This is a genomic window from Streptomyces sp. ITFR-16 (assembly GCF_031844705.1).
Taxonomy (GTDB): domain Bacteria; phylum Actinomycetota; class Actinomycetes; order Streptomycetales; family Streptomycetaceae; genus Streptomyces.
The window spans coordinates 339346-565532 of the sequence record NZ_CP134609.1 but is presented as its reverse complement, the minus strand read 5'-3'; the positions used below and the strand labels follow the sequence as shown (position 1 = coordinate 565532).

Genomic DNA, 226187 nt, shown 5'->3' with positions numbered 1-226187 from the left:
CCACGTCCGGGTGGCCGTCGTACCAGGAGACGAAGTCGGCGGCGCCGTAGGAGCCGTCCAGCTCGTTGCCCGGGATGTCCAGGGCGCGGTCCGCGTCGGCGCCGGTCGAGAAGATCACGGCGTCGTAGAAGGTCCGCAGCTCGTCGAGGCCGAGGTCGTTGGGGTAGTCGACATTGCCGAAGAGCCGCAGCTGCGGCTTGTCCAGGACCTGGTGCAGAGCCTGCACGATGCCCTTGATCCGCGGGTGGTCGGGGGCCACGCCGTAGCGGATCAGGCCGAAGGGGGCCGGCATCCGCTCGAGCAGGTCGATCGAGACACCCGGGTCGGCGGCGGCGTCGGATTTGAGCAGCGCGTCCGCTGCGTAGATGCCGGCGGGACCGGCTCCGACGATGGCGACGCGGACGGGGCGTGTCATGGAGGGCTGTTCCTTAGAACGGACGAACAGGGGCAGGGCGGACCCTGGTAAGGGTTGGCTTAGTAGTCCGCTCCGTGGCACACGTTAGCCGCTGCTCCCGCCCGGTTTCGGAGCGGGGCGGCGTTCTGGGGCGATATCCGGTACCCCGCACCGATGCCGCCCGCCGCGTTTCCTTGGGAATCGGCACTCCCGGACGCTCCGAAAATGTGTTCCATGCCACGTTCATCTGGTGGACGGTTCGCTCGAAGAATCGGACAAATGGTGGCAGAGTGACGCACATGGATGATCGGGTAGCGGGTGCCCTGTCACTCCCGGACGACTGGCCCGCCCACCCGGACCTCAGTCTCGCCCTGAACCGTATGGGCAGCTTCGACTGGGACCTCGACAGCGGCCTGATGCACATGGACCAGCCGGCCCTGGACGTGTTCGACCTGAGCGCCGAGGAGTACGACGACCGGCCGGAGACGCTCGCCATGCGGGTGCCGGCCGACGAGGCCATGCGCCTGGATGCCATGGTCTCGCAGGCGCTCAAGAGCGGCCGGGCCAACTACGGGGCCTACTTCCGCATCCAGCGCAGCGACGGCACCCTGCGCTGGACGCACACCCAGGGCTTCGTCCGGCGCGACGCGAGCGGACGCCCGCAGCGCATCATCGGCATCGTGCGCGACGCCACCCAGGAGCTGGCCGACTCCACCGCCCGCCGTGAGCTGGACGAGGAGCGGCAGCGCCGGACCAGCCTGGTCGAGGGCACCACGGCCGCGCTGGCCCACGCCCGTACGGTCAGGGACGTCATCGAGGTGCTCAAGAACTCCGAGGGAATGGCGCTCCTGGGAGCGACCAGCCTGGTCATGGGGCTCATCGAGGCCGGGCGCATCCATCTGGTGGCCGACGGGCCCGAGGGGGCGTTCGTGCCGGGGACCCGGTACACCCGGACGGACGAGCAGTACCCGATGAGCGAGGTCGTGCGCACGCTCACCCCGCGCTTCATCGAGTCGGCCGAGGACTTCGCCGACTCCTACCCCGTCCTGTGGCCCCACATCAGCCACCTCGGCATCAGGTCCGCCGCCTATCTGCCGCTGATCGCCCAGGCCCGCCCCATCGGCGCCCTCGGGCTGCTCTACAGCGACAAGGGCGGCTTCACCGCCGACGAGCGCAATCTGCTGGTCGCCCTCGGCAGCTCCATCGCCCAGAGCCTCCAGCGCGCCATGCTCTACGAGCAGGAGCACGACCTCGCCGAGGGGCTCCAGCAGGCGATGCTGCCGCGCCGGATCCCGGACGTGCCCGGCGCCCAGATCGCCGTGCGCTACCGCTCGGCGCGGCTCGGCCGGGACATCGGCGGCGACTGGTACGACGTCATCCCGCTGCCCGGCGGCCGGGTCGGCGCCGTCATCGGGGACGTCCAGGGCCACGACACCCATGCCGCCGCCGTCATGGGGCAGCTGCGCATCGTGCTGCGCGCCTACGCCGCCGAGGGGCACAGCCCCGCCACGGTCATGGCGCGGGCCTCGGTCTTCCTGCACGAACTCGACACCGACCGCTTCGCGACCTGCACCTACGCCGAGGCCGACCTGACCACGGGCGTGGTGCAGCTGGTCCGGGCCGGGCATGTGGACCCGGTGGTACGGGACGCGGACGGCGGCTGCCGCAAGGTGCCCGTCGAGGGCGGGCTGCCGCTGGGGCTCTCCGCCGAGTTCGGCCGGCTGGAGTATCCGGTCAGCACGGTCGAGCTGGACCCCGGGCAGACGATGGTGCTCTTCACCGACGGCCTGGTGGAGCAGCCGGGCGCCGACCTCGACGAGGGCATGCAGCTGCTCACCTCCATGATCACGAACGGGCCGCAGGACCTCCAGGAGCTGGCGAACCGGCTCTGCGAGTCCGTCGACGAGCGCGGCGGCGAGGACGACGTGGCGGTTCTGCTGCTGCGCCGCAAGGCCGCGCACGCCCCGCAGCCCGGCGGCCGGCTCCAGCAGCACGTGGCGCAGAACGACCCGGAGGCGCTCAGCTCCGCACGCCACATGATCCGCGCGGCGGTCCGGGCCTGGGGCGCCAGGGACCGGGCCGACGAGGTCGAGCTGGCCGCCGACGAGCTGACCACCAACGCGCTGATGCACACCGACGGCGGCGCGATCGTCACCATCCGCGTGCTCACCGGACCCGAGCGGCGGCTCCGGGTCGACGTCGAGGACCGGTCCAGCGCGCTGCCGCGCCGGCGGGACGCGGGGGAGTCGGGCGTCTCGGGCCGGGGGCTGATGCTCGTGGACCAGCTGGCGGACGCGTGGGGCGTCGAGTCCCGGGGGACCGGCAAGTGCGTCTGGTGCGAATTCGTCATTCCGCCACGCGACTGACGCGGTGCCGACGCGCCGTCTGGAGCCCCGATGGAGCAGTACTGGAAAGTAACGGAACGTAACATGTCTGTCCTTGACCGTAATGGACTGGGAGAGATTGACTGCGATTCCGTCAGTCTTTGTCTTCGATGACATGAGGACCCGTTGGGCACTGAGCTACTGGCACCTCTCGATCTGGCCTTCTGGCACCTCGAGTCCGATGCCCACCCGATGCACCTCGGCGCGCTCGCCGTCTTCGCCCCCGAGCCCGGCCGGGCCCCCGCCCCCGACGACCTCCTCGACCTGCTCGGCACCCGGGCCGCCGCCATTCCCCGGCTCCGGATGCGGGTGCGCGACGTGCTGCTGCCCGTCGGCGGCGCCGCCTGGTCGGCCGACAAGGACTTCGACGTCCACCGGCACGTCAAGCGGGTGCAGCTGCCCCTGGACACGGCGTCCGCCGAGGGCGACGGCGGCTTCATGGCGGCGGCCACCCGGCTGGCCGGGGAGCTGATGGAGCAGCCGCTGCGACGCGGTCTTCCCCCCTGGCAGATGTACGTCCTCACCGGCGCTCCCGGCGGCCCCTTCGCCGTGCTGGTCAAGCTCCACCACGCGCTGGCCGACGGGATGCGCGCGGTCGCCATCGGCGCCGGGATCTTCGACGAGATCGCCTCCGTCGCGGGCCGCGCCCGGTCCGGAGCGGTGCCCGCCCGGCCGCGTCCCGTACCGCCCCGCTCCTGGATGCCCGGCCCCCGCCAGGTCGCGGGCCTGGCCCTCGGCCGGATCGAGGACCTCGGCCGGGCCTTCGGCGTCGGCGCCTCGCTGGTACGCGCCAGCCGCATCGACCTGCGCGGCGCCCCGGCGCTCAGCGCCAGCTCCAGCGGGACGCGCCGGCTGGCCACCGCCGATCTCGACGCCGAGGCCGTGCGGCTGATCCGCCGGGCCGCCGGCGGCACCGGCAACGACATCCTGCTCGCCGTCGTCGCGGGCGCGCTGCGCCGCTGGATGCTGGAGCGCGGCGAACCCCTGCCCGGCGCCGATCCGCGCGCCCTGGTGCCGGTCTCCCGGCGCCGCCCCGGCGGTGCGGCCGCCACCGGCAACCGGCTCTCCGCCTATCTGCTCGGCCTGCCCGTCTCCGAGGAGGACCCCTGGGAGCGGCTGAAGGCCGTACGCGCCGCCATGGACCGCAACAAGGCCGCCGGGCCGCTGCGCGGGGCCGGAGCCGTCGCGGTCCTCGCCGACCAACTGCCTTCCCTCGCGCACCGGTTCGGGGCGCCGCTGGCCGGCAGCGCGGCCAGGATGCTCTTCGACGTGCTGGTCACCAGCGTGCCGCTGCCCCGCTCGGCGCTCTCGCTCGCCGGCTGCCCGCTGCGCGCGCTCTACCCGATGGCGCCGCTGGCCCGGGGCCAGTCCCTGGCCGTCGCGCTCACCACGTACGGCTCCAGTGTGCAGATCGGTCTGGTGGCCGACGGCAGGGCGCTGCCCGACCTGGAGCGGCTGGCGCGCTGCACGGAGGAGGAGGTGGCCGAGCTGCTCACGCTGCTGCCGACGGGGGTCGGCCGATAGATCGGATAGCTCGCCGGTCAATCACCGCAGTTGATGGGCTCCGAGGTGTTGACGCACCCAAGTGATCCGATGAATATTCGCTCTGTACAGAAGCGATCATCGGGGAGGGCGGCGGTCACATGCGGCGCAACAGGCTGGGAAACAGTGCGGTCGAGGTCACCGAGCTGTCCTTCGGCGCGGCGGCCATCGGCAATCTCTTCCGTGAGGTGGACCCGGCCGAGGCCACCGCCGCCGTCGATGCCGCCTGGGACGAGGGCGTGCGCTACTTCGACACCGCGCCGCACTACGGACTGGGTCTCTCCGAACGCCGCCTCGGCGAGGCCCTGCGCGACCGCCCCCGCGACTCCTACACCCTCTCCACCAAGGTCGGCCGGGTCCTCGACCCGCTGCCCGGCGGCGGGGCCGCCGCCTCCGACGGACTCTCCGAGGGCTTCGCGGTGCCCGCCACCCACCGCAGACGCTGGGACTTCAGCGCCGCCGGGGTCCGCCGCAGCATCGAGGACAGCCTCCGGCGGCTCGGCCTCGACCGCGTCGACATCGCCTATCTCCACGACCCCGACGACCACGGCGAGGCCGCCTTCCGCGAGGCGTACCCCGAACTGGAGAAGCTGCGCGCCGAGGGCGTCGTCGGAGCGATCGGCGCCGGCATGAACCAGACCGCGATGCTCACCCGCTTCGTCGTGGACACCGACGCCGACGTGGTGCTCTGCGCCGGCCGCCACACCCTCCTCGACCAGTCCGCTCTGACCGATCTGCTGCCCGCCGCCGCCGCGCGCGGCCGCAGCGTCGTCGTCGGCGGGGTCTTCAACTCCGGGCTCCTCGCCGACCCGCGCCCCGGCGCCACCTACGACTACGCCGCCGCGCCCCTGAACCTGCTCGACCGCGCCCTGCACCTGAAGGCCGTCACCGAGAGCCACGGCGTGCCGCTGCGCGCCGCCGCCCTGCGCTACCCGCTCACCCACCCCGCCGTCGCCGGAGTGCTCGTCGGCACCCGCTCCCCGGACGAGGTGCGCGACGCCGCCGCGCAGCTGCGCCGGGAGATCCCCGACGCCCTCTGGGACGACCTGCGCGACCAGGGCCTGCTGACCGAGAACGGACACTGACATGCGTATCGCCCTGCACACCAAGGTCCGCGCGGACCGGATCGCGGAGTACGAGGCCGCGCACCGCGAGGTCCCGCCGGAGCTGACCCGCGCCATCCGGGCGGCGGGGGCCGCCTCCTGGACGATCTGGCGCAGCGGCACCGATCTGTTCCACCTCATCGACTGCGAGGACTACGCCCGGCTCCTCGCCGAGCTGGAGCAGCTCCCCGTCAACGTCGCCTGGCAGGCCCGGATGGCCGAACTCCTCGACGTCGCGCACGACTACTCGACCGACGGAGCCGGAGCCGGGCTCCCCGTCGCCTGGGAGCTGTGAGATGACCGCCCGCCCCCGCCTCGTGGACGCCCACCACCATGTGTGGGACCTATCCGTACGCGACCAGGACTGGATCAACGGCGAGGAACTGGCGCCCCTGCGCCGCGACTTCACCCTCGCCGACCTGGCGCCGGAGGCCCGCGCCAACGGCGTGTCCGCGACCGTGCTCGTCCAGACCGTGACCGTCCCCGAGGAGACCCCCGAGTTCCTCGCGCTCGCCGACGGCAGCGAGCTGGTCGCCGGTGTCGTGGGCTGGAGCGACCTCACCGCCCCGGACATCGCCGACACCCTGGCCGGCCTGCGCGAACTCCCCGGTGGCCAACGGCTCGTCGGGCTGCGCCACCAGGTCCAGGGCGAGCCCGATCCCGAGTGGCTGCTGCGCCCCGACGTCCTGCGCGGACTCGCCGCCGTGGCCGAGGCGGGGCTCGTCTACGACTTGCTGGTCCAGCCGCACCAGCTGCCCGCGGCCGTCGGAGCCGCCGCACGGCTGCCCGGACTCACCTTCGTACTCGACCACGCCGGGAAGCCGCCCGTCGCCGGCGGGGAGCTGAGCCCCTGGGCCGCGGACCTGCGGGCGCTCGCCGCCCTTCCCAACACCGTGTGCAAACTCTCCGGCCTGGTCACCGAGGCGGACCCGCACAACTGGACCGTCGCCGATCTGCGCCCCTGCGCCGACACCGTCCTCGACGCCTTCGGGCCCGCCCGGCTGATGTTCGGCTCGGACTGGCCGGTGTGCCGGCTCGCCGCCACGTACACCGAGGTCGTCGAGGCCTCCCTCGCGCTGACCGAGTCGCTGGCAGCCGACGAGCGGGACGCCGTCCTCGCCACCACCGCCGAGCGGGTGTACGGCCTCCGGTAGGCGCCTGGGCCCCGGCTGCGGCAGGCTGGAACCATGCCCGAACTGCCGGAAGTCGAAGCCCTGCGGGTCTTCCTCGACGACCACCTGGTCGGCAAGGAGATCGACCGCGTCCTGCCGCTCGCCATCAGCGTCCTGAAGACGTACGACCCGCCGCTGACCGCCCTGCACGGCGGGACGGTCACCGGCGTGCGGCGGCACGGCAAGTTCCTGGACATCGAGGTGGGCCCCCTGCACCTGGTCACCCATCTCGCCCGGGCCGGCTGGCTGCGCTGGAAGGACAGCTTCCCCGACGCCCCGCCCCGGCCCGGCAAGGGGCCCCTCGCGCTGCGTACCGTCCTCACCGGCGGCGACGGCTTCGACCTGACCGAGGCGGGCACCACCAAACGGCTGGCCGTCCATCTGGTGCACGACCCCGCCGAGGTCCCCGGAGTGGCGCGGCTCGGGCCCGACCCGCTCGACCCCTCCTTCGACCGGGACGCGTTCGCTGCGCTGCTCGACGGGGAGCGGCGCCAGATCAAGGGCGCCCTGCGCGACCAGTCGCTGATCGCCGGCATCGGCAACGCCTACAGCGACGAGATCCTGCACGTGGCGAAGATGTCGCCGTTCAAGCTCACCGCGCACCTCACCGACGAGGAGATCACCCGGCTCCACACGGCCCTGCGCACCACGCTGAACGACGCCGTCGCCCGCTCCAGCGGACTGGAGGCCGGCCGGCTGAAGGCCGAGAAGAAGAGCGCGATGCGGGTCCACGGCCGCACCGGCGAGGCCTGTCCCGTCTGCGGGGACACCATCCGCGAGGTGTCCTTCAGCGACTCCTCGCTCCAGTACTGCCCGACCTGCCAGACGGGCGGCAAGCCGCTGGCCGACCGCAGGCTCTCCAAGCTGCTCAAGTAGCCCCGGGCCCCCGGCCCTGCCCGACCCCGGCGCCGTCGTCAGCGGGTGAGCCGCAGCAGCCGCCGGCCGGTCGCCGTGCGCACCTCGAACCGGGCGATGGCGGCGGGCCGCAGGGCCGCGCCCCCGCTCACCCGCAGCGGCTGCGGCCCGGGCCCCGCCGACCAGGTGGCGACGGTCTCCTCGCCGCCGTCCCGCCCCACCGCGACCAGCGCGCACACCCCCGCGTCCGGGGCCCCCGAGACCACCAGGCCGACATCGGCGCCCCACTCCCGCGCGTCCGCCGTCACCATCGCCGTCATCCCGGAACCCCAGTCCCCGGCCGTCCACCGCGTCGTCGCCCGCTCCCCGCCCGGCGCGGCGAACGGCACCGCGAACGGCACGGCGAACGGCGCCCCGGCCGCGAGCACCGCGGCCGCCGCCACCAGCGCCAGGCGCCGCCGGCGGGTCCTGCGCCGCCCGGCCGCCACCGCCTCCGCCGCCCGCCGGGCCAGCCCCGGACCGGCCCGCACCACCGGGTGGACGCCCGGCGGCGTCAGCCGCGCGTACTGCCCCAGCACGGCGCTCACCCCGCCGAACTCCGCCGCCCGGGCCCGGCACCCCGGACAGCCGTCGAGATGCTCCTCGAACCGGAAGGCGTCGGCGGCGCCGAGCACGCCCAGGGCATAGGCGCCGACATCGCGGTGGGGTGGCGGGGTGCACATGCCGTCCCGTACGGAAACAGCCGGTGAATCACTCAGTCTCCGGCCCCCCGGCCCGGCCGCGCAGACCCTAAACTCCGGCCTCATGCTCCGCGTACTCGCCGTCGACGACGAAGAACCCGCCCTGGAGGAACTGCTCTACCTCCTGCGCGCCGATCCCCGGATCCGCAGCGCCGAGGGAGCGACCGGGGCCACCGAGGCGCTGCGCCGCATCGGCGGTGCCGTGGACGCGGGGCCCGACGACCCCTCGGCCATCGACGTCGTCTTCCTCGACATCCACATGGCCGGTCTCACCGGACTCGACGTCGCCCAGCTGCTCGCCGGGTTCGCCGCACCGCCGCTCATCGTCTTCGTCACCGCCCACGAGGGCTTCGCCGTGCACGCCTTCGACCTCAAGGCCGTCGACTACGTCCTCAAGCCCGTGCGGCGCGAACGGCTCGCCGAAGCGGTACGCCGCGTCGCCGAGCAGGTCGGGGACCGTACCGCGCCCGTCCACGACACCGCGCAGGACCAGATCGCGGTCGAACTCGGCGGCGTCATCCGCTTCGTCCCGGTCGACGACATCGCCTACGCCGAGGCCCAGGGCGACTACGCCCGGCTGCACACCGCCACCGGCAGCCACCTCGTCCGCGTCCCCCTCACTACCCTGGAGGAGCGCTGGCGCACCCGGGGCTTCGTCCGCATCCACCGCCGCCATCTCGTGGCCCTCGGCCGGATCGACGAACTGCGCCTGGACGCGGGCACCATGAGCGTGCGCATCGGCACCGCCGAGCTGGCCGTCAGCCGCCGCCACACCCGCGCCCTGCGCGATCTGCTGATGCGGCAGACCGGCCGCTGACCAGCGCCGACCCGCGCCCGGACCCCTTCCCAGCGGGGCCGGGCCCTGCGTACACTCCGGCCCCATGTCCGCAGAGCCCACACCCCGGCGCGAAGTGGTGACGGGGGAGCCCCGGCGGGTGCGTCCGCTGCCCCGCTACCGCACCCAGTCGGAGATCGACGAGCAGACCGCGCTCGGCGGCGCCTACGTCCGCTCGCTGATGCGCAGCCAGCTGCGCGCCGGACTCACCGCCTTCGCCGTCCTCGCCGTCGTCGCCGGCACGTTGCCGCTCGTCTTCGCCGCCCTGCACAGCTCCGCCGTCATCTGGGCCGTCCTGGGCTTCGCCGCCTACCCGCCGCTGACCCTGACCGCCTGGTGGTACGTGCGCCGCGCCGAACGCAACGAGCACGACTTCGCCCGGCTCGTGGAAGGCCGCCCCGCCCAGTGAGCCGCACGTACGCGGTGGCGGCCGTCGCCGCCGTCGTCCTCACCACCGTCCTCGTCGGCGGCTTCGGACTGCGCATCTCCCGCACCACCTCCGATTTCTACGTGGCGTCGCGCACCGTGCGCCCCCGCCTCAACGCGGCCGCGATCAGCGGCGAATACCTCTCCGCCGCCTCCTTCCTCGGAATCGCCGGCCTGGTGCTCGTCCACGGCCCCGACATGCTCTGGTACCCGGTCGGCTACACCGCCGGCTACCTCGTGCTGCTCGTCTTCGTCGCGGCCCCGCTGCGCCGCTCGGGGGCGTACACCCTGCCCGACTTCGCCGAGGGCCGCCTCGAGTCCCGGCAGGTGCGCCGGCTCGTCAGCGTCCTCGTCGTCGGCGCCGGCTGGCTCTACCTGGTGCCCCAGCTCCAGGGCGCCGGGCTCACCCTGAAGATCCTCACCGGGGCGCCCGGCTGGCTCGGTGACGTCCTCGTCGCGTCCGTGGTCGTCCTCGCCGTCGCCGCCGGCGGGATGCGCTCCATCACCTTCGTCCAGGTCTTCCAGTACTGGCTGAAGCTGACCGCGCTCCTGGTCCCCGCGATCTTCCTGGTGCTGGCCTGGCAGGGCGACGGCCGCCCCCGCATCACCTTCGACGAGCAGCTCTCCGTCTTCCGCGCCGACCATCCGCTGTACGCGACCTACGGCCTCATCGTCGCCACCTTCCTCGGCACCATGGGCCTGCCGCACGTCGTCGTCCGCTTCTACACCAGCCCCAACGGCCGCGACGCCCGCCGCACCACCGTCGCCGTCCTCGCCCTCATCGGCGTGTTCTACCTGCTGCCGCCGGTCTACGGCGCCCTCGGCCGGCTGTACGCCCCCGAACTGATCCACGGCGGCGACGCGGACGCCGCCGTGCTGCTGCTGCCCGGCCGGGTCATCGGCGGCCTCGGCGGGGACCTGCTCGGCGCGCTCGTCGCCGGGGGCGCCTTCGCCGCGTTCCTGTCCACCGCCTCCGGACTGACCATGGCCGTCGCCGGGGTCATCACCCAGGACGTGCTGCCCTCGCGCGGGGTACGGCACTTCCGGCTGGCCACTGTCCTCGCCATCTCCGTCCCGCTGGCCGGCTCGCTGATGGTCAGCCGGGTCCCGGTCGCCGACTCGGTCGGGATGGCGTTCGCGGTGTCGGCGTCCTCCTTCTGCCCGCTGCTGGTCCTCGGGATCTGGTGGCGCCGGCTGACCCCGCCCGGCGCGGTGGCCGGCCTCCTGCTCGGTGGCGGCTCCGCCCTGCTCTCCGTCGCGATCACCGTCAGCGGTGCGGTCCGCCCGCCGGGCTGGCCGCACGCCCTGCTCGCCTGGCCCGCCGTCTGGTCCGTGCCCGTCGGCTTCCTCGCCATGATCCTGGTCTCGCTCGCCACCCCGGGCCGGATACCCGCCGGCACGAACGCCGCCATGACCCGCTTCCACCTGCCCGAAGCACTCACTTCCGGGAGGCACCGGTGACCGGGCCCGGCTACGCCGTCGTCGTGCTCATCGGCTTGCTGCTGTTCGGCGGCGGGCTGCTGGCCGGACGCCGCACCGCCCGCCCCGTCCGCCCCAGCGACGTCGGCACGCCCGTGGAGCACGCCACCTTCGAGACGCTGCACACCGCCTCGCTGGCCGCGCCCCCGCTGCGCGCCGGCCTCACCGAGGACAGCGCCCGCAGGTCCGCCCGCCGGCTGCGCTCACTGCTGGGCACCGACGCCCTGTGCCTGACCGACCGCGACCGCGTCCTGGTCTGGGACGGCGAGGGCGCCCACCACGGCCGGCACGTCATGGAACAGGTGGAGAGCGTCCTCGCCACCGGCCGCGACACCGCCTTCCGCAGCGACTGCGACGATCTGGACTGCCCGCTGAAATGGGCCGTGGCCGTGCCGCTCACCGTCGACCACCGGGTCCTCGGCACCCTCGTCGCCTACGCCTCGCGCGAGTCGGCGGTCCTGGCGCGGGCGGCGGGCGAGGTCGCCCGCTGGGTCTGCGTCCAGCTGGAACTGGCCGAACTCGACCGCTCACGCACCCAGCTCATCGAGGCCGAGATCAGGGCCCTGCGCGCCCAGATCTCCCCGCACTTCATCTTCAACTCGCTGGCCGCCATCGCCTCGTTCGTCCGCACCGACCCCGAGCAGGCCCGTGAACTCCTGCTGGAATTCGCGGACTTCACCCGCTACTCGTTCCGCAGCCACGGCGACTTCACCACCCTGGCCGACGAACTCCACTCCATCGACCAGTACCTCGCCCTGGTCCGCGCCCGGTTCGGCGAGCGGCTCTCCGTCACCCTCCAGGTCGCCCCCGAGGTGCTGCCCGTCGCCCTGCCCTTCCTCTGCCTCCAGCCGCTGGTGGAGAACGCCGTCAAACACGGCCTCGAGGGAGCTGTCACCTCCAGCCGCATCACCATCAGCGCCCTGGACGCAGGCTCCGAGGCCGAGGTCGTCATCGAGGACGACGGCACGGGCATGGACCCGGAGCGCCTGCGCCACATCCTGCGCGGTGAGGGCGGCAAGTCCACCGGCATCGGCCTGCTCAACGTCGACGAACGGCTGCGCCAGGTGTACGGGGACGAGTACGGCCTCGTCATCGAGACCGGCATCGGCGCCGGGATGCGGATCACCGTACGGCTGCCGAAGTACCGCGCCGGGGTGCACGGCTCCTGACCGGGTGCGGCGGTCAGTACAGATGGATCGCCAGATGGCCCAGGGGCAGTCCCAGCTGCCAGGCGGGCGTCCACACCTGGGCCGCGTCCTCGGTGCCCGGCTCCTGGCCGTCCGGCTCCCAGGGGAGCGGCCCGATCGCCTCCAGGTCCGCCGCCAGCAGCTCCGTCTCCTCCAGCCACCGCCACGCCGCCCGGGCCAGTGCCAGATCCGGACCCGTGCCGCCCGGCGCCGCCGCCAGGGTCCCCAGCCGCTCGCAGACCCAGCGGCACCACGGCGTCCCGTACGCCGTCAGCATCCGCAGCTCGTCCACCCGGGTGGCGGGCAGCGCCTCGGCCACCGCGCCGTCGGAGAGGAAGATCGTCAGCGCCAGCGCGTCACGCCCCGCCCGGTACTCCAGCGTCGCCGGCTCCATCAGATCGCCGGTCCGCAGGAGTTCGTCGGCGAGGTACTCCGCGTACATCCAGGCCATCGGGACCAGCAGGCCGCCCCCACTGGTTCCGTCATGACGTTCCGGACGCATCCCGTCCCGTTCCTTTCCGTGCTCGGCACCGGGGCGGGGACCGTCGGCGGGCAGCGCCCGGCCGGTCCCCCACGCAGCATTGAACCGGGGGAGCGCGCCCCGCGTGGCCAGAAGGGCAGGATCCGTCGGACCCGATCCGTCACAGACATGAGGTTGCGATGACCGCCGACCCCGGGGAGGGACCGCACATGCGGCAGTTGCTCGGTGCCTACATCCTGGACGCGCTGCCCGCCGAGGAGGCGCGGGCGGTCGCCCGCCATCTGCGGGGCTGCGACCGGTGCGCCGCCGACTACGCGGCGGTCGCGGAGGCGGCCGACCTGCTGGCGCTGCTCCGGGAGGAGGACCTGCTGGAGTAGCCGGGCAGACTGCGCGAGAGCAGCCGCAGCGCGTAGTAGGAGCGGGACTTGACCGTGCCCGCCGGTATCCCGAGCACCTCGGCGGTCTCGCCCACGCTCAGCCCGCGGAAGTAAATCTGTACGAGCACCGCCCGGTGCTCGGGGCTCAGGGTGCGCACCGCGTCCCGCACATCGAGCGCGGCGACCGCGGAGGCGGTGGTGTCCTCCCCGGCCGGGGTGGTCTCCAGCACGGCGTCGCCGACCTCGGCGGGCCGGGCCAGCCGTGACCTGCGGGCGTCGATCGCCAGCCGGCGGCCGACGGTGAACAGCCAGGGGCGCATCGACTCGTACGGCCCGTCGAAGGCCTCCGGGTGCTGCCAGGCGCGCACCAGCGTCTCCTGGAGCAGGTCCTCGGCCCGCTGCCGGTCGCCGAAGGTCAGACCGAGCAGAAAGTGGAACAGGGCGGGTCCGTGCTCACGCTGCAGCTCCGCGAGGGCCCGCTCGTCGGTCGTCGTCGTGGTCATGGTGAACGCCCTTCCCCGCGGAGGTCCCTGCCGCCTCGCTGCTGACTGGCGTATACGAACGCATTCGCGCCACGAGGAACAGGACAAAAGCGGCCCCGTGCGACGAGCGGTCGCTCAGAGCGGCGAATGGTGCGGTGAACGGTCGGGCGGCGCCGGCGCGGGGGAGGAGCGGCGGGCGGGTTACGGGACCACGGTGACCGGCCAGCGTCCCGCCTTCACCAGGCGTACGGCCACCGAGCCGATGAAACGGTGTCCCGCCGACTCCGACGCGCCCACCACGACGGCGTCCGCCTTGAGCTCGTCCGCCGCCGTCACCAGGCCGTTGTAGGGGTCCCCGCGGAAGGTGTGGAACTCCCAGCGCACATCCCATATGTCCTTCATCCGCTCAGCGGACTGCCGGATCTCCTCCACGAGCCCCTCGGCGACCTCACCGGTCGTGTCGCCGACCGGCGCTCCGAGCGCGGCCCCCGCCGGCAGCACGGGCTGGACGTAGACGAGCGCGAGCATGGCCCGCTGGCGACGGGCGAGACCGGCGGCATAGGCCGCGGCGCGCATCGACGAATCGGAACCGTCGAGGCCCGCCACGATCACTTTCGGGCCGTCCGTGCCACGTTCGAACTGATGGGGCTGCTGATCTGTCACGGAGCAGAGGCTATCGGCTCGCCCCGGTGCCCCCGGCCCGGGCTCCCGGCCGCTCCGGCGCCCGGCCGCCGGACGCGCGGACGCGCTCCCCCCAATGGGTGCAAAACCCTCCGTAACCGGTGTCGTTGAGAACGGTGGGGGAGCAGACGTGCGAGCAGTTGGTCATGAAAAACGATCAGAGGCTGCCCCTGCGCAGAACGCTGCTGCGGCTGGCCGCCGGGCTGGGCGCCGCCACCGCAGTGCGGCTCGTCGTCGCCGACCCCGTCGGCACCCCCCTGCGCCCCGCACAGCCGTCCGGCGGCGCCCAGGGTGCGCAGGCCGCCGCCGTGGTGCGCGACCGGCCGCTGTCCTACCGGCTGCGGCCGATGACGGCGGACGCCCCGCCCCGCTACCGTCCGGCGGCGCCACCGGTGCGCACCCGGCCGTTCGAGGAGCTGCCCGGCCTCGGGCGGGCGATGGTGCTGACCTTCGACGACGGCCCCGATCCGCAGTACACCCCGCACATCCTGGACACGCTGCGCGAGCACGACGTACGCGCGATGTTCTTCCTCTGCGGGGAGATGGCCCACGACAACCAGGACCTGGTCCGCCGGATCTCCGACGAAGGCCACACCGTGGGCAACCACTCCTGGACGCACCCGCTGGTCACCAAGCTCCCCCGGGCGGGCGTCACCGACGAACTGGGCCGTACCAGCGAGGTGATCGAGAAGATCACCGGCGCCGCGCCGCTCTGGTACCGGGCGCCTTACGGGGCCTGGAACCGTAACTCGTTCGAGGTCGGCGCCGCGCTGGGCATGGAGCCGATGGCCTGGACCGTGGACACCCTGGACTGGACCGTGCCCGGCACGGACACCATCGTCCGCCGGGTCAGGGAGGGCGCGGCCCCCGGGGTCGTGGTGCTCTCGCACGACGCGGGCGGCAACCGTGCGCAGAGCGTGGCCGCTCTGGGGCGCTATCTGCCCGAGCTGCTGGAGGACGGCTACCGGCTCACCGTGCCGCAGCGCCGCTGAGAGGCCGAGGGGGGCGGGCGCGTGCGGCTGCCGGAGGCGGGGCCCGGCCCCCGGCAGCCGCGGTCAGCGGGTCGCGACCAGGCGGGCGAAGACCACGACATTGCCGTCGTAACCGTTGGCCTTGGTGTAGCCGCCGCCGCAGGTGATGACCCGCAGCTCCGCCCGGCCCGTGTCGCCGTACACCCGTGCGCCGGGGAAGTCGTTCTTGGCGAACACCTCGACGCCGTACACCTGAAACACCGCGACCCGGTCGTCGCTGCGGGCGACCTCGACGCGGTCGCCCTTCTTGAGCGAGCCGAGCCCGTAGAAGACGGCCGGCCCCGCCTGGTTGTCGACATGGCCGACGATGACGGACGTGCCGAGCTGCCCCGGCGCGATGCCGTTCTGGTACCAGCCGGCCAGGTTGGGATCCTGGGGCGGCGGGGTCTCGATCCAGCCGTCGGGGTCGAGGTTCACATCGATGACCGGTGCGTCGACCTGGATCGAGGGGATGGCCACGCGCTCGACGGGGGCGTACGCGAGCGGCTTGACGGCGGGGCCCGCGACCGGGGCTCCGGGGGCGTCCTTCTGGTGGCCGACCGAGGTGGCGGCGACCGGCTGCGGGGGCCCGGGCGAGAGGTCCGCCCCGTTCCGCATGAGGGCCATGCCGGTGAGCATCGCCAGGGCGAGCGCGCCCCAGGGCGAGTATCTGATCCGTTCGGGTCGCCAGTTGTCCCGGCCCATGGTTCTCCCTTCGTCGCGACGAGCAGAACGCTAGGCGCGGGTCGGCCGGGCGGCGATCAGGGAGGGGCGAACGGGTGGCGGAGATCCGCTGGGCTGCTTATCGGAGTAGTGGCCGGATAAAAATTCTGACGGTCTGTGACCTGCGGATCCATCAGCCGCGGGTCCGTGCGCACGGCGTGTCGGATCACCGGGGTGGAGCAGTGCCGAAATGCGGTGGACCAAGGATCTGGTGAGGGTTCGTCATGGGACGCGTTCTCGTCGATCCATCCCGGTGCACAGAGCTCCGGGGCGCTTCCCGCTGGAGGTTCGAACGATGCGTGCTACACGCGCTCTCGTTGTCGCCGCGACCGCCGTCGCCGCTCTCGGGCTCGGTGCCCCGATGGCGGCCGCTGGTGGAGATGTCGGGAACGGCCAGAACAACGGGAACAACCAGAACGACTGGAACGACCAGGACGGCTGGAACAACAACGGCGGCAACGGCAACGGCAACGGCAACGGGAACGGGAACGGCAACGGGCGCAACAACGGCCCGAACAACGTGACCGTCGACCCCGAGCGCGTGCACCAGGGTGCGGCCATGCAGGTCAGCGCCGAGGGCTGCGGCCGGGGCGGCAGCGTCTCGTCCAACGCCTTCCGGACCACGCGCCTGTCGGCGGGCCGGGTCGGCCATGCCCGCGTCCGCATCCTCGACGACGCGACGCCCGGCTCGTACAACCTGACGGTGCGCTGCGACGGCACCGACCGCACGGCGAGCCACCGCTTCACCGTCCTCGACAGCCGGGGCGCGCAGGGCGGCCTCGGCGGCTCGATGGCGGCGAGCCCGGCGGAGATGGGTGTCGGTGCGGGCCTGGTCGCCTCGGCGGCCCTCGGCGGCGGCATGTACGTCATGCGCCGCCGGAGGACGGGCCATGGGGCGATCTGAACGTAAGAACGCCTCCACCGGCCCGATAACCGAAGTCGCCCCGAGTCCTGTCACAGGACCCGGGGCGACTCTCGTCCTACCGGACGCTCCGCTCAGTGCGAGCGGCTCTCCCTGCGGCGCCGCACCACGAACACGGTGCCGGCCGCCGCGGCGACCGCCAGCGCGGTACCGGCCACGATCTCGCCGGAGTTCACGCTGTCGATGCTGCCGCCCAGACCGCCCTGCACCCCGGCCGGGGAGGCCGTGGATCCCACGGTGCTCGTCGAGCTCGTGGTGGGTGTGCCGGAGGCCGCGCTGATCGTGACGTTCACCTTGGCCGTGGAACTCGGCGAGGTGTTGCAGGTGAACGTCACCTCGTAGACGGCCGCCGGCTTGGCGTCCCAGTCGACGGTCGCCATGGCGGTGCCGTTCCTCGGGATGGTGACGGTGTCGAACACCCCGGAGGACGCCGTGGCCGTCGTGGAGCACCCTCTGGCCGCCAGGGTGACCTGGCCGCCCGGTGCGATCACCGAGGGTGTGACGGTGTATCCGGCGCCGCCGTTGGACGGCCCGCCCGTCGTCGCGGCATACGCGGTCACGGCCGGGGCGGTCAGGGCGAGTGCGGCGGCGCCGAGCAGAGCGACGGGTGCGACACGTATTGCGCGCATGGTGAATCCTCCGGGTCCCCGAGGAGCAGCTGCGGAACGGATTTCCACAAAGCGTCAGAAATGCACCTCGAATGCGGCCCACGCTAGAAGTGGTGCATTTCGCCCGCGATCGGGGTCCGGCGAATGGGGCACCGGTGTCCCCCGGGCGGCGCACCGCCCGGGGAACGGCTCCGCTATCCGCCCGTCGCTCCCGGGAACAGGTCGAGGAACGGTGCGGCGGTGGCCGAGATGCCCCGGCCGAAGGGTGAGTCGAAATCCCAGATCAGGAAGAGGAGGAAGGCGATCAGCACACTGAAGAGGCCGGCCAGCAGGAGTTCCCGGAAGGTCCGGCGGATCTGCAGCGTGAAGATCAGCCCCACGGTCACCAGTGCCCCGATGATCAGGCCGAACCAGACGACACCGGGCATGGTGGCCCCGGCGCTCTGCCCCCGGGCGTTGCGCGCGTCGTCGGCCGCGGCGACCTGGTCGACCAGCGGCTGGTACGCCTGCCCCTCGTAGTCGTTCCTGGGGTGGTAGTCGGTGACGTCGGCGCGCACCCGGTCGAGGAGTTCGCCGCCCCGGTCGCTGAGCGTGCCGTGCTTGGTCATGGTCCGCCACTCGTCGTGGACGACGAAGCTCACATAGGCGTCGACGTCAGCGCGGATCCGGGTGCGCACCTCCTCCGGGTAGACGGACGAGCGGGCGCTGACCTCGTGCAGCGCCTGCGCCTCCAGGCGCACGTACTCCTGGGCGGCACCCCGGCCCTCCCAGACGCCCGCGATGGCGAGGCCCAGCACGATCGCGTAGACCACGCCGATCATCATCGTCATGTACTCGATGACGTCGGGGGTTTCGGACGGGTCGTCGTCCTCGGGCAGTCGGCGGTTGCTGAGCAGGGCGATGGCCAGGACCACGGCGCTGGCCGCGACCATGGCGAGGGCGAGAACGAGCCATTCCGACATGAGTGTCTCCGGAGGTCATCAGGAACGGGGCCGCAGGACGGCGACGGCGAACACCGCGGGGGCTGTGATCATCAAAGTGAGCGTGACCAGGGAGGTATGGCGTTGCGGGACCTTCCGCGCGGGTCTGCGGTAGGCGGGAAGCGCCACGGGCGCGGGGGACGGGGGGCGCACGGACGGCTTGGGCGACGGCGACGGCGACGGCGACGGTGAGGGTGAGGGCGGAGGCGGGGGCGGCGGCGCCGGGGCTGGAGGGGGCGGAGGTGCTGGAGGGGCGGGTACGGGCTTGGGAGGAGGCGGCGGCGGTGGAGGTGGCGGGGGCGGCGGCGGAGGTGGCGGGGGTTTCGGCGCCGGCGGCGGAGTGGGCTTGGGCTTCGGCCCCGCGTGACAGCTGCCGTCCCCGCTGGTGGCCACGGCCGAACCGCCCGCGTCGTCCCCGATCGAGGCGTACGCACAGTTGTCGGCGACCGCGGGCGCCGGGGCGCTCAGCAGCCAGATGAGGGCGACGGCCGTCGTGAGCCGGCCGATCAGTGATCCGTACACGACGGGGAGCATGTTCCGGGCCGTACGGCGGCACGCGGGGCACCCGTCGGATTCCCCTGATGGAGGGGACCTGGGGCACCGGAGGTTTGCGGCTCCGGAAAATTCCGGGGACGCATTGAACAAAGAGCCGCCCGGTGCGCGTAACTAAGGCCATGAACGACGCGAGCCCGCGTCGCAACTGGCTTGAGTACCACGGGAGTTGACATGAACACCTGGCGGAACGCCTCGCTCGCGGTGACAGCGGTGACCTTGTTGACGCTGACGACGGCGTGCGGTCAGGACAAGGGCACCGAGTCGTCCACCGGACAGAACGTGGGCAATGCGAGCCCCGCCGCCCAGGCCGGGGACGGCTACGGCGCGGACAGCGGATACGGCTCCGCCGCGGAGTCGGACCAGGCCTCGGCGAAGCAGGCCGGACAGCTCGCGGTGTGGGACAGCAAGAAGCTCGGCAAAGTGCTGACGGACAGCGAGGGATTCACGCTCTACCGATTCGACAAGGACACCGCCGGCCCGCCGAAGTCGAATTGCGACGGCGAGTGCGCGAAAGCCTGGCCCCCGGTGCCCGCCGGCAATGTGACGGCGGCGGCCGGTACCGATGCCGCGCTGATCGGCAAGGTCACCCGCGCGGACGGTACCCAGCAACTGACCCTGGCGGGCTGGCCGATGTACCGGTTCGCCAAGGACGCCGAGCCCGGTGACGCCCAGGGGCAGGGCGTGGGCGGGACCTGGTTCGCGGCGGCGCCGGACGGGAAGAAGGCGGCGCTGAACGCGGACGGCCCTTCGGGCGCCGAACCGGCCGATCTCGCGGGACTCTCGGTCCGCAGGGATCCGAAACTCGGCGATATCGTCGTGGACAAGCGCGGCATGACGGTCTACCGGTTCAAGAAGGATGTCGCCTGGCCGATGAAGTCGGCCTGTACCGGAGCCTGCCTCTCGAAGTGGCCGGTTGTCGCCCCACTCGCCAAGAATGATGTGAAGGGCGTAACCACCAAGGGATTTGTCACATTCGACCGTCCGGACGGATTGAAGCAGCAAGCGATCGACTGCTGGCCCATCTATACCTTCTCCGGCGACACCAAGCCCGGGGACACCAACGGCCAAGGCGTCGGGGGGACATGGTACGCGGTCTCGCCCGAGGCGAAGCTCGTCGGAGCGCCGAAGTAGTCCGAGAATGAACTTCTTGATCCGCCCCGTCGCCGAATGTCACACGCAGCGACGGGGCGGTTGCACATGCCATGGGAGTGTGACCAATAACGGACGGCGAATTTCCGTTTCCGCTCGCTCTCTTGGCGGTCGATCAGTAGCCTCTGGTCCACACTGACCATGAACATGGCCGGATCGCCGTGGCGACTTGTTGGAGACATCGATGGAGCGTCCCGCCTGGGCACCGCAAGGCATTGACATTTCGGTGCCGAGTGTGTCCCGAATGTATGACTTCTATCTGGGCGGATCGCACAATTTCGAGGTGGACCGGGAAGCGGCCCGCAAGGCCATGGAGTTCATGCCGGGACTTCCCAAGATCATGCAGGCGAACCGCGCGTTTATGCGCCGCGCGGTGCGTTACGCACTGGGAGAGGGCGTCACCCAGTTCCTGGACATCGGATCCGGGATACCCACCTTCGGCAATGTCCACGAGGTCGCCCAGACGATCGACCCGGCCGCCAAGGTGGCCTACGTCGACCACGACCCGGTCGCCGTCGCGCACAGCCAGGCGGTGCTGGAGGGCAACGAGGGAGCCGTGATCGCCACCGCGGACCTGCGCCGCCCCCAGGAGATCCGGGACAGCAAGGAGATCACCGGGCTCCTCGACCTCGGCCGCCCCGTGGCGCTGCTCCTGGTCGCCGTCCTGCACTTCATCGAGGACTCCGACGACCCGCACGCCGCCGTCGCCGAGCTGAGCGAGCTGCTGGCCCCCGGCAGCCTCCTCGTCGTCACCCATGCCTCGTACGAGGGCATTCCGCTGACGCAGGAGCAGGCCGACGGCACGGTCGGGGTGTACAAGAACATCCGCAACCCGCTCGTCATGCGCTCGCGCGACGAGATCGGCCGGTTCTTCGACGGCTACGAGATGGTCGAGCCGGGCCTCGTGTCGATGCCGCTCTGGCACCCGGACAGCCCCGTCGCGCCGGAGAACGAGGACCCATACGCCTTCTCGGGCTTCGCGGGAGTGGGACGCAAGGCGTGAGCATCCCCGCGCAGTCGTCCGGGGCCCCGGACGCGGAGCCCGACGGCCCGGAAGGCAGGCTCCGGAGGTTCGCCACCATCTGGAGCCGGGCGATCTTCCCGTCCACGGCCACCTCCATGACCCGGCCCGAGTTCGAACAGCATCTGCTGCCGCTGGCCCGCACGCTCAGCGACGCCCTGCACGCCCACCCCTTCGACGCGGCCCCCGCCAACCGGGTCGGCGGCGCGCTCGTCGCGGCCCACTGCACGGACCCGGACGCGCTCAGCTCCACCCTCGGCGTCGTCGACTCCTACCTGGTGCTCTACTGCGGCGGCAACGGACCCTTGCCGCTGACCACCGAGGACAGCCGGTCGCGCTGTGCCCGGATCCAGCACGCCGTGGCGGCCGGCTTCACCCAGGCCCTGCGCGAGCGGACGCTGGCCGAGCAGGAGGCCATCGCCCGCTCCGCGCTCACCGCGCGCTCGGACGCCGAACAGGCCCTGCACGCCACCGAGGCACGCTTCCGGGCCGTCTTCAAGGACGCGGCCATCGGCATCGGCATCGCCGACCTGGACGGCAATGTGCTGGAGGTGAACGACACGCTCACCCGGATGTTCGGCGGGCTGGAGAATCACGTCCTCAGCCACCGCGTCAACGAGTGGGTCCACCCCGAGGACTCCCCACAGGTCTGGAAGTACTACAACGAGCTGGTACGCGGCGAACGCGACCACTACCGCGTCGAGAAGCCGTACTACCGCAACGACGGCACCGTCCTGTGGACCAATCTGACGGTCTCGCTCCTGCGCGACTCCGAGGGCCGGCCCGAATACCAGCTGGCGCTGATGGAGGACACCACCGAGCGCAGGCTCCTCAATCTGCGGCTGCGGTACGAGGCCACCCACGACGCGCTGACCGGTCTGCCCAACCGGACGCTCTTTTTCGAGCGTCTCGAGAAAGCGCTCTCGGCGCACGACGGCAGCCGTTTCGGCCTCTGCTACCTGGACCTCGACGGCTTCAAGGCGATCAACGACAGCCTCGGCCACGCCTCGGGCGACCGGCTGCTCGTCAAGGTCGCCGACCGGCTGCAGAGCTGTGCCACGGCACCGGGCGAGATGGTGGCCCGGCTGGGCGGCGACGAGTTCGTCGCCCTGACCACCGGCCCCGACACGGCCGCCGAGGTCGACGAACTCGCCTGCCGGATCCTCGGTGTGCTCGCCACCCCGATCCGCCTCGACGGGCGCGAACTGACGGTGCGCGGCTCCATCGGCGTCGTCGAGGGGCCCGCGGGCGAGCGCAGCGCGGCGGAGGTGCTGCGCAGCGCCGACATCACGATGTACCGCGCCAAGTCGGCGGGCGGCAACCGCTTCGAGATCGCCGACGCGGAGGCGGACGCCCGGGCCATCACCCGGCACGGACTGACCACCGCGCTGCCGGCCGCCCTGGAGCGCGGCGAGTTCTTCATCGAGTACCAGCCGCTGGTGCACCTCGGCGACGGTACGGTGCACGGCGCGGAGGCGCTGGTGCGCTGGTGCCACCCGCAGCACGGGGTCCTGGGGCCCGACCGGTTCATCGCGCTCGCCGAGCACACCGGGCTCATCGTGCCGCTCGGCCGCTGGGTGCTGGAGGAATCGGTCCGGCAGGCCAACTTCTGGCAGGAGCGGCATACCGACGGCGGTCCGCTGCGGATCAACGTCAACCTCTCGCCGGCCCAGCTGCACCATCCGCAGCTGGTCGCGGAGACCGTCGACGTCCTGGAGCGGTCGGGGCTCGAAGCCGGTGCGCTGTGCCTGGAGGTCACCGAGTCGGCGCTCATCGGGGCCGACGAGGACCTGCTGAAGCCGTTGCGGCAGCTGGCGGAGATGGGCGTCGACATAGCGCTCGACGACTTCGGCACGGGCTACTCCAACCTGGCGAACCTGCGGCGGCTGCCGGTGAGCGTGCTGAAGCTGGACCGTTCCTTCACACAGGGGATGCAGCACCACCCGGCCGATCCGGTGGACCTGAAGATCGTGGAGGGCATCGTCTCGCTCGCCCACAGCCTGGACCTGGCGGTCACGGTCGAGGGCGTGGAGACGGGCGCCCAGGCCGAGCAGCTGCGGCAGCTGGGCTGCGACACGGCCCAGGGCTGGTACTACGCCCGGCCCGGCGCGCCCGACCGCATCCACTCGCTGCTGCTGGCCGACGCGGTGTGAGATCCGGACGGACCGCGGTGTCCCCGAACCCCGTCAGGCGTTCGGGGAGACCGCGTCCGTCCGGCTGGCCAGCAGCACCCGCTGGAGCTCGCGGGCCGCGCGCGGCGGCGCCACGTCGCTGCGGTGCGCCAGCGCGATGGTGCGACGCAGCCCGGGCCGCGCCAGCGGTGTCGTCCGCAGGCCGTGGCCGGACCGGTTCGCGACCATGCTGGGGACCACCGCGACGCCCAGACCGGCGCGCACGAAGCCGAGCACCGCGTCCATCTCGCCGCCCTCCACGGTGAACGACGGCTCGAAGCCCTCGGCCCGGCAGGCGGCCACCGTCAGCTCCCGCAGGTCGTAGCCGTGCCGGAACATCACCAGCGGCTCGCCCTCGAGATCCGCGATCCGGACCCGGCCGCCCCGCCCGGGGCGCGGGCCGTCCGCCGAGGAGACCACCACCAGGTCCTCCTGGAGCAGTTCCACCGCGGTCAGCGCGGGCGAGGCCGCCGGCAGCGGCAGCACCACCAGGGCCAGATCGAGCGCGCCGCGCGCCAGCTGCCGTACCAGGTCGTGCGAACCGCCCTCCTCCAGCAGCAGCCGGATCCCCGGGTGCAGGTCGTGAAAGGCGCGCAGGACGTCGGGCAGCAGGCCCGTGCAGAGGCTGGGGGTCGCACCGAGCCTGACCCGGCCCCGGCGCAGCTGGGCCAGCTCCTGCACCTCGTGGCGTGCCGTGTCCGCGTCGGCCAGGATGCGCCGGGCGAGCGGCAGCAGGGCCTCTCCGGCGTCCGTCAGGGTGATGTTGCCCCGGGCCCGGCTGAACAGCTCGGCGCCCAGCTCGGTCTCCAGGGCCCTGATCTGCTGGGAGAGCGAGGGCTGCGAGACATGCACCTCCTCCGCGGCGCGGGTGAAGTGCCGGGTCTCGGCGACCGCAACGAAATAGGCGAGCTGCTGGAACTGCATACGCGCAGCCTACCGCCCTCGATAGGCCATACCTATGGACATGAGCCATTCCATGTCTTGGACTGATCGGGGCCCTCGGTCCTAGCGTCGTGTCCATGGCATTGGCAACGCGACCGGACCGACGGCCGTCCATGACGCGCACGCTCTGGGACTCGTCCGTCGGCAAGAAGGCGATCATGGCCGTGAGCGGCCTGATCATGGTCCTCTACCTGGCCGCCCACATGGTCGGCAACCTGAAGATCTTCTTCGGCCCCGACGAGTTCAACGGCTACGGGCACTGGCTGCGGGTGATGGGCGAGCCGTTCCTGCACCACGAGTGGGCGCTGTGGCTCGTGCGCGTCGTCCTCCTGTCCGCCGTGGTGCTGCACGCCGTCTCCGCCTACCAGCTCAGCCGGCGCGACCTGAAGGCGCGTCCCAGCAAGTACGTGCACAAGAAGCCGCGCGCCAGCTACGCCACCCGCACCATGCGCTACGGCGGCGTCATCCTCGGACTCTTCCTGGTCTGGCACATCCTGGACCTGACGACGGGTACCGCGCACCCCGGCGGATTCCAGGCCGGACACCCGTACCAGAACGTCATCGACACGTTCTCCACCTGGTACGGCAACGTCGTCTACATCGCCGCCGTCCTCGCCATGGGGCTGCACGTCCGGCACGGGTTCTGGAGCGCGGCCCAGACCCTCGGCGCGGGCCGTGCGACCCGCGACCGCGCCCTGAAGACCGTGGCCAACGTCCTCGCACTGGTGCTGACGGCGGGCTTCGTCTCCGTACCCGTCGGCGTCATGACCGGAGTGGTGAGCTGACATGAACGACTACACCGACTACCCGACCGGCGCGCCCCTCGTCGACACCAAGGCGCCCGAGGGCCCGGTCGCCGAGCGCTGGGACACCCGCCGCTTCCAGGCCAGGCTGGTCAACCCGGCCAACCGCCGCAAGCACACCGTCATCGTCGTCGGCACCGGGCTCGCCGGCGGCTCGGCCGGCGCCACCCTGGCCGAACAGGGCTACCACGTCGTGCAGTTCTGCTTCCAGGACTCGCCCCGCCGGGCCCACTCGGTCGCCGCCCAGGGCGGCATCAACGCGGCGAAGAACTACCGCAACGACGGCGACTCGGTCCACCGGCTCTTCTACGACACCGTCAAGGGCGGCGACTTCCGCGCCCGCGAGTCCAACGTCCACCGGCTCGCCCAGATCTCCGTCGAGATCATCGACCAGTGCGTCGCCCAGGGCGTCCCCTTCGCCCGCGAGTACGGCGGCCTGCTCGACAACCGCTCCTTCGGCGGCGTCCAGGTCTCCCGCACCTTCTACGCCCGGGGCCAGACGGGGCAGCAACTGCTCCTCGGCGCCTACCAGGCACTGTCCCGGCAGATCGCCGCGGGCAACGTCGAGCTGCACTCCCGTACCGAGATGCTCGACCTGATCGTGGTCGACGGCAGGGCCCGGGGCATCGTCGCCCGCGACCTGGTCACCGGCAGGATCGACACCTACTTCGCCGACGCCGTCGTGCTGGCCAGCGGCGGGTACGGCAACGTCTTCTACCTCTCGACCAACGCGATGAACTCCAACGCCACCGCCGTCTGGCGCGCCCACCGGCGCGGGGCGTACTTCGCCAACCCCTGCTTCACCCAGATCCACCCCACCTGCATCCCGCGCACCGGCGACCACCAGTCCAAGCTGACGCTGATGAGCGAGTCGCTGCGCAACGACGGCCGCATCTGGGTGCCGAAGGCCAAGGGCGACACCCGCCCCGCCGGCGAGATCCCCGAGGACGAGCGCGACTACTACCTGGAGCGCATCTACCCCGCCTTCGGCAACCTCGTGCCCCGCGACATCGCCTCCCGCGCCGCGAAGAACGTCTGCGACGAGGGGCGCGGCGTCGGGCCCGGCGGCCAGGGCGTCTACCTGGACTTCGCCGAGGCCATCGAGCGGATGGGGCGGTCCAAGGTCGAGGAGAAGTACGGCAACCTCTTCGACATGTACGCGCAGATCACGGCGGAGAACCCGTACGAGACACCGATGCGCATCTACCCGGCCGTGCACTACACGATGGGCGGCCTCTGGGTCGACTACGACCTCCAGACCACGATCCCGGGCCTGTTCGCGATCGGTGAGGCCAACTTCTCCGACCACGGGGCCAACCGGCTCGGCGCCTCGGCGCTGATGCAGGGCCTCGCCGACGGCTACTTCGTCCTGCCGTCGACCATCAACGACTACCTGGCCCGCAACCCGCACCACGGGAAAGTCGACGCCTCCCACCCGGCCGTGGAGGAGGCCGTCGCCGAGACCGAGGACCGGCTGAACCTGCTGCTGGCCGTGGACGGCGACCGCACCCCCGACTCCTTCCACCGGGAGATCGGCGAACTCATGTGGGAGTACTGCGGGATGGCCCGCACCGAACAGGGGCTGCGCAAGGCGCTCGCCCGGATCCCGCAGATCCGCGAGGAGTTCTGGCGCCGCATCAAGGTCCCCGGTACCGGCGAGGAGTTCAACCAGTCGCTGGAGAAGGCCAACCGCGTCGTCGACTACCTCGAACTCGCCGAGCTGATGTGCCTGGACGCCCTGCACCGCGCCGAGTCCTGCGGCGGCCACTTCCGCGAGGAGTCGCAGACCCCGGACGGCGAGGCCGCCCGGCGCGACGAGGAGTTCTCCTACGCCGCCGCCTGGGAGTTCACCGCCACCGGCGGCGCCCCCGTCCTGCACAAGGAAGACCTCGTCTTCGAGTACGTCCACCCCACCCAGCGGAGCTACGCATGAAGCTCACCCTGCGCGTCTGGCGCCAGAAGAACGCCGACGCCCCCGGTGCCATGTCCACCTACGACGTGGACGGCATCTCGCGGGACATGTCGTTCCTGGAGATGCTCGACAGACTCAACGAGGAACTCATCCTCGCCGGTGACGACCCCGTCGCCTTCGACCACGACTGCCGCGAGGGCATCTGCGGGGCGTGCAGCCTCGTCATCAACGGCGACGCCCACGGCCCGGAGCGCACCACCACCTGCCAGCTCCACATGCGGTCCTTCGAGGACGGCGACACCATCGACATCGAGCCCTGGCGCGCCTCGGCCTTCCCGGTGGTCAAGGACCTGGTCGTGGACCGCTCGGCCTTCGACCGGATCATCCAGGCCGGCGGCTACATCTCCGCCCCCACCGGCACGGCACCCGACGCGCACGCCACCCCGGTGCCGAAGCCGGACGCCGACTTCGCCTTCGAGCACGCCGAGTGCATCGGCTGCGGTGCCTGCGTCGCCGCCTGCCCGAACGGTTCGGCGATGCTATTCACCTCGGCGAAGGTCAACCACCTCAACGTCCTGCCGCAGGGCGCCCCCGAGCGCGAGACCCGGGTGCTCGACATGGTGGGGCAGATGGACAGCGAGGGCTTCGGCGGCTGCACGCTCACGGGGGAGTGCGCCACCGCCTGTCCCAAGGGCATTCCGCTGCCGTCGATCTCCGCGATGAACAAGGAGTGGCTGCGCGCCGCCCGCAAGGTCGACCGCTGAGACAGCCCGGGGCCCCGGTTCCGGAGGCCGCCCGCCTCCGGAACCGGGGCCCGGTCGTGCCCGGGGAGCAGGAGGTCAGGAGGTCACGGAGAGGTCGTCCCCGTAGACCGTGCCCTGGCCGTACCAGCCGTGCAGATAGACCGTCACCGTGCCGTTCGCCCCGGTGGTGAAGGGCACCGACTGCTTGACGTAGCCGCTCGACGAACCCCAGGTGCTCGCCGTGGCCCCGCCCTTGACGCCGAGGTAGCCGTAGTTGCCCTGCACCCAGCCGCTCAGGGTGTACTTCGTGTTGGGGGACAGGGTGAGCGTCTGCGTGCACTCGCCGGTCTGGGACGCGGTGGCCGCGGCGGCGAGCGCGTGCGTACCGCCGTGCACCGGGGTGGAGACGACCGCGCCGCCGGACTCGCAGGTCCAGGGGCCCAGCGCACCGGTCTCGAAGTCGCCGTTGACCAGCGACCCCGTGCCGCCGCCCGGACCGGACACCGTCAGGGTGAAGGAGGCCGAGTGGCTGAGCGTGCCCGAGGCACCGGTCACGGTCAGGGTGTACGTGCCGGGCGCGGCCGACGCCGAGGCGTTCACCGTCAGGGTGGAGCTGCCGCCCGCGGTGACCGAGGCCGGGCTGAGCGCCTCCGTCACACCGGCGGGTGCCCCGCTCACCGTCAGCGCGACGGTCCTGGCGCTGCCCGAGGTGACCGCGGTCTTCACTACGGCGGTGGCCGACTTGCCCGGGGCCACCGTCGCCGAACCGGGGGTGACGGCCACCGAGTAGTCGTCCGTCACGGGACCGGTGCCGCCGCCGGTGAACGGCGCGAAGGTGTGGCTGAAGTACCAGGTGTCCTGCGCGATCCCGGAGCAGGTGTCGCTGCCCCCGGTGCCGGGGCAGCCGCCGTTGTCGCGCTGGAGCGCCCAGAACGACAGGGTGCCGACGCCCTTGGAGACGGCCCAGTTGTAGACCACGGGGGCGTCGGCGGTGGTGAACGTCTCTGCCGGGCCGTAGTCGTCGATGCCCGGCATCTCGATGATGCCCGTCATGCCCCACAGCTGGGCGTCGGTCTTCGACGGGTAGAGGGTGGCCAGTTGGCCCTTCAGGCCGGTGATCGCCGTCTGGGTGTCCTGTGCCATGTTGTGCGAGGCGCCGTCGTAGTAGTCGAACGTCATGAGGTTGACGACATCGACCTTGGCGCCGTTGGACACCGCGTTGCGCAGCACCGCGAGGCCGCTGTCGGCCAGGCCGTGCGTGGTGGTGGGCAGGGTGTACGAGATCTGCACCGAGCGCCCGTTGGCGGCGGCCCAGTCCTGGACCTTCTTGATGGCCTTGTTGCGGCGGTCGATCCCGGCGCTGTTCTCCAGCGAGTTGTCCTCGATGTCCATGTCGAGGCGGGACACGTCGTAGGTCGTGATGACCTTCTCGTACGCCGCGGCGATGGAGTCGACGTTCGTGCAGCTGTCGGCGATCTCGGTGCCGCCGTTGTCGGCCGCGTAGCCGCCGAACGAGGGGATCACGTCGCCGCCGCGCGAGCGGATCGTGGTGAAGTCGGCGCCGAACTCGGATTGGGCGATGGGTGTGCCCGCATCACCGTTCCAGTACGGGGTGCAGGAACCGCGCGACTCGGTCTGGATGAAGGCCATGGTGAGGTATTTGGCACCGGACGCCTGCGAGAGCGCGGCCGGGCTGTCCCCGTTCCACGCCTCGAAGTAGGGCGCGAAGACATGCGCGGGCAGGGGGGTGGCGGCGGTCGCGGCGGCCTGTGCGCCGGCGCCCGATCCGAGGACCAGACCTGCGGACGCGACGGCGGTGGCCAAGGCGCTCAGGACGGCGCCGACTGTTCTTGGACGTCTCATGGGGCAGCTCCCAGCGGGGTGGGACAACGGGCGGATTGCCGTGAGGCATGCCCATGATTGGTCTGGACCAGCTAACTGTCAACATTCTTTACTGTTTCATGCCCAGCCACTTGCCGGGACCGGCCGCACATCCGGAACTCGCGCGGCAAAAAGGGGAGTTGGGGAGGGTTGGGCGTTCAGCCCCGGGGGAGCGCGGCCCGCAGATACGGGGCCGTGCGGCTGTCCTCGGACCCGGCAACCTCCGCCGGCGGCCCCGCCGCCACGATCCGCCCGCCCCGGTCGCCGCCGCCCGGACCGAGGTCGATCACCCAGTCGGCGCCCGCGACCACGGCCATGTCGTGCTCCACGACCACCACGGTGCCGCCCGCGTCGACCAGCCCGTGCAACTGCCGCATCAGCACCTCCACATCGGCCGGATGGAGCCCCGTCGTCGGCTCGTCCAGCAGATACAGGGTGTGGCCCCGGCGGGCCCGCTGGAGCTCCGCCGCCAGCTTGATCCGCTGCGCCTCGCCGCCCGACAGCTCCGTCGCGGGCTGCCCGAGCCGCAGATAGCCGAGCCCCACGTCGAGCAGCGTGCGCAGACTGCGGGCGGCGGCGGGCGTGTCCGCGAAGAAGCCGGCCGCCGACTCCACCGTCAGATCGAGGACCTGGGCGATGTTCATCCCCCGCAGCGTGACCTCCAGGGTCTTCGGGTTGTACCGCGCCCCGCGGCAGTCCGGGCAGGGCGCGTACGTGCTGGGCAGGAAGAGCAGCTCCACCGAGACGAACCCCTCGCCCTGGCAGGTCTCGCACCGCCCGCCCGCCACGTTGAAGGAGAACCGGCCCGCCCGGTAGCCCCGCTCGCGTGCCGTCGCCGTCTGCGCGAACAGCTTGCGCACGACGTCGAACAGCCCGGTGTACGTGGCGAGGTTGGAGCGGGGCGTACGGCCGATGGGCCGCTGGTCGACCTGGACGAGCCGGTCCACCGCGCCGAGCCCCTCGGCCGACGCGCAGCCCGCCCCGCCCGCCTCCGGCCGCTGCCCGTCGGCTCCCTCGGCCTGCCGGTCGGCCAGCACGCCCGCCAGCACCTGCCCCACCAGCGTCGACTTGCCGGACCCCGAGACCCCGGTGACGGCGGTGAACACCCCGAGCGGGAAGGCGGCGTCCACGCCGTGCACGTTGTGCCGGTCCACCCCGAACAGCCGCAGCCACCCCGTGGGCGTGCGCACCTGACGTACGGGCGCGGGGGAGTCGTCGAACAGGAAGCGCCGGGTCGCCGACTCCTCGACCCCGGCCAGCCCGGCCGGCGGTCCGCTGTGCAGCACCCGGCCCCCGTGCTCACCGGCGAGCGGGCCCACATCGACCAGCCAGTCGGCCTGCCGCATCACATCCAGCTGGTGCTCGACCACGAAGACGCTGTTCCCGGCCTCCTTGAGCCGGCCCAGCACCCCGAGCAGCGACTCCGTGTCCGCCGGATGCAGCCCGGCGGACGGCTCGTCCAGCACGTACACGACACCGAAGAGCCCCGAGCGCAGCTGGGTGGCCAGCCGCAGCCGCTGGAGCTCGCCGGAGGAGAGCGTCGGGGCGGTGCGGTCGAGGCCCAGGTAGCCGAGACCGAGTTCGGTGACGGTCTCGATCCGGGCCAGCAGGTCGGCGGTGAGCACCCGGGCGGTGTCGCCTCCGGTGGCCGACCCCAGCACTTCGGCCAGCCGGGTGAGGGGCAGCGCCGCCAGCTCGGCGATCGTGCGGCCCGCGAAGGTCACGGCCATGGCCTCGGGGCGCAGCCTGCTGCCGTCGCAGACCGGGCAGGGCTCACTGGTCAGGAAGCGTTCGGCCTTGGCCCGCAGGGCGCGGCTGCGGGAGTCGGCGAAGGTGTGCATCACATAGCGCCGCGCGCTCATGTACGTGCCCTGGTACGGGCGCTGGATCCGCCCCGCGTCCCGGACCGGATGCACGGTGGCCACCGGCTGCTCGTCGGTGAACAGGATCCACTCGCGGTCGGCCGGATCCAGCTCCCGCCAGGGCCGGTCCACGTCGTGGCCGAGGGCGTCCAGCACATCGCGCAGGTTCTTGCCCTGCCAGGCCCCGGGCCAGGCGGCGATCGCCCCGTCCCTGATCGAGAGTCCGGGGTCCGGGACCAGGAGTTCCTCGGTGGTGCGGTGGACCCGGCCCAGACCGTGGCACCGGGGACAGGCCCCGACGGCGGTGTTCGGCGAGAAGGCGTCGGAGTCCAGCCGCTCGGCACCCTCCGGATAGTCCCCGGCCCGGGAGAACAGCATCCGCAGGGAGTTGGACAGCGTCGTCACCGTACCCACGGAGGACCGGGCGCCGGGCGCGGACCTGCGCTGCTCCAGCGAGACGGCGGGCGGCAGCCCCGTGATCTCCCCGACCGCGGGCGCGCCGACCTGGTGGATCAGCCGGCGGGCGTAGGGCGCGACGGACTCGAAGTAGCGGCGCTGGGCCTCCGCGTAGATGGTCCCGAAGGCGAGCGAGGACTTGCCCGATCCGGAGACCCCGGTGAAGACGGCCAGGGTGTCGCGCGGGATGTCGACGTCGACGTCCCGCAGATTGTGCTCGCGGGCGCCGCGCACCCGGACGTACGGATCGTGAGGGGTGGTCATGGGGGGCGGGGCTCCGTACGGTTTGGTTTGCTGGGGGCATGAGTCACGACGCTCGGCCGCTGGCCGTATTCGATCTGGACGGCACGCTCGCCGACACCGCCCACCGCCAGCATTTCATCGAGGGCTCCCGGCGCGACTGGGCCGGCTTCTTCGCCGCCGCGGTCGACGACCCGCCCCTGGCCGAGGGCGTACGGCTGGCCCTGGAGAGCGCCGAGGAGTGCGAGGTCGTCTACCTCACCGGCCGCCCCGAGCGCTGCCGCAAGGACACCGTGGCCTGGCTGACCGCGCAGGGGCTGCCCGGGGGGCGGCTCCACATGCGGCGCAACGACGACCGGCGGCCGGCCCGCCGGACCAAGCTGGAGATCCTTCAACGGCTGGGGCGCGGCCGCGCGGTGCGGATGCTGGTGGACGACGACGAACTGGTCTGCGACGACGCGGAGCGGGCCGGCTTCACCGTGGTACGCGCCCGCTGGGCACGGGATTCGGCGGCCCTGAGGGACGCGCAGGAGCGCCAGGGCCGCACCTGAGGCCGTCAAGGCTGCACGGAGATGAGTGGCCGGATCCGTCACTCCGGATCGTCGAGCCGGAAGCCCACTTTCAGGCCGACCTGGTAGTGCTCGATTCGGCCATTCTCGATGTGGCCGCGCACCTGGGTGATCTCGAACCAGTCGAGATTGTGCAACGTTTCCGAAGCCCTTGCGACCCCGTTGCGGATGGCCGCATCCACGCCCTCATGGGAGGTTCCTACGATTTCCGTGACGCGATACGTGTGATTCGACATGGAATGTCTCCTCTCGGCCTTACCAAGGTGCCCTACCTCGGCCGGGTTCGCGAGGGGGCGGAGTGCGGTGGCATGTCCGGAACCGCCCTTGACCAAAGTATTGGTCCATACCAAAATCCAGCCACGCCCGTGCGAGCGCAGCCCGCAGTCCCCCACACCGGGTCGACACGTTTGTCCTGCCGTTTCGCAGAAGGTGACCCCGTTGAAGAACCGCATGCTCGTCGGAGCGATTGCCCTGATTTCCACCGTTGCGCTGGGCGGGTGCGGCATGATCCCCGGTTCGGGCGGTTCGGGCGACAAGAAGGTCACCATCTGGCTGATGAAGGACAGCGTCACCACCGATTTCCTGGACCGCTTCAAGAAGGCGTACGAGGACGAGCACTCGTCGGTCGAACTGGAGTTCAAGATCCAGAGCTGGAGCGGCATCGGCCCGAAGGTGCTCGAAGCGCTGGGCGGCAAGGACACGCCCGATGTCATCGAGGTCGGCAACACCCAGGTCGCCCAGTACGCGGAGAGCGGCAATCTGCGCGACCTCACCCTGGAGTCCATGCGTGACCTGGGCAGCGACGACTGGCTGCCCGGCCTCGCCGAGCCCGGCAGCATCGGCGGCGTCCAGTACGGAATCCCCTGGTACGCCGCCAACCGGGTGGTGATCTACAACAAGGACCTCTTCGAGCAGGCGGGCATCAAGAACCCCCCGAAGACGCGCGAGGAGTGGATCGCGGACAGCGAGAAGCTGAACAGCGGCGGCAATCAGGGCATGTATCTGGCCGGCCAGAACTGGTATGTGCTCGCCGGATTCATCTGGGACGAGGGCGGCGAACTCGCCACCGACAAGGGCGGCGAGTGGGCCGGCGCTCTCGACACCCCGGCCGCGCTCAAGGGCATGGACTTCTATTCCGAACTCCAGGCGCTCGGCGACGGCCCCAAGGACGCGGACGAGGAGAAGCCCCCGCAGAGCGAGGTGTTCGCCAAGGGAAATGTCGCCCAGATCATCTCCACCCCCAGCAGCGCGACCCTGATCGAGAAACTGAACCCCGAACTCAAGGGAAAGCTGGGGTATTTCCCGATTCCCGGCAAGACCGCGAAGGCGCCCGGCTCCGTGTTCACCGGCGGCTCCGACCTGATCGTCCCGCAGAAGGCGGCCCAGCGCAGCGCCGGATACGAGGTGATCAAGGCGCTGGCCGGGGCCAAGTGGCAGGAGCAGCTGGCCAAGGCCATGAGCTATGTGCCCAACAAGCCCTCGCTGGCCCATGTCATCGAGGGCGAGGAGAGCACCGCCGCGATGGCCGAGGGTGCCGCACGCGGCCACGCCACCCCGAACTCGCCGCAGTGGGCCGAGGTCGAGGCCGACAACCCGATCAAGCCCTATATGACGGCCGTCCTCCAGGGCGGGGACCCGGAGACCGAGGCGAAGAACGCCTCCGAGAATATCACCGCCCTGCTCGCGGGCAGCTGACCCGGCAGGCGCCGCACGGCCCCCGGTGAACGCCGGGAGCGCCGCGCACCTCGGGATTCAGCCGTCGCACATCCCGGCTCTCCATGGCGGTCACGTCGAATCCAGCCGGTGACGGAAGAAGTAAGGAGCCGGGCCGAAGCACCCCAGCGACGGCCCGGCAGCCGCCCTTGCCGACCCGTCCCCGGAGTCCGCCATGCCCGCGCTGCCCACCGTCTCCCCCGCCCCGATCCCGACACCGGCCCCGGCCGCCCAGCCCCGCTACCGGGTCTCGCTCGCCGCCGACCAGGACGAGATACGCGCCGCCCAGCGGCTGCGCCACCAGGTCTTCGCCGCGGAGTTCGGCGTCCGGCTGGACGGCCCCGAACCCGGTCTGGACAGCGACGCGTTCGACGCGTACTGCGACCACCTCCTGGTCCGGGAGACCGCCACCGGCGAGATCGTCGCGACCTACCGGCTGCTGCCGCCCGACCGGGCGCGGATCGCGGGCCGCCTCTACGCCGAGGGCGAGTTCGACCTCAGCCGGCTCGGCCCCATCCGCGACGACCTGGTCGAGGTCGGCCGCTCCTGCGTCCACCCGGCCCACCGCGACGGCGCCGTCATCGCCCTGATCTGGGCGGGCCTGGCCCGCTACATGCAGCGCAGCGGCCACAACTGGCTGGCCGGCTGCTGCTCCGTACCCCTCTCCGACGGCGGCACGGCGGCCGCCGGCGCCTGGGAGACCGTACGGGCGAAGCACCTGGCGCCCGAGGAGTACTGGGTCACCCCGCACCGCCTCTGGCAGCCCGCCGCCGACGCCCCGCCCGCCCCCGCCCCGCGCGCCGCGCTGCCTGCCCTGCTCCGGGGCTATCTGCGGCTCGGCGCCCGGGTCTGCGGGGCACCCGCGCACGATCCCGACTTCAACGTCGCCGACCTCTACGTCCTGCTGTCGCTGCGCGGCACCGACCCCCGCTATCTGCGCCACTTCCTCTCGCTCGCCCCGCAGCGATGAGCGGCGTCTGGCTGCCCGCCTCGCCCTGCACCCCGCGCGCCTGCGCCGCCCACGACGGCCCCGCCCGCCACCCGCTCCCGGCCGCCGCCCTGCTGCTCGCCGGCTGCCTGCTCACCCTCGCCGGCGTGCTGGGCGCACCGCTCGCGCTGCTGCTCCGGCAGCGCCACCGGGAGTGGCTGGTCCGCGGCTGGGCGCACGGCGTGGTGCGGGCCTTCGGCGTACGGACACGGATCGCCGGGCAGCCGGCCGCGAGCGGCGGCGGGCCCGGGGCGCTCGTCGTCGCGAACCATGTCTCCTGGCTCGACATCCCGCTGGTCGCGGCAGTGTGCCCCGGCCGCATGCTGGCCAAGAGCGACATCCGGGGCTGGCCGCTGCTCGGCCCGCTGGCCGCGCTCGGCGGCACCCTCTTCGTCGAGCGTGAACGGCTGCGCGCGCTGCCCGGTACCGTGGACGCGATCGCCTCCGCGCTGCGGGGCGGGGCGCGCGTCGTGGTCTTCCCGGAAGGCAGCACCTGGTGCGGGCGGGGGAGCGGCGGACCCTTCCGGCCCGCCGCCTTCCAGGCCGCGATCGACGCCGGGGCCGCCGTGCAGCCGGTCCGCATCCGCTACCTGGGCGCGGCGGCCGGAGCCGCCGCCTTCGTCGGCGAGGACCCGCTCGCCGCGTCCCTGTGGCGGGTGGTGCGGGCGGCGGGGCTGACCGCCGAGATCCACGTACTGCCGCGGATCCCGGCGGACGGCCGGACCGGCCGCCGCGCCCTGGCCCGGCTCGCTCAGTCCACCGTGGCCAGCGACAGCGCGAACCTGCCCCCGGAGTCGGTCCACCACTGAGCCAGCCGGAGCCCCGCACCGGCGAGTTCGCGGCGCACGCCCTCCTTGCGGAACTTCGCGGACACCTCCGTGCGCACCTCCTCGCCCTCCTCGAACGGCACCACCAGATCCAGTTCCGGAATCTTCACCGTCAGGGCCCGGCGGGCCCGCAGCCGCATCTCGATCCACTCCTCCTGCGGATTCCACCGGGCCACATGCGCGAAGTCGTCCGGTGCGAAGTCCGCGCCCAGCTCCCGGTCGACGACCGAGAGCACGTTGCGGTTGAACGCCGCCGTCACCCCGGCCGCGTCGTCGTACGCCGCGACCAGCACCTTCTCGTCCTTCACCAGGTCCGTGCCCAGCAGCAGCGTGTCACCGGGGGAGAGCAGCGCCCGCACGGAGCTCAGGAACACCTCCCGCTCGCCTGGCAGCAGATTGCCGATCGTGCCGCCCAGGAACGCCACCAGCCGGGGCCCCGGGGTCTCGGGGAGCGAGAGCCCGGCGGTGAAGTCGGCGATCAGGGCGTGCACGGACAGCCCGGGCCGCTCGTCGAGCAGGGCCTCGGCCGCGCCCCGCAGTGCGCTCTCGCTCACATCGACCGGGACATAACTGTCCAGCTCCGGCAGCGCGTCCAGCAGATGCCGGGTCTTCTCCGAGGAGCCGGAGCCCAGTTCGACGAGAGTCCGGGCGCCGGACGCGGCGGCGATCTCACCGGCCCGGTCGACCAGGATCTCCCGCTCGGCACGCGTCGGGTAGTACTCGGGCAGCCGGGTGATCTCCTCGAACAGCTCACTGCCCCGGGCGTCGTAGAACCACTTGGGCGGCAGGGTCTTCGGGTGCCGGGTCAGGCCGCTGAGCACATCGGCGCGCAGCGCCGCGTCCGTCGCGTCCACCGGCAGGGTGCGGGTCAGCAGAAAGGGACTCACTCGGTGGGCTCCTTGAGCGGGGTCAGCAGGACATCGGCGCGGGTCGCGGTCAGCAGGGTGCGGTCGGGGACCTCGCGCCAGCGCGGATCGTCGTCGTACGGCTCCGAGGCCACGACCGTGTGCCGGCCGGGCTCGGTCAGATGCCACAGCGTGTCGCCCCAGGCGGTCGCGACGATGCTGCGGCCGTCGGTGAGCAGCAGGTTGAGCCGGGAGCCGGGCGCCGCCTCGGCGGCCTCGACCACCGTGTCCGCCACGGCCTGCGGGAGCGCGTCGCCCGCCGCAAGCCGGTGCTGCACCAGGGCCCAGACCAGGGCCGAGTCGCAGCGGGCGGTGAGCCGGAGCAGTTCGGCCGGGGGCAGCGTGGCCGCCAGGGAGGCCAGGGACCCCGGCCAGCCCTTCACCGCGCCGTTGTGGCTGAACAGCACCCCGCCCCCGGTGAACGGCGCGGCCGCGGCCTCGCCGTCCGGGTCGGCCTCGGTGGCGTCCCGGACGGCGGCCAGCAGCGCGTGACTGCGCACCACCCGGGCGAGATCGGCAAAGGTCTGGTCGCCCCAGACGGGACCCTGGCGGCGGTAGCGCCCCGGCACGGGGTCGCCCTCGGCGTACCAGCCGACCCCGAAGCCGTCGGCGTTGACCGTCCCGTACCGCTGCCGGCGCGGTTCCCAGGACTGGCGCACCAGCGAGTGCACCGGCTGCGTCAGCACCTCGCCCAGGGCCACCGGTGGTCCCAGGTAGGCGATATGACGGCACATCAGAGATCCCTCGCGGTGCGAAACCCGGAGAAGATCTGCCGCCGGACCGGCAGGTCCCAGTTGCGGAACGTGCCCCGGCAGGCCACCGTGTCCACCGCGAACGAACCGCCCCGCAGCACCTTGTGCTCCGGCCCGAAGAACACCTCCGAGTACTCGCGGTACGGGAACGGCGCGAACCCCGGATACGGCAGGAAGTCGCTCGCCGTCCACTCCCACACATCGCCGATCAACTGCCCGGCGCCGCAGGGCGACCGGCCCTGCGGATACGCCCCGGCGGGCGCGGGCCGCAGATGGCGCTGGCCCAGATTGGCGCGCTCGGGCGTCGGGTCCTCGTCGCCCCACGGGTAGCGGCGGCTCCGCCCCGACGCGGGATCGTGGCGGGCCGCCTTCTCCCACTCCGCCTCGGTGGGCAGCCGCCGGCCCGCCCAGCGCGCGTAGGCGTCGGCCTCGTACCAGCTCACGTGCAGCACCGGCTCCTCGTCCGGCACCGGCTCGGTCACACCGAAACGGCGGCGCAGCCACTGCCCGGCGTCCCGGTGCCAGAACAGCGGCGCGGTCAGCTCGTGCTCGCGGACCATGGCCCAGCCCTCGGGCGCCCACCAGCGCCGCTCGGTGTAGCCGCCGTCCTCGATGAACGCCCGGTAGGCGCCGCAGGTCACCGGGGCGGTGTCGATGCGGAACCCGGGGACTTCGCGGCGGTGGGCGGGGCGTTCGTTGTCGAGCGCCCACGGCTCGGTCGACGTGCCCATGGTGAACGGGCCGCCGGGCACCTCCACCTCGGCCGGCAGCGCTGCCGCGCCGACGGGGCGCGGCGGCTCCGGAGCCGTCAGCACCGCCGGGCCCTTGCGCAGCTGATGCGTGATCAGCATGGTTTCGTCGTGCTGCTGTTCGTGCTGGGCGATCATCCCGAAGACGAAGCCGGACTCGACCAGGGCCCGGCCGCCGAGCGGGGTGGACTCCAGCACGTCCAGCGCCCGGCCGCGCACCTCGGAGGCGTAGCTTCGGGCCTCGGCGGGCGCCAGCAGCGGCAGGGACGGACGGGTGGCGCGCGGATGCTCGAAGGCGTCGTACAGGCCGTCGATCTCCGGCCGCATCGCCTCCCGTCCCGCGACGCCGCGCAGCAGCCACAGCTCCTCCTGGTTGCCGATGTGCGCGAGGTCCCAGACCAGCGGCGACATCAACGGGGAGTGCTGAGCGGTGAGATCACGGTCGTCCACGCTGTCGGTCAGCAGGGTGGTGCGCTCCCGGGCGGTGAGCAGCGCGGCGAGCGCGCGCTCCCGGAGCGCCTCGGCGTCCTGGGCGTCCGGGCTCCCTGTTCCGTACGGCGGGGAAGCGGGGGAGTCGGTCATGAGAGGGTCCCCTTCGGATGGGCGGTGCCGTGTGCGGGAGCCGTACCGAGCCGGTCCCGCAGATCGTCGGCCGGACATCGGCCCCGCGCGACATAGCGGTCGTGGAAGTCCGCCACCGCGTCCTGCACCGCTCTCGACGCGCCGAGCCGGGGCAGCGCCTCCAGGGCCAGCCCGAAGCAGACGGCGGCCGCCGCCCGCAGCTCCGGGTCGGTCAGGCCGTCCCGGGCGGCGCCCGCCCAGAGCGGATTGCGCGGGGCGGCCTGCGCGCCCGCGGTCTCGGCCAGCGGTTTGACGGTGCGGTACACGGTTTCGGCGGCCTCCGGGTCGTCGAACAAGGCGGTGGTGACGGCGAGCGGCACGATCCAGCCGTCCTCGCCCGGCTGCGCGTCGATCATGCGCAGCTCCAGGTGCCCGCGCGGGCGGACCGGCGGGAACAACGTGGTGATGTGGTAGTCGAGATCGGCCCGGCCGGGGCGTCTGGGCAGCCCGGAGCGGATCCACTCCCGGAAGGTCAGCCCGTCCGGCACGGCCCACGGACCCTCGCCCCGGATGCAGAGCACGGGCGTGTCCAGGACATGCGCGGTCCAGCCGTCGCGCGGCGGCAGCAGCCCGGCCGGGGCCAGCGTCCGCAGCGGGTCGAGGTCGGCCCACAGGGACTGGCGCGTCGAACGCCACGGCGTCGGCCCGCCCTGCCGGAAGGGTGAGTTGGCGAAGGCCGCCACCAGCACCGCGCCCAGCAGATGGGCCAGCTGCCAGCGCCGCCCGTAGCCGAGCGGACCGGGTTCCTCCTCTCCGGCGTCCAGACAGACCTGGACGGAAGCGGTCGTGCACATCATCGCGCGGCCGGCCGGCCCCCATCGGTCGAGGGCGGTCTCCATGGCGTCGTACCGGGGCTCGCGCAGGAGCCGGCGCGGTGGCTGCCAGGGATCGACGCCCAGTCCGGCCGGAGCGAGGTCCAGCCGGGCGAGGGCGGCCCGTACGGCGACGAGATCGGCGGCGGTGTCGTTGACGCACGCCATCAGGGAATCGGCGGGGCGCGAGCTGAGCTCCAGCTGGCCGCCGGGTTCGAAGGTGAGCGCCGCACTCAGGGGCAGCGCCCGGACGGCCGCAGCGGCCGCTTCGAGACGGTGGGGCGGGACGAGGCGGTGGGGGTGGTCGCGGTCGTGCAGGAGCCATTCGAGCTCGACTCCCACGATGCGGGGCGGCCCCGTCTTGAAACAGATGCCGCGCAGTAAATCCTCCGCCGCTCCCTCGCCGAGGGGCGGGTCCGAGCCGGGCGGACCGTGGCCGCCAGGAGTGTCGGGTGACATGCCGGGCCTCCTTCTTCCGGTGCGTCCGTCCTACCCAAACCGCTGTGAGGGGATCGCACAAGGGTGCCCCTGTGCGCCGGGAATTCGGTTGCGTCCCCTGCGGGGGAGCGTCGATCATGCCCCGTATGCACCATAAGGGGGAGGCGCGATGAGCGCCCGGCTGCGCGGCATCGCGCGCGAGACCGAATCGATCGTCGAGGCGGGTGTCTACCGCACCCCGCAGGGCCGCGAGGTCAGCATCGAACGGGCCCTGACCGCCGCCCTCTCGGGTACCAGGCTGTACGGTCCCGAGCCGGTGCCCGTCGCGGCGCTGGACCGGGACCGGGCCACGGTCATCGAGGTCACCGGCGAGAGCAGCCTGCAGGCCGCCGCCCGGATGACCGGGGAGGGGCCGGGCAGGGTGGCCGTCCTGAACTACGCCTCGGCCCGCAACCCCGGCGGCGGCTACCTCAACGGGGCGCAGGCGCAGGAGGAGGCGCTGTGCCGGGGCTCCGCGCTCTACGCCACGCTGCTGCGCGCTCCCGAGTACTACGCGCACCACCGGGCCGAACGCAGCGCGTTCTACAGCGACCGGGTCATCCACTCACCGGGTGTCCCGGTCTTCCGCGACGACCGGGGCCGGCTGCTCGACACCCCGTACACGGCCGGATTCCTCACCTCGCCCGCACCCAACGCGGGGGTGATCCGCCGCAGCAGCCCGCAGGAGGCCCACCGCATCCCCGCCGCCCTCGCCGCCCGTGCCGAACGGGTGCTGGAGGTCGCGGCGGTACGCGGCTACCGCAGGCTGGTGCTCGGAGCCTGGGGGTGCGGGGTGTTCGCCAACGACCCGGCCGAAGTGGCGGGCGTGTTCCACGCCCTGCTCACCGGCGACGGACGGTTCGCCGGCCACTTCGAGGAGATCGTCTTCGGCATTCTCGCCCGGGGCGAGGACGCGCCCACCAGGACGGCCTTCGCCCGGGTGTTCGCCAAAAGCGCCCCACCCCCACCCTGACGTTGAGCCATAGGGCTGGACCTCGTCCGGTACGCCCGGACTGGGCCGTTCGGGTCGGCGGCCCGCCCCGGCGGCACGGGAACACCCGTGGCCGGGACCGGCCCCGGCCGCCGTCAGCGCCAGCCGTAGAGCTCCCGCAGCCGCCCCACGACCAGGTCGAACCTGTCCCGGTCCAGGGCGCACGCCTCGCGCCGCATCCCGTCCTCGTGCACCCGCAGCACCCGGTCCAGGTCGACCCAGGACGGCCGGCCGGAGCTGTCCCAGGGGCCCGCGCCCAGCGCCACCCACTCCCGGTCGCGGTCGTGCTGCTTGCTGGAGAGCTGCACCGCCAGCAGCGTGCCCGCCGCCTCGCGCGCGACCACGAGCACCGGACGGTCCTTGCCCCGCCCGTCGTTCTCCTCGAACGGCACCCAGGTCCAGACGATCTCGCCGGGGTCGGGGTCGCCGTCCCGGTCGGGCGCGTAGGAGGTGCGGACCGGGCCCACCTCGTGCGGTTCGGCCTGGGCGGTGGCGGTGGGACCGGTACGGCCGGGGAAGTCGGCCGGCCCGTCATGGCTGTCGGTGCGGTGCTGGATGGTCATCGCAACACCGTAGGACCTCGGCCGCCGTCCGCGTGGAGCGGGGCGGCCGAACGGTTGTGAGCCCCGGAGCGTTTCCCCGTCACACAGGTCTGGGAGACTGCCCGACGCCATGAGCCAGTTACCCGAGCAGAACTCCGAAGGCCCCGTCCCCACCAGCGCCGATGTGGCGCGGCTGGCCGGCGTCTCCCGGGCCACCGTGTCCTATGTACTCAACAACAACGCGGAGGTACGGATCAGCGATCCGACCCGCCGCCGGGTGCGGGAGGCCGCCGCCGAACTCGGTTACGTACCGCACGCGGCGGCCCGGAGCCTGCGCGCGGGACACTCCCGCATGGTGCTGCTGCCCACGGGAAACGTGCCCGCCGGCCCCCTGCACCTGCGCTTCCTGCGCGAACTGGAGTCGGGCCTGCGGCGCCTGGACTACACGGTCGTCCAGTACGGCTCGCTCGGCCTCGACGCCGACGACGCCGCCCGCGCCTGGGCCGAACTGCGGCCCGTCGCCGTCATCGTGCCGGGTTCCGTCCCCCTCACCCCGCAGGGCATAGCCGTGCTCCGGCGCTCCGGGGCCAAGGCGGTGATCACCCTCGGGCCCGAACCGGTGGAGGGCGCCCACGCCCTGATCATGGATCAGCGCGAGGTCGGCGGCTGCGCCGTCCGCCATCTCCTGGAACGCGGCAGGCGCCGCATCGGCGTGGTGATGCCCGAGGAACCGGGCCCCGCCCTGTTCGCGGCCCCGCGCCTGACCGGCGCCCGGCAGGCCGCCACGGCCTTCGGAGCCCTGATCGAGCCGCTTCCGCTGCGCTACGACGAGGAGTCGGCCGCCGCCCTCGCCGCCCGCTGGCCCGCGCTCGCCCTCGACGCCGTCTTCGCCCACGACGACAGCTACGCGATGCTTCTGATGCGGGCCCTGAAGGACGCGGGCATCGACATGCCGGCCGCGACCGCCGTGGTGGGGGCGGACGACTCCATGCTCGGCAGACTGCTCAGACCCCGGCTCAGCAGCGTACGGATGGAACTGGCGACGGTGGAGCCGCTGGCCGATCTGGTGGACCGCCTGGTGCAGCACCCAAGGACGCAACCCGAGCGCCACGACCTGCTGCGGGCGCGGGCCGTGCCCCGGGAGTCGAGCTGAGCGGGCGGGAGGCGCCGGTGCGTCGGCGCGGCAAGGTGCGGGGCGGACGGCCCGTGCTTAGCGTCGGGACCATGAGCCATCCGCAGCGTTACGAGATCCTCCTGGTCCCCGAGTACACGGAAGCCCGGGGCACCGGCCCCGGTGGCTCCGACGCCGCCGGCGCGACGGAATCCGGAGCCTCGGAACCGGGCGCCGGGGGTTCGTCCGTCAAGGGATCGACCGCCAGGGACTCCGACGGGCGGGGGCGCGGGGCGGCCATCCGTTCGGCGGTCGTGACCGCGACGGGCGACACCGGCGAGAGCGGCTACCCCCGTTACGAGGGCGACGGCATGGTGGCGGACATCGACCCCGACACCCAGACCGTCGAGGCCCTGCTCGTCGACGGCTCGGAACTCGGCTACGGACTCTCGGTCCGGATCTCCCGGAACACGGACGGCTGAGGCCGCCCGGCCCCGGGCGCCGGGACCGGGCGGCCCCGGCGCCGCGCGAATGAACGAGTAGGCGGGAGCCGCCTACTGCTGCCCTTCCGGGCTGCCCTTCTGCTCGTTCTCGATGGACTTGCGGACCTCGTCCATGTCCAGCTTCCTGGCCTGGCCGATGACGTCCTCCAGCGCGGCCTCCGGCAGTGCGCCGGGCTGCGAGAAGACCGCCACGTTGTCCCGGACGATCATCAGGGTCGGAATCGACCGGATCTCGAAGGCCGCCGCCAGCTCCTGCTGCGCCTCCGTGTCGACCTTGGCGAAGACCAGGTCCTCATGACGCTCGGAGGCCGAGTCGTAGACCGGGGCGAACTGCCGGCACGGGCCGCACCAGGAAGCCCAGAAGTCGATCAGGACGAAATCGTTCTCGCTGACGACCTGATCGAAGTTTTCCTTGGTGAGCTCTACGGTGCTCATGTTCTGCTACCTCTTCCTGTGCCCGATCGGACGTGTCCGGGACAACGGTGCCCGTGCTTGCGCTATTCCGCCTGCCCATGTGGCCGCAGCCCACACCCATGACCAAAATGGGCCCATGACACATGCTGTGGAGCCTGTCGCGTACGACGTCGTGGTCATCGGTGCAGGTCCGGTGGGTGAGAATGTGGCGGACCGGACCCGGGCCGCCGGGCTGAGCACCGCGATCGTGGAGTCCGAGCTGATCGGCGGCGAGTGTTCGTACTGGGCGTGCATGCCGAGCAAGGCACTGCTGCGCCCCGTCGTCGCCCGTGCCGACGCCCGCCGCGTCCCCGGTCTGAGCGCATCCGTCCAGGGACCGCTGGACACCGCCGCGGTCCTCGCCCACCGCGACGACTATGCCTCGCACTGGAAGGACGACGGCCAGGTCGCCTGGATCGAGGGGATCGGCGCGGACATCTACCGGGGCCACGGCCGGCTGACCGGTACGAAGGCGGTCACCGTCACGGCCCCCGACGGTACGGAACACCGGCTCACCGCCCGGCACGCCGTCGCCGTCTGCACGGGCAGCCGGGCCGTGGTGCCCGACCTGCCCGGCATCGCGACCGCCCGTCCCTGGACCAGCCGGGAGGCGACGAGCGCCAAGGAGGTGCCCGGCCGGCTGATCGTCGTCGGCGGGGGAGTCGTCGGCGTGGAGATGGCCACCGTCTGGGGCGCCCTGGGCTCCGAGGTCACCCTGCTGGTACGCGGCAAGGGGCTGCTGCCCAAGATGGAACCCTTCGCCGGTGAACTGATCGCGGAAGCCCTGACCGAGGCGGGGGCCGGCATCCGTACGGGCGTCTCGGCCACCTCCGTACGGCGTGCGGCCCCGGACGGGCCGGTCACCGCGGAACTGGACAACGGCGAGAGCATCGAGGCCGACGAGATCCTCTTCGCCACCGGCCGCGCCCCGCGCACCGACGACCTGGGCCTGGAGACGGTGGGACTGGAGCCCGGCTCATGGCTCACGGTCGACGACAGCTGCCGGGTCGAGGGCTCGACCTGGCTCTACGCCGTCGGCGACGTGAACCACCGGGCGCTCCTGACCCACCAGGGCAAGTACCAGGCGCGCATCGCCGGGGCCGCCATCGCCGCCCGCGCGGAGGACGTGCCGCTGCTGGAGACCGACCCCTGGGGAGCCCACGCCGCGACCACGGACCACGCGGCCGTCCCGCAGGTCGTCTTCACCGACCCGGAGGCCGCGTCGGTGGGCCTCACCCTCGCCGAGGCGGAGCGGGCGGGCCACCGGGTCCGCGCGGTCGACTACGACCTCGCGTCGGTGGCGGGCGCCGGCCTCTACGCGGACGGCTACCGGGGCCGCGCGCGCATGATCGTCGACCTGGACCGGGAGATCCTGCTGGGTGTCACCTTCGTCGGCCCCGGCATCGGCGAACTGCTGCACTCGGCGACGGTCGCGGTCGCGGCCGAGGTCCCCGTCGACCGGCTCTGGCACGCGGTCCCGGCGTACCCGACGATCAGCGAGATCTGGCTGCGGCTGCTGGAGGCGTACCGGGGCTGAGCACGCACGGCGGCTCCCGGACCGGCCTGTCCGTCAGGTGCGGTCGGTCCGGGAGCCGCCGGTTCGGCCGGGGTCAGGCGGGCGGTGCGACGTCGCTGGTGGTGACGTGGACGTGGTCGACGACGAGTTCCTGGGGGAAGGTCGTGTTCCCGTCCGGGTTGCCGGGCCAGTCCCCGCCGACCGCGAGGTTGAGGATGAGGAAGAAGGGCTTGTTGAAGACCCACGGGTTGCCGCCGGTGTCGGCGGGCGTGCGGTGCTGGTAGACGTTGCCGTCCACCGACCAGGTCACGGAGTCGGGGGCCCAGTCGACGGCGAAGGTGTGGAAGTCGTCGGCGAAGGCCTGGCCGTCCGGGAGGGTGTAGCCCGCGCCGATGCCGGCGGCGCCCGAGTAACCGGGGCCGTGCAGGGTGCCGTGGACCGTGGACGGCTCGAAGCCGACGTTCTCCATGACGTCGATCTCACCGGAGTTGGGCCAGCCGACCTGCCCGATGTCGTCGCCGAGCATCCAGAATGCGGGCCACATCCCCTGACCGCGCGGGATCTTCATCCGCGCCTCGACGTGCCCGTAGGTGGAGGTGAACTTGCCCGAGGTGTTGAGCCGGGCCGAGGTGTACTCGCAGGTCCCGTACCAGCACTGGTAGTTGTTCGGGTTCTCCTTGCGGGCGGTGATGACCAGATGGCCCTGGCCGTCGAGCGCGGCGTTGCTGTTGCCCGCCGTGTAGTACTGCCCCTCGTGGTTGTTGACGTTGTCGCCGGTCTCGATCTGCCACTTGCCGCCGTCCACGGCGGAACCGGCTGGTCCGTCGAAGTCATCGGTGAACGTCGCGGCAGCCGCGACGGAGCCCTGCGCTGCCGGGGCCGCCGCGTCGAACGGCTGGGGGGCGCCGGACGCGAGTCCGGAGGTGGTGGCGACCAGGGCGAGTACGGAGAGCGCTGGGACCAGGAGACGCCTGGTCAGGTGGGGGGAACTCATGAGATTTCCTTCCCGTGCGGGATGGAGGACATGCGATTCGCCATGCATATGACAAGTGGGGGCACGGCCATCGCGTGGGGGGGATGATGGGGCCTTAGCTCACTACGTGATTTAAGAAGTGAACCATCTGGGTGTCAAGACTCCGGTACGGACCACAGTTCTTGCACATGCTCCGCGCGGTGGTCGCGCGTACGTGACTCAGCGGGCCGGCTCAGGGGCGAGCGGCCGGCCGCAGCGCAGGTTCCACCGTCCCGACCTGCCGCTGAGCTCCGTCAGGGCCAGCGGTGCGACATCGAGCCGCCAGAACGCCTGCGGCGGGAGGGTCAGCGCGTGCACGACCGCCGCCCGCACCAGAGCCGGTTCGGCCACGGCCAGCACCCGCCCGCCGTCGTCGTCCCCCAGCGAGTCGAGCCAGGCGCCCGCCCGCGCGCACAGACCGAGCAGCGACTCGCCCCCGTGCGGGGCGCCGGCGGGATCCGCCAGCCAGGCCGCGACCGCCTCCGGCTCGCTCGCCCCGATCTCGTCCAGCCGCGCACCGGCCCACCGGCCCAACTCCCAGTCACGCAGGGCGTGCTCGGCCGTGGACCGGAGCCCGAGCGCGTCGGCCGTCAGGGTGCACCGCACCGACGGGCCGTGCCGGAACCGGTCCGCGGCGGGCACCCGCTCGGCGGCGGACCGGGTCTGCCGGAGCCCCGATGCGTCGAGGGGCGCGTCACCCGCGAACCGCGCCTCGCGCAGCGCGGCGTTCATCGCCGGTGAGATCAACATCACCCGTACCGTCATGACCGCTCTCAACTCCCTGAACTGTGGCCACTTGGCCAAGCACACCATGGCATCCGTGCTCCCCGGCCCCTCCGATGGCACCATGGCGGGCCCCGCTTCCAGGCGGTATGGTCGCGACGACATGACGACGGTGTGACGGAAGCCCGGTGAGAATCCGGCACGGTCGCGCCACTGTGAACCCGTATCCCTGCGGGGAAGTCAGACCCAGCACCTTCGTCTCAGGCACCACGATCGGGACGCGTGTTCCCACAGGAGGTACTGCCATGGCACAGTCTGCTGCCCCCGCCACCGGCGCACCCGCCATCACCCCCATCTCGCTGAAGGCCATTGCCCCCTGGGCGGTCTTCTTCGGCATCGTCATGCTGATCCTGCTGTACTTCGTCGGCGCCGAGCAGGGCGCCACCGCGCTCATCTCGGGCGAAGGCGTGCACGAGTGGGTCCACGACGGCCGCCACCTCCTCGGTTTCCCCTGCCACTGACCTACCGCCTGATCCAGGGGAATCCCTCATGAACTCCATATCTGTCAGAGCTCTGCTGGTCCGCGGCATGCTGGCCGGGCTCGTCGCGGGTGCGCTCGCACTCGTCGTCGCCTACTTCCTCGGTGAGTCCCGCGTGGACGCGGCCATCGCCCTCGAAGAGGCGCACAGCCACGACCACGGCGGCGGCGAGGAACTCGTCAGCCGCACGATGCAGTCCACCGCCGGCCTCGCCACCGGTGTGCTCGTCTTCGGTGTGGCCGTCGGCGGTATCGCGGCCCTCGTCTTCTGCTACGCCCTGGGCCGGATGGGCCGGTTCGGCCCTCGGGCCACGGCGGCGCTGATCGCGGGCGCGGCGTTGCTCACCGTGTATGTCGTGCCGTTCCTGAAGTACCCGGCCAACCCGCCGGCCGTCGGCAACCCCGACACCATCGGCAAACGCACCACGCTGTTCTTCCTGATGGTCGCCCTCAGCGTGCTGCTGGCCGTCGCCGCCGTCATCCTCGGCAAGCGGCTCGCCCCCCGCCTGGGCGCCTGGAACGCGACGATCGCCGCGGCGGCCGGCTATGTGCTGGTAATCGGCCTGGCCTACGCCTTCCTGCCGTCGTTCAACGAGGTCGGCAAGGACTTCCCGGCCACCCTGCTGTGGCAGTTCCGGCTGGCCACGCTCGCGGTCCAGTTCACCCTCTGGACCACCTTCGGCCTCGTCTTCGGCTACCTCACCGAACGCCTGCTGGTGCCGAAGGCCGACGCGGTCACGGCGGGCAGCGGCAAGGCGAGCCGGACGGCGGCCGCCGTCGGCTGACGCCCGCGCGACGCGGAGCGTCGCCCCCACTGTCGGAGCCCGCCGGAATCACCGGCGGGCTCCGCCCGTTGTGTCACTCCGCCCCGGCCTGCGCACCCTCCCAGTCGATCCGGTAGTGCCTCAGCAGCGCGTCCTCCTTCACGAAGCGCATGCCCGCCGCCGTCATGACGTGCTGGGACGCGAGGTTGTCGAGACCGGTGTCCCCGTGCACACCCGCGACGCCCTGTTCGCGGGCGAACAGCAACAGCGCACGCAGCGCCTCGGAGGCGTACCCCATGCCCTGCGCCGACGGCACGAGGCCGTAGCCGATCGTCACGTACCCGTTCGCGTCCGGCGCCCCGTGGAACCCCATCCCGCCGATGACGAGCCCGTCCTCGCGGCGCCGTATCTCGTACGAACAGAACGGTGTCGGGTCCTCCCGGGTCGCGCAGGTGTCGAGGAACCGCCCGGCCGCCCCGCGCTCACCGGGGGAGGGGTAGCCGGGGGCCCAGCGCGCACCCTCCGCCGGCGTGTTGTCCCGCACCCGCTCGGCGTCGGCGGGACCGAGCGGACGCAGGAGCAGGCGCGGGGTCTCCACGTGATCCGAGAGCAGGTCATCCGTGTACAGGTCATCCATGGACCAGTGGAGTATCACGGCGTGCGAACGGGCCGCACCTGGATATGAAGGGACCGTACCTGGATGTGAACGGGCCGCACCCGGATGCCCGGGTGCGGCCCGGCGGCGCCGGCAAGTTACGCCTCCGCCGCCCGACGCAGGCGCAACTCCCCCACGTCCTGGGCGCTGCCGGCGACCGGTTCCGGGCCGAAGTCCCCGGACAGGGCTGCCGCCATCCGCAGCTGCGTGCCGGCCTCGGTGCCGCGCCCCTGCCGCTCCAGCGTCCGGCCGAGCATCAGCCGCGCGTACTGCTCCACGGGGTCGCGCTCCAGCACGGCCCGCAGCTGCGTCTCGGCCCGTCCGAGCTGCGCCGAGTGGTAGTAGGCGCGGGCCAGCAGCAGCCGGGGCGCGACCTGCTCCGGCACTTCCTCGACCAGCCCGCGCAGAATCCGGGCCGCGGTCATGTACTCCTTCGCCTCGAAGAAGAACCGCGCCCGCTCCCAGCGCTCGGCCGCGGTGCCGAACTCGTAGTAGCTGTCGCTCATGTGACCTCCTCGGCCATGGGTGCTCGCGGGGCCGTTCCCGTTAGCCGTCAGCTGCCACAACAGCCAGAGATGGTTTAACATTCCACTAAATATTCGGCGTGGGCACCGCCCGCCCGCACCCGCACCGGAATAGGTTGAGCGCCATGAGCAATCTCGATCGCCAGGCCGTGCCCTCCGTCTGCGGAGGCCGGGGCTTCGTCGTCGCCGAACCGGTACGAGAACTCCTCACCCCGCGCCGCGTCCGGCTCGGCGAGTCCACCGAGGTCCGCCGGCTGCTGCCCAACCTGGGCCGCCGGATGGTCGGCGCCTGGGCCTTCGTCGACCACTACGGCCCCGACGACATCGCCGACGAGCCGGGGATGCAGGTGCCGCCGCACCCCCACATGGGCCTGCAGACGGTCAGCTGGCTGCACGAGGGCGAGGTCCTGCACCGCGACAGCCTCGGCAGCCTCCAGACGGTCCGCCCGCGCGAACTGGGCCTGATGACCTCGGGCCGGGCGATCAGCCACTCCGAGGAGAGCCCGAAGCGGCACGCCGCGCTGTTGCACGGGGCCCAGCTCTGGGTCGCCCTGCCCGACGCGCACCGCTCCGTCGAGCCGCACTTCCAGCACCACAGCGACCTCCCCGCCGTCACCGCCCCCGGCCTCACGGCCACGGTGATCCTCGGCGAACTGGACGGCGCCGCCTCACCCGGCACCGCCTACACCCCGATCGTCGGCGCGGACCTCACCCTGTCCCGCGGCGCCGGGGCCCGCCTCCCGCTGGACCCCGACTTCGAGTACGCCGTGCTCTCGATGTCCGGCGAGGCCGAGGTGGACGGCGTGCCGGTCCTCCCGGGCTCGATGCTCTACCTCGGCTGCGGCCGCACGGAACTGCCGCTGCGCGCCGAGTCGGACGCCGGTCTGATGCTCCTGGGCGGCGAGCCGTTCGAGGAGGAGATCGTGATGTGGTGGAACTTCGTGGGCCGGACCCAGGAGGAGATCCGCCAGGCCCGCGAGGACTGGATGAACGGCGAACGCTTCGGCACCGTACGCGGCTACGACGGAGCGCCCCTTCCGGCCCCGGCGCTGCCGGACGTCCCGCTGAAGCCGCGTGGGCGGGTGCGCTGAGGCGGGGATCCCCGGGGGCCGAGGCCCCGGTGGTTCAGGCGTCCGTGGGCTGATCGGCCGGGGCGACTTCCCGGATCTGTGGTTCCGGGTCCGGCTTGCCCGGCAGCAGGAGGCAGAGCGGGATGGCCGCGGTGGTGAAGGCCGCGGCCCACCAGAAGGCGTTGCCGAACCCCGCGGCGAGGTCGGTGGGGGTGCGGGCCCCGGCGGAGGTGCGCTGGAGGATCACGGCCAGGAGTGCGGTGCCTGCGGAGCCGCCGATCTGCTGGGCCATGCGGCCGATGCCGGAGCCCTGGGGGATTTCGTGGGGTTCGAGGCCGATGAAGGCGGCACCCATGATGGCGATCATGGCGGCCCCCAGGCCGATGCCGCGGACGAACAGCACGGCCATCAGCATGACGTTGCCGGTGGAGGCGGTGACGAAGCCGAACGGCACGGTGGCCGCGCAGGTGACGACGAAGGCGATGACGGCGACCGGGCGGGCGCCGAAACGGTCCATGTACCGGCCGGCGAGCGAGCGGGAGATCAGGGTGCCCAGGCCCTGCGGGATGAGCAGGAGGGCGGCGCCCAGGGCGGATTCGCCCCGGACCTGCTGCCAGTACAGGGGGAGCAGCAGCATCGTTCCGTAGAGGGCGGCGCCGGACAGGAAGACCAGGACCGACGAGGAGGCCAGCGCGCGGTGGCGGAAGAGCCTGATGTCGATCAGGGCGTCCGGACCGCGACGCAGTGCCCAGGCCAGGTAGCCGAGCAGCAGGGCGAGGCCGGCGGCCAGGGGCAGCCACACCTTGGGGCCGGTGAAGCCGTCGGATCCGCTGAGCCGGGTCAGGCCGTAGAGGGCGGCGGCGATTCCGGGCGAGAGCAGGAGCATGCCGACGACGTCCAGGCGCGGGCGGGGAGCGGGCCGGTCCTCGGGCAGGTTGCGGGCGGCGAGCCAGGCGCCGACAACGCAGAAGGGCACGTTGAACAGGAAGATCCAGCGCCAGTCGCCCAGGTGCAGGATGACGCCGCCGATGACCGGGCCGATGACAGGCCCCAGTGCGGTGGGCACGGTGATCAGGGACATCACCTTGCCGATGTTGCGGCCCTTGGCGGCCTGCATGACCAGGGTGGTCATCAGCACCATCATGATGCCGCCGCCGAAGCCCTGGACCACCCGGAAGGCGATCAGGGTGGCGACGTTCCAGGCCGAGGCGCACAGCAGTGAGCCGATGAGGAACAGGCCCAGGGCCGCGATCCACAGGCGCTTGCCGCCCAGAGCCGCTTGGAGCCATCCGACCGCCGGCATCACGGTGGCCAGGGCCAGCAGGTAGGCGGTGCTCACCCACTGGATGGTGGAGATCGGGGCGTGCAGCTGCCCGGAGAGGCTGTCGATGGCGACACTCATGATCGTGGTGTCGAAGATGACGGCCAGCGCGCCGATGGTCAGGGTGTACGTCAGGCGGCGCAGGGCCGGGTCGACGCGGTCGGGGGCCGTGGCGGGGGATGGCGGCTTGGCACCGTCGGCGTTCATCAACGCCTCCTAGGATAGGAATGTCTATCTTACGAGGCCCAGGCTAAGCCGCTAGAGTTAGATAGGCAAATCTATCTAATCTTTCGAGGGGAGTACGCATGGCCGAGCGACGGCGCGGAGCGGCACTGGAGACGGCGCTGCTCGACGCGGCATGGGACGAACTCGCGGACCACGGCTACGCCAGGTTCACCGTGGACGCCGTCGTCAAGCGGGCGGGTACCAGCCCGCCTGTCCTGTACCGCCGCTGGTCGGACCGTGACGAACTGGTCCGCGCCGCCATCGCCCACACCCTGCGCAAGCACGTCCTCGACGTCCCGGACACCGGAAGCCTGCGGGAGGACGTCCTGAGCCTCATGCGGGAGATCAATGCCACCCGTCTCCCGCTCGTCACCGCGGTCAGCGCGTACCTGGCCGACTACCACCAGCAGACCGGAACCAACCCCGGCGACCTGGCCGACCCCTCCGCCACCGGGCGCAAGGAAGCCGTCGACGCGCTCTTCGACCGGGCCGCCGGCCGCGGTGAGATCAGCCCCGAACACCTCACCGACCGCATCAAGGCCCTTCCCTTCGATCTGCTGCGCCATGAATTCCTGACGACCTTCGCCCCCGCGCCCGACCACGTCCTCGAAGAGATCGTCGACACGATCCTCCTTCCCCTGGTGCGCTGAGCGGGGCGGTCTGCGCGTCAGCCGGAGGGGGTCGGCTCCGCAGGCGCTGACCAGTGATGGCGCGCCCATGTGGCCAGCGTGATCAGCTCGGGGTGGTCTGCGCGCAGGGTTGCCACATCGGCGCGGAAGCCCACGGTGTTGAACCAGTCGAACATGGCGGCCATCTCCTCGCTGTAGGCGCGGATCTGCTCGATCGGCTGCGAGTGGAACCGGACCGGGCGGCCTGCGGCGCGGGCGAAGACCTCGGCCATCTCCGGGCCGGTCAGCTCGTCCGAGGCGATCTCCAGGGTGCGCCCCAGGTAGCCGGCCGGGTCGTCGAAGGCGTCGGCGGCGAAGGCTCCGATGTCGCCCGGGGTGATCATCTGCAGCTTCGTCCGAGGCTCCAGTGCCAGCGCGAGCACGAGTTCGCCGTCCTGCGGGCGGGGGCCGACGTGTTCGAAGTTGGTGATGAAGAACGTGGGCCGCAGGATCGTCGCCGGCAGGCCGAGCGCCGCGATGTGCCGTTCCACCTCGCCCTTGCTCGCGAAGTGCGCCACTCGGCCCGGGTTTCCCGCTCCGTCCACGGAGCTGTAGACGAAGTGGCTGACGCCGGCGCGGGCGGCGGCGTCAGCGACGGCCTTGCCCTGGCGCACTTCGCCGGCCTCGCCGTCCGGACCTTCGATGCTCTGCACGCTGAACACGCCGTAGGCCCCGTTCAGCGCCGCGTCCATCGAGGCCGCGTCGTCCAGGTCCCCCCGGACCAGAGCGGCGCCGGCCTCCTTCAGTTCCCGTGCCGCGGGCTTGCCCGGATCGCGGACCAGCGCGTGCACGTTCCAGCCCCGGGACAGCAGGGCGCGGGCGGTGGCGCCACCCTGCTGCCCCGTCGCACCGGTGACGACGACGGTCGGCTTTTCAGGCATCTCGGTCTCCTCGCATTGCGCAGTTCAGAAGGCCACGCGGTGGCCTCGGGTTCATGACTCGCATCCACCGTAACAGAAAAACTAAACGGTGTTCAGTCGCATTGAACGCTGTTCAGTCACCGTGTACGGTGGAGTCATGACCGACAAGAAGCAGGCGCGCGGCGTGGTCTCCGACAGCCAGTGGGCCGCGCAGATAGCGGCTCTCGACGAGAAGCCTGCCGCCACGCGCAGGGAGCCGCTCACCGCGGGGCGCATCGTGGACGCCGCCCTGCGGCTCACCGAAGCCCACGGGTTCGACGCAGTGACCATGCGCCGCCTCGCGGGCGAGCTGGGGGCCACACAGGGCGCGCTGTATTCGCATGTGCGTGACAAGGGGGAGCTCGACGACCTGATGGTCGGCGAACTCTGTTCGCAGGTGGCGCTGCCCGAGCCGGACGCCGAGCGGTGGATGGACCAGGCGCTGGATGTGTGCCGGCAGCTGCGGGACCAGTACCTCAGGTATCCGGGCGTCTGGCGCGCCACGGTGGCGAGCGCCCCGCACAGCCTGGAGACGCTGCGCATCAACGAGGCGCTCCTCGCGGTCCTCATGGCCGGCGGGGCGAGCGTCCGGTCGGCGGCGTGGGCGGCGGACGCGGCCTTCCTCTACATCGGTGCGTACAGCGTCGTGGCACCCCGGCGGACCACCGAGCCGGGCCCGGACGGCACTCCGGCGGCGCGCGACCAGGTCGTGGAGCGGCTGAAGATGCTGCCCCCGGACCTCTTCCCGATCACGGTCTCCTCGGCGGAGGAACTCAATTCCGGCGAAGGGCACGACCGCTTCGACCACACGCTCAGGCTGCTCTTCGGGGGCCTGCCCGGATCCGACGGGGACGGGACCGGACCGCTCACCGTCTCCGATGACGCCCCGCCCGTCCAGGCGCCCTGACATCACCCACACCGACATCACCCGCACGACCCACACGCTTCGCGGCCGCAGCAGGCGCGGGCGGACCCCCACCTCGAAACGAGAAGCACATGAAAGCCGTCCAGTTCAGCGAGTACGGGGGCCCCGAGGTCCTGAACCTCGTGGACCTCCCCGACCCCCACCCCGGCCCCGGGCAGGTCCGCATCAAGGTCCACGCCGTAGGCATCAGCGGCACCGACTGGAAACTGCGCGCCGGTGAACTCTCCTTCGGAGCCACGCTCCCGCAGACCACCGGCACAGACGTCGCCGGCGTGGTCGACGAGATCGGCGAAGGCGTGAGCGACGTGGCCGTCGGCGACCGCGTCTTCGGCGTCTCCGACAACGGCGCCGGCGCGGCCGAGCTGGCGCTGCTCACGTTCCGGGCGCCCATCCCCGCCCCGCTCGGCTTCGTGGACGCCGCGGCCCTGCCTGTCGCCCTGGAGACCGCCACCCGCGCCCTCGACCGGCTCGGCGTCACCGACGGCATGTCCGTGTTCATCAACGGCGCCTCAGGAGGAATCGGCAGTACCGCGGTCCAGCTGGCGGTCGCCCGCGGCGCCCGTGTGATCGGCGCGGCCGGCGCCGCCAACCAGAACTACCTGCGCCTGCTCGGCGCGGAGCCCGTCACCTACGGCGCCGGCATGACCGAGCGCGTACGCGCCCTCGCCCCCGACGGGGTGGACGCCGCACTGGACGTGGCGGGAAGCGGCGTCCTGGCCGAGCTGATCGACCTCGCTCCCGGAGCCGGTGACGTCATCACCCTCGCCGACTTCCAGGGCGCCAAGGACCACGGCGTCCACTTCAGCAACGGATTCCAGGACGGCCACGCCTTCCACGCCCTGCACACGATCGGCGGACTCATCGAGACCGGCCGATTCTGGCTCCCCGTCGACAAGACCCTCCCTCTCGCGGACATCGCCGAAGCCCACCGGATCAGTGAACAGGGCCGGGTCCGCGGCAGGCTGGTCCTGGTCGTCGGCTGACCGGCGATTGAGCGATGCTCCCTGCCGGGCCGGGGCCTTGCGGTCTCTACTTCCCGTGCGGGTCTGCGGTGTTGAGAGCCTCGACGACCTGGTCGTAGTCGCCGCGGGCCTCGCCGTAGCGGAGGAACTTCACGCGCTCGACCTGGAGCTCCTTCGCGTCGGGCTGCGCTTCGATCAGGCCGATCACCTCGGTGACGAACTCGTCGAGCGGCATGGCCGCCTCGTTGTCCTCGTGGCCCGGCATGAGGGGGGTGCGGACGGCGGGCGGCTCCAGTTCCACGATCTTCACCGACGTGTCGGCGAGCTGCAGCCGGATGGACTCGCTGAGCATGTGGATGGCGGCCTTCGACGCGTTGTAGCTCGGCGTGATCTTCAGGGGAGTGAATGCCAGGCCCGACGATACGGTCATGATCGTGGCGTCCGGCTGTGCCTGGAGGTGCTCGATGAACGCGCCGATGAGGCGGATCGGGCCGAGCACATTGGTCGTGATCGTGGACTCGGCCGTGGCGAGGAACGACGACGGGTGGTGCCAGTCCTCGGCGAGCATCACGCCGGCCATGGGTACGAGGACGTTGAGCTTCGGATGACGGGCCACTACGTGCTTCGCTGCCGCGTCGATGCTCGCTGCGTCCGCCGTGTCGATCTGCACGGTGTCGATGCCGGGGTGCTCGGCCGCGATGCGTTCCAGCAGCTCGGTGCGCCGGCCGCCCACGATGACCGTGTTCCCCCTGCTCTGCAGCTCGAGGGCGAGGGCCAGCCCGATACCGCTGGTGGAGCCCGGGATGAAGATGGTGTTTCCGGAGATGTTCATGCATCCAATATCGGCTGTCGGAGGGCCGGGATGCAGAGATGAGTTATCGGGGGACCGGCTGTCCCTGGTTGACGTACGCCGACCAGCCGATAATGGACGAATGGACCGTGCCGCACTCGCCGACTTCCTGCGCCGCCGCCGCGAGGCACTTCAGCCGCAGGACGTCGGTCTTCCCCTGGGCGCCCGCCGACGGGCCCACGGCCTGCGACGCGAGGAAGTCGCCTCCCTTGCCGTGATGTCGACCGACTACTACACCCGGCTGGAGCAGCAGCGCGCACCACGGCCCAGTGAGCACATCCTGGCCTCGCTCGCCCGGGCGCTGCGGCTCACCGGCGACGAGCGCGACTACCTCTACCGGATCGCCGGGCACAACGCGCCGACCTCACTGTCGAACTCGCCCCATGTCACACCCGCGCTACTACGTGTGTTCGACCGCCTTGTCGACACACCGGCGCTCATCCTGACCGACCTCGGCGAGACTCTGGTACAGAACAGCATGGCCGCCGCCCTGTACGGCGACACCTCGCACCTGACGGGCTTCGCGCGCAGTTCGGTCTACCGCTGGTTCACCGATCCCGCGGCGCGCTCCCTGTACCCCGAGGCCGACCGGGACCGGCAGAGCCGGATCCAGGTCGCGAATCTGCGCGCCGCCCACGGGATCCGGGGCCCGCAGTCCCGGGCCGGAGAACTCGTACAGGCCCTGAGCAGGGCGAGCGAGGAGTTCGCCGAGCTGTGGGCCCGCCACGAGGTTTCCCAGCGCTTCGAGGACCACAAGACGCTCGTCCATCCCGAGGTCGGGGCGATCGAGGTCGACTGCCAAGCGCTGTTCACCGAGGACCAGTCCCAGGTACTGCTCGTGCTGACCGCCGTACCACGGACCGAGGATGCGGAGAAACTGCGTCTGCTCGCCGTGCTCGGGCAGGACCGCTTTGCTCCGTCGGAACAGTAGGGGAGCCGTGGCTGATGCCTTCGCGGACGGGACGGCCGGAAGCCGGGGCGGAACGGCGACGAGCGGTCGCCCTCGACGGTCACCGTGCAGGGCCTCCGTAAGCTCCCGGTACGTCCTGCTCGGCCCCGCGGGCACACCGGCCCCGGTGGCCGGTTCACCTTTGAACTGTCGAAGGCGACTGGTTAGGTTGGCCGGCATGAGCGACCCACGCGCCCTCGCCTGGCCGCCTGCCCCGATCAAGACCGAGCGGCTCGTGCTCCGGGAGTCCGAGGCCCGGGACCGTGCGCTGGTCATCGAGCTGAACGCTTCGGCGGAGGTGGGCACCTACCTTGGTGGCCCTCAGCCGCGTGCCGAGCTCGAACGCGCGGTGCCCGAGGTGCCCGGGCGGCGTCCCGGCTTCTTCGTGGTCGAGCTGGGCGGGGCGGCCATCGGCACGATCCAGCTCGACCCGCACGGCCCCGACCGCCCGACCGGCCGTCTGGAGGCGGGGAAGACCGAACTCGGCTACCTGTTCCTGCCGGAGGCGTGGGGGAGGGGGTACGCCACCGAGGCGTGCGCGGCTGCACTCGACTGGTTCGCCGGCGCGCTCCCCGGTGAGCCGGTGGTGCTCTACACCCAGACCGCCAACGTCCGCTCGATGCGCCTCGCGGCGAGGCTCGGGTTCACCGAGCTGGAGCGATTCGAGGCGTACGGCGCCGAGCAGTGGTTCGGCGCCCGGTCCTCGGCAGCGCCGCCCGCCTGAAGCGGCGCGCCGCATCCGGCCCATGCGGTCCGCGTGCCGCGTCAGGGGGCGGTGGTGTCGGGCGTTGTCACGCCCACCTCGTACGCGTCATCGGCATCGTCCTCGGCCTCCCAGCGCAGCAGGTCGCCCGGCTGGCACATGAGCGCCTCGCAGAGCGCGGCGAGCGTGGCGAAGCGGACTGCCTTGGCGCGGCCGTTCTTGAGCACCGCCAGGTTGGCGGGGGTGATCCCCACGCGTTCCGCGAGCTCTCCCACGGACATCTTCCGCCGGGCGAGCATCACGTCGATGTCGACGGCGATCGGCATCAGATCACCTCGTCCAGCTCGGCCTGCATCTGCGTCGCTTCGACATCGCGCGCCACGGCCTGGGCGAGCAGCATCCGCAGGAGGTGCACGATGAGTGCCACCCCCAGGACGGCCACCCCGATCCCGCCCATGATGACGGTGACGCCCGGATCCTCCCGCTGCCCCGGCGCGTTGACGGCCGTGACCGCGAACCACACCAGGGCGGCCGCCGCGATCGCGCCGGTCATGATGTCCACGTACTGGAAGGCGGTGTGGGAGAACACCGTTCCCCGGCGCACCATCGTCACCAGCCGCCATACGCAGACCAGGGCGACCTGGACCGCCACCATGCCCAGGATCGTGATCACGCGCAGCGAGGTCAGCGGAAGCGTTCCGTCCTCCGGGTCGTTCCCGCTGACCAAGGTCCACACCATCCCGCCCTGGACGAACACCGTCCCGGCGAGCACCACCACGAGCACGGCGCGCAACGCACGCACTGTCAGTCTTCCCACGACCCATCCCTCCATCGACTTGCGATGGGAATCTATCGAATTTCGATAGGTTGAGCAAGGTGGGAGGGGGTGGGTGGCTCGCTGGTGGGTGCCGGCTGCCTCATCCCGTCTGCGTACCGTCGGTAGACTGGCCCTCGATGCCGAAAAGTCGCCAGGCCGCGCCAGGGTCCGCAGAGTCGCCGCAGGGCATGCCCAGTGGTGCCGGATGGCTGCCGCACGGCTATGCGCTCGACCCCCACACCCATGAGGCGGGTCAGCTCGTCTACGCGGCCGCCGGAACGCTGGCCACCACCACCGAACGCGGCACCTGGGTGGCGCCGGCCAACCGCGTCACGTGGACCCCGCCCGGCTTCGCCCACTCCCACCGCTTCTACGGGCGTACCGACGCGCGCCTGCTGACCGTTCCCGTCGAGCTGTGCGGCGGACTCCGCGCGTATCCCAGCGTCTTCGCCGTCAGCCCGCTGCTGCGCGAGGCCGTACTGGCCCTGACCGGCGAACGGCCCGAGAGGCGCCCCGGTGCCCATCGGCGGCTGCTCGCCGTCGTCATCGACGAACTGTCTGACACCCCCGAGCAGTCCCTGCACCTGCCCGAACCCAAGGACGACCGGCTGCGCGCCGTCACCGACCTCCTGCATGCCGACCCCGCCCGGCCCGCGACCCTGGGGGACCTCGGGCGTGCCGCAGGGGCCGGTGAACGCACCCTGAGCCGGCTGTTCCACGCCGAGCTCGGGATGAGCTTCCGCCGGTGGCGCACCACCTTGCGTATCCACCACGCCCTGGCGTACCTGGCGGAGGGCAGGTCCGTCACCGACACGGCGATGGCCTGCGGGTGGTCGAACCCGTCCAGCTTCATCGACGCCTTCCACGACGTCGTCGGTCAGACCCCGGGCAGCTATCAGGCGGACCTGCGCAACAGTCCCGAGGTGCCGTAGCCGCCCCGCCCGCCCGGGGCCGGCGCCCCGGGCGGGCGATGTTGGCGGTTTTTCCGTATCTCCTGTCCATTCACCGGTTGGTGACGGCTGGGGGAGGGTTCCACAGTGGTGTCAGCACGCCGCGCCACCCGGACGGCACAGCCGTTCGCGCGCCGGAACGTGCGGCCACATTCTCTGCAAGGAGCTCGAAGACCATGACCGACACCGGCAAGGACACGACCGTCGCGATCGTAGGGGGCGGAGTCGCTGGGCTCGCGCTGGCCAATTTCCTTCTGCGGAAGGGGATCGGGTGCATCGTCCTCGAAAAGCACAGCCGCGCATACGTGGAGCAGCGGCAGAGGGCCGGGGCTCTCGACGCCGGCGGCGTACGCCTGCTGAACGAGTGGGGGGTGGGCGAGGTCGTGGAGGGGGGCTACAGCCACGGGGACTCCGACGCGCCGATGCCGTTGCTGATGGACGGTGCGAAGCGGCAGTGGAGGACGGGCGGTGACGACGAGGACGACATCGACGGTACGTTCTGCCCGCAGCAGGTTCTCGTACGCAACCTGATCAGGATCTTCCTGCGCGACGGCGGCGACCTGCGCTTCGGGGCGCGGAACGTCACGCTGCACGACGTCGACTCCGGGCAGCCGGTGGTCCGCTACCAGGATGCCGACGGCACGGCGCACGCGGTTGCGTGCGACTTCGTCGCGGGGGCCGACGGTTACCACGGGGTCAGCAGGACGGCCGTCCCCGAGGACGTCCTCACCTGCTCCACCCATGAGTTCGGCTACGCCTGGCTGAGCGCGATGACGGAAGCGCCGGCGGACCCCCTGGCGGTGCTGGCCGTGCATTCGCGCGGCTTCGCCGCGCAGATCACGCGCGGCCCGAACGCGAGCCGCCTCTACCTGCAGTGCCCGCTCACCGACACCGTCGACGTGTGGTCCGACGAGCGGATCTGGGATGAGCTGGAGGCACGCTTCGGCGAGCCCGTGGAACCCAAGGGGCCGATCACGAGCAAGCAGGTCGTGCCGCTGCGGGGAGTGGTCTTCAGCCCCATGAGTCACGGCCGGCTCTACCTGCTCGGGGACGCGGCCCACCTCATCTCCCCGATGAGCGCGCAGGGCATGAGTCTCGCCCTCCATGACGCCGACGCGCTTGCCCGCGCGGTCATCCGGCAGGCCGAGGAGAACGACCCGGCTCTGCTGGACAGCTACTCCGACACCTGCCTGAACCACACATGGGAGCGCCAGGCGTCCGCGGTCTGGATGACCCAGACCATGCACGACTCCGGTGACGCCCGCTACGAGGGGGAGTTCCGCAAGCAGATCGCCCGGAAGAACCTGGAGACCATGCTGGAGCCGCCGACGGCACCCCACCCTGCCGCGTAGAGCCCGCCGAGCCCTTCTGAAGGGGCGAGTCCGAAGGGGCGAGCCGCTCGTTTCGACGCCGGACACGTTTCCCCTGCCGCGCACGCGGAATGCGGGAGGGGAAGGAGAACGGACAACGGAAGCGAGGAACAACGTGCCTGTCGCGACGTACGGTCTGGTCGCCCTCGACTGCACCGACCCCGAGGCGCTCGCCGCCTTCTACCAGGGGGTTCTGGGCGGAGAGGTGAAGCGGGGCAGCGACCGCTGGTACGAGCTGCACGCGCCGGGCGGCGCCCGCCTCGCCTTTCAGCACGCGCCCGGACACCGGCCGCCCGCATGGCCCCGCAGCGACCTGAACTCGCAGCAGGAGCACCTCGACTTCAGGGTGACGGACATGGAGGCCGCCCAGCGCGAAGTGCTCGCTCTGGGGGCCGTGCCTCTCGATCTCGACGACCGCGACGGCGAACGTGGCTTCCGCGTCTTCGCCGACCCGGCCGGACACCCGTTCTGCCTGTGCCGTTCATAGCCTGCCGTCAATGCCGCCCGCGCAGACCGAAGCCGCGGCCGGGCCCTGCGCAGGGGCCCGGCCCAGCGCCTCTCATCTCCATCGCACCGGCCGCGCGCCCCCTTCCTCGTCCTGCGGAAGCCGGCGCAGAGCCGTACCCAGCAGCGCGAGCACATACGCGCCCAGTACTGCGGCCCCGGCCCACCAGGGAAGCGGGAAGTATCCGGCGGAGGGCGCGTAGTGGGCGACGACCTGGGGATGGGCGACAAGGGTCTGCTGTACGGCGAAGCCCGCGGCCGGGGTGACCCGGAGCAGCCACTGCGACAGGCCGTCGGTCAGCAGCGGGAGCGATGTCACCACACAGGGGACCGCGATCGTCAGGACGGCGACGGGGATCGCGAGCCGGGCGAGCCGCAGCAGGACCCCCAGGGCGAGCGCGAGCACCGCGGTGAGGGCGAGCACGGCGGACGTACCGACGACGACCCGGACACCGGTGAGCGCGGACACCCCGATGACGGGAATCCCGTTCCCCTTCAGGACTTTCATGGCGACGGGGAGGGTGATGCCCAGCGCGAGGAGCCCCGTCACCGAGGTGACACCGGCGACCACGACCGCCCGCGCCGCGAGCACCCGGCGGGTGAGCGGCGCACCGCGGTTCCCGGCGGTCGCGCACCGTACCGCGACCACGAGCACGATGATCAGCGCGAAGGGCAGGCCGGTGAGGGCGCGTTCCACCGGGCGGGCGCCGTCCTCGACACCTCCCGGGCCGATGTCGCCCGCTCCGGTGACGGTGACCGTGCCGTCCTTCTCCACCGCCCCGGAGCGCCGGTGGTACTTCTCCCAGTCGGTCGCGTTGGCCTCGCCGAGCGTGGCGCTCCGCCACTTCCCGGCAGGGTCCGCGCCCTTGAGGACGACGTGGTCGAAGACACCGCCCGCCTGCGTCCAGCGCACCTGTTCCGTGGCGCCGCCCAGACCGACGGGCCGTAGCGTCAGATCGCCGGGCGAGGTCGCGAACAGGCCGACCTGCACGGTCCGGGGCAGCCCGGACAGATGCGCCGTGCCCACCTTCACCCAGCGCTTCCCGTCGGCGGACTCGTAACCGGTCACCGTCCCGCCCGACCGGGTCAGCCGCAGCCAGCGCGGTGACCCTGTCGAGACCCCGCCGGGGCGGCCCGCGAGGTCGTGGCGGTAGTCGTACTGCATGCGCACCCCGTGCCCGCCGGTGAGCATCAACGCCGCGTACGAGGACCCCTGGCGGACACCGTCCTTGATGAGGATCCCGGCCTTCGCCCACGGCACCAGGCCCGGGACGATCTCGTCGTGGTCGGGCGGCGGGTAGGTGATCGTGCCCGTCATGGACGTCATCCGGACGGTGATGGCGCCGCTCTCGCCGAGGTCGCGGTGGAGGAAGGAGAACTGGTCGTTGACGAGGGAGCCGTCCGGCCCCGTCGGTCTGGCCGGGCACGGGCCGTCGCAGGAGGCGTGATTGCCGTACGCGTGGAGCAGACCGAGGAGGACGACGACCAGCGCCGCCGCCCCCATCGCGATCAGCCGGCCCGGACGCCGGAAGACGGTCCACTCCCGCAGGAGCAGTTCATGGGTCGTATGCATGGTCCGGTTCTACGGACCCGCCCCTCACACGATCCGAACCGCTCCTGTTATGCCGCTGTGAGGTGCGGCGGGGCATCCTGGGTCCGGCCGGACGCGAGCGGGGGGAGAAGGACCATGGGCAAGCCGGGGAGCGGAACCGTCCAACGGCGATTCACGATCCTGTACGCGGCAGGCTTCCTCGGGTCAGGAACCGTGCTGCTCGCCCTGACCTACGTGATGTCCGGCGGCCGGGTCACCGACACCGCATCCGGACAGCCGCCGCCCGGCGGGACCGCCCTCGCAGCCGAGCGGCGGATCCGGGATCTGACGACCCAGCTCGCGGAGGTGCACGCGCAGCAGAGCCGTCAGTTGCTGGCCGCCTCACTGATCGCGCTGGTGGTGATGGCGGGTCTCTCCCTGCTGCTCGGCCGGGTGCTCGCCGGACGGGTCCTGCGCCCGCTGCGGCTGATCACCTCCGCGACCCGGCGGATCTCCGCGGAGAATCTGCATCGGCGGCTCGCCGTGGCGGGCCCGGCCGACGAGGTCAAGGAGCTCGCCGACACGGTCGACGGTCTGCTGGAACGCCTGGAGGCCTCGTTCGTCGCCCAGCGCCGGTTCGTCGGCAACGCGGCGCACGAACTGCGCACGCCGCTGGCCACCATGCGCGCGTCGCTCGACGTGGCCGTCGCCAAACCGGAGCCCGCGCCCCAGACCCTCGTGCTCGCCGGGCGGCTCCGGGCCGAGCTGGACCGGCTGGACCATCTGCTGGACGGCTTCCTCGTCCTCGCCCGGGCACAGCACGGCACCCTCGCCGACCGGACCCCGGTCTCGCTCGGTGCACTGGCGCGGGAGGCACTGGCCGCCCGGTCCGCCGACGCCGCCGCGAAGTCCCTGGGCGTCGACGACGAGGTGCGGACGGACGCCTGGACGCGGGGGAGTCCGGCGCTGCTGTCCCGGATGGTGGAGAACATCGTCGACAACGCGATCGTGCACAACGAGGAAGGCGGCCGGATCCGGATCACCACCGGGCCCGACGAGACGGGGGTGCACCTCGTCGTCGAGACCGGCGGGCCCGTCCTCGACCAGCGGCAAGTGGACCGGCTGACGCGGCCGTTCGAGCGGCTCGGCGCCGAACGGACGGGGCCGGAGGGGAGTTCGGGTCTCGGGCTGTCCATCGTCGCGGCGATCGTCGCGGCGCACGGTGGCCGGCTGGCCCTCCTCGCCCGCCCGGAAGGCGGTCTGCGGGTGACGGTGGCACTGGTACCGGCCGCGGCTCCGGAGACCGGGACCCGCACCCCCACCGGCGGGGTGACGCGGTGAGGGTGCTGGTCGTGGAGGATGCGCGGGCCCTCGCCGAGGTCGTCGCCGAAGGGCTGCGGGACCAGGGGATGGCCGTCGACATCGCGCTCGACGGGCTCGCCGCCGCCGCGAAGCTGGAGCTGAACGCGTACGACGTCGTGGTCCTCGACCGCGACCTGCCCGGCATCCACGGAGACACGCTCTGCCAGATGATCACGGAGCGGGACGACCGGGCCACGGTCCTGATGCTGACGGCGGCCGGGGAGCCCGGGGACCGGGTCAGCGGGCTCACGCTCGGCGCCGACGACTACCTCGCCAAGCCCTTCCACTTCCCGGAGCTGATCCTGCGCGTCCGGGCTCTGGCCCGCCGCAGACCGGCCGCCCGGGCCCGCGTGCTGCGGGCGGCCGGTCTCGAACTCGACCCGGTACGCCGCACCGCCGTCCGGGACGGCCGCCCGCTGGATCTGTCCGCCAAGGAGTTCGCCGTACTGGAGGCCCTGTTGCGGGCCAGCCCGGGCTTCCTGAGCGCCGAGGACCTCCTGGAACAGGTGTGGGACGAGAACGCCGACCCCTTCACCCACACGGTGACCGTCACCGTCGGCCGGCTGCGCCGCAAGCTGGGCGGCCCTCCGGTCATCACGACGACGACCGGGGTGGGTTACCGCATCGCCGGTGCGCCCGGTGTCTGACGCCCGGGCCCGGCTCGAACGCCCCGCTCAGGTCTTGCGGACGAGGAGCTGGACCTCCTGGAACGGGCGCGGATCGGTGGGCTCGGGCTCGCGGACCAGCCGGGCCGTCTCGGTCAGCCCGGCCGCGCGCAGCAGCTCGGCGAGATGGTCCGGCCACCACCGGTAGGCCACGGCGACCGCGTGGTCGAAGGCCTGCGTCGGGTGGGCCGCACCGTCGGTCGCCGAGAAGCCGATCAGGAGATGGCCGCCAGGGGCCAGCACCCGGTGGAACTCCGCCAGCACGGGCGGGAGTTCCTCCGGCGGCGTGTGGATCACGGACCAGCGGGAGAGCACGCCGCCCAGCGCGCCGTCGGCGAGGTCCAGCGCGGCCATCGAGCCCACCTCGAACCGCAGCCCCGGACAGGCCCGTCGCGCCAGCTCGATCATCGCGGGCGAGGCGTCGATGCCGCACACCGTCAGTCCCCGGCCGAGCCCGTCCAGGTACTCCGTGACATGGCCGGGCCCGCACCCCACGTCCGCGACCCGGCCGTTGCCGCCCGCGCCCACGACCTCCGCGAAGGCGTCCAGCATCGCGCGGTCCAGGGGCCGGTCGCGCAGTGAGTCGCGGAACAGCTCCGCGTAGGTGGAGGCGGCGGCGTCGTAGGCATCGCGGGTGGTGTGGAGGGCATCGTGTTCGACCATGCCGGCGACCTTAGTTGGCCGTGGGAGAACCGGGTGCGAGGTCGCCGCCGGGGGAGCCGACGTGGTCGTGGGACCGGGGGGTCGAGGCCCCCCGGTCACGGAGCCGCTACCGCCTACCGCCCGGCGGCTGCCGCCTCGTTGCCGCTCACGGTGACCTGCTGCCCCTGCGCGGTGGTCGTCGACGTCGTGCTCAGGCAGCTGCCCGACGCCGGGTCGGTGACGGTGGGCAGGCCGCCCACATGGTCCGTCCCCGCTTCCGTGCCGACGGGCTTCCCGTAGGTGACCGTGACCTGCTGGCCGCATCCCGCCGTCAGATACGGCTCGATGAAGCCCTGGTCGGCCGCCTTGAAGCGCCCGGATCCCGACGGGAGCCCGAAGCTCCCGATGTGCGCGACGGACGCCCCGGTCGCCGTCTCGACGACGTCCCCGGTCATCAGCTGGGTGTCTCCCGTGACCTCGGCGCGCTTGAGGACGAGGGAGTACATCGTTCCCGGGGTGTAGGCGAACCGCACCGCGCAGCTCACCCCCGCGCCGCCGTCGGCCCCGTAGTTGCAGTGCGAATCCGTCGTGGTGGCCTCCGCGTTGAAGGAGCTGAAGACCGCCTGCAGCGAGCGGTGGCCGTCCGCGTCCACGGGCTTCGGCTGGAATCCGGCGTACGGGCGGGTGCCGCTCTCCAGCGTCGTGTAGTAGGCGAAATAGAGACCGCCCGCGTCGGGGGCCGCGTCCACCGACATCGGCAGCTCCAGCGTGCTCACCGGCGTCGGGGCGCCGGTGCTCCAGCGCACGGTGGGCGTGCTCGCCCACGACTGCCCGGCCGCGCCGACGGCGAGGAGCGCCGTGGCGCCGACGACGGTCCCGGCCCGCACGAGCCGGCGCCCGGGCTTCCGGATACGGAGACCTGCAATGAATGTCGTGACCATGCCAACTCCTTGGTTCGGGGCTCCCGCGTTCGGTTGTGGCTGTCCGTCAGAATGTAAGCGATTGCTGTTGTGGGCAAGGGAAGTTGGAAAGTTTCTATCTTTTACTATGGCGGGAGGCTATGGAGGCGGCAGTAACCGCTCACCATGTACGGCTTCCTCCCGCCCGGCCCGGCCGTGCCCTCCTCGCTCGCCGCCGCACCGGACCGAGTTCCGGCGCCACCCGGTTTCGGCCTTGTTGCACCGCTCCTTCGGAGAACCGCTCGGCCCGCCGCCCGGTCGGCGACTACCGTACGGATGCGCCGTGTTGCCCACGGTCATATCGAGGAGGAATCGCGTGTATTCACCCTGTGGCCCCGAGTACGCCCCCGCCGGCGATGTGAGCGCAGCGCTCATGGTCCTCGACTCCCGGCTCAAGTCCGTCTACGACGGCCCGCTCGAAACCGACCCGGAGCAGCAGCAGTTGGTGGACCAGTTCATCGCCTCGCTGGGCCCCAGCCAGGCGGACGACGTGGTGGACGGCGCGTGCACCCTCGTCTACATGTTCATGCAGTGGCTGCGCATGGCCTACGAACGTGAGGGCCGGGACGTCATCGAGTACGTGGTGCCCAGCTTCGTGGCCTCGCTGCGCATGATGCCCAAGAGTGTTCCCGCCGAGGCGATCCCCACGATGACCGGCCTGGTCGTCGCGGCCGGCACGGGACTGAGCCCCAGCCTGTGGCGCAAGCAGTACGGGGACTGGACCAGCGACGAGATGAACCCGCTGGAGGCCACCGCCCTGCTGCTCGCGGAGCACATCAACCGCATCGTCGACGACCGCGCGTTCGCCACCCGCATGGTCGCCGACGCGCTGTCCGCGACGGACGGGGACCGGGACTGACGACACGGCCGACGGGTGCTGCGGCACGCCGGGTGACGCCCGGCGGGTCGCGGGCGCCGACGCACCCGAACGCGCGGCGTCAGGGCGCGACGGCGCGTGCGACGGACTCGCGGAGCAGGGCCCGGCGGCGGTCGTGGTCCTCGGCGGGGTCCTCCGCCGTGGCGGTGTAGACGCTGCTGGCCGGGGACCAGGCGCTCGCCATGGCGATGACCAGCGTCAGCAGGTCGAACGGATCGCCCTGGCGGAGCCGGCCCGCCGCCTGGGCCCGGGCGATGGCGGAGAGCTTGTGCTCGTGCCGGGAACTGTCGAACCACGGGCCGGTCGGGCGCTGCTCCAGCCGGATCCAGGCGATGAGCCGGACCATCTCGGGCCGGCGGAGGTTCTCGTCGTACAGCCGCACCGCCCAGCCCGGCAGATCGTCGGCGTCGAAGGGGAGCGCGTCGGTGCTCCGGTCGACGCAGTCGGCGACGACCGCCTCGAACAGGCCGTCCTTGTTGCCGAAGTAGCCGTAGACCTGGGCCTTGTTGGTGCGGGCCGCGGCGATGATGCGCTCGATACGGGCGCCGGCGATGCCGTACCTGGCGAATTCGGCGGCGGCGGCGTCGAGGATGCGGCGGCTGGTCGCGGCGCCGCGCGGTGTGGTTGGCAGGTCGGGCATGGGGTCGATCGTAAAGGACAGAAAGGTCGGTTTGTATTTCGGCCGCCAGGGCCTACTGTCTAAGACAGACAGAAAAGTTTGTCTGTCTTGGTTCGGCTCTATGGAGGCCTCATGCGTACGACCACCGGCTGGCAGAGCACCGGCGACGGCTCCACCGCTTTGGAGCGGGTCACCTTCGAGCGCCGGGAGCTGCGCGACGACGACATAGCGGTGCGCATCGACTACTGCGGCGTCTGCCACAGCGACCTGCACCGGATCCGGGGCGGTCTCGGTGAGGGCATCCTGATCCCCGGCCACGAGTTCACCGGCACCGTGACGGCCACGGGGCCCGCGGCGACCGCCTTCGCCCCGGGCGACCAGGTCGCGGTCGGCACCGTCGTCGACTCCTGCGGTGCCTGCCCGATGTGCGAGGCCGGCCAGGAGAACTTCTGCTTCGAGGGCCCGACCACCACTACGGCGGCACCGACCGCATCGACGGGACGAGGACGCAGGGCGGTTACAGCCGGGAGTACGTGCTCCGCGAGAGGTTCGCCTACCCGTTGCCCGCCGGGCTCTCCCCGGCCGCCGTCGCCCCGCTGATGTGCGCGGGCATCACCATGTGGGAGCCCCTGCGCGCGGCCGGAGTGGGCCCGGGCAGCCGGGTCGCCGTGGCGGGCCTGGGCGGGCTGGGGCACCTGGGGGTGAAGCTTGCCGCCGCCCTGGGCGCCGAGGTCACCGTACTCAGCCGCACCCCCGGCAAGAACGACGACGCCCGCGCGCTCGGAGCCGGGGAGATGCTGCTGACCACCGACGAGGAGCAGATGCGGCGGGCCCGCGCCCGCTTCGACCTCGTCCTGGACACCGTCCCCGCCCCGCACGACCTCTCACCGCTGCTGAGCCTCGCGGCGCTGGACGGCACGCTGGCCGTACTCGGCTTCCCCCTGCCGACCACCGTGAAGATCCTGGACCTGGTCCAGGGGCGCAAGAAGCTCACCTCGTCGGGCACGGGCGGCCGGCGGTACACGGCGGACCTGCTCGACTTCTGTGCCGGGCACGGGATCGTCGCCGACGTCGAGGTTCTTCCCTCGTCCCGCGTCCACGACGCCCTCGAACGCCTGGGCCGGGGGGACGTCCGCTACCGCTTCGTGCTCGGCCTGTCCGACCTCGACCGGCCCGCGTCCTGACGGGGACGGCCCTCGTCCGTCCGTTCACTTCGGATCGCTGGACCGCCGCCAGTCGGCCGGCCCGTCGATTTCCGTGAAGGGCCGGGGTTCGGCCCTGGGGATGCCGAGGAGTTCACGGGCGCGGTGGGCGGCGGCGAGCTGGCCGGCGGCCTGCGGGCCCCAGTCGAACAGCTCCAGGGCCTGTTCCGGCGTCGCCAGGACACGGATGTACGTGTGGCCCGTGGCGGGGTCCGTGCGGCTGGGGCCGAGGGCGCGGAGCGGTGCCGCGTACCGGAGCCGGGCGCAGGGCTCGCCCGGGTCGCTGAGGTACCCCAGCCGGATCGGTTCGCCGAGTGTGGCAGCGGCCTCCTCGTCCGCCTCGCGGATCAGGGTCGCGACCGGGTCGCCCCCGTCCTCCGGCTCGGGCGTGCCACCGGGGAGGCAGGCCGAGCCGGTGTCGGGCCCGAGCAGGACGAGGACGCGGCCGTCCGGCGCGAAGAGCCAGCCCCAGGACTGCCGCACGGCGAGATGGTCCGGGGCCGGGCCCGGGTGGAAGTCGTACGGGGACCGGCGCCGGGCCGTGCGCAGGACACCGGCGCGGTCGAGGACGGAGGGGGCGGTCGGGCGGCCGTCCTCCAGGAGCACCGTGCCGCCCGCGTCGAGGCGGGCGCGGAGTGCGGACAGGGCCCGGCGGGCGTCGCCCGGTGCCATCAGCTCCGGCAGGCGGGCCGGCTCGACGAACTCGATGGCCGTGACCTCGTGGTCGGGCAGCCGGACAGCGGCGATCCTGGCCTCGTCCCAGACCCCGCCGTCGTAGACGAAGACCGTCTCGCCGGGGAACCGCATGACGGGCGGAGCGCCGAACTCCGTGGCCGAGACCCAGTCCACGGCGAGCCCGCGGCCGACGGTCGCGGTGATGCCGAGTTCCTCGCGCAGTTCGCGGGCGGCGGCGTGGGAGGGCGACTCGCCCTTGTCGACCGCGGCGCCCGGCGAAGCAGGCGGGTTCGCGGATTTCTGGCCGAGGAGTCGCAGGAACCCACACATGAGTGGTTCCTCGACGGCTTTGAGTATGGCGGGTTCGGGGCCTGATGCTGGTGGCTGGTGTATTCGACCACCATGAGTTCCCCGCGGGCAGTCCAGCAAGTCCCTCGCGGATGTCCGTGAAAACGGCAGGGAAGAGGGCCAAGTAGCGTGACGAGGTTGGGAGGAGCAGGGATGAATGTGGTGTGGGCGGCGACGGCACTGGAGACCGGCTGGTTCTCAGGGCTCGAACGGCACTCGAATGTCCAGGACCTTGAGGCTCACATCAAGGCCCTCGGAACCGGCCTCGGTCAGGGCTACCTTGAGATCCGGCGGCCAGACGGCGATCTCCCCTACTTGGCTCTGGCTTCAAAGGAGCTCCTGCTGTCCTCCACCTCTTCGACAACTCTGGCGGTGTGTCTCTTCGTGTAGGCGATGATTCCGCGGCGCCGAGCGCCGAGGTCGAAGTGGTGATCATGGTCGAACTACACGCGTTCACCGGAGACGTCGCACTGTCCATGGATCATGCCTGGGGCATCGTTCAAGATTTCATCCAGACAGGGACGCCTGGTGAACTGAGTGAGCCTCCGCCAACTTGAAGTCGCAGGTCAAAGGGCTGGTGTGACCGGTTCTCGGCATGCTCACGCTGGTCGTAGGCAGGTGTCCTCAGAGGAGATCGTTCGTCAGCCACCGTTCTCGTGAGAGGAGGCGCCGACAGCTGGGTAAAGCAGTTCGTTCTGCGGTACCTGTGCTACTACGGTGGCGTGATGGTGCACGTGCAGGAGATGGATGAGGCCGACATCGAGGCCGTTTCGATGATCCGCGTCCGAGGATGGCAGGCGGCGTACGCCGGCATTGTTCCCCAGACGTATTTGGATGCCATGACGGCGGAAGGTGATGCCGGTCAACGGCGGCAGTGGTTCTCTCAACCCGGACGAAAGTCTCGAGACCTTGTGGCGCTCGGTGGCCATGGCCTGGTGGGGTGGATCTGCTTCGGGCCGTATCGAGGTGAGATGCCCGGTCTGGAACGGGTCGGTGAGGTCTACGCCCTGTACATCTCGCCGGATCTGATCGGCCAGGGCATCGGCCGGACTCTCCTGGGTGAGGCTCACGCTCAGATGAAGAACCAGGGCTTCGAGACGTCAGCTCTGTGGGTGTTGTGTGACAACCAACGAGCCCGGCGCTTCTACGAGTGGGCCGACTACCAGGCTGACGGTGCGGCTCAGGACGATGTCTACAACGGGATCACGCTCACTGAGCTCCGCTACCAGCGCGTGCTTTGACAGGGGCCGATCTGTCGATTCCCGCTCACGGGCCTTGACCCCGAATTCTGGACACGGGTTATGCGGCTTGTGCCAGCGTAGTTGGTGTGTGGCGGAGGGCGTTTTCGAAGGTGATCGGTGGTCGTTGTCCGAGGCGGGAGTGTCGGCGTCGGGTGTTGTAGCGGTGGAGCCATCGGAAGGCGTCGAGTCGGGCCTCGCGCTCGGTCGGCCAGCTCTTTCGTCCTTGCAGGGTCTCGCGTTTGAAGGTCGCGTTGAAGGACTCGGCGAGTGCGTTGTCCGCGCTGGACCCGACCGCGCTCATACTTCGCCGCACCCCTGCTGACCTGCAGGCTTCGGCGAAACTCCTGCTCGTGTACTGGGCTCCGTGGTCGGTGTGCATGATCGATCCGGCAAGGCTGCCGCAGGTGCGGATCGCCGCGGCCAGGGCGTCGGTGACGAGATCCGCGCGCATGTGGTCGGCGATCGCCCAGCCGACGAGACGGCGCGATGCGAGGTCGATGACGGTCGCCAGGTAGCAGAACTTCCCGCCGGCGACGGGCAGGTAGGTGATGTCACCGACGTACTTCGTGTTCGGCTTGTCCGCCGGTGAAGTCGCGGCCGATCAGGTCCGGGGCCTTGGCCGCGGCCGGGTCGGAGACGGTGGTGCGGTGCCGGCGCCGCAACCGGATCGCCTGGATCCCGGACGCCCGCATGATCCTGGCGACGCGCTTGTGGCTGACCGCGACACCGTTCTCCTCGCGGAGCTCGGCGGTGATCCTCGGGGCTCCGTAGGTGCCGTCCGATTCCTGGTGCACCGCCCGTATCCGGGCTGCCAGGCAGGCGTCGGCCACCTGCCGGGCGGCCCGGTCAGCGGCTGTCCGTTGCCAGTAGTAGAAGCTCGAGCGGCTGACGCCGAGGATCCTGCAGAGCCGCTTCACGCCGTGACGGCGCTGGAGGTCGGCGACACACTGGAAGCGGTTCACCAGCGCGTCTCCCCGGCGAAATACTTCGCCGCCTTCCGCAGGATCTCCCGTTCCTCCTCCAACTCGCGGACCTTCTTTCGCAAGGCGGCGTTCTCCGCCTCCAGCGGTACCGGCGGCTGGGCCGGTTCTTGCGTCCGTCGTCCTCGGGGACGGCTCACCCCGGCTGCCCTCACCCAGTTCCGCAGGGTCTCCGGGTTGATCCCCAGATCGGCCGCGACCGACCTGATCGTCGCTTCCGGCCGCGACTCGTACAGCGCGACCGCGTCCGCCTTGAACTCCAGCGGGTAGTTCTTCATGACCACGAGATGTCCGTTCTCAGATCCTCAGGATCCAGTGTCTCGTGTGTCCAGGATCAGGGGTCAAGGCCCAGGATTCGCTCCCGCCGGACTACCAGCGCATCATCACCGCCGTGCGGCAGGCCGCCGGACCGGTCATGGCCCGCGAGGTCGGCGAGGCAGTAGGGGTGGACGTCAGCGTGAAGTCCAAGCTGGAACCGCTGCGCGGCAAGCTGGTCAGACTCGTCGACCGCGGCTGGCTCCGCAAACTGCCCGACGGCCGGTTCACCACCCGCCTGTGACGAGCAGCACCGCCACTCGGAGCGGCTCAACATGCGCGTAACCGGGGCGGCCTCCGGCGGCCGTTGGAATTGTGTGACGGATACCAAAGAGCGCGCCGAGGACACCTGCCAGCTTGTCTACCAGTGCCGTCTGCCGCTGTCCACGCGCACAGTCAACCACCTCGCCGACCTGCTACGGCGTCATCTGAAGGCGATACGGTCACGCTGGCGGATCCTGTCGCCCGGGAAGATCGCGGTGATCGTCCTGGCCGTCCTGCGTCACGACCAGCGCTTGGCCGACATGGCCGGCGGCAACGACGTGTCCGAGTCCACGGTCCGCCGCTGGCGCGACGAGTTGATCGGACTGCTCGCCGCCCAGGCCCCGCGCCTGGACCGCGCCCTGAAGAAGGTCGTCAAGCTGGGCGGGGAGGTGGTCCTGATCGACGGCACCCTCATCCGCACCCAGCGCCGTACAGGCAGCGCCGATCGACGGAACTACTCCGGCAAACACCGAACTCATGGCCTGCACTTCCTCGCCCTGACCGACGAGAACGGGCGCCTGATCTGGATCTCCGCCGCCCGGCCCGGCCGCACCCACGACAACACCGCCGCCCGCCACGACCACATCCTGGCCCACCTGCGCGCCGCCGGCCTCGGGGCGCTGGCTGACCTCGGCTTCCGCAGCCTGGACAACGACATTTTCGACCCCGTGATCGCCACCGGCTACGCTGCCAGCCGAACCCACAAGCTCACCCCAGGCGAGAAGGAAGCCAACCGCGTCCTCGCCGTGGGACGCGCGCCGGTCGAGCACGGCTTCGCCCACCTCAAGAACTGGCGGATCCTCACCAAGCTCCGCACCGGCCCCGCCCGCGCCACCCGGCTCCTGCGAGCCCTGCTCGTCTTGACGAACCTCGAAGTCAACCGCTGACGGATGATCTTCGCTCTGGACTCCCGCCCACGACCAGCATGAGCGCCCCGAGAACCGGTCACACCAGCCCTCTGAGCTGCGACCTCAAGTTGGCGGAGGCTCAGTGATTGGTACGAGTTGTAGGCAGGACTCCATCGTCAACTGAGACATCTTCTTACCCGTGCGTCTCAGTTCTCAGCGGGGGACAGGGTTGCCACGGTGAGGATGGGCTGTGTGGATGTACTTCACGGCAGTGGTGATGGAGATTCCGAAGACACGGACGAGGTGGACGGGATCTTCGGTCTCGCGAGCCTCGTCCAGGATTCTGTCGGCGCGAACAGCGCGCAGAGTCAGACCGGCGGGATCGAAGCGCCTGTAGACGTAGTCCGCGGAGACAGGATCGGTCGCGGTAGCGGTCTGTTGAGTGACCAGAAGGTGCGAGTTGACGGTGCGTGGCCAAGGCTGATGGCGGTAGCGGAGCCAGACGTGTAGTAGGGCAGCTGTGGTGTCGTCGAGGTGGACGACGTGACGGCCGTGGGGGCGGCGGATCAGAAGTTGTCGTCGGGTAAGCAGAAGGTCGGAGAGGACGAGGTTGCGCAGGTCGGTGCCGCTTGTTGCGTGGAGGGCGACCAGGGCGAGAACCAGGCGGGTAGCGGGGTTGGAGCTGGTCTCCAAGAGCCCGGCCAGCCGGTCGGGGGCCAGGGTTGTGGGCAGCAGTTCCTGACGGGTTATGCGAACGCCGCGGGTGGGGTCGGCGAAGACGAGCTTGGTGTGTTTCAGGGCTCGAAAGAGCGACCGGATCGCCACAGCGCGCTCGTGGGCGCGCGGGCCTTTGACGCGGTGACAGCGGCTGTGACGTCAGCCTCCGTCACCTGACGCAAGGTGGTGTAGCGGGTGGTCCAGTCAGCGAGTGGCGTGGCCAGGTAGATGAGATAGTGGCGTAGTCGGTGACGCGGTGGTGGGGCCTGCTGGCGCCACGCAAGACCCCGACCCACGTACCGAGTTCGTCGCTGATTCGTGGAGGGAAGGCGGCGATGGTGCGCTGGACGAAAGCCTCGTCGCGGTTGCGCCGCGGCGGCGCGGTGACGAGCTGTTCGCGTTGGTCCAGGAAGGCGAGAAGCCCGCGAATGCGACCCTTGCCGCCGAACACGCGGTGCATTGCCCGGAGCTCACCCTCGCGGAAGACTGTGTCGACGCCCAGCCGGGTGGCGGCCACTCGTAGAACCCGAGCCATCGGCTCGTGGACTTTCTGGTGCCAGCGATTCTCGGAGGTGTATCGGGCGAAGTCCGCCAAGAGGGCTTTCACCGGCGGTAGCGGGGTCGGCAGCAGGGGTCCGGCCAGCGGGTGCCAGTCCCGCTCGATCTCGAAGATCGTCGCCTGACCTTCAAGTACGGCTGGCGGACTGAGCTCTGGGCGATCCGCGCGGAGCTCGCGACGGGGCGCGCTGCCGTTCGCCAAGGACGGTCCGGCAAACCGTAGTTGTCGCCAGGTAGAGGCGTCGGTGTCAGGACCCAGGCGAAGGCGCTGTCGAGTGCAGTCGCGGCATCGACCGTTCCGCAGAGGAAGCGGCCCGGCGCCACACCGACCGCAGCATCCTTGCTGGTCAGCGTATACGCGACGCCAGTGCCTACAGGTGTCGCACACTTGGTTTCGGCCCCACGAAAAGCAGTGATCGCAACTTCGTGGCTGAGATTGGGGGCGGGCCCGCTGGGCGTGCGGCAGCAGGACCACCTCGCGGTCCAGGTCAGGGGCGAGCCAGCCAGGGCTGTTCAGGACCCAGGTGACTCTGACGGGCCGGTGAGGCAGGGCGTCAAGGATCGCGGCGTCAACCAGACCTTGGCCGGCCGCGTCGCGCGCCGCCAGCGCAAGGGCCAACATGTTCATGGCACTGACGCGCCAGGCACGCCCGAGGCAGTGCTCGGCCTGCACTTGACCGACCAGCGGTTTGAGTCGGATCAGAACGTCTTGGGATCGGCTGCGAATCGCGACGGCGTGGAGCTCCAGCAACCGGTACGGCCCAGAGAACAGGGCCACTTGTCCGCGCACTGTCGGTGGGCAGATCCGCTCGTCGTCCACGACGAGGACGGGACGCTGAGCGCGTGCCCAGCCAGGTGCGTGGTAGCGGCCGTCGGTCTGTAGGCGGTAGGTGCCGGTGGGGCAAAGCGGGTCGACGGATGGAAGCGGACAGGCAGAACGCGAGCTGGGTCCATGTCGGCTGCTCTGCGGCCTGTGCGGGTTCGAAGTACCAGGCCGCGTCGTACTTGGTGACAGCTGCGACACACGCCCGGCAGAAGCCTTCGTCGTTGATGCGCCACAGCCGCCTACACCGTCTGCACTCGCCCTCCGGGTGGTTCCGTTTGGAGCGCCACTGGTGGCAGGGGGAGCAGAACGGTGACTGGACCCGCAGCCCCCAGCCGAGGCAGCCGGCGCACTGCCCGAGCGAGGGCAGGCGCTTTCGTCTTGGGGCCACCTCAGTTCGGTGGGAGTGAAGTTCCCCCTGCGGGCTGGGCAGCGGGTGTTTACGCTGCCTGACCGAGGTTCTGCCTGAGTAGGGATCTCGTTTCGAGCGGGGTGACGTATCCGTAGTCGGGGTGCCGGCGGAGTCGGCTGCGGTTGTACTCGGCCTCGATATAGCGGAAAACGTCGGCCCGGGCAGCCTCGCGGGTCTCCCACACGGTCGTCCCGATCTCCGCTTTCAGGATGGCGAACCAGCTTTCCGCGGCGACATTATCGTAACAAGATCCGACACGGCCCATCGACTGCGTCATGCGCAACTTGCGTATTTCGGTGCGGAATTCGTCACTGGTGTACTCGCTGCCACGATCCGTGTGCATGACGCATCCATGCTCCAGGCCGCCACGTCCTGCGGCCATCCGCAGGGCGGTGACCGGCAGCTCGGCGCGGTGATGGTCGGCCATCGCCCAGCCGATCACCTCCCGCGTCGCGAGATCGATGCAGGTCGCCAGATACAACGTCCCTTCCAGTGTGACCAGTTCGGTCATGTCGCCGACCAGCCGCATTCCGGTCCGGGGTGCGGTGAAGTCCCGGCCGATCAGGCCGGGGGCGAACACCGCCCGCTTCGCCTGCCGGGTCAGGCCCCCACGCCGGCGGCGGGTGATCCCGGCGATCCGGTGCTTGCGCATCAGCCGCTCGACCTTCTTGGAGTTCACCGCCCGCCCGGCCCGCCGCAGGGCGGCGTAAATCCTCGGGGCCCCGTAGGCGCCGCGAGATCCGGCATGCAGTACCCGGATCTCGCCCACCAGCGCCTCCTCGGCCCGCTCCCGCACCACCCGGCCGGCTCCGAGGCCCGGTGCGCGTAGTAGGCGGAACGTGGTACCCCCAGCGCACGGCACAGGAACGAAACGCTGTGACCTGTGGGATTGCCGTCCGATGCCTTCTCCGCATCGATGAAACGACACCGTGCCGCAGTGTCTACCTCATCATGTCCTGAGCGAAGAAGGCGGTCGCTTCTCCCAGAACCTCGATCGTGGCCTCCTGCTCGCGGACCTTCCGCCGCAGCCGGACCAGCTCCTCACTCTCCGCAGCGGTCAAAGCCCCCCGCAGGCCCCTCACCGCGGTCGGTCTCCGCCTGCTTCACCCACCCGCGCAGCCCCTCCGGACTCACGCCCAGATCCCTCGCGACCTCGGTGACCGTCTTGTCCGAGGACAACGCCAAGGCGACCGCGTCCCGCTTGAACTCGGCCGTATACCGCTTACTCATATTGCTCTTCTTGCTCACCATCTGCGACTGCTTCCTCCGGGACCATCCGTCCCAGTATCAAGCTGTCCAGCCAGCAGGGGGAACCTCAGAGCGACCTGGGCCGCCCCGTTCCGGTGGAGCGGCGCGGCACCGGCCTGGGCGACTCACCCGCAGCCGTCGCGAGCCCCTCGTCCTGGGCCACCGGCGTCTTCCCGGCTACAGGTTCGGCGACGAGCAGGTCCGCGACCGTGCACTGGAGAGCAGCGCAGATCAGGTCCAGGTCGTCCAACCGCACCGTTACCGGTGTGCCCGACCAGAGCGCGGAGACCTTCGACATCGACGGAGTGAAGCCGACTTCTTTGAACACGGGCATCAGGTCACTGGGCCTCCAGATGCCTCGGTTGGCCGCCGCCCACCGCAGGTTCCACTTCACGACAGACCCCCGTGTTCACGCGCAGTCGTTGAGCGGCCCGAGCCGACGAACGTCGACTGGCCATCTCTGGATCGCTCTGAGCGGACAAAATGTACCGAACCGTGGTCGTCGTCCAGTCATGCCCGAGCGACTTCTGCACCTCCCACAGCGACATCCCCGCCTCGTAACGGTGTGTGGCACAAGTATGGCTTGTGTCCGCAGAGGCCGTGTGCGGACACCCCCGTGTCGCGATTCACCAGGCGGGTCAGCGCGAATACTTTCGCGACGCAGTCCGTCGACCGTGTTGCATTCCGCCCTGTCGATCATGATGCAGATCACATCCTCCGGGAGGCGTCATGGTGTGTGACTGCGTCCGTCCCGTGGGCCGAAGGCTTCGAGGGCGTCTGCATCGGTAGCTCGCGCGTGAAGGAAGTAGTCGGCCCATTCAGCGATTTCAGGGTAAGAAGAGTCTTGAGTGACCTGGGCGACGGCGGCCTCGATGTCGAAGTGCGTGGAGCGTAGTTCGACGCCGGGGCCCAGGAGCGCCCAGTGGGCCCCGGCCCGTCCGTAGGGCATGCCGACACTGCCGGGGTTGATCACGAGTCGGCCGTGGGCGAGGCGGACGAACGGCATGTGCGTGTGCCCGCAGACCACTGTGCGGGTGTCGCTGTCGAGCCCGCTGAAGACCTCTCGCCAGCGGTCGAGGCGTGAGTCGACCAGGACGACTTCCTCGTCGTCTCGAGGGGTGGCGTGGCAGAACAGCACCTTCCCCAGGCCACGCACTGGCAGAGAGAGTGATCGCGGCCACTGACTGAGAAGGTCGAGGTGTTCTTCGCGTAGTTGTTCGGCAGCCCATGGGGCGATTGGATCGGGGATCGAGTCGCGTTGACCGCGGCGGTATTCGAGGAGTTCGCGGTCTGCGTTGCCGCTGATCCAGACGATGCGGTCGCCGAGACTGGTCAACAGGTCGAGGACCTGGGTGGGCTGAGGGCCGGCGGTGATGTCGCCGGTGAGCACGATGCGATCGGCAGCGCTCACCTCTGGTTCGGCGAGCACGGCCTCAAGGGCGGGCAGGACTCCGTGAATGTCGGACAGGACGGCTACTCGGTTCAGCATGGGCACCACTGTGGGATGAGGTCCGCTTGGAGGTGAGACCTTTCGCCTGACGCGTAGTTCGGGAGTGACTGCTTGCGAGAGTCGCGGGGGCCATCGGCCAGCCTGCTGACGACGCCCACCAGTGTCGTCCCCCCTTCAACTGCAGGTTCCGATCACCGTGGTTCGCGGAGCGGGAAGGCGACTCACCCGGCTTGTCCCGGCCGCGGACTCTCGCAGGTGAGCGATTTCGTCATGCTGGGCGGCGAGCCGGGCCAGGGCCTGGGTGCGGAAGTCCGCGAGCTCGCCGATCGCCTGTTCCGACTGGGCCAGCCGTTCTTTGAGCTTTGAGTTCTCTGCCTTGAGCCGGGCGATCTGGGCCTCGCGGGGGTCGGAGATCTCGCCAGCGTCTTGGAGTGCCTGGAGGCGCCGTTCGAACTCGGTGCGGAGGTGAGCGTAGGGGCGGGTGCCGTAGAAAGCGGTGCGGTCGACGCCCGCTTCGCGGGCGAGGGTCTTGATATCGCATTTTCCGCCGGGCGGGATCTCGCCGCGCAGGAGCCGGTCCATGGCGGCCCGGATGCGGTTCTCGTTCTCCGTGCGCTGGGCTGCGGAGATTCTCATGCGGACTCCTCGTCCATGGTGGCGCTGGCGGCGTCGATCTCGGCGACGACCCGGAGGGCTCGGTCGTAGTCGGCCTGGAGTCGGGTGCGTTCGGTCTTGCGGGTGGTGCCGAGTTCGCCGATGAAGATCTTTGTTCTGTCGGCGTGCTCGGCCCAGACGGGGCGGTGGCCGGGATGGTGGGTGGCCTGCGGACAGCGGGCGGAGTCACACATCCCGATCAGCGGACGGTCCGCGGCGGGGGTGCCGGCGAGTTTGAGACAGAGCGCCCGGGAAGGATCGGTGAACCAGCAGTAGTTCGCCGGTCCGAGGTGCAGGACGTTGGCGCGTTTGGTCAGGAGGTTGAGGACGTCGCGGTCGTTGCGCTGGGTTTTCGGGGCCGTGGCCGAGGCGGTGTCGAGTTGGGCGTCGATGCCGGCGAAGAACTCGGTGAGGCTGCGGGCGCCGGGACCGGCGGGCAGAACGCCTTCCTGGTAGTTTCGGAACTCCTCCAGTACCAGCTGGAGATTGCGCTCGCTCTCGTGCTTGTTGACCTCGGCCAACAGCTCGGCCTGGGCCCCGCCGGGGCGCGAGGCGTAGCCTTCCGTTGTGGCCACGGCGATATGTTTCATGTGGATCTTGGTGGCCAGGACGCCGCCGGGCCGGTAGGCCATTTCGAGGGACAAAGTGCGCCGCAGCATCCGCAAGTTGACTGGTCCCCCGGGGATTGGCGCCAGGCCAAGGCGCCTCCCGGCCTCGGAGTTGGCCCAGTTCTTGAACCACTTGAAGCGGACGTTGAAGGAGAACCTGCCGATCAGCAAAGCCCCTTCTGCCGGGGCGTCGTGCAGTTGCTCGAGGAGTTCGATCGCTCGATAGACCGGCTCGATAACGACCCACTCGTCGTCGGTGCCGCCCAGCGGCTGCCCTTTGACGATCTTGCTGGCGATCCGGTAGCGGGTCAGGCCCGGGACGGCCTCGTCGGGCGGTCGTCGGCAGCCGATGCGCAATTCCATCAGCTCACTCGCACGCATGCCTGAGATAGCGGCAGCGGTGATGATCGCGGCGGTGCGGACGATACCGACCAGGGCGACGGCCTGGAGCCGGGACACCGGCAGGGTCCAGGGTAGTGACGATGTTCCGTCGGCCGCGGGGACCATGTCGACATCACGGCCGAATGGTCTCTCGACGCCGACCTGCGCGAGGGTGGCTTCCAGCGCCGGCCTCATGGTGGGCAGCCACGGATTGCAGAACTGGCTCAGCCCGGCCCGGCGGCCGAGGGTGCCCATGGCCACCAGGAGAAGGGGGTCGTCCTCAGCCCAGCCCTTATCGAGGCGCTTCGCGACGTAATGGTCCTCCAGCATGGGCAGGGCTGTGCACGTTCGCGTGTACTCGGCGAGGATTTCGCTGAGCTCCAGGACCGGGACGCGGTTCTTGGGCCCGACCCGCCGGAGTCCTTGTGCTCGTCGGGCCGAGTGGCGGTCGGATTCGCGGATCTTGTGTGCCAGGTCGACGGCGTGCGGACCTAGTGTGGACATCAGATAGAGGGCGGCCGCGAGCATCGGCTGCATGATCTCGTCCGCGACCGGTTGGGTCTTGTTCTCGTCTCGGCCGCTGGGCATCTCGGCGACGGCGGAGGCGGTGGCGCCGCCCCAGGGCCGCAGCCCGGCGGGGACGCGGTCGGCGGTGAACAGGTCGCGGTAGTTCACCAGGTCGACGACGACCTGGGCGGCGGATCTCCTGGTCGCGTGGCTGTTCTCGCCGATCACGGCTCCGTCGTCGTCGAGCACGTAGCGGCGGTGAGCCAGGTATGCCTCACAGTCCCGGGTGGTGACCTGCTGCAGGCTGCTGGTCGCCCGTTCGCCCAGCCAGTTGAAGAAGCGGACGAGTTCGTCGAGACGACCGCGGCAACTGGTGACGTGGAGCGGGTTGCGGAAGGCGCGGGGCAACGGGGCGACCGTCTGGTGGCGTGGTGCGAGCATCGCCAGGACCAGTTCCTTGGCCACCAGTCGCCAACGCGAGTCCGTGATCAGGGTGAAGTCGAAGCGCCTCACCGAGGGGCTCAACTGGGTCGGCAGCCCGATGACGTGGGTGAAGTCCCAGATGTCGTCCTCGAACGTGGGGCGAGCGGCGTTGTCCGGAAGGGCCAGCCCGGCTTCATCGCAGACATCGGCGCCCGCAAAGACGGCGGAGCGTCCGTCGAAGGCCGGATCGAAAGCCGTGCTCATGCGGTCATCTCCTCGGGCCGCAGGGGAAGTTCGTCGTCCCGGTCGGTGACATGGGCTGCGGCCGAGGTGACCACGGCCGGATCGAAGCGGTCCAGGACCTGCTGGATGCGGGCGGCATAGGGGCCGAAGACCGCCATGAAGTGAGCGGCGGGCATCTGCTGCCACTGCCGGGAGAAGAACGCCTTCAGCCGCAGCAGGTTGACCGCATGCCGTGGTGCGAACACCGCCAGGGGACACAACAGGCAGACCCAGGGGCGGGCCGGACAGGGTTTACCCTTCGGGCCGTGTAGTCCGGACAGCTGATCGCCGCAGGCGGCGGTGAACACATCCCGCTGGCCGCCGATGAGTTCGGCGATCACCTCATTCTCGAGGGCAAGGTCCGCGAGCAGCTGCGGATAGCCCTCGGCCAGGGCGGCGGCCTCTTCCTCGGTGATCACCGTCGGCGGATGCGACCTTCGCAGCAGGTCATGCTGGGCGTCTTCGATCACAGCCTCGACCGCACGTTGCTGGGCCGGGGTTGCGGCCGTCAGATAGTGGTCGCCTTCGACGGCGGGCGTGTGGTTGGGGTCGATGGTGGCCCGGCCGCTGCCGTTCCACGTGCTCTTGTCCCGCATCGCCTCGTGCGTGGTGCGGATCCGGGACCGGTGGATCTTCAAGGGCTGTCCGTCGTCCCCAACCAGCTGGTGGCGCTGGACCCACCGCTGGATGGCGACGCGGTCGAACTTCCTCACCCGACGGTCACCGCCGGCCCGGCTCAGGCCCAACCACAGTTTGCGGCCCTCGTCCGGCGGAACGAAGCTCCGCAGCAGCGTGGAGTGGGCCAGCCACTGCTCCAGCAGACGCACGGCCCTGCGTGGCAGATTCAGGCTCTCGGCCGCGGTGCGGCCCTTGACGTAGGAGAGCAGGATCGTGGAGTCCCCGGCCCAGTCGACGTCCTGTGTGACCAGGTCCTCGATGCCGTCCGGCACGATCCCGGAGTAGATGCCGAACAACAGCCGGTAGGCGATGAGTACTTCCAGGTGCGGGAACAGGGCCTGCGTCGCGTCGTGGAAGCCGCCGCGGCGGTGGACCAAAGCGGCCGAGATGCCGACGTTGCGGCCGAACTCGGAGATGCTCACCGGCCCGACGGTGGCCAGCAGCCAGCGAAGATTCTGGGGAGCCCATCCGCCCTCGGCGGGATGCTGTCCGTGAGCGACAGCGGTCAGGGCCTGCCGGTGGGCCGCGTACGACTCCTCGACGAGCCGTCGGCAGAGGCCGCCCAGCCGCTGCCACTCGGTCTCCGAGTAGGGAGGCAGGGCGTGGTGGTTGGACTGAACGTTGAAGTTCCGTCCGGCCGCGAGCTCCAGCACGCCGTCCGCCAGCGAGCCGCCGGCCTGACCGAACGCCTCGACCATCGCGCGGGTGCACGCCTCCCGGCCGCCCGAGCATCCCATCAGATACTCGGCCAGCCTGCCCCGTCTGAGCTGGTCAAGGCCACCGGTGAAGCCCTGCGCAGCCAGGGTCCGCACCATGCCCCGGATCGCCTGGACGTAATGGTTGACCGTGCCCGCGGAATCCGCAGTTCCGTGCGGGTGGATCACATCCACCAGGCCGGTGGCCAACTGCCGGGCCAGCAGCGGGTTCGGCAGACCGTCCAGCGAGAACGCCGCACGGCTTCCATCGCTGAACACGCAGGTGATTCCCAGGGGTTGGTCGATCAGCATGGTCGGCATCAGAGAGCCCCGCCTTCGATGTCGTCGTCGAACTCGGCGGCGGCTTCCCGATCGGCGCCCGCGTCGTCGGTCAGCCCGGCCGCGGCGCCGGCCCCCTCGTATGCCTCCCGGAAGATGCGCGTCGTGTCCAAGCGCCGGAGGTATTTTTCCGTGGTGAGGACGGTGGAATGTCCTAGAAGATCACGAAGTACCAGCAGTGGGTCGGCCTTACTCAGGTAGAAGACCAGAGCGGCGTCGGCATCGGTGTCCCGCACGAGCTTCGCGGCCTGCTGGTAATGCCCTGTGACCAGGTATTCCAGGGTCCTCATGGAGAAGGTGTGGCGGCATCGGTGGGGCCAGACGTGCGGGAACCGCGGTTCGAAGCGAGCCCGGATCCGGTCGGATGTCCGCTCGAAGACCGTGCCCCAGGCGGTGAACGGGCCGCCGCCGTTCTTCACCGCCAGCAGGCACGAACCGCCCTCCGGAGCGACCAGACGACGCCGCTCGGCCGGAGTCAGCGATTCCCAGGGCCGCCGGATCCCGTTGATCAGCCCGCCCCGGGCGTCCGGCTCGGTCACCATCAGCGGTTCGCCCCACCGCCGTGGCGGCCGCCAGAGCGAGCCGTCCGTCGTGGCGGCCCGGTCCAACTCGACATAATCGTGCAGCCCGGCCAGGGCCTCGTAAGAGGTCCACGTAGTGCGGAACTTCTTGCCCTTGGTGATCCCGGCCGGCACCGGGAACGGGATCGGAACCGCGGTCACCTCCGGCGGCAGGGCGGGGATCTCCCAGGGCAGCAGATAGGTGAACTCCTGCAGTCGCATCCCGGTGGCCAGCGCGTGATCCCCGACCGCCCCGTTGCGGGTCAGCTCCCGCCCGTGGAAACCTGTGTCCTGCGAGCCGTCCGGGGCCAGCCCACGCAGGCCCTTGCGGAACAGCTCGGTGAAGTCCGGCTCCAGGTACTTGATCGTCACGTGCGGCTTCGGCGTGCGGCGAACCGCCAGATTCACCTTCACCTCCCGGCCGGTCCCGGCGAACAGGGCCCGCGCGGCCCGGTAGGTGAACGGCTCGGCCGCCGCGTACTCCTCATGCATCGCCCACCGGTAGAACAACGACAGGATGCTCATGTGCTGGCCCCACGTCGTCGCCGCGAACCGGGCCTTCAACGGCCCCGCCGCCCGATGCTCGGCGTACCGGCTCAGCCCGGCCTTCAACCGCTCCCGCGAGTCGAACAGTCCCACCCCGTGTACGGCCAGGAACTCTAACCACTCCTTGAGGACTCGCGCGTAGTTCTCCCATGAACTCGGCGCGGGCGCCCCGCTGACCGGGAGTTCACGCAGCCACCGGTTCACCACCGCCGTCGGGCGCAGCGCAGCCGGTCCGTCCTCGAAGCGCAGGTCGTCGTCGATGAGCACGGGCATCCCCTCGGGGATCAACGGCCGATGCTCGATGTCCCAGGACTCCCAGCCCCGGGACGAGAAGAAACTCAGGATCATGAGCGCCGACAGTAGAAACACCACACAGCTCAGCGCAATGCACAAACTCCCAGGCCACCAGCCCAGTTGAACCTAATCGCCACACGGAAACTAAGCGCGAACAACATGCCGAAGCAGATGAGGAAAGATCCGCTCGACCGGGCCTGCCAGGTGCGCCTCCGAGGCTCTCGCCAGCGCCTTCCGCAGCGTCGACGTTGTCACCGCCGGGCCGACAGGGTTTGGCATGCCGCCAAGATCTCGCGCCAGGAGCTCAGAGGGCCACACCGGCGACTCAGGGTGCTCTGGGTCGTCTGAGAACAACCCGCGGCCTTCCTCCACGTACCACCACAGCAACTCACGTCCCTAGGCGAACGGAAACGCCTCTCGCTGTCGCGGCCCCGACCCTCGGGCGCCCTTGCCCTGGACGAGAAACCGCCTGAAGTCGCCGGCCTCCCAGTGGAGGTCCTTCATGCGCATCTGGCACAGCTCCGAAGCCCGCACCCCAGAGATGTAGATCAACTTCGCCATCACGTAGTCCCTGCACACCACCGCCTCCTTGCGGGCGTGCGCCAGCTCCCGCCGCCGACCGGCGAAGAACTCGTTGACCGCCCGGGCCGACGGCGGCACCCGAAGGCCGAAGTCACCGCGGTGTGCGTGCCGGTTGAATGGATCAATCGGCGACTCGACCGCCGCCCCGAACCGCTGGAAGATCTCGTGCGCGTAGCGTTGCTCCAGGAATGCGAAGAAGTGGTCGATCCTGTTCAGCTTCGATCGCACCGCCGGTGCCTGGCGTTTGCCGACTCCGGCGAAGTACCCGTCGACGTGGCGGGGGGTTAGCCGCCACGGCACGACACCGTAGTGGTCGCACACCTCGATTACTGGCTTCGTCAGACCGTCCAGAGTGGAGGACGCCAGGCCCGCCACATCTCGCGCCCACTGGTACTCGACCAGCGCGTCCATAGAGAACAGCTGCTCGTCTTCCTCGTCCGCCCCGCCTGCGTACTGGCGCTGCAGCAACAGCACGTCGTTCAGCCCCGGCTCGCCTCCCAGCAACTCCGCCTCTGCGGGCGACGGTTCGCTGGGAGGCGGTACGAGGGAGAGCATGCGAGTCCCGGGATCTGCCACGAACGTTGAAATTACAGCAGAAATTCCTGAAATTCAGGAGAACGGCCCAATATCCTGAGAGGCAGATGTAGGAGCCCATCGAGCCTCCTGCCAGCTGAAATGGAACGACGCGCCGATCAGCCCCTCAGGGAACCCGCCCGTACTCCAGTTAGCAGGCAGGTGGGGCGGTAGTCGACGTGCTGGACGAGCACCCGGCCGCGCCGGTCGGTGATCAGCATGCAGACCCCGGCCCAGAGGGCGGCGGAGGCGCGCAGGGTTCCGTACTCCTGGTCGCTCATCGAGGGCGACCAGGAGACCCTGCTCGACGCCGACCGGATCAGGCGTACGGGCTGCGCCGTGGTGCAGGTGAACACCGGAGCGGGCTGCCACCTCGACGCGGAGATGATGCGGGACGCGCTCACGGAACTGTCCCCGGCCGAGGGCTCGCTGCTCATGGTGGAGAACGTGGGGAATCTGGTGTGCCCGGCCCTGTTCGACCTGGGGGAGCGCACCAAGGTCGTGATCATCTCGGTGACCGAGGGCACGGACAAGCCGCTGAAGTACCCGTACATGTTCGCCGCCGCCGACCTGGTCCTGATCAACAAGGCGGACCTGCTGCCCCATGTCGATTTCGACGTCGAGCAGTGCACCCGGTACGCGCGCTCGGTCAACCCGGACGTGCGCGTGCTGACGCTCTCCGCGACCACCGGCGAGGGCCTGGACCGCTGGTACGACTGGCTGGCGGAGCAGCGGTAGCGGCGCCCGCTCGCACTGCGGGTGGGGCCGACTCTCGCTAGCGTTGGCGTGCAACGACGACCGCGAGGAACAGGGAGCCCGAGATGCCCGCACCATCGCATCCGGCGAGAGGCGACATCGGCCGGCGTGCGGCCACGCGTCGCAAGCAGCTCGGTCTGTCCCGGGAGGAAGTGGCCCTGCGCGCCGCCGCCGCACCCGGCTACATCGCGTACGTGGAGGAGCACTCCGCCGCCCCGGGGATCAGCTTCATGCTCCGGCTGGCCAACGCCCTGGACACCACCGTCGAGGAGCTGACGGGCGCGACCGGCGATCTGCCGAGCGGACGCGCGCGGGCGGCCCAGCAGGCGCGGCTCGCGGAGCTCGACGAGGCGGAGTCCTGGGAGCTGCTCGGGGACCACGGCGTGGGCCGGGTGGCGCTGGCCAGCGGGGACGGGCCGGTCGTGCTGCCGCTGAACTACCAGGTGCTGGACGGTGAGGTCATGTTCAGCACGGCCGCGCACTCCCCGCTCGCCTCGGCCGAGGGCACGGAGATCGCGTTCGAGGCCGATCACATCGACGACGCCTTCAGCCGGGGCTGGAGCGTGCTCCTCGTCGGTCCGGTCCGGGCCGTCGAGGACGAGGAGACCGCTCAACGCCTCAGGGACGCCGCATATTCGACACCGTGGGCGGGGGAGGGGCGCGAGCAGGTGATGGTGCTCGCGCCGCGCCGCGTCACCGGGCGGAAGATCATCGTGCGCGGAGCGCCCGGAGACGCCTGAGCGGACGGTGCCGGTGACAAGGGGGACGGGACCGTGGCCCACGATGCTCCCTGGCGGCGCCTCGGTGGCGGCGCTCGGTGTCCTGCTGAAGGTCGCGCTCGGTGTCCGCTCGCGTCGTGTCCGGTCACGCGGATGACGGGGAGCGATGAGTTCCGGCGACGGGCCGAGTCGGTAAGGGCATGACTCGTATCATCGCGGATATCTCGGTCTCCCTCGACGGTTTCGTCACCGGCCCCGACCCCGGGCCGGAAGGCGGTCTCGGGGCCGGCGGCGACGCCCTGCACACCTGGGCTTTCTCCGACGACCCCGAGGACCGTCGCATGCTGAGCGAGGGGACCGCCCGTTCGGGCGCGGTCGTCCTCGGGCGCCGGCTCTTCGACGTGGTCGACGGGCCGGACGGCTGGAACGACGAGGTCGGCTACGGCGCGGCCGAGGTCGGTACGCCCTCGTTCGTCGTCGTCACGAGTGCGGTGCCGGAGCGGGTGCGGCGCGCCGACCTCGACTGGAGGTTCGTCACCACCGGTCTGCCGGACGCCGTCGCCCTCGCGCGGGAGCGCGCTCGGGCGGCGTCGTCCGAGAGGGGCAAGGATCTCGACGTCGTCCTGATGGGCGGCGGCGTCACCGTCCGCTCGGCCCTCGATGCCGGGCTGGTCGACGCCCTCGTACTGCATCTGTCGCCCGTGGTGCTGGGCGCGGGCACACCGTTGTTCACCGGTGCGGTGCCGCGCACCCTGGTGCAGCGGAAGGTGATCCCGACGTCGACCGCGACCCATCTGTTCTACGACGTCGTCTAGCGTCGGGTGGTGACGGCGCCGCAACTCCGCGCGCGCCGCACGGCATTCGGGGAGAACATGTCCATCGGGAGCAGTGAAGCACCGGTCACCTTCATCACCGGCGGGTCGAGCGGCATCGGGGCGGAGACCGTACGGCGGCTGCTGGGCCTCGGCCATCGGGTCGCGGCTACCGGGCGCAGCGCGAAGAAGCTGGCGGTACTGGCCGGGGCGGCGGCGGAGGCGGGCGCGGGCGACCGGCTGCTGACGTTCGAGGGGGATGCCGCCGACTGGGGGCAGGTGTCGGCGGCCGTCGGGGAGACCGTGCGGGTGTTCGGCCGGCTGGACTGCGCCATCGCCAACGCCGGGTACGCGACCAACGGCGATGTCGAGACCGGTGACCCGGAGGAGTGGCGGGGCATGGTGCTCACCAATGTCCTGGGTCCCGCGCTGCTGGTGCGGGCGGCGCTTCCGGCGCTGAAGGAGTCGCAGGGGCGGGTCGTGCTCATCGGGAGCGTCGCCGGCTTCAAGAACACGCCCGGCAACCTCTACTCGATGACGAAGTTCGCCGTGACCGGGCTGGCGGAGAACGTCCGCATGCTGGCGACGGGGTACGGCGTCGGTACCACCCTGATCGCGCCGGGCCGGGTGCTGACGCCGTTCTGGGACGAGCGCCCCGGCGGGGCCGAGGCGGCGGGCGCGATGATCTCCGCCGGGCAACTGGTCGACACCGTCGTCTGGGCGATCACCCAGCCGCGCGGGGTGGACGTGAACACCCTGGTCGTCCGTCCGATCGGCCAGCCCAACTAGGGCCTGTGCGCACGGTCGTGGAACACGATGGACAGCGCCCGCTCATCATGTAAATATATGTTGCATGACGCATGATCATGCATTGACAGAGGCTGCCGGCCCGCTCGTGTGGCCGGTCGGATTCCGGGCACACACCGGGCACGGCGGACTGCGCGAGCACGGCGACGACATCTCGGTCGTCGTGTCGGACCGGCCGGCCACCAGCGCCGCGATGTTCACACAGAGCCTCTTCGCGGGACCGGCCGTCGTCCTCAGCCGCCGGCACGCCGAGGGCCGGAACCTCCGCGCCGTGACGACCCTCGCGCAGAACGCCAACGTCGCCACCGGGCGCCGGGGCGAGGAGAACGCCGCCGAGGTCGTCCGCCGCGTCGCCGGGATCGCCGGCATCCCGGCGGACCAGGTGCTCATCGGCTCCACCGGTGTCATCGGACGCCCCCTGCCGATGAGCACCATCCTCGCCCACTTCGACGAGACCGCCGGGCGCGGCGACGCGGCGTTCGGGGCCGGACCGCTCGACGTGGCCCGCGCGATGATGACCACCGACACCCGGCCCAAGACCGCCGTGCGCACCGTCGGGCAGGCCCGCATCGTCGGCATCGCCAAGGGCGTCGGCATGCTGGAGCCCAACATGGCCACCATGCTGGCGTACGTGTTCACGGACGCCGAGGTGCCGGCGGGCGAGCTGGACGGCGCGTTGCGCGGGGCGGTGAACCGTACCTTCAACTGTCTGAGCGTCGACACCGACACCTCGACCTCCGACACCGTCTCGGTCATCGCCAACGGTGCGGCGGGCCCCGTCGATCCGGCCGCGTTCGCCGAGGCCCTCGCCGACCTGTGTCTCGACCTCACCACCCAGCTGGCCGGCGACGGCGAAGGAGCCACGAAGCTCCTGCGCGTCACCGTCGGCGGGGCCGGCGACCCCGGCCAGGCCAAGCGCATCGCCAAGAGCGTCGTCAACTCCCCGCTGGTCAAGACCGCCGTCCACGGCGCCGACCCCAACTGGGGCCGGGTCCTGATGGCCATCGGCAAGAACACCGACGAGACCGGCATCGAGCCCGGCAAGGTCACCGTGGCCTTCGGCGACATCGAGGTGTACCCCGAGGAGCCCGAGGCCGACACCCTCGACCGGCTGACCGCCCTGATGCGCCGGAGCGAGGTCGACATCGTCATCACCCTCGGCCTGGGAGAGGCCGAGGCCACCGTCTACGGCTGCGATCTGTCCGCCGGCTACGTCCGGGTCAACGCGGACTACACCACATGACCCGCTGCGGGAAGTGACGGAACGTCAGATCAACGCGCCCGTCCGTCGGTTGCCGGGAATCGCGGCGAGCAGCTCCTCGGTGTACGGATCGGACGGGGCCGCGAAGATGTCGTCCGTCGCACCGGTCTCGACCAGGCGGCCGCGCCGCATCACCCCCACCCGGTCCGCGATCTGGCGCACCACGGCCAGGTCGTGGGAGATGAAGAGGTAGCTCAGACCCAGCTCACGCTGGAGTTCCACCAGCAGTTCGAGGATCTGTGCCTGCGCGGAGACGTCCAGCGCCGACACCGGCTCGTCGCACACGACCAGATCGGGTTCCAGTGCGAGCGCCCGGGCGATCGCCACCCGCTGCCGCTGGCCGCCGGAGAGCTCGGTGGGCCTGCGCCGCAGCAGGGAGGCGGGGAGCAGCACCCGCTCCAGCAGATCGCCCGCGCGCCGCACCCGGTCCTTGCGGCTGCCCACCCCGAAGGCCCGCAGGGGCTCGGTGATCACGTCCGCGACGGACAGCCGGGGATCCAGGGAGGCATACGGGCTCTGGTAGACGATCTGCATCCGCTGCCGAAGCCGCCGCAGCGCACCGCCCCGCAGCTCCGTGATGTCCTGCCCGTCGAACACGACCCGCCCGGACGAGGGGTCCGTCAGCCGCACCACCATCCGCGCAGTGGTCGACTTGCCGGACCCCGACTCGCCCACCAGGGCGAACGTCTCGCCCCTGCGCACGGTGAAGCCGACCCGGTCGACCGCCCGCAGCGTCCGCGCGCCGCCCTCCCGGTGAGGCAGCGGGAAGTCCTTCACCAGGTCCTCGACGATCACGAGATCCGGGGACGGAGCCGGGCTGGGGGAGGCCTCCGGGACCCGCTTGTCCCGGCCGGCCGTCCCCCGGCGCTCCACGACCAGGCGGCTGCCCGCCAGGCTCGGGGCCGAGGCCAGCAACTGCCGGGTGTAGGCGTGCTGCGGGGCGCTCAGCACCTGCTCGGTGGGGCCGGTCTCGACCACCGCGCCGCCGGACATCACCACGATGCGCTGTGCCCGGTCCGCCGCGACACCCAGGTCATGGGTGATCAGCAGAACCGCCGTGCCCGACTCCTTGGTCAGGGTCTCGATGTGGTCCAGGATCTGCCGCTGCACGGTGACGTCCAGCGCGCTCGTCGGCTCGTCGGCGATCACCAGCCGGGGCCGGGCGGCCACCGCGATGGCGATCAGCACGCGTTGCCGCATGCCGCCCGACAGCTCGTGCGGATACTGCCGGGCGCGCACCCCGGGATCGGGCAGTCCGGCCTGCCCCAGGATCTCGACCACCCGCTCCGCCGCGGACTCCCGGTCCGCGAGACCGTGGATCAGGAGCACCTCCGCCACCTGCGGTCCGATGCGCCGGACCGGGTTCAGCGACACCATCGGGTCCTGCGGGATCAGCCCGATGTCCCGGCCGCGCCGGGCCCGCAGCTCCTTCTCCTTCACCCCGGCCAGGTCCACGCCGTCGAAGAGGATCTGCCCCTCCTCCAGTGCCCCGCCCTCCGGCAGCAGCCCGATGAGCGCATGCGCGGTGGTGCTCTTGCCGGAGCCCGACTCGCCGACCACGGCGACGACTTCGCCCGTCCGCACGGTCAGGTCGACGCCGCGCACGGCAGGCACGGCACCCGTCCGGGTGCGGTAGGAGACCCGCAGCCCGCGCACGTCCAGCAGTGGTCCGTCCGTCATCGTGTCGTCCTGCTTTCCCCGTCGAGCGCGCGCGAGATCCGGTTGGCGGCCAGCACCGTGGCCGCGATGGTCAGGCCGGGCAGGGTGGTCAGCCACCACGCCGTGGCCAGGTAGTCGCGGCCGCCCGCGACCAGCGCCCCCCACTCGGGGGCCGGCGGGGTCGCCCCGTACCCCAGGAAGCTGAGCGAGGACACCTGGAGCACGACCCCGCCGAAGTCGACCGCGGCGTACACCAGCACCGGGCCCGCCGAGCTCGGCAGCACATGGCGCAGCAGTACGGAGTACCAGCGCGCCCCGGAGGAGCGCGCCGCCTCCACGTACACCGCGCCGCGCACCCGCAGCACCTCGGAGCGCATGATGCGGGCGAAGCTGGCCACGCTGGTGATGCCCACCGCGATCGCCACCTTGACCGTGCCGAACCCCAGGGCGGTCACCACGGCCAGCGACAGCAGCAGGTTCGGGATGGCCAGCAGGACGTCGGCGACCCGCATCAGGAAGGCGTCGACCCAGCCGCCCAGATAGCCCGCGAGCAGCCCGAGCAGCGAGCCCACCACGAGGCCCACCGCGACCGCCAGGACCGTCGCCTGGAGCGACAGCGCCGATCCGTGCACGACCCGCGCGAACAGATCGCGGCCCAGCTGGTCGGTGCCGAAGAGATGGCCGGCGCCGGGCCCCTGGAGCTTGTCGCGGGGGACGCCGGCCAGCGGGTCCTGCGAGGTGAACACGCCCGGGAAGAAGGCCGATACGAGCACCAGCGCCAGCAGCGCGAGCGACAGGACAAGACCCGGGCGGCGGAGGAGGAACCGGGCCCGGTTCCGGGCGCGAGCACCGGCGCTCTCCCGGACCGCCGGTCCCGGTTCCGGCGCCTGCGCCTTCCGTGCCCGGCCGGTCATCGCCTCCGCGGTCAGCAGCTCGGTCATCGTGCCACCGCCGCGGAGGTCGTGATCCGGGGATCGATCAGCGGATAGAGGAGGTCCACGGCCAGATTCGCCAGGACGAAGACGAGCGCCCCGAACACCACCAGGCCCTGGACCACCGGAATGTCCTGGGCGCTCACCGCCGTGGCGGTGATGCGCCCCACCCCGGTCCGGGAGAACACCGTCTCCACCACCACCGACCCGGCCAGCAGATTGCCGACCAGCACACCCACCACCGTCAGGGGCGGGATGGCGGCGTTGCGGGTGGCGTGCCTGAAGTGCACCCGGGCCCGGCTCGCCCCCTTGGCGAGGGCGGTCTCCACGTACGGCTCCGCCAGGGTGGTGCGCAGGCTCTTGGCGAAGACCTGCGCGAGCACCGCGCCGGTGGGCAGCGACAGGGTGATCACCGGGAGGACCAGGCTGCCGAACCCCTCGTTGCCGAACGCCGGCACCAGGCCCCAGCGGAACGACACGATCTGCACGAGCACCAGACCGACCAGGAACGTCGGCGCGGAGACCCCGAGCGCGGGCAGCGACAGCAGCAGCTGCCGCAGCCAGCGCCACCGGGTGTACGTGGCGAGCAGCGCGGTGCCCGCCCCGAGGACGAGTGCCAGCACCAGGGCCCCGGAGGTCAGCTGGAGCGTGGCGGGCAGCGCGGTGCCGATCATGTGGCCGACCTTGTCGCCGCTCTGCACCGAGATCCCGAAGTCGCCCCGCAGGGCGTGCCGGAGCTGGGTGCCGTACTGCTCGAGGACCGGCTTGTCGAGCCCGTACGTCCTTCTCAGCTCGGCCAGTTGTTCCGGGCTGACGTCATTGGTGTCTCCGGCACCTCCCGCCATGATGGACACCGGGTCCCCGGGCAGCAGGTACAGCACCGCGAAGGACAGGGTGAACGCCGCCCAGAGGACGAAGACCGCCTGGAGCAGGCGCCCGGCCAGATAGCGCCTCATGACAGCCACGTCTCGTGGAACTGCAGCCGCGAGGACGCCTCGAAGTCCAGGTCGTGGACCTTCTTGGACAGGCCGAGCACGGTGGTGAGTTCGAACACCGGGATCTGGTAGCCCTTGTCCAGCACGATCTGCTGCGCCTCGGCCACATGGGCGGCCCGCTCCGCCGGGTCGCTCGCGGAGGCCTCCTTGTCCAGGACCGAGTCCAGCGCGTGGTCGGAGAGGTGGCCGAGGTTGAGCAGCTTGCTGGAGTAGCCGGTGCGCAGGATGTCGGGGTCCACCCGTGTCGTGTTGCCCCAGGCGAAGTCGTAGTCGCCCTTCTGCCGGAGCGCCACGTAGTCGCCGATGGTGGAGGACTGGAGGGTGACCTGGATGCCGGTCTTCTTCAGCTGCTGCTGGATCAGCTCCAGCGCGGTCTGGTTGGGGCCGAAGTTGGACGCCCAGATGATCTTCAGGGCGAGCTTCTTCCCGCCCTTGGTCCGGATGCCGTCGGGGCCGGTGCGCCAGCCCGCCTCGTCGAGCAGCTTCCCGGCGCCCGCCGGGTCGTGGCCGAGCCGGTCGCTCAGGTCCTTGTAGCCGCTGGTGGTGCTGGCGAGTGAGCTGGTGGCCGGCCGGTAGCTGTCGCTGAGGACCGTGTCGACGACCTCCTGGCGGTCGATGGCCTTCTGGATCGCCTGGCGGACCTTGAGGTCCTTGGTGATCGGCCGCGCCGCGTTCGTCGTCAGCCCGAACGGCAGCCCGGGGTTGGCCCGGCTCTTCAGCGGGAAACCGGTGCTCTTGAGACCCGCCTCGTCCTGCGGCGCGACGCCGCCGATGGCGTCGACCTGACCGGACTGCAGGCTGCCCGTCCGTACCCCGGACTCGGGTATGACCTTGAAGGTCAGCCTGTCCAGATAGGCGGGGCCCTTGCGCTTCCACAGCGAGGAACCCCAGCTGTAGCCGGGGCGGCGGCGCTCCTCGACGGACTTGTTCGGGGTGTAGCCGTCGAGGGTGAACGGGCCGGAGCCGATCAGGTTGTCCGTGCACCGCTTCTCCGCCGGCAGCTTCACCGTCGACTCGGCGAGCAGCCCGAGGGTGAAGGTCGAAGTCGCCTGGAGGAACTGGGCGTTGGGGGAGTCGAAGGTGACCTTCGCGGTGTGGTCGTCGATGACGGTGGTGCTCTTGTACCCCGCCAGATAGCTGCTGCCGAGCACGGACTTGGCGCCCAGCTTCACGATGCCGTCGAAGTTGCTCTTCACCGCCCGCGCGTTCACCGGGGTGCCGTCGCTGAAGGTCGCCCCCTTGCGGAGGGTGAAGGTGAAGACCGACGCGTCCTCGCTCACCTTCCAGGACGTGGCCAGCCAGGGCACGATCTTCCCGGTCTTCGGGTCCTGGTCGGTCAGCGAGTCCACGATCTGCCGGGCCGGATAGATCGCGTCGTTGTTGCCCGCCTGCTGCGGGTCGACGCAGATCGGGTCGGAGGCCAGGGCGAAGGTCAGATGGCCGCCGGAGTGCGGGGCCGAACCGCCCGCGCTGTCCGCGCCGGACGAGGAGCACGCGCCGAGCGCGAGGGACAGGACGGTGACGGCGGCGAGGGAGGGCAGGGCGCGACGACGTGGGTCGGACATCAGCGGGTTCTCCAGGGACAAGAGGAAGGAGGCCGGGTACGACGGCGGCCCGCGCGGACCCAAGGGGGGGTACGCGGACGGGCACGGCCGTGACACGGGCCGGTGGTCAGGCAGTGGGAGAGGTCAGGCCTGACAGATGGCGCTGGAGACGCGATGCAGATCGATGTGCCTGCGGGCCGCGAAACGGGAACCGAGGAACACCGCGCAGCGCGTACCGGCAACACGGCTCGGGGTGATGTCCCCGGAGGCGGTCGGCTGGTACGGCATGGGTGGCGCGGTCCTCTCGAACACGGCGGCATCGCCCGCTACGGACGATGACGCGCAACGTACCAGCCCGAACGCCCGTATGAGAAGAAGGTTCCGGAGTGAGGCTCCGCTCCGCGTCCGGCCGTGCGCCCGCGTCCGTGTGCGCGGACGCGGGCGCACGGCCTTTGGCGGGGCGTCAGGACGCGGTCGCGTCCCGGGGGCGCTCCACACCGATCACCTTGCGGTAGACCCGGGCGCCGTCGCCGTAGTCGTCCACGGCGTAGTGCCAGGTCGCCCGGTTGTCCCACAGCACGAAGTCACCGGGGTTCCAGCCGAACCGGATCGTGTAGTTCGGCGAGGAGGCGTGCCGGAGCAGATGGTCCAGCAGCGCCTTGGACTCCGCCGGGGTGACGCCGGTGAGCCCGAGCGCCGAGCTGCTGATGAACAGCCCCTTGCGCCCGGTCTCGGGGTGTGCGAGGACGACCGGGTGCTCGACGGTCTCCGTGACGGCGCTCCGCGCGGTGCCCTGCGCGTAGTTCACCGGATCGCCGTCGTACACCGCGCTCACCGACTCCAGCAGCACCTTGAACGGCTCCGACAGATCGTCGTACGCCGTCTGGAGATCCGCCCACAGGGTGTGCCCGCCGAGCTCCGGCACCTCCTCGTACGTGAGCGACTCGATGGCGAACACCGGGCTGCGCCACAGCCCCCCGATGTGCCAGGTGCTCGCCTTGCCGGTCTGCTTGACGTTGTAGGGGTAGACCAGCGGGTTCGCCTCGTCCTTCACGGCCGTGGGGTGGTCGAACGGCTCGGCGAAGATCCTCACCGCCGCGACATGCTGATCGGGCGTCAGGTGCTGGTCGCGGAAGACCAGCACCTTGTGGTCGTGGAACGCCTGCCGCAGCTCGTCCGCGGTGGCGTCGTCGACCGGGCCGGTGAGATCGACGCCGAACACCTCGGCGCCGAACCGGGGTCCGGCGCGGCGTATCTCATGACGGGTGACGGTGGTCATGCCCAACTCCCTCTGCTTGGTGTACGGAACGGGCGCGCCCGGCGGAGCGGGGCGCGCGGCGGAGTCACGTACGGCAACAGAGGGCGGCACTCGTGCGTGCCAGGTCCACATGCAAGCGGCGGTACAGGCCGTTGGCGGTCACCCGGCCACGGTAGACCGGCCCGGGGGCGGCGGCGAGGACGCGCCGCCGCCCCCGCCGTCCGGCGGTCCGCTCCGCACGGCGAGACGGTGCTCGCGGCGCAGGTCCGGCCGCATCGTTTCACTCGTATGAAGATCTGACGTCGTACGGGGATCCGGCGCCGGGTGCGATCCCGGCGTCAGGGGCGGCCGCCGCGCTCCAGCGGGATCCTCTCGCCGGCCTCGACCGCGAACGGCAGCCGGTTCTCCGCCGGGGGCAGCGGGCAGGTCGCCAGATCCGTGTACGCGCAGGGCAGGTTGGCCGCCCGGTTGAAGTCGAGCCCCACCCGGCCGTTCCCGTCCGGGGCGGCGATCTGCAGCGAGCGGTTCGCCGCGTACGTGGTCACGCCCGAGGTCTTGTCCGTGAACAGCACGAACAGACTGCCGGGCTCCCGGCCGTTGAACGCGGTGAGGCGGTGCACCGTGCCGTCGTGCTCGAACTCGACCGTGCCGGGGGAGTCGTAGACGTGCTCCAGCCCCTCGACCGCAGCGCCCACGGTCACCGGACGCGGGGCGTCGAAGGCGGTGAAGCGGCCGGTCAGGGCCCAGCGGGGGTCGGGTGCGTAGGCGGGGGTGCGGGTGAAGGCGGTGCGCAGGGCGTTGCCGGGGTGACGGGGGCGCACGATGTCATGCCCGCCGCGCCTGGCGACCTCGATCACCGCGTCGCCGGCGACGGCGTTCACACCGGAACGTTCGGCGAGGACGCCGAAGTCGTACCGGCCGACGGCCTTGGTGCCGTCGATGACGAGTTCCTCGCCGTCCGCCAGCTCGACCACCACCCCGTCGGCCGTGCTCGACCACGCCCCCGGGGCGTCGTCGAAGCGGGCCGGTTCGGGGCTCAGCCAGTGCAGGCTCGTGATCGCGAGGAATCCGTGCGGTGCGGCGAGCACCTCCTCGTGGGCGCGGTGCCACTCCTCCCACTGCTGGACGAAGCTCACCCGGTCTGTGTCCTGGACGGTCATGTCCGCTCCTCGGTGTGCGCGCGCCGGGCCCGGTGGCCCGGTCGTCGTACGGCCGCCTCCTGCAACTCCCCTTGGCCCGGAAGTCATTCCCGGGCCGACGCCGCGACCTTGCACGGCGTTCGGGCGGGCATTGTTCAACGGCGGACGAACGGATAACGTGAAACGCCTTCACCGGCATCAGCGGCGTTCCGAGCCGCCGGCCCGGCCCAGGACTGCGAGGTGAACGGCATGCGGACGCGACTCCCCGGCGAGCGCGGCGGCCGTCTGCCGCGTCGCGGCCAGTCCTTCGAGCTGCGCGTGGCCCGGCGCCATGTCGACCTCCTCCGCGTGAGCAGCGCACTGTGTCCGAGGACGGCCACGGGCCGCTGACCGCGCCCTCCCGCATGCCGTGAACGAGCACACCCGACGTGCTCCGGCCCTTCCTTCCTCTGCGCACCCTTCCCCGAGCTCCCGCCCCGCCCGGCGTCCGCCGTGACCTCCGTGGTCACGGCCCACGCGACGGGCCCGGCCGGGGTGCGCGGGACGGTGTGCCCCTCCCCGGCCCACCCGTCGCCGACGCGACTTCCCACGGAGGCAGTTCCCCATGACCGACCACGCGGCCGGACCTCCCGGCCTGCACCTCGCCCTCGAAGTGGACGGCGACGGCGCCCACCCCGCCGCCTGGCGCCACGCGGGACGTCCGCCCGGCGACGCCCTCGGCCCCAGGGCGCTCCGGGAGGTGGTCGCCGCAGCCCAGAGCGCGGGATTCACCCTCGCCACCTTCGACGACTCGCCCCTGCCGCCCGGTACGGGACCGCAGGCGCCCGCCGGGCGGGTGGAGGCCGGGACCCGGGCCGCGTACGCCGCCCCGCTCACCGACCGGATCGGCCTCGTCCCCACGCTGCACGCCACCACCACGGAGCCGTTCCACCTCGCCACCCAGCTCGCGAGCCTCGACCACGCCTCGCACGGCCGGGGCGGCTGGCTGGTCGGCGCGGCGGCCGGTGACGACGCCCGCGCAACCGTCGGAGAACCGCCCCTGACGGCCGGTGCACCGGCCCGTGAGACCGCCGACGTCATCGACACCGCCCGCGCCCTGTGGGACTCGTGGGAGGACGACGCGGTCATCAAGGACGTCGCGACCGGGCGCTTCCTGGACGCCGACCGGGTGCACCACATCGACTTCGAGGGCGCCTCCTTCACCGTCAAGGGCCCTCTGATCACGCCCCGTCCGCCGCAGGGCCAACTCGTCGTCCTGGCCCCGGACGGGCTGGAGGCCGACGCGCGGGCCGACGTGGTCCTCGTCGGGCGGCCCACCGTCGCCGCGGTGGCCGCCCGCGCGGCCGAGGCACGTGCGGCGGGCGCTCCCCTGGTGTTCGCCGAGGTGGACGTGGTCCTGGACGCGGACGCCCCGGCCGCCGACCGGCTCGCCGCGCTGAACGAGGCCGCCGACTGGCCGGAGACCGGGCGGCTGCGCCACGCCGGCTCCCCGCAGGACCTCGTGGACCTGCTGCGCGAACTGGCCGCCTCGGTCGACGGCGTCCGGCTGCACCCCGCCGTGCTCGCCGTCGATCTGCCGGTCCTGGCCGCTCAGGTGCTGCCCGCGCTCGCCGCCGCCGGACTGCACCGGCCGCCGCTGCCCGGCGCCACCCTGCGCGACACGCTCGGCCTGCCCCGCCCCGCCAACCGGTTCGCCGCCCCGGCGGCCGCGCACTCGTCCTGAGGTGACTGTCATGACCGACCCGCATCCGCTGCCCAGCCTGCACCTCGGTGTGTTCTTCACCGGTGTCGGATCCCAGCTGATCTGGACCGACCCGGACGCCCCCTCGCACACGGCGGTCGAGACCTTCATCGACATCGCCCGGACCCTCGAACGCGGCCTGTTCGACGCCTTCTTCCTCGGCGAGGGGCTGCGGGTGCGGGAGAACCGGGGCCGGATCTTCGACCTCGACATCGCCGGCCGGCCCGACGCGATCACCCAGCTCTCCGTCCTCGCCGCCGTCACCGAGCGCATCGGCCTCGTGGCGACGCAGAACACCACCTACAACTACCCCGCCGACCTGGCCCGCCGGCTGGCCGGCCTCGACCTGCTGTCCGAGGGCCGCGCCGGCTGGAACATCGTCACCACCGACAACGCCTGGACCGGTGCCAACTTCCGCCACGGCGGCTGGCTGGAGCACGAACGCCGCTACGAGCGCGCCGGACAGTTCGTCGAGGCGGCCAAGGAACTGTGGTCCTCCTGGGCCCCGGACGCCGTCGCCCCCGACGGGCGGGCCGCCGCCTGGGCCCGCCCCGGCGCCATCACCCCGGTCGAGCGGGACACCGGTCTCGTACGGCTGCGCGCCACCGCCACCGTGCCGGCGAGCCGCCAGGGCCGCCCGGTGCTGTTCCAGGCCGGCGACTCGGACGGCGGCCGGGAACTCGCCGCCCGCCACGCCGACGTGGTGTTCTCCGCCAACACCGAGTACGGCAAGGCCGTCGCCTACGCGGCCGACCTGCGCGCCCGACTGGCCCGTTACGGCCGTACGGAGGACTCGCTGCGCATCCTGCCGGGCGCGAGCCTCGTCCTCGGCGACACGCAGGCCGACGCCGAGGAGAAGGCCCGCTGGGTGCGCGGCGAGCAGATCAACGGACCCCGGGCCATCGCCTACCTGGAGCAGTACTGGGGCACCGACCTGTCCGCGTACGACCCCGACGGGCCGCTCCCGGACATCGAACCCGCCGAGGGCGAACTCGACCCGTCACGCGGCACGATCTCCATCGAGCTGCGCAGCGGCAAGCTGGCGCACATCCGCAAGTGGCGCGCGCTCGCGGCCGAACGGGGTCTGTCGATCCTGGAGCTGGTGCGCGAGGTGTCCCCGGGGCACCCGACGTTCGTCGGCACCCCGTCGTCCGTGGCCGACGAGTGGGCGCACTACGTCCGCACGCGTGCCGTGGACGGGTTCAACCTCCTGCCGCATCTGCTGCCGGCCTCCATCACCGACATCGTCGACAAGCTGGTCCCGGAACTCCAGGAGCGGGGCGTGTACCGCACCGAGTACCGCGGCACCACCCTGCGCGACCACCTCGACCTGCCGGCCGTGGCCGTCACCGGCTGAGTCCCTCGGCTGCCGGGGCGGCCGGGGCTGGCACAATCGATCACCGGGACGGGATCTCCGCCGCCGTCCCGGCCGACCCGAGAGGACGATCGCAGCATGGCGACAGGACCGCTTCCTCCGGGGCAACACCTGGTCAAGGGCTGGCCCGTCTCGCACTACGGGCCCGTTCCGAAGTTCCGCCCCGACCGCTGGAACCTCCAGGTATTCGGCGCCACGGCCACCGCGGAGAAGTACACCTGGACCTTCGAGGAGATCACCGCGCTGGAGGGCGGCACCGTCGTCACGGACATGCACTGCGCCTCGGGGCCGACCTCCACCGGCCACGAGTTCTACGGGGTGCCCGGCGCGGCCCTGCTGGAGCTGGCGCCCCCGGCGCCGGAGGTCACGCATGTGATGGCCTGGGCGGAGTACGGCTACAGCGCCAACCTCCGCCTGGGCGACCTGGCTTCGGAGGGCACCCTGCTCGCGACCCACCACAACGGCGAGCCGCTCACCGTCGAGCACGGCTTCCCGCTGCGCCTCGTCGTGCCGCACCTCTACGGCTACAAGGGCCCGAAATGGCTGCGCGCCCTGGAGTACATGACCCAGGACCGCCGCGGATTCTGGGAGGAACGGGGCTACCACACCATCGGTGACCCCTGGACCGGCCGACGCCACTCCTACCAGGAGGACTGAGCTCCCAGCGGTCCGCCTTCGCGCGTGAGAAAGGCGCCGCGCAACGGCAACCCGGAGCGCCGCCGGCGGAAAAGCCACGGCCTCACCCTGGCACCATGCCTCCCGTCCCGCGCCCCGGCCCCGCCCACCGCCGTCGCCGTGCCCTGGACCAGGGCACGGGGGCCGGCGCACAAGGCGCCCCGCCCCTCGCCGCGCGCCCGGTGCCGCCGGCCGATGCCGCAGGGCTGACCCTCGCGGAGGCCGTCCGTACCTCTCATCCGCTGCCCGCCTTCGACACCGCCGGCTACGGCACCCTGGCGGCGCATCCCCGGCCCCGGGTCCGGATGTTCGTCACCGGTGACGAACTGGACCTGGCCGGCAGACCGGGGCCCGGGAGGGTCCGGGACCGGGCTGACCCGGCTGGTGCCGGTCGCCTGGGACGAGCGCGGCGCCCGGGTCCTCGACGGGCACCGCGCGGTGTTCCTGCGCGGTGCGGCGGTGGGCGACGCCCTCGCCGTGATCACCCCGGACCGGCGGGACGGACGGCCCGCGCCGGTGATCCTGCTCCCGGGCTGAGCAGCGCCCGGGAGGCCCTAGGCCAGGTCCAGCAGCTGTTCGTAGAAGCCGCCGAAGCCGCGTTCCTCGTCCACCAGGTGGATCTCCAGAATCCAGTGGCAGCGCCGCCCCGCCCGGTCGGTGCGGCGCACCGGGTGCTCGTTCTCCGGGGTCACATAGGACTCGACCCGCGCACCGTCGATCGTCTCGTGCGGGAACTCACCGACCAGATGCCCGGCGTGCCACCCTCCCAGCCTCCAGCCCGCCCCGGCGGCGAGCCGCTCCACTTCCGCGTACAGCTCGCGGCCCGTGATGTGCGGGTCCGCCCGGAACGCGCTGCGGCCCGCGGCGAAGACGGTCGCCAGGTCGTCGCGCAGCCGGTGCTTGGCCGGGTCGTCGCCGAACACGAACGTGCGGCCGAAGTCCGCCTCGTACTCCTCGAAGATCGGCCCGAAGTCGGCGAACGCGATGTCGTCCGCGCCGATGACCCGGTCCGGGGGATTCTCCTTGTACGGGAAGAGCGTGTTCGGGCCCGAGCGGACGATCCGCTTGTGCCAGTGCCGGGTGGTGCCGAACATCTCGTTCGCCAGGTCCCGGATGCGGTCGCTGACCTCGCGCTCGCCGGTCCCGGCCGCCACCAGCCCCCGCTTCTCCACCTCGGCGAACAGCGCCTCGGCCTTGTGCTGCGCCTCCACCAGGCCGTCGGCGCGCGCCTGCTCGTCCACGCGGTCGGGTGTTTCCATGGGTCGTTCCTCTTTCACGGTCGGTCAGCGGGCCTCTCACGGTAGGTCAGCGGCCCGGGGTGGCGAGAGCGAGGAAGTGGTCCTCGGCGTCCTCGTACTCCGTCAGCCGCCAGCCCGCCGAGCGGAGCGCCGGCTCCAGGCTGGGCCGGGCCAGCGGATCCGCCGGGCTCACCGGACGCCCGTGGCGGGCGGCGCGCTCCACCCGGCCCGACGGGTGGAAGACCGCCAGGACGGCATCGGGCGCCGCCACCCGCGCCCACTCACCGAGGGCCGCGCCGGGGTCCGGAAGATGGTCCAGCAGCCCCGCGCTGAAGATCCCGTGCACCGAACCGGACGGCAGCGGCAGACGGTGGCAGTCCGCCAGCAGCAGGTGGGCCAGGGCGGTGCGTCCGGTACGGGCCGCCGCGCCGAGCATCGCGTGGGTGACGTCGACGCCCAGCACCGTGCCGTGGCCGTCGACCCCGTCCCGCAGCGCGGGAAGCGCGCGGCCCGTCCCGCAGCCCAGGTCGAGGGCCGTCTGTCCGGGCCGCAGCCCCATGCGGGCCACCGCCGACGCGTAGACCGGGGCCTGGTGGGCGAACCGGTCCTCCCAGGCCTCGGCCCTCGGCGTGAAGAAGGCACGCGTGGCGGTGTGCCCGGAGCGGGCGGCCACGAGCGCGGCGAACCGGCCGAACACCCGGTCGCGGTACGGAGCCAGCGCCGCCAGGCTCCCCGGCGTGCCGTCCCGGAGGCCGGGCGCACGCGCCGCCTCCCCGGGGAACGCCGTGACGAAGGCGTCGACGGCGGCGCCGTCGACCTCCAGATGGAACTGCAGCCCCCACGCACTGCCGTGCACCCGGAACGCCTGGACCGGATAGCGGTCGCACGAGGCGAGCACCACCGCCCGGTCCGGGAGGTCCATCGTGTCCCCGTGCCAGTGCAGCACATCGAGCCGGCCGGGCAGACCGGCGAACAGCGGGTCCCCGGCCGCCGACGCGGAGAGCGCGACGCCGCCCCACCCGATCTGCTCGCCCGATCCGGGCCGGGCCGTGCCGCCCGCCGCCACCGCGAGCAACTGGGCGCCCAGGCACACCCCCAGCACCGGCACATCCGCGGCCAGCGCCGCCCGCAGCAGCGCCAGTTCCGCGCCGCGCGTGGGGAATCCGTCGTCGCTGTACGCCGACCGGGGCCCGCCCATCACCACCAGCGCGTCCACGCCGACGAGGCCGTCCGGTACGGGATCGCCCTCCCACACCCGGCACACCCGCACATCCAGCCCCGCCGCCTCCAGCGCGGTGGCGATCGCGTAGGGACCCTCGCCCGGCTCGTGCTGCACGACTACGACGCTCATCGGCCCGTCCTTCGCCCGCGCTGTCCACAGATGCGGCCCGCAGAGCGGGAAAATCCGGCAGATGCGCAACTTGGAGAGATTCTTCCTGGCACCTGAGGGATTCTGCTCGATACCGTGGAACGGGTCCAGCAGAAAAGGGCCGGGCGGGCCGAACCCCCAGGGAACGGAGGTGCACCCCTTGGTCGATTCACCAGGACGCGGCCGGTCGAGGGAGCGGTATTCCGTGCTGCGCACCAGTCGTTTTCGGCCTCCCGCCCCGCTTCACTGGCGTGGAAGCAGCGGCCGAAGACGGTGGGGGACATGGATCTGAACACGGTTCTCGACGTGCGGGACGCCCGGCGTCACGAGCCCTGGCGACCGGGCGACGCCTGGCTCGGCGGCGGGACGTACCTGTTCTCCGAACCCCAGCCGCACCTGCGGCGGCTGGTCGATCTGAGCCGGATGGGCTGGGACCCGGTCCGGACCCTGCCCGACGGATCGGTGGAGATCGCGGCCACCTGCACCATCGCGCAGCTCTCCCGGTTCGGGCGGACGCTCGACGCGGCGGCCGCCCCGCTCTTCGAACAGTGCTGCCGGGCCTTCCTCGCCTCGTTCAAGATCTGGAACATGGCGACCGTCGGCGGAAACCTCTGCAACGCCCTGCCGGCCGGCCCGATGATCTCCCTGACCGCCGCCCTCGACGGCGTGTGCCTGCTCCGGGCACAGGACGGTTCGGCGCGCCGGGTGCACGCGGCGGACTTCGTCACCGGAGCGGGCCGCAAGGACCTCGCCGAGGGTGAACTGCTGCGGTCGGTGACGCTGCCCGCCCGCGCCCTGGCCTGCCGGACCGCCTTCCGGCAGGCCTCGCTGTACGGCCTCGGACGCTCCGGCGCCCTGGTCACCGGCACGCTGGACCCGCAGGACGGCTCGCTCGCCGTGACCGTCACGGCCGCGACCCGGCGGCCGTTCCGGATCTGGTTCGCCCTGCCGCCCGGCCGGGCCGGACTGCGCGCGGCCATCGAGTCGGCCGTGGGCGCGGACGACTGGTTCGACGACATCCACGGGCTGCCCGAGTGGCGGCGGCACATGGCCTTCCACCTCGCCGAGCAGATCCGGCACGAACTCACCCGGGAGGGTGCCCGATGAGCTTCGGAATCCGTGTCAACGACCAGCCCTTCGACTCCGAGCCCCGCCCCGGGCAGTGCCTGCGCACCTATCTGCGCGAGCGCGGCTGGTTCGGGGTGAAGAAGGGCTGCGACGCGGGCGACTGCGGCGCCTGCACCGTCCATGTGGACGGCGAGCCGGTGCACAGCTGCCTCTATCCGGCCGTGCGCGCGGACGGCCGCTCGGTCACCACGGTGGAGGGCCTGACCGGCAAGGACGGCGAACTCCACCCCGTACAGCAGAAGTTCCTGGACGCCCAGGGCTTCCAGTGCGGGTTCTGCACCGCCGGCTTCCTGATGACGACGGCCGCCCTCGAAGAGGAGAAGGGCACCGCCCACGACGACGGCAAGCTCGACGACCTGCCCCGGGCCTTCAAGGGCAACATCTGCCGCTGTACGGGCTACCGCGCCATCGAGGACGCCGTCCGCGGCGTGCGGCACACCGAACGCCCCTGCGCCGGGCAGGCGGTGGGCAAGAGCCTCGGCGCCCCGGCCGGCCCGCAGGTCGTGACGGGCACCGCCCGCTACACCTTCGACGTCGAGGTCCCGGGCCTGCTGCACATGAAGCTGCTGCGCTCCCCGCACCCGCACGCCCGCATCCTCGCCATCGACACCTCCGCCGCCCTGCGGGTCCCGGGCGTCCACGCCGTCCTCACCCACGAGGACGCGCCCGACACCCTGTACTCCAGCGCCCGGCACGAGCACCCCACCGAGGACCCCGACGACACCCGCGTCCTGGACGACACCGTCCGGTACGTCGGCCAGCGCGTCGCCGCCGTCGTCGCCGACAGCGAGCAGGCGGCCGAGGAGGGCTGCCGGCGCGTCGAGGTGACGTACGAGCAACTGCCGTACGTCACCGACCCCGAGGAGGCGATGCGCGCGGGCGCGCCCGTCATCCACGCGGGCAAGGGACCCGAAGTGCGGATCGCCCGCGTCGAGAACAACGTGGCCGGTGAGGTGCACGGCGAGATCGGCTCCGTCGAGGAGGGGTTCGCCGAGGCGGCGGTCGTGTACGAGGAGACCTTCCGCACCCAGCGCGTCCAGCACGCGAGCCTGGAGACCCATGGCTGCGTCGCCTACTTCGAGCCGAAGGACGACGGCACGGGCGAGCGGCTCACGGTGCGCTCCAGCACCCAGACCCCGTTCCTGACCCGGCGCGCGCTGTGTGCCCTCTACGGGCTCCCGGAGGACGAGGTCCGGGTCGTCGCGGGCCGGGTGGGCGGCGGCTTCGGCGGCAAGCAGGAGATGCTGACCGAGGACATCGTCGTGCTGGCCGCGCTCAGGCTGCGCCGCCCGGTCAAGCTGGAGTACACCCGCGCCGAGCAGTTCTACGGCGCCACCACCCGCCACCCGTTCACCATCCGCATCAAGGTGGGCGCCCGCGCCGACGGTACCCTGACCGCGATCCAGATGCGGGTGGTCTCCAACACCGGTGCGTACGGCAACCACGGCCCGGCCGTGATGTTCCACAGCGTCGGCGAGTCCTTCGCCGTCTACCGGGCTCCGCACAAGAAGGTCGACGCCTTCTCCGTCTACACCAACGGCGTACCGGCGGGCGCCTTCCGGGGCTACGGCCTGGGCCAGGTCACCTTCGCCGTCGAATCCGCCATGGACGAGACGGCCCGCCTCCTGGACATGGATCCGCTCGTCTTCCGGGAGAAGAACATCATCGGCCCCGGCGACCACATGGCGAGCCCGATCGGTGAGGAGGAGGACCTGCACATCGCCTCGTACGGCCTGGCCCAGTGCCTGTCGATCGTGCGCGACGCGCTGGCGGAGGACCGCAGCGGGGAGGACGTCCCGGAGGGGTGGCTGACCGGTCAGGGGACGGCCATGGCGATGATCGCCACCGGCCCGCCGGGCGGTCACTACGCCGACGCGACCGTCTCCCTCCTGGCCGACGGCACCTACGACATCGCCGTCGGCACCGCGGAGTTCGGCAACGGCACCACCACCGTCCACAAGCAGATCACCGCCGGCGCCCTCAACACCACCGTCGACCGCCTGGCCGTCAGGCAGTCCGACACCGACGTCGTCCGGCACGACACCGGCGCCTTCGGCTCGGCCGGCACGGTCGTCGCCGGCAAGGCGGTCCTCCTGGCCTCCGAGTCGCTGGCCGGGCGCCTCAAGACCTTCGCCGCGCGGCACACCGGAGTCGCCCGCCACCTGTGCACCCTCGGCGCCGACGCGATCGACTGCGCCGGACGGACCGTCACCCTGAAGGAGCTGTACGAGGCGGCCGACGCCGCCGGCGCGCAGGACGAGATCACGGCGGAGGGCCACTGGGGCGGCAGCCCGCGCTCGGTGGCCTTCAACGCCCAGTGGTTCCGGATCGCCGTCGACCCGGACACGGGCGAGATGAAGATCCTGCGCAGCGTCCACGCGGCCGACGCGGGCAAGGTGATGAACCCGCTCCAGTGCCGGGGCCAGATCGAGGGCGGCGTCGCGCAGGCGCTGGGCGCGACCCTCTTCGAGACCGTACGGCTCGACGAGCGCGGCGAGGTGACCACGGCCGCCTTCCGCCGCTACCGCCTCCCGCAGTACGCCGATGTGCCCCGCACCGAGGTGCACTTCATGGAGACGACCGACGCGATCGGCCCGCTCGGCGCCAAGTCGATGAGCGAGAGTCCCTTCAACCCGGTGGCCCCCGCCTTCGCCAACGCGCTGCGCGACGCCACGGGCATCCGCTTCACCGAGATGCCCGTGACCCGGGACCGCGTCTGGCTGGCGATGGCCCGGCGGGCGGAGTCCCGGCCGCCGGGTGAGCCGGGGGACACGCCCTAGGCCTCCACGCTCAGGGCCGCGTCGATCTCCCGGACGAACGGGTCCAGATCGCCCGGGTTGCGTGAGGTGATGAGCTTCCAGCCGCCCGAGTCGTCCGCGACGACCGGCTCGTCCGTCCAGTCGCCGCCGGCGTTGCGGATGTCGGTCTGCAACGAGTGGTAGGAGGTCAGCCGCTTGTCCGCGACCGCGCCCGCCTCCACCAGCACCCAGGGCCCGTGGCAGATGGCGGCGACGGGCCGGCCGGAACCGGTGAAGGAGCGCACGATCCGGGTGGCCGCGTCCCGCACCCGCAGCGCGTCGGCGTTCAGCGTGCCGCCCGGTACGAGCAGCAGGTCGTAGCCGACCGGGTCGACGTCGTCCAGGGTGAGATCGGGACGGACCGTCTTTCCGGGGTCCTTGTCGCCCACGAGCGTGTCGATGCCGTCCATGGTCACCGCGGCGACATCGACCTGGGCACCCCACCCGCGCAGATGCTCGACCGGTACGACGAGCTCGTCCTGCTCGACTCCGTAGTTGGTGACGATGGCCAGTACCTTGCGCTTGCTCACGTCGTGGTCACTCATCGGCTGGCGCCCTTTCTGTCGTAGGGGGCTATCGTCGGTCCGTTTACCCGCGACCGCAGCTTCTGTGCCCCCCGCACCGCCCCCGAACGGCGTAGCGGGAAACGGCCCGGTATGCACCGGCGCGCGGAAGAGGGGACCCTGATCCCGGCGGCCGGCACGGCGAACGGCGGCGGGCCGGGAGGACAGGATGGCGCGGACGGTGGGGGTCGAGGAGGAGCTGTTGCTCGTCGACGCGCGCAGCGGCGAGCCCCGCTCGCTGTCGGCCGCCGTACTGGCCCTGGCGCAGGCCCGCGCGGACGGGGACTCCGCCTTCGAGCCGGAACTCCACCGCCAGCAGCTCGAATTCGCCACCGAGCCGCGCACCGACATGCGCGAACTCGCCCAGGAGATCCTGCGCTGGCGTGCCGAGGCCGCGGCGAGCGCCGCCGGGGCCGGGGCCGACGTGGTCGCCCTGGCGACGGCGCCCCTGGCGGTCAGCCCGTCGATCGGCACCGGCGAGCGCTACCGCTGGCTGGCCGAGCGGTTCGGCCTGACCGTGCAGGAGCAGCTGACCTGCGGATGCCATGTGCATGTCTCGGTGGAGTCGGACGACGAGGGCGTCGCCGTGGTGGACCGGCTGCGCCCCTGGCTCCCCGTCGTCCTCGCGCTGAGCGCCAACTCGCCCTTCTGGCAGGGCCGGGACACCGCGTACGGCAGCTACCGCAGCAGGGTCTGGGGGCGCTGGCCCATGGCCGGTCCGGTGGAGGTCTTCGGCTCCCCGGAGCGCTATCACGCGCAGGTGCGGGCCCTGGTCGACACCGGCGTCCTGCGCGACAGGGGGATGGTCTACTTCGACGCGCGGCTCTCGCACCGGTATCCCACGGTCGAGGTCAGGGTCGCCGACGTCTGCCTGGATCCGGCCGACGCCGTGCTGCTCGCCACGCTGGTACGCGCCCTGGTGGAGACGGCGTCCCGCGACTGGCGCGCCGGGAACCCGCCCGACCCGGTGGGGGTCGGAGTGCTGCGGCTGGCCGCCTGGCAGGCCGGCGCCTCGGGACTGGAGGGGCCGCTGCTGCACCCGGCGACGATGCGCCCTGAACCCGCGCCCGCCGTCCTGCGGGCGCTGCTCGCGCATGTGCGCGACGCGCTGGAGGGGAGCGGCGACCTCGCGGCGGCCGAGGACGGGATCCGGCGCGTCCTGGAGCGCGGGACGGGGGCGCGTACCCAGCGGGACGCACTCGCCCGCACGGGCAGCCTCCACGCCGTGGTGGCGGAGTGCGTGTCCCGGACGCGTGGGTGAACCGGAGGCGCCCGCGCGCCGGGGCCGTACGGCCCCTGTTCGCAGCCGAGAGGCACGAATGCGACCATAAGGGTCATGGCATGCAAGGCGCCGACCGGCATCCGCATGATCAACACCTGTGACCGCCCCAGCGGCCGGCGACTGCTCCCCTCGGCGGAGCACGCGGTAGCGGCGCAGTCGAGTTCCGACCCGGAGGCCGACCCAGGAAAGGACTGATCCCCATGGTGCAGTTCGGATACACGATGATGACCGAGCAGGCGGGACCGCGCGCCCTCGTCGATGACGTGGTGGCGGCGGAACAGGCCGGGTTCGACTTCTCCGTGACGTCCGACCACTACTTCCCCTGGCTGGCGTCCCAGGGGCACGCCCCGTACGCGTGGAGCGTGCTGGGCGCGGCGGCGCAGGCCACGTCGGTCATCCGGCTGATGACGTATGTGACCTGTCCGACGACCCGCTACCACCCCGCCGTCGTGGCGCAGAAGGCCGCGACGATGCAACTGCTCTCCGACGACCGGTTCCGGCTCGGTCTCGGCTCCGGCGAGAACCTCAACGAGCACGTGGTCGGCGGGGGCTGGCCGGCCGCCCATGTGCGGCTGGAGATGCTCGAGGAGGCGGTCGAGATCATCAAGGCGCTCTTCGACGGGGGATACGTCAACCACCACGGCACCCACTTCGACGTGGAGAACGCCAGGCTCTGGGACCTGCCCGACGTGCGCGTCCCCCTCGGCATCGCGGTCTCCGGCGAGCGGTCCTGCGCGGTCGCGGGCCGGCTGGCGGACCTCGTCATCGCCACCGAGCCCAAGTCGGAACTGCTCAGCGGATTCGACCGGCACGGCGGCGGCGGGAAGCCGCGCGTCGGCCAGCTGCCCGTCTGCTTCGACCGCGACCGGGACGCCGCAGTGGAGCGGGCGCACGACCAGTTCCGCTGGTCGGCCGGTGGCTGGAAGGTGAACTCCGAACTGCCGGGACCCTCCGCGTTCGCCCAGGCCACCACGCACGTACGGCCCGAGGACATGGCGAAGGCGGTGCCCTGCGGCGACGACATCGAGGAGTTCGTCGAGGCGGTACGCGCCTACACCGACGCGGGATTCGACGAGGTCGCCCTCGTACAGATCGGCGGCAGGCACCAGCAGCCGTTCATCCGCTGGGCGCGGGAGGAACTGCTGCCCGCGCTGCGCGCCATGTGAGACGGCGGCTCACCGGGGCGGCTCACTCCCGGCGTTCGGCGGCCGAGCGGGCGAGCGCCCAGGCGGGGAACACGAACCAGCAGCCGAACGACCACAGCGCCATCCCGCCCACCAGCCACAGCGACAGCATGTTGTGCAGCGCCACGCGCAGAATCAGCAGCAGCGCCGAACACATCGTGCAGAACAGCAGCACGAGCCCCAGCACGGTCAGGCGCGACGCCCACACCACGGTCTGCGCCTTGAGGTGACGGCCGGTGAGGAGCCGGTGGTAGGAGACGGGACCGATCAGCGCCGCCGCCGTGGCGGAGCCCAGCAGCACCGTGACCACGTAGATGGTCCGGTCGGTGTCCGACAGCGTGGCGAAGCGCGGCTGGAAGACCACGGCGAGCAGGAAGCCGAAGAGGATCTGCACCCCGGTCTGCGCCACCCGCAGCTCCTGGAGCAGATCCGTCCACCGGCGGTCCGCCCGTTCGTCGGCCGTCTCGTCCCGGCCGGTCGGCGCGTCGCGCCCGTGGTCGTCCCGCTCCGTACGGCTCTCGCTCATGCCCCGACTCCCTCCCTCCGCCGGCTCCCCCCAGGGGGCGGCCGGCCCGCGCCGCCCCGGCGGCTCAGCGGCTGACGGCCCTGCGGAGCTGCTCCTTGTTCATCTTGGAGCGGCCCTCGACGTTCTTCTTCCTGGCCTCTTCGTACAGCTGGTCCCTGGTGCGGCCCTGCGCGCCCTGATGGGAGCGCTCGCCGCCGCGCTGCGACGCCGACTTCGGGTCGCGGGTGGACGTCCTGCTCGCGGTCTTCGACTCGCCCGAGCGGGCGCGTTCCTTGTTGACCGTACGGGCCGCGATCTCCTTGGCACGCTTCTCGGATTCGCCGCGCTTCTCCGCGCTCTCCTTGACGTGTTCGTACTGACGCTCGCGTTTGCGGCTGGATCCTGCCGGCATGGCGATCTCCTCCTTGTACAGGTTCGTACGTACCACCGGGTTACCAGTGGTCCACGTCCGAAACATGGCACCGCCGACGCGACCGCGCCATCGGGCCGCGCGCTCGGGTGACCCCCGCGCCCCGCGCCCAGGGGCCGGACGTGCCCGCGCGGGTAAAATAAGAGGCTGATCGGCGCGCCCCGCGAGGGTGCCACCCCTGTGTGCGCGGTGGGAGGGCCACCATGTCCCGGTCGAAGACAGCTGCCGAGCGCCTGCTGGCGGAACACGGGCAGACGTACGCCGAGGAAGCCGGTATCCGGCTGCGGAACACCCCCGCTCCGCTCTACCAGTTGCTGACCCTGTGCGTGCTGTTCTCGGTGCGCATCAAGGCCGACATCGCCGTGGCCGCCGCCCGAGAACTCTTCGCGGCGGGGCTGCGCACGCCCCGGAAGATGGCCGGGGCCGACTGGCAGGACCGGGTGGACGCACTGGTCCGTGCCCACTACCGCCGCTACGACGAGAGCACGGCCACCGCGCTCGGGGAAGGCGCCCGGCTCGCCCAGGACCGCTACCGCGGCGACCTGCGGCGGCTGCGCGAGGACGCCGGCGGGGACCCGGCACGCATCCGCGAGCTGCTGCGCGAGTTCCCCCGCATCGGGCCCGTGGGCGCCGACATCTTCAGCCGCGAGGCGCAGGGCGTATGGCCCGAGCTGCGCCCCGCGTTCGACAGCCGCGCCCGCGAGGCCGCCGCCGGGCTCGGGCTCCCCAAGACCCCTGCGGGGCTCGCCCGTCTGGTCGCCGACGACGACCTGCCCCGGCTGGCGGCGGCGCTGGTGCGTGCCGATCTGACGGGGTGAGGTCAGGAGCGGTACGCACCGTGGGACGGCCCGCCCCGATGCGCGAGCCGCGCCGTGTGCTGGACGCGACGTGCCGTCGGACAGGCGTACGGGGAGGTGCCGTACGCCAGCCGGAACTGCCGGCCGAGAAGCCCGGCCGGCATGTTCGCACAACGGGCCGGCGCCTCGACGTCCAGCGGCCGTGCGTACTCCCGGTCGATCCGGTCACGGTCACGGCGCAGCCGCGCGAGGTCGGCGAGGTGCTGCGCCGAGGCGCGTGCGCGGTCCCACGAGGGGTGGCACATGCGGAACTCCTCTTCTCTTCGTCGTGTGCCCGCCCGGGGCCGGTGGCCGGGTCAGCGCAGTTCCTGGATGCGCACGAGGTTGCCCGCCGGGTCGCGGAAAGCGCAGTCCCGGATGCCGTACGGCTGCTCGGTCGGCTCCTGCACCACCTCCGCGTCACCTGCCTGCACCTTCTCGAAGACCCCGTCGAGGTCCGGGGTGGCCAGCAGGATCCAGCCGTAGGTGCCCTTGGCCATCATCTCGCTGATGGTGCGGCGCTCCTCCTCGGTGATCCCGGGATCGGCGGCCGGCGGCGCCAGCAGGATCGACGTGCCCGGCTGGCCGGCCGGCCCGACCGTGATCCAGCGCATCTTGCCCTGGCCCACGTCGGTGCGTACCTCGAAGCCGAGGACGTCGCGGTAGAAGGCCACGGACGCGTCCGGGTCGTCGTGCGGGAGGGCGGTGGTGTGAATGGTGAGGTCCATGCACATCAGGCCAGGCCGGGCCCCGGGCCCGCGCTTCTCGATTCCTGACCGGTGCGGTCCGACGCGGCGGGCTGCGGCGGTACGGAGGCGGCGAGCCCCGCCGCGTACTGGGCGGCCTGGGTGGTGAACATGGCGGCGTAGCGGCCGCGGGCCGCCATGAGCTGGTCATGGGTGCCGTGCTCGGTGAGGCGGCCCCGGTTGAGGACGTAGATGGTGTCGGCGTGCCGGACCCCGGACATGCGGTGGGTGACGAGGACGACGGCGCGGTGCGGGCCGGCGAGTCCCCGGATGGCGTCGAAGGCGGCGATCTCGGCCTCCGGGTCCAGGGCCGACGTGGGCTCGTCGACGATCAGCACGCTGTCCGCCGGGCTCGTCTCCGTACGCCAGTGGGTGCGGGCCAGGCCGATCTTCTGCCATTCGCCGCCGGAGATCTCGAAGGCGCCCCGGAACATGCGGGCCAGCAGGCTCTGCAGGCCGTGGGGGAGCTTGGCGACGACCGGTTGGGCGCCGGCGTAGTCGACGGAGGGCTGGAGCTGCTCGGGCCCGGCCGCGTGGGCGGGACGGCCGATACGGATGTTGAGCGCGGCGGTCACCGGCCAGCGCTGGAAGTCCTGGGTCAGCAGGGACACGCGGTCGAACACGTCGGAGCGGTTGAGCGTGGAGAGCTCGGACGCGCCCCAGCGGACCGTCCCGCTCTGCGGCAGCAGCAGACCGGCCAGAACCTTCATCAGGGTGCTCTTGCCCGATCCGTTCTCTCCCACGACGGCGGTCACCGAGCCCATGGGAAGGGTCAGCGAGACGCCGTCCAGCGCGGGCACGTCGCGGTCCGGGTAGCGGTAGCCGACCCCCTCCAGGACGACCTCGTCCACCCGGTCCGGCAGGCGCTGCCCGTCCTCGGGGATGGCCCGCCCGGCGGCCTCCTTGAGGAAGCGGTCGTGGTCCTGCACATAGAGGCTCTCCTCGTGCAGCTGGTTGACGTTCATGACCAGCGCGCCCAGGCTCGCCGACCCGGAACGCACCGCGATCACCGCCGTACCGGCCACGGCCAGGCCCATGTGCCCGGACATGATCAGCCACAGCATCACGCCGTACGTGCCGGCCATCGCCACACCGGACAGTGCCGCCGCCACCAGCTCGGTCAGCGCCTTGCCGTTCGCCAGCCGCCGCTGTTCGGCCTCGGCGCTCTCGGCCATGCCCCGGTACTTCTCCAGCAGGAACGCGCCGACCCCGTGGATCCGTACCTCCTGCGCGGCGCTGCGCTCGGTGAGCAGATTCCCGATCAGACGGCTGGCACGCATGTGCTCGACCCATGTCATCACCGACACGTACCGCTCCTGCGCGACCCGCATCGCACCCCAGCCGCGCGGGGCGGCGATCAGCAGCAGCATCGGCAGCAGCGCGGGGTGCAGGACGGTCAGGATGCCGGCCGTCGCGAGCAGCGAGATCGTGCCGTTCAGCGCGGCCACGCAGGCACCGATCATGCGCCGCGCGGAGGCGGCGCCGTACTGGGCCACATCGATCAGCCGGCGGAACTCCGGGTCCTCGATCGCCTCCAGCTCGACGGCGGTCGCCGCGGCCAGGTACTCCGTCGTCGCGGTCCTCTCGATCAGCGGCTCCAGCCGGCCCGCCCGCGAGGTGGACAGCCCGGCCAGCGCGGCGTTCACCACCGCGACCACCGCGCCGACGACGAGCGCGGGCAGCGCGGCGTGCAGCCGGTCGACGGGGGCCCCGCCGCCCAGCAGGGCGTGCATCACGGCGTTGACCGCCAGCAGCCCCGCGGCGGCCGCCACCCCCTGGCCGATCTCGCTCACGCCGACGACCAGCAGCGCCGGCCGGTCGGCGGCCCAGGCCCTGCGCAGTGTGCTGCCGACCAGCCGGGGCATGGCCCGGATCGCGGAGAGCATCGTCAGATCGAGCCCGGCGTGTTCGTGCTCGGAGAACCCCATGTCGTAGCGCAGGGGCCCGCCGAACAGCTCCTGCTCGGCGGCCGAGACCGTGGGCTCGGCCATCCGGACCCGTCGTAAGAACTTCTTCACTCACTGCCTCCTGCGGCGTAGGGGATCGGCCCGCCCGGCATCGCGGTGAGGCGGACGGGTGCTCGGACAACGGGCCCGCGCGAGGGTGGGTAACGGGGGCGAGGCGGCGCCCCGCGACCGCCGTCACCCGAGCAGGGGGAGTACGGCGTGCAGGTGGAGCGGCGCCGTGAAGACCCTGCCTTCGTCGTTGCCGTGCCGGGCCCAGTGCGGCGCCGTGCCGGGCCCGGCGGCCAGCGGCGGGACGGCCAGGGCTCCGGTGTCCTGGTGGCACACCGGGCGCGGCCAGCGCACGCCGTACCCCGATCCCGGCGGCAGGATCAGCACCCAATGGCCGCCCCGGGCGATGGCCGCGCCCACCGGGTGGGGGCGCAGATGGGCACAGAGCCCGAGGAGCCGCCGGGCGGCCGGTTCGGGCAGGCAGGCCGTCTCGAAGTCCCGGCCGATCACCACGTCGAACGGGGAGCGGGCCCGCTTGGCGGCCGGGAACAGATCGCCGATGGTGGGGACCCGCCTGTTCATGCGGCCGTCACGGCCGGTGCGGGGTCCGCGCTGCGCGGGCGGGGCGGTTCATCGTGTCCGATCTCCGGTCTCCGGGGACGGTGCCCGGGGCTCCGGGCGGTGCGGAAGGTGGTGTGGCGGGCGGGCGGCGACAGCCGCCGCACGCGGTCCGGGATTCGCGAAAGCCATCGGCCGGATCCGCGAACTCGGTGCGAGAAAAGCTACGTTGAGAGAACCTGGAAACGCCGCCGACGGGCAGCCCGGACCCAGGGGGATCCCGTCAAAGGCGTCAAAGATCGTTTCTAGGTCGGGGATCGTCCATGGCTCGCACACGCAACGCATTACTGGCCGCCCGGATAGCGGAGACCGGCTGGTCGCAGCCGAAGGTCGCCGCCGCCCTGCTCCGCGTCGCCCGGGAGAGCGGCGCCACCGAGCTCTACGGGGTGGGCCGGTCCCACATCGCCATGTGGATCCAGGGCACCCGCCCCAGCGGCCGGGCACCCCATATCCTCTGCGAGACGCTGACGCGCAGACTCGGCCGGACCGTCACCCCGGCCGACATCGGGCTGGAGGCCGCGCCGGACCCGGCGGGGGACGAGCGGTCCGACTGGAGCGCGGACACGCTCACCATGCTGGCCGAGCTGGGGAGGGACGACCTCGACATGCTGCACCGACGCCAGATCCTGGCCAACTCGGCCTACTCGGTGGCCGGTCTCGCCGTGCCCGCGGCCGCCTGGTGGCAGACGGCACCGGCCGCGGCGGACCGGCGCCCCGTCCGCTCGCCCCGGTCGGTCACCGCGGCGGACATCGAGGACATCCGCCAGACCACCGCCTTCTTCTCCGCCCGCGACCAGCAGCGCGGGGGCGCCGCAGGCCGCTCCGCCCTCGCGGCGCATCTGACCATGGAGGCCGCCCCGCTGCTCTCCCGGAGCGTCCCGGGCGAACAGCTCCGCCGGGAGCTGCACTCCGCCGTCGCCGAAATGGCCTACCTGGCCGGCTGGATGGGCTTCGACGCCTCCGAACAACGCGCCGCCCAGCGGTACTTCACCGTCGCCGTCAAGCTCGCCGCCGAGGCCGGCGACGGCCCGCTGGCGGGGCACGTCCTGCGCGCCATGGCCCATCAGGCCGTCGATCTCGGCCACCCCCGCCACGCGCTCGACCTCGCCGCCGCCTCGATGGAGCCCACGCGCTACGGGCGGGCGACCTGGCGCGAGAAGGCGTTGCTGGGCATCGTCCACGCCCGCGCGCTGGCCGTGTCCGGCGACCGCGCCGGCACGCTCGCCGCGATCGGCCGCGCCGAACGGGACCTGGGACGCGACACCGGGGACGCCCCGGGCCGGGTCGGCTTCTTCGGCGAGGCGTCCCTCGCCCATGAGACCGCCTGCGCCCTGCGCGACCTCGGCAACCCCAGGGACGCCGAGATCCACTTCCGGCGCAGCGTCGCCACCCGCCGCCGGCGGCTCTACGCTCGCACCCACAGCGTGACCCTCGGCTATCTCGGCGCCGTCCAGGTCCGGCAGGGCCACCTCGACGAGGCGTGTGCCACCTGGAACAGCGCGCTGGACGCCATGTCGGGCGTCCAGTCCGGCCGGGCGCGCGAGGTGATCGTCCGCATGCAGAAGGACCTCTCGCCGGTCCGCCGGCGCGGCGGCCGGCACGTGGTGGAACTGGACCGCCGCGCGGGCGAGATCCTGCGCACCCTAGGCTGACCGGGCAGCGGGGCGGGGCCGCCGCCCGCACGGGAGGAGAGGGAAGCGCCGTGCCCACGTACGAGGTCAGCTCGGTCGCGACGGTCGTCGGGGGGCACACCCGCGTCCTGGACGACCATCAGGGCGGTGTCCGGTCGGTCATCCGCCTCCACCCGGAGTACCCGCTCGAAACCCTCCGGGGCATCGAGGAGTTCACGCATCTCACCGTGACCTGGCGCTTCCACCTGGCCCGACCCGAGGACGTGCAGCTGCACGCCCGGAGCCCCCGCGGCGACGCCCGCTGGCCCGCGACGGGAACATTCGTGCACCGCAACCACCGCCGGCCCAACCAGCTCGCGGTCAGCTACCCCCGGCTGCTCGACGTGGACGGCCGGGACCTCCTCGTCACCGATCTCGACGCCGTCGACGGCACGCCCGTCATCGACCTGGCGCCCTATTTCGAGCAGATGGGCCCCAGGGGACCGGTGCGGCAGCCGGCCTGGCCCGGCGAGATGCTCGATCCGTCCTACTGGTCGGACGCGAGCGAACGCCCGGCGGGCGACGCGGCGCGCTAGCCGTACGCACTCGCCCCGGCCGTGCGCCCCGCGCGTGCCTCGCTTGCGGACCGATCATGCGGACGGCAGGGTTCGGGGGTGTGGCCACCTTGCTGATCGTCCATCACACGCCCTCGCCGAACTGCCAGGCGCTGTTCGAAGCCGTCGTCTCCGGTGCGACGACGGACGGGATCGAGGGGGTCCGCGTCGTGCGGCGGGCGGCGCTGGCCGCGACGGCGTCCGATGTGCTCGCCGCCGACGGGGTGCTGCTGGGGACCCCGGCGAACCTCGGGTACATGTCCGGCGCACTCAAGCATTTCTTCGACCAGATCTACTATCCGTGCCTGGACACGACGCGGGGCCGCCCCTTCGGCTGCTATGTCCACGGCGGGAGCGACGTCACCGGCGCCCTGCGGGGCATCGAGGCGATCACCACCGGCCTGGGCTGGCGCCGGGCCGCGGACACCGTGACGGTGACGGGGGAGCCCGGCAAGGCCGACATCGAGGCGTGCTGGGAGCTGGGCGCGGCGCTCGCCGTGGGCCTGATGGAGTGATGCCCGTGCCCCGCCGGGGCCGTGGCTCACCCGCTTGCCGGTCCAAGACTTGCCGCTAATGTCGATATGTAGGGCAAATGCGAGTTTCGTTCCAGCGCTCTCCCGGTGGAGGGACGGCGCCGTACGAGAAGGAGCCTCCCATGACCCGTACATTGCGGGGCGCGATAGCGCTGGCCGGAGCGGCGGCCCTGTCCCTGGGCGCGGTGGCGACCAGTGGCGCGGCCCAGCCGGGCACCGGGCGTGCGGCAGCGGACGACGTGAAGATCGGCCTGCTGCTGCCGGAGAGCAAGACCACGCGGTACGAGAAATTCGACCGCCCGTACATCGAGGCCAAGATCAAGGAGCTGGCGCCGGGCGCGCAGATCGACTACTACAACGCCGCCGAGAGCGCCACCACCCAGCAGCAGCAGGTGAACACCGCGCTCGCCAAGGGTGACAAGGTGCTCATCCTGGACGCGGTGGACGCGAAGTCGATCCAGTCGTCCGTGCAGAAGGCCCGGGACGCGGGCGTGAAGGTCGTGGCCTACGACCGGCTCGCGCAGGGCCCCGTCGACTCCTACGTCTCGTACAACAACCGCAAGGTCGGCGAGCTGCAGGGCAAGGCGCTGCTGGACGCGCTCGGCTCCAAGGCGAAGAGCGGCGAGATCGTGATGCACAACGGCTCGCCGACCGACCCGAACGCCGCCGAGTTCAAGGCCGGCGCCCACTCCGTCCTCGACGGCAAGGTGAAGATCGGCAAGGAGTACGACACCCCGAACTGGGACCCGAACAACGCCAACCAGCAGATGTCGGGTGCCATCAGCGCCCTCGGCAAGAACAAGATCGTCGGCGTCTACTCCGCCAATGACGGACTCGCCGCCGGTATCGCCACCGCGCTGAAGTCGGCCGGCATCAACGTGCCGCTGACCGGCCAGGACGCCCAGCTGGACGCCATCCAGCGTATCCTGCTCGGCACCCAGACCATCACGATCGAGAAGCCCTACAAGCCGGAGGCCGACATCGCCGCCACCATGGCCGTCGACCTGGCCCAGGGCAAGGACCTGCCCAAGTCCCTGACGCCGACCACCGTCACCAGCGGCAGCGGCGAGAAGGTCCCGGCCCGGCTGCTGACCCCGGTCGTGGTCGACAAGGACAACATCAAGGACACCGTCGTCAAGGACGGCCTGTACACGGTCAAGGAGATCTGCACTCCGACCTACGCCGACGCCTGCAAGAAGGCCGGCCTCCAGTAGTCACGACTCCAAGGGTCCGGACGAGCCGCCCCGGCGGCTCGTCCGGCGGGGGCGAAGACGGCCCGGGCCTGCGCGCGGGCAACGGAGGAGGCGAGTCCCTTGGCGGACGCACCTGTGCTCTCCCTGCGGGGAATCTCCAAACGGTTCGGCGCCGTCCAGGCGCTCTCCGGCTTCGATCTGGACGTCCACCCAGGCGAGGTCGTCGCGCTCGTCGGCGACAACGGCGCCGGCAAGTCCACCGCGGTCAAGACGATCGCGGGCGTCAACTCGCCGGACGAGGGCGTCATCGAATGGCAGGGCCGCCGGGTCACCATCGGCCGCCCCCACGACGCCCAGAACCTGGGCATCGCCACCGTCTACCAGGACCTGGCGCTCTGCGACAACCTCGATGTCGTCGGCAACCTCTTCCTCGGCCGCGAGCTGCGCCGCTTCGGCGTGCTCGACGAGGTCCGCATGGACCAGCGCTCGCGCGAACTGCTCGACACCCTGTCGATCCGCATCCCGAGCGTGCGCATCCCCGTCGCCTCCCTCTCCGGAGGGCAGCGCCAGACCGTGGCCATCGCCCGCTCGCTGATCGGCGAACCGAAGGTCGTCATCCTCGACGAGCCCACCGCCGCCCTCGGCGTGGAGCAGACCGCCGAAGTCCTCGACCTGGTCGAACGGCTCAGGGAACAGGGCCTGGGCACCATCCTGGTCAGCCACAACATGGTCGACGTGATGGCCGTCGCCGACCGGATCGCCGTCATGCGCCTCGGCCGGAACAACGGCTTCTTCGACCGGCGGTCGACGACCACCGAGGAGATCATCTCCGCCATCACCGGGGCCACCGACAGCGCCGTCACCCGCCGCCAGGCACGCAAGCGGGAGGAGGAGCGATGACCGGGAAGCGAGCGCGCGACGACGACGCCCAGCAGCCGGCCCAGGGCGCGATGCCCGCCGTGGACACCCGCCTGCTGGTGCGCGAGGAGGGCGTGCGGGGGTACGCGGCGGAGTTCTGGCGCAAGATGCGCAGCGGGGAGCTGGGCTCCCTGCCCGTCGTCCTCGCCGTGATCATCATCTGGACGGTGTTCGGCAGCCTCAACAGCACCTTCCTCTCGGCCCAGAACCTCTCCGACCTCAGCCAGCAGATCGTCGGCACCGGCATGATCGCCGTCGGGATCGTCTTCGTCCTGCTGCTCGGCGAGATCGACCTCTCCGTCGGCTCCGTCAGCGGACTGTGTGCCGCGATCTTCGCCGTGCTCAACGTACTGAACGGCATGAACGAGTGGCTGGCCCTCCTGGTCGCCGTCCTCGGCGGGGCCGCCGCAGGGCTCATCCAGGGCTTCTTCTTCGCGAAGGTCGGCGTGCCCGCGTTCGTCGTCACCCTGGCCGGCAACCTCGCCTGGAACGGGCTGATGCTCCAGGTGCTCGGCGCCAGCGGCACCGTCAACATCCCCGGCGACAGCATCGTCGCCAAGATCTACTCGACCATCTACGGCAGCCCGGCCGCCGCCTATGCGGCCGCCGCGGTCGGCGTCGGACTGTTCCTCGCCGCGTCCCTGCTGGACGCCGCGCGCCGCAGGGCGGCCCGGGTACCGTCCCGGCCCATCGCCGAGATCGTGCTGCGTACGGCCGTCATCGCCGCCATCGCCTTCGTCACCGCGTACATCCTCAACCAGTACCAGGGGCTGCCGCTGGCCCTCCTGATCTTCCTGGTCCTGCTGGTCGTCCTCGACTTCGTGCTGCGCCGCACGACCTACGGCCGCAAGATCTTCGCCGTCGGCGGCAACGTCGAGGGCGCGCGACGGGCCGGCATCAGTGTGGCGTTCGTCCGGATGACCGTCTTCTCGATCGCCGGGACCATGGCGGCGGTCGGCGGTCTCTTCCTGGCCGGTCAGATCCAGTCCGCGAGCCAGACCTCCGGCGGCGGCAACCTGCTGATGAACGTCATCGCCGCCGCCGTCATCGGCGGCACCAGCCTCTTCGGCGGCCGCGGTTCGGTCTGGTCGGCCCTGCTCGGCGCACTGGTCATCGGGTCCATCCAGTCCGGGATGAACATCATGGGCGTCAGCAACGCCGTCCAGTTCATGATCACCGGATCGGTCCTGCTGGCGGCCGTCGTCGTCGACTCCCTGTCCCGCCGCAGCCAGAAGGCGGCCGGCCGCGCCTGAAACGGGGCGCCGCGGGAAGCAGAAATTTCCTCCCCGCCGGCGGAACAGACGGCGCGGCCCCGTTGTTGGACGTCACGACCGTGTGAGCACGGTCATGATCCTCATGAACTGCGGGACATTGCGCGGAGCTTGCCTCGCGCGTAGCGTTCCGGGCAGGTCATAGGACGACCGGGCGGTTCCCGTCCGGGTTCCGTGAGAGTGCGAGGCCCCCGGGCCCGCCGGGCCCAGGAGCGGAGGCGACGGTCGTGCCACCGGTGACTTGCCCGCCCGTCAGGGTGCTGGCCCCGCGCCGCCGCGTCCATCTCTACTCCCGGCCCCACATCGACCTCCAGCGCGTGGCCGGCGCGCTCTGTTGTTCCTGACCCGTTGTCACGACGCCGACCCTCCCGACGAGGCGCGGTGATCATCCACGGTCGATCAGGAAGGCACACTCTCCGTGTCCGCATCGCCATCGCTGTACCCTCCCCTGTCCGCACCCCTCCACCTCGCCGTCGCGCTCAACGGCGCCGGCTGGCACCCGGCGGCCTGGCGCGAGCCGTCCGCCCGCCCAGCCGAGCTGCTCACCGCCGCGTACTGGGCCGACCTCGTCGCCGAGGCCGAGCGCGGACTCCTGGACTTCGTGACGATCGAGGACGCCCTCGGGCTCCAGTCCTCGCACCCCACCGAGCCCGACGACCGCACCGACCAGGAACGCGGCCGGCTCGACGCGGTGCTCATCGCGGCCCGGGTCGCCCCGCTCACCCGGCACATCGGCCTCGTCCCGACCGTGATCACCACCCACACCGAGCCGTTCCACATATCCAAGGCCATCGCCACGCTCGACTACGTCAGCACGGGCCGGGCCGGCGTCCGCGTCCAGGTCTCGGCCAGGCAGAACGAGGCGGCCCACTTCGGCCGCCGTACGTTCCCGCCCTTCCGCATCGAGGACCTGGACACCCCGGCCGTACGGGAGCTGACCGCCGAACTCTTCGAGGAGGCAGGCGACTACGTGGAGGCGGTCCGCCGCCTGTGGGACAGCTGGGAGGACGACGCGGAGATCCGGGACGTCGCCACGGGCCGGTTCGTCGACCGCGACAAGCTCCACTACATCGACTTCGAGGGCCGCCACTTCAGCGTCAAGGGCCCCTCCATCACCCCCCGGCCGCCCCAGGGCCAGCCCCTCGTCAGCGCCCTGGCGCACCAGCGGCTGCCCTTCCGGCTGGTCGCCCGCTCCACGGACCTCGGCTACATCACCCCGCACGACAACGACCAGGCCCGCGCGATCACCGACGAGATCCGCACCGAGCACGCGGCCTCGGGCCGGGACGGCGAGGCCCCGCACATCTTCGGGGACCTCGTGGTCTTCCTCGACGACGACCCCGCCGCCGCGGCGGACCGCCGGGACCGGCTGGACGGCCTCGCCGGACACCCGTACACCAGCGACGCGCAGATCTTCACCGGCACCCCCGCGGACCTGGCCGACCTCCTCCTGGAGCGCCGCGAGGCCGGGCTGACCGGCTTCCGGCTGCGGCCGGCCGTGATCGGCCACGATCTGCAGGCGATCACCCGCGGCCTGGTGCCCGAACTCCAGCGACGCGGCGCCTTCCGGACCGCCTACGAGGCCGACACCCTGCGCGGGCTGCTCGGGCTCTCCCGCCCCGCCAACCGCTACGCCACCGCCTGAGCCGGAGGGACCACCGACATGAGCACCGACAACGGCGCAGGCCACCGCAGCGGCAGGCCGCGCAAGCAGATCCATCTCGCCGCGCACTTCCCCGGCGTCAACAACACCACCGTCTGGAGCGACCCCGCCGCGGGCAGCCACGTCGAGTTCAGCTCCTTCGCCCACTTCGCCCGCACCGCCGAACGTGCCAAGTTCGACTTCCTGTTCCTCGCCGAGGGGCTGAGACTGCGCGAACAGGGCGGGAAGATCTACGACCTGGACGTGGTGGGGCGCCCCGACACCTTCACCGTGCTGTCCGCCCTGGCCGCCGTCACCGAACACCTCGGCCTGACCGGCACCATCAACTCCACCTTCAACGAGCCCTACGAGGTGGCCCGCCAGTTCGCCAGCCTCGACCACCTCTCGGGCGGGCGCGCCGCGTGGAACGTCGTCACCTCGTGGGACGCCTTCACCGGCGAGAACTTCCGCCGGGGCGGATTCCTCCCGCAGGAGGAGCGCTACTCCCGGGCCAAGGAGTTCCTGGCCACCGCGAACGAACTCTTCGACTCCTGGCGCGGCGACGAGATCGTCGCGGACCAGGAGGCCGGCACCTTCCTGCGGGACGCGCGGGCCGGAGCCTTCGCCCACCAGGGCCGGCACTTCGGCATCGAGGGGCGGTTCAACGTCCCGCGCAGCCCGCAGGGCCGCCCGGTGATCTTCCAGGCGGGCGACTCCGACGAGGGACGCGAGTTCGCCGCCCAGGGCGCCGACGCGATCTTCAGCCGGTACAGCACCCTCAAGGAGGGCCAGGCGTTCTACACGGACGTCAAGGGCCGCCTCGCCCGCCACGGCCGCACCCCCGACCAGCTGCTGATCCTGCCCGCCGCGACCTTCGTCCTCGGGGACACGGACGCCGAGGCGCAGGAACTGGCCCGCGAGGTACGCCGGCAGCAGGTCAGCGGCGCCACCGCGATCAAGCACCTCGAATTCGTCTGGAACCGCGATCTGTCCGGCTACGACCCGGAAGGACCACTGCCCGACATCGACCCGGACCCCGGCGAACACACCATCGCGCGCGGCCGTGCCCAGGTGCGGATGTACCGCGACCCCCTGGCCACCGCCCGGGAGTGGCGGGAGCTGGCGGCGGCCAAGAACTGGTCGATCCGCGACCTCGTCGTCGAGACCGGCAACCGGCAGTCCTTCGTCGGCTCACCGGCCACCGTCGCCGCCACCATCGACGACTTCGTCCAGGCCGACGCCGCCGACGGATTCATCCTCGTCCCGCACATCACCCCCGGCGGGCTGGACGTCTTCGCCGACACCGTGGTCCCGCTGCTCCAGGAACGGGGCGTCTTCCGTACGGAGTACGAGGGCACGACCCTGCGCGACCACCTGGGCCTCGCCCATCCCGACCACGCCCGGGCCGGGCGGGTGGCGTCATGAAGTTCCTGGCCATCACCCTCATCGTGCACGCCCCGGACCCGGTGACCGGCGTCCTGAAGCCGACCGGCGAACGCTTCCGCGAGGTGATCGACAACGCGGTCCTCGCCGAGGAGCTCGGCTTCGACGGCTTCGGCGTCGGAGAGCGGCACGAGCGGCCGTTCATCTCCTCCTCGCCCCCGGTCGTGCTCAGCCACATCGCCGCACTCACCTCCCGCATCCGGCTGTTCACCGCCGTCACCACACTCAGCCTGCTGGACCCGGTGCGCGCCTACGAGGACTACGCCACGCTCGACCACCTCTCCGGCGGCCGCCTCGAACTCATCATCGGCAAGGGCAACGGGACCGCCCAGCGCGACCTGTTCCACGTCACGGCCGAGGACCAGTGGGACCGCAACGCCGAGAGCTACGAGCTGTTCCGGCAGATCTGGCGCCAGGACAAGGTGACCGCGTCGCCCCGCTTCCGCCCCGGGCTGGTCGAGGCCGAGGTCTGGCCGAGGCCCTACCAGCGGCCCGTCCGGGTGTGGCACGGCAGCGCCACCAGCCGTGAGTCGGTCGACCTGGCCGCGCGCTACGGCGATCCGCTCTTCTCGGCGAACGTCACCAACCCGATCGAGCCGTACGCCGAGCTGATCCGCTACTACCGTCAGCGGTGGGAGCACTACGGCCACGACCCGGCCCTGGCCACGGTCGGCGCGGGATCGGCGGGCTTCTACACCGCCCGGACCTCCCAGGAGGCCGTCGCCGCCTACCGGCCGGTCTTCGAGGGCTATCTCGGCTTCCAGAAGCGGCTGGGCGTCGAGCCGGTGTTCCCGACCCTGGAGGACTTCGTCGAGCGCAGCTCCGCGCTGATCGGCAGCCCGCAGCAGGTGATCGAGAAGGTGCACCGCTACCACGAGCAGTTCGGGCACACCGTCCTGCACCTGCACGCGGACGCGGGCGGCCTCACCGACGCCCAGCACCGGGCCTCCCTCGAACGCTTCCAGTCCGAGGTGGCGCCCGTGCTGCGCCGGGAGATCCCCGACCCGCCGTTCGCCTGGGCCCCGGTCCTCGCCGAGGGCGCCGAGGCGGCCGGACCCGCCGATGACCGCGGCCCCGCCTTCCTCCCGACGACCGGCTGAGGAGCACCCGACCATGTCCCGTATCCCTCTCGGTGTCCTCGACCTCGTCCCGGTCCCGTCCGGATCCACGGCCGCCGACGCCCTGCGCCACACGATCGACCTGGCCCAGCGGACCGAGCGGGCCGGCTACGCCCGCTACTGGTTCGCCGAGCACCACCTCAACCCGGGCGTGGCCGGCACCTCGCCCGCCGTCGTCCTGGCACTGACGGCGTCCGCGACCTCGACGATCAGGATCGGCTCCGGAGCCGTCCAGCTGGGCCACCGCACCGCCCTGTCGACCGTCGAGGAGTTCGGCCTCATCGACGCCCTGCACCCCGGCCGGCTCGACCTGGGCCTCGGGCGCTCCGGCGGCCGTGCCCCCGGACACAAGGAAGCGCCCGCGCCCGCGCCGACCACCATCCCGGTCGTCGACGGCCTCACCCCCAACGGCCTGAAGATCCCGGAGCGGTTCTCCTTCGCCCATCTGCTGGGCTCGCCGAGATTCGCACTCCAGCACCGGCTCCTGCACCTGCCGGGCGCCGAGTCGCAGGACTACGGCGAGCAGGTCGACGACATCCTCGCGCTCCTGGGCGGCACCTACCGGTCGGCCGACGGCATCGAGGCACACGCCGTCCCCGGCGAGGGGGCCGACCTCCAGGTGTGGATCCTGGGCAGCAGCGGCGGCCAGAGCGCCGATGTCGCCGGCCGCAACGGGCTCCGCTTCGCCGCCAATTACCACGTCAGCCCGGCGACCGTGCTGGAGGCGGCCGAGGGCTACCGTGCCGCGTTCCGGCCGTCCGACGAGCTCGGCAAGCCGTACGTCAGCGTCTCCGCCGACGTGGTGGTGGCCGAGGACGACGAGACGGCCCGCGAACTGGCCACGGGGTACGGTCCCTGGGTCCGCAGCATCCGCTCGGGCGAGGGCGCCATCGCCTTCCCCACACCGGACGAGGCCCGCGCCCATCCGTGGACCGACGCGGACCGGGAGCTGGTCGCGGACCGCGTCGACACCCAGTTCGTCGGCTCGCCGGGGCGGGTCGCCGACGGCCTGGAACGCCTTCAGGAGGCCACGGGCGCGGACGAGTTGCTCATCACCACCATCACCCACGACCACGCGGACCGGGTGCGGTCCTACGAACTGCTGGCCGAGGAGTGGCGGCGGCGATGAGATGAGGTCACGGGGCGGGCGCGGCTGACCGCCGCGCCCGCCCCGGCCGTAATTGCCTGGCGGACGTGGGGGACACGGCGCTAGGCTGCCCGCGATGACGACTCACACTGTTCTCAGATGGGAGGATCCGGCCGCGCAAGGTGAGTGCTGATGCTCACTCGGAACGCGAATCGGGATCCTTTTCTCACCTTCTGGCTGCGCGTGCGCGAGTTCGCCGTGCCGCCCTCCATGATCGAGACCGCGACCGCACGCCGGCGTACCGGTGACTGGGCCGGGGCCTGCGCCGCGGCCGGCATCGACATCGATCTCCGTCCACGCTCCCTGGCCCGCACCCACGGCCGGGAACTCGCCGCCCGCATCCGGGCCGACCTGCGCCATCTGGCACCGGACCTGCTGCGCTGGCATCTGCCGAGGATCGCCCCGCACGGGCTGCTGCGCCCGGGGCTGACGATCGCCCTGGCACGGTACGGGACCGGGGAACCGGACCGCCGCGGCCCCGTGTTCCTCGTGGTGCGGACGCCGCCCGCCTGGGCGGACGCCGGCCAGCGGATCAGCCTCGCGCTGTGGGACGGCTCCCGGGCCGCCCGCGCGGAGGCCGCCGCCCGCCGCCATCCGCATCCCCGCCCCAGCCGCCGGTTCCGCCTGGACCTGCACCGCCACCTCTGGGACGCGCGCCGGACCGGAGAGCTGCGCGTCCGGTCCGGGGCCGACCGGCCGCCCGGCGCGGACGGCCCGACCTCCGGCACCGCCCTCTCGGACGCGGTGCCGGAGGGGCTGCGCTGCGCCGTCGACCGGTGGGCGGCCGAGGCGGCCCTGCTGCTGGGGACCGGACCCCGGGCCGAGAGCCGGTTCGCCGTACGGCTCGGCGGACGCCGCCGGCTGCTCCTCGACCTGCGCGGCGACGGCTCCGAGGACGGGCCGGGAACACCCGCGCTCAGCCTCGCGGAGGCTTCCGGGGAGCACACCGCCCTGCCGCCGGTCCTGCCCGACGCCGCGACCTGGGCCCTGCCCGACCTGGAGCTGATCCGGGCCGGGGCGATCGGCGCCGACCGGCTGCACCCCCTGGTCGTGGCCGCGCTGCTGCCGGGTCATGTTCCGGCCGGACCGGCGGCCGTCCCGGACCCGGCGGGGCTGCCGCGCCCGGTGGAATGCCGGGGAGCCCGGCACCGGATCGGGCTGGTGGACGGGGTACTGGTCCCGCTCGACCACGACCCCGCCGAGATCCGCCGCGAGGAACTCCTGGCGGCGCTGACCGGGACACCGATGCCCTGCCTCCAGGCCATCGACGAGGCGCACCGCCGCCCGGAATGCCTCGACGGTGTCCGCGAACGCCTGGACCACGGCGACATCACCGGCGCCCTGGCCGTCGTCGAAGGGCTGCTGGGCCCCGGCGCGGTCCTGCGCGGCGGCGCCCTGCGGGACGAGCTGGAGACCGCCGCGCTGCGGCGGATCAGCCACGGCCTGTTCCGGGCGGACCTGATCGGCTCCGGACCCGACCGGTTCCGGCCGAACCGCCGCACCCGGGACCCGCACCCGCGCCGCCGCGTGCGCCACACCCCGTACGGCTGACCCGGGCCCGCCCGCGCCCTCGGCCGATGCCCTGCGTACTCCGTACTCCGCAACGCCCCACCGAGACCCCACAGGTGATCACACATGCCCAAACGCACTCCGGATGCGCCCGCGCGCGCCCTCCGCACCCAACTGGACGTCGCAGGCGAGCTCATGGCCCTCCTGCGCGACACCACCACCGAGCCCCGCCCCGACACCCAGCTGGAGGCCCTCACCCTGGCCGTCGCCGCCGACCTGCCCGTACTTCTGTGGGGCGAGCCGGGCATCGGCAAGAGCGCCGCCCTCACCCAGCTCGCCGAGTCCCTGGACCTTCCGCTGACCACGGTCATCGCCAGCGTGCACGAACCGTCCGACTTCTCCGGCCTGCCCGTCGTCGGGGACGACCCGGCCGGGCAGGGCGTCCCGATGGCCCCGCCGGACTGGGCGGTGCGGCTGGTGCGTGCCGGGCGGGGGCTGCTGTTCCTCGACGAGCTGTCCACCGCACCGCCCGCCGTCCAGGCCGCCCTGCTCCGCCTCGTCCTGGAACGACGGATCGGCGCCCTCCAACTGCCGCCCGGCGTAAGGATCGTGGCCGCCGCCAACCCGCGCTCGTCGGCGGCCGACGGCTGGGAGCTCAGCCCGCCGCTGGCCAACCGCTTCGTCCACCTCCAGTGGGTCCACGACCACGAGGTCGTCGTGCGCGGTCTCGGCGGGACCTGGCCCCGCGCGACCCTGCCCCGGCTCGCGCCCGAACGGCTCGCGCAGGCCGTCGCCCTCGCCCGCCGGGCGGTGTGCGGGCTGCTCGCCGCGCGCCCCGCCCTCGTCCACCGGATGCCCAGCGGGGAGACCCGCCGGGGCGGCGCCTGGCCCTCGCCCCGGAGCTGGGAGACGACCCTGCGCCTCATCGCCTTCGCGACCGCCGCCGAAGCCTCGCGCGACGTGCTGTCCCTGCTGGTCAGGGGTGCGGTCGGGGACGGCCCGGGGCTGGAGCTGCTGGCGAGCATGGACCGGATGGACCTCCCGGACCCGGAGACGCTGCTCGCCGACCCGGCGGTCGCCGAACTGCCCGAGCGCGGCGATCTGCGGCAGGCCGTGCTGGACGGCGTGGTCGCCGCCGTCCGCGAGCGGCCCGACCGGTCCCGCTGGGACGCGGCCTGGGCGCTCCTGGTCCGGGCCGTGGAGACCGGTGCGCCCGACCTGGTCGTGGTCCCCGCCACCACGCTGGCCACCCTGCGGCAGGGGGACTGGGACGTACCGCCGTCGATCGAGGCGCTCGCCGGTGCGGTCTCGATCTCCCGGCGCGCCGAACAGGCGGCTGCCCGCGCGGCCGTCGCCACCAAGGCCCGCCGATGACACGGGGCGAGCCAGGGGCCCTGGACCTCGACAAGCTGTTCGCCGCCCGGCTGCAGGCGGCCAGGGCCCGGCCGTACCTGGCGACTGCGCTGTTCGCGCTGCACACCGTGGAGTCGCGGTGGGTCCCGACGATGGCGGTCGACCGGCACTGGCGGTGCTATGTCTCACCGGGCTTCGTGGACCGCACACCGGTCGAGGAGCTGGCCGGGGTCTGGGTGCACGAGGTGTCGCACCTCCTGCGCGACCACCACGGGCGCAGCGACCGTTTCGCGCGGGAGCACGGACTGACCGGCCCGGCCGAACGGCTGCGGATGAACATCGCCGCCGACTGCGAGATCAACGACGACGCGTTCGGCGACGGGCTGGTCCGCCCGGCCGGTGCCGTCGAACCGGAGGCGCTGGGGCTGCCGGAGGGCGAACTGATGGAGGAGTACCTGAGCAGGTTCCGGCTCGGCCCGCATACCCAGCATCTGGCCTGGCTGGACTGCGGCAGTGGCGCCGACGGGCTGGAGCGGGGCTGGGAGCTGGGCCCGGACGGCGCCCACGGGCTGAGCGCGCAGGAGCGGGACGCGGTGCGCTTCCGGGTGGCCCAGGGCATCACCGGCCGCCCGGGGGACGCGTCGAAGGGGTGGCAGCGGTGGGCCGAGGAGGTGTTCCATCCGCCGCAGCCCTGGCGGCAGTTGCTGGGCGCGGCCGTCCGCTCGGCGGCCTCGGGCCCGGGGGCGGGGGAGGACTACACCTACGGCCGGCCCTCCCGGCGCTCGGTCGCGGTGCCCGGAGCCGTCCTGCCCAGTCTGAGGCGCAGGCCGCCCCGGGTCGCGGTCGTCGTCGACACCTCCGGCTCGGTCAGCGACACCGAACTGGGCAGCGCGCTGCTGGAGGTCACCGCCATCTCCCGTGCGGTGGGCGGCCGTCGGGACCTGGTGACCGTGCTCTCGTGCGACGCGGCGACCCGGGTGGTGCACCCGCTGTGCCGGGCGGAGGGCATCCCGCTGGCAGGCGGTGGCGGGACGGATCTGCGGTCGGGGTTCGCCCGGGCCCTGCGGGCGCACCCCCGGCCCGATGTCGTGGTGGCGCTCACCGACGGGCAGACACCCTGGCCGAGCGCACCGCCGCCGTGCCGGACGGTGGTGGGGCTGTTCGACCGGTCGGTGACGCGGTCGTGGGACGAGGAGGATCCCGATTACGTCCCCGAGGCACCACCCGCGTGGGCCCGCGTGGTGACCATCGGGCGGACGGGCGCCGCACGGTGAGGCGCCCCGGTGGGGCCGCCGGTCAGACCGACGGCGCCCCCGCCCGCAGGCCGTCCGTCACGAGGTCGAACAGCCGGGCGGCACGCGGCTGCCAGTCGGTGTGCGGGTCGAGCTGCCAGAGACCGGCGATGGCGAGCAGGAAGTCGTCGCACGTCACTCCGGGGCGGATGGTGCCGGCCGCGTCGTTCGCCTCCAGCAGGAGCCGGATCGCCCCGGTCACCGGGCCGTGGCCGAGCTCGGCCAGGCTGCTGTACCTGCTGGTGGTGGTCCGCAGCGCGTCGGCCAGCCCCGACTTGGCCATGGCGTACTGCGCCAGCCGGTCCATCCACTCCCGCAGGGCCCGGTCGGCGGGGCCGTCCCGGAGCAACTGGGCGGCCGTGTCGGCGACCTGCTGCATCTCGTAGCGGTAGACCTCCAGGACGAGGGCCTCGCGGTGGGGGAAGTTGCGGTAGAACGTGCCCTGTCCGACGCCCGCCTTCTTCGCGATCACGCTCACGGGGGTGTCCGCCGCCCGGGTCAGCTCGGTCAGCGCGACATCGAGGATGCGCTCGCGATTGCGCTGCGCGTCCGGCCGTCGAGGCGTGCTCCTCCCGTCCAGCACGTCTCCTCCTTCCGTGTCCACGACCGGGTACGGCCTTGCCCGCCGGACAGCCGTCCGTTAGGTTCGACGAGGAAGCGGACAGCTGTCCGCTTGAGTCCACTCTAGCGTCAGACCAAGCCAGTTGGCCGACCGGTGTCCGTTGACCACTGCGCCCCCACGCCGCATCAGCAACGCGAAGGAAGGCTGATCATGGCCCCATCGACGTCCAGTGCCGTCACCCTGAACATCAATGGCGAAAAATACACGCTGCCCGTCGACCACCGCACCACCCTGCTCGACGCCTTACGCGAGCGTCTCGATCTGACCGGTACGAAGAAGGGCTGCGACCAGGGCCAGTGCGGCGCCTGCACGGTGCTGCTCGACGGGCGCCGGGCGGTGTCCTGCCTCCAGCTCGCGGTCGCCGCCGAGGGGCGCGAGATCACGACGATCGAGGGCGTGGCCGACGGCGACCGGCTGCATCCGGTCCAGCAGGCCTTCCTCGACCTCGACGGCTACCAGTGCGGCTACTGCACCCCCGGCCAGATCTGTTCGGCGCTCGGGATGATCCAGGAGCACGCCGAGGGCTGGCCGAGCGCCGTGACCGAGGACGTCGGGCCGCAGACGGAGGTGCCCGCGCTCACCGCCGAGGAGATCCGTGAGCGGATGAGCGGCAACCTCTGCCGCTGCGGCGCCTATGTGTCGATCGTGCAGGCGGTCGCCCGGGCGGCGGAGACGGTCACCACCGAGGCCGAGGAGCTGCCGGCATGAGGGAGTTCGGTTACGAACGCGTCTTCGACGTCGCCGGGGCCGTCGCCCTGCTCGGTACGGACCCAGGGGCCCGGCCGCTCGGCGGCGGCACCAACCTCGTCGACCTGATGAAGGCGGGCGTCGAACGGCCCGGCCTCCTCGTCGACGTCCAGGAACTCCCGCTCGGCACCGTCGAGTCCACCGCGGACGGCGGGCTGCGCATCGGTGCGACCGTCACCAACAGCGAGCTGGCCGCCCACCCCGACGTACGACGCCGCTACCCGGCGCTCGCCCAGGCCGTCCTGGCCGGCGCCTCCGGGCAGCTGCGCAACATGGCCACGGTCGGCGGCAACCTCCTCCAGCGGACCCGCTGCGGCTACTTCGCCGACCTCGGCAAGCCGTGCAACAAGCGGACCCCCGGCAGCGGTTGCCCCGCCGTCGCGGGCGAGCACCACAACCACGCGATCCTCGGCGCGTCCGAGCACTGCGTGGCGACCCACCCCTCCGACATGGCGGTCGCCCTCGCGGCCCTCGACGCCGTCATCACGTACGAGACGGCCGAGGGGCCCGGCGAGCTGCCGCTCGACGCCTTCTACCTCCCGGTGGGGGCCACCCCGCACATCGAGACCGCGCTGCCGGGCGGCGCGCTGATCACCGGCGTCACCCTGCCGCCCGCCGCCGTCGCCGCGCACTCCCGCTACCGCAAGGTACGCGAGCGCGCCTCGTTCGCCTTCGCCATCGGGTCCGTCGCCGCCGCCCTCGACGTGCGCGACGGTGCCGTCCACGAGGTACGCCTCGCCTTCGGCGCGGTGGCGTCCCGGCCCTGGCGCGCCCGCGCCGCCGAGCGGGCGCTGACCGGCGGTCCGGCCGACGCCGAGGCGTTCGCCGCCGCGGCCGAGGCCGAGCTGGCGGCTGCCGAGGCCCTTCCGGAGAACGCGTACAAGGTGACGCTGATGCGCAACCTCGTCGTGGCCGTGCTCACCGAACTCGCCGAGGAGGCCGCCCGATGACCACGACGACCGACAGCACCACCGCGACGGGAGCCGTCGGCTCCGCCCGCACCCGTGTGGAGGGACTGGCCAAGGTCACCGGCGCGGCCCGCTACGCCGGGGAGATCCCGTTCGCCGACCTCGCCCACGGCTGGCTGGTGCTGTCCACCGTGGCCCGCGGCCGCGTCCGGTCCGTCGCGGACGGGCCCGTGCTGGCCATGCCCGGCGTGCTCACCGTCCTGCACCACGGCAACGCCCCGCGCGTCGACACCGACTACATGGGCATGCTGGGGCGGCCCAATCCGGTGGTCGGGCTCTTCCAGCACGACCGCGTCCCGTTCGCCGGCTGGCCCGTGGCGCTGGTCGTCGCCGAGACGTCGGAGCAGGCCAGGGAGGCCGCCGAGGCGCTGGTGGTCCGCTACGAGGAGGAACCGCACGACGTCGACTTCTCCTCCGGGCACCCCGGCGCGTACAAGCCCGAGGGCAACCCGATGGTCGAGGCCGACACGGAGAAGGGCGATCTCGACACCGGCCTCCGGGACGCGGCCCACGTCGTGGACGAGGAGTACTCCACCCCGGAGGAGCACCACAACTCCATGGAGCCGCACGCGGCGACCGCCCGCTGGGAGGGCGGCCGGCTGGACGTCGTCGACTCCAACCAGGGCACCAGCTGGGTCGCCGGTGAACTCGCCTCCCTCTTCTCGCTGGACCCCGGCTCCGTCCGGGTGCGCTCCGAGCACGTCGGCGGCGGCTTCGGCTCGAAGGGCCTGGCCCCGCACCAGGTGGCCGCCGTCATGGCCACCACCCTGCTCCACCGCCCCGTGCGGGTCGTGCTGACGCGGCGCCAGATGTTCTCGCTCGTCGGGTTCCGCAGCCCCACGGCCCAGCGGGTCACGCTCGGTGCCGACGCGGACGGCCGGCTGTGCGCCTTCGACCACCGCTCGCTGAGCCTCACCTCGACCGTGCACGAGTTCGTGGAGTCGAGCGCCGGGGTGGGGCGCGTCATGTACGACGCCGACGCGCACCGCACCGCCCACCGGCTGGTGCGCCTCGATGTGCCGACGCCCACCTGGATGCGGGCGCCGGGCGAGGCGCCGGGCTCCTTCGCCCTCGAATCGGCGATGGACGAACTGGCCGAGAAGTGCGGCCTGGACCCGGTCGAGCTGCGGAAGCGCAACGAACCGGGCGCCGGCCCCGTCTCCGGGCTGCCCTTCAGCGGCCGCAATCTGCTCGCCTGCTTCGAGGAGGGCGCCCGCAGGTTCGGCTGGGCAGGCCGCGACCCGCGACCCGGAGTGCGCCGCGAGGGCCGCTGGCTGCTGGGCACCGGGGTGGCGGCGGCCTCCTTCCCGGCCGGCGTCGGCGCGTCGACCGCGGCCGTCACGGCGGAGCCGGACGGCCGCTTCACCGTACGGATCAATGCGGCCGACATCGGGACCGGGGCGAGGACGGCGATGGCCTCGGTGGCGGCCGACGAGCTGCGGGTGGACCCGGACCGCATCGTGGTGCGCCTCGGGGACAGCGACCTGGGCCCGGCGTGGATCGCCGGAGGCTCCATGGGCACCCGCTCCTGGGCCTGGGCGGTGCGGCTGGCCGCCGGCGAACTGCGGGAGCGGCTCGCGCTCGGCGGAGCCGTACCGCCGGAGGGTCTCACCGCCCGGTCGGACACCGCCGACGCCATCGGCGCCCTGCCCCAGAGGGAACGGCACTCCTTCGGGGCGCAGTTCGCCGAGGCCGCGGTGGACGTCACCACCGGCGAGGTGCGCGTCCGCAGGATGCTGGGCATCTTCGCGGCGGGCACCATCGTCAACCCGCTCACCGCCCGCGGCCAGCTCATCGGCGGCATGACCTGGGGCCTGTCCATGGCCCTCCACGAGGAGGCGGTCCGGGACCGGGCGTCCGGAGGTTTCGTCAACGCGGACCTGGCCGGCTACCACGTCGCCGCCCACGCGGACGTCCCGCCCATCGAGGCGGACTGGGTGGACGACCACGACCCGGACGACCCGGTCGGGATCAAGGGCATCGGCGAGATCGGCATCGTGGGCGCCGCCGCCGCGATCGCCAACGCGGTCTGGCACGCGACGGGGGTGCGCCACCGCCGTCTGCCGATCCGCCCGGACCGCGTGCTCGCCGCCGGGGAGGGGCACCGGGGTGCTTGACATCGCTGCTGAGCTGCGTCAATGGGCCGAGGAGGGGCGGGACTTCGCGGTCGCCACCGTGGTGGCCGTCGGCGGCAGCGCGCCACGCGGCCCCGGCGCCGCCATGGCCGTCGACACCGGGGGCGCCGTCATCGGCTCGGTCTCCGGGGGCTGTGTGGAGGGCGCCGTGTACGAGCTGTGCGTCCAGGCGCTCCGGGACGGCCGGACGGTACGGGAGCGGTTCGGGTACAGCGACGAGGACGCCTTCGCCGTGGGGCTCACCTGCGGCGGTGTCATCGATGTCCTCGTCGCGCCGGTGCCCTCCGGCGCGACGGTCCTGCGGGCGGCTGCGGCGGCGGCCGGACACGACGCCCCGGCGGCGCTCACCCGGGTGGTCAGGGGTCCCGATGCCCTGCTCGGCCGGGCGCTGCTGGTGCGGGCCGACGGAACGTACGAAGGCAGCATCGACGGACGTGCGGAGCTGGACCGCAGGGCGGCGGCGGAGGCCAAGGCGCTGCTGGACACCGGCCGTACGGGCACCGTCGGCATCGCGGAGGACGGCACGAGCTGTCCGGGCGGTCTGACCCTGTTCGTGGAGTCGAGCGTGCCGCCGCCCCGGATGATCGTGTTCGGCGCCGTGGACTTCGCCACGGCGCTCGTCCGGGCGGGCCGCTTCCTCGGGTACCACGTGACCGTGTGCGACGCGCGGCCGGTCTTCGCCACCCGCGCCCGCTTCCCCGAGGCGGACGACCTGGTGGTCGACTGGCCGCACCGGTATCTGCGCAGCACCGCGACCGACGACCGAACCGTCCTGTGCGTGCTCACCCATGACGCCAAGTTCGATGTGCCGCTGCTGGAGACGGCGCTGCGGCTGCCGGCCGCGTACGTCGGCGCGATGGGCTCGCGCCGTACCCACGAGGACCGCGACCGGCGGCTGCGCGAAGCCGGCGTCGGCGACGAGGAGCTGGGCCGGCTGCGCTCACCGATCGGCCTGGACCTCGGCGCCCGGACCCCCGAGGAGACGGCGCTGTCCATCGCGGCGGAGATCGTCGCGATGCGCCGGGGCGGGACGGGCGCACCGCTGACCGGCTCGCGGACGCCCATCCACCACGACACCCACGGCGGGGACGCGCGCACGGCGGCCTGAACCGGCTTCCCCTCCCGCACTGTTGGCCCAGGCTTCACCACCGATTCCTCCACCGTGCCCGGCCGGACCCGAGGGTTCCGGCAGCCTCGTCATGGGCATGACATCGCAGGGCCGAGTCCGGCACGCGTCGACCAGGAGGAATCAGTGAGGGACACACGACGGATCCGCAGAATGCCGCTCGCACTGGCCGCGGCGGGGGTGCTGGTCCTCGCCGTGCCGGGCAGCGCCTTCGCCGACGTACCGGGCGCCCTGCCCGCCAACGCGGACGGCCTGGAGCAGTCGTTCCAGCCGGCCTACGACTACGACGGGGACGGCTGCTACCCGACCCCCGCCATCGGCCCCGACGGGACCATCGCCCCCGGACTCAAGACCACGGGCGCCGTCAACGGCAGCTGCCACGACTCCTGGGACCTCGACAACACCAACGGCTACGCGCGCTCCCTGTGCAACAACGGCTGGTGCGCCGTCATCTACGGCCTCTACTTCGAGAAGGACCAGGCCGTCGCCGGAAGCGGCCTCGGCGGGCACCGCCACGACTGGGAGCACGTCGTCGTGTGGGTGCAGGACAACGAGGCCAAATACGTCTCCACCTCCGCCCACGGCAACTTCAACGTGTACAACCGCGACGAGATGCTCTGGGACGGGACGCACCCCAAGGTCGTCTACCACAAGGACGGCATCGGGACGCACTGCTTCCGCCGCGCGACCTCCGGCGACGAGCCGCCGGAGAACCACTACCACCAGTGGCAGTTCCCCGACCTGATCGGCTGGAACGGCTACCCGGCCGGCCTCCGCGACAAGCTGGTGCAGGCCGACTTCGGCAGCGCCGTCTTCGGCCTGAAGGACGGCAACTTCGCCTCCCACCTGGAGAAGGCGAAGCCCGCCGGAATCCCCTTCGACCCCTACGCCTGACCGGCGGCGGCCGGCCGCAGCCGGAGCTCGCGGCCCGGCCACCGCCCGCGCAGCCGGCGGTCGTGACTGGCCAGCACGATCGCGCCGGGCCCCGAACCCAGCGCCTCCTCCAGCTCGTCGCAGAGCCGGGGGGAGAGGTGGTTCGTGGGCTCGTCGAGCAGCAGCAGCTCCGGCGGCCGGGCGGTCAGCAGCGCGAGCGCGAGCCTGCGCCGCTGACCGGCCGACAACTGCCCCACCGGCTTGCCGAACTCGTTCTCGTGGATCAGCCCGAGTGAGGCCAGCGGCACCCGCTCGGCCCGCTCGGCGCCCAGCGACCGTACATAGGTTTCGCGGACGCTGAGGCCGGGACTGCCAAAGACCGTGTCCTGCGCCAGCACCCCCACCGTCGTCCCCGGCCGCCGCTCCACCTCACCCTCGGGGGTGAGCCGCCCGGCGAGCACCGCGAGCAGCGTCGACTTGCCCGCCCCGTTGCCGCCCGTCACCAGCAGGCGGTCGTCCGCCGCGATGTCGAGGCGGTCGAGGGCCAGCCGGCCCGGCACCCGTACCCCGCGCAGCGAGACGAGCGCGCCCTCGGGCGCCGGTCCGGCCGGCGGGGTGAAGCGGAACCGCAGCGGCCGGGGCGGCTCGGCGACCTGGCGGCGCTCCAGCTCCTCCAGCCGCCGCGAGGCGTTGCGGACCCGGCGCGCGATCTGGCTCTGCACCCGCCCCGCCCGCACCCCGTACCCCATCTTCTCGCTGTCGCGCGGTCCCCGGTCCGGCGCGACCTGACGCGCGGTCACTTCGGCCGAGCGGCGCAGCGCCTCGATCTCTTGCTGCTCCTGCGCGTACCGGCGCTCCCAGCGCGCCCGCTCGGCCCGCTTCCGCGCCAGGTAGGCGCTGTACCCGCCGCCGTACCGCACAGGCCCTCCGACGGCCGGGTCCAGATCGATCAGATCCGTGCAGACGGCGTCCAGGAACGCCCGGTCGTGGCTGGCGAGCACGACCGGCCCCGGCATCCCGCGCAGCTGCTCCTCCACGAAGACTGCGGCCCCGTCGTCGAGATGGTTGGTCGGCTCGTCCAGCAGCAGCGCGGCCGGCCGCCGCACCAGCAGCGCGGCCAGCGCGAGCCGGCCGCGCTGCCCGCCCGAGAGCGAACCGAGCGTCCGCCCGTGCCCCAGGGAGGCGAGGCCGAGACCGGTGAGCAGCACGGCGGCCCGCCGGTCCGCGTCCCAGGTCTCCCGCTCCTGCGCCTGTTCGAGCCGTCGGCCGTAGGTCTCCAGGAGCCCGGCGCAGGACGGGTCGTCCTGGGGCGTGCGGGCCAGCAGCCCGCCGAGCCGGTCGAGCTCCGCGAGGTCGGCCCGCGCCTCGCGGAGGGCGTCGTCGAGGACGTCGGCGACGGTGGATCCGGCTTCGAACGCCATCTCCTGGTGCAGGAAGCCCACATCGGCGGGCCGGGTGACGCGGCCGGCGTCGGGTCGGTCCGCCCCGGCCAGCAGCCGCAGCAGGGTCGACTTGCCGACACCGTTCTCCCCGATCAGGCCGATGCGGTGGCCGGGGGAAGCGGTGAGCGATACGCCGTCGAGCACGCGTGCGGTGCCGAGGGTGCGGACGAGGTCATGGGCGAGCAGTGCGGACGGTGACACGGTCTGCCTCCGGTGTGAACGGTTCTGGGCCCGCCGGGCGGTCGCCTCGGGCGCGGGCCTGGACGGCACGTCAGCGCGTCATGTCCGCGGCGCCCCGGTCTCCAGAGCTCACCGTCCGCCAGCCGCAGCCAGCGGTTCACCCCGATCCGGTCGAGGAACTTCTCGTCGTGGCTGACGACCACGAACGCTCCCCGGTAGGAGCCGAGCGCGCTCTCCAGCCGGTCGGCGCTGACCAGGTCGAGGTTGTTGGTCGGCTCGTCCAGGAGCAGCAGCTGCGGGGCCGGTTCGGCGCACAGGACACAGGCCAGGGTGGCCCGCAGCCGTTCGCCGCCCGACAGCACCCCCACGGGCAGATGGGCGCCGTCGCCGCGGAAGAGGAAGCGCGCGAGCAGGTTCATCCGCTCCGCCTCCGTGCGGTGCGGGGCGAACGCGGCGAAGTTCTCGGCCACCGTGCGGTCGGGGTCGAGCAGGTCGAGCCGCTGCGAGAGGTACGCGATCCGCCCGTCCGCCCGCCTGATGTGACCGCCGTCCAGCGCCAGATCGCCGTTGATCAGCCGCAACAGGGTGCTCTTGCCCGCCCCGTTGGGACCCGTGAGGGCGATGCGCTCGGGGCCGCGGATCGCCAGGTCGACTCCCTGGCCGGAGAACTGCTCCCGGCCGTCGTAGCGGACCCGCAACCCCTCACCGAGGAGCACCGTGCGTCCGGCCGGGACATCGGTGTCCGGCAGGTCGAGGGTGATGTGCCGGTCGTCGCACACGGCACGCCCGGCCTCGTCCAGACGGGCCCGGGCCTCGCCGACCCGGGCGGCGTGGGTCTGTCCGGCCCGGCCCGCGGACTCCTGGGCGCCCCGCTTCATGGTGCCGGCGAAGATGCGCGGCAGGCCCGCGCTCTTGAGGTTGCGGGCCGCGTTGCTCGCCCGGCGCTCGGCCCGTTCGCGGGCCTGCTGCATCTCGCGCTTCTCCCGCTTCAGCTCCTGCTCGGCGTTGCGGACGTTCTTCTCGGCCACCTCGCGCTCGGCCCGCACGGCTTCCTCGTACACAGTGAAGTTGCCTCCGTACAGCCGCAGTTCGCTCGCGTCGAGCTCCGCGATGCGGTCCATGCGGTCGAGGAGGGCGCGGTCGTGGCTGACGAGGAGGAGCGTGCCGCTCCATGCCTCCAGCGCGTCGTGGAGGGTGTGCCGGGCGTCGAGGTCCAGGTTGTTCGTCGGCTCGTCGAGCAGCAGGACGTCGGGCCGCCTCAGCAACTGCGCCGCCAGACCGAGCGAGACGGCCTGGCCGCCGCTGAGGCTGCCGATGCTCCGGTCCAGCGCGATGCCTCCGAGCCCGAGCCGGTCGAGCTGGGCACGGGTGCGCTCCTCGATGTCCCAGTCGTCGCCGATGACCGCGAAGTGCTTCTCGTCCACGTCGCCCGACTCGACGGCGTCCAGCGCGCGGATCACCGCGTCGACGCCCAGGACCTGCGCCACCGACAGATCACCGGTCAGCGGAAGGCTCTGGGGGAGGTAGCCGAGGGTGCCCTCCACGGCGACCGAGCCGCCGGTGGGACGCAGCTCACCGGCGATGAGCTTGAGCAGGGTGGACTTGCCGGATCCATTGGGCGCGACGAGCCCGGTGCGGCCGGGGCCCACGGCGAAGGACAGGCCGCTGAGGACGGGGGTGTCGTCGGGCCAGGAGAAGGAGAGGCCGGAGCAGATGACGGATGCGTCGGGCATGCGGGGAACCTCGCGTGTGGGATTCCGGGGTCGGCGAGAAACGCCTCCCGGAGAAATGGCCGAAGGGAACGACGAGATGGCCGCGCGGCAGCGCCCTGGGCGCCCGCGGTGGCCGGTCACATCCGGGTATCACCCGGAGATGTCGTCGTCGCCTGCCATGTCCGGTCTCCTCGTCACATGCTCCGTCACACGCTGAACAGCGTGTCGACCTTAGCAGCCGGCCTGTTTCACGGCCTTCCGCTTCCGGTGCGTGCCCGGCGGCGCAGATCGTCGATGCCCTGGTCGAGGGCCGCCTCCAGATGCCCCGGGCGGCCGGTGGACAGCAGGATCACCACACCGCCCTGGATCCCGGCCAGCAGCGCCGCCGCCGAGCGGTCCGGGTCCCGGTCGGCGTCGATCTCCCCGATCGACTGCATGTGCCGGATACCGGCGGCCAGTTCGCCCTGCCAGCGCTCCAGCAGCTCGGTGGCGACGGCCTGCGCGCCCGACGAGGCCGGTCCGATCCCGGAGACCGCGATGTCGAGCGGGCACTCCCGGCCCTGCTCGCGGTAGCGGGCGACGACCTTGTCGCGCCAGCTCAGCCAGGCGGGCCACGAGGTGAGGGCGCTCAGCTCCGGCTGCTGGTCGCCGATCACCCGGTCCGCCTCGTGGCGGGCGACGGCCAGCATCAGCTCGTCCTTCCCGCCGGGAAAGTAGTGGAACAGCTGGCTCTTGCTGGTCGCCGTGAGCGCCAGGACGTCGTCGAGCGTCAGCGTGAACACACCGTGCCGCCGGACCGCCGCGGCGGCTCCCTCGACGATGCGCTGCTTGGTCGCGGCGCCCTTGGGGGTCAACGTCACGCTGTCTCTCCTTCTCTCGCGGTCGCCGCGGGTGCGGGTGGGTCAGGGGATGAGCAGCAGCTTTCCGGTGGTCCGGCGGGACTCCAGGTCGCTGTGGGCCCGCGCCGCGTCCGAGAGCGCGTACCGCCCGCCGATGCGCGGCGACAGCTTCCCCTCCCGCACCATCGCGAAGACCTCCCCGGTCCGGGCGACCAGCGCCTCCCGGGTGGGGACATGGTCCTGCACGGTCGGGTACGACAGCAGGATGCTGCTCGGCAGATCGGTCACCGAGAGCGACGGTACGCCCATGAAGGGGCCGTAGTAGGCATGCACCCCGTGCAGCCGCAGGGCCAGCTGCGAGGACCGGAACGTCGAGGTCCCGCCGCCGTCGTACACGACATGGGCACCCTCGCCGTCCGTCAGCTCCCGCACCCGGTCCTCGAACCCGGCCCCGGACGACACCAGGACATGGTCCGCACCGGCCTCCTCGGCGACAGCCGCCTTCTCCGCCCGGGACACCAGGCCGATGACCCGGCCGCCACGCGCCTTGATCATCTGGGTCAGCAGCAGCCCCACGCCACCGGCGGCGGCATGCACCACGGCCGTGTCGCCGGGGCCGACGGCGTACGTCTCGGTGGTGAAGTGGTTGGCGGTGAGCCCCTGCATCATCACCGCGGCCGCCGTCTCGTCCGGCACCTCGTCGGGTACCCTGACCAGCCTCTCCGCCGGGACGGCCAGGACCTCCGCGTAGCTGCCGGGGTGGTAGAACCAGGCCACCCGGTCACCGACCGCCAGCCCCTCGACACCCTCGCCGAGCGCGGTCACGTACCCCATCCCCTCGGCGCCGAGCACGGTCGGCGCGGCCCAGCCCCCGCCGCCGGCCTTGCGGGCGCCCACGTCCATGAAGTTCACCCCGGCGGCGCCGAGCCGGACCAGGGCCTGACCGGGGGCGGGTGCGGGGTCCGGCAGTTCGGTCCAGGTCATGACCTCCGGGCCGCCGTGCCGGGTGATGTGGATCGCGTGCATCAGGTGTGCCTCTCTGCGAGCCGTCACCGCGGCTCGTGTGCCGCGGCGAGGTCAGGTCACCGTAGGAACGCAAAAATGGACCCGCAAGTCCAGTCCGGCGAAGTGGCCCACTCCCATGACGCGTGAATGCCCCATGCGAGTGAGCCGCCTGCCCCCTAGTGTCAACGGCATGCCGAACCTTCTGCCGCCCGCCGGACCTCAACGCACCCTGTCGCTCGCCCAGTTGAGCAACTCTGTCGGTGACGGCGCCTACTACGTCACCTCGGCCCTCTACTTCACCCATGTCGTCGGGCTCGCCCCCGCCCGGATCGGGCTCGGCCTCACGGCGGCCTGGGCGGTCGGATCGGTGGCCGGGGTGCCGCTCGGCCGGCTCGCGGACCGGCGGGGACCCCGGGGCACGGCGGTGCTGCTCGCCCTGACGACCGGCCTCGCCGTCGCGTCCTTCCTGGTCGTACGGGACTTCTGGCTGTTCCTCGCGGCGGCCTGTGTCTACGCCACCGCGCAGTCCGGACTCGCCGCCGCCCGGCAGGCGCTCCTCGCGGGCCTCGTCCCCGACGAGCGGCGCACCGGCGCCCTCGCCCATCTCCAGTCGACCCTCAACGCCGGCCTCGCCGTGGGCGCCGCGCTCGGCGGGCTCGCCCTGTCCGCCGGGACCACCGCCGCGTACCTCGGAGTCTTCGCCGTCGACGCCGTGAGCTTTCTGCTCTGCGGCCTCGTCCTGCTGAGGCTGCCGGCCGTGGCGCCGGTGGCGGGGGAGCGGGGCGCGAAGCTCGAAGTGCTCCGCGACCGGCCCTACGCCGTCGTCACCCTGCTCAACACCGTGCTGCTCCTGCGCATGCCGCTGCTCAGCCTCGGCCTGCCGCTCTGGATCACCGAGCGGACCACCGCCCCCGAGTGGCTGGTCTCCGCGCTCTTCGTCCTCAACACCGGGGCCGTGATGCTCTTCCAGGTCCGCACCGCACGCTCCGTGCGCGGCCTGCCCACGGCCGCCCGCGCGCTGCGCCGGTCCGGCCGGCTGATGCTCCTCACCTGCGCCGTCTTCGCCCTCTCGGCGGCCGGTTCGCCGTGGGGCGCGGCGGCGGCGCTGGTCGGCGGCTCCTTGCTCCTGGTCGCCGCCGAGATGTTCCACTCGGCGGGCTCCTGGCAGCTCGCCTTCGCTCTGGCACCGGCGGGCCGCGTCGGGGAGTACCAGGGCTTCTTCGGCACCGGTGTCACCGTCGCGCGCACCCTGGGGCCGCTGCTGCTCACCGCGCTGCTCATCGGCTGGGGCACGGCGGGCTGGCTGCTGCTCGGCGCGCTGGTCCTCGCCGCCTCGTACGCGCTGGGACCGGTGGCGAGGTGGGCGGCGAAGACGCGCCGGACCACCGCCCCGGCCGTCGTCGCGCAGACCGCCTGAGCGCAGACCGCCTGAGCGCGGGGTGCCGGAGCCGGCGGGCCCGGCCCGGCACCCCGCGTCGTCATGGGCGCGGGCTGTGGCCGAAGCGAAGCCCCTCCCAGGGCGCCCCGGCCGGGAACGACTCCGCGCGGCGCCGGCCCGACGGGCGGACCTCGGCCGGCTCGATCGCGGGCTTCGCGCCCTCGATCCGCTCCAGCCAGGCGAGGAGTTCCCCGCGCAGCCCGTCGGCGACCTCGCGGTGCGAGTCGAGTCCGGCGAGGTTGTCCAGCTCGTACGGATCGGCCGCCAGGTCGTACAGCTCCGTCTCCGTGTAGCTGTCCGCGTCCGCGTCGTTCCAGGCGTCCGCGCCCGGCGCCTCCACCGCGTACTTCCAGCGCGAGGTGCGGACCGCGCGGCCCACCCGGTCCTCGCTGATCTGGACGAACGCCGAGCCGGGCCGGCCGGGATCGCGGCCCCCACCGGTCAGCGGCAGCAGCGAACGCCCCTGGACACCGTCCGGTACGGCGATGCCCGCGGCGGCCAGCAGCGTGGGCATCAGGTCCAGTGTGCCGACGGGCTGCCGGACGAGGCCGCCGCCGGTGAATCCAGGACCGGTGAGCGCGAGCGGGACCCGGACCGACGCCTCGTGGGCCGAGCGCTTGTACTCGCTGTTGCGGGTACGGAAATGGGAGCCGTGGTCCGCCGTCCAGGCCAGGATCGTGCGGTCCTCGGTGCCGATGCTCCGCAGGGCGTCGCGCAGCCGGCCCACCCCCTCGTCGACCCGCTTGATCTGGCCGAGGTACCCGGCCAGATGCCGGTGCGCGCCGCCCTGCGGGGCTCCCGGTGCGAGCGCGGCCAGGTCCGGCGGCAGCCAGGCGCCCTCGTAGCGCTCCCGGTAGCCGGCGGGGGCCGGGTAGTCGTCGGTGGGGTTCTGGTGGTGCGGCTCCAGGAGGGAGAGGAAGAGCAGATAGGGGCGGTCGTGGTGGTCTGCCACGAACCGGATCGCCGCGTCGATCAGTGCGTCCGAGCGGTAGCCGGGCAGCCGGACCGGTGTGCCGTCCTCGTCGTGGACCACCGTGCGGTACGCGTCCGAGGTGAATTCGAGCCGGTCCGATGCGAGCCACTTCTCGTAGCCGCCGCGCAGGCCCGGCTCCACGGGGCCGTCAGGACCGTCCTCGCCCGCCAGATGCCACTTCCCGATGTAGCCGGTGGTGTATCCGGCCGCCGCGAACTCGCCGGCGAGCGTCGGGATGTCCTGGGGGAGCGGCAGCCCGTTGCGGAACACGCCGGTGGAGGTCGGGAAGCGGCCCGTCTGCAGGGCCGAACGGGCGGGCGCACAGACGGGGTTGGGGGTGACGGCCTGCTCGAACAGGGTGCCCTCGCGGGCGATCCGGTCGAATTCGGGGGTCACACCCGCCGGGTTGCCGTGCACACCGGCGGTGTCCCAGCGCTGCTGGTCGGTCAGGACCACGATCACCTGCGGGGGCGCCCCGGCGGGCGACGCCGCGGCGCCGCCCGCCGGGGCAGGAGTGGACGCGCTCATGCGGCGGTCGTCGCATCGGCACCGGCCGTCGAGGCGCCGGAGGGGATGCCGAAGGACGGGTCGGGCACCGCCGCCGGGCTGATGAGGGTGGAGGAGCGGCCGTCGACACCGACCGGGATGTCACCGTCGATGGTGACGCGGCGGAGCTTGCGCTCGTGGGTGTCGGAGTCGTCGACGCCGTAGTGCTGGGTGGCGCGGTTGTCCCAGATGGCGACGTCGCCCACCTGCCAGTCCCAGCGCACGGTGTTCTCCGGGCGCTCGATGTGGGACTGGAACAGGTCGACGAGCGCCCGGGAGTCGCGGCCCGTCAGCCCGCTGATCCGCTGCACGAAGTTGCCGAGCAGCAGGACGCGCTCCCGCGTCTCGGGGTGGACGCGGACCACCGGGTGCTCGGTGAGGAACTTCGTCGAGGTGAAGACCTCCTTGTACTTGGCGAGGGCCTCCGGCACCGCGTTGGGACGCAGCGCGGCGTAGTCGTAGTCGTTGGAGTGCACGGCCCGCAGGCTGTCCGCCAGGGCCCGCAGCTGCTCGGGCAGCTCGGCGTAGGCGGCGGCGGTGTTCGACCACAGGGTGTTGCCGCCGTACGGCGGGATCACGACGGCCCGGAGGATGGAGAAGGCCGGGTAGGCCGGGACGAAGGTGACGTCGGTGTGCCACTGGTTGGCGCGACCGCCGTGGTCCGAGTCGATGCCGAGCGAGTAGCGGCCGTCGGCGGACGGGACGGTCGGGTGGGCGACCGGAGTGCCGAGCAGCCGGCCGAACGCCTCGTGGCTGTCCTCGTCCAGGTGGTCCTGGCCGCGGAAGAAGACGACCTTGTTGGCGAGCAGCGCCTCGCGGACGGCCGCGACGGTCTCCGGGGCGAGGTCGCCGCCGAGCCGTACGCCGGAGATGACCGCGCCGATGCGGCCGCCGAGCTTCTGGACGGTGAGGGCCGGAGCGGGGGCCGTGGTGGTGGAGGACATGGGTGCGATTCCCTTCGGAGTACGCGCTCTTGGCCGGCCGTCCGTGCGGTCCGGGCCGAGGGCGCGTTGATTAATCTTGGAGAGGAAGTAATTGAGGCGTGAGACGGCCGCAGACGGACACGGGTGCGGTGTCGCGGGAGCGGGGGCGAGGCGGGACGGAAGCGTCCGGAGGCGGGCCGGCTGTCGGTCAGGCGGCGGTACAGAGGCCCGGACACGCGGGCGTCGGTGCGGGGCGGCCGGCGCGGGCGGGCCGCGCATCGGGAACTGCCGTCGCGAACATGTCCCGGAGAATTCCAGCGCCCCGCGCCGTACGTCAAGCACCCGCCGGTGCCCCGCAGGGCGCCGGGCAGTGGTTCAATCGGCGCCTGCGCACGGCCCGCGCCCCTCCGTCGTGATGCCGAAAACACCGGTTTGACCTGGGAGTTCATCCGTACCGACGCGCAGGGCGAAGACCCGGTCGGCAGGCCGGGCACCGGGCCCCGCGCGATTTCATGCCGCCGTAACGTTGCGACCGCCCAGGCGTCGCAGGACCGAAGGAAGGCCCCATGACAGCCGCCCCCCACCTCTCCCGCGCGACCGGTGACGGCAGGCGCGAGACCAACGCCGCCACGGTGCTGCGGACCGTGCTGGACCACGGTCCCGTCGCCCGCCGGGCCATCGCCGACCGCTCGGGGCTCAGCCCGGCCGCGGTCTCGCGGCAGTGCACCGACCTCGTACGCCTCGGCCTGGTGCGGGAGCTGCCCGAGCTGGTGGCCAGCAAGGGCGTCGGCCGGCCGCAGATCCCGGTCGACCTGCACACCGGGGAGCGCGGCGGCCCGCTGGTGGGCGGGGTCCACATCGGCGTGCCCGGTTCGACGTTCGGCCTGCTCGACCTGCGCGGCCGGCTCCTCGACCGGCGCAACCTCCCGCACGACGGCATGTCCCGCGCGGACCTGCCGCGCCGGATCGTCCAGGAGCTGCGGGCCTTCCTCGGCGACGCCGCGCGCGGCCGGCGGCTGCTGGGCGTGGGCGCGGCGCTCGGCGGCTGGGTGGACCCGGCCACGGGGACGGCCGTGCGCCACGAACGGCTGGGCTGGGCGCAGCGGCCGCTGGCCGCCGAGATCTCCCGCGGCCTGGACGGGACCGAGGTGCGGATCGACAACCACGCCCGGGCCATCGCCCAGTCCGAGATCCTCTTCGGCCGGCCCGCGGCCCGGCGCAGCCTGGTCCACCTCTTCATCGGCAACGTGGTCGACGCGGCGCTGGGCATCGCCGGGGTGGTCCACCAGGGCCCGGGCTCCGGCGCCGGTGACGTGGCCCATCTGCCCGTGCCGGACTCCACCGCGATCTGCCCCTGCGGACGCTCCGGCTGCCTGGAGGCGACGGCCTCCAACACCGCCGTGGCGCACACCGCCGTACGACGCGGGATCGTCCCCGAACCGGACGCGTTCCTGGTGGTGGACGCGGCGGCGGCCGGGGACCGGCGCGCCGACCGGCTGCTGCGCGAACGGGCCCGGGCGGTCGGCCGGGCGACCGCCCTCCTGCTCGACGTCCTCAACCCGGATCTCGTCGTGGTCACCGAGCACTCCAGCATGGTCAACCCGGAGTACCTGGAGGAGATCCGGGGCGCGGCGGTGGACCACTCACACGTCTGCGGCGATCCCGAACGGATCGTCAGTCCGCATGCCGGGACGATGGTCCTGCCCGTCGCGGCGGGCACGATTGTGCTGAACCCGCTGTTCAGAAGCCCTCTGGCGGCGTCGATGCCGTAGCCGTGCGTAAGGGGCGGAAGGGGGTTTCGTACCAAGATCCGGACAGGGCAGGTTGACCGTCCGGCGAAGCCACTGTCATATTGCTCCCGTGAACCCGGACATGCGCCTCATCTCCCGCAGGCACGTCGACCTCTGTCGACAGGCCAGCGCGGTCTGTGCCGTCCACAGCTGACCCGTTCCGCCTCCTTCACGGTCCCTCCCGGCCCCGGTCTCCCGGTGTCCCGCTGACCTCCGAGGCGCCGGGCGACGTCATGGCCTGACGGCCTGGCCTCACACTTCCCGTACTCCATGCTCCCGGCCGCCCGTGCCGCTCCCGTACGTCCGCAGCGCGGTCCGTACGGCACGTCCTCCGGGCCGCGCATCGCTGTGGATCCATTCCTCCCGCAGCGGAACTAATGCGTGAACGGGCTCCGCCGCACTCTCCCTTCACCCTTCCGCACCGTCACAGGCAGGCTTCGATGACCGAGCTGTACCCCCTCACGCCCCCCGGGCCGTCCCGGCGCTCCACGCTGCGCGCTGCGGGCGGCTCCACCCTCCTCCTCGGACTGGGCCTGGCGGGCTGCCGCTCGGCGGTGTCCGACGCCTCGTCCGCCCCGAAGGGCGCGAGCGCCGCCCCCAAGCGCGGCGGGGTGCTCAACCTCGCCGTCAACGCCGACTTCGCCCCCGCCCTGCTGTTCGCCCAGAGCGGGCAGTCCCTCCAGCACCGGCTGATCTACAACACCCTCACGCGCTACGACGACCGGCTCAGCCCGAAGCCGGAGCTGGCCACCTCCTGGACGTACGCCAAGGACGGGCGCAGCATCACGCTCCGGCTGCGCGACGACGTCACCTTCCACAACGGCCGCACGTTCACCGCCGACGACGTGATCTTCGCCGTGAAGAACCTTCAGAACCCGGTACGCGCAGCCCAGTTGCGCAGCACGGCCGCCGCGGTCACCGGATTCGAGAAGCGCGGCGACCACGAGCTGGTGCTGAAGCTGGCGCACCCGGTGAACAACCTCTTCGACCTGTTCGAGTTCATGATCATCACGGACTCGGAGACCGTCGAGGACGCTGTCACCGGCAAGAAGCTCATCGGGACCGGGCCGTTCAAGCTGAAGAAGTGGAGCCCCGGCTCCGGGCTCAGCCTCACCAGGAACGACACGTACTGGCAGCCGGGCCGCCCCTACCTCGACGGCGTCGAGGTGCGGGTGATACCCCAGGCCGACGCGCTGATCTCGTCCCTGCGCTCCGGCCAGTCCCAGCTGTCCTTCGACGTCCCCGGCAAGAGCCTCGGCGTCGTCAAGGGCGACCCGCACCTCGCGATCAAGAACTACGACACCGGCGCCGGCGCCGTCTACCTGGGCGTCAACACCACCGTCGCCCCGCTGAACGACCGGACCGTCCGCCAGGCACTCGCCTGGGCCATCGACCGCGACCGGCTGCTCGCCCAGACCCTCGGCGGCTACGGCCTCGCCTCCGCCGCGCCCTGGCCCAAGTCCTCGCCCGCCTTCACCGAGGCCCACCGCACCCACTACACCCACAACCCCGGCAAGGCCCGGCAGCTGCTGAAGTCCGCGGGGCACACCAGGCTCGAACTCCCGCTGCTGCACCTGGCGCTGCCCGGTGACACGGCGATCGCCGAGTCCATCCAGTACGACCTCAAGCAGGTCGGCGTCCATGTCACCCTCCAGCCCACCGACGGCGCCACCGCGCAGAAGAAGCTGATCTCGCAGGGCATGCCGGCGCTGTGGACCATGGGCCACGGCTTCGCGCAGGTCCAGCCGTCCACGCTCGCCGTGAGCGCCTATCCGTTCAACGAGGCGAAGAACACCTCCAAGTACCGCTCCGCCGAGTACACCAAGGTCGTCCAGGAGGCCTGGACCGAGCCGGAGACCAACGCGGCCGCCGCCAACGCCCTGCACGAGAAGATCTCCTCCATCCTGCTCGACGAGGCCTTCCTCATCGACCTCGTCGTGCGCGGCCAGGTCCAGGTCACCGCCGACCGGGTGCACGGCGTCGCGCTGAACAAGTTCTCCTACCTCAACCTCGACAACGCCTACCTGGTGTGACATGCGCGGCTACCTGCTCCGACGGCTGCCGTCCGCCCTCCTGGTCCTGATCGCCGCCTCGTTCGTCATCTTCGCCATCCTCCGGCTGGTCCCCGGCGACCCCGCCACCACGCTCGCCGGGCCCGACGCGGACGCGGCGACCGTCGCCGCGATCCGCGACCGGCTCGGCCTGGACGCACCCCTGCTCTCCCAGTACGTCCACTGGATCGGCTCCCTGCTCACCGGCGACCTCGGACCGTCCTACGCGATCGGCGGCCGGACCGCCGACCTGATCGGCGACGGACTCGGCGCGACCGCCGAACTCACCGCGGCCGCCCTGCTGTTCGTCATCGTGCTCGGTACGGCCTTCGGCGTGCTCGGGGCCACCTCCCGCAGCCGCTGGGTCCGGACGGCGGTCCGGGTCACCACCACCGCCGCGCTGGCCGTGCCCCCCTTCGTCAGCGGCGTCCTGCTGGTGCTGCTCTTCGCCGTGGTCCTCGGGGTGCTGCCGCCGGGCGGCCGGGTCGCCTTCCTCAGCGCCCCGGACCTCGCCGCGCAGTACCTGGTGCTCCCCGCGCTCTGCCTGGCCCTGCCCAGCGCGGCCGTCCTCGGCCGCTACCTCAAGGACGGCATCGAACGCGGGCTGGCCGAGGACTACATCCGCACCGCCACCGCCGCCGGGATCGCCCCGCGCCGGCTGCTGTGGCGCCACACCCTGCCGAACGCCCTCCCGCCCGTCGTCACCCTGCTCGGCATGCAGGTCGGCAACCTGCTCGGCGGTGCCGTGCTCGTCGAGGCGATCTTCGCCTGGCCGGGCCTCGGGCAGCTCGCCGAACAGGGCCTCCAGCGGCGGGACTACCCGGTCGTCCAGGACCTCCTGCTGCTCCTGGTCGCCGTCTTCGTCCTCGTCCAGCTGCTCACCGACCTCGTGTACGCCTGGCTCGACCCCCGGATCAGGTGGGAGTAACCCTGATGACCTCGACGACCGACCTCCTCACCGCCGCCCCGCCCCCGGCCGCCCGCAAGGCGCGCGGGGCGGCCCGCAGCCGCCACCCGTACCGCACCGCCCTGTCCACCGCACGCGCCCGCACGGGGCTCGTGCTCGTCGGCGCGGTGATCCTCGGCGGGCTGCTCGCGCCGCTGCTCACCGGACACGGGCCCACCGACCAGAGCGGCCAGAGCCTCGCCGCCCTCGGCACCCCGGGGCACCCGCTGGGCACCGACGACCTCGGCCGGGACCTGCTCAGCCGGGTCCTGTACGGCATCCGCGCCGACCTCGGCATCATCGCGCTCGCCGTCCCGGCCGGGGCGGTGCTCGGCTGCGTGTTCGCCCTCGCCGCAGCCGCCCACCCGGTGGCCGACACCGTCGTGCAACGGGTCTTCGACCTCCTCCTCGCCTTCCCCGGCCTGATCCTGGCCCTCGCCGTCACCGCGATCCTCGGCCCGGGCAGGCTCCCCGTCATCCTCGTCATCGCCCTGGCCGAGGTCCCGGTCTTCGGCCGGCTGCTGCGCGGCGGGGTGCTCGTCCAGCGGGAGCGGGAGTACGTCACCGCCGCCCGGGTCGGCGGCAGTTCGGCCCGCCGGGTGCTCGTGCGGCACATCCTGCCCAACGCGGCCGACCCGCTCGTCGTGCAGATCGCCGTCTCGCTGAGCGTCGCCGTCTTCATCGAGGGCGCGATGAGCTTCCTCGGCGTGGGCGTACGGCCGCCGGAACCGACCCTGGGAGCCGTGCTCAGCCAGTCCATGCCCTACCTCGCCCAGGCGCCCCACTTCGCCGGCGGCCCCCTGATCACCGTGACCGCGCTCGTCCTCGGACTCTCGCTCATCGCCGAGGCGCTCAACCGGGAGATTCGCCGATGACCGCCCAGGAGCTGCTGGAGGTCCGCGACCTCGGCATCGAGTTCACCGCCCCCGACGGATCGGCGCTGCGGGCCGTGCGCGGCCTCTCCTTCACCCTGCGCCGGGGGGAGACCCTGGCCGTCGTCGGGGAGTCGGGCTCCGGCAAGTCCACCACCGCGCTCGCCCTCACCCGGATGCTGCCCGGCACCGGCCGCATCACCACCGGCACGGTCCGGCTGGAGGGCCAGGACCTCGCCGCCGCCGGCGAGGCGGAGCTGCGCGCGGTGCGCGGCGCCCGCATCGGCATGATCTTCCAGGACCCGATGACCGCCCTGAACCCGGTGCTCACGGCCGGCCGGCACATCGACGAGGTGCTCCGGGCCCACGGCACCCGTGACAGGGCCGCGCGCCGCACCCGTACCGTCGAACTCCTGGACCGGGTCGGCATCCCGGACCCGCACCGGCGCGCCGACGACTACCCGCACCAGTTCTCCGGCGGCCAGCGCCAGCGCATCCTGATCGCCATGGCCCTCGCGGGCGACCCCGACATCCTGCTCGCCGACGAACCGACCACCGCACTGGACGCCACCGTCCAGGACCAGATCCTCACCCTGCTCGCCGACCTCAACCGGGAGACCGGCACCGCCCTCGTCCTCATCACGCACAACATGGGCGTCGTCGCCCGCGCCTGCGAACGCGTCCTGGTCATGTACGGCGGCACCGTCGTCGAGGACGGACCCACCGCCGAGGTGCTCAGCCGCCCCCGCCACCCGTACACCGCGGGGCTGCTCGCGGCCGTGCCCCGCCTCTCCACCCCCTCCGGCACCCGGCTCACCGGCATCCCCGGCAGCCCGCCCGACCTCACCCTGCTCGGGGACGGCTGCGCGTTCGCCGACCGCTGCACGCTCGTCGAGGACCGCTGCCGCACCGCGACACCCCCGCTGGCCGAGGTGGCCGACGGGGTGCGGGTGGCCTGCCTGCCCGCCGCCGGACGCACCGAGCCGCTGCCGTCGCCCGCCCCGCCGGCCCGGATCGACCGGCCGGCACCCGGCGCGGTCGTCCTGGAGGCCGAGGGCCTGTCCAAGACGTACAGGCGGCGCGGCGTCGGGCGCCACGCGGTCCCCGCGCTCGACGGGGTCTCGCTGACCCTGGCCGAGGGGGAGACCCTGGGCATCGTCGGCGAGTCCGGCTCCGGGAAGTCCACCCTGGCCCGGGTGCTCGCCCACGCCCACACCTCGGACGGCGGCACGCTGCGGCTGCGCGGCGAGGACGTCACCCGGCCCTCGCGGCGGGCGCTGCACGCCGTGCGCCGCCAGGTCCAGATGGTGTTCCAGGACCCCTACGCCTCCCTCAACCCCCGGATGACGGTGGGCGAGATCGTCGCCGAACCCCTGATCGCCTTCGGCCTCGGCGACCGCGAGGAACGCGAGGCGCGCGTCGCGCAGCTCCTGGAGCAAGCGGGCCTGGACCCCGCCGTCGCGGGCCGCCACCCGCGCTCCTTCTCCGGCGGCCAGCGCCAGCGCGTCGGCATCGCCCGCGCGCTCGCCCCCGATCCCTCCGTCCTCATCTGCGACGAACCCGTCTCCGCGCTCGACGTGTCCGTCCAGGCGCAGATCGTCGGCCTGCTCACCGACCTCCAGCGGGACCTGGGCCTCTCCCTGGTCTTCATCGCCCACGACCTCGCCGTCGTCCGGCAGGTCAGCCACCGCATCGCCGTGATGCACCGGGGCCGGATCGTGGAGACCGGCAGCGCCGACGAGGTCTGCGAGCACCCCCGCGACCCGTACACCCGCGCCCTGCTGGCGGCCGCGCCCGAACCCGTACCCCCGGCGGCCCGTGCCGCGCACACCGAGAAGACAGGAGCGCTCGCATGACCGCCTGCTGCACACCCGGCCGCCCCTGTACGGGCGTCCTGCCCCTGCCCGGGGTGCGCCGCGCGGCCCCGCCGCCCGCCGTCGCGGGACGGGCGATGGCCGAACTGCCCGGCGGGGTCTTCCGGATGGGCGACGCCTTCGGAGAGGGCTACCCCACGGACCGGGAGGGGCCCGTGCGCGAGGTGACCGTCGCCCCGTTCGCCATCGGCACCGCCGCCGTCAGCAACGCGGACTGGGCCGCCTTCGCCGACGCCACCGGCTACCGCACCGACGCCGAGCGCTACGGCAGCTCGTACGTGTTCCATCTGCTCGTCGCCCCGGCCGCCGGCCGCCATGTCATCGGAAGGGTGCCCGGCGCACCCTGGTGGCTGGGCGTCGAGGGGGCGTACTGGAAGGCGCCCGAGGGTCCCGGCTCCGAACTCGGCGACTGGGACGACCACCCCGTCGTCCACATCTCCCACGACGACGCCCGCGCCTACTGCGACTGGGCCGGGCTGCGGCTGCCCACCGAGGCCGAGTGGGAGTACGCCGCCCGGGGCGGACTCGACGGCGCCCGCTACCCGTGGGGCGACGAACTCACCCCCGGCGGACGGGAGATGTGCAACACCTGGCGCGGCCTGTTCCCGCACCGCTCGGACCGCCCCGGCGGCCGCATCGGCACCGTGCCCGTGACCGCGTACGAACCCAACGGCTACGGCCTCCACAACACCTCCGGCAACGTCTGGGAGTGGTGCGCCGACGCCTACGGCCCCGGCGAACGCGTCATCCGGGGCGGCTCCTACCTCTGCCACTCCTCGTACTGCAACCGCTACCGCGTCGCGGCCCGCTCCCACAACACCCCCGACTCCTCCACCGGGCACGGCGGCTTCCGCTGTGCCCGGGACCTCGCCCCGGAAGGACGTGCCCGCTCGTGAAGGCCGTCATGGTGATGTTCGACAGCCTCAACCGGCACCTGCTGCCGCCGTACGGCGCCGACTGGATCCACGCACCGAACTTCCGCCGCCTCTCGGAACGCACCGTCACCTACGACACCTGCTATGCGGGCTCCATGCCCTGCATGCCGGCCCGGCGCGAACTGCACACCGGACGCCACAACTTCCTGCACCGCGGCTGGGGTCCCCTGGAGCCGTTCGACGACTCGATGCCCGAGATCCTGAAGCGGCACGGCGTCTACACCCACCTCGTCAGCGACCACCAGCACTACTGGGAGGACGGCGGCGCCACCTACCACGGCCGCTACAACTCCTGGGAGTTCTTCCGGGGCCAGGAGGGCGACGCCTGGAAGGGGCAGGTCGCGGACCCCGAGATCCCCGACAGCCCGCGCGCCACCCGCAACGACCTGTGGCGCCAGGACTGGGTCAACCGGCAGTACCTGGACACCGAGGCGAAGCAGCCGCAGACCCTCACCTTCGACGCCGGCCTGGAGTTCCTGCGGACCAACCACGCCGAGGACAACTGGTTCGTCCAGATCGAGACCTTCGACCCGCACGAACCCTTCTTCACCCAGGACCACTACAAGGACCTCTACCCGCACGACTACGACGGCCCGCACTTCGACTGGCCCGACTACAACCGGGTCACCGAGACCGAGGACCAGGAACGCCACGTCCGCCACGAGTACGCCGCGCTGCTCTCCATGTGCGACCACTCGCTGGGCCGGGTCCTCGACGCGATGGACGCACACGGTCTGTGGGACGACACCCTGCTCGTCGTCTGCACCGACCACGGCTATCTGCTGGGCGAGAAGGGCTGGTGGGCCAAGGTCGTCACCCCCTGGTACAACGAACTGGTCCACACCCCGCTCTTCGTGCACGACCCACGCAGCCCCGAGCGGGACGGCACCCGCGACGCCTCACTGGTCCAGACGATCGACCTCGCCCCGACGCTCCTCGACTTCTTCGGCGCCGGCCGTACCCCGGACATGCAGGGCCGCCCCCTGCGCGAGGCCGGGTCCCAGGAGGACCGGCCCCCGCGTGAGGCAGCCCTGTTCGGGATGTTCGGCGGCCATGTGAACGTCACCGACGGCCGGTACGTCTACATGCGGGCCTGCCCCGACGACCGCAACCAGCCGCTGTACGAGCACACCCTGATGCCCACCCGCATCAGAGGCCGCTTCACCCCCGAGGAACTCGCCGGTCTGACCCTGGCCGAGCCCTTCGCCTTCACCAAAGGCGTCCGCACCCTCAGGATCGCCGCCCACCCCTCGCCCCTGCTCGGGCCGCAGCGCTTCGGCACGCTCCTCTTCGACCTGGAGACCGACCCGCACCAGGAGAAGCCGCTCGTCGACGACGGCGTCGAGCTGCGCATGATCCGGCTGCTGGTGGAGAGCCTGGCCGCGAGCGAGGCCCCCGACGACCAGTACGCGCGGCTGGGCCTCCCGCGCGACCCGGACGAGGTGGGCCCGGCCCATCTGCTGGTCGCCGCCCAGCGCGAGCGCGCCGAGGCGGCCCGTGAACCGGCCGCCAGATCGGACGAGTTCACGGAGGGTGCGCTCAACCTCCGTACACCGCTGGCCGAGCTGCTCGCGGAACCGGCCGCCGCCGACGCCGTCCGCCGCCTCGTCCCCGGCCTGCTCGACACCGAGCTGCTCACCGTCCGGGGCGCCGGCACCCTCCTCCAGATCGCCGCGTTCTCCGGCCACCCCGGGCGGCCCCAGCTCACCGCCCTCGCCGACGAACTGGCCCGCCTCTTCCCGCTTTCCCCGACCGACGACGGAGCGACCCGCCGATGACCACCAGCACCCGCCGCGACCCCTACGACGGCTTCCCCGGCCGCATCGGCCGCACCTTCGCCGAGTCGGAACCGGCCTGGCCGGCACCCGGCGGCCCGGGGGAGAAGGCGCCGAACATCGTCGTCGTCCTCGTCGACGACATGGGCTACAGCGACATCGGCCCGTTCGGCTCAGAGATCGCCACCCCCACCCTCGACGCCCTGGCCGACGAGGGCGTACGGCTGAGCAACTACCACACCATGCCGCTCTGCTCCCCGGCCCGCGCCGCCCTCCTCACCGGCCTCAACCCCCACCGCGTCGGCTACGCCATGGTCGCCAACTCCGACCCCGGCTTCCCCGGTTACGGCATGGAGATCGCCGACGACATCCCCACCCTCGCCGAGCTGCTGCACGACTCGGGCTACGCCACCTACGCGGTCGGCAAGTGGCACCTGGTCCGCGACTCCGCGTCCAACGCCGCCGACGACCGCGACAACTGGCCGCTGCGCAAGGGATTCGACCAGTACTACGGCGTGCTGGAAGGGCTCACCAGCCTCTTCCACCCGCACCAGCTGGTCCGCGACAACAGTCCGCTGGACATCGACGAGTTCCCCGACGACTACTACTACACCGACGACATCACCGACCAGGCGATCTCCATGGTGAAGTCGCTGCGCGCCCACGACCCGGACAAGCCGTTCTTCCTCTATCTGGCGCACAACGCCGTCCACGGCCCCCTCCAGGCCAAGGAGGAGGACATCGCCCGCCACCGGGGACGCTACGACGAGGGCTGGGACGTGCTGCGCGAACGCCGCTTCGCCGCCCAGATCGCCGACGGCCTCTTCCCGCCCGGTACCGAACTCCCCGAGCGCAACAGCGAGGCGGGCCAGGACGTGCCGGCCTGGGACAGCCTCACAGAGGAGCAACAACGGCTGTACGCGCGCTACATGGAGGTGTACGCGGCGCTCGTCGACAACATCGACCAGAACCTCGGCCGGCTCACCGACACCCTCGACGCACTCGGTGAACTCGACAACACCATCATCGTCTTCACCTCCGACAACGGGGGAACCGGCGAGGGCGGCGCCGAGGGCACCCGCTCCTACTTCAGCCGTTTCGTCCACCACCCCGCCCTCCCCGGTGACTGGACCCCGGACGTCGACCGCGACCCCGCCCTCATCGGCGGCCCGCGCAGCCTGGTGCACTACCCGCGCGGCTGGGGCATGGCCTCCAACACCCCCTTCCGCCTCTACAAGGGACACACCTATGCGGGCGGGGTGCGCGTCCCCTTCGTGCTCTCCTGGCCCAGGGGGGCACGCGAGGGACAACTCACCCCGGGCCTGCGCCCGCAGTACCAGTACGTCACCGACATCGCCCCCACCCTGCTGGAGCTGGCCGGCCTCCGGCGGCCCGCCGAACGGCGCGGAGTCACCCTCCAGGAGCCGGACGGCGTCAGCATCGCCCCGGTGCTCGCCGACCCCGCGCACACCTCCACCCACCCCGAGCAGTACTGCGAGATGACCGGCAACCGCAGCTACTACCGCGACGGCCACAAGCTCGTCACCCTGCACCGGCCCGGCACGCCCTACGACGACTCCGAGTGGGCGCTGTACGACATCAGGACCGACCCGACCGAGATCCACGACCTCTCGGCCGACCTGCCCGGCCTGGTCAAGGAGCTGTCGGCGGCCTGGGAGAACGCGGCGTGGCGCAACGGCGTCTTCCCGCTCCCCGACGGCAGCGGGGCGCTCGCCCGCCGCAACCCGGCCGAGCGGCGGCTGTCCCGCCCGCTGACCCTGCTGCCCGGGACCCCCGAGCTGGAGCGCTACCGCTCCTCGCGGCTGGTCGCCCTGCGCTCCTTCGAGATCGCCGTGGCGATCGACGAGACCGGGGAAGGGGTACTGGTGTCCCACGGCGACCAGGGCGGCGGCTACAGCCTCTACGTCGAGGGCGGACGCCTGCGTCTCGCGTACAACGAGTACGGGGTGCTGCACGAGAGCGACGCAGGGCCGCTCGCACCCGGGGAACACCTCGTCGTGCTCGCGGCCATCGCCGAACAGGGGCTGCGCTGGAGCTTCACGGTCAGCGTGGACGGCGAGGCACGGGCCACCCCGCCCAGTGTCCACCAGCTCATCGGGATGGCCCCCTTCCAGGGCATCAGCGTCGGCATCGACCGCAAGTCCCCGGTTTCCTGGCCCCTGTTCGAGCGCCACCGCTCCTTCCGCTTCCAGGGCCGGCTGCGCTCGGTGACCTACCGCCCGGGGGAGCCGGGGCCCGACTCCCCGGAGGCCGTGGCGCAGGCGCTGAAGGAGGCGGCGGCCGCGTTCGAGTGACCCCCGGCGGCCGGGACGGCACCGGCCGCCCCGGCCGCCCCGGCCTTGAGCAGGTCGGGCGTATTGCCGTCCCGCGCGTACAGCGTGTCCGCCTGCCGGTCCGGACAGCCGCTGTACGGGTGGCCGGCAGATCGCCCGATTGGCGGCGGCCGACGGCCGGGGCTAACGTCGGGGGAGTGAACGATCGCGTTCACTGATGGCCCGAGTGGCACACGCGACTCCCATGACAGGCTCCCGAGCGACATCCCCGCAGGCTGCCCGGTCCCCGAAGACGGGACACGGCAGCGGGATCGCCCTACTCGTCATCTGCTCGTGCCAGCTGATGGTGGTCCTCGACATCACCATCGTGAACATCGCCCTCCCGCACATCCAGACCTCCCTGGGCTTCTCGACCGAGAACCTGTCCTGGGTGGTCAACGCGTACACGCTGACGTTCGGCGGGCTGCTCCTGCTGGGCGGTCGGCTGGGCGACATCCTGGGCCGCCGCCGCGTCTTCATGTTCGGCGTCGCCCTCTTCGTGCTCGCCTCCCTGCTCGGCGGACTCTCCCAGGAGTCGTGGCAACTGCTCGCCGCGCGGTCCCTCCAGGGTGTCGGCGGCGCGATCGCCTCACCCACCGCCCTGTCGCTCATCACCACGACCTTCAGTGAAGGCCCGGAGCGCAACAGGGCGTTCGGCGTGTTCGCCGCCGTCTCGGCGGGCGGCAGCGCCATCGGCCTGCTCGCGGGAGGTCTGCTGGTGGAGTGGCTGGACTGGCGGTGGATCTTCTTCGTCAACGTCCCCATCGGCCTGCTGATCGTCCTCGCCACCCGCCGCTACATCCGGGAGTCCGAACGCCATCCCGGCCACTTCGACGTCATCGGCGCCCTGACCGCGACCCTCGGCATGGTCTCCCTCGTCTACGGCTTCATCCGCGCCTCCGAGGAGGGCTGGAGCGACACCCTCACGCTGGTCGCCTTCGCGGCGGCCGTGGTGCTGCTCGCCTCGTTCGTCATGATCGAGAACCGCTCCCGGCAGCCCATCACCCCGCTGTGGATGTTCCGCGACCGCAACCGCGCCGGCACCTACGGGATGATGCTCAGCCTGGCCGCGGCGATGTTCGGGATGTTCTTCTTCCTGACCCTGTTCGTGCAGAACATCCTGGAGTTCAGCCCGCTCAGGACCGGCCTCGCCTTCCTGCCGGTCAGCGCCATCATCGCGGTCGGCGCCGGCATCACCTCCCAGCTGCTGCCCAAGTTCGGGCCCAAGCCCTTCATGGTGACGGGCGCGGTCTTGGCGGCCGTGGGGCTGGGCTGGCTGACACAGACCGACGTCCACAGCACGTACCTCGGCAGTCTCCTCGGCCCGGTGCTGGTGTTCGGCCTCGGCATGGGGCTGCAGTTCGTGTCCCTGACGCTGATGGCCGTGTCGGGTGTGCAGTCGAAGGAGGCCGGCGCGGCCTCCGGCATCCTCAACACCACGCAGCAGGTGGGCGGATCGCTCGGCCTGTCCATCCTCGTCACCGTCTTCGGTACGGCCAGCCGCAACGAGGCCACCGACCAGGTGCCGAAGTTCCTCGCCGAAGCCACCCCCGGCCAGCGCGCCGAGTTCCGCAGGACCGGACAGCTCCCCGGGCAGTGGGGTGACCAGGTGCTGGCGTCCGGCGTCTCCAGCGCGTTCGTCGTCGCCGCGGCCTTCGCCCTGGCCGCCGCGCTGATCGCCCTGTTCGTCATCCAGGTGCGCCCCTCCGACCTGGAACGCCTGCGCGGCGGCGGCGCGATGCCGGGGGCGCCGGTGGACGACGCGGAGCAGACCGCGGACGGCGCCGATACGCGGGGCCCGGCCGCCGAGCCGTCGGATCCGGGTGACGGCGAGCGGCCCGACGCGGCGCCATGACTCCCTGAATTCCTGCCCCTTTCGATCTCCCTCTCTTGACGGAACACGGCCACGTCGCCGAGTGTGTGGTGGGTTTGAGCCGCACCACAACGGAGGCGTACGTGAGACGTTGGACATCCCGAGGGGCAGTGACCGCCGCGGCGGTGGCCCTGCTCGCCGCAAGCGTGCAACCAGCCGTGGCATCCGGCACCCTGACAACGTTGTCAGGTACGGGGGCCGGCGCCCGGCTGGTCGAGGACCCCGCCGACTACGTCGACCCGTTGATCGGCACCGGCCGCGGTGGCTCCACCGTGGGCGAGATCAACAACTTCCCGGGCCCCGCCGCCCCGTTCGGGATGATGCAGTTCTCACCCGACACGCCGGGCTCGTACGCCGGGTACCAGTACCACAGCGACCGCATCCGCGGCTTCAGCCTCGATCACGCCTCCGTGGGCTGCACCGCCTTCGGCGACGTGCCGATCCTGCCGGTGACCGGCGAGGTCGGGCCCGCGCCCTGGGACCGTACCGAGGCCTTCTCGCACACGGACGAGAAGGCGGAGCCCGGCTACTACGCGGTGACGCTCGACGACTCGAAGGTGCGGGCCGAGCTCACCGCCTCCACCCGGACCGGACTGGCCGCCTTCACCTTCCCCGAGGGAGCCGACGCGGCCCAGGTCCTGGTCAAGGGCGGTGCCAGCCTGGCCGGCAACAAGAAGGCCGACCTGCGGATCGTCGGCGACCGGGAGGTCACCGGGTCCGCCACCACCGGCAACTTCTGCGGCAAGGGCAACGAGTACACCGTCCACTACGCGATCACCTTCGACCGCCCCTTCACCGCGCACGGAACCTGGGACGGCACCTCCGTCTCCCGGGACGGCGACACCGCGGACGCGCCGAAGGCCGGCGCCTACCTCACCTTCGACACGGACACCTCGCGCACCGTGCGGGCCAAGGTCGCGATGAGTTACGTCTCCGTGGCCGGCGCCGAGGCCAACATGGCGGCCGAGGTGCCCGGCTGGAGCCTGCCGGAGCTGCGGAAGCAGACCAGGGACCGCTGGAGCGAGGCGCTGGGCAGGGTCCGTGTGGCGGGCCGCGACACCGACGAGCTCAAGACCTTCTACACCGCGCTCTACCACTCGCTGATGCACCCGAACACCTTCAACGACGCCGACGGCCGCTACATCGGCTTCGACGACAAGGTGCGCACCCTGCCGAAGGGCCGTACCCAGTACGCGAACTTCTCCGACTGGGACACCTACCGCTCGCTCGCCCCGCTCCAGGCGATGCTGTGGCCGAAGGAGGCGAGCGACATGGCCCAGTCGCTCGTCAACGACGCGGTGCAGGGCGGCTGGTGGCCGCGCTGGCCGCTGGCCAACGACTACACCGGCCAGATGACCGGCGACAACTCCGTGGCCCTGATCGCCAACCTGTACGCCTTCGGCGCCCGTGACTTCGATCTGAAGACGGCGCTGAAGTACCTGGTCAAGGGTGCCACCACTGTGGACGGCACCCCGGGTGCCTACCAGGAGCGGCCGGACATCGCCCAGTACGCCGAGCGCGGCTACGCGCCCAACAACGACGCCTCGCGCGGCGACCACCAGCGCGTCGGCGGCTCGGTCACCCTGGAGTGGGCGATCGACGACTTCGCCATCGCACGGCTCGCCCACGCCGCGAAGGACACCGCGACCGAGCGCACCTTCACCCGGCGCGGCCAGAACTGGCAGAACATCCTCAACCCCGCGACCGGCTACCTTCAGCCGCGCGGCGAGGACGGCCGCTTCCCGGACGGCCCCGGCTTCCAGCCGCCGCCGGAGGGCAAGTTCGGCCAGGACGGCTTCGACGAGGGCAACGCCGCCCAGTACAACTGGCTCGTCCCGCAGAACACGGCGGGCCTGATCGCGGCGATGGGCGGCCGGGACGTGGCCTCCGCGCGGCTCGACACCTTCTTCACCAAGCTCAACGCCGGCCCCAACGAGCCCTACATGTGGGCGGGCAACGAGATCAACTTCGGTGTGCCCTGGGTCTACAACCACCTCGGCACGCCGTGGAAGACGCAGAAGGCGGTCCGGGACATCGCCACGACCCTCTTCAGCCCCACCCCCGACGGCGAACCGGGCAACGACGACCTCGGGGCCCAGTCCTCCTGGTACGTCTGGGCCGCCCTGGGCCTCTACCCCTCGACACCCGGAACGCCCGATCTGGCCGTGCACAGCCCGCTGTTCGAGCGCGCGGTGCTGGACCTGCCGGGCCGGGGCACCGACCTCGACATCCGGGCCCCGAAGGCCTCGGCCGGCACGCCCTACGTCCACGGGCTGAAGCTCGACGGCCGGAACTGGGAGCGCACCTTCCTGCCGCAGTCGGCGGTACGCGACGGCGGGCGGCTCGACTTCGCGCTCTCCGCCACCCCCGACACCCACTGGGCGACCGCGAAGAGTGCCGCGCCGCCCTCGTATCGCACCGGTGAACGCCCGTTCCTCGCGGCCGCGACCCCCAACCAGAGCACCGCCGAACCCGGCGGCAAGGGAGCGGAGATCACCGTCACCGGCCAACGCCTCGCCGGCCACGACCGGAGCCTGAAGGTCACGGCCGAGGCCCCCGAGGGACTGAAGGCGAGCGCGGCGAGCAGCACGATGAAGCTCGACCCCGCGACCGGCTCCGGCTCCGCGGCACTCACCGTCACCGCGGACCCGAGGACGCCGGAGGGCTACTACGAGGTCCCGTTGACCGTACGCGGGGGCGGCGCCGGTCCCGTCGTACGGCTGTCCGCGATCGTGCTGGTGGCCCCGGAGGGCAGTCTCGCGGCGGCGTACGACACCACCGGCCTCTCCGACGACGCCGACCACGGCCAGGGCGACTTCGACGGCGACGGCAACAGCTACTCGCGCCAGGCGCTGGCCGACGCGGGACTGAAGGGCGGCGCCCGCATCGAGGTGTCCGGCACCTCCTTCGTCTGGCCTGCCGCGCCGCAGGGCAGGCCCGACCATGTGGCGGCGGACGGGCAGACCATCGTGCCGGGGGAGGCGGCGAAGGACGCCCGGCGGCTGCTCTTCGTGGGCTCGGCGACCGACGGCGACCACAAGGGCAGCGCGACCGTCACCTTCACCGACGGCTCCACGGCCGGGGCCGACCTGTCCTTCGGCGACTGGACGCTGCCCGGCGGCGGATCGGAACCCGTCCTCGGCAACACGCTCGTCGCACGGACCGCCCACCGCAACCAGTCCGGCGGTACGGGCGCGGCGGCGTACGTCTTCGCCACCACGCCCTTCGAGGTCCCCGAGGGGAAGCAGGTCAGGAGCGTGACCCTGCCCCACGACCTCGACCTGCACGTCTTCGCCGTCGGACTCGGCTGACCGAGGAGGAGCAGGCAGGGGCGCGGGCGAGAGCCCACGCCCCTGCTACGGCTTCGGCGGGGTGCCGTCCTCGCGGGCCGGCCGGCTGGGCCACCAGACCCGGGGACCGATGTCCAGGAACAGGGAGGTGACCAGCACCGACCGTACGACGAAGGTGTCCAGCAGCACGCCCAGCGCGACCGCGAAGCCGATCTCGGCGAACACCACGACCGGCAGGGTGCCCAGCGCCGCGAACGTACCGGCGAGGACCAGCCCCGCCGAGGTGATCACCGCGCCGGTGGCGGCGAGACCCGCCACCACGCCCGCCCTGGTGCCCTGGTGGACGGCCTCCTCCCGGATGCGCGTCGACAGGAAGATGTTGTAGTCGATGCCGAGCGCCACCAGGAACACGAAGACGAACAGCGGGAAGTCGGTGGACTCGCCCGCGTAGTCGAAGACATGGCGGAAGGCCAGCGCGCTGATGCCGAGGGCCGCCGCGAAGGACAGCACCACCGTCGCGATCAGTACCAGCGGCGCCACCAGCGCCCGCAGCAGCAGCGCCAGGATGATCAGGACCACCAGCAGGACCAGCGGAATGATCAGCAGGTTGTCGTGCCGGGTCGCCGCGTCCATGTCCAGCAGCGCCGCCGTGCTCCCGCCCACCTGGGCATCGGCGCCCGGCACCGCGTGCACCGCGTCGCGGACCCGCTCCACCGTGTCCTTGGCCCGGTCGCTGTCCGCCGGATCGGTCATCGTCGCCTCGAGGATGAGGTGGCCGTCCGCCACCGGCCGGGCGCCGGGCGGCACGCCGACGGACCCGGGCACCACGCCCTCGGTCGACGCCACCGCCGCGCGGACCGCCGGACCGTGGCCGGCCACCGCGACAATCACCAGCGGATCGCCGCTGCCCGCCGGGAAGTACCGGTCCTGGACCTCCTGACCGGTGATGGAGTCCGGCTTCCCGGTGAAGGAGTCGGCGTTGCTGAGCCCGGAGGCCCGCAGCTGCGTCAGCCCGAGCGACAGCGCGGCCAGCACCACGGCGGTCAGCACCCAGACCATGCGCGGCCGGTGGGACAGCCGCTGCCCCGTCCGGGCCCAGATCCCGTGCTCGGTCGGCTCCTCGGAGCCGAAGTGCGGGACGACCGGCCAGAAGGACCCACCGGCCGGAGATCACCAGCAGGGCGGGCAGCAGCGTGAGCATGGCCAGCAGTGCGACGGCCACACCGATGGCGGCCACCGGCCCGAGGCCCCGGGTCGAGTTCATCTCCGCGACCAGCAGCACCAGCATGCCGAGCACCACCGTGCCGCTGCTCGCCAGCACGGCGGGCCCGGCCCGGTGCAGGGCACGGGCCATCGCGTCGTGCCGGTCCTCGTGGCGGCGCAGTTCCTCGCGGTAGCGGGCCACCAGCAGCAGGGCGTAGTCGGTGCCCGCGCCGAAGACGAGGACCGTCAGGATGCCCGCGCTCTGCCCGTTGACCGTCAGACCCGCGTGCGCCGCCAGCAGATAGATCACCGCCTGGGCGCTGAAGAGCGCGGCCACCACGGCGATGACGGGCAGCAGGAGCAGGGTGGGGCTGCGGTAGGTGATCAGCAGCATCACGATCACCACGGCCAGCGCGGCGAACAGCAGCGTCGAGTCGATGCCCGAGAAGGCCTCCGCCGAGTCGGCCGTGACCCCGCCGGGGCCGGTGACGTGCACGGCGAGACCGCCGCCGCCCCTGCCCACGATGTCCCTGATGGAGTCGACGGCCGGACCGATCCGCTCCCAGCCCTCCTCGCCCATGGTGACGGGCACGAAGACCTGCGCGGCCCGGGGCGCGGGCTGCCGGTCGAAGACGGGCCCCCGGGTCTGCGGGCCCCGTACGCCGTGCGCGTGCAGGGTGCGCAACTGCCGGGTGTCCTCGGCGATCCGGGCCCGGTCCGCGCCGGTCAGCCCGCTGTCCCGGGCGTACACGACGATGGCCGTGATGACCTCGGGCCTGAAGTCCTTCGAGCTCTGCAGGACCTGGGTGGACTCCGCGCTGCTGGGCAGCCAGGACGTGGCGTCGTTGTCCTGGGCGCCGGTCAGCTTCCCGGCGAGCGGGGCCGCGACCACGAAGACGATCAGCCACAGCGCCACCACCAGCCACTTGGTGCGCCGGCCGCAGATGAACGCCGCCACCCCCGGCCGTCGGCGCTCCTGTACGTCCGGCATGCCACTCCCCGTGCTTCGTCATGAGTGACGTCGTCATCGAGGGGCGGCGGCCGTCGGCGCGGCCCGCGCGGTACCGATTCCAGGGCGTCACCCGCTCCCAGGTTCCGTGCGGGTGACAGTAGGCCGCGGCCCGCCGGGCGGCCCCGCGACATGCCGCCGGGCCGGTGCCGGGGCCCGGGTTGGGCTACCGGCACCGGCCCGGCCGGACCCGCGCGTCTCAGCTCTTGACGGTGAAGCCCGCCCGGAGCAGCGCATCGTCGCGCGACGAGGGGCCGACGAGCAGCTCGAACGCGCCCGGTTCGACGATCCGGCGGCCCTCGGCGTCCACCAGGCTGCACGCGGCGACCGGCAGCTCGATGGCGACCTCGCGCGACTCGCCGGGAGCGAGCGGGAGCTGACGGTACGTCTTCAGCTCCTTCTCCGCCCAGGTCACCGAGGTGACCGTGTCGCTGACGTACACCTGGACCGTCTCCAGGGCGGGCCGGTCACCGGTGTTGCGGACGACGACGCGCGCCCGCAGGGTGTCGCCCGCGCCGAGGACGTCGGTCAGCACCTCCAGACCGCTGTACTCGACCGTGGTGTAGCTGAGGCCCTCGCCGAACACGAACGCCGGGCTCTGCGTCAGATCCGCGTACCGCGTACCGTGCTGGCCGCGCAGCTGGTTGTAGTACGTCGGCTGCTGCCCCGCGTGCCGGGCGAAGGAGAGGGGCAGCCGCCCGGACGGCTCGACGAGTCCGAGGGCCAGTTCGGCGATGGCCCGGCCGCCGAGCATGCCCGGGTTGAAGGCGTACACGATTGCCGAGGCGCGGTGCGCCGAGGGCGGCAGCACCAGCGGCTTGGAGCTGATGACCACCACCACGAACGGCTTGCCCGTCGCGGCGAGGGCGTCCAGCAGCGCGATCTGGCCGCCGATCAGCTCCAGGGTCGCGGTCGACCGGCCCTCGCCGACCAGCTCGATGCGGTCACCCACGACCGCGACGACGTGGTCGGCGGCCTCCGCAGCGGCGACGGCCTCGGCGATCAGCGCCTCGGAGGGCTCGGCCGGGACGACGATCTCGGGCCTCGGCTGCCCGTCGGGGAAGAAGGCGCCCTCGGGGTCCGGTCCCACGGTGAGGATGTCGGCGCCGCGTGCGTGCGTGACGCTCCAGCCCTCGGGGACATGTTCCCGGAACCCGTCGAGCACGGTACGGATCATGGCGCGCGGGTGGCCGTCCGGCAGCCAGTCCGCCTGGCCCGACGCCCCCGCCCAGTCCCCGAGCTGGGTGTCCGGGTCGTCGGCGTTGGGCCCGATGACGGCGACCGTGCGCGGCCCGGAGTCCTCGCCGGCGACCGCCCGGCCGTCCGCACCGGCCTCGAAGCCGCCGGCCAGCGGCAGGGCGCCGTCATTGGTCAGCAGCACCAGCGAGCGGCGGGCCACTTCGAGGTTCAGCGCCGCGTGGTCCGCACTGCCGATGACCTCCGCCTGCCGGGCGCTGTCGGGGTGGCGCGGGTTCTCGAACAGGCCCAGCTCGAACTTGAGCGTCAGGATGCGCGCGACCGCCGCGTCGATGTCCGCCTCGTCCAGCGTGCCCGCCGCGACGGCCTCCTGGGCGCCGTCGAAGAAGTTCGGCGTCGTCATCACCATGTCGTTGCCCGCACGGACCGCGGCGGCCGCCGCCTGCGCGTAGTCCGCGTACACCTGCTGCTCCCACACCATGCGGCCGACGTTGTCCCAGTCGGTCACCAGCGTGCCGGTGTAGCCCCACTCGCCGCGCAGCACCTCGTTCAGCAGCCAGTTGTTGACCGTGACCGGGACGCCGTCCATCGACTGGTAGCCCAGCATGAACGTACGGCAGCCCTCCCTGGCGACCCGCTCGAACGGCGGGAGGAACCAGGAGCGCAGCTTGCGGCGGGAGATGTCTGCCTCGCTCGCGTCCCGGCCGCCCTGGGTCTCGGAGTAGCCGGCGAAGTGCTTGGCGCAGGCCAGGACCGCCGTCGGGTCGTCGAGTCCGTCGCCCTGGTATCCGCGCACCATCGCCGAGGCGAGCTCGCCGATGAGGAAGGGGTCCTCGCCGAACGTCTCGCTCACCCGGCCCCAGCGCAGGTCCCGGGCGATGCACAGGACCGGGGAGAACGTCCAGTGGACACCGGTCGCGGCGACCTCGACCGCCGTCGCCCGCGCGACGCGCTCCACCAGCTCGGGGTCCCAGCTCGCGGCCATACCCAGCTGGGTGGGGTAGATCGTGGCCCCCTCCCAGAACGAGTGGCCATGGATGCAGTCCTCCGCGACCAGCAGCGGGATCCGCAGCCGGGTCCGTCCGGTGAGCTCGGCCGCCTCCAGCACGCGGTCGGGGGAGGCATGCAGGATCGAGCCCGCATGCATGTCCTCGATGTGGTGCCGTACGCCGTCCTTGGCGCTCAGCTGGAGCATCTGGCCGACCTTCTCGGGCAGCGTCATCCGGCCGATCAGGTCGGCGACGCGCTCCGGGACGGACAGCGCGGGGTCGAGATAGGGCAGGGAGGAGCCCACAGGAGTTCCTTTCACAACGTCGGTGACGTTCTCATCGGGCGGATACCTGGAGGGTGACGGGACGGGGCGTCACCTCCGGCGCGTCGCGGCCGTCCGGGCCAGCGTACGCTCAATCCCGACCGGGTGGTAAGTATGTGAGGATGCGAGCGTACCCAGCGGGCCCGACCGAGACGACCGGGGAGAGTGGCGCATGATCGGCGAGGAGCGGCGCGGCTACGCGAAGGGCCGGGCCAAACGCGTACAGATCCTCGACCAGGCCATGGCCCTGTTCGGCGAAGTCGGCTACCGGGGAGCCTCGTTGCGGGTCATCGCCACCCGCTGCGGCCTCTCGCACCCCGGGCTGCTGCACCACTTCCCGACCAAGGAGTCACTGCTGCTCGCGGTGCTCGAACACCGCGACGAGGTGGACGGGCAGTGGCTCGAAGCCGGCCGCCCCACCGGCCTCGACCGGCTGCGCCGGCTCGTCGAACTGGCCGAGCTGAACGCCCGGCGCCGGGGGATCGTCGAGCTGTTCTGCGTCCTGTCCGCCGAGGCGACATCGGGCGACCACCCGGCCCACTCCTACTTCGTGGAGCGCTACCGGACCTCCGTCCTGACCACCGCCGTCTCCTACGCGGAGGCCCGGGACGAGGGCGTGCTGCGCGAGGGGATCACCCCCGACGAGGCCGCCCAGCAACTGATCGCGCTGATGGACGGCCTCCAGACGCAGTGGCTCCTCAGCGGCTGCGCGACCGACATGGCGGGGGTGCTGCGCGCGCACGTACAGGCGCAGTTGACCGTCCCGCTCTGACCGGCGGGACGGCCGGGCCCGCGTGCCTACGAACCGTCCGCCGCGAGCAGGGCCTCGCGGCCGATCAGTGCGGTGGAACCCGGGCCCGTACAGGCGTACGCGCCCGCGACGGCCCCCAGCCGGGCGCACTCCAGCGGATCCCTGCCCGCCAGCCTGCCGTACAGGAAGCCGGTCACGAACGCGTCGCCCGCTCCGTTGCTGTCCACCACCGGCGCGGGCGGCACGGTCGCCGGGACATGCAGTGGGTCGGGGCCCCCGTCGCGGGTCAGGAGGTAGGCGCCCCGGCGCCCGCCGTGGCGATCACGGCCCCGGCGCGGCCCTCGCGCAGGATCTCCCGCATCAGGGCGGGCGCCCGCTCGCCCGTCGTCGCCGCGCTGAAGAACACGAGGTCGGAGCGGAGCGCGAACTCCCGCTGGTGCTCGCTCAGTCCGTCCCAGTCGTGCAGATCCGTCGAGACCGGGATCCCGAGGGCCTCGATGTCGTCATAGAGAAAACGCGTGAAGTGCGTGATGGACAGATGGATGTGCCGGGCGCGGCGCAGAAGGGGCAGATAGAAGTCACGCGGCATCCGCAGGTCCTCCGGGTCCCGGGCGTCGTAGAACGACATCCGGCGGCCCGTCGCGTCCACCAGGTTCACCGCGCGGCGGGTGCCCGCCGCCGAGACGACCGCATGGAACTCCACCGCGCCCCCGGCCAGCCGCTCGCGCACCAGCGTGCTGGTCGGGTCGTCGCCGATGCAGTCGAGCAGCGCGACATCCAGCCCCAGGGTGCGGGCCCCCAGGGCCACATTGCCCCCGGTCTGACCGGGCCACTCCTCGATCGGTCCGACCATCACCGCGTCGGCGAGCGGGACGGGCAGGGAGTCGACGCGGACGATGGTGTCCACCCCGCTGCCGCCGACCACCACGACGTCGTACTCCGTTTGTTCGTGGACCACTGTGCCCCCTCGTGATTCCCGCCGCCGCCAGTATGGCCGACACGGTCGGGGGGCACGGGGGCCGTTCTCTGCGCGCGGCCCGGACCTCCACTGGCTATGCTCGATCAGGGGCCGACGATCCGATCCATGGAGGCTCTGCCCATGATGCCGCTGCCCGAACCGCGCGACATTCCTCCGCGCCTCGCCACCGGCGCGTTCATCCTCAACTCCGGCCTCGGCAAGCTCAAGGCGGACGAGGCGACCGCCGAGACACTGCACGGCATGGCCTGCACGGCGTACCCCTTCCTCAAGAAGATCGAGCCCGACCGGTTCACCAAGCTGCTCGCCTGGTCGGAGATCACGGTCGGCGCCACCCTGCTGGCCCCCTTCGTGCCCACCCGGCTCGCCGGCCTCGCCCTCACCGGGTTCTCCGGCGGGCTCCTCGGCCTGTATCTGCGTGTGCCGGGGATGCGGGAACCCGGCAGCCTGCGCCCCAGCCAGAACGGTGTCCCGCTGGCCAAGGACGTCTGGATGTTCGGGATCGGCCTCGGCTTCCTCGCGTCCGGGACGGGCCGGTGCGGCGTGGTCGCGGGCCGCTGCCGCCGGCACCGCCGCCGCACCTGCTGACCGCGCCGCCCGCCGTCACCCCTCGGGAACCCGGGCGATCAGCAGCGCCACGTCGTCGTGGTCCTGCGGGTCCCGCAGCTCGCGCAGCAGCCGGTCACAGGTCTCCTCCAGGGACGCGTCCGAGGCGTGGAGCAGGGTGAGCAGCGTGTCCAGCCGGGTGTCGATGTCGTTGTCCCGGGTCTCCACCAGCCCGTCCGTGTACAGGACCAGCCGGTCACCGGGGCCGAGCGGCACCGTGGCATCGCTGAACGGCACCCCGCCCACGCCGAGCGGAGCCCCCGTCGGCAGGTCGAGCAGGCGCGGCGTACCGCCGGCGGGGATCAGCACGGGGGCAGATGCCCCGCGGTGCTCACCCGGCACAGGGCGGTCCCGGGGTCGTACACGGCATAGACACAGGTGGCGAACCACGGGTCCAGGTCGGCGGTGATCTCGTCCAGGTGCCCGAGCACCTCGGCCGGGCGCAGACCGAGCCGTGACAGCGTCTGGGTGGCGGTGCGCAGCCGCCCCATCGTGGTGGCCGCGTTGATCCCGCTGCCCATCACATCGCCCACCACCAGGGCGGTCTGCCCGCCCCGCATCCCGATGACGTCGAACCAGTCGCCGCCGACCTCGTACCGCGAGGCCGCCGGCCGGTAGCGGGACGCCACATCCAGGCCCACCGGCTCGTGGTGGTTGCGCGGCAGCATGCTGCGCTGGAGGGTGAGCGCCGTCTCGCGCTGCTGGCGGTACAGCCGCGCGTTGTCGATGCTGACCGCCGCGCGGGCGGCCAGCTCGGATGCGAGCGTCTCGTCGTCCTCGGTGAACGGCAGCGGGTTGTCCGTCCGGATGAGGTCGACCGCGCCCAGCACCTCGCCCCGGGCGATCAGCGGCACCGCCAGATAGGAGTGGGCCCCCGCCTCCGCGAGCAGCGCCGCCGAGCGGGCGTCGCGGGCGATGTACGAGAGCTTCTCCGCGTCGAGATACGGCTCCCGGACCGGCAGGCCGGTGCGCACACAGCGGGTCACCAGGCGGTCGGCGCCGTACTGGGCGGCATGGCCCGGCGGGTCGGCCGCCTCCACGACGGGGGTCGGCCGCGCGGCGACGACCGCAAGGGCCTGGATGAGGAGAGGGCCCTCGGTCAGCCCCGGGCGCCCCTTGAGCACACTGTCCAGCACGTCGACCGCCGCGACGTCGGCGAGCTCAGGCACCGTGACCTCCGCCAGCTCCAGGGCCGTCTGCTCGAGGTCCAGCGTGGTGCCGATGCGCACCGAGGCATCGGCGACCAGCGCCAGATGATGGCGGGCGCGTTCCGCCTCGGCGGCCGCCCGGTAGCGGTCGGTCACATCGATCAGCGAGACGGCCAGGCCCAGCACCCGGCCGCCGGAGTCGTCCAGCCGGTACAGCGAAACCGACCAGGCGCGGTCGGTGCCGGGATCGGCCCGGGTAGGGCCCACCAGCTCGTGCGACACCTGCGGGACCCCGCTCTCCAGGACCTCGCGCATCGCCGCCTCGACCGTCTCGGCGTCCAGGAAGGGCAGCACCTCACCGACCCGTCGGCCCAGGTGCTCGGGGGCGCTCAGCCCGTCCATCCGCTCCAGCGCGGTGTTGGCCGCCAGATAGCGAAGGTCGTGGCCGAGGACCGCCAGGCCGATCGGGGACTGGTCGACCAGGCGCACGGACAGCGCGAGATCACGCTCCACCCGGCGCAGGATCGACCCGTCGGCGGCCAGCCCCAGCGCGTAGAAGTCGCCGCGGTCGTCCTGGAGCCGCATGTTGCGGAACTCCAGCAGCCGGGAGGTGCCGTCCTTGTGCTGCACAGGAAAGACGCCCGCCCACGCCTCACCGCTGCTCATGACCTCGGTGAACAGCCTCAGCACCAGGTCGAAGTGCTGCTCGTCGACCAGCAGCCGGGCGGCGAAGCGGCCGAGCGCCTCCTCGGCGGTGTAGCCGAGGAGCTCTTCCGCCTGGGGGCTCCACAGCACGATGCGTCCGTCGGTGTCGAGCACCATGGCCGCGACGCCGAGGACGTCCAGCAGACCTCCCTGGGGAGAGCGGCGCACACCCTCGCGGGGTGCCTCACCCCAGCCGGTCCGCATCTCATCAGTGCCGCCCACGGACGATCCTTCCCATGCCGTCACCGTGCCGGACGCAGGTCCGCTGTCTCCCATGGTCGCCCCGGAGCCACCGCCCCCGCAGCTTCGAGGAACGCGAAGAGGGTGCCGCAGGGGGTTTCGGCGGCCGGATGGCGGTCACCCGCAGCGTACTGAGACCTGTACACCGATACGACCGCAAGGAGTGGGACTTCATGGAGAACTGGCGCATGCACGCGGCCTGCCGCGACGAGGACCCCGACCTCTTCTTCCCCATCGGCAGCACCGGCCCGGCGCTGGTGCAGACCGAGGACGCCAAGGCGGTGTGCCGGGGCTGCCCCGTACAGGAGGAGTGTCTGCGATGGGCGCTGGAGAACGGGCAGGACACCGGGGTGTGGGGCGGACTGGGCGAGGCCGAGCGCCGGGCGCTGAAGCGCCGCAGCCGCCGGCAGGCCCAGCACCGGTCCGGCTGAGGATGCGGGCGGTGTCACATCCGCCGGGGCGGCGTTCCGCGGTGATCCGGCCGCCGGGGGGTAGAAGATAGAGCATGGACACCACGACCTGGATCATCGTCATCGCGGTGCTCGTGCTGCTCACCGCGGGTGTCGCCTGCGTCCTCGTGGTGCGGGTCTTCCGGGCCAGGAAGCTGCTGGTCGACGCGGGTATCCCGCTCCACAACAAGGCCCTGGTCTGGGCGGCGGTGCTCTACACCGTCTCGCCGGTCGACCTGCTGCCCGACCCCATCTATCTGGACGACATCGGCTTTCTGCTGATGGCGCTGCATTCGCTGCACGCCGCGGCCCGGGCCGCCGGTATCGGCACCGGCGGCGGCGAGGGCCGGCCGCTGGAGAAGGCGGAGCCGACCGGCCGCTCCGTGCCGTAGGGGCGCCCCGTCCCGGGGCCGTGCGAAGAACCCGCGCAACCGAACGCGTCACTCTCGTTGACAGCTGAACAAGTACACGTCACTCTCCTGGGAGAGCGCTCTCCCATTCGGTTACGGGACACCGATCCCGCACTCTTCTCTCAGGAGAGAATGTGCACAGAGCTTGCGCAGCCATGCCCGCGAGACCGCGAACGGGCACGCTGCTGATCACGCTTCTCGCCCTTCTCGCGTCGTCGCTCGTGATGCTCACGGCGACGTCCGCCCGGGCGGCGGAATCCCTGCTGTCGCAGGGGAGGACCGCCACCGACTCCTCGCACGAGGGAGCCGGCTACGCGGCGTCCGCCGCCGTCGACGGAGACCTGACCGGCACCCGCTGGGCCAGTCAATGGAGCGACCCGCAGTGGCTCCAGGTGGACCTGGGCGCCACCGCGGACCTCAGCAGGGTCGTGCTGACCTGGGAGTCCGCCTACGGCAAGGCGTACGAGATCCAGGCCTCGGACAACGGCTCCGACTGGCGCACCCTGAAGACTGTGACCAACGGCGACGGCGGCACGGACGACCTGGCCGTCTCCGGCTCCGGACGGTACGTCAGGATGTACGGCACCGCCCGCGCCGGCGGATACGGCTACTCCCTCTGGGAGTTCCAGGTCTACGGCACCACCGGCGGCACACCCCCGGCCACCGGCGGAGCGGTCCGCGTCACCGGGTCGCAGGGCAACTGGCAGCTGACCGTGGACGGCAAGCCGTACCAGGTCAAGGGCCTGACCTGGGGGCCGTCCGTCGCCGACGCGGCCCGCTATCTGCCCGACCTGAAGTCCATGGGCGTCAACACCATCCGCACCTGGGGGACCGACGGCTCCTCCAAGCCGCTCCTCGACGAGGCGGCGGCCAACGGGATCCGGGTGGTCAGCGGCTTCTGGCTCCAGCCGGGCGGCGGGCCGGGCAGCGGCGGATGCGTCAACTACCTGACGGACGACGCGTACAAGTCGTCCTCGCTCACCGAGTTCGCCAAGTGGGTCGACACATACAAGAGCCACCCCGGCGTGCTCATGTGGAACGTCGGCAACGAGTCGGTCCTCGGGCTGCAGAACTGCTACAGCGGCGACGAGCTGGAGCGGCAGCGCAACGCCTACACCACCTTCGTCAACGACGTGGCGAAGAAGATCCACACCATCGACCCGGACCACCCGGTGACCTCGACCGACGCCTGGACGGGCGCCTGGCCGTACTACAAGCGAAACGCCCCCGACCTCGACCTGTACTCGGTCAACTCCTACGGCGACATCTGCGGGGTGCGCGGCGCCTGGGAGTCCGGCGGCTACAACAAGCCCTACATCATCACCGAGGGCGGACCGGCCGGTGAGTGGGAGGTGCCGGACGACGCCAACGGCGTCCCGGACGAGCCCACCGACGTGCAGAAGGCCGAGGGGTACACCAAGGCCTGGAACTGCATCACCGCCCACCAGGGCGTCGCGCTGGGCGCCACCCTCTTCCACTACGGCACGGAGCACGACTTCGGCGGCGTCTGGTTCAACCTGGTGCCGGACGGCAAGAAGCGGCTCTCGTACTACGCCCTGAAGAAGGCGTACAAGGGCTCCACCGCCGGCGACAACACCCCGCCCGTCATCAGCAACATGACGGTCCAGAACGCGGGCGGGGCTCCTGCCGGCAAGGAGTTCACCGTCGGCGCGGACATCCGGGACCCGGACAACGACGCCCTCACGTACAAGATCTATCTCAGCGGCAACTACGCCACCGGTGACAAGGGCCTGGTCGAGGCCACCTGGCGGTCCACCGGCAACGGCACCTTCGCGGTGACGGCGCCGGAGCGGCTCGGGGTGTGGAAGGTCTACATCCAGGCCGAGGACGGCCACGGCAACGCCGGCATCGAGACCAAGTCGGTCAAGGTCGTGGTGCCCCCGGTCGGCGGCACCAACCTGGCCCTCGGCCGGCCCACCACCGCCACCTCCGCGCAGGCCGGCAGCAGCGGCTGCCCCTGCACCGCCGCGATGGCGACCGACGGCAGGATGGACACCCGGTGGGCCAGCGACTGGAGCGACCCGCAGTCGATCCAGGTCGACCTGGGGGAGCGCAAGTCCTTCCGCCACCTCCAGCTGGTGTGGGACCCGGCGTATGCCAAGTCCTACGAGGTGCTGGTCTCGGACGACGGCAGCTCCTGGCGCTCGGTGTACTCCACCACCAGCGGCAACGGTGACGCCGACGACCTCGACATCGCGCAGACCGCCCGCTATGTGAAGCTCAGCCTCACCCAGCGGGGCACGGCCTGGGGCTACTCGCTCTGGGAGTTCGGCGTCTACAGCTGACCGTCCGGCGGGCGCCGGTGGGCAACGCCTCCCACCGGCGCCCGCCGCCGTGAGGCGTGTCGATGACGGGGCGTGCGCGGGGGAGCGGCCATGGTGAATCCATGAACGTCGCTGACATTTTGACGGACGGGTACGCCCGCATCCAGGAGACCGTGCACGCGGCCGTCGAGGGTCTGGAACCCGACGACCTCCACACCCGCCTCGACGACGGCGCGAACACGATCGCCTGGCTGGTGTGGCATCTGACCCGGGTCCAGGACGACCACATCGCGGACGCGGCCGGGACCGAGCAGATCTGGTTCGCCCAGGACTGGGAGTCCCGGTTCGATCTGCCGCTCGCCGAGGGCGCGACCGGCTACGGGCACAGCAGCAAGCAGGTCGAGGCCGTCCGGGTCGGCTCGGCGGAGCTGCTGCTCGGCTACCACGACGCCGTGCACGAGCGCTCGCTCGCCTTCATCCGGGACCTCGACGGCAAGGCGCTCGACCGCGTCGTGGACGAGGCCTGGTCGCCGCCCGTCACCCTGGGCGTACGGCTGGTCAGCGTGCTGTCCGACGACCTCCAGCACGCCGGGCAGGCCGCCTTCGTCCGGGGTGTGCTGGAGCGCCGCTAGGCCCTAGCGTGTGCGGGCGTAGTGCGCCGGGCCCGTGCCCACGATCCGCTTGAAGTGGCGGGTCAGATGGGACTGGTCGTAGAAGCCCGCCGAGGCTGCCACCGCCGACGGCGGCATGCCGCCCAGCAGCAGCCGGCGGGCGAGATCGATCCGGCGGCCCGTGAGGTACTGGTGCGGCGCCATGCCGAACTCACGGCTGAAGGCCCGTACCAGATGCGCGTGATGGGCGTGCAGCCGCGCGGCCGCCTCCTGGAGCGTGATCCCCTCGACGAACCGCTCGTCCAGCAGGTCCCGCAGCCGGTGGGCGACCCGGCGGTCGTGGACGTACCGGGCGGGTTCGGCGCGGTTGCGCAGATGCTGTTCGAGCCGCTCCGAGACGAGCGCGAGGCGGCTCGCGGCCTCCAGCTCGTCGCCGGGGCCGGCGAGGGTGCGGTGCAGGCGGTCGATGCGCCCGCGCAGCGCCGGATCGTGCACCACGGGCCGGTCGACGGCCATGCCGACCAGCTCCTCGTCGACCTGGCCGACGTTGAGGTACAGGACCCGCTTGCGAAAGCCCTCGGCGCCGGCGGCCTCCCCGTTGTGCGGGACGTGCGGCGGCAGGAGCGTCACCGTGTGGGTGAGCACGCCGTGCTCGTGATGGTCCAGGTCGTAGCGCACCATGCCCTCGTCCACCAGGAGCAGCGTCCACGTGTCGTGCGTGTGCATCGGGTAGGCGTGGTCGGTGAAGTGCGCGTGGAAGACCTCTTCGATGCCCTCCACGGGCGGACACCACGCGGTGATGTCCGGACGGGCAGCCATGACCCGATCGTACGCCGGGCGGTGCGCGCGCCCGCGTCGGGCCGCGGCGTGCAAAGTTCGTACAAGACCGCGCGGTGGCCGCCCCGGCAGCCTGGGGGCATGACAGCCGATAACGCCCCCGTCCGCTTCGACACCAAGATCGCCGTACTGCTCCGGGAGGACCTGGAGACCTGGCAGCGGCTGAACGTCACGGCCTTCCTGGTCAGCGGTCTCGCAACCGCCGTGCCCGAGGTCGTCGGCGAGCCGTACACCGACGCCGACGACACCCCCTACCTGCCGATGTTCCGCCAGCCGGTGATGGTCTTCGAGGGAACGAAGGAGATGCTGACGACCGCCCACAGCCGTGCGGTCTCCCGGGGCGTGCACCTGTCGGTGTTCACGTCCGATCTCTTCGCGACGGGCAACGACCGGGACAACCGGGCCGCCGTGCGCGCGGTGCACCGGGATGCCCTGGACCTCGTCGGGCTGGCCGTGCACGGCCCCCGCAACGCGGTGGACAAGATCCTCAAGGGCGCGTCGATGCACCGCTGAACCCGGCCCGGCGCCTCCCGGAGGCGCCGGGCCCGCACGTCACACCGTGCGTTCGACGACGTACGGGAGGAGCGTGAGGATCTCGTCCAGGGCGTCGGGCGCGAGCGGGACGCTGTCCAGGCAGGCGCGGGCGCTCTCCAGATGCCGGTGCGCCTCGGCCGCGGCGGCCGCCCGCCCGCCGGCGTCCTCGGTCAGCTCGGCCGCCCGCCGGACCGCGGTGTCGTCGAGCGGCCCGCCGCCGCGCAGCAGGGCGCCCAGCTCCGTGGCGGCCGGGCCGGCGGCGGCGAGCGCGGCCAGGACGGGGTACGTCTTCTTGCGGCGCCGCAGATCGCTGTGGACGGGCTTGCCCGTGACCGCCGGATCGCCCCAGATCCCCAGCACGTCGTCCGCGCACTGGAAGGCCACGCCGAGATGGCGCCCGGCGGCGGTGAGGGCGTCGGCCTCCGTGCGTCCGGCGCCGCCGAGCACCGCTCCCAGGCCGGCCGCGCACCCGAGCAGGGAGCCCGTCTTGTGTTCGGCCATCAGCCGGTACTCGTGCGGCTGCACGGCCTCGGGGCCGGTCCAGGGCCGCGACTCGAAGAGCAGGTCGTCGGCCTGGCCGCGCACCAGGTCGTTGAGCGTCCCGGCCAGCAGCCGGACCGCCCGGACACACTGCGGGCCGGGGGCGTCGGCCAGGGTCTGCACGGCCTGCGCGAACAGCGCGTCGCCCGCGAGAACGGCGGGCCCGGTCCCGTACGCCTTCCAGGCGGTGGCGCGCCGTCTGCGCGTCTCGTCGCCGTCCATGATGTCGTCGTGGAGCAGGGAGAAGGTGTGGATCAGCTCCACGGCGACCGCGCCCAGGACCGCGCTCTGCGGCTTCGCTCCGACGGCCTGCGCGCCGAGCACGGCCAGGGCCTGGCGGACCCCCTTGCCCTGCGCGCCGGGGATCTCGCCGCCGTCCACGCCGTCCCAGCCGAGCGAGAACGCGGTGATCTCCCCGTGCCACGGGTGCAGTTGCCGCACGGTCCGGGCCAGGGCGGGACGGACGAGGTCGCGGCAGCGGGAGAGTATCTGCGGCGCCGTGGCCCGCTGGGTCACCGGGGGCGTCATCGGCGCGCGCTCTCTGCGGACACGGCGTCACGGGCCGGCGTCACACCCAGCTCCGCGTAGGCCTTGTCGACCATGTCACGGGCGTTGAGCAGCCCGATCCGGTCGAGCGTGTCGCGCAGCGCGTCCAGATCGGCGGCGGTCTCCTCTGCGTCCCGGCCGAGCCGGGCGAGCGACTTCACCAGGCCGAGCCGGGACAGGGCCTCGCCCCGGGGCTCCGTCATGGCGCGGAACTCCTCCAGGGCCCCTTCGTACTCCCTCCGGGCCTCCTCGTACCGTCCGGCGCGGTAGAGCACGTTGGCGCGCATCTTGTGGTTGTAGGCGAGCGCGCTGGACAACTTCATCTCCCGGCAGGTGCGTTCGGCCTCGGAGAGCAGGGCGAGCGCGCGTTCGGGGTCGTGGTCCCGGACGGAGATGATGTCGGCCATGCCGCGCAGCGCCCAGGCCCGGCCCCGCCGGTCGTCGGCGTCCCCGGCCAGCTGCGCCGCCTCCTCGAACATGGCCAGCGCGGTGTCGAAGGAGCCGGTGTTGCGGTGGATCTGCGCGATGCCCTCCAGGGCCCAGACGGTGTGCCGGGCCTCGCCGCGTGCCCGGGCCTCGGCGAGCAGCTGCTCGTGCAGCGCCGCGACGGTCCGGTAGTCGCCCTGGATGCGCCCGGTCTCCGCGAGACCGGCGAGCGAGTAGCCGCGTGCGACGACGTCGCCGCCCTTCTTGCCCATGTCCGCGGCCAGCCCCAGGAGGCGGAAGGCCAGGCGGAGCGCGCCGCGCTGACGGGCGAGGGTCCCGCCGCTCCACAGCGCCCAGGCCATCGCGCCGGCGTCCCCGGCCGACCGGGCGGCCCGGTAGCTGGCCTTCCAGGCCCGGTCGGCGTCCTGTACGTGACCGAGGCGGCGGTGTGCCTCGGCGACGGCGAGCCCGGTACGGGCCACCTCCTGCTGGGACCCGGAGAGTTCGGCCGCTTCCAAGTGGCGGATGCCCTCGGCCAGTACGTCCGTGAGAGCGGCGTTCACGGACATCTTGGTGAGGGCGCCTTGGTACTCGGGCGCCAGTGCTTTGCTGTGCATGGGAGCCTTTCGCGCGCGGACAGCGGGCTCCGGAACAGCTATACGCTGCGTGTATACATGCAGCGTATAGTACGCCGGTGCTCCGACCTGTGCGCTCATGGGGGGCTGGGCGAGCTTCGTCGTGTGCGGGGGTACCGCCTTGCTGTGGATCAAGACGACGTATGCGCGCCGAGGGTTGCTTCGTGATCGGCGAAAGCGCGTACGGGGCGCTGCCGCGTCAGCCGGCCCGGTCCGTCAGATGGGCGGTGAACCATGCGCGGGCCAGCTCGGCGACTTCGTCCAGGGCCCCCGGCTCCTCGAAGAGGTGGGTCGCCTCCGGGATGACGTCGAGCCTGTTCTCGCAGCGGAGTTCCGCCTGTGCCTGCCGGTTGAGCTCCAGGACGCGCGGGTCTCGGCCGCCCACGATCAGCAGGGTCGGCGCCCGGACCTCGCCGAGCAGGTCCCCCGCGAGATCGGGCCGGCCGCCGCGCGAGACGACCGCGCCGATCCCCGTACCGGCGACGGCCGCCGCCCGCAGCGCGGCGGCGGCTCCGGTGCTCGCGCCGAAGACGCCGAGGGGGCCGGGGGCGTGCCGCCGCAGCCAGCCGGCCGCGTCCATCAAGCGGTCGGCCAGGGTCTCGATGTCGAAGACGCTGGCGCGCTCGGCCTCCTCGGCGGGGGTGAGCAGGTCGAACAGGAGGGTGCCCAGGCCCGCCCGGTTCAGGGCCGCCGCCACCGACCGGTTGCGCGGGCTGTGCCGGCTGCTGCCGGAGCCGTGGGCGAACATCACGACGGCCCCGCCGCCCGGTGCCGTCGTCAGTTCGCCGGGCAGCACCACGCCGCCCGCCTCGACGTCCACCTCGGACGCCGTCGCGGGGGCCGGCCGGCCGGCGGCCCGCGCCAGCAGCGCCACCACGTCCTCGTCCGGCGTCTGGTCGAAGTCCCGGTACCACTGGCCCACCGCGGAGAACCCCGGCGGCGTCGACAGGCAGACCAGCTCGTCCACCTCGCCCCGGAGCCGGGCCGCCGCGTCCGGCGATGCGACCGGTGCGGCCAGCGCCACGTGCGCCGCGCCCTGCGCACGCGCCACGGTGCACGCGGCCAGCGCGGTGGCGCCGGTGGCGATGCCGTCGTCCACCACGATCACCGTGCGCCCGGCGAGCGGAACGCGCGGCCGGTCACCCCGGAACGCCTGCGCCCTGCGCAGCAGTTCACTTGTCTCGGCGCGCTCGACCTCGGTGATGTCGGCCTCCGACAGGCCGCCTCGGCGCACGATGTCGTCGCTGATGATCCGGACGCCGCCCTCCCCGATCGCGCCGAAGCCCAGCTCCGGGTGGTGCGGGACGCCGAGCTTGCGGACCACGATCACGTCCAGGGGTGCGCCCAGCTCCCGGGCCACCTCGAAGGCCACCGGAACCCCGCCGCGCGGCAGGCCCAGGACGACCGGATCGCTCTGTGCCAGGGGCGCCAGGGCCTCGGCGAGCCGTTGTCCCGCTTCGGTGCGGTCGGTGAACAGCACGGGGGTTCACCCCAGATCGGGGGAGGGGGAATGCCGCATACCTCCTTCGAATCAACCTCATGGGCCGGTGGCCCGCAAGCCGGCGGCGGTGTGCGTGCAGGGTTTAGCTAGATGACAATGAAAACGATTGTCGTTAACGTGTGCGGGGTCAGGCGCACGGCCCCCGACCGGGTGCCGCCGTGCGCCCGGCGTCCTGCAACCGTGCGGTGAAGAGGGGTAGTCGTGGCGCATCTGCTGATGGTCGAGAGCTGGGTCGGATCGATGAGCAGACTTCTGCCACGGGCGATCCGGGAGGGCGGACACGAGTTCACCTTCCTCACCCGCGACCTCCATCACTACCTGCGCGCCGCGCCCGAGGCAGTCCGCCACCCGCTCCTCTCGGCCCGCCATGTGCTCACGGCGCCCACCAACGACGCGGCCGAGCTGCTGCCGTTCGCCGAACGGGCCCACCGGGCCCTGGCGTTCGACGGGGTGATCACGTCCTGCGACTACTACCTCCCGCTCGCCGCGAGGATCGCGGCCCGGCTCGGTCTTCCGGGCCCCGCCCCCGATGCGGTGGAGAACGCCTGCCGCAAGGACGCCACCCGCGAGGTCCTGGCCCGTGCGGGAGTGCCGGGCCCCCGGTTCGCCGTCTGCGGGGACTGGGCGCAGACCCTGGACGCGGCACAGCGGATCGGGATGCCCCTGGTGCTCAAGCCCGTCGACCTGTGCGCCGGGATGTTCGTGCGGCGCGTCGACGACGAGAAGGGGCTCGCCGAGGCCCACCGCGCGCTCGCGGACTTCCCCGTCAACGCGCGGGGCCAGCGGCGCGCCCCCGAGGTGCTCCTCGAAGAGCTGCTGCACGGCCCCGAAGTCAGCGTGGAGACCGTCACGTTCGCCGGACGCACTCAGGTGGTCGGGGTGACCGACAAGAGCATCGGCGGCGCGCCCGCCTTCGTGGAGACGGGTCACATGTTCCCCGCCGCGCTCACCGACGACGACGCCCGCACGGCCCGCGAGACCGCCGTCCTGGCCGTCGAGGCGCTCGGCCTCGACGCCGTCGTGGCGCACACCGAGATCAAACTCACCCCGGACGGCCCCCGCGTGGTCGAGGTCAACCCCCGCCCGGCCGGCAACCGCATCACCGAACTGATCCGCCATGTGACCGGGATCGACCTCGCCGCCGCCTGCGTCAGCGTGGCGCTGGGCCGGGAACCGGACCTCCGCCCGCGCGCCACCGGGCTGTGCAGCGCGGCCATCGGCTTCCTGGTGCCCGGCACCGGGGGAGTGCTGGACCGGATCGACGGCGACGACGCGGTGGGCGAGGCCCCGGACGTCCTGGAGTTCAGCCTCGCGGCCCCCGGCACCCCGGTCACCGCCGCCGGCAGCAACAACGAGTACCTGGGCCATGTGATGACCGGCGACGCCGAAGGGCCGGGAGCCCGCGCCCGCGCCGACGCGCTTCTCGCCCGGCTGCACCCCCAGGTGGTGACCAGGTGACCGCCGGCACCACCGAGGCGCCCGCCGCCCTCTCGTACGAGGAACTCGTCTCCCGGGTACTGGCCTGCGGATACGGCCCCGACCCCCGCACCCTGCGCATCACGACGGCCTTCACCACCCACCAGTCCGTGGGGCACCCCGGCCGCCGGGGCGGATACCGCAACGAGGTGCTGAGCCTGCGGCTGGCCGAGGCCGTCGGCTCCTGCGCCGTCGAGCCCGGCGAACTGCCCGACGGCGCGGTCGACGACTGTGTGCGGGCCGACGCCGCCACCCTGCTCGCCCATCCACGGCCGGCGGTGCGGATCGCCGCGCTCGACGCCTACCTCATGCATGTGCGGCCGCACGGCCCGGCGTCCGGGGCCCGGCCCTGGCCGCTGCCGGCGGGCGGCTCGCTGGAGAAGTCCCGGGCCCGGGCGCGCGGCGTCGTCGGCCTGCTCGACGTACCGCCCGGCTCCACCGTGCTCGTCGTCGGCGTCGTCAACTCGCTCCTGGAGGCGCTGCGCGAGCGCGGCATCTCCTACCTACCGTGCGACCTCAAGGGCGGTACGACGGAGTGGGGTGAGCCGGTACGGACCGGCGCGGCGGCCGAACTCGACGGCTGCGACGCGGTCCTCGCCTCCGGGATGACCCTCGGCAACGGCACCTTCGAACAGCTCAGGACGCACGCCCTGCGGCACGGCAAGCCGCTCGTGATGTTCGCCCAGACCGGCAGCGCCGTACTCCCGCACTTCATCGGCTCCGGAGTCACCGCCGTGTCCGCCGAGCCGTATCCCTTCTTCTGGCTCGACGGCGGTCCCGGCACCCTCCACCGCTACGGAGGCGCCCAGTGACGACCGCGCTCCTGCGCCCGGCGGGCAACCGGGAACTGCTCGGCCTCGTCGGGCGCACCCCGCTGGCCCGCATCACCGCCGACCTGCCCTGCGCACACCCCGGATTCTGGGCCAAACTCGAAGGCTTCGGCGTCGGCGGGATGAAGGCGCGCGCCGCCGTGTCCATGCTGCTCGGAGCCGAGGAGCGCGGCGAACTCCTGCCGGGCGCGCCCGTGGTGGAGTCCACCTCCGGCACCCTCGGCATCGGACTGGCCTTCGCGGGCCAGGCGCTCGGCCACCCCGTCGTGCTCGTCGGTGACACCGAACTCGGACCCTCCATGCGCCAGTTGCTGTGCTCCCACGGCGCCCGGCTCGAACTCGTCGACCGGCCCGCCGACCGGGGCGGCTGGCAGGCGGCCCGGCTGGCCAGACTCCGCGAACTGCTCACCGCGCTGCCGGGCGCCTACTGGCCCGACCAGTACAACAACCCCGACAACACCGCCGGGTACGCCTCGCTCGCCGCCGAGATCGCCGACCGCCTCGACCGGGTGGACGTGCTGGTGTGCAGCGTCGGCACGGGCGGGCACAGCGCGGGAGTCGCCGCCCCGCTGCGCCGGCGCTGGCCCGCGCTGCGGCTCATCGGGGTCGACGCCACCGGCTCGGCCATCTTCGGCCAGCCGGCCAGGGCCCGGCTGATGCGCGGACTGGGCAGCAGCATCCACCCGCGCAATGTCGCCCACGAGCAGTTCGACGAGATCCACTGGGTCGGGCCCGCCGAGGCCGCCGACAGCTGCCGCAGGCTGGCCCGGGACAACTTCGTCAGCGGCGGCTGGAGCACCGGGGCCGTCGCCCTCGTCGCGGCCTGGGCCGCCCGGACGCACCCCGGCGCCGTCGTCGCCACCGTCTTCCCCGACGGGCCCCACCGCTACCTCGGCAGCATCTACGACGACGGGTTCAACGCCCTGCACCGTCTGGACCGGACGACCACGGCGACCCGCCCCGTCGAGATCCGCCACCCGCGCGCGACGGAGGCCACCGGCTGGACGCGCTGCGCCGCGCCCGCCGGACGCCGCAACGCGCCGCGCCCGCCGCTCACCCGCCCCCGGACGCCCGCCGTCCGTCTGCCGTACGAACCGGAGGAGCGCCGATGAAGAGCACCCTGCGCACGGTGCGGCTGCGGCTCGCCGAGCCCCTGCGGATCTCCCGCTCCACCACGACGGCCCGGCACGCCGTCCGGCTGTCCCTCGAACACCAGGGACTCCACGGCCACGGCGAAGCCGTCACCAGCGTCTACTACGGACTCGACACCCAGGCCCTGGAACAGTGGCTGCACCGCCGGGGCCGCGAACTCGCCCGGTACCCCGATCCGGAGACGGCCCTCGCCGCCCTCCCCGAAAGGGCGCCCGGCACACCCCCATTGGTGGCGGCTGCCGTGGAGTCGGCGCTGCTCGACCTCGTCGGCAAGCGCGCCGCGACCCCCGTCCACCGGCTCCTCGGCACCGCCGCCGCTCCGGCCGCCGCGACCGCCCGCACCATCGGCATCACCGCGCCCGGCCACGCCGCCGCCCTCGCCGCCCGGCTGACGGACCAGGGGTTCTCGGTCATCAAGCTCAAGGCGGGGTCGGCCGACCCCGAGGACGACGTGGCCCGCGTGCGCGCCGTACGCGCCACCGCCCCCCACGTACGCCTGCTGCTCGACCCGAACGGCGGCTGGAGCGCGTCCGCCGCCCCCGCGCTGCTGGGCCGCTTCGCGGAGCTGGGGGTGGAGGCCGTCGAACAGCCCGTCCCGCCCGGCGATCCCGAGGGGCTGGCCCGGCTCGCCGCGCGTTCACCTCTGCCGGTCATCGCGGACGAGGACGCGGTGGACATCGAGGACGCCCGACGGCTCGCCGGCCGCGTCCACGGCATCAACGTCAAGCTCGCCAAGTGCGGAGGAGCGCGCGCCGCCCTGCGCATCGCGGAACTGATCGCGGGCAGCGGCACCCACCTCATGCTCGGCTGCCTCACCGCCAGTTCCCTCGGCCTCGCCCCCGCCGTGCACCTCGCGGACCGTGCCCGATGGACCGACCTGGACGGCCACCTCCTGCTCGCCCACGACCCGTGGACGGGGATCGGCGGAACCGACGGCACCGTGCGCGTGAGCGGCCGCCCGGGGCTCGGGGTCCACCCCCGCCCCCCGTTCGACGGCGCCCGCGCGGGCGTCCGGGAGAGCGGGGCGCGGTCATGAGGACCTGGCGCGAGATACGCGGTTTCACCCCGGCCGTACGGCTGCTGCTGGTCAACCAGTTCGGTGTCAACACCGGCTTCTATCTGCTCGTCCCCTATCTGGCCGTGCACCTGAGCCGGGACCTCGGCATGTCCGCCGCGGTCGTCGGTCTGGTGCTCGGTGTGCGCAACCTCAGCCAGCAGGGCCTGTTCCTCATCGGCGGCTCCGCCTCCGACCGGCTGGGCGCACGAGGAGTGATCATCACCGGCTGCGGACTGCGGACCGTGGGCTTCGCCCTCTTCGCGCTCGGCGACGGGACCGCGGTGCTGCTCGCCGCCTCCGTACTGAGCGGACTCGCCGGTGCGCTGTTCAACCCCGCCGTCCGTGCCTACCTGGCCCAGGAGGCGGGGGAGCGCAGGGCCGAGGCCTTCGCACTGTTCAACGTCTTCGCGACGACCGGCGCCCTCGTCGGCCCGCTCCTCGGCAGTGCGCTGCTCCTCGTCGACTTCCGGGCGGCGGCCCTCACCGCGGCCGGACTCTTCGCCGTCCTGACCCTCGCCCAGGCCCTGGTGCTGCCGCCGCGCCGCGTCGCCCCGGCGGCGGGCGGCGTGCTCGCCGACTGGCGCGAAGTGGTGGGCAACCGCGCGTTCATGGCGTTCGCGCTCGCCATGGTGGCCATGGTCGCGCTGGAGAGCCAGCTCTATCTCCTGCTGCCCGAGGGGGCGCGCCGGGCCACCGGATGGGACGGCGCGGCAGGGCTGGTCTTCCTCGTCGCCACCCTCGCCGGTCTGGGGCTCCAGCTGCGCATCACCCGGGCCCTGAAGCGCCGGGGCAGCCGGGCCACCTGGATCAGCGGCGGCCTCGCCCTGATGGCCGCCGCCTTCGTCCCGCCCATGCTGGTGACGCCGGGCGGCGGAGACGGGGCGCTGGGCGCCGTGCTGCGCGCACTGCCCGTGCTGGTGGGGGTCCTGCTGCTGCAGACCGGCCTGATGATCGCCCAGCCGTTCGTGATGGAGCTGGTCCCCGGCTTCGGCCGCGCCCGCCTCACCGGCACCTACTTCGGGGTGTTCTACGTCGTCTCCGGCATCGCCGCCGCGCTCGGCAACGCGGCGGTCGGCTGGGCGATGGACACCGGCGGACGCACGGGCGCCGGCTGGCTGCCCTGGGCCTGCTGTCTGCTCCTGGGCCTGCTGTCCGCCGCCGGAGTCGCCCGGCTGCACCGGCTCGGCGCACTGCCGGCCGGGCAGCCCGCCGTACCGGCCCGGGCCTGAGGGGGCCGCGATGACCGACCCGAACCTGCTCACCGACAACCCGGCCCTCTACGAGGCGCGCTTCCCCGACCCGGACCGGCTCGCCGGCCGCTGGACGGATGCCTGCCTGACGTCGTACGGGGCCGGCGCCCGGGTCCTGGACCTCGGCTGCGGCACCGGCCGCGACGCCGCGTACCTCCATGCCGCAGGCCGTACGGTGACCGGCGCCGACCTCTCCGACGCCATGCTCCGCCACGCGGCCCGGCACCACCCCGGCCCGGACTACCGGCGGGCCGACCTGCGCGCCTTCGACCTGGGCGCCGGGGAGTTCGACGCCGTCGTCTGCCTGGACAGCGCCCTGCTGTACTGCCGGACCGACGCCGAACTCCTCGGCTGCCTCGCCTCCTGCCGGCGGGCGCTCGCCCCCGGCGGGCTGCTCGTCGCGGAGATGCGCAACGGTGCGTACTTCCTCGGCCGGGCGGACCTGTCCGCCACCTCGTCCGTCCACACCTTCACCCACCGGGGCCGCACCTACCGCTCCGTCACCCGGCTCTCCGTGGACCCCGCCGCACGTCTCCTGCGCCGGTCGCGCACCTGGACCACCGACGACGGAGCACCCCCGGTCCAGCAGCGCTCGGCCTGGCGGCTGCTCCTCCCCGAAGAGCTGCGCCGGACCCTCGCCACGGCCGGGTTCGAGGTGCTCGCGCTCCACGACGGGCCCGGCCCGCGTACCGAACCTCCCTGGCGCGAGCACGACGTACCGGCCGGGACCACGACGTCCGACCGCCTCCACCTGACCGCCCGCCGCACGGACAGCCGTACCGCCGCGCCGCGTGCCTGAACGGGCCCGTCCCCGCCCCACCTCCACGACCGACCAAGGACACCTCCATGCACGCTGACCACGCCCCTTCTCCTTCCCCTTCGCCCGCCCGCTTTCCGGGTCTGCGCCGCCGCGGCTTCCTCGCGGCCTCCGGAGCGGTCGGCGCCCTCGCCCTCGCCGGCTGCGCCGACACCTCCCGTACCGAGCCGTCCGACGGGAAGGGCGACGGCACACCCAGGCGCGGGGGCCGGCTGAGAGCGGCTTTCGCCGGGGGCGGCGCGAGCGAGACACTCGACCCGCACCTGAGCAATCTGTTCGCCGACGCCGCCCGGGCCAAGGCCCTCTACGACAAGCTCGCCGACTACGGCGCCGACCTCGCCGCCCGGCCCCGCCTCGCCGCCTCCTGGGAGCCCGACAGCGCCCTGAAGCGCTGGAAGGTCTCCCTGCGCGAGGCGGTCTTCCACGACGGGAAGCCGGTGACGGCGGCCGATGTCCTGCACAGCTACCGGCGCATCGCCGACCCCCAACGCGCCTTCCGGGCCAGGGCCTCGCTCGAACCGATCGACCTGGCGGCCAGCCGGGCCCTGGACGAGCGGACCGTCGAGTTCGTCCTGAAGCGGCCGACCGCCGAATTCCCGAACATCCTGGCCGCGTTCGGCGCCTACATCATTCCCGCGACGGCCCGCGAGGGCGACTTCGACCGCAAGCCGGTCGGCAGCGGTCCCTTCCGCTTCGTCTCCTTCGCACCCGGCCGCTCCACCGTCCTCAGGCGCAACGACGCCTACTGGGAGGGCGCACCCCATCTGGACGAGCTGGAGTTCGTCGTCGCCAACGAGGAGTCCGCCCGCGTCAACGCCCTGCTCGGCGGCCAGGTCGAGTACGCCCACGAGCTGAACCCGGCCACCGCCCGCGCACACGAGAAGGGCGGGCGCATCACCGTCGTGCGGCTGCGCAACAGCGCGATGCAGTCCTTCGCCATGAAGAGCGACCGGCCGCCCTTCGACGACCGGCGGGTCCGCCAGGCCCTCTTCCTCGTCGCCGACCGCGAGGAACTCGTCCGCAGCGCCCTCTCCGGCGCCGGGGAGACAGGCAACGACCTCTTCGGGAAGGGGTACGAGTACTACGACGACAGCCTTCCCCAGCGCGAACAGGACCTCGGCCGGGCCCGCAGCCTGCTGAAGCGGGCCGGCGCGGAGGACCTGCGGATCACCCTCGACACCTCACCGGTCGCCGCCGGATTCACCGAGGCGGCCGCCGTCTTCCGGGACCAGGCCGCGAAGGCCGGCATCACCGTCGAGGTGCGCACCGGCAGCAAGGACACCTACTGGAAGGACATCCTCGACTCCGGCACCCTGTGCTGCTACCGCTCCGGCGCCATGCCCATCGAATCGCACCTGTCCCAGCGGTTGCTGACCGACTCGACCACCAATGCCACCCACTGGCGCCACCGCGACTTCGACGCCCTCTACCAGCAGGCCCAGTCGACGAGGGACCCGAAGGGGCGGGCCGCCGTCTACGCCCGCATGCAGCAACGCCTCCACACCGAGGGCCCGTTCCTGATCTGGGGCTTCGCGGACTGGATACTCGGCACCGCCCCCCGTGTCCGGGGCGTCGAGGAGCAGGCCCCCGCCAACACCCTCGACTGGGCCCGCTTCGACAAGGTGTGGCTGGCGTGAGCGCGACCCTGCCCTGGGTGGCCCGACGGCTGCTGCTCGGCGGCGCGCAGACTGCGGGCGTGGTCCTGCTCGTCTTCGCCGCCACCGAGGCGCTGCCCGGCGACGCCGCCGTGGCCCTCGCCGACGACCAGCCGGACCCGGCCCGGATCGAGGCCGTCCGGACCGCCATGCACCTGGACCGGCCCGCCCATGAACGCCTGCTGGACTGGTCGGCCGGGCTGCTCCACGGCGACCTCGGGGCCTCCCTGACCTCGGGGCGGCCCGTCGCCTCCGCCCTCGGCGACGCCGTCGGCCCGACCCTGATGCTCGCCGTGCCGACAATCCTGCTGCTGGTGCCGGCCGCGATCGGCCTCGGGGTGCTGGCGGCCCGCCACGAGGGCCGGGCCGCCGACCGGGCCGTCAGCGCGGTGCTGCTGGGCCTCTACGCCGTACCGGAGTTCGCCCTCGGGGTGCTGCTGGTCACCGTCCTGTCCCTGTGGCTCGGCTGGCTGCCGCCGACCGCGGTCGGCTACGGCACCGATCTGCTCGCCCACCCGGCCGCGCTGGTGCTGCCCGTCCTCGTCCTGCTCGCCCGCCCGGTGTGCTCGCTCGCCCGGCTGGTCCGCGCCGGCATGATCGACGCGCTGGCCTCGCCGTACGTGGCCCAGGCGCGCCGCTGCGGGCTCTCCCCGGCCCGTGTCCGCTACACCCACGCCCTGCCGAACGCGATCACCCCGGCCGCCCAGCAACTGGCCCGCACGATCGACTGGCTGCTGTGCGGGGTCGTGGTCGTGGAGGCCCTGTATGTGATCCCGGGGCTGGGCACGCTCCTGATGAACGCCGTCGCGGAGCGCGATCTGCCCATGGTGCAGGGGCTCGCGGTGGTGTTCGGCGCCGCGACGGTCCTGCTCAACATCGGGGCCGACCTGGTCACCCACCGCCTCGCTCCGCGTACGGGCGTGGCCGCGTGATGGCCGTCGCGGTGGCCCGCTCCCGGCGCGGGCTGAAACGACTTGTCGTCGGCCGCCCCCGCGGGGCCGCAGCCGTGCGCGGGAGGCGCCGGCGCTTCGTCCCCGGCCTGCTGATCATGGGCGTCCCGCTCGTACTCGCCCTGGCCGGGCCGCTGTTCGCGGGTGACGCCGGACCGCGCGGCACCTCGCTCACCGCCGGTGGCGGGCACCTGCTCGGCACGGACTTCACCGGCCGGGACGTCGTGCGGCAGATCCTGCTCGGCGGCCGGTCCGTCGTCCTGGTCGCCGTCGCGGCGACCGCCCTGGCCTACCTGGTGGCGCTGCCCGTCGGATTCGTCTGCGCCCTCACCCGCCGGGCCTGGCTGGAGGAGCTTGTGATGCGTCCGCTGGACATCCTGCTCTCCGTACCGTCGCTCCTCATGATCCTGCTGGTGGCCGCCGTCCTGGAACCCGGTCCGGCCGGGCTGGCCCTCCTGGTGGCGCTCGTCGCCATACCGGACGCGGCCCGGATCGTCCGGGCCGCCGGAGCCGAGGCCGCCTCGCGCCCGGCGGTCGAGGCGCTGCGCATGCAGGGCGAGAGCTGGGCGCGGATGGCGTTCGGGTACGTCGGACGCTCGGTCCTGCGGACCCTCGCCGCCGATGTGGGCGTCCGGCTGACCGGGGCGGTCTACCTCGTGGCCACGGCGGCGTTCCTCGGTGTGGGCGTCGCGCCGGACGCCGCCGACTGGGCGGTCATGGTGGACCGCAACCGCACCGGGCTGTTCGTCCAGCCCTGGGCGGCCGTGGTGCCCGCCCTGCTGATCGTCGCGCTCACCATGGGCGGGAACCTCCTCGTGGACGCCGCGCTCGCCCGTGGGAACCCCGAGGAGGAAAGCCGGTGACCGGCCGCGACCGGCCCGTCGCCGCGGTCGAGGGACTGACGGTGGAGATCGGCGGACGCGCCGTCGTCGACGGCGTGGACCTGCGGCTGCTGCCCGGGCGGATCACCGCGCTGGTGGGCGGTTCGGGCAGCGGCAAGACGACGACCGGACTCGCCCTGCTCGGCGAGTACCCCGCCGGCGCGCGGGTGACCGGGACGGTACGGGCGCCCGAAGGGCTGATCGGGTACGTCCCGCAGCATCCGGCGACCGTACTCAACCCGGTCCGCAGAGTCGGCGCGCTGCTCATGGACATCGCCCGGCAGCGGGTACGCCACCTGCCGAGGGCCCGGCGCGCGGCGGCGGCCCGGGAGCGGGTGCTCGACGCCCTGGACCGTGCCCGGCTGCCGGCGGCCGGGCCGCTGCTGCGCCGCTACCCGCACCAGCTCTCCGGTGGCCAGCAGCAGCGCGTGGTGCTGGCCCAGGTGCTCCTGCTCGGGGCACGGGCCGTGGTCGCGGACGAGCCCACCACCGGGCAGGACCCGCTCACCAAGCGCGGCATCGTGGACCTGCTGGCGGCCGTGGCCCGGCAGGGGATCGCCGTGCTGCTGCTCAGCCATGACGTCGATGTCGTCCGTGCCCTGGCCGACGACGTGGTCGTCCTGCGGGACGGGCGGATGACCGGCGCGCCGTGGACATCGCCCCTCCCCGTCGAAACCCGCGCGGGTGAGGGAGGCGGCGACCCCGGTGGGACCGTCCTCGAAGCACGCTCCCTCACCGCACGCCACGCGCGGACCCCGGTGCTCGACAGGGTGTCGCTCACCGTCCGCACCGGTGAATGTCTCGCCGTCATGGGCCGGTCAGGGAGCGGCAAGACGACACTGGCCCGCTGCCTGAGCGGCCTCCACGCGGACCACGACGGCGAGGTGCTGCTCGACGGCGCACCGCTGCCGCGCGGCCTGCGGGACCGTGACCGGCGTCAACTGGCGGGGGTGCAGTACGTCTTCCAGGACGCGAAGGCGTCCTTCGACGCGTACCGGCCCGTCCTCGACCAGATCGCCCGCACGGCGGTACGGCTGCGCGGGGCGGACCCGGGCGCGGCGAGGAGCGAGGCGCTGACCGTGCTGGACACCCTGGGCCTGCCGGCCGCACGCGTGGCGCGTCCGCCCGCGCGGTTGTCGGGCGGCGAGCTCCAGCGTGCGGCGCTGGCCCGCGCCCTGCTCGCCCGTCCCCGGGTGCTGGTCTGCGACGAGGTCGCCTCCGGGCTCGACCCGCTCACCCGGAGTTCCGTCCTCGGGCAGCTCACCGGGCTGGTGCGGACGGGGAGGATTCCGGCGCTCGTCCTGATCACCCATGACCTGGACACCGCCGCCCTGGCCGACCGGATCGCTGTCATGGAGCACGGCGAGGTCGTCGAGGCGCGAGCCACCGCCGATCTGCTGGGCTCGCCGCGCCATCCGTTCAGCCGCCAACTGGTCGCCGCCGCACACTCCTTGAGGGGTGAGAGGGAGGGCGCTCTGCCGGGCGGCGGCTCAGCCGTCTCCTGAGCGTGCGACGCGGAAACCCGTGTCGTCGATCCGGAACGTGGGATGGCTGCGCCGCCGGACCGACGCCCGGCAGCTCCAGCGCTCGTCGAACCAGCCGCCGCCGCGCAGCACCCGGTAGCCGCCGTACACCTCGGCGTCGTAGACGTCCCAGCACCACTCCCACACATTGCCCAGCGTGTCGTACAGCCCCCACGCGTTGGGCCGGCGTCCGCCGACCTCGTGCACCCGCTCCCCGGAGTTGCCGCGATGCCAGGCGATCTCGTCGAGCTGCCCGTACCGGGCCCCGGCCGTGCCGGCCCGGCAGGCGTGCTCCCACTCGGCCTCGGCCGGCAGCCGGTACCCGTCGGCCGCCGTGTCCCAGGTGATGTGGTCCGGCCCGCAGGCGGTCCGGTAGGCGGGGGCCAGCCCCTCGCCCAGGGAGAGGGCGTTGCAGAAGTGGACCGCGTCCAGCCAGGAGACGCCCTCGACGGGCAGCCGGTCCCCGCGCGCCGTGCTCGGCCGCTCGCCGGTGACCCGTGCGTACTGGGCCTGGGTGACGGGGTGCGCGGCGAGCCGGTACGGGGCGAGCTCCACGTCCCAACTGAGCTGTGTGCGGCGGTCGGACAGGGTGACCCGTCCGGGCGGAACGGCGATCAGCGGGATCTCGGTGCTGGTGTCCATGAGGCGGCGATCGTAGCAACGCCCCTGGCCGGCGGTGCGGTCTCCCGCCCGGCGGCCACGGGGTCAACCGCTCCGGTCCTCCAGTGCCTTGATCAGGAGCAGGGCGATGTCGTCGCTGCCCGGCGTGGAGTGCTCCGCGTAGCGGACCAGGCTGTCGGCGAGCGTGTCCATGGGCCGGCCGGCGCCCCTGGTGAACTGGCGGGCGAGGGCGTCCGTCGCCTCGTCCATGTCGATGCCGGGTGCCTCCACCAGACCGTCGGTGTACAGGGCGAGCGCGGCGCCCGGCGGCAGCGGGACCTCGGTCGTCGGGTAGCGCGCCTCCCGGTCGATGCCCAGCAGCAGACCGGGCGGCAGCTGGAGCACCTCGGTGGGCCCGCCGGGGTGGTGCAGGAGCGGCGGGGGATGGCCGGCCGTCGCCAGCAGGGCGCGGTGCCCGGCCAGATCGAGATGGACGTAGAGGCAGCTGGTGAAGAGGCCGGGGTCGAGATCGGTGAGCAGCCGGTTGGTGCGCTCCAGCACCTCGGCGGGCGGCGCGCCCGCCGAGGCGTGGACGGCCGTGCGGACCTGGCCCATGAGAGCGGCGGCCTTCACGTTGTGGCCCTGGACGTCGCCGATGGCCGCCGCGGCCGTGGTGGCGTCGAGGCGGATGACGTCGTAGAAGTCGCCGCCGATGCCCACGCCGTGGGTGGCGGGCAGATAGCGGGCGGCCACGTCCAGTCCCTCGATCGCGGGCAGGGTCTGGGGCAGCAGATGGGCCTGGAGGCTGTGCGCGAGCCGGTCCTTGGTGTCGTACAGGCGGGCCCGGTCGAGCGCCTGGGCGATCAGCCCGGCGATCGAGGTGAGCAGGGCCCGTTCCTCCGGTTCGAACGGGCGCGTCCGGTCGTAGGCCAGCACCATCGACCCGACCGGGCGTCCGGAGGCGATGAGCGGCAGAAAGGCCCAGGCGGACATGCCGCTCTGGAGCACGGCGGGCGGGTAGGCGCGCTTGAGTTCCGCGAAGGAGCTGTAGAAGGCGGGCACTCCGGTGGTCAGGACGTGCGCGGCGGGTGTGCCCGAGGCCAGGGGCGTGCCGTCGAAGCGTTCCATCAGCTGGGTGGCGAAACCACGGTGTCCCTCGATCCTCAGCCGGCCCTCCGCCGAGGTCATCACGGCGAGTGCCTGGATCCGGAAGGCGGGCCGCAGCTGATGGGAGATCAGGTCGACGACGTCCCGCATCCCGACGGCCTCGGTGAGCGTCGCGGCCAGATGCATCAGGTGGTAGAGCGCGACGGCCCGGCTCGGGGTGCTCGGCGTGGCGGGGGACTCGGCCGGCGGGGCCGCCGCGCCGGACACGGCGACGGGCGTGATGTACACGCTGATGCCGGAGGCGGTGGGGTAGAGGCGGAAGGACAGCCAGCGGTCGGGCGGGCGCAGCGCGGTGAAGGACATCGGCTGCCGGCTGATCATGGCGCCCCGGTACTGGTCCTCGAAGAGGGGATCGTCGAGCCAGGGCAGCGACTCCCACGGCAGCGTGCCCAGCAGAGCGGCCCTGTCCCCGCCGACCAGCCGGGCACCGGTGTCCGTGAGGTAGGTGATCCGGCCGTGCATGTCGAGGGTGCAGCAGCCGCCCGGCAGGCGTGCGACGAAGTCGGCCGCCGCGAGCCCCTCGGCGGGGTCGGCCGGGGGAGTGGCGGGCGGAGGCAGGACGCGGGGTGTGCTGCCCGCCGTCATCGGCCGGCCGCCTTCGTGCGCCTCGTGCAGCACCCGGGCCAGGTCGCGGCAGCAGTCGTGGACCGCCGCGCGTTCCTGGGGCGTGAGCTGCGGTGCGTGCGAGCCCGGCCACAGCAGGACCAGGCCGCCCAGGACGCTGGTGCCGCTCACGACCGGCGCGGCGGCCAGGGCGAAGTGGTACGGCAGGACCAGCGCGGTGCGCGGATAGCGCTGGGCCAGCTCCTCCTGGCTGCCGAGCCACACCAGGTGCCGGTCCTTCACCGCGTCGGCCACCGGGATCGGGGACGACAGCGGGACCCGGGTCCAGGGGGTGGCCAGCTCCGCCGGCACTCCGGCGAGGAGGGCCAGCCGCAGGGCGGAATCGCCCTGCGGCAGCAGATAGAGCATGACCACGGCGGCGCCGGTCATGTGCATGGCACGCGCCGTCGCCGCGTCCAGAAGCGGGGCCCCGGGGTCCGCCCCGGAGTCCCCGGCGGGCCGGGCTTTGTCCATAAACGGACCATACGCCCAGGTTTCGTACCGGGGTGGCTCCGGCGTCCCCGGCCGTACGGGGAACTGCTCAGCCGGCCGAGGCCTCGCGGGTGATCTGCTCGAACCGGGCGCCCATGGCCTCGGCCAGGGCCTGTGCGGCGGACAGGGGGCGGACCATCACCATCAGGTCGTCGATCTCGCCCGCCTCGTTGAGGTGGAGGAAGTCGCAGCCGTTGATCTCCCTCTCGCCCACCTTCGCCACGAAGACGAGCGCGTGCTCGCGGCCGTCCTCGCTCGCCATCTCGCGGACGTAGCGGAAGTCGGTGAACACCTGGGTGACGGCGCGCAGGATCGCGGCGGTCAGCGGCTTGCCGGGGTAGGGCTTGAACGCCACCGGGCTGGTGAAGACGACGTCATCGGCCAGTGTCGCCTCGATCGCTTCGAGGTCGTGCGCCTCGACGGCCTTGCGGAAGGGGTGCATCCGGCGCTCCATAGTCAATTTGTTGAGTAGGTGTAAAAGAGATTAATCATGCCGGTGCTAGCCTGTCCAGATGTCTCTCAAGTACGCGGTCCTGGCGGCGCTGCTGGAAGGCGAGGCGTCCGGATACGACCTGGCCAAGGTCTTCGACGTCTCGGTGGCGAACTTCTGGTCCGCCACCCCGCAGCAGCTCTACCGCGAGCTGGACCGCCTCGCGGAGAGCGGCCTGATCGAGGCGCGCGTCGTGGAGCAGGAGCGCCGGCCGAACAAGAGGCTCTTCACCCTGACCGAGGCCGGGCACGGCGCGCTGGGGGCGTTCACCGCGCGGGATCCCCGTCCCACGGCGATCCGGGACGAGCTGCTGGTCATGATCCAGGCCGTGGACGGCGGCGACCGCGACGCGGTGCGCGCGTCGGTGGAGGCGCGCATGGAGTGGTCGCGGGCCCGGCTCGCCCGCTACGAACGGCTCCGCCTGAGGCTGCTGGACGGCCGCGACGAGGACACCTTCGTGGCGCGGACGGAGCGCATCGGCCCCTATCTGACCCTGATGCGCGGCCGTTCCTTCGAGGAGGAGAACCTGCGCTGGGGTCAGCGGGTCCTGGAGATCCTGGAGCGCCGGGCCCTGGCCGTGCCCAGCCCCGTTGTCAGACCCCTCCGTTAGATTCGCCGCATGACTCAATTCGTACTGGTAGCAGGTGCCTGGCTGGCCGCACCGGCGTGGGACGAGGTGGTGCCCGCGCTGCGCGCGGGGGGTCACGGCGTCCATCCGCTCACACTGTCCGGCCTCGGCGAGAAGCAGGCGCGCCCGGTCGGTCCGCAGACCCATGTGACCGACATCGTCGACGAGGTGGAGCGCCTGGATCTGCGCGACGTCGTCCTGGTCGGCCACAGTTACTCGGGCATTCCCGTCGGCCAGGCCGCCGAGCGCATCGGTGACCGGCTGTCCCGCGTCGTCTTCGTGGACGCCAGTGTCCCCACCGCCGGCGAGTCGTTCGTCTCCGCCTGGTGGCAGGGCCCGGCCGCGCTCCAGGAGGTGCTCGACGGGAACGACGGCTTGTGGGCCCCGCCGGCCGCCGACGAGTTCGATGGCCAGGGGCTCACCGACGAACAGACCGCGCGGCTCCTCGGCGGCGCGGTACCCCACCCCGGCGCCTCGCTGAGCGACCCCGCCGTGCTGGCGGGTCCGCTGGGCGAGCTTCCGGCGACGTACGTCAAGTGCCTCCTGGACGGCCCGGAGCCGTCCGACGACGTGGCCCGGCTGCTGACCGGCGAGCGGTGGGAGCTGGTCACGATGGACACCGGACACTGGCCGATGTTCTCCCGCCCGGACGAGCTGGCCGCGGTCCTCGACAAGGCGGCGGCCTCCTGACCGGCGCCCTCTGACGGCGCGTCCCGTGGCGGTCCGCGCGCGCCGGTGCCGTGGGTGCGTCCCGCACGGAACCGGCGCGCGTCCCCGAACAGGCGAACACCACGCGCGGGACCGCCGGGGCCGGGCTGCAATGGACAGGTGACCGCGCCCCCGGACGACTGCCTCGCGCGCAACGAGTGGATCTGCGGCGCCTACCTGAGCAGCCGCCGGCACATCCTGTGGGACGCGGTGCTCCAGCACCTCCAGCTCACCGCGGTCTCCGTGCTCATCGGCCTGGTCCTCGCGCTCCCGCTCGCCCTCGCGGCCCGCCGCTGGCACTGGGCGGCCGGCCCCGTGCTCGGGGTGACGACGATCCTCTACACCGTGCCGTCGCTCGCCATGTTCTCCCTGCTGCTCCCGGTGTACGGGCTCTCCGCCTCACTGGTCGTCGCGGGCCTCGTGCTGTACTCGCTGACCCTCCTCGTACGGAACATCCTCGCCGGACTGCGGGCCGTGCCCGAGGAGACCCGGCAGGCGGCCCGGGGCATGGGCTACGGACCCGTACGGCTGCTCGTCGCCGTGGAGCTCCCGCTCGCCCTGCCCGCCGCCATGGCCGGCCTGCGCATCGCCACCGTCTCCGCGGTCTCCCTGGTCACCATCGGCGCCATCGTCGGCTACGGCGGCCTCGGCAACCTCATCTACTCCGGGATGAACACCTTCTTCAAGGCGCAGGTGCTCACCGCCTCCGTCCTGTGCGTCGTCATCGCCGTCGCCGCCGACCTGCTCCTCCTGCTCGTGCAGCGCCTGCTGACCCCCTGGACGCGGAGCCGGTCGTGAACACACTCTCCGAGGCCTGGTCCTGGCTCACGACCGCCGCGCACTGGTCGGGCGAGAACGGCATCTGGGCCCGGCTCGGCCAGCACCTCTTCCTCACCGTCGTCTGCCTGCTGGTCAGCTGCCTCATCGCCCTGCCCGTCGCCCTGGTCCTCGGCCATCTCGGCAGGGGCGGCGCGCTGGCCGTGAACATCTCCAACGTCGGGCGGGCCGTCCCGACCTTCGCCGTCCTGGTGCTGCTCCTGCTCACCCCCGTCGGACGGTGGGGCGAGGGCCCGACCATCGTGGCGCTCGTCCTGTTCGCCGTACCGCCGCTGCTCACCAACGCCTACGTCGGCATGCGCGAGGTCGACCAGGACGTGGTCCGCGCCGCCCGGGGCATGGGGATGACGGGCCGGCAGCTGCTCTTCCAGGTCGAGGTGCCGCTCGCGCTGCCGCTCATCCTCACCGGGGTGCGGATCGCGGCCGTCCAGCTCGTCGCGACGGCCACCATCGCGGCGTTGGCGGGCGGCGGGGGCCTCGGCCGCATCATCACCGCCGGATTCAACCTCGCCTCCACTCCGCAGGTCGTCGCCGGCGCGGTGCTGGTCGCCGTGTTCGCGCTGATCGTCGAGGGGCTGTTCGAGGTGGCGCAACGGCTCGCGCCCGACTGGCTCCGCGACGGGGACGCCCGATGAGGGCCCGTCACGCGCTGCCCGCCCTCCTGCTGCTGGCGGCCACCGCCTGCACCACCGGACCGGCGCTGGAGAACCAGGGCGAGGTCACCGCGCCGCCCGGCGACAGCAAGCACCTGACCATCGGATCGGCGGGATTCACCGAAAGCGATCTCCTCGCCCAGATGTACGCCCTCCTCCTCGACCGGGCCGGGTACTCCACGGAGATCATCTCCGTCACCAACCGGGAGATCTACGAAACCGCCCTGGAGAGCGGCCAGATCGACGTCGTCCCGGAGTACGCGGCCACCTTCGCCGACTGGCTGAACGCCAAGAAGAACGGCGCCGACGCCGCCCCCGTCGGCTCACCCGGCCTCGCCACCACCATGAAGGCGCTGCGCGCCCTCGCCGCGCCCCGCGGCCTCACCGTCCTGGACCCCGGAAAGGCCGTCGACCAGAACGCCTTCGCGGTCACCGCCGCCTTCGCGAGGAAGCACCGTCTGAAGTCGCTCAGCGACCTCGGCAAGTCCGGCCTCCCGGTCCGGCTGGCGGCCGGCGACGAATGCGTGCAGCGCCCCTACTGCGCACCCGGGCTGAAGAAGACGTACGGCATCGACATCACCGCCGTCGACCCCAAGGGTGTGGGCACCACCCAGGCCAAACAGGCGGTCCAGAGCGGCCGGGACCAGATGGTGCTGACCACCACCACCGACGCCACCCTGGACAACTTCGGGCTCGTCCTGCTCGCCGACGACAAGCACCTCCAGAACGCCGACTACCTCGTCCCCGTCGTCAACCGGGCCCGGGCCGGCAGCGAAGGCGTCCGCAAGGCCCTGGGCAAGCTGAACACCGTGCTGACCACGGCGGACCTGGCCCGGCTGAACGAGCAGGTGGACAGCTGGCGACGGCTTCCCGAGGACGTGGCCCGCACCTATCTGCGCTCCAGGAAGCTCATCCCCGAGAACTGAGGACGGCTGAACGGGTCCGGCGCGCCGCGACGACTTCGCGCCGACGGGGGAGTCATGGTGATGACACCCGCGTGCGAGAACGTGAGAAGGCGGAGCCATGACCACCCTGCGCGAAGTACTCCAGGAGCACGTCCGTGACGGATCGGTGCCGGGCGCCGTGGGGCTGGTGGCCCGGGGAAACCGGGTGGAGGTGCAGGCGGTCGGGAGCGCCGCCGTCGGCGGGGACACGCCGATGGCCCGCGACACCCTCTTCCGGATCGCCTCGATCACCAAACCGGTCACGGCGGCCGCGGTCATGCTGCTGGTCGAGGACGGGCGGATCGCCCTGGCGGACCCGGTCGCGCCGTGGCTGCCCGAGCTGGCCTCGCCCATGGTCGTGCGCACCCCCGCCAGCCCCGTCGACGACGTCGTCCCGGCCGCCCGGCCCATCACCGTCGGCGACCTGCTCACCTTCCGCGCCGGGTACGGCTTCCCGTCCGACTTCTCGCTGCCCGCCGTCGCGCCCCTGTTCAGCGAGCTGAAGCAGGGCCCGCCGCAGCCGCAGGCCGTCCCCGCCCCCGAAGCCTGGATGGCCGCGCTGTCCCGTATCCCGCTGCTGCACCAGCCGGGGGAGGCCTGGCTGTACAACACCTGCTCCGACATCCTCGGTGTGCTCGTCGCCAGGGTGACGGGGCAGCCGCTGCCGGAGTTCCTGGCCGAGCGGCTCTTCGTCCCGCTCGGCATGACCGACACCGGCTTCGAGGTGCCCGCCGCGAAACTCGACCGGTTCACCACCTACTACCGGGCCGGTACGGGCGGGGAGCTGGAGCAGGTCGATGCCCCGGACGGCCAGTGGAGCAGCATGCCGGACTTCCCGTCCGGAGCCGGCGGCCTCGTCTCCACCGTCGACGACTGGTACGCCTTCGCCCGGATGCTCCTCGACGAGGGTGCGGTGGGCAGCCGCAGCCTGCTGACGCCGGAGTCGGTGCGGCAGATGACGACCGACCAGCTGACCCCCGCTCAGCGCGAGGCCAGCGGGCTGTTCACGGAGGGGCAGGGCTGGGGGTACGGCGGATCGGTGGACGTAGAGAAGGCCGAACCGTGGAACGTGCCCGGCCGCTACGGCTGGGTCGGCGGTACCGGCACCACGGCCCACCTCGTCCCGGCCACCGGCACGGTCGCGATCATGCTCAGCCAGGTGGAGCTGGCCGGACCCACCCCGCCGGCCACGATGCGGGACTTCTGGCGCTACGCGGCGAGCGGCTGAACTCCGTACGGGCGCGGCCCGGGCTTCCGTCAGGCGTCCGCCACCGAGTCGAACTGCACCTCGTCCCGGCTCACGCCCTGGGCGTCCGCGTCCACCGAACGCCGCAGCGCCTCATGGAGCTTCGCCGGCGTCAGCACCCCGAGGAACCGGGCCCCGTCCAGCACCGCCACCCACCCGGCGTCGTGCTGGAGCATCTCGCTGAACGCCTGCTTGAGCGGGGCGCCGACCGGCACCCAGGCGTCCATCCGGCGGGCCAGCTCGCCCACCGTCCCGTGCTCCCCGGCGATCCTGAGCGCGTCGGCGGACACCCAGCCGTGCAGCTCGCCCGCGCGGTTGAGCACCACGGCCCACCGCGAACCCGCCGCCCCGAGCCGGGCCGCCGCCGCCCCGGCCGGCTCGTCCAGCCGGGCGACCGGCGGCTCCTCCAGGTCGTCCGGCTCGATCGTGGTGACCGACAGCCGCTTCAGCCCCCGGTCGGCGCCGACGAACCGGGCCACGTACGGGGTCGCGGGGGAGCCCAGCACCGCCCCCGGGCTGTCGAACTGCTCGATGCGCCCCTCCCCGTACACCGCGATACGGTCGCCCATCCGCACCGCCTCCTCGATGTCATGGGTGACCATCAGCACGGTCTTGCGGACCGCGGCCTGCAGGCTCAGAAACTCGTTCTGAAGCCGCTCGCGCACCACCGGGTCCACCGCGCCGAACGGCTCGTCCATCAGCAGCACCGGCGGGTCGGCCGCCAGCGCCCGGGCCACCCCGACCCGCTGGCGCTGGCCGCCGGAGAGCTGGGCGGGGTAGCGGGAGCCGTACGTCCCGGGGTCCAGGCCCACCAGATCGAGCAGCTCGGCCGCCCGCTCCCGCGCCTTCGACCGCTTCCAGCCGACCAGGGCCGGGACCGTCGCGGTGTTGTCGAGGACCGTCCGGTGCGGGAAGAGCCCCACCTGCTGGATGACATAGCCGATCCGGCGGCGCAGCTTCACCGGATCGACCCCGGCGATGTCCTCGCCGTCCACCAGGATGCGGCCCGAGGTCGGCTCGATCAGCCGGTTCACCATCATCATCGTCGTGGTCTTGCCGCAGCCCGAAGGCCCGACGAGGGTGACGAGTTCCCCCTCGGCGACCTCGAAGGACAGCTCGTGGACCGCGGTCGTGCCGTCCGGATAGACCTTGCCGACCTGCTCGAACCGGATCATGACTGCACGGTAGGAGCCACCCGGCCCCGCCGCACACGGGCCGGGACTGTCCGGGTCACGGGGATGTGCTGAACTGTCCGGGAACCATCGATCCAGGAGCCCCCGTGAACAGCTTCCGCCAGCCCGGTCTCGTCCTCACCGACCGTCACTTCACCGTGCCGCTCGACCACACCGACCCCGGCGGTGAGCAGATCGAGATCTTCGGCCGTGAGGTGGTGGCCGCCTCCCGGGCCGGCGAGGAACTGCCCTGGCTGCTGTATCTGGAGGGCGGACCCGGCTTCGGCGCCCGCCGCTTCACCGGCGCGGAGGCCTGGCTCGGCAGGGCCGTCGAGGAGTTCCGGGTGCTCCTTCTCGACCAGCGCGGCACCGGGCTGTCCACCCCGGCCGGCCGGCAGACGCTCCCGCTGCGCGGCGGGCCCCGCGAGCAGGCCGACTACCTGGCGCACTTTCGGTCCGACAACATCGTCCGCGACTGCGAGGTGATCCGCCCGCAGCTGACCGGCGGCGCGCCCTGGACCGTCCTCGGCCAGTCCTTCGGCGGCTTCTGCGCCGTCCGCTATCTCTCGGCCGCCCCCGAGGGCCTCAGCACGGTCCTGATCACCGGCGGGCTGCCCTCCCTCGACGCCCACGCGGACGACGTCTACCGGGCCGCTTACCCGAGGATCGAACGGAAGGTCGCCGCGCACTACGCCCGCTATCCGCAGGACGTCGAGCGCGCCCGGGCCGTCGCCGCCCACCTCGCGGAACACCGCCCGGAGAGCGCCGGACACCGGCTTACTCCGGAGGGTTTCCAGTCCCTCGGCATCCTGCTCGGCGGCGGCAGCGGCAGCCATCAGCTCCACTACCTGCTGGAGAACGCCTTCGTCGCCACGCCGCACGGCACCGAGCTCTCCGACACCTTCACGGAGGCCATGCGCGCCGCGACCTCGTTCGCCGGGCACCCGCTGTACGCGCTGCTGCACGAGGCCATCTACGGCCAGGGCGAACGCCCCACTGGATGGGCGGCCGAGCGGGTCCGCGCCGAGTTCCCCCAGTTCGACGCGGCGACCGCGCTCAAGGGCGAGGGGCCGGTGCTGTTCACGGGCGAGACGATCCACCCCTGGCACTTCGACGTCGACCCGGCGCTGCGCCCGCTGCGCGAGACGGCGGAACTGCTGGCCACCCGCGGCGGCTGGGAGCCGCTGTACGACCCCGAGCGCCTCGCGGCCAACGAGGTCCCGGTGGCGGCCGCCGTCTACCACGACGACATGTACGTGGACACCGCGCACGCGCTGCGCACGGCCGCCGCGATCCGGGGGCTGCGCACCTGGGTGACGAACGAGTTCGAGCACGACGGGCTGCGCGCGGGCGGTCCCCGGGTGCTGGACCGGCTGCTCGCCCTGGTGCGTGACGAGGTCTGAGCCCGAGCACGCGGGAGCCGGTCGCACCGGGCGGTGCGACCGGCTCCCGTCTCTTTCGCTGCCTCAGCCCTGGAGGGCGTCCAGCGTCTCGTCCAGATTCGTCGCGGCGTGCGGGGCGCGGTTGTACGGGAGCTTCGACAGGACCGCCGCCATGCCGCAGGTGTTGGTGACCGCGGAGAAGACGAGACCGGACCCGATGCCCGCGGACAGCCAGCGCGCGGCCGGATAGCGGACCCCCGCCAGCAGACCGGCCACCACGAGCGATCCGGCGGCCAGCCGCACCTGGCGTTCCATGGGCCAGGTGGCCCGGCCGCCCTCGGGGCGGTCCAGGTCATGGCCCTCGCCCTCCCAGGCGGAGGTGCCTCCGGACAGTGTGACGGCCTCGATGTCGGCCGCCGAGAGGATGTCGCAGGCCCGCGTGGAGCGGACGCCGGAGGCGCACACCACGAGCAGGGAGCCCCGGGCGGAGGCGGACTTCAGAGCGGGCACCGCCTCGGAGAGGCGGTCGAGCGGGATGTTCAGCGCGCCGGGGACGTGCCCCGAGGCGTACTCGCCGGGAGCGCGCACGTCGATCACGGTGAACTCCGCGAGCCGGGCCGCGGCCTGGGTGGGGGAGAGGGATACGGGGCTGGTCACGAGCAGTGTTTCCTTTCGTTCACCGGGAGTGAGGCAGAGACACGCGCTCTCCTGCCCCGGACGGGCTAGAATACCCCCTGGGGTATAAAAGGGAGGTTCTGTGGAGCTCGACATGGCGGCCGATGAACTCAAGTCGGTGCTCAACCGCCTGCGCCGCGCCCAGGGCCAGCTCACCGGGGTCATCAGGATGATCGAGGAGGGCCGCGACTGCGAGGACGTCATCACCCAGATGGCGGCCGTCTCGCGGGCGCTCGACCGGGCCGGCTTCGCGATCATCGCCACGGGCCTCCAGCACTGTGTGGCCGACGGGGCGGGAGAGCCCGCCGACCGGGACCTGATGCGGGCCCGCCTGGAGAAGCTCTTCCTCTCACTGGCCTGAGTCCGCACCCGAGCCGCCCTGCGCACGGGCCCCGCGCGGCGTCCGCGACACGGCGCCCGACGCCTCCCGGCCGGTTAGCCTGCCGACATGACCGAGCAGCTGACGCCCATGCCCGAGGACTGGCGGCGCGCCCTGGCCGTCGTGGCGCACCCCGACGACCTGGAGTACGGCTGCGCGGCAGCCGTCGCCGGCTGGACCGACGCCGGCCGTGACGTCGGCTATCTGCTGGCGACCCGGGGCGAGGCGGGCATCGACACCCTCGACCCGGAGACCTGCGCGCCGCTGCGCGAGCGGGAGCAGCGGGCCAGTGCGGCGGCCGTCGGGGTCTCCCACGTCGAGTTCCTGGACCACCGCGACGGGGTCATCGAGTACGGCCCCGCACTGCGCCGCGACATCGCCGCGGGCATCCGCCGCTTCCGGCCCGAGCTGGTGATCACGCTCAACCACCGTGACACCTGGGGCGGGGTCGCCTGGAACACCCCCGACCACCGTGCCGTCGGCCGGGCAGCCCTGGACGCGGCCGCCGACGCGGGCAACCGCTGGATCTTCCCCGAGCTGACCGAGCAGGGCCTCGAACCGTGGGACGGCGTGCGCTGGGTGGCCGTGGCCGGGTCGTCCACGCCCACGCACGCCGTCGACGCGACGCCCGGACTCGAACGGTCCGTACAGTCGCTCCTCGCCCACCGCACGTACATCGAGGTGCTCACGGACGAGGACCCCGAGGCGTACTGCCGCGCCTTCCTCACCGGGAACGCCGAGGCGGCCGCCGAGCGGTTCGGGGGCCGCCCGGCCGTCACCTTCGAGCTGTTCTCCCGCTGAGCCCGGAGGGGCCCTGGCTCCTCGCGGGCCGCCCGCCGTACGCTGTGCCGCGCAGCAATCTGTGACGAAGCGTCAGTTGCGAGTGGGGGCGGCCGTGCTCGACATCCTCGACCAGGACATTCCGCAGGGGCGGGAGCGGATCACGCTCCGGACCGGGAACGGCGTCGGTGTGCTGACGCTCTGCCGGCCGGAGCAGCTCAACGGCTGGAGCTGGGAGTCCACCCGGCAGCTCGGCATCATGGCCGACCGGCTCCGCTTCGACGACACGGTGCGGGTGGTCCTGCTGCGCGGCGAGGGCAGGGCCTTCTGCGCCGGGATCGACGTCACCGCGCCCGGCGGCGGCATCACGGGCCGCTCGCCGGCCGAACGCACCCAGCGCTACTACGAGGGCATCCGCTGGGCGCACGAGCGCTTCGCCGCGTTCGCCGGTCTGCCGCAGCCCGTGGTCGCCGCTGTGCAGGGCTACTGCCTGGGCTTCGGTTTCGAGCTGGCGCTGATGGCGGACATCCGGATCGCCGCCGACGACGCCGTGTTCGCGCTGCCGGAGGCCGGGATCGGGGTCGCGGTCGACGCCGGCGGGGACATGCGGATCGCCCGCGAGGCGGGGGCGGGCTGGGCGAAGTACCTCGCGCTGACCGGCCGCCGGATCGACGCGGCGACGGCCGAGCGGATCGGGCTGCTCCAGGCCGTCACCCCCCTCGCCGAACTGGAGCGCACCGCCCGCTCCGTGGCCGAGGCCGTCGCCGCCCAGGCGCCGCTGGCCGTGCGCCACATCAAGCGCTCGGTGGACGCGTTCGCGGACGCCGGACTCGCGCAGGCGCTCGACCGCACGGCCCTGGCCGCAGCCCTCACCCTCACCTCGGGGGACGCCGCCGAAGGGTACGCCGCCAAGGCGGCCCGCCGCCCGCCCCGCTTCGACGGCACCTAGGGCGTGTCGTGGGGCCCGCCGGGGCCGGGGAGGGTGAACGGGGCGCACCCCAGCTGTTCGCGTACCGGCACCACGGGCGGTGCAACCAGGGAGCGTCGCTGCCAGTTGGCCCCGTCGACCACCAGGGAGTGGCCGGAGACGAACCCCGCGTACGGCGAGGCGAGGAAGGTCGCCGCCCAGCCCAGTTCGCGCGGCAGCCCCACCCGGAGCGCGGGCTGTCGTACGTCGAGTTCCCGGCCGTCCGGCGCGGCCCGGTCGAGGTGGCCCCGGATGTCGCCGCTCATGTCCTCGTGCGGCATCAGGCCGGGCACCAGGCCGTTGACCCGGATGCCGTACGGGCCCCACTCCACGGCCAGCGTCTCGACGAGGTTCTTCACCCCGGCCTTGGCGGCGGCCGAGTGGGCGTAGCCGGGGCCGCCGGTCCAGGCGTACGAGGCCCCGACGCACACGATCGAGCCTGCCGTGCCCGCCGCCAGGTGGCCGCGCCCGAACGCGCGGGTCATGAACCAGGTGCCCGTCAGGGTGATGTCGAGCACCGCCCGCCACGCGTTCGGCGACAAGTCCTCGGCGGGGGAGGGGAAGTTGGCCGCCGCGTTGTTGATCAGCACATCCGGCGGCCCCAGTCGGTCCTCGGTCGCGTCGAACACCTCCGCGACCCTGTCCGGGTCCCGGATGTCGGCCGTGGCGGTCTCGACGCGGCCGGTGGTCAGGTCCGCGAGTTCGGCCGCCGCCGAGGCGAGCCGGCCTGCGTTGCGGCCGACGATCATCAAGTCAGCCCCCAGCCGGGCGAATTCCGCCGCGATCGCCTTCCCGAGGCCCGAGCCGCCGCCCGTCACCAGCACCACGGACCCGCCGTAGGTGCCGGCGGGCAACGCGCTCGCTCCCAGCGGGGGAGGGGCGGGCAGCCCCGGGGTGCCCGTGTTCTGTGTGTGCTCCGCGCTCTCCGTCATGGGCGCATGAGTACCGCTTCCGAAGGCAAAAGACCAGGTCCACGCACTGATGTTGTCCAGACCATTGACATGGCAGCGCCAAGATGTTGCATTCGGGTTCGTTGTGCTGCGCGACTCCGGTGACTTGAGTGACCCATGGAGGATCTGTGACGCCTCGCCCACCCCGTCTCACCGCGCTCGCCGCCGCGGCCGCGCTGCTCGCCGGCGGACTGCTGGCCGCCGGACCGCCTGCCCGGGCGGCCGACGGGAGCCCCACCGGGACCCCGGCCACGGCCCAGGACACCCCGGCCATCACCCCCACCCCGCGCTCGGTGAACCACCGCCCGGACCGGATCACGCTCACCCCCACCGTCACCCTGGTCGCCGGGGAGACGGCCGACGACCCGACGCTCGACCTGGTGGAGGCCGCCCTGCGCGGGGCCGGTGTGCGGCGCGTCGTCCGCGCCGCCCGGCCGCCGGCGACCGGGCTCACCGTCCACGTCGGCGACGCGCGCGCCCTCGCCGCGCAGAAGATCGAAGGGCCCTCCGCGCTGCCCGCCGAAGGCTATGTCCTCGGCATCGGGGCGAACCGCGTGGTCCTCGCGGGCAAGGACACCACCGGCACCTACTACGCCGCCCAGACCCTGCGCCAGATCCTGCCGAAGCGGAGCCGGCCGGGGGCGAGGATCGACGGCCTCGTGGTGCGCGACTGGCCCGGTACCGCGCTGCGCGGCGTCATCGAGGGGTTCTACGGCACCCCGTGGTCGCACGCGGCCCGCCTCGACCAGCTCGACTACTACGGCGAGCACAAGATGAACATCTACGTGTACTCGCCCAAGGACGACACCTACCTCCGCGAGAAGTGGCGCGATCCCTACCCCGCCGACCAGTTGGCACAGATCAAGGAGCTGGCCGACCGGGCTGCCCGGCGGCACGTAGAGTTCACCTACGCGCTCTCGCCCGGCCTCTCGGTCTGCTACAGCTCCGAGGAGGACGCGAAGGCGCTGGTCGACAAGTTCCGGACCATCTGGGACATCGGCGTGCGCACCTTCGCCGTCCCGCTCGACGACATCAGCTACACCGACTGGAACTGCGACGCCGACAAGGCGAAGTGGGGGACCGGCGGCGGCGCCGCGGGCGCGGCCCAGGCGTATCTGCTCAACCGGGTCGACAAGGAGTTCATCGCCACCCACCCCGGCGCCCAGCCGCTCCAGATGGTCCCCACCGAGTACTACGACGTCGCCCCGTCCCCGTACAAGACGGCCCTGGCCGAGCAGCTCGACCCGGATGTGCTCGTCGAGTGGACCGGTGTGGGCGTGGTCGCGCCGACCATGACGGTCGCTCAGGCGGACGCCGCCCGCGAGGTGTTCGGGCATCCGATCCTGACCTGGGACAACTACCCGGTCAACGACTACGCCACCGACCGGCTGCTGCTCGGCCCGTTCAACGGACGCGAGAAGGGGCTGCCGGGGCGGCTCGCCGGGATCACCGCCAACCCGATGATCCAGCCGTACGCCTCGAAGCTCTCGCTGTACACCGTCGCGGACTACGCCTGGAACGACGAGGCGTACGACCCCCGCACCTCCTGGGTCCGGGGGATCGAGGAGTACGCCGGCGGCGACGCCCGCACCGCGCGGGCGCTGCGTGCCTTCGCCGACGTGAACTACAGCTCCGCGCTCAACGCCGACAAGGCGCCCGAACTGGCCGCCGCGTTCGCCCGCTACTGGGCCTCCGGTGACGCGAAGCGGCTCACTTCCGTGCTCACCTCCCTCGGTGCGGCCCCCGCCCGGCTGCGCACCGGTCTGCCGGATCACGGCTTCCTCGACGACGCGGGCCCCTGGCTGGACGCCACCGAGTCCTGGGCGACCGCGGCCCGTACCGCCCTGCGGATGGTGGAGGCGGCCCGCGCGGGACAGGGGGCGCGGGCCTGGGAGCTGAGGCAGCAGCTGCCCGCGCAGGTCGAGCGCGCCACGTCGTTCACGTACACCGGGCTCGACGGGCGTGAGGTGCCGGTCCTCGTCGGTGACGGGGTGCTGGACGGGTTCGTCGAAGCGGCCACCGCCGAACACGACCGGATCCTCGGGGTGAGCGGCCGGCCCACCGCCTCCACCAGCCTGGGCACGTATCGGAGCAACACCGTCGCACGGATGCTCGACGGCGACGACGGCACCTGGTTCTGGAGCGACGGTGCACCGGCCGAGGGCGACCATGTCACCGTCGATCTGGGCGAGTCCACGGACATCGGCGGGATCACGCTCGCCATGGGGAAGCCCGGCAGCACCGAGGACTACCTTCACGCGGGGGTGCTGGAGTACTCGGCCGACGGGACCCGCTGGCACAGGCTCACGGACTTCTCCGGCCGGGCGGACGTCACCGCGACCCCGCTCGCCGGAACGAAGGCGCGCTATGTGCGGGCGCGGGCGACCGCCGGCCAGACCAGCTGGGTCGTCGTCCGTGAGTTCCACGTCACGACCACGCGCGCCGCGGTCGCCGGCAACCCGCCGGCGGCCACCGGATCCGCCCTGGACTCGGCGGCCGACGGGGACCCGGCCACCGTCTACCGCGCCGCGCGTGCCCCGGAGGCCGGCGAGGCCCTGGAGATCGCGCTCGGCGCCGCCCGCGCGGTCGGGTCGGTCACCGTCCTGAGGCCCGCCGGTGCCGAGGGCGCGGCGGACATCCAGCTGCGGAGCGCGGACGGCGACTGGCGGACCGCCGGGAAGCTCGGCGGACCGTACACCAGGATCGGCACCCCCGGCCGGACGGCCGACGCGGTACGCCTGGTCTGGCGGGCGGGCTCCCCGGCGCCGGGGATCGCTGAGGTGGTGGTGGGGAAGTAACGGGTCCCTTCCCTTGTGCGCCCGGCGCCGCCGCACCCCGGGGCGGGCCGGGCGCACGGCCGTGTCCGGGCCCGCTCGAACCGGTCGCCCGCAGGTTGTTCCCACAGGGGCAAGCGACCGCTTAGTATGCCCCGGAGCAGTGGTAATGCCGACAGTGTTGTGGAGGCCCCTCATGCAGGCATGGCGAGTGCACCGGAACGGCGAGCCGAGCGAGGTGATGCGGCTGGAGGAGACGGACCGGCCGACGCCCGGCGACGGGCAGGTGGTCGTCGAGGTGCTCGCGGCGAACATCAACTTCCCCGACGCGCTGCTCTGCCGCGGCCAGTACCAGGTACGGCCCCCGCTGCCGTTCACCCCCGGCGTGGAGATCTGCGGCCGGACCGGCGACGGGCGCCGGGTGCTCGCCACCTCCGCCCTGCCCCACGGCGGATTCGCCGAGTACGTCGTCGCGGACGAGGCGGCACTCCTGCCCGCCCCTGAGAGCCTGGACGACGCCGAGGCGGCCGCCCTGCACATCGGCTACCAGACCGGCTGGTTCGGGCTGCACCGCCGGGCGCGCCTCCAGGCCGGCGAGACGCTACTCGTCCACGCCGCCGCGGGCGGCGTGGGCAGCGCGGCCGTACAGCTCGGCAAGGCCGCGGGCGCCACCGTCATCGGTGTGGTCGGCGGGCCGGAAAAGGCGAAGGCCGCCGCCGAACTCGGCTGCGACCTGGTCGTCGACCGGCGCACCGACGACATCGTCGCCGCCGTGAAGGAGGCCACCGGAGGCCGGGGCGCCGATGTGGTGTACGACCCCGTCGGCGGCGACGCGTACGCCAAGTCCGTGAAGTGCATCGCCTTCGAGGGACGGGTGATCGTCGTCGGCTTCGCCAGCGGCGTCATCCCCACGCCCGCACTCAACCACGCCCTGGTGAAGAACTACTCGGTCCTCGGACTCCACTGGGGCCTGTACAACACCAAGGACCCGCAGGCGGTCCGCGACTGCCACACGGAACTCACCCGGCTCGCCGCCGAAGGAGCCATCAAGCCGCTGATCAGCGAGCGGGTCCCGATGGCCGGGGCGGCGGCAGCCGTCCAGCGCGTCGCCGACGGTACCAGCACCGGCCGCATCGTCGTCCTGCCGTCGGGAGCCGCCCGATGACCGCCCCCGACGCCGCCGGACTGCGCCGCCGCACCCGCGACCTGCTCGCCGCGCACCCCCCGGCCACCACGGACCGCACCGACTTCCTCAGGGCGCGCTTCGACGCCGGACTCGCCTGGGTGCACTACCCGGCCGGGCTCGGCGGCCTCGACGCGCCGCGCTCCCTCCAGACGGTCGTCGACGCCGAACTCGCCGCCGCCGGCGCCCCGGACAACGACCCGCGCCGTATCGGCATCGGCCTCGGCATGGCGGCCCCGACGGTCCTCGGCTTCGGCACCGACGAGCAGAAGCAGCGCTTCCTGCGCCCCCTGTGGGTCGGCGAGGAGGTGTGGTGCCAGCTCTTCAGCGAACCGGGCGCCGGCTCCGACCTGGCAGCGCTCGGCACGCGCGCGGTGCGCGACGGCGAGGACTGGGTGGTCGACGGGCAGAAGGTCTGGACGTCCAGCGCCCATGTGGCGCGCTGGGCGATCCTCATCGCCCGCACCGACCCGGACGTGCCCAAGCACCGGGGCATCAGCTACTTCATCTGCGACATGACCGATCCCGGCGTCGAGGTGCGGCCGCTGCGCCAGATCACCGGTGAGGCCGAGTTCAACGAGGTCTTCCTCACCGGTGTGCGCATCCCCGACAGCCGCAGGCTCGGACCCGTCGGCGAGGGCTGGAAGGTCGCACAGACGACGCTCATGAACGAGCGCGTCTCCATCGGCGGATCCCGCATCCCGCGCGAGGGCGGCATGATCGGCCCGGTCTCCCGGACCTGGCGCGAACGCCCCGGGCTGCGCACCCATGACCTGCACCAGCGGCTGCTGACGCTCTGGGTCGAGGCGGAGGTCGCCAGGCTTGCGGGTGAACGGCTGCGCCAGCAGCTCGTCGCCGGACAGCCGGGCCCGGAGGGCTCCGGCATGAAGCTGGCCTTCGCCCGCCTCAACCAGGAGATCAGCGGGCTGGAGGTGGAACTCCTCGGTGACGAAGGGCTGTTGTACAGCGACTGGACCATGCGCCGCCCCGACCTCGTCGACTTCACCGGGCGCGACGCCGGCTACCGCTACCTCCGCTCCAAGGGCAACTCCATCGAGGGCGGCACGAGCGAGGTACTGCTGAACATCGTCGCCGAACGCGTGCTCGGCCTGCCCGCCGAGCCGCGCAACGACAAGGACGTCGCCTGGAAGGACCTCTCCCGATGACCGCACAGCCCGAAGCGAGCCAGGCACCCGATCTGCTGTACTCGGAGGCCGAGGAGGACCTGCGGGCGGCGGTGCGCTCACTGCTCGCCGACCGGGCCGACGCGCCGGCGGTGATCGCCCGCACCGAGTCCGACACGCCGTACGACCCGCAGCTCTGGAAGGCCCTCGCCACCGACATCGGTGCCGCCGGACTGCTGGTGCCCGAGAAGCTCGGCGGCCAGGGCGCCTCCCACCGCGAGGCCGCCGTCGTCATCGAGGAACTCGGCCGCAGCGTCGCCGCCGCGCCCTACCTCACCAGCTCCGTCGTCGCCACCGAGACGCTGCTCGCACTCGGCGCGCAGGACGGGCCGGCGGCTGAACTGCTCACCGAACTGGCCACCGGCCGCAGGGTCGCGGTCCTCGCCGTGCCCTTCGCCGCGGCACCGGGGAGCGCGGCACCGGGAAGCGTGGCTGCGGCGGAGGCCGCGGCGGTGTCCGGCAGCCTCGAAGGCGCCCTCGGCCCGATCGCCGACGCGGCCGCCGCCGACGTGCTGCTGGTCCCCACCGCCGACGGCCTGTACGCCGTGGCCGCGGACGCGGCCGGGGTCACTCTCGAGCCGCTCGTCGCGCTCGACCTCACCCGCCCGCTCGCCGCGGTCACCCTCGCCGGTGCCACCGGCACCCTCCTCGCGGACGCCGGGACGGCCCGGGCCGCCGTGGAGCGGGGGCTGCTCGCGGGAGCCGGGCTGCTCGCCTCGGAGCAGCTGGGACTCGCCGAGTGGTGCCTGACCGAGACAGTGCGACACACCCGGGAGCGCCACCAGTTCAACCGCCCCATCGGGTCCTTCCAGTCGCTCAAGCACCGCATGGCGCAGCTCTGGCTGGAGATCGTCTCGGCCCGTGCGGCGGCCCGCAACGCCGCCGACGCCCTGGCCACGGGCAGCCCCGACACGCCGTTGGCGGTCGCCGTGGCCCAGGCGTACTGCTCCAAGGTCGCCGTCCACGCGGCGGAGGAGTGCGTCCAGCTGCACGGCGGCATCGGGATGACCTGGGAGCACCCCGCGCACCTGTATCTGAAGCGGGCCAAGGCCGACGCGACCGCATACGGCACGGCGGGCCGCCACCGCGAGACCGTCGCCGCGCTGATGGAGCTGCCCGCGCCGTAACACCGCAGGCCGGAGGGGGAGCGGGGGGCGCGCGGAGGTGCCCCCGCTCCCCCTCGCGCGCGTACCCGCCGGGACGGCCCGGACGTACCCGTTTGGCGGACACGCCGGTGCGCCGGATGGCCCCTCCGCTGCGCCACACTGACGCCGAATGCCGCAATTCCGGCGCGGCGGAGGAGGTTGGCCATGGCCATTTCGATCTCACTGGTGCTGCTTCTGCTGATTCTGGCGGTGATCTTCCTCCGCAACGGCGGACTGAAGGTCTCCCATGCGCTGGTCTGCGCCCTCCTCGGGTTCTTCCTCGCCGGCACGAGCATGGCCCCCACGATCCAGGACGGCCTGACGGCCACCGCCGACGTCGTGAGCAGCATCAGGCCCTGACCGCCCCGGGGAATCGTGTGCAGGTGCTCCTGATCCGTACAGTTCAGGCATGTCATTCCCCCCTCATGGACGCGTGCCGGGCGCCGCTCACCACGAGCACTGCCGCAACAGCGGCTGCTGCCGGTGCTCGCAGCGGCCCTGGACGACGGCCGTCGGGAGCGAACGCCTCTGCGCCCTGTGCGCCGCGTGCTGCCGGGAGTGCGGCCGGGCGCCCGCGCCTCATGTGGACAAGCTCGCCGACGGGCTCTGCGGCAACTGCCGCGGCCTGTGCGGCCGGTGCGGTGCGCCGTTCACGGCGGACGGGGACTGCCGGTGCAGGCGGTGGCAGCGGCCCGGGGGCGACCCCGTCGCGTACGTCCTCCACGCGCTCCCGCCGCCGCTCGTGCGCGCGTTCGGCGGCGGCTTCCCCCGCGAGCTGGTCGGGCTGATCCGGCGGGAACTGGACCGCCGCAGCCCCGACCAGCTCCTGGACCGGGCCGAACGCCGCTGGCACTCCCGCTGGTCCCACACGCTCCAGGAGACGGACGAGGACGGCCGCCGCCGGGCGCCCCTGGAGATCGCCGAACAACTGCTCCGGCCGGGCATGTGCGCCGAACCCGCCTGCGAGGACGGCCGGCTGCTCACCACCGACGCCGCCTGCGGGCGCTGCGCCCGGCCGCTCCACCGCTTCGTGCCCGACCAGGCCGGCGGCCGGGCCGCTTCGGACCGGGCCAGGACCGCGGTCACCGCGATCCGGCGGGAGATGCTCGACCGCCGTACACGGGGGCCGCGCCCGGGCGCGGGGCCGGCCTCGCCCGGCGCGCCGGCGGTCAACGTTGCACCGCCGTGAAGCGTCCATGAAACACAGCGGGTTTCCATGGACACTTCAAGGGCCTCGACCTAGCGTCGGGCGGCGGCGCGACCCCGCCCCCGACCGAGGAGTCCGATGTCCCCGCTGTCCCCCCTGACCAGAAGCGGACCCGTCCGCGCCCTGGCCCTGGCACTCGCCCTCTGCGCCACGGCGCTCACGGCGTCCGCGTCACCGGCCGCCGCGTCCGACATACCCCGGGCCCCCGGCCACCGGCTGGTCAGCGACTACACGGGGGCGCCCGCCACCGCCACACCGGTCCCCGGGCAGGCCCCGCCGCAGCACCCCTTCCTCGCCCCGAACGGCCGCAGCGGCATGCACGGCGACGCGTGGGGCAGCGGCACCCATCCGTACTCAGGACCGCTCGGCCGCGACCCCGAGGTCAGCAGCGAGCAGATCGCGCCCCTGGGCGGCGAGTGCGCCACCGCCACCTTCGACGCGGCGGGCCGGCTCGTCACCGTGTGCGGCACGTTCACCGGGTTCCTGCTCAAGCTCCTGGACCCGCGCACGCTCGACACCCTCGCCGAGTACAAGCTGCCGCAGCGCTCCTCGACGGTCGAGGCCATCACCCGGCTCGACTTCTCCAAGATCTTCAAGGACACCTCGGGCGGCGCCTACTTCTACCTCGACGACCAGGACCGGGTGGTCCTCGCCGACTCCCGCCAGCACATCCAGCGCATCGCGCACGAGCAGGCCCCCGACGGCGGCTGGCGCTTCGTCGTGGACGACGACTGGGACCTCACCGGACAGGTGCCGCACGACTGCGTCAGCTGGACCAACCTCTACCCCAGCGGCACCTGCGACCCCGTCACCTCCGTCATGCCCGACTGGCAGGGCCGCATCTGGTGGGTGACCCGGCTCGGCAGGGTCGGCACCGTCGACCCGCGGACCTCCGCCGTCCGCTCCGTGCAGCTCACCGGCGAGGAGATCCAGAACTCCTTCTCCGTCGCCGAGGACGGCGTCTCCATCGTCACCGACCACGCCCTCTACAGCTTCACCGCCCGCGCCGACGGCACCCCGCAGGTCCAGTGGCGCCAGACGTACGACCGGGGGACCGGCACCAAACCCGGCTCGGTGAACCAGGGTTCCGGCACCACCCCCGACCTCTTCGGCGAGGGTGACGACTACGTCGCCATCACCGACAACGCCGACGACCGGATGAACGTCCTCGTCTACCGCCGCGCCCCCGGCGTCCCCGACGACCGGCGGCTCGTCTGCAAGGTCCCCGTCTTCGGCTCCGGGGCCTCCACCACCGACAACTCCATGATCAGCTGGGGCAACAGCCTGGTCGTCGAGAACAACTACGGCTACGAGAACGTCACCTCGCTCCTGCTCGGCCGCAGCGTCGTCGGCGGCGTCGCCCGCATCGACGTACGGCCCGACGGCAGCGGCTGCGACACCGTCTGGAACAGTGCCGTCCGCTCACCCTCCACCGTGCCCAAGCTGTCCACCGCCAACGGCCTGCTGTACTTCTACGAGAAACAGCCCAACGTCCTCGGCATCGACGCCTGGTATCTGAGCGCCGTCGACTTCCGCACCGGGGAGCGGCGCTGGACCAAGCTCACCGGCACCGGACCCTCGTACGACAACAACTGGGCCCCGGTCACCGTCGGACCGGACGGCACGGCGTACGTCGGGGTGTTCAACGGCATCGTGGCGGTGCGCGACACCCGGTGACGCGGGATGCGAGGTGTGCGGGAATCAGCCGGCCGGGGCCCAGGCGTAGCGGTGCTCCGGCCGGCCGGTGTCGCCGTACTTGAGGCTCAGGCTGATCCGCCCCGCCCCTTGCAGGTACTTGAGATAGCGGTGCGCGGTGGACCGGCTCAGGCCCGCCCGCGCCGCCACCTCGTGCGCCGACAGAGGCTCGCCGGCCGCCGAGAGGACCTGGCGGATGACGTCGGCGGTCGGCGCCGAATGTCCCTTCGGCAGCCCGGCGGCCGACACCGACTCCGCCGTGCGCAGCGCCCCGAAGATCTGGTCGACCTGCTCCTGCCCGGCCTCGCCCCGGCGGCTCTCCACCCCCTCCAGGGTGCGGCGCAGCGTCGCGTAGCTCTCCAGCTTGGAGCGCAGGCCGCCGAAGCTGAACGGCTTGACCAGATACTGCAGGGCGCCGTACCGCAGGGCGGTCCGCACGGTCAGGACGTCGCGGGCGGCCGTCACCATGATGACGTCGGCCGGGTGCCCCATCCGGTGCAGCTGATGGACCAGCGTCAGCCCCGGCCGGTCCGGCAGATAGTGGTCGAGGAGGATCAGGTCCACCTGCTCGCGCTCCAGTACGGACAGGGCCTGCGCGGCCGTGTGCGCGCGGGCGACGACGCGGAAGCCGGGCACCTTGGCCACATACGCCGCGTTGATCTCCGCCACGCGGAAGTCGTCGTCCACCACCAGTACATCGATCACTGCGACTCTCCCACTCCGGTCAGTTGTCGTACCGCCAGCGCCTCGGGCAGCACGACGGTGAAGACCGATCCGCCGCCCGCCCGGGCCGCCACCCGGGCGGTGCCGCCGTAGCGCTCGGCCAGGCGGCGCACCAGCGCGAGCCCCAGTCCGCGTTCGCGGTGGGCCGGGGCCTGTTTGGTGGACCAGCCCTCGGTGAAGATCTGCTCCCGCAGGGCGACCGGCACCCCGGGACCGTTGTCACTGACCCGCAGCACCGCGCCGGTGTTCTCGGCGAGCAGCTCGACCTCGACCAGCGTGGCGACGTCCAGGGCGTTGTCGATGAGATTGCCGAGCACGGTCACCAGGTCGCGCGGGTCCACCACCACATCGGGCAGCCGGGTGGCGGGGGAGACGCGCAGGGACGCGCCGCGCTCGGCGGCCACCGCCGACTTGCCCACCAGCAGCGCCGCCAGCAGCGGATCGCTGACCCGTTCGGCCACCTGCTCGGCCGAGGCCCGCCGGTCGTCCGCGACCTCGGTGACGAACTCCACCGCCGCGTCGTGCATACCCAGCTCCAGCAGGCCGAGCAGGGTGTGCAGCCGGTTGGCGTGCTCGTGGTCCTGGGCGCGGAGCGCGTCGAGCAGGCCGTGTGTGGAATCCAGCTCCCGGCCGAGGAGTTCCAGCTCGGTGCGGTCGCGCAGGGTCACCACCGCGCCGCCGTCCCCGGTCGGCATCCGGTTGGCGATCAGCACCCGCCCCCGGCACACGGTCAGCAGATTCGCCCCGTCCACCCGGCCCGCCAGCACCTGCGCCGTCCGGCCGGGCGGCAGCACGTCCCCGAGTGCGCGGCCGACCGCGTCCGGGGTCAGCTCCAGCAGCCGCTGCGCCTCGTCGTTGAGCAGCCTGATCCGCCCGCGGGCGTCCAGCGCCAGCACGGCCTCACGGATGCTGTGCAGCATGGCCTCGCGTTCGTCCAGGAGCGCCGAGATGTCCGCGAAGGCCAGGCCGTGGGTGTCGCGCTGGAGCCGCCGGGACACCGCGAGCGCGGCCAGCACCCCGGCGGCCAGCGCGGCGCCCGCGTACTGAAGGAGCACCGGAATGGTGCCGAGCAGCCCCTGCCGGACGCTCCGGTACGCGATCCCCACCGATACGGCCCCGACCACCGTGCCGTGCCGGTCGCGCAGCGGGACCTTGGCGCGGGCCGAGCGCCCCAGGGTGCCGATGTCGATCTGCATGATCTCGCGGCCGGACAGGGCCGTGCTCGGGTCGGTCGAGACATGCCGGCTGATCCGGTCGGTCTCGGTGTGCGACCAGCGCACACCCCGGGTGTCCATCACCACGACGTACAGCGCCCCGGTGGCCCGGCGGATCCGTTCCGCCTCGGCCTGGACGGGACCCGTGGGGCTGGGCCCGGTGCTCAGCAGCTTGTCCACCAGACCGGGTTCGGCCGCGGTGGTCTGGGCGATGGACAGGGCCCGGCGCATCGCCTGGTCGTCGAGTTCATGACTGAGCGGGGCCAGGAAGAGACCGGTGACGAGCATGACCACACCCGTGGTGATGGCGACCTGGGTGAGCAGCACCTGGGCGAAGACACGACGGGGCCAGTGAATCCGCATGCCGTCGTCCTCTGCTCTCTCGCCGCCCTCGAATCCGGTTCTCCGATTCGCTCCGTGTGAACGCAACGTAAACGCCACCGACCTCGCTGCCTAGGGCCCGTCGCCGCTTCGTTGTCCAGGCGTGAGCACAATGAGCAGAACCACGGGTAACGGGCACAACCCGCGCTTGTGGGCGCAAGACTCCCGCCCCGGCCGGACCGCCCCTAGCGTCCCGGCCCATGAACAGCGAAACGAGCCCCGCCATCGAGCTGCGGGGGGCGAGCAAAGCGTTCCGGACTCCGTCGGGGGCGCTCCACACCGCCGTACGGGATCTTGACCTGACGATCGGCCGGGGCGAGTTCGTCGCCGTGGTCGGCCCGACCGGATGCGGCAAGTCGACCACCCTGACCCTGATCAGCGGCCTGGAGGAGCCCACCGAGGGCGAGGTGCTGGTCTCCGGCGCACCGGTGCGCGGCATCGGCGACAAGGTCGGCTTCGTCTTCCAGCAGGACGCGGTCTTCCCCTGGCGGACCGTGCTCTCCAATGTGATGGCCGGCCCCCGCTTCCGGGGTGTGCCGAAGGCGGAGGCGAAGGAGCGGGCTCGCGCCTGGCTCGCCAGGGTCGGCCTGTCCTCCTTCGAGGACCGCTATCCGCACCAGCTCTCCGGCGGCCAGCGCAAGCGGGTCGCGCTCGCGGCGACCTTCGTCAACGACCCGGAGATCCTGCTGATGGACGAGCCGTTCTCCGCGCTCGACGTGCAGACCCGGGCCCTGATGTCCGACGAACTCCTGGAGCTGTGGGGCGGCACCGGCGCCTCCGTCGTCTTCGTCACCCACGACCTGGAGGAGTCCATCGCCCTGGCCGACAAGGTCGTCGTGATGACGGCGGGCCCGGCCACGGTCAAGGAGGTCTTCGAGATCGGGCTGCCGCGCCCGCGCAAGGTCGAACAGGTGCGGCTGGAGCCCCGGTTCCTGGAGATCTACCGGGAGATCTGGTCCTCGCTCGGCGAAGAGGTCCGGATCACGCGCGAGAGGGGTGCGGCCGATGCTGCCTGACACCGTCACGAAGGACGCCGCCGACGGCGGGGCCGCCACCGGGACCGGCCGGACGGCGGCCAGGGCCCGGGCGGCCCGCAACCGCAGGATGCTGGTGCTGGGCAGCCGGATCGCCGTGCTCGTCGCGGTCGTCGGACTGTGGGAGTGGCTGGCCAGGACCGCCGTCATCGATCCGTTCAACTTCTCGATGCCGTCGAAGATCTGGGACCAGATCCACACCTGGGTGACCGAGGGAACCGCCCAGGGCTCCCTGTGGGAACAGATCTGGTACACGCTCTACGAGGCGCTGCTCGGCTGGGTCATCGGGGTGCTCGCCGGGGTGCTGCTCGGCATCGCGCTCGGCCGCGTCCGGTTCGCCGCCGATGTGCTCGGCCCGTACATCAAGGTGCTCAACGCGCTGCCCCGGATCGTCCTCGCCCCCATCTTCCTGATCTGGTTCGGCCTCGGCCCGGCGTCCAAGGTCGCCTCGGCGGTCGTCCTGGTGTTCTTCCCGGTGTTCTTCAACGCCTTCCAGGGGGCCCGGGAGGTCGACCGCAATCTCGTCGCCAACTCCCGCATCCTGGGTGCCGGCAACCGCCAGGTCACCCTTCACGTGGTCATCCCCTCGGCCACATCGTGGATCTTCACCAGCCTGCACGTCAGCTTCGGCTTCGCGCTGATCGGCGCCATCGTCGGCGAGTACATCGGCGCGACCAAGGGGCTCGGGCTGCTGGTGGCCGCCTCGCAGGGCACCTTCAACTCGGCCGGTGTCTACGCCGCCATGGTCATCCTCGCGATCGTCGCCCTGCTCGCCGAGGGGCTGCTCACCTTCCTGGAGAAACAGCTCTTCCGCTGGAAGCCGGCCGACGCCGACACCGCCCGCTGAGGCGTTCTCCTCCCCCTCCACTTCCGTACCTTCCTTCACAAGGACGTGAACCCGATGCGTATGTCCCCACGGATCCCGGCGTTCGCCGTCGCCGGAGTGCTCGCCGCGGCGAGCCTGACCGCCTGCGGAGGCGACTCCACCTCCGCCTCCGGCGACAGGAACGACAGCGTCAAGATCATGGTCGGCGGCCTGGACAAGGTCATCTATCTCCCCGCGATGCTCACCGAACGGCTCGGCTACTTCAAGGACGAGGGCGTGGCGGTGCAACTGCTGACCGAGCCCGCCGGCGTGCAGGCCGAAACCGCCCTGGTCTCCGGCGACGTACAGGGCACGGTGGGCTTCTACGACCACACCCTGGACCTCCAGGTGAAGGGCAAGCACGTCGAGTCGGTGGTCCAGCTCTCCCAGGCGCCCGGCGAGGTCGAGATCGTCTCGAACAAGGCGGCGGGCGACATCACCTCGGCGAAGGACTTCAAGGGCAAGAAGCTGGGCGTGACGGGCCTCGGCTCCTCGACCGACTTCCTGACGAAGTACCTCGCGGTGAAGAACGGCGTGCAGACCAGCGAGTTCACCCCCGTCGCGGTCGGCGCCGGACAGACGTTCATCTCCGCCCTCCAGCAGGGCTCCATCCAGGGCGGTATGACCACCGACCCCACGGTGGCCACCGTCCTCGACAAGAAGCTGGGCAGGATCCTCGTCGACATGCGGACCCCGGAGGGGTCCCGGCAGGCGCTCGGCGGGCTCTACCCGTCCTCCAGCCTCTATATGCAGACGGAGTGGGTCAACAGCCACAAGGCGACCGTCCAGAAGCTGGCCAACGCCTTCGTGAAGACACTCAAGTGGATGTCGACGCACAGCGCCGACGAGATCGCCGCGAAGATGCCGGCCGACTACGCGCAGGGAGGAGGCGCCGCGCTGTACGCGGAGTCCATCAAGAGCACCCTGCCCATGTTCACCGAGGACGGCGTGATGCCGGCGGACGGACCGGCCACCGTGGAGCGGGTCCTGAAGGCGTTCAACCCGAACCTGAAGAACGCCGACGTCGACCTGTCCAAGACGTACACCACGGAGTTCGTGAAGAAGGCCGGCTGACCCCGCCCGCCCGGACAGACGTCATCGCACGCCCGCACGCTCTCGCGCGCGGGCGTGCCGGCACGTCCGCGGTTATTCGGAAGCGGCTTCGTCCACCCGCCGGCCCGACTCCGGCACCGCTGTCGGCACCGTCGCCGCCGAGCCCCGCCGTACGGCCTCCACAGCGGCATCGTGCAGATCCCGGCTGGCTGCCTCGGACGGGCACGGCACAGGGCTGCCCGCCATCGTGAACCAGTCGGCCGCGCCGGTGTACTGCACGGTGATCTGCGCCGTGTCGTCGGCCCAAGTGGTGTGGATCGTCAGGTCGCCGGAGAGCGGCCCGACCTCCTCGGTGAGCACGCCGCCGTGCCCCGAATACACTCCGCGTGTCGTCCAGGACGCCCAGGTCATGCCTCCAGGCTCGCACCAAAGCAGCCGGATCGCGACCCGCCGGAACGGAGCAATCCGGCCGCGCCGGAGCCCAGCGGAACCAACGGTGGATTTGAACGAAACTTTTCGTGCCCGCGCGCTGCGGTTACCGCACTGGCCGAATCCGTTGTCCTGACGCGATCTTGGCGCCAAACCGTTGAGAGAGGGCACTCCGGCAACGGATTCCGAAGTAAATCAGCTATTGACCTGCGGAACGCGTCGGTATTGCATGACGCGCTGGGAGCACCGGAACCATCCCTCACCCCGTGTCCGGAGGCGATACCGCTCCCGCGCTCGACGACCGCACCTGTTGATCGGAACCCGCACACGATGACCGACACGCTCAGCGCTCCCCAGGCGCTCGCCCCCGCGACCGGGCCCACCCCGCAGAAGCTCAAGCGTTCCATCGGCGTCGTGGGAGGAACCCTGCTCACGCTCTCGTGCGTGACACCGGCCTCCACCCTCTTCGTGGTCGTGCCCGACCTGTTCGCCGGACTCGGCACCTACACCGCCCTCACCATCGCCATCGGCTCGCTGCTCTGTATCGCGGTGGCGTTCTGTTACTCGGAGCTGGGCACCCTCATCCCGAGCGCCGGCGGCGAGTACGCCATGGTCTCGACGATGGCCGGACGGCTGGCCGGCTGGCTCGTGTTCGTCCTCTCACTGCTCGTCGTGATGATCGTGCCCCCGGTCATCGCCATGGGGACCGCCGACTACCTCGCCCCCCTCGTGCACATCCCCGCCCCCCTCGCCGGGGCGGGCGTCATGCTGCTGGCCACCCTCGCGGGCCTCCTCGACCTGCGCGCGAACGCCTGGATCACCGGGATCTTCCTCGTCCTCGAAGTGATCGCCGCGGGCGTCGTCGCCGTCCTCGGGTTCGCGCACTCCGAGCGGGGCGCCTCCGCCCTGGTGCACGGCACGGTCGCCGCGCCGGGCGGCACGAGTTC

211 protein-coding genes, 6 pseudogenes and 1 riboswitch (2 of these 218 only partly in view) are annotated in these 226187 nt (G+C 72.3%); of the genes and pseudogenes, 131 read left to right on the top strand and 86 right to left on the bottom strand.

All coding sequences use genetic code 11. The annotated features are described in order from the left end of the window. Positions 1-415: the 5' portion of an FAD-dependent oxidoreductase gene (locus RLT58_RS02635; RefSeq protein ID WP_311308727.1), read on the bottom strand. It extends 953 nt beyond the left edge of the window; the window shows 415 of its 1368 coding nt (coding positions 1-415); it begins with the start codon at positions 413-415; its stop codon lies beyond the left edge, outside the window. Between the two features lie 278 nt (positions 416-693). Between RLT58_RS02635 and RLT58_RS02630 the strand changes: the two genes are divergently transcribed. From RLT58_RS02630 to RLT58_RS02605, 6 genes are all read left to right on the top strand, one after another. After that, positions 694-2760, top strand: coding sequence for a SpoIIE family protein phosphatase (locus tag RLT58_RS02630; protein WP_311308726.1), 2067 nt, complete (start codon positions 694-696; stop codon positions 2758-2760). A gap of 144 nt (positions 2761-2904) precedes the next feature. Then, on the top strand, positions 2905-4302 hold the full coding sequence (locus tag RLT58_RS02625) for a wax ester/triacylglycerol synthase family O-acyltransferase (RefSeq protein WP_311308725.1): 1398 nt from the start codon (positions 2905-2907) through the stop codon (positions 4300-4302). A 119-nt stretch (positions 4303-4421) separates the two neighbouring features. Beyond that, complete coding sequence (locus RLT58_RS02620) at positions 4422-5405, top strand: aldo/keto reductase (protein WP_311308724.1); 984 nt, start codon at positions 4422-4424, stop codon at positions 5403-5405. Between the two features lies 1 nt (position 5406). Beyond that, a complete protein-coding gene (locus RLT58_RS02615; RefSeq protein WP_311308723.1) occupies positions 5407-5718 on the top strand; it encodes an L-rhamnose mutarotase in 312 nt (103 codons plus the stop codon). Between the two features lies 1 nt (position 5719). After that, positions 5720-6577 (top strand): amidohydrolase family protein, encoded by an 858-nt coding sequence (locus tag RLT58_RS02610; protein WP_311308722.1) that lies wholly within the window; start codon positions 5720-5722, stop codon positions 6575-6577. Positions 6578-6610: 33 nt separating this feature from the next. Further along, positions 6611-7471 (top strand): Fpg/Nei family DNA glycosylase, encoded by an 861-nt coding sequence (locus RLT58_RS02605; RefSeq protein ID WP_311308721.1) that lies wholly within the window; start codon positions 6611-6613, stop codon positions 7469-7471. A gap of 38 nt (positions 7472-7509) precedes the next feature. Here the strand turns inward: RLT58_RS02605 and RLT58_RS02600 are convergent, their stop codons facing one another. Continuing rightward, entirely contained in the window at positions 7510-8172 is a 663-nt protein-coding gene (locus tag RLT58_RS02600; protein ID WP_311308720.1) for a zf-HC2 domain-containing protein, read from the bottom strand. 82 nt (positions 8173-8254) lie between these two features. Between RLT58_RS02600 and RLT58_RS02595 the strand changes: the two genes are divergently transcribed. The 4 genes from RLT58_RS02595 to RLT58_RS02580 all read left to right on the top strand — a co-directional run bounded on the left by RLT58_RS02595 (position 8255) and on the right by RLT58_RS02580 (position 12099). Next, positions 8255-9007, top strand: coding sequence for a LytR/AlgR family response regulator transcription factor (locus RLT58_RS02595; RefSeq protein WP_311308719.1), 753 nt, complete (start codon positions 8255-8257; stop codon positions 9005-9007). A gap of 64 nt (positions 9008-9071) precedes the next feature. Continuing rightward, positions 9072-9434 carry a hypothetical protein gene (locus tag RLT58_RS02590; protein ID WP_311308718.1) on the top strand — a complete coding sequence of 121 codons (363 nt, stop codon included), beginning with the start codon at positions 9072-9074 and terminating at the stop codon, positions 9432-9434. Beyond that, entirely contained in the window at positions 9431-10912 is a 1482-nt protein-coding gene (locus tag RLT58_RS02585; protein ID WP_311308717.1) for a sodium/solute symporter, read from the top strand. The genes RLT58_RS02590 and RLT58_RS02585 overlap by 4 nt, the downstream gene beginning before the upstream one ends. Then, positions 10909-12099, top strand: coding sequence for a sensor histidine kinase (locus RLT58_RS02580; RefSeq protein ID WP_311308716.1), 1191 nt, complete (start codon positions 10909-10911; stop codon positions 12097-12099). Before RLT58_RS02585 ends, RLT58_RS02580 begins: the two co-directional genes overlap by 4 nt. A gap of 13 nt (positions 12100-12112) precedes the next feature. Here the strand turns inward: RLT58_RS02580 and RLT58_RS02575 are convergent, their stop codons facing one another. Next, positions 12113-12619 carry a hypothetical protein gene (locus RLT58_RS02575; RefSeq protein ID WP_311308715.1) on the bottom strand — a complete coding sequence of 169 codons (507 nt, stop codon included), beginning with the start codon at positions 12617-12619 and terminating at the stop codon, positions 12113-12115. A 158-nt stretch (positions 12620-12777) separates the two neighbouring features. On the opposite strand from RLT58_RS02575, the gene RLT58_RS02570 reads away from it, so the two are divergent. Next, a complete protein-coding gene (locus tag RLT58_RS02570; RefSeq protein ID WP_311308714.1) occupies positions 12778-12975 on the top strand; it encodes a zf-HC2 domain-containing protein in 198 nt (65 codons plus the stop codon). Here the strand turns inward: RLT58_RS02570 and RLT58_RS02565 are convergent. Both RLT58_RS02565 and RLT58_RS02560 read right to left on the bottom strand, forming a co-directional pair. Next, a complete protein-coding gene (locus RLT58_RS02565) occupies positions 12909-13478 on the bottom strand; it encodes a sigma-70 family RNA polymerase sigma factor (protein ID WP_311308713.1) in 570 nt (189 codons plus the stop codon). The genes RLT58_RS02570 and RLT58_RS02565 overlap by 67 nt on opposite strands. 180 nt (positions 13479-13658) lie before the next feature. Continuing rightward, the gene (locus RLT58_RS02560; protein ID WP_311308712.1) at positions 13659-14120 is read right to left on the bottom strand and encodes a universal stress protein; all 462 of its coding nucleotides are present in this window, start codon (positions 14118-14120) and stop codon (positions 13659-13661) included. A 164-nt stretch (positions 14121-14284) separates the two neighbouring features. On the opposite strand from RLT58_RS02560, the gene RLT58_RS02555 reads away from it, so the two are divergent. Beyond that, on the top strand, positions 14285-15130 hold the full coding sequence (locus RLT58_RS02555) for a polysaccharide deacetylase family protein (RefSeq protein ID WP_311308711.1): 846 nt from the start codon (positions 14285-14287) through the stop codon (positions 15128-15130). Positions 15131-15193: 63 nt separating this feature from the next. On the opposite strand, the gene RLT58_RS02550 is transcribed toward RLT58_RS02555, so the two are convergent. After that, positions 15194-15853: a class F sortase gene (locus RLT58_RS02550; RefSeq protein WP_311308710.1), complete on the bottom strand. Its 660-nt coding sequence runs from the start codon at positions 15851-15853 to the stop codon at positions 15194-15196. Positions 15854-16166: 313 nt separating this feature from the next. Here RLT58_RS02550 and RLT58_RS02545 point away from each other — a divergent pair, with 313 nt between their 5' ends. Continuing rightward, complete coding sequence (locus tag RLT58_RS02545; RefSeq protein ID WP_311308709.1) at positions 16167-16775, top strand: hypothetical protein; 609 nt, start codon at positions 16167-16169, stop codon at positions 16773-16775. Between the two features lie 92 nt (positions 16776-16867). Here RLT58_RS02545 and RLT58_RS02540 read toward each other — a convergent pair whose 3' ends face one another. Then, entirely contained in the window at positions 16868-17422 is a 555-nt protein-coding gene (locus RLT58_RS02540) for a hypothetical protein (RefSeq protein ID WP_311308708.1), read from the bottom strand. A 173-nt stretch (positions 17423-17595) separates the two neighbouring features. Next, entirely contained in the window at positions 17596-18363 is a 768-nt protein-coding gene (locus RLT58_RS02535) for a bestrophin-like domain (protein ID WP_311308707.1), read from the bottom strand. A 744-nt stretch (positions 18364-19107) separates the two neighbouring features. Here RLT58_RS02535 and RLT58_RS02530 point away from each other — a divergent pair. The 3 genes from RLT58_RS02530 to RLT58_RS02520 all read left to right on the top strand — a co-directional run bounded on the left by RLT58_RS02530 (position 19108) and on the right by RLT58_RS02520 (position 23259). Beyond that, entirely contained in the window at positions 19108-20067 is a 960-nt protein-coding gene (locus tag RLT58_RS02530) for an SCO0930 family lipoprotein (protein WP_311308706.1), read from the top strand. Positions 20068-20269: 202 nt separating this feature from the next. Beyond that, positions 20270-21088: an SAM-dependent methyltransferase gene (locus RLT58_RS02525; protein ID WP_311308705.1), complete on the top strand. Its 819-nt coding sequence runs from the start codon at positions 20270-20272 to the stop codon at positions 21086-21088. Then, a complete protein-coding gene (locus RLT58_RS02520; RefSeq protein WP_311308704.1) occupies positions 21085-23259 on the top strand; it encodes a putative bifunctional diguanylate cyclase/phosphodiesterase in 2175 nt (724 codons plus the stop codon). Before RLT58_RS02525 ends, RLT58_RS02520 begins: the two co-directional genes overlap by 4 nt. A 33-nt stretch (positions 23260-23292) precedes the next feature. Here RLT58_RS02520 and RLT58_RS02515 read toward each other — a convergent pair whose 3' ends face one another. Next, positions 23293-24201: a LysR family transcriptional regulator gene (locus tag RLT58_RS02515; protein WP_311308703.1), complete on the bottom strand. Its 909-nt coding sequence runs from the start codon at positions 24199-24201 to the stop codon at positions 23293-23295. A gap of 95 nt (positions 24202-24296) precedes the next feature. On the opposite strand from RLT58_RS02515, the gene RLT58_RS02510 reads away from it, so the two are divergent. Genes RLT58_RS02510 through RLT58_RS02500 form a run of 3 tightly spaced genes read left to right on the top strand, consistent with a single transcriptional unit; the run spans position 24297 to position 27698 of the window. Further along, complete coding sequence (locus RLT58_RS02510) at positions 24297-25004, top strand: succinate dehydrogenase (RefSeq protein WP_311308702.1); 708 nt, start codon at positions 24297-24299, stop codon at positions 25002-25004. 1 nt (position 25005) lies between these two features. Then, positions 25006-26955, top strand: a complete 1950-nt coding sequence (locus tag RLT58_RS02505) for a fumarate reductase/succinate dehydrogenase flavoprotein subunit (protein WP_311308701.1) — start codon at positions 25006-25008, stop codon at positions 26953-26955. Next, positions 26952-27698: a succinate dehydrogenase/fumarate reductase iron-sulfur subunit gene (locus RLT58_RS02500; RefSeq protein WP_311308700.1), complete on the top strand. Its 747-nt coding sequence runs from the start codon at positions 26952-26954 to the stop codon at positions 27696-27698. The genes RLT58_RS02505 and RLT58_RS02500 overlap by 4 nt, the downstream gene beginning before the upstream one ends. A gap of 75 nt (positions 27699-27773) precedes the next feature. Here the strand turns inward: RLT58_RS02500 and RLT58_RS02495 are convergent, their stop codons facing one another. Together RLT58_RS02495 and RLT58_RS02490 are read right to left on the bottom strand one after the other, a co-directional pair. Beyond that, the gene (locus tag RLT58_RS02495) at positions 27774-29540 is read right to left on the bottom strand and encodes a glycosyl hydrolase family 18 protein (protein WP_311308699.1); all 1767 of its coding nucleotides are present in this window, start codon (positions 29538-29540) and stop codon (positions 27774-27776) included. 176 nt (positions 29541-29716) lie between these two features. After that, a complete protein-coding gene (locus RLT58_RS02490; RefSeq protein WP_311308698.1) occupies positions 29717-32140 on the bottom strand; it encodes an excinuclease ABC subunit UvrA in 2424 nt (807 codons plus the stop codon). Positions 32141-32178: 38 nt separating this feature from the next. Here RLT58_RS02490 and RLT58_RS02485 point away from each other — a divergent pair, with 38 nt between their 5' ends. Continuing rightward, on the top strand, positions 32179-32667 hold the full coding sequence (locus RLT58_RS02485; RefSeq protein WP_311308697.1) for a phosphatase domain-containing protein: 489 nt from the start codon (positions 32179-32181) through the stop codon (positions 32665-32667). Positions 32668-32705: 38 nt separating this feature from the next. Here the strand turns inward: RLT58_RS02485 and RLT58_RS02480 are convergent, their stop codons facing one another. Further along, a complete protein-coding gene (locus RLT58_RS02480; protein WP_311308696.1) occupies positions 32706-32921 on the bottom strand; it encodes a dodecin in 216 nt (71 codons plus the stop codon). Between the two features lie 202 nt (positions 32922-33123). Between RLT58_RS02480 and RLT58_RS02475 the strand changes: the two genes are divergently transcribed. The 3 genes from RLT58_RS02475 (at position 33124) to RLT58_RS02465 (ending at position 36195) form a co-directional block, all read left to right on the top strand. Then, positions 33124-34380, top strand: a complete 1257-nt coding sequence (locus tag RLT58_RS02475; RefSeq protein ID WP_311308695.1) for an extracellular solute-binding protein — start codon at positions 33124-33126, stop codon at positions 34378-34380. A gap of 193 nt (positions 34381-34573) precedes the next feature. Next, the gene (locus RLT58_RS02470) at positions 34574-35368 is read left to right on the top strand and encodes a GNAT family N-acetyltransferase (protein ID WP_311308694.1); all 795 of its coding nucleotides are present in this window, start codon (positions 34574-34576) and stop codon (positions 35366-35368) included. Continuing rightward, a complete protein-coding gene (locus RLT58_RS02465; protein WP_311308693.1) occupies positions 35365-36195 on the top strand; it encodes a lysophospholipid acyltransferase family protein in 831 nt (276 codons plus the stop codon). The genes RLT58_RS02470 and RLT58_RS02465 overlap by 4 nt, the downstream gene beginning before the upstream one ends. On the opposite strand, the gene egtD is transcribed toward RLT58_RS02465, so the two are convergent. From egtD to egtA, 4 genes are read right to left on the bottom strand one after another with little or no spacing between them, the layout of a single operon-like run. Beyond that, positions 36138-37100: an L-histidine N(alpha)-methyltransferase gene (gene egtD, locus RLT58_RS02460; RefSeq protein WP_311308692.1), complete on the bottom strand. Its 963-nt coding sequence runs from the start codon at positions 37098-37100 to the stop codon at positions 36138-36140. The two genes, RLT58_RS02465 and egtD, sit on opposite strands and share 58 nt — an antisense overlap. Beyond that, complete coding sequence (egtC, locus tag RLT58_RS02455; protein ID WP_311308691.1) at positions 37097-37852, bottom strand: ergothioneine biosynthesis protein EgtC; 756 nt, start codon at positions 37850-37852, stop codon at positions 37097-37099. Before egtC ends, egtD begins: the two co-directional genes overlap by 4 nt. Beyond that, positions 37852-39201 (bottom strand): ergothioneine biosynthesis protein EgtB, encoded by a 1350-nt coding sequence (gene egtB / locus RLT58_RS02450; protein ID WP_311308690.1) that lies wholly within the window; start codon positions 39199-39201, stop codon positions 37852-37854. The genes egtC and egtB overlap by 1 nt, the downstream gene beginning before the upstream one ends. Further along, entirely contained in the window at positions 39198-40511 is a 1314-nt protein-coding gene (gene egtA / locus RLT58_RS02445; RefSeq protein WP_311308689.1) for an ergothioneine biosynthesis glutamate--cysteine ligase EgtA, read from the bottom strand. Before egtA ends, egtB begins: the two co-directional genes overlap by 4 nt. A gap of 148 nt (positions 40512-40659) precedes the next feature. Here egtA and RLT58_RS02440 point away from each other — a divergent pair, with 148 nt between their 5' ends. Next, positions 40660-41502 carry a TIGR02452 family protein gene (locus RLT58_RS02440; protein WP_311308688.1) on the top strand — a complete coding sequence of 281 codons (843 nt, stop codon included), beginning with the start codon at positions 40660-40662 and terminating at the stop codon, positions 41500-41502. A 113-nt stretch (positions 41503-41615) separates the two neighbouring features. Here RLT58_RS02440 and RLT58_RS02435 read toward each other — a convergent pair whose 3' ends face one another. Further along, positions 41616-42083, bottom strand: a complete 468-nt coding sequence (locus tag RLT58_RS02435; RefSeq protein WP_311308687.1) for a type II toxin-antitoxin system PemK/MazF family toxin — start codon at positions 42081-42083, stop codon at positions 41616-41618. A 109-nt stretch (positions 42084-42192) separates the two neighbouring features. On the opposite strand from RLT58_RS02435, the gene RLT58_RS02430 reads away from it, so the two are divergent. Both RLT58_RS02430 and RLT58_RS02425 read left to right on the top strand, forming a co-directional pair. After that, positions 42193-43215: a LacI family DNA-binding transcriptional regulator gene (locus tag RLT58_RS02430; RefSeq protein ID WP_311308686.1), complete on the top strand. Its 1023-nt coding sequence runs from the start codon at positions 42193-42195 to the stop codon at positions 43213-43215. Positions 43216-43286: 71 nt separating this feature from the next. Beyond that, on the top strand, positions 43287-43655 hold the full coding sequence (locus RLT58_RS02425; RefSeq protein WP_311308685.1) for a hypothetical protein: 369 nt from the start codon (positions 43287-43289) through the stop codon (positions 43653-43655). 72 nt (positions 43656-43727) lie between these two features. On the opposite strand, the gene trxA is transcribed toward RLT58_RS02425, so the two are convergent. Continuing rightward, the gene (trxA, locus tag RLT58_RS02420) at positions 43728-44111 is read right to left on the bottom strand and encodes a thioredoxin (protein WP_311308684.1); all 384 of its coding nucleotides are present in this window, start codon (positions 44109-44111) and stop codon (positions 43728-43730) included. A 115-nt stretch (positions 44112-44226) separates the two neighbouring features. Here trxA and RLT58_RS02415 point away from each other — a divergent pair, with 115 nt between their 5' ends. Next, positions 44227-45666 carry a dihydrolipoyl dehydrogenase family protein gene (locus RLT58_RS02415; RefSeq protein ID WP_311308683.1) on the top strand — a complete coding sequence of 480 codons (1440 nt, stop codon included), beginning with the start codon at positions 44227-44229 and terminating at the stop codon, positions 45664-45666. A gap of 73 nt (positions 45667-45739) precedes the next feature. Here the strand turns inward: RLT58_RS02415 and RLT58_RS02410 are convergent, their stop codons facing one another. Next, the gene (locus tag RLT58_RS02410) at positions 45740-46639 is read right to left on the bottom strand and encodes a glycoside hydrolase family 16 protein (protein WP_399130759.1); all 900 of its coding nucleotides are present in this window, start codon (positions 46637-46639) and stop codon (positions 45740-45742) included. A gap of 198 nt (positions 46640-46837) precedes the next feature. Continuing rightward, positions 46838-47422 carry a histidine phosphatase family protein gene (locus tag RLT58_RS02405; RefSeq protein WP_311308682.1) on the bottom strand — a complete coding sequence of 195 codons (585 nt, stop codon included), beginning with the start codon at positions 47420-47422 and terminating at the stop codon, positions 46838-46840. 137 nt (positions 47423-47559) lie between these two features. Next, positions 47560-47626: riboswitch (cobalamin riboswitch) on the top strand. Positions 47627-47685: 59 nt separating this feature from the next. Between RLT58_RS02405 and RLT58_RS02400 the strand changes: the two genes are divergently transcribed. Both RLT58_RS02400 and RLT58_RS02395 read left to right on the top strand, forming a co-directional pair. After that, the gene (locus RLT58_RS02400) at positions 47686-47901 is read left to right on the top strand and encodes a CbtB domain-containing protein (RefSeq protein WP_311308681.1); all 216 of its coding nucleotides are present in this window, start codon (positions 47686-47688) and stop codon (positions 47899-47901) included. A gap of 28 nt (positions 47902-47929) precedes the next feature. Continuing rightward, positions 47930-48703: a CbtA family protein gene (locus RLT58_RS02395; RefSeq protein ID WP_311308680.1), complete on the top strand. Its 774-nt coding sequence runs from the start codon at positions 47930-47932 to the stop codon at positions 48701-48703. A gap of 73 nt (positions 48704-48776) precedes the next feature. On the opposite strand, the gene RLT58_RS02390 is transcribed toward RLT58_RS02395, so the two are convergent. Both RLT58_RS02390 and RLT58_RS02385 read right to left on the bottom strand, forming a co-directional pair. Further along, positions 48777-49319, bottom strand: coding sequence for a GNAT family N-acetyltransferase (locus tag RLT58_RS02390; protein WP_311308679.1), 543 nt, complete (start codon positions 49317-49319; stop codon positions 48777-48779). Between the two features lie 116 nt (positions 49320-49435). Beyond that, on the bottom strand, positions 49436-49843 hold the full coding sequence (locus tag RLT58_RS02385; protein ID WP_311308678.1) for a tetratricopeptide repeat protein: 408 nt from the start codon (positions 49841-49843) through the stop codon (positions 49436-49438). 143 nt (positions 49844-49986) lie between these two features. Here RLT58_RS02385 and RLT58_RS02380 point away from each other — a divergent pair, with 143 nt between their 5' ends. Next, positions 49987-50952, top strand: a complete 966-nt coding sequence (locus RLT58_RS02380; protein ID WP_311308677.1) for a pirin family protein — start codon at positions 49987-49989, stop codon at positions 50950-50952. Between the two features lie 34 nt (positions 50953-50986). Here RLT58_RS02380 and RLT58_RS02375 read toward each other — a convergent pair whose 3' ends face one another. Beyond that, positions 50987-52459, bottom strand: coding sequence for an MDR family MFS transporter (locus RLT58_RS02375; protein WP_311308676.1), 1473 nt, complete (start codon positions 52457-52459; stop codon positions 50987-50989). A gap of 98 nt (positions 52460-52557) precedes the next feature. Here RLT58_RS02375 and RLT58_RS02370 point away from each other — a divergent pair, with 98 nt between their 5' ends. After that, the gene (locus RLT58_RS02370) at positions 52558-53127 is read left to right on the top strand and encodes a TetR/AcrR family transcriptional regulator (protein WP_311308675.1); all 570 of its coding nucleotides are present in this window, start codon (positions 52558-52560) and stop codon (positions 53125-53127) included. Positions 53128-53144: 17 nt separating this feature from the next. Here RLT58_RS02370 and RLT58_RS02365 read toward each other — a convergent pair whose 3' ends face one another. Beyond that, the gene (locus RLT58_RS02365) at positions 53145-54026 is read right to left on the bottom strand and encodes an NmrA/HSCARG family protein (RefSeq protein WP_311308674.1); all 882 of its coding nucleotides are present in this window, start codon (positions 54024-54026) and stop codon (positions 53145-53147) included. A gap of 136 nt (positions 54027-54162) precedes the next feature. Between RLT58_RS02365 and RLT58_RS02360 the strand changes: the two genes are divergently transcribed. Both RLT58_RS02360 and RLT58_RS02355 read left to right on the top strand, forming a co-directional pair. After that, on the top strand, positions 54163-54951 hold the full coding sequence (locus tag RLT58_RS02360; protein ID WP_311308673.1) for a TetR/AcrR family transcriptional regulator: 789 nt from the start codon (positions 54163-54165) through the stop codon (positions 54949-54951). An 89-nt stretch (positions 54952-55040) separates the two neighbouring features. Continuing rightward, a complete protein-coding gene (locus tag RLT58_RS02355; RefSeq protein WP_311308672.1) occupies positions 55041-55952 on the top strand; it encodes an NADP-dependent oxidoreductase in 912 nt (303 codons plus the stop codon). Between the two features lie 46 nt (positions 55953-55998). Here RLT58_RS02355 and RLT58_RS02350 read toward each other — a convergent pair whose 3' ends face one another. Further along, the gene (locus tag RLT58_RS02350) at positions 55999-56763 is read right to left on the bottom strand and encodes an SDR family oxidoreductase (protein WP_311308671.1); all 765 of its coding nucleotides are present in this window, start codon (positions 56761-56763) and stop codon (positions 55999-56001) included. 100 nt (positions 56764-56863) lie between these two features. On the opposite strand from RLT58_RS02350, the gene RLT58_RS02345 reads away from it, so the two are divergent. Together RLT58_RS02345 and RLT58_RS02340 are read left to right on the top strand one after the other, a co-directional pair. Continuing rightward, entirely contained in the window at positions 56864-57712 is an 849-nt protein-coding gene (locus RLT58_RS02345; protein ID WP_311308670.1) for a helix-turn-helix transcriptional regulator, read from the top strand. Positions 57713-57908: 196 nt separating this feature from the next. Then, on the top strand, positions 57909-58454 hold the full coding sequence (locus RLT58_RS02340) for a GNAT family N-acetyltransferase (RefSeq protein WP_311308669.1): 546 nt from the start codon (positions 57909-57911) through the stop codon (positions 58452-58454). A gap of 41 nt (positions 58455-58495) precedes the next feature. Here the strand turns inward: RLT58_RS02340 and RLT58_RS02335 are convergent, their stop codons facing one another. Both RLT58_RS02335 and RLT58_RS02330 read right to left on the bottom strand, forming a co-directional pair. Continuing rightward, on the bottom strand, positions 58496-58759 hold the full coding sequence (locus RLT58_RS02335) for a helix-turn-helix domain-containing protein (RefSeq protein ID WP_311308668.1): 264 nt from the start codon (positions 58757-58759) through the stop codon (positions 58496-58498). Further along, on the bottom strand, positions 58759-59250 hold the full coding sequence (locus RLT58_RS02330; RefSeq protein ID WP_311308667.1) for a DUF2975 domain-containing protein: 492 nt from the start codon (positions 59248-59250) through the stop codon (positions 58759-58761). The genes RLT58_RS02335 and RLT58_RS02330 overlap by 1 nt, the downstream gene beginning before the upstream one ends. Positions 59251-59387: 137 nt before the next feature. On the opposite strand from RLT58_RS02330, the gene RLT58_RS02325 reads away from it, so the two are divergent. The 3 genes from RLT58_RS02325 to RLT58_RS02315 all read left to right on the top strand — a co-directional run bounded on the left by RLT58_RS02325 (position 59388) and on the right by RLT58_RS02315 (position 62057). After that, positions 59388-60182 carry a helix-turn-helix transcriptional regulator gene (locus tag RLT58_RS02325; protein WP_311308666.1) on the top strand — a complete coding sequence of 265 codons (795 nt, stop codon included), beginning with the start codon at positions 59388-59390 and terminating at the stop codon, positions 60180-60182. Between the two features lie 194 nt (positions 60183-60376). Next, positions 60377-61552 carry a 4-hydroxybenzoate 3-monooxygenase gene (locus RLT58_RS02320; protein WP_311308665.1) on the top strand — a complete coding sequence of 392 codons (1176 nt, stop codon included), beginning with the start codon at positions 60377-60379 and terminating at the stop codon, positions 61550-61552. A 133-nt stretch (positions 61553-61685) separates the two neighbouring features. Next, entirely contained in the window at positions 61686-62057 is a 372-nt protein-coding gene (locus RLT58_RS02315) for a VOC family protein (protein ID WP_311308664.1), read from the top strand. A gap of 72 nt (positions 62058-62129) precedes the next feature. Here RLT58_RS02315 and RLT58_RS02310 read toward each other — a convergent pair whose 3' ends face one another. Continuing rightward, a complete protein-coding gene (locus RLT58_RS02310; protein ID WP_311308663.1) occupies positions 62130-63647 on the bottom strand; it encodes a DUF1349 domain-containing protein in 1518 nt (505 codons plus the stop codon). Between the two features lie 114 nt (positions 63648-63761). Here RLT58_RS02310 and RLT58_RS02305 point away from each other — a divergent pair, with 114 nt between their 5' ends. Together RLT58_RS02305 and RLT58_RS02300 are read left to right on the top strand one after the other, a co-directional pair. Continuing rightward, positions 63762-64946, top strand: a complete 1185-nt coding sequence (locus RLT58_RS02305; protein WP_311308662.1) for a sensor histidine kinase — start codon at positions 63762-63764, stop codon at positions 64944-64946. Next, positions 64943-65614, top strand: a complete 672-nt coding sequence (locus tag RLT58_RS02300; RefSeq protein WP_311308661.1) for a response regulator transcription factor — start codon at positions 64943-64945, stop codon at positions 65612-65614. Before RLT58_RS02305 ends, RLT58_RS02300 begins: the two co-directional genes overlap by 4 nt. Before the next feature lie 27 nt (positions 65615-65641). On the opposite strand, the gene RLT58_RS02295 is transcribed toward RLT58_RS02300, so the two are convergent. Together RLT58_RS02295 and RLT58_RS02290 are read right to left on the bottom strand one after the other, a co-directional pair. Continuing rightward, positions 65642-66295, bottom strand: coding sequence for a class I SAM-dependent DNA methyltransferase (locus RLT58_RS02295; protein WP_311308660.1), 654 nt, complete (start codon positions 66293-66295; stop codon positions 65642-65644). 113 nt (positions 66296-66408) lie between these two features. Beyond that, on the bottom strand, positions 66409-67215 hold the full coding sequence (locus RLT58_RS02290) for a hypothetical protein (RefSeq protein WP_311308659.1): 807 nt from the start codon (positions 67213-67215) through the stop codon (positions 66409-66411). A gap of 334 nt (positions 67216-67549) precedes the next feature. Between RLT58_RS02290 and RLT58_RS02285 the strand changes: the two genes are divergently transcribed. Then, positions 67550-68092, top strand: coding sequence for a hypothetical protein (locus RLT58_RS02285; protein ID WP_311308658.1), 543 nt, complete (start codon positions 67550-67552; stop codon positions 68090-68092). A 79-nt stretch (positions 68093-68171) separates the two neighbouring features. On the opposite strand, the gene RLT58_RS02280 is transcribed toward RLT58_RS02285, so the two are convergent. Next, positions 68172-68750, bottom strand: coding sequence for a TetR/AcrR family transcriptional regulator (locus RLT58_RS02280; protein ID WP_311308657.1), 579 nt, complete (start codon positions 68748-68750; stop codon positions 68172-68174). Between the two features lie 111 nt (positions 68751-68861). Between RLT58_RS02280 and RLT58_RS02275 the strand changes: the two are divergent. Further along, a pseudogene (locus tag RLT58_RS02275) lies at positions 68862-69913 on the top strand (NAD(P)-dependent alcohol dehydrogenase). Between the two features lie 24 nt (positions 69914-69937). Here RLT58_RS02275 and RLT58_RS02270 read toward each other — a convergent pair. Continuing rightward, positions 69938-70936, bottom strand: a complete 999-nt coding sequence (locus RLT58_RS02270) for an NUDIX hydrolase (protein WP_311308656.1) — start codon at positions 70934-70936, stop codon at positions 69938-69940. A 171-nt stretch (positions 70937-71107) separates the two neighbouring features. Between RLT58_RS02270 and RLT58_RS02265 the strand changes: the two genes are divergently transcribed. Continuing rightward, positions 71108-71344 carry a hypothetical protein gene (locus tag RLT58_RS02265; protein WP_311308655.1) on the top strand — a complete coding sequence of 79 codons (237 nt, stop codon included), beginning with the start codon at positions 71108-71110 and terminating at the stop codon, positions 71342-71344. 335 nt (positions 71345-71679) lie between these two features. Continuing rightward, positions 71680-72195, top strand: coding sequence for a GNAT family N-acetyltransferase (locus RLT58_RS02260; RefSeq protein ID WP_311308654.1), 516 nt, complete (start codon positions 71680-71682; stop codon positions 72193-72195). Positions 72196-72253: 58 nt separating this feature from the next. On the opposite strand, the pseudogene RLT58_RS02255 reads toward RLT58_RS02260, so the two are convergent. Next, positions 72254-73459 (bottom strand): annotated as a pseudogene (locus RLT58_RS02255) (IS3 family transposase). Positions 73460-73497: 38 nt separating this feature from the next. On the opposite strand from RLT58_RS02255, the gene RLT58_RS02250 reads away from it, so the two are divergent. Both RLT58_RS02250 and RLT58_RS02245 read left to right on the top strand, forming a co-directional pair. After that, complete coding sequence (locus tag RLT58_RS02250; RefSeq protein ID WP_311308653.1) at positions 73498-73734, top strand: hypothetical protein; 237 nt, start codon at positions 73498-73500, stop codon at positions 73732-73734. 73 nt (positions 73735-73807) lie between these two features. Next, positions 73808-74641 carry a transposase family protein gene (locus RLT58_RS02245; RefSeq protein WP_311308652.1) on the top strand — a complete coding sequence of 278 codons (834 nt, stop codon included), beginning with the start codon at positions 73808-73810 and terminating at the stop codon, positions 74639-74641. Positions 74642-74815: 174 nt separating this feature from the next. Here RLT58_RS02245 and RLT58_RS02240 read toward each other — a convergent pair whose 3' ends face one another. From RLT58_RS02240 to RLT58_RS02190, 11 genes are all read right to left on the bottom strand, one after another. Continuing rightward, on the bottom strand, positions 74816-75427 hold the full coding sequence (locus RLT58_RS02240) for a site-specific integrase (RefSeq protein ID WP_311308651.1): 612 nt from the start codon (positions 75425-75427) through the stop codon (positions 74816-74818). Positions 75428-75488: 61 nt separating this feature from the next. Continuing rightward, the gene (locus RLT58_RS02235; RefSeq protein WP_311308650.1) at positions 75489-76079 is read right to left on the bottom strand and encodes a hypothetical protein; all 591 of its coding nucleotides are present in this window, start codon (positions 76077-76079) and stop codon (positions 75489-75491) included. Between the two features lie 1061 nt (positions 76080-77140). Continuing rightward, positions 77141-77908, bottom strand: coding sequence for an IS3 family transposase (locus RLT58_RS02230; RefSeq protein ID WP_311314395.1), 768 nt, complete (start codon positions 77906-77908; stop codon positions 77141-77143). A gap of 245 nt (positions 77909-78153) precedes the next feature. Next, positions 78154-78363: a transposase gene (locus tag RLT58_RS02225; RefSeq protein WP_311308291.1), complete on the bottom strand. Its 210-nt coding sequence runs from the start codon at positions 78361-78363 to the stop codon at positions 78154-78156. Positions 78364-78427: 64 nt separating this feature from the next. Beyond that, positions 78428-78754 (bottom strand): helix-turn-helix domain-containing protein, encoded by a 327-nt coding sequence (locus RLT58_RS02220; RefSeq protein ID WP_311308649.1) that lies wholly within the window; start codon positions 78752-78754, stop codon positions 78428-78430. Positions 78755-79087: 333 nt separating this feature from the next. Then, complete coding sequence (locus RLT58_RS02215; RefSeq protein ID WP_311308648.1) at positions 79088-79849, bottom strand: metallophosphoesterase family protein; 762 nt, start codon at positions 79847-79849, stop codon at positions 79088-79090. Positions 79850-79984: 135 nt separating this feature from the next. After that, entirely contained in the window at positions 79985-80446 is a 462-nt protein-coding gene (locus tag RLT58_RS02210; RefSeq protein WP_311307060.1) for a hypothetical protein, read from the bottom strand. After that, positions 80443-82647: a site-specific integrase gene (locus RLT58_RS02205; protein ID WP_311307061.1), complete on the bottom strand. Its 2205-nt coding sequence runs from the start codon at positions 82645-82647 to the stop codon at positions 80443-80445. Before RLT58_RS02205 ends, RLT58_RS02210 begins: the two co-directional genes overlap by 4 nt. Further along, positions 82644-84350: a hypothetical protein gene (locus tag RLT58_RS02200; RefSeq protein ID WP_311308647.1), complete on the bottom strand. Its 1707-nt coding sequence runs from the start codon at positions 84348-84350 to the stop codon at positions 82644-82646. The genes RLT58_RS02205 and RLT58_RS02200 overlap by 4 nt, the downstream gene beginning before the upstream one ends. Before the next feature lie 8 nt (positions 84351-84358). Then, positions 84359-85831: a site-specific integrase gene (locus tag RLT58_RS02195; RefSeq protein ID WP_311308646.1), complete on the bottom strand. Its 1473-nt coding sequence runs from the start codon at positions 85829-85831 to the stop codon at positions 84359-84361. A 342-nt stretch (positions 85832-86173) separates the two neighbouring features. After that, on the bottom strand, positions 86174-86914 hold the full coding sequence (locus RLT58_RS02190) for a tyrosine-type recombinase/integrase (RefSeq protein WP_311308645.1): 741 nt from the start codon (positions 86912-86914) through the stop codon (positions 86174-86176). Between the two features lie 237 nt (positions 86915-87151). On the opposite strand from RLT58_RS02190, the gene hypB reads away from it, so the two are divergent. The 5 genes from hypB (at position 87152) to argJ (ending at position 91269) form a co-directional block, all read left to right on the top strand. Continuing rightward, entirely contained in the window at positions 87152-87670 is a 519-nt protein-coding gene (hypB, locus tag RLT58_RS02185) for a hydrogenase nickel incorporation protein HypB (protein ID WP_311308644.1), read from the top strand. An 83-nt stretch (positions 87671-87753) separates the two neighbouring features. After that, positions 87754-88428, top strand: a complete 675-nt coding sequence (locus RLT58_RS02180) for a helix-turn-helix domain-containing protein (RefSeq protein ID WP_311308643.1) — start codon at positions 87754-87756, stop codon at positions 88426-88428. Between the two features lie 179 nt (positions 88429-88607). Continuing rightward, on the top strand, positions 88608-89222 hold the full coding sequence (locus tag RLT58_RS02175) for a dihydrofolate reductase family protein (RefSeq protein WP_311308642.1): 615 nt from the start codon (positions 88608-88610) through the stop codon (positions 89220-89222). A 57-nt stretch (positions 89223-89279) separates the two neighbouring features. After that, positions 89280-90008, top strand: coding sequence for an SDR family oxidoreductase (locus RLT58_RS02170; RefSeq protein WP_311308641.1), 729 nt, complete (start codon positions 89280-89282; stop codon positions 90006-90008). 64 nt (positions 90009-90072) lie between these two features. Then, positions 90073-91269 (top strand): bifunctional glutamate N-acetyltransferase/amino-acid acetyltransferase ArgJ, encoded by a 1197-nt coding sequence (gene argJ, locus RLT58_RS02165; RefSeq protein WP_311308640.1) that lies wholly within the window; start codon positions 90073-90075, stop codon positions 91267-91269. A 24-nt stretch (positions 91270-91293) separates the two neighbouring features. Here argJ and RLT58_RS02160 read toward each other — a convergent pair whose 3' ends face one another. The 9 genes from RLT58_RS02160 to RLT58_RS02125 all read right to left on the bottom strand — a co-directional run bounded on the left by RLT58_RS02160 (position 91294) and on the right by RLT58_RS02125 (position 99147). Further along, positions 91294-92967 (bottom strand): ABC transporter ATP-binding protein, encoded by a 1674-nt coding sequence (locus tag RLT58_RS02160; protein WP_311308639.1) that lies wholly within the window; start codon positions 92965-92967, stop codon positions 91294-91296. Then, positions 92964-93887, bottom strand: coding sequence for an ABC transporter permease (locus RLT58_RS02155; protein WP_311308638.1), 924 nt, complete (start codon positions 93885-93887; stop codon positions 92964-92966). Before RLT58_RS02155 ends, RLT58_RS02160 begins: the two co-directional genes overlap by 4 nt. Continuing rightward, positions 93884-94834, bottom strand: a complete 951-nt coding sequence (locus tag RLT58_RS02150) for an ABC transporter permease (protein ID WP_311314394.1) — start codon at positions 94832-94834, stop codon at positions 93884-93886. The genes RLT58_RS02155 and RLT58_RS02150 overlap by 4 nt, the downstream gene beginning before the upstream one ends. Further along, a complete protein-coding gene (locus RLT58_RS02145) occupies positions 94831-96438 on the bottom strand; it encodes an ABC transporter substrate-binding protein (protein ID WP_311308637.1) in 1608 nt (535 codons plus the stop codon). The genes RLT58_RS02150 and RLT58_RS02145 overlap by 4 nt, the downstream gene beginning before the upstream one ends. Before the next feature lie 123 nt (positions 96439-96561). Then, positions 96562-96705: a putative leader peptide gene (locus RLT58_RS02140; RefSeq protein WP_311308636.1), complete on the bottom strand. Its 144-nt coding sequence runs from the start codon at positions 96703-96705 to the stop codon at positions 96562-96564. Positions 96706-96880: 175 nt separating this feature from the next. Further along, entirely contained in the window at positions 96881-97696 is an 816-nt protein-coding gene (locus RLT58_RS02135; protein ID WP_311308635.1) for a TauD/TfdA dioxygenase family protein, read from the bottom strand. 64 nt (positions 97697-97760) lie between these two features. Beyond that, positions 97761-97838, bottom strand: coding sequence for a putative leader peptide (locus RLT58_RS36065; RefSeq protein WP_399131812.1), 78 nt, complete (start codon positions 97836-97838; stop codon positions 97761-97763). A 175-nt stretch (positions 97839-98013) separates the two neighbouring features. Beyond that, on the bottom strand, positions 98014-98835 hold the full coding sequence (locus RLT58_RS02130) for a DUF1684 domain-containing protein (RefSeq protein ID WP_311308634.1): 822 nt from the start codon (positions 98833-98835) through the stop codon (positions 98014-98016). 177 nt (positions 98836-99012) lie between these two features. Next, positions 99013-99147, bottom strand: a complete 135-nt coding sequence (locus RLT58_RS02125; RefSeq protein WP_311308633.1) for a hypothetical protein — start codon at positions 99145-99147, stop codon at positions 99013-99015. On the opposite strand from RLT58_RS02125, the gene RLT58_RS36060 reads away from it, so the two are divergent. The 5 genes from RLT58_RS36060 to RLT58_RS02105 all read left to right on the top strand — a co-directional run bounded on the left by RLT58_RS36060 (position 99133) and on the right by RLT58_RS02105 (position 103142). Next, the gene (locus tag RLT58_RS36060; RefSeq protein WP_399131810.1) at positions 99133-99204 is read left to right on the top strand and encodes a putative leader peptide; all 72 of its coding nucleotides are present in this window, start codon (positions 99133-99135) and stop codon (positions 99202-99204) included. The two genes, RLT58_RS02125 and RLT58_RS36060, sit on opposite strands and share 15 nt — an antisense overlap. Positions 99205-99418: 214 nt before the next feature. After that, complete coding sequence (locus tag RLT58_RS02120; RefSeq protein ID WP_311308632.1) at positions 99419-100537, top strand: LLM class flavin-dependent oxidoreductase; 1119 nt, start codon at positions 99419-99421, stop codon at positions 100535-100537. A 10-nt stretch (positions 100538-100547) separates the two neighbouring features. Further along, entirely contained in the window at positions 100548-101912 is a 1365-nt protein-coding gene (locus RLT58_RS02115) for an NtaA/DmoA family FMN-dependent monooxygenase (RefSeq protein WP_311308631.1), read from the top strand. 96 nt (positions 101913-102008) lie between these two features. Next, a complete protein-coding gene (locus RLT58_RS02110; protein ID WP_311308630.1) occupies positions 102009-102587 on the top strand; it encodes a molybdopterin-dependent oxidoreductase in 579 nt (192 codons plus the stop codon). A gap of 336 nt (positions 102588-102923) precedes the next feature. Continuing rightward, positions 102924-103142 carry a hypothetical protein gene (locus RLT58_RS02105; protein ID WP_311308629.1) on the top strand — a complete coding sequence of 73 codons (219 nt, stop codon included), beginning with the start codon at positions 102924-102926 and terminating at the stop codon, positions 103140-103142. Positions 103143-103159: 17 nt separating this feature from the next. Here the strand turns inward: RLT58_RS02105 and RLT58_RS02100 are convergent, their stop codons facing one another. Further along, positions 103160-103864 (bottom strand): M24 family metallopeptidase, encoded by a 705-nt coding sequence (locus tag RLT58_RS02100; protein WP_311308628.1) that lies wholly within the window; start codon positions 103862-103864, stop codon positions 103160-103162. A 46-nt stretch (positions 103865-103910) separates the two neighbouring features. Further along, positions 103911-105194: a glutamine amidotransferase-related protein gene (locus tag RLT58_RS02095; RefSeq protein WP_311308627.1), complete on the bottom strand. Its 1284-nt coding sequence runs from the start codon at positions 105192-105194 to the stop codon at positions 103911-103913. A gap of 300 nt (positions 105195-105494) precedes the next feature. Between RLT58_RS02095 and RLT58_RS02090 the strand changes: the two genes are divergently transcribed. Together RLT58_RS02090 and RLT58_RS02085 are read left to right on the top strand one after the other, a co-directional pair. Further along, positions 105495-106319 (top strand): FAD binding domain-containing protein, encoded by an 825-nt coding sequence (locus RLT58_RS02090; RefSeq protein WP_311308626.1) that lies wholly within the window; start codon positions 105495-105497, stop codon positions 106317-106319. Beyond that, positions 106316-109120 carry a molybdopterin-dependent oxidoreductase gene (locus RLT58_RS02085; RefSeq protein WP_311308625.1) on the top strand — a complete coding sequence of 935 codons (2805 nt, stop codon included), beginning with the start codon at positions 106316-106318 and terminating at the stop codon, positions 109118-109120. The genes RLT58_RS02090 and RLT58_RS02085 overlap by 4 nt, the downstream gene beginning before the upstream one ends. Here the strand turns inward: RLT58_RS02085 and RLT58_RS02080 are convergent. Continuing rightward, positions 109117-109683, bottom strand: a complete 567-nt coding sequence (locus RLT58_RS02080) for a type 1 glutamine amidotransferase domain-containing protein (protein WP_311308624.1) — start codon at positions 109681-109683, stop codon at positions 109117-109119. The two genes, RLT58_RS02085 and RLT58_RS02080, sit on opposite strands and share 4 nt — an antisense overlap. Before the next feature lie 187 nt (positions 109684-109870). On the opposite strand from RLT58_RS02080, the gene RLT58_RS02075 reads away from it, so the two are divergent. From RLT58_RS02075 to RLT58_RS02065, 3 genes are all read left to right on the top strand, one after another. Beyond that, the gene (locus RLT58_RS02075) at positions 109871-110962 is read left to right on the top strand and encodes a glutamate--cysteine ligase (protein ID WP_311308623.1); all 1092 of its coding nucleotides are present in this window, start codon (positions 109871-109873) and stop codon (positions 110960-110962) included. Positions 110963-111037: 75 nt separating this feature from the next. Next, positions 111038-111178 carry a hypothetical protein gene (locus tag RLT58_RS02070; protein WP_311308622.1) on the top strand — a complete coding sequence of 47 codons (141 nt, stop codon included), beginning with the start codon at positions 111038-111040 and terminating at the stop codon, positions 111176-111178. Between the two features lie 5 nt (positions 111179-111183). After that, entirely contained in the window at positions 111184-112149 is a 966-nt protein-coding gene (locus RLT58_RS02065) for an LLM class F420-dependent oxidoreductase (RefSeq protein ID WP_311308621.1), read from the top strand. Between the two features lie 22 nt (positions 112150-112171). On the opposite strand, the gene RLT58_RS02060 is transcribed toward RLT58_RS02065, so the two are convergent. Next, entirely contained in the window at positions 112172-112693 is a 522-nt protein-coding gene (locus RLT58_RS02060) for a DUF6328 family protein (protein WP_311308620.1), read from the bottom strand. A 64-nt stretch (positions 112694-112757) separates the two neighbouring features. Then, positions 112758-113084 carry a plasmid stabilization protein gene (locus RLT58_RS02055; protein ID WP_311308619.1) on the bottom strand — a complete coding sequence of 109 codons (327 nt, stop codon included), beginning with the start codon at positions 113082-113084 and terminating at the stop codon, positions 112758-112760. A gap of 221 nt (positions 113085-113305) precedes the next feature. Between RLT58_RS02055 and RLT58_RS02050 the strand changes: the two genes are divergently transcribed. Continuing rightward, positions 113306-113920 (top strand): endonuclease, encoded by a 615-nt coding sequence (locus tag RLT58_RS02050; RefSeq protein ID WP_311308618.1) that lies wholly within the window; start codon positions 113306-113308, stop codon positions 113918-113920. 2 nt (positions 113921-113922) lie between these two features. Here the strand turns inward: RLT58_RS02050 and RLT58_RS02045 are convergent, their stop codons facing one another. The 4 genes from RLT58_RS02045 to RLT58_RS02030 form a co-directional block, all read right to left on the bottom strand. Further along, the gene (locus RLT58_RS02045; protein WP_311308617.1) at positions 113923-114204 is read right to left on the bottom strand and encodes a hypothetical protein; all 282 of its coding nucleotides are present in this window, start codon (positions 114202-114204) and stop codon (positions 113923-113925) included. Between the two features lie 51 nt (positions 114205-114255). Beyond that, positions 114256-114666 (bottom strand): VOC family protein, encoded by a 411-nt coding sequence (locus RLT58_RS02040; RefSeq protein WP_311308616.1) that lies wholly within the window; start codon positions 114664-114666, stop codon positions 114256-114258. A gap of 5 nt (positions 114667-114671) precedes the next feature. Beyond that, positions 114672-116675, bottom strand: coding sequence for an ATP-binding cassette domain-containing protein (locus tag RLT58_RS02035; RefSeq protein ID WP_311308615.1), 2004 nt, complete (start codon positions 116673-116675; stop codon positions 114672-114674). A gap of 150 nt (positions 116676-116825) precedes the next feature. Then, complete coding sequence (locus RLT58_RS02030; protein WP_311308614.1) at positions 116826-117221, bottom strand: hypothetical protein; 396 nt, start codon at positions 117219-117221, stop codon at positions 116826-116828. Positions 117222-117520: 299 nt separating this feature from the next. Between RLT58_RS02030 and RLT58_RS02025 the strand changes: the two genes are divergently transcribed. The 14 genes from RLT58_RS02025 to RLT58_RS01965 all read left to right on the top strand — a co-directional run bounded on the left by RLT58_RS02025 (position 117521) and on the right by RLT58_RS01965 (position 132882). After that, the gene (locus RLT58_RS02025; protein WP_311308613.1) at positions 117521-118909 is read left to right on the top strand and encodes an NsdA family TPR-like regulatory protein; all 1389 of its coding nucleotides are present in this window, start codon (positions 117521-117523) and stop codon (positions 118907-118909) included. A 50-nt stretch (positions 118910-118959) separates the two neighbouring features. Next, a complete protein-coding gene (locus RLT58_RS02020) occupies positions 118960-119463 on the top strand; it encodes an SAM-dependent methyltransferase (RefSeq protein ID WP_311308612.1) in 504 nt (167 codons plus the stop codon). 80 nt (positions 119464-119543) lie between these two features. Next, complete coding sequence (locus RLT58_RS02015) at positions 119544-119996, top strand: flavodoxin family protein (RefSeq protein ID WP_311308611.1); 453 nt, start codon at positions 119544-119546, stop codon at positions 119994-119996. Positions 119997-120136: 140 nt separating this feature from the next. Continuing rightward, positions 120137-121228: a sugar ABC transporter substrate-binding protein gene (locus RLT58_RS02010; RefSeq protein WP_311308610.1), complete on the top strand. Its 1092-nt coding sequence runs from the start codon at positions 120137-120139 to the stop codon at positions 121226-121228. 99 nt (positions 121229-121327) lie between these two features. Continuing rightward, positions 121328-122107 (top strand): ATP-binding cassette domain-containing protein, encoded by a 780-nt coding sequence (locus RLT58_RS02005; RefSeq protein WP_311308609.1) that lies wholly within the window; start codon positions 121328-121330, stop codon positions 122105-122107. Continuing rightward, positions 122104-123378 carry a sugar ABC transporter permease gene (locus RLT58_RS02000; protein WP_311308608.1) on the top strand — a complete coding sequence of 425 codons (1275 nt, stop codon included), beginning with the start codon at positions 122104-122106 and terminating at the stop codon, positions 123376-123378. The genes RLT58_RS02005 and RLT58_RS02000 overlap by 4 nt, the downstream gene beginning before the upstream one ends. A gap of 245 nt (positions 123379-123623) precedes the next feature. Then, the gene (locus RLT58_RS36055) at positions 123624-123740 is read left to right on the top strand and encodes a putative leader peptide (protein ID WP_399130738.1); all 117 of its coding nucleotides are present in this window, start codon (positions 123624-123626) and stop codon (positions 123738-123740) included. A 74-nt stretch (positions 123741-123814) separates the two neighbouring features. Then, on the top strand, positions 123815-125041 hold the full coding sequence (locus RLT58_RS01995; RefSeq protein ID WP_311308607.1) for an LLM class flavin-dependent oxidoreductase: 1227 nt from the start codon (positions 123815-123817) through the stop codon (positions 125039-125041). Positions 125042-125059: 18 nt separating this feature from the next. Beyond that, positions 125060-126463, top strand: a complete 1404-nt coding sequence (locus tag RLT58_RS01990) for an NtaA/DmoA family FMN-dependent monooxygenase (protein ID WP_311308606.1) — start codon at positions 125060-125062, stop codon at positions 126461-126463. Beyond that, positions 126460-127581: an LLM class flavin-dependent oxidoreductase gene (locus tag RLT58_RS01985; protein WP_311308605.1), complete on the top strand. Its 1122-nt coding sequence runs from the start codon at positions 126460-126462 to the stop codon at positions 127579-127581. Before RLT58_RS01990 ends, RLT58_RS01985 begins: the two co-directional genes overlap by 4 nt. A gap of 13 nt (positions 127582-127594) precedes the next feature. After that, on the top strand, positions 127595-128728 hold the full coding sequence (locus RLT58_RS01980) for an LLM class flavin-dependent oxidoreductase (RefSeq protein WP_311308604.1): 1134 nt from the start codon (positions 127595-127597) through the stop codon (positions 128726-128728). Between the two features lie 150 nt (positions 128729-128878). Beyond that, positions 128879-130297, top strand: coding sequence for a hypothetical protein (locus tag RLT58_RS01975; RefSeq protein ID WP_311308603.1), 1419 nt, complete (start codon positions 128879-128881; stop codon positions 130295-130297). A gap of 84 nt (positions 130298-130381) precedes the next feature. Beyond that, positions 130382-131629, top strand: a complete 1248-nt coding sequence (locus RLT58_RS01970) for an AAA family ATPase (RefSeq protein WP_311308602.1) — start codon at positions 130382-130384, stop codon at positions 131627-131629. Continuing rightward, positions 131626-132882 carry a vWA domain-containing protein gene (locus RLT58_RS01965; protein ID WP_311308601.1) on the top strand — a complete coding sequence of 419 codons (1257 nt, stop codon included), beginning with the start codon at positions 131626-131628 and terminating at the stop codon, positions 132880-132882. Before RLT58_RS01970 ends, RLT58_RS01965 begins: the two co-directional genes overlap by 4 nt. 22 nt (positions 132883-132904) lie before the next feature. Here RLT58_RS01965 and RLT58_RS01960 read toward each other — a convergent pair whose 3' ends face one another. Beyond that, positions 132905-133483 (bottom strand): TetR/AcrR family transcriptional regulator, encoded by a 579-nt coding sequence (locus RLT58_RS01960; protein WP_311308600.1) that lies wholly within the window; start codon positions 133481-133483, stop codon positions 132905-132907. Positions 133484-133672: 189 nt separating this feature from the next. On the opposite strand from RLT58_RS01960, the gene RLT58_RS01955 reads away from it, so the two are divergent. The 5 genes from RLT58_RS01955 to RLT58_RS01935 all read left to right on the top strand — a co-directional run bounded on the left by RLT58_RS01955 (position 133673) and on the right by RLT58_RS01935 (position 139392). Next, complete coding sequence (locus tag RLT58_RS01955) at positions 133673-134230, top strand: (2Fe-2S)-binding protein (protein WP_311308599.1); 558 nt, start codon at positions 133673-133675, stop codon at positions 134228-134230. Next, the gene (locus RLT58_RS01950; RefSeq protein ID WP_311308598.1) at positions 134227-135219 is read left to right on the top strand and encodes an FAD binding domain-containing protein; all 993 of its coding nucleotides are present in this window, start codon (positions 134227-134229) and stop codon (positions 135217-135219) included. Before RLT58_RS01955 ends, RLT58_RS01950 begins: the two co-directional genes overlap by 4 nt. Then, entirely contained in the window at positions 135216-137354 is a 2139-nt protein-coding gene (locus RLT58_RS01945; RefSeq protein WP_311308597.1) for a xanthine dehydrogenase family protein molybdopterin-binding subunit, read from the top strand. The genes RLT58_RS01950 and RLT58_RS01945 overlap by 4 nt, the downstream gene beginning before the upstream one ends. Further along, positions 137347-138480 (top strand): XdhC family protein, encoded by a 1134-nt coding sequence (locus RLT58_RS01940; RefSeq protein ID WP_311308596.1) that lies wholly within the window; start codon positions 137347-137349, stop codon positions 138478-138480. Before RLT58_RS01945 ends, RLT58_RS01940 begins: the two co-directional genes overlap by 8 nt. Positions 138481-138651: 171 nt before the next feature. Further along, positions 138652-139392 (top strand): NPP1 family protein, encoded by a 741-nt coding sequence (locus RLT58_RS01935; protein WP_399131808.1) that lies wholly within the window; start codon positions 138652-138654, stop codon positions 139390-139392. Here the strand turns inward: RLT58_RS01935 and RLT58_RS01930 are convergent. From RLT58_RS01930 to RLT58_RS01915, 4 genes and pseudogenes are all read right to left on the bottom strand, one after another. Then, positions 139383-141014 carry an ABC-F family ATP-binding cassette domain-containing protein gene (locus tag RLT58_RS01930; RefSeq protein ID WP_311308594.1) on the bottom strand — a complete coding sequence of 544 codons (1632 nt, stop codon included), beginning with the start codon at positions 141012-141014 and terminating at the stop codon, positions 139383-139385. The two genes, RLT58_RS01935 and RLT58_RS01930, sit on opposite strands and share 10 nt — an antisense overlap. 78 nt (positions 141015-141092) lie before the next feature. After that, positions 141093-142726 (bottom strand): annotated as a pseudogene (gene abc-f / locus RLT58_RS01925) (ribosomal protection-like ABC-F family protein). A gap of 227 nt (positions 142727-142953) precedes the next feature. After that, positions 142954-143565, bottom strand: coding sequence for a TetR/AcrR family transcriptional regulator (locus tag RLT58_RS01920; protein WP_311308593.1), 612 nt, complete (start codon positions 143563-143565; stop codon positions 142954-142956). 42 nt (positions 143566-143607) lie between these two features. After that, positions 143608-144570 carry a quinone oxidoreductase family protein gene (locus tag RLT58_RS01915; RefSeq protein WP_311314393.1) on the bottom strand — a complete coding sequence of 321 codons (963 nt, stop codon included), beginning with the start codon at positions 144568-144570 and terminating at the stop codon, positions 143608-143610. A gap of 169 nt (positions 144571-144739) precedes the next feature. On the opposite strand from RLT58_RS01915, the gene RLT58_RS01910 reads away from it, so the two are divergent. Then, on the top strand, positions 144740-145966 hold the full coding sequence (locus RLT58_RS01910; protein ID WP_311308592.1) for an MFS transporter: 1227 nt from the start codon (positions 144740-144742) through the stop codon (positions 145964-145966). A 61-nt stretch (positions 145967-146027) separates the two neighbouring features. Here RLT58_RS01910 and RLT58_RS01905 read toward each other — a convergent pair whose 3' ends face one another. Continuing rightward, positions 146028-147488, bottom strand: coding sequence for a sulfatase-like hydrolase/transferase (locus RLT58_RS01905; protein ID WP_311308591.1), 1461 nt, complete (start codon positions 147486-147488; stop codon positions 146028-146030). Continuing rightward, positions 147485-148450 (bottom strand): TauD/TfdA dioxygenase family protein, encoded by a 966-nt coding sequence (locus tag RLT58_RS01900; RefSeq protein WP_311308590.1) that lies wholly within the window; start codon positions 148448-148450, stop codon positions 147485-147487. Before RLT58_RS01900 ends, RLT58_RS01905 begins: the two co-directional genes overlap by 4 nt. A gap of 545 nt (positions 148451-148995) precedes the next feature. On the opposite strand from RLT58_RS01900, the gene RLT58_RS01895 reads away from it, so the two are divergent. The 11 genes from RLT58_RS01895 to RLT58_RS01850 all read left to right on the top strand — a co-directional run bounded on the left by RLT58_RS01895 (position 148996) and on the right by RLT58_RS01850 (position 166189). After that, positions 148996-150201 carry an ROK family transcriptional regulator gene (locus RLT58_RS01895; RefSeq protein WP_311308589.1) on the top strand — a complete coding sequence of 402 codons (1206 nt, stop codon included), beginning with the start codon at positions 148996-148998 and terminating at the stop codon, positions 150199-150201. A 100-nt stretch (positions 150202-150301) separates the two neighbouring features. Then, positions 150302-150373 carry a putative leader peptide gene (locus RLT58_RS36050; RefSeq protein WP_317824983.1) on the top strand — a complete coding sequence of 24 codons (72 nt, stop codon included), beginning with the start codon at positions 150302-150304 and terminating at the stop codon, positions 150371-150373. A 286-nt stretch (positions 150374-150659) separates the two neighbouring features. Further along, positions 150660-152252 carry an ABC transporter substrate-binding protein gene (locus tag RLT58_RS01890; RefSeq protein WP_311308588.1) on the top strand — a complete coding sequence of 531 codons (1593 nt, stop codon included), beginning with the start codon at positions 150660-150662 and terminating at the stop codon, positions 152250-152252. A 1-nt stretch (position 152253) separates the two neighbouring features. Beyond that, positions 152254-153198 (top strand): ABC transporter permease, encoded by a 945-nt coding sequence (locus RLT58_RS01885; RefSeq protein WP_311308587.1) that lies wholly within the window; start codon positions 152254-152256, stop codon positions 153196-153198. 5 nt (positions 153199-153203) lie between these two features. After that, a complete protein-coding gene (locus tag RLT58_RS01880; protein WP_311308586.1) occupies positions 153204-154091 on the top strand; it encodes an ABC transporter permease in 888 nt (295 codons plus the stop codon). Next, positions 154088-155944, top strand: a complete 1857-nt coding sequence (locus tag RLT58_RS01875; RefSeq protein ID WP_311308585.1) for a dipeptide ABC transporter ATP-binding protein — start codon at positions 154088-154090, stop codon at positions 155942-155944. The genes RLT58_RS01880 and RLT58_RS01875 overlap by 4 nt, the downstream gene beginning before the upstream one ends. Further along, entirely contained in the window at positions 155941-156858 is a 918-nt protein-coding gene (locus RLT58_RS01870; protein ID WP_399130731.1) for a formylglycine-generating enzyme family protein, read from the top strand. The genes RLT58_RS01875 and RLT58_RS01870 overlap by 4 nt, the downstream gene beginning before the upstream one ends. After that, positions 156855-158675 carry a sulfatase gene (locus RLT58_RS01865; RefSeq protein ID WP_311308584.1) on the top strand — a complete coding sequence of 607 codons (1821 nt, stop codon included), beginning with the start codon at positions 156855-156857 and terminating at the stop codon, positions 158673-158675. The genes RLT58_RS01870 and RLT58_RS01865 overlap by 4 nt, the downstream gene beginning before the upstream one ends. After that, complete coding sequence (locus RLT58_RS01860) at positions 158672-160987, top strand: arylsulfatase (protein WP_311308583.1); 2316 nt, start codon at positions 158672-158674, stop codon at positions 160985-160987. Before RLT58_RS01865 ends, RLT58_RS01860 begins: the two co-directional genes overlap by 4 nt. Before the next feature lie 223 nt (positions 160988-161210). Next, positions 161211-162860, top strand: a complete 1650-nt coding sequence (locus RLT58_RS01855) for an MFS transporter (protein WP_311308582.1) — start codon at positions 161211-161213, stop codon at positions 162858-162860. A gap of 200 nt (positions 162861-163060) precedes the next feature. Then, complete coding sequence (locus RLT58_RS01850; protein WP_311308581.1) at positions 163061-166189, top strand: GH92 family glycosyl hydrolase; 3129 nt, start codon at positions 163061-163063, stop codon at positions 166187-166189. A gap of 45 nt (positions 166190-166234) precedes the next feature. Here RLT58_RS01850 and RLT58_RS01845 read toward each other — a convergent pair. Together RLT58_RS01845 and RLT58_RS01840 are read right to left on the bottom strand one after the other, a co-directional pair. Then, a pseudogene (locus RLT58_RS01845) lies at positions 166235-168362 on the bottom strand (MMPL family transporter). Between the two features lie 217 nt (positions 168363-168579). After that, the gene (locus RLT58_RS01840) at positions 168580-170871 is read right to left on the bottom strand and encodes an exo-beta-d-1,3/1,6-glucosidase (protein WP_311308580.1); all 2292 of its coding nucleotides are present in this window, start codon (positions 170869-170871) and stop codon (positions 168580-168582) included. Between the two features lie 190 nt (positions 170872-171061). Here RLT58_RS01840 and RLT58_RS01835 point away from each other — a divergent pair, with 190 nt between their 5' ends. Continuing rightward, the gene (locus RLT58_RS01835) at positions 171062-171661 is read left to right on the top strand and encodes a TetR/AcrR family transcriptional regulator (RefSeq protein ID WP_311308579.1); all 600 of its coding nucleotides are present in this window, start codon (positions 171062-171064) and stop codon (positions 171659-171661) included. A 26-nt stretch (positions 171662-171687) separates the two neighbouring features. On the opposite strand, the pseudogene RLT58_RS01830 reads toward RLT58_RS01835, so the two are convergent. Further along, positions 171688-172568, bottom strand: a pseudogene (locus tag RLT58_RS01830) (carbohydrate kinase family protein). A gap of 171 nt (positions 172569-172739) precedes the next feature. Between RLT58_RS01830 and RLT58_RS01825 the strand changes: the two are divergent. Continuing rightward, positions 172740-173204 carry a hypothetical protein gene (locus RLT58_RS01825; RefSeq protein WP_311314391.1) on the top strand — a complete coding sequence of 155 codons (465 nt, stop codon included), beginning with the start codon at positions 172740-172742 and terminating at the stop codon, positions 173202-173204. A gap of 15 nt (positions 173205-173219) precedes the next feature. Here RLT58_RS01825 and RLT58_RS01820 read toward each other — a convergent pair. Next, positions 173220-175192 (bottom strand): annotated as a pseudogene (locus tag RLT58_RS01820) (SpoIIE family protein phosphatase). Between the two features lie 296 nt (positions 175193-175488). On the opposite strand from RLT58_RS01820, the gene RLT58_RS01815 reads away from it, so the two are divergent. The 4 genes from RLT58_RS01815 to RLT58_RS01800 all read left to right on the top strand — a co-directional run bounded on the left by RLT58_RS01815 (position 175489) and on the right by RLT58_RS01800 (position 179091). Beyond that, positions 175489-175746 carry a WhiB family transcriptional regulator gene (locus RLT58_RS01815; RefSeq protein ID WP_311308578.1) on the top strand — a complete coding sequence of 86 codons (258 nt, stop codon included), beginning with the start codon at positions 175489-175491 and terminating at the stop codon, positions 175744-175746. Positions 175747-175820: 74 nt separating this feature from the next. After that, the gene (locus RLT58_RS01810; protein WP_311308577.1) at positions 175821-176156 is read left to right on the top strand and encodes a YkvA family protein; all 336 of its coding nucleotides are present in this window, start codon (positions 175821-175823) and stop codon (positions 176154-176156) included. A 173-nt stretch (positions 176157-176329) separates the two neighbouring features. Continuing rightward, entirely contained in the window at positions 176330-178480 is a 2151-nt protein-coding gene (locus RLT58_RS01805; protein ID WP_311308576.1) for a discoidin domain-containing protein, read from the top strand. A 101-nt stretch (positions 178481-178581) separates the two neighbouring features. Then, the gene (locus tag RLT58_RS01800) at positions 178582-179091 is read left to right on the top strand and encodes a mycothiol transferase (RefSeq protein WP_311308575.1); all 510 of its coding nucleotides are present in this window, start codon (positions 178582-178584) and stop codon (positions 179089-179091) included. 3 nt (positions 179092-179094) lie between these two features. On the opposite strand, the gene RLT58_RS01795 is transcribed toward RLT58_RS01800, so the two are convergent. Beyond that, complete coding sequence (locus RLT58_RS01795; protein WP_311308574.1) at positions 179095-179889, bottom strand: AraC family transcriptional regulator; 795 nt, start codon at positions 179887-179889, stop codon at positions 179095-179097. Positions 179890-179988: 99 nt separating this feature from the next. On the opposite strand from RLT58_RS01795, the gene RLT58_RS01790 reads away from it, so the two are divergent. After that, on the top strand, positions 179989-180420 hold the full coding sequence (locus RLT58_RS01790; protein ID WP_311308573.1) for a PTH2-like family protein: 432 nt from the start codon (positions 179989-179991) through the stop codon (positions 180418-180420). A gap of 39 nt (positions 180421-180459) precedes the next feature. Here RLT58_RS01790 and RLT58_RS01785 read toward each other — a convergent pair whose 3' ends face one another. From RLT58_RS01785 to RLT58_RS01775, 3 genes are all read right to left on the bottom strand, one after another. Continuing rightward, positions 180460-181509, bottom strand: a complete 1050-nt coding sequence (locus tag RLT58_RS01785; protein ID WP_311308572.1) for a polyprenyl synthetase family protein — start codon at positions 181507-181509, stop codon at positions 180460-180462. Continuing rightward, on the bottom strand, positions 181506-182570 hold the full coding sequence (locus RLT58_RS01780; protein ID WP_311308571.1) for a tetratricopeptide repeat protein: 1065 nt from the start codon (positions 182568-182570) through the stop codon (positions 181506-181508). The genes RLT58_RS01785 and RLT58_RS01780 overlap by 4 nt, the downstream gene beginning before the upstream one ends. Positions 182571-182787: 217 nt before the next feature. Then, entirely contained in the window at positions 182788-184068 is a 1281-nt protein-coding gene (locus RLT58_RS01775; protein WP_311308570.1) for a phosphoribosyltransferase family protein, read from the bottom strand. 222 nt (positions 184069-184290) lie between these two features. Between RLT58_RS01775 and RLT58_RS01770 the strand changes: the two genes are divergently transcribed. From RLT58_RS01770 to RLT58_RS01725, 10 genes are read left to right on the top strand one after another with little or no spacing between them, the layout of a single operon-like run. Continuing rightward, on the top strand, positions 184291-185547 hold the full coding sequence (locus tag RLT58_RS01770; protein ID WP_311308569.1) for an ATP-grasp domain-containing protein: 1257 nt from the start codon (positions 184291-184293) through the stop codon (positions 185545-185547). Continuing rightward, positions 185544-186377, top strand: a complete 834-nt coding sequence (locus RLT58_RS01765) for a Rossmann-like domain-containing protein (RefSeq protein ID WP_311308568.1) — start codon at positions 185544-185546, stop codon at positions 186375-186377. The genes RLT58_RS01770 and RLT58_RS01765 overlap by 4 nt, the downstream gene beginning before the upstream one ends. Continuing rightward, complete coding sequence (locus RLT58_RS01760; RefSeq protein ID WP_311308567.1) at positions 186374-187507, top strand: PLP-dependent cysteine synthase family protein; 1134 nt, start codon at positions 186374-186376, stop codon at positions 187505-187507. The genes RLT58_RS01765 and RLT58_RS01760 overlap by 4 nt, the downstream gene beginning before the upstream one ends. Beyond that, on the top strand, positions 187504-188583 hold the full coding sequence (locus RLT58_RS01755) for a dipeptide epimerase (protein WP_311308566.1): 1080 nt from the start codon (positions 187504-187506) through the stop codon (positions 188581-188583). Before RLT58_RS01760 ends, RLT58_RS01755 begins: the two co-directional genes overlap by 4 nt. After that, on the top strand, positions 188580-189833 hold the full coding sequence (locus tag RLT58_RS01750; protein WP_311308565.1) for an MFS transporter: 1254 nt from the start codon (positions 188580-188582) through the stop codon (positions 189831-189833). The genes RLT58_RS01755 and RLT58_RS01750 overlap by 4 nt, the downstream gene beginning before the upstream one ends. A 10-nt stretch (positions 189834-189843) precedes the next feature. Then, complete coding sequence (locus tag RLT58_RS01745) at positions 189844-190653, top strand: class I SAM-dependent methyltransferase (RefSeq protein WP_311308564.1); 810 nt, start codon at positions 189844-189846, stop codon at positions 190651-190653. A 47-nt stretch (positions 190654-190700) separates the two neighbouring features. Beyond that, positions 190701-192308, top strand: a complete 1608-nt coding sequence (locus tag RLT58_RS01740) for an ABC transporter substrate-binding protein (RefSeq protein ID WP_311308563.1) — start codon at positions 190701-190703, stop codon at positions 192306-192308. Continuing rightward, positions 192305-193258, top strand: coding sequence for an ABC transporter permease (locus RLT58_RS01735; RefSeq protein ID WP_311308562.1), 954 nt, complete (start codon positions 192305-192307; stop codon positions 193256-193258). The genes RLT58_RS01740 and RLT58_RS01735 overlap by 4 nt, the downstream gene beginning before the upstream one ends. Continuing rightward, a complete protein-coding gene (locus RLT58_RS01730; RefSeq protein WP_311308561.1) occupies positions 193258-194139 on the top strand; it encodes an ABC transporter permease in 882 nt (293 codons plus the stop codon). The genes RLT58_RS01735 and RLT58_RS01730 overlap by 1 nt, the downstream gene beginning before the upstream one ends. Continuing rightward, entirely contained in the window at positions 194136-195662 is a 1527-nt protein-coding gene (locus RLT58_RS01725; protein WP_311308560.1) for an ABC transporter ATP-binding protein, read from the top strand. The genes RLT58_RS01730 and RLT58_RS01725 overlap by 4 nt, the downstream gene beginning before the upstream one ends. Here the strand turns inward: RLT58_RS01725 and RLT58_RS01720 are convergent. The 3 genes from RLT58_RS01720 to RLT58_RS01710 all read right to left on the bottom strand — a co-directional run bounded on the left by RLT58_RS01720 (position 195648) and on the right by RLT58_RS01710 (position 198984). Continuing rightward, positions 195648-196322: a formylglycine-generating enzyme family protein gene (locus tag RLT58_RS01720; protein WP_311308559.1), complete on the bottom strand. Its 675-nt coding sequence runs from the start codon at positions 196320-196322 to the stop codon at positions 195648-195650. The two genes, RLT58_RS01725 and RLT58_RS01720, sit on opposite strands and share 15 nt — an antisense overlap. Positions 196323-196385: 63 nt before the next feature. After that, entirely contained in the window at positions 196386-198524 is a 2139-nt protein-coding gene (locus tag RLT58_RS01715) for a SpoIIE family protein phosphatase (RefSeq protein WP_311308558.1), read from the bottom strand. Between the two features lie 67 nt (positions 198525-198591). Beyond that, positions 198592-198984 (bottom strand): nuclear transport factor 2 family protein, encoded by a 393-nt coding sequence (locus RLT58_RS01710; protein ID WP_311308557.1) that lies wholly within the window; start codon positions 198982-198984, stop codon positions 198592-198594. Between the two features lie 70 nt (positions 198985-199054). On the opposite strand from RLT58_RS01710, the gene RLT58_RS01705 reads away from it, so the two are divergent. The 6 genes from RLT58_RS01705 to RLT58_RS01680 all read left to right on the top strand — a co-directional run bounded on the left by RLT58_RS01705 (position 199055) and on the right by RLT58_RS01680 (position 204030). After that, the gene (locus RLT58_RS01705; RefSeq protein ID WP_311308556.1) at positions 199055-199642 is read left to right on the top strand and encodes a PadR family transcriptional regulator; all 588 of its coding nucleotides are present in this window, start codon (positions 199055-199057) and stop codon (positions 199640-199642) included. Positions 199643-199651: 9 nt separating this feature from the next. Then, positions 199652-200350: an alpha/beta fold hydrolase gene (locus RLT58_RS01700; protein WP_311308555.1), complete on the top strand. Its 699-nt coding sequence runs from the start codon at positions 199652-199654 to the stop codon at positions 200348-200350. 138 nt (positions 200351-200488) lie between these two features. After that, on the top strand, positions 200489-201166 hold the full coding sequence (locus tag RLT58_RS01695; RefSeq protein WP_311308554.1) for an ABC transporter permease: 678 nt from the start codon (positions 200489-200491) through the stop codon (positions 201164-201166). Continuing rightward, a complete protein-coding gene (locus tag RLT58_RS01690) occupies positions 201163-201840 on the top strand; it encodes an ABC transporter permease (RefSeq protein ID WP_311308553.1) in 678 nt (225 codons plus the stop codon). The genes RLT58_RS01695 and RLT58_RS01690 overlap by 4 nt, the downstream gene beginning before the upstream one ends. Then, complete coding sequence (locus tag RLT58_RS01685) at positions 201837-202784, top strand: ABC transporter substrate-binding protein (RefSeq protein ID WP_311308552.1); 948 nt, start codon at positions 201837-201839, stop codon at positions 202782-202784. The genes RLT58_RS01690 and RLT58_RS01685 overlap by 4 nt, the downstream gene beginning before the upstream one ends. A 97-nt stretch (positions 202785-202881) precedes the next feature. Next, positions 202882-204030 (top strand): serine hydrolase domain-containing protein, encoded by a 1149-nt coding sequence (locus RLT58_RS01680; RefSeq protein WP_311308551.1) that lies wholly within the window; start codon positions 202882-202884, stop codon positions 204028-204030. Between the two features lie 29 nt (positions 204031-204059). On the opposite strand, the gene RLT58_RS01675 is transcribed toward RLT58_RS01680, so the two are convergent. Further along, complete coding sequence (locus RLT58_RS01675; RefSeq protein WP_311308550.1) at positions 204060-205223, bottom strand: ABC transporter ATP-binding protein; 1164 nt, start codon at positions 205221-205223, stop codon at positions 204060-204062. 104 nt (positions 205224-205327) lie between these two features. On the opposite strand from RLT58_RS01675, the gene RLT58_RS01670 reads away from it, so the two are divergent. Continuing rightward, the gene (locus RLT58_RS01670) at positions 205328-206623 is read left to right on the top strand and encodes an alpha/beta fold hydrolase (protein ID WP_311308549.1); all 1296 of its coding nucleotides are present in this window, start codon (positions 205328-205330) and stop codon (positions 206621-206623) included. A gap of 63 nt (positions 206624-206686) precedes the next feature. On the opposite strand, the gene RLT58_RS01665 is transcribed toward RLT58_RS01670, so the two are convergent. Further along, on the bottom strand, positions 206687-207259 hold the full coding sequence (locus RLT58_RS01665) for a rhodanese-like domain-containing protein (protein WP_311308548.1): 573 nt from the start codon (positions 207257-207259) through the stop codon (positions 206687-206689). Positions 207260-207359: 100 nt separating this feature from the next. On the opposite strand from RLT58_RS01665, the gene RLT58_RS01660 reads away from it, so the two are divergent. The 3 genes from RLT58_RS01660 to RLT58_RS01650 all read left to right on the top strand — a co-directional run bounded on the left by RLT58_RS01660 (position 207360) and on the right by RLT58_RS01650 (position 209385). After that, positions 207360-207638 carry a metal-sensitive transcriptional regulator gene (locus RLT58_RS01660; protein WP_311308547.1) on the top strand — a complete coding sequence of 93 codons (279 nt, stop codon included), beginning with the start codon at positions 207360-207362 and terminating at the stop codon, positions 207636-207638. An 87-nt stretch (positions 207639-207725) separates the two neighbouring features. Then, entirely contained in the window at positions 207726-208457 is a 732-nt protein-coding gene (locus RLT58_RS01655; RefSeq protein WP_311308546.1) for a PIG-L deacetylase family protein, read from the top strand. A gap of 61 nt (positions 208458-208518) precedes the next feature. Further along, complete coding sequence (locus RLT58_RS01650; RefSeq protein ID WP_311308545.1) at positions 208519-209385, top strand: enoyl-CoA hydratase/isomerase family protein; 867 nt, start codon at positions 208519-208521, stop codon at positions 209383-209385. Here RLT58_RS01650 and RLT58_RS01645 read toward each other — a convergent pair. Next, positions 209382-210335, bottom strand: a complete 954-nt coding sequence (locus RLT58_RS01645) for an SDR family oxidoreductase (RefSeq protein WP_311308544.1) — start codon at positions 210333-210335, stop codon at positions 209382-209384. The two genes, RLT58_RS01650 and RLT58_RS01645, sit on opposite strands and share 4 nt — an antisense overlap. Before the next feature lie 146 nt (positions 210336-210481). Here RLT58_RS01645 and RLT58_RS01640 point away from each other — a divergent pair, with 146 nt between their 5' ends. The 7 genes from RLT58_RS01640 (at position 210482) to RLT58_RS01610 (ending at position 219523) form a co-directional block, all read left to right on the top strand. Further along, positions 210482-213151 carry a glycoside hydrolase family 84 protein gene (locus tag RLT58_RS01640; RefSeq protein WP_311308543.1) on the top strand — a complete coding sequence of 890 codons (2670 nt, stop codon included), beginning with the start codon at positions 210482-210484 and terminating at the stop codon, positions 213149-213151. 172 nt (positions 213152-213323) lie between these two features. Then, complete coding sequence (locus RLT58_RS01635; RefSeq protein ID WP_311308542.1) at positions 213324-214292, top strand: NADPH:quinone oxidoreductase family protein; 969 nt, start codon at positions 213324-213326, stop codon at positions 214290-214292. Then, positions 214289-215476, top strand: coding sequence for an acyl-CoA dehydrogenase family protein (locus RLT58_RS01630; RefSeq protein WP_311308541.1), 1188 nt, complete (start codon positions 214289-214291; stop codon positions 215474-215476). Before RLT58_RS01635 ends, RLT58_RS01630 begins: the two co-directional genes overlap by 4 nt. Continuing rightward, complete coding sequence (locus tag RLT58_RS01625; protein WP_311308540.1) at positions 215473-216621, top strand: acyl-CoA dehydrogenase family protein; 1149 nt, start codon at positions 215473-215475, stop codon at positions 216619-216621. The genes RLT58_RS01630 and RLT58_RS01625 overlap by 4 nt, the downstream gene beginning before the upstream one ends. Before the next feature lie 183 nt (positions 216622-216804). Further along, on the top strand, positions 216805-216999 hold the full coding sequence (locus RLT58_RS01620; protein WP_311308539.1) for a hypothetical protein: 195 nt from the start codon (positions 216805-216807) through the stop codon (positions 216997-216999). A gap of 49 nt (positions 217000-217048) precedes the next feature. Then, the gene (locus RLT58_RS01615) at positions 217049-217828 is read left to right on the top strand and encodes a hypothetical protein (RefSeq protein WP_311308538.1); all 780 of its coding nucleotides are present in this window, start codon (positions 217049-217051) and stop codon (positions 217826-217828) included. A 96-nt stretch (positions 217829-217924) separates the two neighbouring features. Then, a complete protein-coding gene (locus RLT58_RS01610; RefSeq protein WP_311308537.1) occupies positions 217925-219523 on the top strand; it encodes a hypothetical protein in 1599 nt (532 codons plus the stop codon). 24 nt (positions 219524-219547) lie between these two features. Here the strand turns inward: RLT58_RS01610 and RLT58_RS01605 are convergent, their stop codons facing one another. Next, the gene (locus tag RLT58_RS01605; protein ID WP_311308536.1) at positions 219548-220246 is read right to left on the bottom strand and encodes a response regulator; all 699 of its coding nucleotides are present in this window, start codon (positions 220244-220246) and stop codon (positions 219548-219550) included. Further along, positions 220243-221841, bottom strand: coding sequence for an ATP-binding protein (locus RLT58_RS01600; protein ID WP_311308535.1), 1599 nt, complete (start codon positions 221839-221841; stop codon positions 220243-220245). Before RLT58_RS01600 ends, RLT58_RS01605 begins: the two co-directional genes overlap by 4 nt. Positions 221842-222059: 218 nt before the next feature. Between RLT58_RS01600 and RLT58_RS01595 the strand changes: the two genes are divergently transcribed. From RLT58_RS01595 to RLT58_RS01585, 3 genes are read left to right on the top strand one after another with little or no spacing between them, the layout of a single operon-like run. Then, positions 222060-222875, top strand: a complete 816-nt coding sequence (locus tag RLT58_RS01595; RefSeq protein WP_311308534.1) for an ABC transporter ATP-binding protein — start codon at positions 222060-222062, stop codon at positions 222873-222875. Continuing rightward, positions 222865-223740 carry an ABC transporter permease gene (locus RLT58_RS01590; protein WP_311308533.1) on the top strand — a complete coding sequence of 292 codons (876 nt, stop codon included), beginning with the start codon at positions 222865-222867 and terminating at the stop codon, positions 223738-223740. Before RLT58_RS01595 ends, RLT58_RS01590 begins: the two co-directional genes overlap by 11 nt. Before the next feature lie 54 nt (positions 223741-223794). Next, positions 223795-224832: an ABC transporter substrate-binding protein gene (locus RLT58_RS01585; RefSeq protein WP_311308532.1), complete on the top strand. Its 1038-nt coding sequence runs from the start codon at positions 223795-223797 to the stop codon at positions 224830-224832. 72 nt (positions 224833-224904) lie between these two features. Here the strand turns inward: RLT58_RS01585 and RLT58_RS01580 are convergent, their stop codons facing one another. Beyond that, positions 224905-225222: a hypothetical protein gene (locus tag RLT58_RS01580; RefSeq protein ID WP_311308531.1), complete on the bottom strand. Its 318-nt coding sequence runs from the start codon at positions 225220-225222 to the stop codon at positions 224905-224907. Positions 225223-225570: 348 nt separating this feature from the next. On the opposite strand from RLT58_RS01580, the gene RLT58_RS01575 reads away from it, so the two are divergent. Further along, positions 225571-226187: the beginning of an APC family permease gene (locus RLT58_RS01575; RefSeq protein WP_311308530.1), read on the top strand. The gene runs 784 nt beyond the window's last position; 617 of the gene's 1401 nt are visible here — the first part of the coding sequence; its start codon is at positions 225571-225573; the stop codon falls past the right edge of the window.

Bases quoted from the DNA above. Each gene is read 5' to 3' on its own strand.
- RLT58_RS02630 (WP_311308726.1), top strand. From the start codon at position 694: ATGGATGATCGGGTAGCGGGTGCCCTGTCACTCCCGGACGACTGGCCC.
- RLT58_RS01710 (WP_311308557.1), bottom strand. From the start codon at position 198,984: ATGCACCCCTTCCGCAAGGCCGTCGAGGCGCACGACCTCGAAGCGATC.
- RLT58_RS02215 (WP_311308648.1), bottom strand. From the start codon at position 79,849: ATGCTGAACCGAGTAGCCGTCCTGTCCGACATTCACGGAGTCCTGCCC.
- RLT58_RS01705 (WP_311308556.1), top strand. From the start codon at position 199,055: ATGTCTCTCAAGTACGCGGTCCTGGCGGCGCTGCTGGAAGGCGAGGCG.
- RLT58_RS01815 (WP_311308578.1), top strand. From the start codon at position 175,489: ATGGAGAACTGGCGCATGCACGCGGCCTGCCGCGACGAGGACCCCGAC.
- RLT58_RS02425 (WP_311308685.1), top strand. From the start codon at position 43,287: ATGAGCCATCCGCAGCGTTACGAGATCCTCCTGGTCCCCGAGTACACG.
- RLT58_RS02095 (WP_311308627.1), bottom strand. From the start codon at position 105,194: ATGAGCGTCGTAGTCGTGCAGCACGAGCCGGGCGAGGGTCCCTACGCG.
- RLT58_RS02575 (WP_311308715.1), bottom strand. From the start codon at position 12,619: ATGCGTCCGGAACGTCATGACGGAACCAGTGGGGGCGGCCTGCTGGTC.
- RLT58_RS01860 (WP_311308583.1), top strand. From the start codon at position 158,672: ATGACCACCAGCACCCGCCGCGACCCCTACGACGGCTTCCCCGGCCGC.
- RLT58_RS01935 (WP_399131808.1), top strand. From the start codon at position 138,652: ATGCCGCTCGCACTGGCCGCGGCGGGGGTGCTGGTCCTCGCCGTGCCG.
- RLT58_RS01610 (WP_311308537.1), top strand. From the start codon at position 217,925: ATGTCCCCGCTGTCCCCCCTGACCAGAAGCGGACCCGTCCGCGCCCTG.
- RLT58_RS02110 (WP_311308630.1), top strand. From the start codon at position 102,009: ATGGCGACAGGACCGCTTCCTCCGGGGCAACACCTGGTCAAGGGCTGG.
- RLT58_RS02600 (WP_311308720.1), bottom strand. From the start codon at position 8,172: ATGTGCACCCCGCCACCCCACCGCGATGTCGGCGCCTATGCCCTGGGC.
- RLT58_RS01825 (WP_311314391.1), top strand. From the start codon at position 172,740: ATGATGCCGCTGCCCGAACCGCGCGACATTCCTCCGCGCCTCGCCACC.
- RLT58_RS01680 (WP_311308551.1), top strand. From the start codon at position 202,882: ATGACCACCCTGCGCGAAGTACTCCAGGAGCACGTCCGTGACGGATCG.
- RLT58_RS01890 (WP_311308588.1), top strand. From the start codon at position 150,660: ATGACCGAGCTGTACCCCCTCACGCCCCCCGGGCCGTCCCGGCGCTCC.
- RLT58_RS01965 (WP_311308601.1), top strand. From the start codon at position 131,626: ATGACACGGGGCGAGCCAGGGGCCCTGGACCTCGACAAGCTGTTCGCC.
- RLT58_RS02490 (WP_311308698.1), bottom strand. From the start codon at position 32,140: ATGACCACCCCTCACGATCCGTACGTCCGGGTGCGCGGCGCCCGCGAG.
- RLT58_RS02125 (WP_311308633.1), bottom strand. From the start codon at position 99,147: ATGGCGCCGGGCCACGCGCAGCTCGAAGGACTGGCCGCGACGCGGCAG.
- RLT58_RS01630 (WP_311308541.1), top strand. From the start codon at position 214,289: ATGACCGCCCCCGACGCCGCCGGACTGCGCCGCCGCACCCGCGACCTG.
- RLT58_RS02295 (WP_311308660.1), bottom strand. From the start codon at position 66,295: ATGGTCGAACACGATGCCCTCCACACCACCCGCGATGCCTACGACGCC.
- RLT58_RS02400 (WP_311308681.1), top strand. From the start codon at position 47,686: ATGGCACAGTCTGCTGCCCCCGCCACCGGCGCACCCGCCATCACCCCC.
- RLT58_RS01790 (WP_311308573.1), top strand. From the start codon at position 179,989: ATGACAGCCGATAACGCCCCCGTCCGCTTCGACACCAAGATCGCCGTA.
- RLT58_RS02595 (WP_311308719.1), top strand. From the start codon at position 8,255: ATGCTCCGCGTACTCGCCGTCGACGACGAAGAACCCGCCCTGGAGGAA.
- RLT58_RS01795 (WP_311308574.1), bottom strand. From the start codon at position 179,889: ATGGCTGCCCGTCCGGACATCACCGCGTGGTGTCCGCCCGTGGAGGGC.
- RLT58_RS02535 (WP_311308707.1), bottom strand. From the start codon at position 18,363: ATGTCGGAATGGCTCGTTCTCGCCCTCGCCATGGTCGCGGCCAGCGCC.
- RLT58_RS01885 (WP_311308587.1), top strand. From the start codon at position 152,254: ATGCGCGGCTACCTGCTCCGACGGCTGCCGTCCGCCCTCCTGGTCCTG.
- RLT58_RS02085 (WP_311308625.1), top strand. From the start codon at position 106,316: ATGAGCTTCGGAATCCGTGTCAACGACCAGCCCTTCGACTCCGAGCCC.
- RLT58_RS01875 (WP_311308585.1), top strand. From the start codon at position 154,088: ATGACCGCCCAGGAGCTGCTGGAGGTCCGCGACCTCGGCATCGAGTTC.
- RLT58_RS02385 (WP_311308678.1), bottom strand. From the start codon at position 49,843: ATGAGCGACAGCTACTACGAGTTCGGCACCGCGGCCGAGCGCTGGGAG.
- RLT58_RS01745 (WP_311308564.1), top strand. From the start codon at position 189,844: ATGACCGACCCGAACCTGCTCACCGACAACCCGGCCCTCTACGAGGCG.
- RLT58_RS02565 (WP_311308713.1), bottom strand. From the start codon at position 13,478: ATGACCACGACGACGACCGACGAGCGGGCCCTCGCGGAGCTGCAGCGT.
- RLT58_RS02480 (WP_311308696.1), bottom strand. From the start codon at position 32,921: ATGTCGAATCACACGTATCGCGTCACGGAAATCGTAGGAACCTCCCAT.
- RLT58_RS02430 (WP_311308686.1), top strand. From the start codon at position 42,193: ATGAGCCAGTTACCCGAGCAGAACTCCGAAGGCCCCGTCCCCACCAGC.
- RLT58_RS02065 (WP_311308621.1), top strand. From the start codon at position 111,184: ATGGTGCAGTTCGGATACACGATGATGACCGAGCAGGCGGGACCGCGC.
- egtB (WP_311308690.1), bottom strand. From the start codon at position 39,201: ATGACCGACTCCCCCGCTTCCCCGCCGTACGGAACAGGGAGCCCGGAC.
- RLT58_RS02525 (WP_311308705.1), top strand. From the start codon at position 20,270: ATGGAGCGTCCCGCCTGGGCACCGCAAGGCATTGACATTTCGGTGCCG.
- RLT58_RS01715 (WP_311308558.1), bottom strand. From the start codon at position 198,524: ATGGACAAAGCCCGGCCCGCCGGGGACTCCGGGGCGGACCCCGGGGCC.
- RLT58_RS01810 (WP_311308577.1), top strand. From the start codon at position 175,821: ATGGACACCACGACCTGGATCATCGTCATCGCGGTGCTCGTGCTGCTC.
- RLT58_RS01980 (WP_311308604.1), top strand. From the start codon at position 127,595: ATGTCCCGTATCCCTCTCGGTGTCCTCGACCTCGTCCCGGTCCCGTCC.
- RLT58_RS02100 (WP_311308628.1), bottom strand. From the start codon at position 103,864: ATGGAAACACCCGACCGCGTGGACGAGCAGGCGCGCGCCGACGGCCTG.
- RLT58_RS02470 (WP_311308694.1), top strand. From the start codon at position 34,574: ATGCCCGCGCTGCCCACCGTCTCCCCCGCCCCGATCCCGACACCGGCC.
- RLT58_RS02170 (WP_311308641.1), top strand. From the start codon at position 89,280: ATGTCCATCGGGAGCAGTGAAGCACCGGTCACCTTCATCACCGGCGGG.
- RLT58_RS02175 (WP_311308642.1), top strand. From the start codon at position 88,608: ATGACTCGTATCATCGCGGATATCTCGGTCTCCCTCGACGGTTTCGTC.
- RLT58_RS02610 (WP_311308722.1), top strand. From the start codon at position 5,720: ATGACCGCCCGCCCCCGCCTCGTGGACGCCCACCACCATGTGTGGGAC.
- RLT58_RS02375 (WP_311308676.1), bottom strand. From the start codon at position 52,459: ATGAACGCCGACGGTGCCAAGCCGCCATCCCCCGCCACGGCCCCCGAC.
- RLT58_RS02225 (WP_311308291.1), bottom strand. From the start codon at position 78,363: ATGGTGAGCAAGAAGAGCAATATGAGTAAGCGGTATACGGCCGAGTTC.
- RLT58_RS01730 (WP_311308561.1), top strand. From the start codon at position 193,258: ATGGCCGTCGCGGTGGCCCGCTCCCGGCGCGGGCTGAAACGACTTGTC.
- RLT58_RS01855 (WP_311308582.1), top strand. From the start codon at position 161,211: ATGACAGGCTCCCGAGCGACATCCCCGCAGGCTGCCCGGTCCCCGAAG.
- RLT58_RS02495 (WP_311308699.1), bottom strand. From the start codon at position 29,540: ATGAGACGTCCAAGAACAGTCGGCGCCGTCCTGAGCGCCTTGGCCACC.
- RLT58_RS02115 (WP_311308631.1), top strand. From the start codon at position 100,548: ATGACCGACCCGCATCCGCTGCCCAGCCTGCACCTCGGTGTGTTCTTC.
- RLT58_RS02265 (WP_311308655.1), top strand. From the start codon at position 71,108: ATGAATGTGGTGTGGGCGGCGACGGCACTGGAGACCGGCTGGTTCTCA.
- RLT58_RS02190 (WP_311308645.1), bottom strand. From the start codon at position 86,914: ATGCTCTCCCTCGTACCGCCTCCCAGCGAACCGTCGCCCGCAGAGGCG.
- RLT58_RS02120 (WP_311308632.1), top strand. From the start codon at position 99,419: ATGACCGACCACGCGGCCGGACCTCCCGGCCTGCACCTCGCCCTCGAA.
- RLT58_RS02410 (WP_399130759.1), bottom strand. From the start codon at position 46,639: ATGAGTTCCCCCCACCTGACCAGGCGTCTCCTGGTCCCAGCGCTCTCC.
- RLT58_RS02290 (WP_311308659.1), bottom strand. From the start codon at position 67,215: ATGGTCACGACATTCATTGCAGGTCTCCGTATCCGGAAGCCCGGGCGC.
- RLT58_RS01655 (WP_311308546.1), top strand. From the start codon at position 207,726: ATGACCGAGCAGCTGACGCCCATGCCCGAGGACTGGCGGCGCGCCCTG.
- RLT58_RS02070 (WP_311308622.1), top strand. From the start codon at position 111,038: ATGGCATGCAAGGCGCCGACCGGCATCCGCATGATCAACACCTGTGAC.
- hypB (WP_311308644.1), top strand. From the start codon at position 87,152: ATGCAGACCCCGGCCCAGAGGGCGGCGGAGGCGCGCAGGGTTCCGTAC.
- RLT58_RS02395 (WP_311308680.1), top strand. From the start codon at position 47,930: ATGAACTCCATATCTGTCAGAGCTCTGCTGGTCCGCGGCATGCTGGCC.
- RLT58_RS01645 (WP_311308544.1), bottom strand. From the start codon at position 210,335: ATGACGGAGAGCGCGGAGCACACACAGAACACGGGCACCCCGGGGCTG.
- RLT58_RS02415 (WP_311308683.1), top strand. From the start codon at position 44,227: ATGACACATGCTGTGGAGCCTGTCGCGTACGACGTCGTGGTCATCGGT.
- RLT58_RS02320 (WP_311308665.1), top strand. From the start codon at position 60,377: ATGACCGACACCGGCAAGGACACGACCGTCGCGATCGTAGGGGGCGGA.
- RLT58_RS02605 (WP_311308721.1), top strand. From the start codon at position 6,611: ATGCCCGAACTGCCGGAAGTCGAAGCCCTGCGGGTCTTCCTCGACGAC.
- RLT58_RS02030 (WP_311308614.1), bottom strand. From the start codon at position 117,221: ATGAACAGGCGGGTCCCCACCATCGGCGATCTGTTCCCGGCCGCCAAG.
- RLT58_RS02540 (WP_311308708.1), bottom strand. From the start codon at position 17,422: ATGCGCGCAATACGTGTCGCACCCGTCGCTCTGCTCGGCGCCGCCGCA.
- RLT58_RS02135 (WP_311308635.1), bottom strand. From the start codon at position 97,696: ATGACCACCGTCACCCGTCATGAGATACGCCGCGCCGGACCCCGGTTC.
- RLT58_RS02335 (WP_311308668.1), bottom strand. From the start codon at position 58,759: ATGCCGATCGCCGTCGACATCGACGTGATGCTCGCCCGGCGGAAGATG.
- RLT58_RS01870 (WP_399130731.1), top strand. From the start codon at position 155,941: ATGACCGCCTGCTGCACACCCGGCCGCCCCTGTACGGGCGTCCTGCCC.
- RLT58_RS02555 (WP_311308711.1), top strand. From the start codon at position 14,285: ATGAAAAACGATCAGAGGCTGCCCCTGCGCAGAACGCTGCTGCGGCTG.
- RLT58_RS02080 (WP_311308624.1), bottom strand. From the start codon at position 109,683: ATGAGTGACCACGACGTGAGCAAGCGCAAGGTACTGGCCATCGTCACC.
- RLT58_RS02435 (WP_311308687.1), bottom strand. From the start codon at position 42,083: ATGACCATCCAGCACCGCACCGACAGCCATGACGGGCCGGCCGACTTC.
- RLT58_RS02025 (WP_311308613.1), top strand. From the start codon at position 117,521: ATGGCTCGCACACGCAACGCATTACTGGCCGCCCGGATAGCGGAGACC.
- RLT58_RS01905 (WP_311308591.1), bottom strand. From the start codon at position 147,488: ATGAGCGCGTCCACTCCTGCCCCGGCGGGCGGCGCCGCGGCGTCGCCC.
- RLT58_RS01985 (WP_311308605.1), top strand. From the start codon at position 126,460: ATGAAGTTCCTGGCCATCACCCTCATCGTGCACGCCCCGGACCCGGTG.
- RLT58_RS02140 (WP_311308636.1), bottom strand. From the start codon at position 96,705: ATGCCGTACCAGCCGACCGCCTCCGGGGACATCACCCCGAGCCGTGTT.
- RLT58_RS02350 (WP_311308671.1), bottom strand. From the start codon at position 56,763: ATGAACATCTCCGGAAACACCATCTTCATCCCGGGCTCCACCAGCGGT.
- RLT58_RS01720 (WP_311308559.1), bottom strand. From the start codon at position 196,322: ATGGACACCAGCACCGAGATCCCGCTGATCGCCGTTCCGCCCGGACGG.
- RLT58_RS01620 (WP_311308539.1), top strand. From the start codon at position 216,805: ATGGCCATTTCGATCTCACTGGTGCTGCTTCTGCTGATTCTGGCGGTG.
- RLT58_RS02485 (WP_311308697.1), top strand. From the start codon at position 32,179: ATGAGTCACGACGCTCGGCCGCTGGCCGTATTCGATCTGGACGGCACG.
- RLT58_RS02390 (WP_311308679.1), bottom strand. From the start codon at position 49,319: ATGGATGACCTGTACACGGATGACCTGCTCTCGGATCACGTGGAGACC.
- RLT58_RS02550 (WP_311308710.1), bottom strand. From the start codon at position 15,853: ATGGGCCGGGACAACTGGCGACCCGAACGGATCAGATACTCGCCCTGG.
- RLT58_RS01780 (WP_311308571.1), bottom strand. From the start codon at position 182,570: ATGCACAGCAAAGCACTGGCGCCCGAGTACCAAGGCGCCCTCACCAAG.
- RLT58_RS02515 (WP_311308703.1), bottom strand. From the start codon at position 24,201: ATGCAGTTCCAGCAGCTCGCCTATTTCGTTGCGGTCGCCGAGACCCGG.
- RLT58_RS01590 (WP_311308533.1), top strand. From the start codon at position 222,865: ATGCTGCCTGACACCGTCACGAAGGACGCCGCCGACGGCGGGGCCGCC.
- RLT58_RS01615 (WP_311308538.1), top strand. From the start codon at position 217,049: ATGTCATTCCCCCCTCATGGACGCGTGCCGGGCGCCGCTCACCACGAG.
- RLT58_RS02465 (WP_311308693.1), top strand. From the start codon at position 35,365: ATGAGCGGCGTCTGGCTGCCCGCCTCGCCCTGCACCCCGCGCGCCTGC.
- RLT58_RS01600 (WP_311308535.1), bottom strand. From the start codon at position 221,841: ATGCGGATTCACTGGCCCCGTCGTGTCTTCGCCCAGGTGCTGCTCACC.
- RLT58_RS02405 (WP_311308682.1), bottom strand. From the start codon at position 47,422: ATGACGGTACGGGTGATGTTGATCTCACCGGCGATGAACGCCGCGCTG.
- RLT58_RS01945 (WP_311308597.1), top strand. From the start codon at position 135,216: ATGACCACGACGACCGACAGCACCACCGCGACGGGAGCCGTCGGCTCC.
- RLT58_RS02360 (WP_311308673.1), top strand. From the start codon at position 54,163: ATGACCGACAAGAAGCAGGCGCGCGGCGTGGTCTCCGACAGCCAGTGG.
- RLT58_RS02345 (WP_311308670.1), top strand. From the start codon at position 56,864: ATGGACCGTGCCGCACTCGCCGACTTCCTGCGCCGCCGCCGCGAGGCA.
- RLT58_RS02500 (WP_311308700.1), top strand. From the start codon at position 26,952: ATGAAGCTCACCCTGCGCGTCTGGCGCCAGAAGAACGCCGACGCCCCC.
- RLT58_RS02440 (WP_311308688.1), top strand. From the start codon at position 40,660: ATGAGCGCCCGGCTGCGCGGCATCGCGCGCGAGACCGAATCGATCGTC.
- egtC (WP_311308691.1), bottom strand. From the start codon at position 37,852: ATGTGCCGTCATATCGCCTACCTGGGACCACCGGTGGCCCTGGGCGAG.
- RLT58_RS02010 (WP_311308610.1), top strand. From the start codon at position 120,137: ATGACCCGTACATTGCGGGGCGCGATAGCGCTGGCCGGAGCGGCGGCC.
- RLT58_RS01895 (WP_311308589.1), top strand. From the start codon at position 148,996: ATGACAGCCGCCCCCCACCTCTCCCGCGCGACCGGTGACGGCAGGCGC.
- RLT58_RS01755 (WP_311308566.1), top strand. From the start codon at position 187,504: ATGAAGAGCACCCTGCGCACGGTGCGGCTGCGGCTCGCCGAGCCCCTG.
- RLT58_RS02205 (WP_311307061.1), bottom strand. From the start codon at position 82,647: ATGAGCACGGCTTTCGATCCGGCCTTCGACGGACGCTCCGCCGTCTTT.
- RLT58_RS01880 (WP_311308586.1), top strand. From the start codon at position 153,204: ATGACCTCGACGACCGACCTCCTCACCGCCGCCCCGCCCCCGGCCGCC.
- RLT58_RS02155 (WP_311308638.1), bottom strand. From the start codon at position 93,887: ATGACCGAGCTGCTGACCGCGGAGGCGATGACCGGCCGGGCACGGAAG.
- RLT58_RS02075 (WP_311308623.1), top strand. From the start codon at position 109,871: ATGGCGCGGACGGTGGGGGTCGAGGAGGAGCTGTTGCTCGTCGACGCG.
- RLT58_RS01955 (WP_311308599.1), top strand. From the start codon at position 133,673: ATGGCCCCATCGACGTCCAGTGCCGTCACCCTGAACATCAATGGCGAA.
- RLT58_RS02000 (WP_311308608.1), top strand. From the start codon at position 122,104: ATGACCGGGAAGCGAGCGCGCGACGACGACGCCCAGCAGCCGGCCCAG.
- RLT58_RS02510 (WP_311308702.1), top strand. From the start codon at position 24,297: ATGGCATTGGCAACGCGACCGGACCGACGGCCGTCCATGACGCGCACG.
- trxA (WP_311308684.1), bottom strand. From the start codon at position 44,111: ATGAGCACCGTAGAGCTCACCAAGGAAAACTTCGATCAGGTCGTCAGC.
- RLT58_RS02050 (WP_311308618.1), top strand. From the start codon at position 113,306: ATGTCCCGGTCGAAGACAGCTGCCGAGCGCCTGCTGGCGGAACACGGG.
- RLT58_RS02150 (WP_311314394.1), bottom strand. From the start codon at position 94,834: ATGAGGCGCTATCTGGCCGGGCGCCTGCTCCAGGCGGTCTTCGTCCTC.
- RLT58_RS02270 (WP_311308656.1), bottom strand. From the start codon at position 70,936: ATGTGTGGGTTCCTGCGACTCCTCGGCCAGAAATCCGCGAACCCGCCT.
- RLT58_RS02060 (WP_311308620.1), bottom strand. From the start codon at position 112,693: ATGAGCGAGAGCCGTACGGAGCGGGACGACCACGGGCGCGACGCGCCG.
- RLT58_RS01740 (WP_311308563.1), top strand. From the start codon at position 190,701: ATGCACGCTGACCACGCCCCTTCTCCTTCCCCTTCGCCCGCCCGCTTT.
- RLT58_RS01585 (WP_311308532.1), top strand. From the start codon at position 223,795: ATGCGTATGTCCCCACGGATCCCGGCGTTCGCCGTCGCCGGAGTGCTC.
- RLT58_RS01675 (WP_311308550.1), bottom strand. From the start codon at position 205,223: ATGATCCGGTTCGAGCAGGTCGGCAAGGTCTATCCGGACGGCACGACC.
- RLT58_RS01900 (WP_311308590.1), bottom strand. From the start codon at position 148,450: ATGTCCTCCACCACCACGGCCCCCGCTCCGGCCCTCACCGTCCAGAAG.
- RLT58_RS02040 (WP_311308616.1), bottom strand. From the start codon at position 114,666: ATGGACCTCACCATTCACACCACCGCCCTCCCGCACGACGACCCGGAC.
- RLT58_RS02035 (WP_311308615.1), bottom strand. From the start codon at position 116,675: ATGGCCGAGCCCACGGTCTCGGCCGCCGAGCAGGAGCTGTTCGGCGGG.
- RLT58_RS02615 (WP_311308723.1), top strand. From the start codon at position 5,407: ATGCGTATCGCCCTGCACACCAAGGTCCGCGCGGACCGGATCGCGGAG.
- argJ (WP_311308640.1), top strand. From the start codon at position 90,073: ATGACGCATGATCATGCATTGACAGAGGCTGCCGGCCCGCTCGTGTGG.
- RLT58_RS02280 (WP_311308657.1), bottom strand. From the start codon at position 68,750: ATGCCCGACCTGCCAACCACACCGCGCGGCGCCGCGACCAGCCGCCGC.
- RLT58_RS02210 (WP_311307060.1), bottom strand. From the start codon at position 80,446: ATGAGAATCTCCGCAGCCCAGCGCACGGAGAACGAGAACCGCATCCGG.
- RLT58_RS02045 (WP_311308617.1), bottom strand. From the start codon at position 114,204: ATGTGCCACCCCTCGTGGGACCGCGCACGCGCCTCGGCGCAGCACCTC.
- RLT58_RS01990 (WP_311308606.1), top strand. From the start codon at position 125,060: ATGAGCACCGACAACGGCGCAGGCCACCGCAGCGGCAGGCCGCGCAAG.
- RLT58_RS01785 (WP_311308572.1), bottom strand. From the start codon at position 181,509: ATGACGCCCCCGGTGACCCAGCGGGCCACGGCGCCGCAGATACTCTCC.
- RLT58_RS02090 (WP_311308626.1), top strand. From the start codon at position 105,495: ATGGATCTGAACACGGTTCTCGACGTGCGGGACGCCCGGCGTCACGAG.
- RLT58_RS02590 (WP_311308718.1), top strand. From the start codon at position 9,072: ATGTCCGCAGAGCCCACACCCCGGCGCGAAGTGGTGACGGGGGAGCCC.
- RLT58_RS01950 (WP_311308598.1), top strand. From the start codon at position 134,227: ATGAGGGAGTTCGGTTACGAACGCGTCTTCGACGTCGCCGGGGCCGTC.
- RLT58_RS02545 (WP_311308709.1), top strand. From the start codon at position 16,167: ATGCGTGCTACACGCGCTCTCGTTGTCGCCGCGACCGCCGTCGCCGCT.
- RLT58_RS01915 (WP_311314393.1), bottom strand. From the start codon at position 144,570: ATGCACGCGATCCACATCACCCGGCACGGCGGCCCGGAGGTCATGACC.
- RLT58_RS01580 (WP_311308531.1), bottom strand. From the start codon at position 225,222: ATGACCTGGGCGTCCTGGACGACACGCGGAGTGTATTCGGGGCACGGC.
- RLT58_RS02365 (WP_311308674.1), bottom strand. From the start codon at position 54,026: ATGCCTGAAAAGCCGACCGTCGTCGTCACCGGTGCGACGGGGCAGCAG.
- RLT58_RS01805 (WP_311308576.1), top strand. From the start codon at position 176,330: ATGCCCGCGAGACCGCGAACGGGCACGCTGCTGATCACGCTTCTCGCC.
- RLT58_RS02530 (WP_311308706.1), top strand. From the start codon at position 19,108: ATGAACACCTGGCGGAACGCCTCGCTCGCGGTGACAGCGGTGACCTTG.
- RLT58_RS02370 (WP_311308675.1), top strand. From the start codon at position 52,558: ATGGCCGAGCGACGGCGCGGAGCGGCACTGGAGACGGCGCTGCTCGAC.
- RLT58_RS02340 (WP_311308669.1), top strand. From the start codon at position 57,909: ATGAGCGACCCACGCGCCCTCGCCTGGCCGCCTGCCCCGATCAAGACC.
- RLT58_RS02055 (WP_311308619.1), bottom strand. From the start codon at position 113,084: ATGCCGGCAGGATCCAGCCGCAAACGCGAGCGTCAGTACGAACACGTC.
- egtA (WP_311308689.1), bottom strand. From the start codon at position 40,511: ATGTCACCCGACACTCCTGGCGGCCACGGTCCGCCCGGCTCGGACCCG.
- RLT58_RS02325 (WP_311308666.1), top strand. From the start codon at position 59,388: ATGCCGAAAAGTCGCCAGGCCGCGCCAGGGTCCGCAGAGTCGCCGCAG.
- RLT58_RS02310 (WP_311308663.1), bottom strand. From the start codon at position 63,647: ATGCATACGACCCATGAACTGCTCCTGCGGGAGTGGACCGTCTTCCGG.
- RLT58_RS02260 (WP_311308654.1), top strand. From the start codon at position 71,680: ATGGTGCACGTGCAGGAGATGGATGAGGCCGACATCGAGGCCGTTTCG.
- RLT58_RS01625 (WP_311308540.1), top strand. From the start codon at position 215,473: ATGACCGCACAGCCCGAAGCGAGCCAGGCACCCGATCTGCTGTACTCG.
- RLT58_RS02305 (WP_311308662.1), top strand. From the start codon at position 63,762: ATGGGCAAGCCGGGGAGCGGAACCGTCCAACGGCGATTCACGATCCTG.
- RLT58_RS01750 (WP_311308565.1), top strand. From the start codon at position 188,580: ATGAGGACCTGGCGCGAGATACGCGGTTTCACCCCGGCCGTACGGCTG.
- RLT58_RS02355 (WP_311308672.1), top strand. From the start codon at position 55,041: ATGAAAGCCGTCCAGTTCAGCGAGTACGGGGGCCCCGAGGTCCTGAAC.
- RLT58_RS01595 (WP_311308534.1), top strand. From the start codon at position 222,060: ATGAACAGCGAAACGAGCCCCGCCATCGAGCTGCGGGGGGCGAGCAAA.
- RLT58_RS02195 (WP_311308646.1), bottom strand. From the start codon at position 85,831: ATGATCCTGAGTTTCTTCTCGTCCCGGGGCTGGGAGTCCTGGGACATC.
- RLT58_RS01700 (WP_311308555.1), top strand. From the start codon at position 199,652: ATGACTCAATTCGTACTGGTAGCAGGTGCCTGGCTGGCCGCACCGGCG.
- RLT58_RS02130 (WP_311308634.1), bottom strand. From the start codon at position 98,835: ATGACCGTCCAGGACACAGACCGGGTGAGCTTCGTCCAGCAGTGGGAG.
- RLT58_RS02380 (WP_311308677.1), top strand. From the start codon at position 49,987: ATGAGCAATCTCGATCGCCAGGCCGTGCCCTCCGTCTGCGGAGGCCGG.
- RLT58_RS02180 (WP_311308643.1), top strand. From the start codon at position 87,754: ATGCCCGCACCATCGCATCCGGCGAGAGGCGACATCGGCCGGCGTGCG.
- RLT58_RS01685 (WP_311308552.1), top strand. From the start codon at position 201,837: ATGAGGGCCCGTCACGCGCTGCCCGCCCTCCTGCTGCTGGCGGCCACC.
- RLT58_RS01635 (WP_311308542.1), top strand. From the start codon at position 213,324: ATGCAGGCATGGCGAGTGCACCGGAACGGCGAGCCGAGCGAGGTGATG.
- RLT58_RS01910 (WP_311308592.1), top strand. From the start codon at position 144,740: ATGCCGAACCTTCTGCCGCCCGCCGGACCTCAACGCACCCTGTCGCTC.
- RLT58_RS01975 (WP_311308603.1), top strand. From the start codon at position 128,879: ATGCTCACTCGGAACGCGAATCGGGATCCTTTTCTCACCTTCTGGCTG.
- RLT58_RS02145 (WP_311308637.1), bottom strand. From the start codon at position 96,438: ATGTCCGACCCACGTCGTCGCGCCCTGCCCTCCCTCGCCGCCGTCACC.
- RLT58_RS01800 (WP_311308575.1), top strand. From the start codon at position 178,582: ATGAACGTCGCTGACATTTTGACGGACGGGTACGCCCGCATCCAGGAG.
- RLT58_RS02505 (WP_311308701.1), top strand. From the start codon at position 25,006: ATGAACGACTACACCGACTACCCGACCGGCGCGCCCCTCGTCGACACC.
- RLT58_RS01835 (WP_311308579.1), top strand. From the start codon at position 171,062: ATGATCGGCGAGGAGCGGCGCGGCTACGCGAAGGGCCGGGCCAAACGC.
- RLT58_RS02570 (WP_311308714.1), top strand. From the start codon at position 12,778: ATGACCGCCGACCCCGGGGAGGGACCGCACATGCGGCAGTTGCTCGGT.
- RLT58_RS02620 (WP_311308724.1), top strand. From the start codon at position 4,422: ATGCGGCGCAACAGGCTGGGAAACAGTGCGGTCGAGGTCACCGAGCTG.
- RLT58_RS02160 (WP_311308639.1), bottom strand. From the start codon at position 92,967: ATGACGGACGGACCACTGCTGGACGTGCGCGGGCTGCGGGTCTCCTAC.
- RLT58_RS01970 (WP_311308602.1), top strand. From the start codon at position 130,382: ATGCCCAAACGCACTCCGGATGCGCCCGCGCGCGCCCTCCGCACCCAA.
- RLT58_RS02200 (WP_311308647.1), bottom strand. From the start codon at position 84,350: ATGCTGATCGACCAACCCCTGGGAATCACCTGCGTGTTCAGCGATGGA.